Source organism: Stenotrophomonas sp. FR012, assembly GCF_047520565.2.
GTDB lineage: Bacteria > Pseudomonadota > Gammaproteobacteria > Xanthomonadales > Xanthomonadaceae > Stenotrophomonas > Stenotrophomonas sepilia.
In genome coordinates this window covers 242,571-464,827 of the sequence record NZ_JAXBQL020000001.1, presented here as the reverse complement: position 1 = coordinate 464,827, position 222,257 = coordinate 242,571, and the positions used below count along the sequence as shown (strand labels likewise).

Genomic DNA, 222,257 nt, shown 5'->3' with positions numbered 1-222,257 from the left:
GACCAGCGCGAACTGGCCCTGCGCGTGCGCCGCACGGCCGTTCGCATGCTGCAGCTGCACCGGCATGCGATGCAACAGGCGATGCAGCGCGCCGACCGCGCCCTGTTGCGCCTGAACGCGCAGAGCCCGCAGGCACGACTGGATCTGCTGCGTCGACGCCAGCTCGATCTGGGACGACGCCTGCATGCCGCGTTCAACCAGCAGCAGGAGCGCCGTGCTGCGCGGCTTCGCCATGCAGCGGCGGTCCTGCGCGGGCACCATCCACAGCGCCAGCTCGACACGATGCAGCGCCGCTTGGCCGCCCTGCGCGGACGACCGCAGGCAGCGATGCAGCGTCTGCTGGAGCGCGATGCACTGCGGCTGCGCGGGCTGGCGCGTTCACTGGAAGCAGTCAGCCCGCTGGCCACCGTAGCCCGCGGCTACAGCATCCTGACCCGCAGCGACGATGGTGCGCTGGTGCGGCGCATCGACCAGGTGCAACCTGGTGACGCCCTGCAGGCCCGCGTCGGCGACGGCGTGATCGACGTACAGGTCAAGTAGAGGGGGGTTCGGCAGGTCTGCGCCCTGCACCCGCAGAGGCTTCAAGCAACGGCCGAAGCAACAGCAAAAGCTGGCATTCCGCGGGTTGGCGGGGCGGTGCCAGAGTGCGGGGACGCCGTAAACCCGTCCATGGGGGCTTGGCAGCCGCATCCATGCGGCTGACACCCCGCACTCCGACACCGCCCCACCTCTGACAGTTTTCCGCGATGGGGTAGATCCACGCCATGCGTGGATGAATCTCTTTCAGATATCGAATCAATTCGGGGTCAGATCCGTTTTCCTGCGGAAAACGGATCTGACCCCAAGCGCCATTCCGGCAGGTCGCAGAAATCTGTCGAAGGCGGGGTGGGTCCGGTTGCGGGAGTGTCCGCGGCATGGATGCCGCGGCCAAGCCCCCATGGACGGGTTTACGGCGTCTCCCGCAACCGGACCCACCCCGCCATCCCACGGATAGCCAGCTTTTGCTTCGGCTGTTGCTGTTGCTGTTGCTCTGGCTTCGGCAGGTGCAGGGCTGCAAGCCCTGCCGAACACCCTCTACTTTGCCTGCTCGCAGAACTTCTGCCGGTACTCGAGCGCCTTCGGCATCAGTGCCTGCAGGTTCTGGATGCGGGTGCCCGGATTCGGGTGGGTGGAAGCGAACTCCGGCGGCGCCTGGCCGCCACTGGCCTGGCCCATGCGCTGCCACAGCGGCACCGCCTCGCGGGGATCGAAGCACGCCGCCGCAGCCAGCATCAGCCCCACTTCATCGGCCTGCGTCTCGTGGCTGCGCGCATAGGGCAGCAGATAGCCGTAGCCCATCGCCGACATCATCATCTGTTGCTGCTGCGCATCCATGCCGCTGGCGGCACCGGCCATCTGCCCGATCTGGGTCAGCTTCTGCTGCGCCATCCGCTGCGCACCATGGCGCAACAGCGCGTGGGCGATCTCATGGCCCATCACCACCGCCATCGCATCACGCGTACGCGCCACCGGCACCAGGCCGGTGTAGACCGCCATCTTGCCGCCCGGCAGGCAGAACGCATTGGCCTGCCCGGACGGGATCACATTCACTTCCCACTGGAAATCCCGCGCGAAATGCGCCGGCTGCACGCCGTGCTCCTGTGCCAGCGCGGTCTCCACCACGTCCACCTTGGCGATCAGGCGCTGCGCGATGTCGCGCACATCGCGCGCGATCGGCGCATTCGGATCCATCGGCCGTTCCTGCGAGAGGATCTGCTGGTAAGCCTGCAGACCGAGCGCGGTCTCCTGGCGCGCATCCAGGCTGCTGTCGATCATCACCTTCTCGCCAGTGTAGGGATCGACGGTGCGATTGGAGAACCAGTAGAACACCGCATAGCCCGCCGCCAGCAGCAGCACCCACCAGCGGATGTTGCCGAACAGGCCGCGTCGCTGCGGACCTTGGGGCGAGCGGGAAAAGGGATCGTTGCGCATCGGTGGTCTTCCAGCAGACCCCGCCGGCTGGCGGGCACGGCGCAATCTTAGTGCACGGACGCCAGCAGCGGGTGAAGCCCGATGCCGCTCAGATGCCGCGCACCAGGCGGAAGCCGATGCGCGCATTGGTGGTGTCCGAATCCTGCGATTGCCGCCAGGCCGCACGGGTCTGCTCGGGCGCATTGGCCCAGTTGCCGCCCCGGATCACCCGTGACCGGCAGCCCGGGTTGAACCAGGCGACACCGTCGGACGGCGCACGCCGGTAGCTGGCGTGCCAGCAGTCGGCCACCCATTCGCTCAGATTCCCGGCCATGTCGTGCAGGCCGAAAGCATTGGCCTGGAAACTGGCCACCGGCGCTGGTCCCCACCAGCCATCGCCATAGCCGATGAAAGCGTTGTGCCAGTGCCGACCCGAAGGCGAGACGTCCTTGCTGCCGGTGAAGTTGCCGCTGCCCGGCGGCGGCGTACCGGCGTCTCCCCAGGGGTAGCGGCCACTGCTCCCGGCGCGCAGCGCATATTCGAATTCGGCCTCGCTCGGCAGCCGGTAGCTGCGTCCGGTCTGCTCGGACAGCCATGCCGCGTAGTTCTCGGCATCCCGCACGCTGACATGCATCACCGGCGAGTTGCCCAGTGCGCGCGCGCCATCGTAATCCGAACGCCAGTCGACGCCGCTGCGGCGGATGAAATTGCCGCTGCGCTCGTCATAGACCACCGAGTGGCCGCGCCGGGTCGCACGTGGTCGTGCATTGGTCGACTTCACATAGCGCTCGAAATCGCCGACGGTAACCTCGGTGATCGCCATCGCGAAGCCGCGGTCAAAGCGCACGTAGTGGGAGGGGCGCTCGGCGTCGGTGGAGCCGGGCTCGGCATCACCCGCGCCCATCTGGAAGCCGCCATGCGGCACAACCACCATCTGCGGACCGCGCCCACCATCACGCATCGCGTCGCTGAACACCTGGCCCGGGCGGAAGCTGCCGTAATGGGTGGCCAGATCGATGCGTTCGCGCAGCTGGGCCACCACCGCATCCCCCGGCAAGGCGATGCGCAGGGCCTCGGCCAGCTTTTCGCGCGCCGGCTTCAGCCCCTGCGGCGTGGCCAGCTCGCGCAGGCCCTCATCACGCAGCTGCAGCAGCGCGGCGGCGCGGATCTGCTCGATGCGCTCGAAGGCATCGGCAATGGTCGGTGACGAGTCACGGACCTTGCTGGCTTCGGCCAGCCAGGTGCCCGCACTGGCAAAGTCGCGTACGCGCGCGGCGTCCTCGGCCCGGCGGATCAGGCCACTTTCGGCCGCCGCCAGGCCCTGCCGCGCCCGGCTGTTGTCTTCGTCCAGAGCCAGCGCTTCACGGAAGTTGCCAATCGCACCGTCACCGTCCTCGCCGATCCGCCCCGATCGCAGGTCTTCCTCGCCGGCACGGTTATAGGCCACCACGCGCTGGGCGAGCTCCACCCGGCCCTGCAGCGCGCGCACCTTCTCATCCTTCGGCGCCAGGGTCAGCAGCACCAGTGCCTGGCGACTCGCCTCGGCCAGCGCCTCGCGCTGCCGTAGTGGCCGAACCAGCAGAGCATCGGCCTGCTGCTGCAGGCGCTGGCGAGCACGCTGCAGGCCGCTGCGGGCCAGGCGATCATCCGGATCTTCCTCCTGCACCGCCAGCCACAGCGGAACCGCCGCGTCGGCGTCCTCGTACAGGTGCCCTTCGCTGAACGCCTTTTCGGCTGCGCGGCGCAGCTGGGCGACGCTGCGGCCCTGCCGGTCGACCCGTGGCGGTGTCCACCGCTGCACGTCCTCGGTGGCATCCTCACCGGCAATGGTGACGCTACCCTGCCCCACCCCCGGCGTCGGCTCCGCCAGTGAACCTTCCTGCGGCCGCGCGTCTTCGCCAGCAGCCGGCCCCGGCTCCGGTGTTGCCGAGGGCGACGGCGTGCAACCGGCCAAGGCCACGGCCAGAGCGGTGCACAGCACGGACGACAGCGGAAAACGCAAGCAGGATCTCCTTCGGCACGGACGCGGACCGACGTTAGGCTATTCTCCCCTGCCTGAGCAAACCCGAGTAGTAGGCCCTGACCCGTGGCAACCTGGATCACCACCCCCGCCGAGCTGGATGCGTACTTCCAGCAGCGTCCGGCCCGCATCGGCCTGGACACCGAATTCATCCGTGAACGCACGTTCTGGCCGCAGTTGGCTCTGGTGCAGATGGCGGTCGGGCAGGACATCCTGCTGATCGATCCGCTGATTCCCGGCATGGCCGAGGCACTGGCGCCGTGGCTGGCCGATGAGTCGATCACCAAGGTGATGCACAGCGCCAGCGAAGACCTGGTTGCCTTCAAGTGGACCTGCGGCGTGTTGCCGCGACCGCTGTTCGACACACAGATCGGCGCCTCGCTGGCCGGCATTGGTGGCGGCATGGGCTACCAGAAGCTGGTCGCGGAAATCACCGGCGTGGCGCTGGCCAAGGGCGAAACCCGCTCGGACTGGATGCGCCGTCCGCTCTCGGAGTCGCAACTGCAATACGCCGCCGACGACGTCGAGCACCTGTTCGCGCTGCATGACGCCATTGATGCCAAGTTGCAGGCGCTGGGCCGCCAGCAGTGGCTGCACGACGACGGCGAGCGCCTGCTGGCCAGCGTCGCCAATGACGAGGACCGCTGGCCGCATCTGGCGATGCGCTCAGCGCAGTTTCTCGATGCTCCCGCGCAGCGCCGCCTGCTGCGCCTGCTGCGCTGGCGTGATGTGCAGGCACGCAGCAGCGACCGCCCGCGCAGCTGGATCCTGGACAACGAACTGGCCGCCACGCTGGCACGCACGCCACCGGCCGATGCCGCCGCGCTGGCCACGCTGTTTGAACAGTTCCCGAAGGCACCGCGCAAGCTCGCCGGCGCGGTGTGGCAGGCGCTGGACACACCGCTGGCCGATGAGGTCGAGGCACCGCTGGCATTGCCCGCCAACGACACCAACAAGCAGGCACTGAAGAGGCTGCAGGACGCCGTTGCCGAGCGCAGCCGCGAGCTGGGTCTGCCGGATGGCGTGCTGGCCTCGCGCAAACATTTGGAAAGCTACCTGGAGCGCCGCCAATGGCCGGCCGCACTGGCCGGCTGGCGCCAGCAGGAACTGGAGTCGCGGCTGCAGGCGCTGCTGCCTGCACGCTGAAGTGCCGAGCGCGGCGCGGGATTGCGTTCCGGCCACCGTCGAAGGCCATGAAAAAGGGCGACCCGGATCACCGGGCCGCCCTTTGCATTCCAGCAGTACGATGGCGGGAAGACCCGCCACCGTGGCAACGCATTACCAGTTCATGTTCAGCGAGACACCGACGGTACGCGGTTCGTTGTAGACCGCCGCCATGTAGTTCTCGATCACACCCTTGAGGTTCTTCTCGTTGGTGATGTTTCGCGCGAACAGCGCCACTTCGTAGGCACCATAGTTGCCCGAGTAGCCGATCTTCAGGCCGCCTTCGAAATCACCTTTGGAGTTGAACTCCTTGCTGTCGTACAGCACGAAGCTGGTGTAGCCCTGCTTGTTCCAGTCGGTGGACACGAACATGGTGCCCGCGTCGCTGACCGGGAAGTCGTAACGGGCGGCCAGGTTGACGTTGTACTTCGGCGCGTTCGGCAGCGGGTTGCCGTCGATCTGCGCGAAGGTGTTGGCACCGACCTTGATGGTCGGGTCATTCACCGTGCACACCACCTGGCCATTGAGGCCGCAGACCTGCGCGTAGACGCGCTTGTCCTTGATCTCGCTGTGCAGCAGGCTCAAGCCGGCGCTCAGGGTCAGGTTCGGGATCGGGCGCAGCTCCATGTCCGCTTCGAAACCATAGGCCTTGGCCTTGTCGGCGTTGAACAGCACGCCGTTGCCGTCCGAATCGTTGCCGTTGAGCTGGATGTCGTTGACGGTGTAGGTGAACGCGGTGGCGTTCAAGCGCAGGCGGTTGTCCCACAGGCTGCTCTTCACGCCCGCTTCCCAGGACAGGATGGTCTCGGAATCGGCGGTGGTGAAGTCGGCATTGAACACGGCCGAGCGGCCCTGGATGGTCGGGCCGCGGAAACCGCGGGCGACCTTGGCATAGACGCTTACGTCCGGCGTGATCTGATACATCGCGCTCAGATCCCAGCTCGGGGTGGTGTCGGACATCTTGACGTCGGTGCGGCCCTTGTAGGTGACCACGCCAGCGGCAGTGTCAGCCGTCTTCAGCAGGCGGGTGTGCTTCTCGTCCCGGGTCTGGCGCAGGCCGGCCGTGACGGTGAACTTGTCGGTGAAGGCATAGCTCAGCTGGCCGAAACCGGCCCACGAGGTGTTCTTGTTGCGCAGGCGCACCCAGTTGTTCGGGTTGCGGGCCGCGCCCTGCAGGAACCAGGCGCGCTGGTAGAAGTCGGTGGTGTCGCTGCCGTTGAAGTAGAACGCACCGGCCTGCCACTGCAGCGCGCTGTCGTCATGGCTGGCCAGGCGGAATTCCTGGGTCCACTGGTCCAGGTCGCGGATGCGGCCCATCGACTGGCCGTAGCCGTTCGGCACGCCGTTCACCGGGAAGTTCACCGCAGCGCCGCCGTCGGTGTCGCCACGGCTGTAGCCCGAGGTGGTTTCGTAGGCGGTGATTGAGGTGAAGTCGATCGCGCCGAAGTCGTAACGTGCCTTCACCGAGCCGCCGTAGGTCTTGTAGGCCTGCGGATTGTTGTCGGCTTCGTCGTAGGCAACCTTGTCGCGCGGCACGTCGGTCTTGTTCGAGCCCTTGGTCAGCGCACCGCGCAGGAACAGGGTCGAGGTACCTTCGTAATCACGGGCGTGGGCCGAGGCCAGGATCGAGAACTGGTCGCTCGGGGTCAGCAGCAGCTGCGCGCGCACGTTGCGGTCATCGAAGCCGCCCATCGCGTTCTTCTTCGGGCTGACCGTGCCGTCGGCACTCGGGCCCTTGTAGGTGTTGTCGACGTAGTCATCGCGGTGCTGGTACAGCGCCGACACGCGGAACGAGGCGATGTCATTGATCGGACCGCCGAAGCCGCCGTCGATCGACACGCTGTTGTAGGTCGCGTAGCTGGCGCTGACCCGGCCGGTGTAGTCCTGGGTCGGCTTCAGGGTGTCGAACTTGACGATGCCGGCGGTGGTGTTGCGGCCGAACAGCGAGCCCTGCGGGCCACGCAGCACTTCCACCTGGTCCACGTCATAGACCGGGTTGGACTTCAGCACCACGTGCTCCAGCACCACATCGTCCTGGATGATCGACACCGGCTGCGAGGCCCCCAGGTAGAAGTCGATATTGCCCAGGCCACGGATATAGAAGCGCGGGAAGATGCGGCCGGTGGTGGTTTCCGCATACAGGCTCGGCACGCGGCCGGACAGTGCCAGCAGGGTGTCGTCGCCGCCGGCGGTGAAGTCGCGCATGCGCTCGCCCTGTACCACACCCACCGAGACCGGCACTTCCTGCAGGTTCTGCTCACGGTGTTCGGCGGTCACGGTGATCGTGTCCAGGCCGGTCGGGGTCGGCGCGCTGTCCTGCGCGACGGCACCGAAGCTGCCGACCAGAGCCAGGCCGGCGCAGGCCAGGGCCAGCGGATGGCGGCGGAAGGAAACGAAGGAAGACGACAGACCCGACAGGCGGCGGGAATCGGAATGGGAGGGCATGGAATGCTCTGAGGAGGCGTCCGTGCGGCCTGCGCGAGCCGGGCGGCAAAAAGGGGGGAAAACTGCGCAAGCGGCCATTATCCCCCAAATTGTTACGATTTCGTTGCGCGGCACCCGAACCCGGCGAAACAAGCGGTTTCGGCACAGTCCGCCGGCACCACCTTGGGGTCAGCTCCGTTCTCCCAAGGAAAACGGATCTGACCCCGAAGCTCCTGGCAGCCGGGTCAGCGCGACATCGACCCTCGCAAGTCGCCCGCATGCGCGCTGCGAAACCAACTCTCGCCTTTACTTGTACGGCGCCACGGCTTCGCGGGACGACTGCTCATTGCTGCCGCCCCCGGCATTGCCTTGCGCAACGCCTGGTCTCTGTCGAACTCGCCCTGCTGCGCCAAGCACTGGCCCGAATCCGGCCGGCACGGCGGTGGATCCAGGCCTTGCGTCGTCCCTGCCCGGCGCTTGGCAAGCCCGGCAGGCAGCGCTACACTGCAGCCCTGCCGTGGGGCCATAGCTCAGCTGGGAGAGCGCGTCGTTCGCAATGACGAGGTCAGGAGTTCGATCCTCCTTGGCTCCACCACTATTCAGAAGAACCTGTAGATCCTGGCGATCTACGGGTTTTTTCTTGTCTGGAATCCGCCTAGGCGGGTTCCTGGCCGCCATCCTTGCGGCGCGGGCTGCGCGAATGCGCATCACGCACCTGTTGGTCGCACTGGCCCGGCCGCTGCTTCGCCACGTTGTCCTGCTTCCGGTCCTGGCGGCTTTCCTGGATGCCCTGCTTCGGGTCCTGATCCTTGTCTGGCTCGTTCATCTGATTACTCCCTCATCGGCATCAGGCCGACGTTCTGCCCCACGCTAGAGGCCGGCGGGTAATCCACAGGTCAGTCCCGCGCCAACAGCGTGTGCACGAACCCACTTGCTGTGACGGTGAACACACGCCCAGAATCCGATGCAGCACGAATTCCGCGTACACCCATGCCCCCGCCCGCCCAGCACGCGGCACACACGGTGCCGATGAACTTCAATCCAACCGACGGCAGCATCCAGCTCGGCAACCTGCCAGCATTGATCGGCCCCACCTTGTCACTGGACGAAGCGCGCGTCGCCTTTGCCGCGCTGGTGCGAGGGGAGCGCGATGTCGGCACCGGCTATCACTGGCTCAGCCTGCACCGGCTCAGCCTGGGCGGTGCGCCCGCTGGCATCAGCCTGGGCTTCCACGGGCAACAGCTCGACAGGGTGACGATGGGCGTCGATCTGCCTGATGCGACACTGGAAGACGGCTGGCCGACCCAGGCCGCGATCGATGCCGAAGTCGCTTTCATGCGACGCACCCTGACCACGGCACTGGGGCGCAAACTGGCAGGTGGCCACGCCCGCTTCGGCTGGGGCGAGGCCTGGGCCCGGTTCGACCCGAAGGGATTCATGGCCAGCAGCGGCATCCGCTACGCGCCTCGCACGTGACGGCGCTCAGGTTCGGGTGATCGACACGCCGCCTTCAACGCGCATTGCGGTACCGGTAACGAAGCTGCTTTCATCGCTGGCCAGGAACAACGCCGCATTGGCGATCTCCTCCGGCTCGGCGATGCGCTTGAGCGCGTGCAGCGAGCGCACGAAATCACGCGCATCACCGGTCGGTGCCGCCTGCCGGCCCATCTCGGTATCGGTGCCCCCGGGCAGCAGCACGTTGCTGCGCACGCCACGCGCGCCGTATTCGGCGGCGATCACCTGGCTCAGGCCGATCAAGCCGGCCTTGCTCGACGCATAGGCCGCCATTCCCGGGAAGCCGACGGTGTGGCCGACGAAGGTGCCGACAAACACCAGTGAGCCACCGCCGCGTGCCAGCAACGCCGGCAACTGGGCGCGTGCGGCATGGAAGGCGGCATCGAGATTGGTGGCCATCACCTCGCGCCACGCATCCACCGGGAACTCTGCTGCCGGTGCACCGGGGCCGAGCATGCCGGCATTGTTGAGCGCGATGTCCAACCCACCGAATGACTGCTGGGCCAGTTCCACCAGCGCCGGTGCCGTGGCCGGATCAGCCACGTCCGCGGCATGCACCACCACCTCGCCACCGGCGGCGCGGATCTGCTCGGCCAGCGCCTGCAGCGGCTCTGGCCGCCGTGCGTTGAGCACCAGCTTTGCCCCTTCTGCAGCGAAGCGCAGCGCGCTGGCGCGGCCGATGCCGGCGCTGGCACCGGTGATGAGAGCAATCTTGTTGTTCAGCCGCATGGTCGTGGTACCGGTTGTGAAGTGGCCGCCACGATGCCGCGCCTATCGCCTGCCAACACTCCGTTTCCGGGCCCGGCCCATCGGTGCAGGAAACGGAGTTTCCGCAGAACCAGCACGTGCCAGAATCCGGCCATGGACAGCACCGCCACCACCGCCCTCGATGCCCGCGTCGAACGGGTTTGCCGCCACCTTCAAGCCAGCCACGACGAACCCTCGCTGCAGGAACTGGCCGGGATCGCGGGTTGCAGCCCAACCCGTCTGCATCGCCTTTTCAAGGAAGCAACCGGGTTGACCCCGAAGCAGTACGCTGCCGCGCTGCGCGCCGACCGCCTGCGCACCGGGCTGGAACAACAGGAACGCATCACCGACGCCTTCCACGATGCCGGCTTCGGCTCCAGCGGACGCTTCTACGAGAACGCGCCGAAGCTGCTGGGCATGACGCCGAAGCAATGGCGTGCCGGTGGTCGCGGCGAAGTCATCCACTTCGCGCTTGCCGAAAGTTCGTTGGGCAGCGTGCTGGTGGCCAGCAGTGCCACCGGCGTGGTCGCGATCCTGCTCGGCGACGATCCGGAAGCGCTGCTGCAGTCACTGCAGCAGCGCTTCCGCCAGGCCGAACTGGTCGGGGCCGACAGCGGCTATGAACAACTGGTGGCACAGGTGGTGGGCCTGGTCGAGGATCCCTCGCGAGGAGCCACGCTGCCGCTGGACATCCGCGGCACGGCCTTCCAGCAACGTGTATGGCAGGCGCTGCAGCAGATTCCGCGCGGACAGACGGCCTCATATGCCGAAATCGCCGCGCGTATCGGCGCGCCGCGATCGAGCCGCGCGGTGGCACGCGCCTGCGCAAGCAATCCGCTGGCCGTGGCGGTGCCCTGCCACCGGGTGGTGCGCCGCGACGGCGACCTGTCCGGCTATGCCTGGGGCGTGGCACGCAAGCGCGAACTGCTGCGCCGGGAAAAGGTCGCCAACGGCTGACGCGACCCGCAAGCCGCCGACCTTGTCGGCGCCCCCAACCTCCGGTAGCCGCCAACCTTGGCCGGCATCGGCCAAGCCCTCAGTCCAGCTTCACCACCAGCTTGCCGAAGTTGCGCCCCTGCAGCAGGCCAAAGAAGGCTTCCGGCGCCTTCTCCAGCCCTTCCACCACGTCCTCGCGGTACTGGACGCGGCCCTCGCGCAGCCACTGCGCCATCTCGCGCTCGAAGTCCGGCCACAGGTGCTTGAAGTCGTGCACGATGAAACCGCGCACGGTCAGGCGCTGGCGCAGGATCTGGCTGAACAGCGCCGGCAGGCGGTCCGGGCCAGGCTGCGCGACGCCACGATTGTTGTAGGTGGCGATGGTGCCGCACACCGGAATGCGGGCGAAGTCGTTGAGCAATGGCAGCACCGCATCCAGTACATGGCCCCCGACGTTCTCGAAGTACACGTCGATACCCGCAGGCACCGCCGCGCGCAGCTGCTCGGCAAAACCAGCAGCGCGATGATCCAGCGCCACGTCCACGCCCAGCGTCTGCAGATAGGCACGCTTGGCCTCGCCACCGGCGATGGCCACCACGCGCGCGCCCTGCAGCTTGGCCAACTGCGCCACAGTCGCGCCGACCGGCCCCGTTGCGGCGGCCACCACCAGCGTCTCTCCCGGCTGCAGGCGGGCGATTTCATGAAGGCTGGAATAGGCGGTGAAGCCCGGCATGCCATACACCCCCAGCGCCGTACTCAACGGCAGCCCGGCCGGGTCCAGGCGGCGGCCCAGCGCCTTGGCCGGCAGCACCGCGTGGGTCTGCCACCCGCCCGGCGCCAGCACCCGTTCGCCCACTGCGACACCCGCAGCCCTGGACTGCAATACCTCGGCCACGGTCTGGCCTTCCATCACAGCTTCCACTGCCACCGGCGCGGCATACGACGGTCCCTCATCCATGCGTCCACGCATGTACGGGTCCAGTGAGAGGTAGCGATTGCGCAGCAGCACCTCACCGTCGCCCAAGGGCGGCAGCGCGGCCTGCTCCAGGCGGAAATTGGCTGCAGTGGGCGCCCCCTGCGGACGCGACGCCAGCACGATGCGGGTGGTGGTCGATGAGTCGGACATGACGACGGTCTCTGCTGTTGCCAGCATCAGGAAGGAACGCCGACACTACGCCGCAGCGTTCCCCCATGGGGGTCACGAAAACAGCGTTCCATGTCCGGTATCGGTGCCGTCCACGCGCAGGCCGCGCCACGCCGCGTTTGTCGATCACCGTGGCCCGCTGCATTCCGCCGCACGCGATGATCACCGCGCCACCGCGCACGGATGAATCGGCATCCAGCGCCCCCCCTGCCCCGCGACGGCGGATCAAGTACTTGCGTCTGCGCAGACGGCAATGTGAAGGTTTTTTGCCAAAATGCTTGCCGTAGCCGGCTGACCTCCGTAATATGCGCGTCCTTGGCAGCGACCTCGCTGCAATGAACTACGTGGCCGAGTAGCTCAGTTGGTAGAGCAGGGGATTGAAAATCCCCGTGTCGGCGGTTCGATTCCGTCCTCGGCCACCACGTTCGACAGCCTGCAGAAATGCGGGTCTTTTTTTCGGGAATCGCAGTTGATCGTGATTGCCACACAGTTTGGCCGAGTAGCTCAGTTGGTAGAGCAGGGGATTGAAAATCCCCGTGTCGGCGGTTCGATTCCGTCTTCGGCCACCATCTTTCGAGACCTGCAGAGATGCAGGTCTTTTTTTGTCCGTGCTTCGCGCACTGCACGAGTGGCGGATGCGGCGCCCGCGCACACGCCCGGTTGACGAAACATTTACACCGGCATGCGCGGCGGCACCTACGCTCCAGACTCCTGCCTGGAGCCTGACGATGCCTCTGCGCCCCGCCCTGTTCGCCTGCCTGCTGCTGACCGCTTTCCCGGTGATCGCCACTGAACCTGTGCGCGCGGTCGAGCGCCTGGACATCGATCGCTACGCCGGCCAGTGGCACGAGATTGCGCATCTTCCGGTCTCGTTCCAGAAGCAGTGCGTGGGCGAGATCACCGCCAACTACGGACTGCGCAGCGATGGCCGCATCAGTGTCACCAACGCCTGCCGCAACGGCGACGGTGAGCGCGTGGTCGCCGAAGGCGTGGCACGCGCGGTGGCCGGCCATCCCGGCCAGTTGCAGGTGCGCTTCGCGCCGGACTGGCTGAGCTGGGTCCCGCTGGTCTGGGCCGACTACTGGGTGCTGGCGCTGGACCCGGACTATCAGTGGGCACTGGTCGGTGAACCGGACCGGAAGTACCTGTGGATCCTCTCGCGCCTGCCGGAAATGGATCGCGCACGCTTCGAAGCGCTGAAAGAAAAAGCCGAGGCCATGGGCTACGACCTGCGCCCGCTGCGCCTGATGGCCCCGCTTCGCGATACGCCCACCGATTGAACCGCGTCGCAACCGCGGCGCCGCGCGCGCGCGGTCCGGCACCGCGCACGCCCGGCCGCCATCTTCACGCGCTACCCTCTGCGACGGGTCGCCACAGGCGATCCAAACAACCATACGCCGTAGTATGCTTATCCAAACGCACCCCTCCAGAGGACTTGCGCCCATGCTCCACCGTTTCCGTATCGCCTTGATTGTCCTGTGCACCCTCGCCCTTGTTGCCTGCAACAACGGCATCGTCAAGCGTGTTTCGGAACCGGCGGCCAGCCTGCAGCAGCTGACCGTGCGTGCCGACGGCAACTGGACCGTGGCCCTGCGCCTGCAGAACTTCAGCTCGATGCCGATGACCTTCGATGACATCTCGCTGGCGCTGACCGTCGGCGACAACGAAGCCGGCACCCTGCACGCCAAGCCCGGCATCTCCATCGGCGGAACCTCCGCCGACGTCATCAATGTCGACCTCGTGCCCAGCTCGGCCGCGCGCCTGGTGGTGGCCGATGCGCTGGCCAGCAACCGCACCCTGGCCTATGGCCTGAAGGGAACGGTGGCGGCCACGCCGCAGGAAAAGAAGCAGCGCAGCTTCGACATCAGCAGCCGCAGCACCCTCAACCAGGCCCCCGGCCTGCCCGGCGTGCTGCGCTGAACGCGCCTTTCGTGGCGGCGCCCGGCGCCGCTCTCCCCTGCCCTGATCAAATCGAGACGTACCGATGAGCAGCTACACCGCCCCGCTTTCCGACCTCCGTTTCGCCCTGCACGACGTGCTCAAGGTCGAACCCCTGTTCGCCCGCCTGGGCTTCACCGACGCCACCGCCGACGTGGTCGATGCCGTGCTGGAGGAAGCCGGCCGCTTCAGCGCCACCGTACTGGCCCCGCTCAACAGCGTCGGCGACGAGATCGGCTGCGTGCTCGACCAGGCCACCGGTGAAGTGACCACCCCGCCCGGCTTCAAGCAGGCCTACGACCAGTTCGTCGATGGCGGCTGGACCGGCCTGACCGCCTCGCCGGAGCTGGGCGGCCAGGGCCTGCCGCACACTCTGGGCGTGCCGCTGAACGAAATGATCAATGCCGCCAACCTGGCGTGGGGCAACTTCCCGCTGCTCTCCCACGGCGCCATCGAAGCACTGAAGCAGCACGGCGAGGCCTGGCAGCACGAGGCTTTCCTCAAGCCGCTGATCGAGGGCCGCTGGACCGGCACCATGTGCCTGACCGAACCGCACTGCGGTACCGACCTCGGCCTGCTCAAGACCAAGGCCGAGCCGAACGCCGATGGGAGCTATTCGATCACCGGCACCAAGATCTTCATCACCGCCGGCGAGCATGACCTGACCGGGAACATCGTGCACCTGGTGCTGGCCAAGCTGCCCGACGCTCCCCCAGGTGCCAAGGGCATCTCGCTGTTCGTCACCCCGAAGTTCAAGGTCGACCGCGACGGCAACGTCGGCGAGCGCAACGCACTGCGCTGCGGCTCGATCGAGCACAAGATGGGCATCAAGGGGTCGGTCACCTGCGTGATGAACTTCGATGGCGCGCAGGGCTACCTGGTCGGCCAGCCGCACAAGGGCCTGCAGGCGATGTTCACCATGATGAACACCGCGCGCCTGGGGGTCGGCCTGCAGGGCATCGGCCTGTCCGAGCGCGCCTACCAGAACGCGCTGAAGTACAGCCGTGAGCGCCTGCAGTCGCGCGCCCTGAGTGGTGCCAGGTTCCCGGACAAGCCGGCCGACCCGATCCTGGTCCACCCGGATGTGCGCCGCATGCTGCTGACGGTGAAGTCGCTGGTCGAAGGCAGCCGCCTGCTGGCGCTGCACGCCGCCACCCTCATCGACGTTGCCCACCATGCCGAGGATGCCGCTGAGCGCGAGCGCGCCGACACCCTGGTGAGCTTCCTGACGCCGATCTCGAAGGCCTGCCAGACCGAATGGGGCATCGAGAACACCTACAACGCCCTGCAGTGCTTCGGTGGCCACGGCTACATCCGCGAGCACGGCATGGAGCAGCTGGCCCGCGACGCCCGCATCACCACGCTGTATGAAGGCACTACCGGCATCCAGGCGCTGGACCTGATCGGCCGCAAGACCGCGTCCAGCCAGGGCGCCGGCCTGAAGCTGATGCTGGCCGAGATCGAAGCCTTCGCCAAGGAACACGAGGGCAACGAAGCGCTGGCCGAGTTCATTGGCCCGCTGCGCGCCAAGGCCGCCGAATGGGGCAAGCTGACGATGGATGTGCTCCAGCGCGCGGCCGGCAATCCGGACGAACTGGGCGCGGCCAGCTACGACTACCTGTTCTATTCGGGTTACGTGGTGCTGGCCTACTGGTGGGCCCGCAGCGTCGCCGCCGCCGATGCCAGCGCGCACGGCGCCGCCTTCGCCCAGGGCAAGCGCGAGACCGCGCGGTTCTACTTCGCCCGTGTGCTGCCGCGCACGCTCAGCCACGCCGCTGCGATCCAGTCCGGCGCCGCCCCGCTGATGGCGATGGACGACGAGCGATTCGGCGCCTGAGCCGGGCGTCGCCCGGCACCGGTAGTGCCGGCCGCTGGCCGGCAACCGCAACAGCCGGCTTCCTGCGGGATGGCGAGGTGGGTCCAATTGCGGGGGACGGCGCACGCCACCGGACCCACCCCGCCTTCGACAGATTTCCGCTGCTGTTGGTAGGTGTCGACCTTGGTCAACACAGTAGATCCACGCCACGCGTGGATGAGGGGTCAGAGCCCTTTCCTGTGGAAAGGGATCCGACCCCGGCCCGGCAGCCCACCCCCGACCATCCCTCTGGAGAAGAGCCCCCTTTTGTTAAAGGGGGCGCGCCGAAGGCGCGGGGAATAGGTGGAATGCGCGGACCTGAATGTTGACGATTTGTGTATCGCCTGCCGGCGATACACAAATCGTCAACATTCAGGTATAAGCTGTTCTCCCGATGGAGACAGACACTACACGCTTGGGTCTGATCGAAGCCGGAGCTCCGTTTTCTGCTCCGGGCGCCGAAGCATCGCCCAACGCCACGACGCTGCATCGCCCCGGTTCGGTCCGGCTGCTCTCGCTTGATGCCCACGGACGCGTACTGGACTGGATCACCTGGCAGGATGCGGCCTGCCTCTACGCCCGCGAGGCAGTGGCCTGGACGCTCGGCGATCCCTGCCTGCACATCCACGGTGGCACCAACCGCTTCAGCGGCCTGCAGAGCGGCATGGACCTGCACCCGATCATCGCCGCCCGCGGCCACGCCCGCTCCCGCGCGATCGACCCCACGCCGAACCTGACCAATCAGGCCCTGTTCGCCCGCGACGCCCATCTGTGCATGTACTGCGGCCAGCAGTTCACCCGCCCGACGCTTACCCGCGACCATGTCATGCCGCTGTCCAAAGGTGGCCTGGACTGCTGGGAAAACGTGGTCACCGCGTGCTTCCACTGCAATTCGCGCAAGAGCGACCGCACCCCGCAGCAGGCCGGCATGCCCCTGCTGGCAGTGCCCTACCGGCCCAGCTGGATCGAGCACCTGATCCTGTCCAACCGCAACATCCTGGCCGACCAGATGGCCTTCCTGAAGGCGCAGTTGCCCAAGCGCTCGAAACTCAGCACCTGAACGCCCGAAAATGCAACCCTCACCGTCCTGTCACGGACGGCGGCGTTTGCTTGCCCCACCCCCGTTTGAGGGCGAAAATGGGCGTTCAGAAAAAGTGCGAACATGATGATCGACTCTGCCCGCTATCCCCGCCTCGCGCGCATCCAGACACCGGATGACCTGCGCACGTTCGACGAATCCGAATTGAGGGCGGTCGCCGACGAACTGCGCGCCTACCTCATCGAATCGGTGGGCAAGAGCGGAGGTCACTTCGCCGCCGGCCTGGGCGTCATCGAGCTCACCGTGGTCCTGCACTATCTGTACCAGACCCCGGTCGACCAGCTGGTGTGGGACGTCGGCCATCAGACCTACCCGCACAAGATCCTGACCGGCCGCCGCGACGAGATCCATACTGTCAAGCAGAAGGACGGTGTCGCGCCGTTCCCGAAGCGCGAGGAAAGCGAGTACGACACCTTCGGCGTCGGCCACTCCTCCACCTCGATCTCGGCCGCGCTCGGCATGGCCATCGCCCGCCAGTCCGAAGGCGACGACCGCAAGGTCGTGGCAGTGATCGGTGACGGCGCGATGACTGCCGGCATGGCGTTCGAGGCGCTGATGCACGCTGGTGGCATGGAGCCGGAGCCGAACCTGCTGGTGATCCTCAACGACAACAACATGTCGATCTCCGAGGCAGTGGGCGGCCTGACCAAGATGCTGGGCCGAGCGACCGGCAGCCGTACGCTCAACGCGCTGCGCGAAGGTGGCAAGAAGATCCTCGGTGACAAGAAGAACAACCCGGCGCGTTTCGTGAAGCGCTGGGAAGAACACTGGAAGGGCATGTTCGTGCCCTCCACGATGTTCGAGGAAATGGGCTTCCACTACACCGGCCCGATCGACGGCCACGACATGCCGGCGCTGTTGTCCACCCTGAAGACGCTGCGCGCCTCCAAGGGCCCGAAGCTGCTGCATGTGATGACCACCAAGGGCAAGGGCTACGAGCCGGCAGAAGGCGATCAGATCGGTTACCACGCCGTGGGCCCGTTCGATCCGGACAAGGGCCTGGTGGCCAAGGCCGGGGCCAAGATGCCGACCTATACCGATGTATTCAGCGACTGGCTGTGCGATGCCGCCGCCGCCGAGCCGCGCCTCTACGGCATCACTCCGGCGATGCGCGAAGGCTCTGGCCTGGTGCGCTTCAGCAAGGAATACCCGCAGCGCTATTTCGACGTGGCGATCGCCGAGCAGCACGCGGTCACCCTCGCCGCCGGCATGGCCACCCAGGGTGGCAAGCCGGTGGTGGCGATCTACTCCACCTTCCTGCAGCGAGCGTACGACCAGCTGGTGCACGACGTGGCGATCCAGGATCTGGACGTGCTGTTTGCGATCGACCGCGCTGGCGTGGTCGGTCCGGACGGCGCGACCCACGCCGGCAACCTCGACCTCAGCTTCCTGCGCTGCGTGCCGAACATGGTGGTGATGGCACCCTCCAATGAAGCCGAGTGCCGGCAGATGCTCAGCACCGGCCTGCAGCACCCGGGTCCGGCGGCCGTGCGCTACCCGCGCGGTACGGGTACCGGCGTTGCGGCCGGCACCGACCTGTCGACCCTGCCGATCGGCAAGGGCGAGCTGCGCCTGCAGGGCAACCGCATCGCCCTGCTTGCCTTCGGCAGCACCGTGCCCGCCGCCGAGCAGGTCGGCCGCGAACTGGGCCTGAGCGTGGTCAACATGCGCTTCATCAAGCCACTGGATCGCGAGCTGGTGCTGACCATGGCCGCGCAGCACGAGGGCCTGGTCACGATCGAAGACAACGTCGTGGCCGGCGGTGCCGGTTCCGGTGTCGGTGAACTGCTCAATGCCGAAGGCGTGCTGCGTCCGATCCTGCACCTGGGCCTGCCCGACAGCTACCAGCACCACGCCAGCCGCGAGGACCTGCTGGCCGAAGCCGGTATCGATGCGGCCGGCATCCGCGCCGCCGTGCTCAAGCGTTGGCCACAGCTGGCCGCAGGCAGCCCACCGCTGAGCGCAGCGGGCTGAGGCCGATCAGGAATCCACGCATCACGGGAAGGTGCAGCCGAAGGCTCGCACCTTCCATGGTGGAAGCAGGTGGTTCCACGCCATGCGTGGATGGCCGGACCCCGCAGGCCTGCCCCGGCAGGCGCCCCACGCTCAACCGTAACTGACCGCTTCCACGAACGCCCCGCTGGCCTCCACGCGCACGGCGGCGCGCTGCCCGGTGTCGACGAAGTGCAGGCGGGCCAGGGTCTCGGCAAAGTCATAGGCTCGTGCGCCATCACGGAACTCGATTGGCTCCGGCCTATCCGGGTGCAGCACGCGCCACTGGCGCTGTTCGCATTGCAGGCGGATCAACATGCAGCTCACTCCTTGAGGCAGCGTATCGACGGCGGCGCGATGCTGATGCCGGCTACGGCAATCGACATCGGGAATCAGGGCACGCAAGGCACCCTGATCACAGACGATACGGCGTTCAAAATGTGAGCTGTATCAGATTATTCTGATTTTCATGGGTTGAATCCGTAAAGCTCAGTTCACCTGGAACTGCGCCCTGCAGCCATCGCTCACCCAGATGCCGCGGCGATCCCAGCCCCAGCTCTGGCCTTCGATGCAGGCACTGCGCGAGTCCTGGCGGATCAGGCGCACGCCCCGGCGGATGCGGGCATCGCAGTACTCCTGCCGGTGGCCATTGGAATGGCAGGTAACCACATCGCCGCCCCCCCATCCATTGCCGTTGCCCCAGCCGCCGCCATTGCCGCCCCAGCCGCCGCCGCGGCGGTATTCACCGACGAATTCGGCACGGCACCCCTGTGTGACCCAGACGCCGTTGCGCGACTGGCCCCAGGTCTCACCTTCCACACAGGGCGAACCGGACAACTGGCGGATCAGCCGCGCGCGGCCATCCAGGCGGCACTCGTTGCTGCGGTTCTTGACCGACTCGCAGCGCACGATGCCACTGCCATCGCGGCCGCCATAGCGGTCGTCGTCGTAGCCGTAGCCATAGCTCTGCGCCTGGGCGCCGCCGGCGGCCGCCAGCATCGGCAACAGGGTGCAGGCCAGGGTGCGCCAGGTGAGTGCCTTGCCCATCGAGATCTCCAGATGAATACGATGGCGCAAGCATCCGGGATTCACGGCCCGGCGCACAGAGGGAGGCGCGATGGCAGTTGTTCCCCCATTCAAACAACTCAACCGTGGCTGACTGCACTACGGGGGGCTGGCGTCACTCTCCAACGTAAAGCGCGTCTACCGTGTTGCCAAGCGCCTCGACCCGCACCGTGCTGCGCTGGCCGGTGCGGCGGTGATGCTCCAGGGCCAGCGCGGCGGCGGCATCAAAGGCGTCGGCGCCCCGGGCGTAACCGGTGGTGTCGCTCACCTGCGGATGCAGTACGGACCAGCGCTGGGCATTGCATTGGACGGTGATGACCATCGGGAGGCTCCTGCGGATGAAAGGGTGCAGTGGCAGGCAGCGGGCCGCTTGCCGTTACACCATCAGGCTAGCGACCGCCTCCGGGATGGCCCATCAGATTTGTACGAAAATGCCGCGCCTTCGCGTCGGATCTTGGCTTTCCTCACATCCCTGAGTCCGTTTAGCCCGTTCATTCCGTGATCCTTGTCACGGAGTCAGGCTGGCTTCACACTACCGTCATCAACAGGGGCCCCTTCCACATGCGCACCTTCTTCTCACAGCAACGCTGGACGTTGCTGAAGTTCTATTTCGTGGCCAGCTATCTGATCCTGATCGAAGAGTTGATCCGCGCCGCCGTGCATTGAGCGCTTGCTGGCGAGCTATTTGCGACAGAAAATGTCGCTTTAGGCACGGAGCTCGCACATGAAGGTGCTTCTTCTGATCCCGGCCCTGCTGGCTCTGGCCGCCTGTGCCAGCCAGGACACGGCGACCGCGCGCGCTGATGCCGCTGAGGCGTCGCCAGCGACGCCGGTGGTGGGGGGCGACCGTGATGCGCACGGCTGTATCGGCTCTGCCGGGTATCAGTGGTGCGAACACAGCCAGCGCTGCGAGCGCCCCTGGGAGCTGGCGCAGGCGCAGGGCCTGGCCAACACGGCCGAGGCCATCGACGCGTACTGCGCCAAGCCCGCCAGCCCGGCGCGCAAGTGAGCACGCCCTGCCATGGCTGAGCTTACTCCCCTGCCCGATCTCGCCCGTGGCCGGTATCGCCACTTCAAGGGCGGCGACTACGAGGTGATCGACATCGTCCGCAGCAGCGAGACGTTGGAGCCGATGGTGCTTTATCGCGCACTCTATGGCGAAGGCGGCCTGTGGGTACGCCCCTACCCGATGTTCATCGAGCAGGTTCCGGGCGAACACGGCCCGCAGGCGCGCTTCGCTCGCATCGACGACTGATCCGGTGCGACCCGCAGTGACCCGGAGCCCACGATGACCCCCTATATCTACCTGGCCGCCGCCATCGTGCTGGAAGTGATTGCCACGTCGCTGCTGAAGGCCTCTGACGGCATGAGCCGGCTGTGGCCGACACTGGGCGCGCTGGTTGGCTATGGGCTGTGCTTCTACCTGCTGTCGGTCACCATGAAGTCGGTGCCGACCGGCATCGCCTATGCAATCTGGTCCGGCGTCGGCATTGTGCTGATCTCGCTGATCGGCCTGGTGGTGTTCAAGCAGCGGCTGGATGCACCGGCATTGATCGGGATCGGCCTGATCTGCGCCGGCGTACTGGTGATCAATCTGTTCTCGCGCAGCAGCGCGCACTGAAGACGCTGCTGCGCGAACGGCGCTAGCTGACCTTCTTCAGCTGACCTTCTTCAGCTGACCTTCTTCGCCACGCTCATGCCGATCAGGAACAGCACCACGGCGATGATGATGCCTGCCCAGAACAGGAACTTGGCGATGCCCACGGCGGCGCCAGCGATGCCGCCGAAGCCCAGCACGCCCGCGATGATGCCGATGATGGCGAAGATGATGGCCCACTTGATCATGTCGATCCTTTCCCTGCAGGGAATGCAAACGGTGCGATCAGGCTAGGCCGCCACCGATGCGGCGCTCGTGAACGGGCCGCGTGTGCGGCGTGAATCAACGCGGCCGGAAGCGCAACAACGCCACTGCGAAAGCCAGGAACACGCTTCCCACCAGCCGCTCGAACCAGCGCCGTGCGAATGGCTTGGCGAGCCAACGGCGCAGGCCGTGGCCACCGGCCGCATACATCACGTACCAGAACAGTTCGCAGGCCGCGAAGGTCGCCACCAGCACGCTGTACTGCACGGCCTGGCTGCGCGACGGGTCGACGAACTGTGGCAGGAACGCTGCGGCGAACAGCAGTAGTTTGGGATTGCTCAGGCCGACCCACAGGCCGCCGCGGAACACCGTTCCTGCGCCATGTACCGGCGCCAGCGTGACCTCGTCAGCATCGGCCACCGCGGGTGCGGGCCGGCAACTGTCGCGCCAGGCCTTGATGCCGAGCCAGGCCAGGTAGGCCACACCGAGATAGCGCAGCACCTCGAACAGCATGGGCGAGGAATGCAGCAGCGCACTCAGACCCGCTGCGGAAGCCGCCAGCACAAGCAGCATCGCCAGCAGGCAGCCGGCCATGGCCGGCACGCTGCCGCGAAATCCCAGCCCGACGCTGCGGCCAAGGATGTGCAGCATGTTGGGCCCAGGCGTCCCGCACAGCACGAAGACCGTGGCCAGGAACCACCACCAGGTATGCAGGGCCATATCGGGCGTCCACTTCAGAACATCCAACCAGCATAGAGTGTGCCGGCCTGGCGCGGCACACACAGTGCAGCATGGATGCGGTGGTTACAGAAACAGGCTCAGGCCGCGAGCGCGTCGCGCCGTACCAGTACCTGGTCGATCAGGCCCCATTCGCATGCCTGCTCGGCGCTCATGAACCGATCGCGGTCCAGGGTCTGTTCGACCTCCTCGAAACTGCGTCCGCAATGGCGCGCATACAGCTGGGTGATGCGCTGCTTGGTGCGCTGCATCTCCTCGGCGTGGATGAAGATGTCCGAAGCCTGGCCCTGCACCCCGCCCAGCGGCTGGTGCACATGCAGGCTGGCATTGGCCAGCGCCGCGCGGTGACCCGGCTCGCCGGCCATCAGCAGGAACGAACCCATCGACCGCGCGGTGCCCATGCACAGCGTATGCACCGGGGCCGAGATGTATTGCATCGTGTCGTACATCGCCAGGCCGCTGGAGATCACCCCACCCGGCGAATTGATGTACAGATGGATCGGCTTCTCCGGATTTTCAGATTCAAGGAACAGCAGTTGCGCGCAGACCAGCGCCGATACGGTGTCATCGACTTCGCCGTTGAGAAAGATGATGCGCTCGCGCAGGAGCCGCGAGTAGATGTCATAGGAGCGCTCACCGCGCTCGCTGCGTTCCACCACCATCGGTACCAGCTGCATTCTGTCCCGCATGTGCCTGCTCCCTGTAGCGTTCGATCCAGGCGCCGGCTCACGCCGCGCGCATCACCGTGCGATGGTCATCGTTGGACGCCGGCGGTATCAGCGCGCGCCGGTCGGTGAGCCGATGCACGATGGTCAGCACCGTTCCCCCATCCTCATCAGCGCGCAGCCGAAAACACACAAGGCTGTGCAGATGTGGGGGCTGTGCATCGCGCAAGCGGAATCCCAGCTCCCGCCCCTCCTCGCACAGGCAGGGCTGTGGATCGGCAAGATCGGCGGCAGGCAACCAGCGCTCACGCAGTGCCGGATCGAACAGTGCGCGCCAGACCCGTTCCGGCGGCGCAGGCAACCGCTGCTCCATCACCAGCGCGGGAGCCGCTTCCTTCAGTACATCGTCCATCAGTCCATCTCCTCCAGCAGGTTCTGCAGTGCGGACATCCGCGCCGGCCAGTAGGCCCGGTATCGCTGCAGCCAGCGTCCGATGTGGGCCAGCCCGCGCGGATCGACTTCATAGTGGACGAAGCGCCCCTGGCGCTGCTCACGCACCAGCCCTGCATCGCGCAGCACTGCCAGGTGCTGGGACATCGCAGACTGGCTGATCGCAATGCCCTCGCGCAGCGCGCTGGCATGCCGCCCGCCATCGGCCAGCTTTTCGAAGATGTGGCGGCGGGTGGGGTCAGCCAGCGCCTTGAACAGGGCGTTCTCGATCATGATCAACACATTAGCAGTCACTAATGTATGGTGCAACTGCCACACCTGCTGTGCTGCAATGACGACTTCCTGGCATGGAGCTGAGCATGAAGACCCTTGGCCTGATCGGCGGCATGAGCTGGGAAAGCTCGGCGCAGTACTACCGTCTCATCAACGAGACGGTGCGGCACCGCCTCGGTGGCGCGCATTCGGCGCAACTGCTGCTGTGGTCGGTGGATTTCGCCGACATCAAGCAGTTGCAGCACGACGGTCAGTGGGATGTGCTGGGCAACCACATGCTCGATGCCGCGCGGCGACTGCAGGCCGGTGGCGCCGAGCTGCTGGTGATCTGCACCAACACCATGCATATGCTGGCCGGCCGGATCGAAGCCGAATGCCCGCTGCCCCTGCTGCATATCGCCGACCCGACCGCCACGGCGATCCTGCAGGCAGGCATCCGCAAGGTGGGACTGCTCGGCACCGCCTTCACCATGGAGCAGGCGTTCTACCGCGACCGGCTGCAGGACCGCTTCGGGCTGCAGGTACTGGTTCCGGAGGCTGATGATCGCCGCTGCGTGCACGACATCATCTACCAGGAGCTGATCGCCGGCGTGGCCAGCGAGCACTCGCGGCAGGTGTACGCCGGCGTGATTGCGCGGCTGGTCGCGCGCGGCGCCGAAGCGATCATCCTCGGCTGTACCGAGATCATGCTGCTGGTGCGCCCCGAAGACAGTGCGGTGCCGTTGTTCGACACGACCACCCTGCACGCGCTTGCGGCGGTGGACGCTGCGCTGGCCTGACCGCGCGCAGCGTCAGCCTAGGCCCTGGACTTCCAGTGCGGTGATCACCCAGTCGACCACAGCCTGCGAATCACACAGGAAGAAGATGGCATCGCCCGAACGCGCTTCGGTCAGCAGCCGATAGACGGTAATCGCCACCGCCGACTGGTTGGCGATGAACACCTCCGGGCTGCGCGGCCCTTCGCTGTGGCCGGCCACGGCGTGCAACGCCTTGCGCGCAGCCACGGTGGCGGGCGGGTCTGCGCTGCGGGTCAGTTCCGGCCCGCGCAGGCCCCACGCAATGAACACATGCTTGCCCTTGAACGTGGTGTCCAGGACACGCACCTGCCCGGCCTCTGCGCCAGCCGAGCGATGAATGACGGTACTGCTGATCAACGCAACCCCCTGTGGTCGTCGTGGTCCGCGCATCCTCCTCCGCAAGCCGGCTGCACGCCAGTGACGGCAGCCACAGGCTGCGCCGGCATGCGTGGGAGACATGTAAGAAGGTGTAAGCCGATGCGATCGGATGTGCCGCGATGATAAGGGATGTAAGGCCCTGCATGGGCCGGTGCGCACTACTAAATCCCCACTGAGCCAGCGCCGGAACGATCCGTTCCGACGGCCTCGGGCTGGTCCATTCTTGCGGCCCATTCCCCCTGCCGAGGCTCTCCATGACCCATCGCCTGTTGCCGCCCATTGCCACCTCCGCCCTGGCCCTGCTGCTGGTGGCCACCACGGTGGCCGCCCAGGACTACGACAGCGATCACATTCCGCCGCTGCGTTGCGAGTCGCAGTTCAACAAGACCCAGCAGTGCCCGATCGAAGGCCGCATGCGCATGGCCAGGCAGCTGTCGGTCACCCGCTGCGTCGAGGACCAGAACTGGGGCCAGAGCCGCCGCATGCTCTGGGTCACCGAAGGCTGCCGCGCTGAGTTCGTGGCAGACGAACAGGGGCGCGGCCGGGATCGTGATCGGGATGACGACGGCGAGCGCCTGGTCTGCGAGTCCTACGAGCAGAAGGACAAGGAATGCCGCATCCGGGTGCGCCATGAAGTGCGCCTGGTCAAGCAGAAGTCGGTGACGCCGTGCGTCGAGGACCGCAACTGGGGCTGGGACCGCCGCGGGGTGTGGGTCAGCGACGGCTGCCGTGCCGAGTTCCGCGTGTATTGACTGCCGACCACACGCTGGCTTTGGCGGATACGCAGACACGGCCGACGTGATCGATGGACTGGGCGCATCCAGTCCAGGAGCCTGCGATGGCACCACCCGATCCTTCCTCGACGATGCTGCATATCCGCGAGGTGATGCCCGCCTCGGGTTTCATCGACAGCGGCATCGAGCATGGATTGGACGAAGGCGATCCGGAGCTGATCTACCGCTTTTCCGGCAGCTGATCGAGATACGTGGTCACCTTTGCGTCCAGCAGGTCCATCAACACCGGATCCATGCAGCGATAGTCGTCGGGGATGTCCAGGCAATGCAGGCGCTTGTGTTCCAGCAGGCGCGCGTATGCGGCCCGCAGGCGATGCTGGTGCTTGGCCTCCATCACGAAGATGACATCGGCCCAGCGGATATCCGCCGGGCCGATGGGGCGTCGTGCATGCGGGCTGGTGCCGGCCGACAGCGCGTTGAAGCCGGGCCGCCGTCGCCACATGGCTTCGGCGGTCGGGCTCCGCAGCTGGTTGCGGCTGCAGACGAACAGCAGGTTGATCATTCCTGTTCCTGCAGTTGCCGGGCGCTGAGGACCGGATAGGTGAAGCCCAGCTGGCGTGCACGCGCGAGCTTGGCATCGCGCGTATACAACAGCTTCCAGCTCTTCTCGGGCTTGTAGCGGTAGGCGGTCGTGGCGCGGTCGCCACCACGATTGCGGGCCTGGCTGCGACGCCAGGCACGGTTTCTTGCAGATTCCATGATGTGTTCTCGTGAGTACCGGGTTCAGCAGCCGCGGTAGTACGAGTGGCGCGCAGCATACACCGCACGCACAAAAAAGCCCACGCATCGCTGCGCGGGCTTCTTGATTCATCACAGTGGTCGGGACGGCCGGATTCGAACCGACGACCCTCTGCCCCCCAGGCATCGTTCCAGATAGGCCCATCCCGTTGATCTGTAAGGGTTTCAGGCCTTCGCAGGGCATCCCAAAAGTGCAAATTGCGCCCCAATCCGATCAATCACTTACGAGCCGATAGGGTGCATATGGCGGCTCTACCCGACGCCATCCGAACGGCGGCGATGCGATCCCCCCCTTCAGCCAATCCCCTTCCCTGTCCCGCCAATCGAGGATCTTCTCCGGGTGCTCCCCGCCGCGCCCCGTATCTAGCGCCCCACGGCCAGCATCCCCTTCCTCGGCGAGCGTACATGCAGCGGATCGCGACGAGCCTAGGCAGGTGTCACGAACTGCTGCCCGTCGGCGTCCTTGCTTCGGGTGGGGCGATTCCGGCCCCACAGATACCCGAAAAGGACCCATCAAAATGAATCGAGCGAACTGGTTCGTAGTCTCTCCCGAGGGCGCCAAAGCCGTGGGGCAACTGCATCACTTTGTGACCGCGAACACATCTCTGCCGCCGAAACTGGTGCATCTGGTGTTTTTGCGTGTGTCGCAGCTAAACGGCTGCGCCCACTGCATCGACATTCATACCCGTGATCTGCTTAAGGAAGGCATGCCGTTCGACACAATCGCTCTCCTACCTGTTTGGCACGAGGCCGCCTATCTATTCTCCGAACAAGAGCGCGCCGCACTGGCATGGGCAGAGGAAGTGACGCTCGTGAGCGAAACCCATGCATCTGATGAGGCGTACGAAAAAGTAGCCGCAGTATTCGGCGAGAAAGACCTGGTCGACCTCACGCTCACCATTGCGGCCATGAACGCGATCAACCGGATGGGCGTGAGCTTCAGATTGAAGCCCCGCGCCAAGCCCGCTGCGGAGAAGTAGCGTACGGCACGCCGGAGATCGTCCTGGCTTTGTCCGGGCCGAGGCGCTCGTAGGAACCATCGGTGGCCTACTCACCGCAAGGAACGGGCGGAGCAAGCCCCGCCCACATAGTGCCTTAACCCTGGACTTCCGCCCGGAAGGCAATCTCAATCAGCTGCTCGGGGAAGGCCAACGCCGAGACCCCGATCAGGTTGCTGGCCACCTGCGGCACCGGCTGGCCATACACGGCCGGCCGGACTTTGCTACTGGCCGCGAAAGCGGCCGGAACGTCGATGACGAACAGCGTTTCCTCGACCACGTCCGCGATCGACCCACCCAGCTCTGCCAGCAGCACCTGCGCGTTCTCGTAGGTGCGCCTCATCTGGGCTTCCATGGTATCGAAGTTGGCGGGCTTGCCGTCGGCCCCCAGCTCCGCCGGCGCAACCAGCTCGCCCTGCGGCGTGTGCGAGAGCTGGCCGGACACGAAGATCGTGTTGTTGACGCGGATGGCCTGTACGTACCCGTAGGCCGATTCCCACGGCACTCCGAAGCTGGCGGTCTTTCGATTGGTAGCGTTCATCATTGCTCTCTCTGGTGAAAGGGCAAGTGTGGCAAGCATTTTGAGTCGACCGCCTCCCCTGAACGGGGGATCAGATTCGAGCGCGGGACAGCTGCTCTCTACCTGCCTTGACCCACGCCTTCATCGGATCCCTCGCCCTGGGCTTGGTCTCCTTCGGCGGTCGGCGCGGTTCCAGCGCTTCCTTGATCCGCGCCAGTTCCAACCGCCCGGCCTCGGCCAGGCGCCGGGCCTGTTGCTGCTGCTCGCGCGTCGGCGGCAGGCCTGGCAGCGGCGGCTCGGGCTGGATCGGAGTGCTGTCGGTCAGCCGGGCGACCGCCTGGCGCAGGGGAAGATCGGGATACAGCCTGGCCGCGCACCAGCGCCCGGCGTACCGCTTCGCCTGCCGGACGTTGGCCGCGCGCACTTCCTTCACCTGCCACATCTTCTGGCCTTCCATCCATAGCCGGACCCCGGGACCGCCGTCGGGCGTGACGCTGGCCGTCTCCCGGCCGTTGTACCAAAGCGCCCAGCGCTCGCCGGTCTGGACCCAGCCAGAGGGGATTGGGGCGGTGCGGAAGCCGTGGGAAGAACGCATGGCCGGAAGGATACGGCTGGTGACGGTGAAGTTTGCCGACGTGCGCGACGGCCACCTGTGGGTAGTGCCGTCGAAAACCGAGGGCTCGACGAACGTTCGACTACAGATCGCCGTGGCCGGGCCGCTGCTCGACCTGCTGGCCAGGTGCCGCGATGACGTGGTTTCGCCGTTCGTGATCCACCGCCTGCCGGAAAAGGCCAGGCCCAGCGACAAGCGCGCGAAGGACCGAGCGCACCACACGCAGGTGCTGCCCGAGCAGCTGTCGCGTGCGTTCGCAAAGGCACGCGATGCTGCCGGCGTGGGTGGCGAAGCACCGCCAACATTCCATGAGATCCGCAGCCTGGGCGGTGCGCTGCTGCGCGATGCGGGCTGGACCACGGAACAGATTCAAGCGCTGATGGGACACGGCAACGCGTCGATGACTGAGCATTACCTGGGTGGCCATGAAGCGCCGTGGCAGCCGGTCACCACGGGTATCGCGCTACCTCGATAGGGTGGCGATAGGGTGGTAATAGGGTGCACAACGAAAAAGGGCCTGCACCGCATGGCGCAAGCCCTTGTTCTATCGCTGCTTTTGGTCGGGACGGCCGGATTCGAACCGACGACCCTCTGCCCCCCAGGCAGATGCGCTACCAGGCTGCGCTACGCCCCGACTGATGCTGCGATGTGCCCGCCAGTGCGGCGGGCCGTGAAGTATAGCGGATTACGATGGAAATTGGATCAGCGGCGCAGCAACTGCAGCACTTCTTCCAGCTCCATGCGCACCTGCTTGATGATCTGGTTGCTCAGCGCCGATTCCTCGCGGGCATCGGGACCATCCAGGCGCAGGCGTGCACCACCGATGGTGTAGCCCTGTTCGTACAGCAGGCTGCGGATCTGCCGCACCATCAGCACGTCATGGCGCTGGTAGTAGCGGCGGTTGCCTCGGCGCTTGGCCGGCTCAAGGCTGGGAAACTCGGTTTCCCAGTAGCGCAGGACGTGCGGCTTGACGTCGCACAGCTCGCTGACCTCACCGATGGTGAAGTAGCGCTTGGCCGGGATCGGCGGTAGTTCGCGATTACTGCCCGGATCCAGCATAAGCTTCCACCCTCTCCTTGAGCTTCTGGCCCGGACGGAAGGTGACCACCGTACGGGCGGAAATCGGAATTTCCTCGCCGGTCTTCGGGTTGCGACCCGGGCGCTGGTTCTTGCGCCGCAGATCGAAATTACCGAAGCCCGACAGCTTCACCTGACGTCCCTGTTCCAATGCTTCACGCAGCACATCGAAAAACGCGTCGACGAATTCCTTGGCTTCCCGCTTGTTCAGACCGACTTCGTCGAACAGCTTTTCCGCCATCTCCGCCTTGGTCAATGCCATTGCCTGCTACCCCCGAGTGCCGCCCGCTCAGCCGCGGATCCGGGCGTGGTGTTCACGCTCGATGGCAGTGACCGCCTCGGCCACCACCGCATCCACGTCGCGGTCCGTCAGAGTGCGCGACTTGTCCTGCAAAATCAAGCCCATAGCGAGACTCTTGAATCCCGGCTCGACGCCCTGGCCGACGTAACGGTCGAACAGGTTCAGGTCGCGCAGCAGCGGGCCTGCGGCCTGGCGCACGGTCGCCGCCAGATCGGCCCAGGCCACCTGTTCAGGCACCAGGAACGCGAGGTCGCGACGCACCGCCGGGAAGCGCGACAGCTCGCCGGCACGTGGCAGGCGACGGGCGGTCAGCGGTTCCAGATCCAGCTCGAAGGCGTAGACATCGGCCTCGATATCCATCGCCTTGGCCAGACGCGGGTGGATCTGGCCGATCCAGCCGATCGCCACGCCATCGCGGAACACCTCGGCCGACCGCGCCGGGTGGCCGTAGGCACGGGCCGACGGGCGGAACTCCAGTACCGCACCACTGGCAGCCGCCAGCGATTCCAGGTCGCCCTTCAGGTCATGGAAGTCGACCTTGCGAGTCGGCAGGCCCCACTGCACCGCCTGCGCGTCACCGCAGACAGCTGCCGCCACGCGCGGCGTTTCCAGCGGTGCCGGTTGGCCATCTCCGGCCTGCTGGGCGAACACGCGGCCGAGCTCGAACAGGCGCACGCGGCCGAGCTGGCGGGCGGCGTTGCGGCCCAGTGTGGCGACCAGGCCCGGCAGCAGCGACGGACGCATTACCGCCAGTTCGGCCGACAGTGGATTGGCCAGTGGCACCAGGCCGTCGCGCAGCTGCCACTGGGCCAGCAGCGCATCGTCGACGAAGGCGAAATTGACGGTTTCCTGCTGGTCACGGGCGATCAGCTGGCGGCGCACGCTCAGCGCGTCCAGCTGGGTCTCGCTCGGCATCGCCACGCGGGCGGCACCGCCCGGCAGCGTGGTCGGGATCTGCTCGTAACCGTGGATGCGGGCCAGCTCTTCGATCAGGTCTTCTTCAATGGCGATGTCGAAGCGGCGGCTCGGCGCGACCACCTGCCAGCCGTCGGCAGCAGCAACCACGTCCATGCCCAGCGCGCGCAGGATGCGCTCGACTTCCGCATCGTCGATGGTGATGCCGAGCACGCGGGTGATGCGGGCGCGGCGCAGCACGATGGTTGCCGGCTGCGGCAGATCGGCTTCACGCACGGCCTCGGTAACCGGCGCCGGGGTGCCGCCCGCCAGGTCCAGCACCAGGCGAGTGGCGTACTCGATCGCGATGCGCGGCAGCGCCGGATCGACGCCGCGCTCGAAGCGGTGGCCGGCATCGGTGTGCAGGCCCAGCTTGCGGCCACGGCCCATGATCGCAGCCGGCGCGAAGTGCGCGGCTTCCAGGAACACGGCGGTGGTTGCGTCGGTGACACGGGTGTCGAAGCCGCCCATCAGGCCAGCCAGGCCGATCGCACGATCGGCGTCGGTGACCACCAGGAAGCTGTCGTCCAGCGCGGCATCGCGGCCGTCCAGCAGCTTCAGCGTCTCGCCCGCGCGCGAACGGCGCACGGCAATGCTGCCCTGCAGGGTGCCGAGGTCGTAGGCATGCATCGGCTGGCCCAGCTCCAGCATCACATACTGGGTGATGTCGACCAGCAGCGAGACCGGACGCACGCCACTGCGGCGCAGGCGCTCGGCCATCCACAACGGAGTCTTGGCGGCGGCGTTGACGCCCTCGATGACACGGCCCAGGTAACGCGGCGCTTCGGCGCCGGCGTCGAGCTGGATGCTCAGCTCACGGCTGCCGACTGCCGGAATGGCCTCGGCAGCGAAGTCCAGCACTTCGCTGCGGGTGGCGGCGGCGACGTCATAGGCGATGCCGCGCAGGCTGAAGCAGTCGGCGCGGTTCGGGGTCAGCTTGATCTCGATGCTGGCGTCCGGCAGGCCCAGGTAGTCGACCAGGGCCTGGCCGACCGGCGCGTCATCGGGCAGCTCCAGCAGGCCGGAGGCATCGTTGTCCAGGCCCAGCTCCTTGGCCGAGCACAGCATGCCGTTGGACTCGACGCCGCGCAGCTTGGCCGGCTTGATCTTCAGCTCGCCGATCTGCGCACCCACCATGGCCAGCGGCGCGACCAGGCCCGGGCGCGCGTTCGGTGCGCCGCAGACGATCTGCAGCAGTTCGCCCTGCCCGGCATCGACCCTGCACACCTGCAGGCGATCAGCTTCGGGATGGCGCACGGCCTCGACGATGCGCGCCACGACCACGTGATCGAGGCCTTCGCCCAGCGCGGTCACTTCTTCCACTTCCAGGCCGATGGCGGTCAGCACTGCACTCAGTTCATCGCGCGAGGCGCCGGTCGGGACATGGCTGCGCAGCCAGTTTTCGGAGAATTTCATGGTGTCACCCTGGTGGGCCCGGCGCATGCGCCTGGGCCTGCGAATTTAGGAGCAGCCGAGCATGGCTCGGCTCTACATGGTTGCGGCTTACGCGAACTGTTTCAGGAATCGCACGTCGTTCTCGAAGAACGCGCGCAGATCGTTGACGCCGTAACGAAGCATCGCGAAACGCTCCACGCCCATGCCGAACGCGAAGCCGGTGTAGCGCTCCGGATCGATGCCGACGTTGCGCAGCACGTTCGGATGGACCATGCCGCAGCCCAGCACTTCCAGCCAGCGGGTGCTGCCGTCGGGCTGCTGCCAGGCAATGTCCACTTCCGCGCCCGGCTCCACGAACGGGAAATAGCTGGGGCGGAAGCGCATCTCGAAGTCGCGCTCGAAGAACGCGCGCACGAACTCGGCCAGCGTGCCCTTCAGGTCGGCGAAGGTCGAATGCTCGTCCACCAGCAGGCCTTCCACCTGGTGGAACATCGGCGAATGGGTCTGGTCGCTGTCGCTGCGGTACACCTTGCCGGCGGCGATCATGCGCAGTGGCGGCGCGTGGTCGCCCATGTAGCGCACCTGCACGCCGGAGGTGTGCGTGCGCAGCAGGCGGCCGTCGCCGAAGTAGAAGGTGTCGTGCATGGCGCGCGCCGGATGGTGCGGCGGGAAGTTCAGCGCCTCGAAATTGTGCCAGTCGTCCTCGATCTCCGGCCCTTCCGACAGCTCGTAGCCCAGCCGGCCGAAGATGCCGGTGATGCGCTCCAGGGTGCGGGTGATCGGGTGCAGGCCGGCACGGTCGCCGTTGCGGCCCGGCAGGGTGATGTCGATGGCTTCGGCGGCCAGGCGCGCATCCAGCGCCGCGTCCTCCAGCAGCGCCTTGCGCTCGCCCAGCGCGCGGGTCAGCGCGTCGCGGGCCTGGTTGATCGCTTCACCAGCGGCCTTGCGCTCGTCCGCCGGCAGGGCGCCGAGCTGCTTGAGCTGCGAGGTGATGCTGCCACTCTTGCCAAGCAGGGCCACGCGCAGCTGTTCCAGCACGTCGGGACTCTGTGCGGCGGCCACATCGGCCAGCGCCTGGGTGGTGAGGGATTGGATGTCGCTCATGGGGGGCCGGAACTCCAGTCGATCTGCCATCGCGATGCGCGAAGGGCCGACCCCTGTCGCCACCGCCGTCCCCGCGCTGCCGCCATGGCCTCGCCGGAACCCAAAAAAGAATGGGGAAGGACTTGCGCCCTTCCCCATGCATTGCCTTGACCTGACACCGTTCCGAGTGAACGGTTACGGCATCGGGAAGGACTTATGCCGCCAGCGCGCCCTTGGCCTTTTCGGCCAGCGCAGCAAAACCGGCTGCGTCGTGCACGGCGATGTCAGCCAGGACCTTGCGATCCAGGGTGATGCCAGCCTTCAGCAGGCCGTTCATGAAGCGGCTGTAGCTCAGGCCGTTGATGCGGGCAGCCGCATTGATACGGGTGATCCACAGCGAACGGAAGTTGCGCTTCTTCTGCTTACGGCCGATGTAGGCGTACTGCTGTGCCTTGATGACCGCCTGCTTGGCGACGCGGAAGACCTTGCGACGGGCGTTGTAATAGCCCTTGGCGAGATCCAGAATCTTCTTGTGGCGGCGACGCGCCTGTACGCCACGCTTAACTCGTGCCATTTTTCAGTTCCTCAGAGGTAAGGGAGCATGCGGTCCAGACGGCCTGCGTCTTCTGCACGGACATGGCCCGTCTGACGCAGATTACGCTTACGCTTGGTCGCTTTCTTCGTGAGGATGTGGCTACGGTTGGCGTGGCCGCACTTGTACTTGCCCGAGGCGGTCTTGCGGAAACGCTTGGCCGCTGCCCGGTTGGTCTTGATCTTGGGCATTGCAATGTCCTTGATGGGATATGACCCTGGTTTCTGACTGATCTGGCGGCGGCCTGGGCCGCTCTTTCCGTCCTGCCATGATCGGCGTACGACCCGTCCTGGGTGGGTCGAGCCGGGCATGATACAGGCAAAACCGCCCTGCCACCAGCCCCTGCAGCCCTTTCGCCGGCACTTCACCGGCATCCTGCAAAAGCAAAGGGACGCCAGCGGCGTCCCTTTATCCTGAACCATTCAGCCAGGCGCCCCGGAAGGCGGCCCGTCCGGCCTCAGGTCTTCTTCTTCGGCGCGATCATCATGACCATCTGGCGCCCTTCCAGGCGCGGACGGGATTCAATGACGATGTCCTCGCCCAGATCGGCCTCGATCCGGTTGGCCATTTCACGACCCAGTTCCTGGTGGCTCATTTCACGGCCACGGAAGCGGATGTTGACCTTGATCTTGTCGCCTTCTTCAAGGAACCCGCGCATCTTGCGCAGCTTGATCTGGTAGTCGCCCTCGTCCGTGACCGGACGGAACTTCACTTCCTTGATCTCGACCTGCTTGGTCTTCTTCTTGGCCTCGCTGGCCTTCTTCTGCGCTTCGAACTTGAACTTGCCGAAGTCCATGATCTTGCAGACCGGCGGATCGGCCTGCGGCTGGATCTCGACCAGGTCCAGGCCTTCATCTTCGGCCATGGACAGCGCTTCGTCGCGCGACAACACGCCGATCATTTCTCCGTCACTGCCGATCACGCGGACGCGCGGCACACGGATTTCCTGATTCTTGCGGTTCTGTTTGTTGTCAGGGGTGCTGATATTACGTTCTCCCAAGGGTATCGAACCGGTCCGGGTGCCTGTGCGCCCGGACCGGACCTTTGCTTACGCGCCCTCGGCCTGGAGCCGCTCGATGAAGGCCTGCAGGCTCATGCTGCCCAGGTCTTCGCCAGAACGCGTACGCACCGCCACAGCCCCATTCTCCTTCTCGCGGTCACCGATGACCAGCAGGTAGGGCACGCGCTGCAACGTATGCTCGCGGATTTTATAGCCGATCTTCTCGTTACGCAAATCCGAGCTGACGCGGAAGCCTTGCTCCGCAAGGGTTTTGGTCACGCCCGAGACGTAGTCGGCCTGGGCGTCGGTGATGTTGGCCACCACCACCTGGGTCGGTGCCAGCCAGGCCGGGAACTGGCCGGCATGGTGCTCGATCAGGATGCCCAGGAAGCGCTCCATCGAGCCGACGATGGCGCGGTGCAGCATGACCGGGTGCTTCTTCTGGCTGTTCTCGTCCACGTACTCGGCGCCCAGGCGGCCCGGCATCATGAAGTCGACCTGCATGGTGCCCAGCTGCCAGGTACGGCCGATCGCGTCCTTCAGGTGGTACTCGATCTTCGGGCCGTAGAAGGCACCCTCGCCCGGCAGCTCCTGCCATTCCACGCCACAGGCGGTCAGCGCCGAGCGCAGCGCGCCTTCGGCCTTGTCCCAGGTGGCGTCGTCACCCAGGCGCGACTCCGGACGCAGCGCGATCTTGATCTGGATCTCGTCGAAGCCGAAGTGCCGGTAAACCGCCAGCGCCTGCTGGTGGAAGGCCGTCACTTCCGACTCGATCTGGTTTTCCGTGCAGAACACGTGGCCGTCGTCCTGGGTGAAACCACGCACGCGCAGGATGCCGTGCAGCGCGCCGGACGGCTCGTTGCGGTGGCAGGAACCGAACTCACCGTAGCGGATCGGCAGGTCGCGGTAGCTGTGCAGGCCCTGGTTGAACACCTGGATGTGGCCCGGGCAGTTCATCGGCTTGACCGCGTACGTGCGCTTCTCCGATTCGGTGAAGAACATGTTGTCCTGGTAGTTGTCCCAGTGGCCGGACTTCTTCCACAGGCTCACGTCCAGGATCTGCGGGCAGCGCACTTCGCCGTAGCCGCTGCTGCGGTAGACCTTGCGCATGTACTGCTCGACCACCTGCCACAGTGCCCAGCCCTTCGGGTGCCAGAACACCAGGCCCGGGGCTTCTTCCTGCAGGTGGAACAGGTCCTGCTGCTTGCCGATGCGGCGGTGGTCGCGCATCTCGGCTTCCTCGATGCGCTTGATGTACGCCTCCAGCTGCTTCTTGTCAGCCCAGGCGGTGCCGTAGATGCGCTGCAGCTGCTCGTTCTGCGCGTCGCCGCGCCAGTAGGCGCCGGAGATGCGGGTCAGCTTGAAGGCCTTCAGGAAGCGCGTGTTCGGCACGTGCGGGCCCCGGCACATGTCCACGTATTCCTGGTGGTAGTACATGCCCATCGCCTGGATGTCGTCGGACATGTCTTCGATCAGGCGCAGCTTGTAGTCCTCGCCACGGGCCTTGAAGATCTCGATCACCTCGGCGCGCGGCGTCATCTTCTTGATGACGTCGTAGTCCTGGGCGATCAGTTCACCCATGCGCTTCTCGATCGCGGCCATGTCGTCCGGCGTGAACGGGCGCTCGGAATAGATGTCGTAGTAGAAGCCCTCGGCGATCACCGGGCCGATCACCATCTTCACGTCCGGGTACAGCTGCTTGACGGCGTGGCCGACCAGGTGGGCGCAGGAGTGGCGGATGATCTCCACGCCCTCCTCGTCCTTGGCGGTGATGATGCGCAGGCTGGCATCGTGGTCGATGACGTCGCTGGCATCGACCAGCACGCCATCGACGGAACCGGCGATGGTGGCCTTGGCCAGGCCGGCACCGATCGACTGGGCGACGTCCATGACGCTGACGGGATTTTCGAACTCGCGGCGGCTGCCGTCGGGAAGGGTAATGTTGATCATCGCAGTGGCTTCGTGCGGGGCCCGCGGGGCGGGCTGGAAAGCGTTCCCGGGCCGCGGCCCGGGCAATAAAAAAGCGCCGCGAGGGCGCCTGGAACACAGGGCCTTCGGGGGCAGGTCAACAGTGGGCGGTGGTAGTGCTCATGTCGCACGCTCGGCCGGCGCTGGGCGCGGGCCACCTTGTTCCAGTCAGGAGTCTGCGACGATCTTAAACCAGCGCACCGGAAAGCCCAAGGGCTGCCGTGCGGTCCGCTGAATGGCCGGCGCTGGCGGCGTGAAAACGCAATGATTACCATGTCCGCGCAGCCCGCCCCGTGCCAGCCTGCCCGCTTCCCCCAGGACCTCGTGATGCGCCACCCGCTCCGACCGGCTCCCGCCGGCCCCGCCCGTGCCCCGCGTTCGCCGGCCCACTGCCGTGGCGCCCGCCCGCAATGATCACCGTCGGCCTTTCCACCCTGGGCTTCTGCAGCCTGGGCATGCTGGCAGCGATGTTTTCGGCACTGGCCTTCTATGCCGCCTCGCCGCACTGCCGTTGGCCCCGCCTGCGCCGTGCCGGTCGTCTCGGCCGCCAGATCGGCCTGGTCGCCGCCGCTGCTGCCCTGTGGTTGTGGATGGCCGAACTCGGCTTCGCTGCCGGCCTGGTGGCGATGCTGTGCACCTGGATGCTCGCTGCGATGCTGTTGCCGGCGCTGGCCGCCTGGCATCGCCCGGGCACGGAGTCACCCTGATGTGGCCGCGCGCCTTCGCCGGCATCATCGCTGGCTTCCTGCTTGCGGCCGCCGCTACCGGCCTGCTGGCCTGGCTGCCGCCCGGCCCGTGGCAGCGCGCACTGGTGCCGACCCTGATCGCCTTCATCCCGTTATGGATGCTGGCCGCCCTGTGGGCGTTCAGCTTCCGCAGCGCACTGCGCGCCTGGCTGGTTCTGGGTGGCAGCGCCGCGGCCGGCTTCGCCGTGCTCGGGCTGCTGCGCCTGACCGGCGCGGTGCAATGAGAGCTCCCCCATGAAGTTCAGTTCGCAGACGCTGCGCACGTTCACCACCCTGCACACCTGGGTCGGCCTGGTCGCCGGCTTCGGCCTTTTCGTGGCCTTCTATGCGGGTGCGCTGACCCTGTTCCATCACGACTTGCCGCTGTGGCAGACCCCGGGCGCAGCCACCGCCTTGCCGGCGGGCCTGGACGATGCGCAGTACCTGCTGGAAGACGTACTGGCGACACACCCGGAGGCCCGCCGCCACGTTGGCATGACCTTCCCCGGCACCGAACACCCGCAGCCCCTGGCGTACTGGCAGGCCGATGACGGCAGCTGGCGCTACGCCTGGCCGGGCCAGATCGCCGGCAGCCCCTCGCCGCCGCAGACCGGACTGGCAGAACTGGTCAACGAACTGCACTACAGCCTCGGCCTGCCGGTGGCCGGCATCTATGTGATGGGCATCGTCAGCCTGCTGTATGGCATGGCGCTGCTGAGCGGCCTGGTGATCCACCTGCCGAGGCTGTTCGGCGACCTGTTCGCGCTGCGCCCGGGCCGCAACCTGAAGCAGCTGTGGCAGGACGCGCACAACGTGATCGGCGTGCTCAGCCTGCCTTTCCACCTGATGTTCGCAGTCACGGGCGCCCTGCTGTGCCTGGTGTTCGTGCAGATGGCCCTGCTCAATCCGCTGATCTACGACGGCAAGGCGCTGCAAGCGGTACCGACCGCGATGGACACTGCGCCGGTGCGCGATGCCAGCGGGATTCCGGCGCCACCGGGCAGCCTGCGCGTGCTGCATGCGCGCGCACTTGAAGTGGCCCGCGCGCAGGGCGTGGCCAACTTTGAACCGGCTTACCTGAAGCTGGCCAATGGCGGTGATGCCAACGCCACGATCGAGATCACCGGCGAGGCCAGTGGCACCCTCGGCCCGCTTGGTGCCGTGGCATTGGACGTCGCCACCGGCAACCTGCTCGCGTCGCAGCTGCCGGGCCAGCGCGACGCCAACCACGCCACGCTCAGCGCCGCCTACGCGCTGCACTTCGGTGAGTTCGGCAACGGCGTGGTGGTCTGGCTGTACTTCCTGCTCGGCCTCGGCGGTGCGTTCCTGTTCTACTCCGGCAACCTGCTGTGGATCGAGTCGCGGCGCAGGCGTCGCCAGCCACAACAGCCACGTGCCGGTGTGAACATGGCGCGGGCCACGGTCGGCGTGTGCATCGGCCTGTGCGTGGCGATCTCGGTCGCGTTCGTCACCGCACTGGTGCTGGAGCGGCTGGCACCGTCGGCGCTCGACCACGGCATCCGCTGGGCCTGCTTCGGCAGCTGGGCAGCCTGTGCGCTGTGGGCTGCACTGCGCCGCCCCGCGCAGGCCGCGCGCGAACTGCTGTGGGCCGCAGCGATCAGCACTGCACTGGTGCCGGTCCTGCACGGTGCACTCAATGGTGACTGGCTGTGGCGCGCCGCCGCGCGTGGCCAGTGGCCGCTGTTCTGGATCGATGCCATCGCGCTGGCCATGGCCTTCGGCTTCGCCCGCCTGGCCGTCGCCAGCCAGCGCCGCGCCCGCAACGGCGATCCGAACAGCGTCTGGGCGAACTGAAGCGTCGCCGGGCATGAGCCCGGCGCCAGCACGCGACTCAATCGCCGATGCGCGCCTTCTGCCACGGGCCGAGCATGGCGTTGAGCAGGCTGGCCTGATCGTCGTCACCGGTCAGCTCCCACATGAACACTCCGGCCAGGCCCTGCTCGCGGGCGAACTGCGCACGCAGGCCGATCGAACGCGGGTCCTCATAGCTGATGAGGATCTTCTGCCCGGCGTTGTACAGCCACGGGCTCTGCGCCTGCGGCTGCCAGTGCCTGGTCCAACCCGGCTGGTCGAGATAGCGCGCCTTGATCACCCGCCAGTCGCCGGCATCGGCCGGTGCACTGTAGGGCTGATACAGGCCGTCCGGTGCATCGCCGGTGACCTTGAAGCCGCGCCCGTAGAACGGCACGCCCAGCACCAGCTTGTCGGCCGGCACGCCATGTTCACGGTAGTACTGCACGGCGCCGGCCACGTTGTTCCAGCGGCGCAGCTCCGGCGCCAGCGGATCGGCCGGCACTTCATGCAAGGGCGCATTGAAGGTCGACACCGACGAAAAGCCGGTGCCCATGTCGTAGCTCATCAGGTTGATGAAATCGAACACCCTGGCCAGCGCCGGCAGGTCGTAGCTCGCCGCTGGATCATAGGGACCGTCGGTCTGCAGGCGGCCGGCGGCCAACGCGGCGGTCAGCAGCATCGGCTGGCCCACCTTGCGACCGCGTGCATCGAGTGCCTGGCGGAAGGACTGCGCAAGCCGGGTCAGGTTGGCGCGATCCTGCGGGCGATGCGCCAGCTCCTTCGGTCCGCCACTGACCGGGAATTCCCAGTCGATGTCCACGCCATCGAAGCTGCCGGCGTGGCGTTCGAAGAACAGCGCCATGCACGAATCGACCAGGCGCCTGCGGCTGGCCTCGGTCAGCGCTGCATCGGAGAATCCACCCGCGCCCCAGCCACCGATCGAAATCAGCGTGCGCAGGTGCGGATGCGCCTTCTTGAGTTCGGCCAGTGCGGCGAAATTCTTCGGCGCTTCCGCACCGACCGTGCAGCGGCCGTCCTCGATGGTGGAGAACGCGTAGAACAGGTGGGTCAGGCGCTCGGCCGGAATGCTCGACACCGGATAGCGCTCGGCCGATCCGCCAGGGTAGTAGGCGCCGAAGATCGGCGGCTGTGCGGGCGCTGCGTGCGCGGCAATGGGCAAGGCACCGGCAATCAGCACGGCAAGGACGGCCACGGTCTGGCGGAACATGGGATCTCCCGGTTCAAAGGCGCCGCCACGTTAGCAAACGGAAGGACCCATGGGACGGATGTCGCGGCATGTCGCCCCGTGACAGGCACACCGCATCCCGTGACGACAGCGGGGCAGACACGCGATTGCCGTCATGCACTGCAGCAGGACACGCACCGACGCCGCCGCCCCATGCATCGGCTAAGGTAGCCGCAGACCTTCAATCGCGCATGGACATGAGCATCGACTACGACAGTATCGACGACGGCGACCTGCTTGGCGACGAAACCCTCGACGACCGCGAGGCACTGGAGGCGCGCGCCTACGCCGCCTTCCGCGAAGGCGACCTGCAGCAGGCGGTGGCGCTGTTCGGCGAGCTGATCGCACTCGCTGCCGAAGTGCCGTACCTGCATTACATGCGCGGATTGGCACACAAGTACCTGCGCGACTGGGCCTCCTCACTGCAGGACAACCTCCAATCAGAACAGCTGCGCGGCGAGTTCGATGAAGCCACCGCGTGGAATGCCGGTATCGCCGCCACCGGCGTCGGTGACTGGGCCGAAGCACGCCGCCAATGGTCCCGCTGTGGCATCACCCTGCCCGAGGGCGAAGGCCCGATCGAGGGCAACTTCGGCGTAGCCTGCGTGCGCTTGGCACCGTGGTCCGACGCCGAAGTGGTGTTTATGAGCCGCATTGATCCGGTGCGTGCACGCATCGACAACGTACCGCTGCCTGAAAGCGGCTTCCGCTTCGGCGACATCGTGCTGCACGACGGGGCCTCGACCGGCCAACGTGCCTATGACGAGCGCCAGGTGCCGGTGTTCAATGCCATGCAGCGCCTGCAGCCTTCGGACATGGCGACCTTCACCGTGTTCGTGCAGTGCGACTCGGCCGATGACATCGCTGCCCTGGAGGCCATCACGCTGCCCGGCATCGGCATGGTCGAGGACTGGACGGCCACCGTGCGCCGGCTGTGCCGCCGCTGCAGCTACGGCACGCCTCACCATCATGGCGATGAGGCACCACGTGAAGACCAATGGAGACGCGAACGTGACCTCGGCGTGGCCGCACAGGGCCGGGCCGCGGTGGAAAAGCTCATGGCGATGTGGGTTGCTGCAGCCCCCGGCCGCGTGCTGGAGGCCATCGAACAGCGCGAGCACCCGCTGAGTGACCCCGAGCCGGGCCAGGTGTGGTGGCTGGGAGAGGAGGAAGAAGGCGCGCAGGTGTAGGGACCAACGATCCTCGCCCACAGGATTCCAGGCAAAGAGAAAGCGGGCCGAAGCCCGCTTTCTCATTTGCGAAAGCGTGAGGACCAACGGTCCTCACCCACCGCACGATCAGCAGTACCGATTATTCGGCGCTGGCGCCTTCGCCTTCTTCGACGGCCTTCATCGACAGGCGGATACGGCCCTGCTTGTCGACTTCCAGCACCTTGACCTTGACCACATCGCCTTCCTTCAGCTTGTCGCCGACCTTCTCGACGCGCTCGCTGGAGATCTGCGACACGTGGACCAGGCCGTCCTTGCCCGGCAGGATGGTAACGAACGCACCGAAGTCCATGATCTTGGCGACCTTGCCTTCGTAGATGCGGCCCGGCTCGACGTCCGAGGTGATCTGCTCGATGCGGGCCTTGGCGGCCTGGGCAGCGATGGCGTTGACCGACGCGATGACGATGGTGCCGTCGTCCTGGATGTCGATCTGGGTGCCGGTTTCCTTGGTGATGGCCTGGATGGTCGAGCCACCCTTGCCGATCACTTCGCGGATCTTGTCCGGGTGGATCTTGATGGTCAGCAGGCGCGGCGCGTAGTCCGACAGCTCCTCACGCGGAGCGGTCAGGCCGTGGGCCATTTCACCCAGGATGTGCAGGCGGCCAGCCTTGGCCTGCTGCAGGGCCTGCTTCATGATCTCTTCGGTGATGCCTTCGATCTTGATGTCCATCTGCAGGGCGGAGATGCCCTCAGCGGTACCGGCCACCTTGAAGTCCATGTCGCCTAGGTGATCTTCGTCACCCAGGATGTCGGACAGGACCACGAAACGGTCGCCTTCCTTGACCAGGCCCATGGCAATACCGGCCACCGGTGCCTTCACCGGCACGCCGGCGTCCATCAGGGCCAGCGACGAGCCGCAGACCGACGCCATCGACGAAGAACCGTTCGACTCGGTGATTTCCGAGACGACGCGGATGGTGTACGGGAAGGCTTCCAGCGACGGCATGACAGCCAGCACGCCGCGCTTGGCCAGACGACCGTGGCCGATTTCGCGGCGCTTCGGGCCCATCATGCGGCCGCACTCGCCCACCGAGAACGGAGGGAAGTTGTAGTGGAACAGGAAGTTTTCCTTGTACTCACCGGCAACGGCATCGATGACCTGGCCATCACGGGCGGTGCCCAGGGTGATGGTCACGATGGCCTGGGTTTCGCCGCGGGTGAACAGCGAGGAACCGTGGGTACGCGGCAGCACGCCAGTCTTCACGGCGATCGGGCGGACGGTGTCCAGCGCACGGCCGTCGATACGGACCTTGGTGTCCAGCACCGAGTCACGCATGGTGCGGTATTCCAGCTCGCCGAATTCCTTCGACAGCTCGGCCGGGTTCCAGCCTTCGGCGGCCACGCGGCCCGCCAGGGCTTCGAACACGTCCTTCTTGATCGCCGAGATGGCGTCACGGCGCTGCAGCTTGTCGCGCACCTGGAAGGCTTCGCCCAGGCGCGGGCCGATGGCTTCCTTCAGCGCGGAGATCAGCGCGTCGTTCTTGGCCGGGGCTTCCCAGGTCGACGGCTTGGTGCCGGCTTCGACGGTCAGCTCGTTGATCGCGTTGATGACCTTCTGCATTTCGCGGTGACCGAAAGTCACGGCGCCCAGCATCACGTCTTCGGACAGCAGCGCGGCTTCGGATTCGACCATCAGCACGGCGTTGGAGGTACCGGCAACGACCAGTTCCAGCTGCGAGTCAGCCAGTTCGCTGACGGTCGGGTTCAGGATGTACTCGCCGTTCTTGTAGCCGACCTTGGCAGCGCCGATCGGGCCCATGAACGGGGTGCCGGCCAGGGCCAGGGCAGCCGAGGCGCCGATCAGGGCCGGGATGTCGCCGTCCACGTCCGGGTTCAGCGACATGACCGTGGCGATGATCTGCACTTCGTTCTTGTAGTCTTCCGGGAACAGCGGACGGATCGGACGGTCGATCAGACGCGAGATCAGCGTTTCCTTCTCGGTCGCACGGCCTTCACGCTTGAAGAAACCACCCGGGATGCGGCCGCCGGCGTAGAACTTTTCCTGATAATCGACGGTCAGCGGGAAGAAGTCCTGGCCTTCGCGCGCGCTCTTGGCGGCGACGGCGGTGACCAGCAGTACGGTGTCGTCCATCTTGACGATGACCGCGCCGCTGGCCTGGCGGGCGACTTCGCCGGTCTCAAGCGTGACGGTGTGCTTGCCGTACTGGAAGGTTTTGGTGATTTTTGCCACGGAGGGTGTCCTTGGGGATGCTGTCTGCGAATTTGGACCGTCGGCGACCCTTGCCGCCAGCGGGTGGCCGGATCGTTCCGGCCTGAATCGGGGATTGCGGTGCTACAAAACAAAACCGCGGCGCATCGCTGCGCCGCGGGAGATTCGTTGCTTAGCGACGCAGGCCAAGCTTTTCGATCAGGGCCTTGTAACGCTCGACGTCCTTCTTCTTCAGGTAGTCGAGCAGGCTGCGACGGCGGTTGACCATCTGCAGCAGGCCGCGGCGGCTGTGGTGATCCTTCTTGTGGGTCTTGAAGTGGCCGGTCAGCAGTTCGATGCGGGCGGTCAGCAGGGCAACCTGGACTTCCGGGGAGCCGGTGTCAGCGGCGCTGCGCTTGTTGTCTTCAATGACCTTCTGGGTGTCGATCGACATTTCTTTTTTCTCTGTGATGCGTGGCCGGCAGGAACGCGCTTCGCGCACCGCCAGGCTCGCCGTGGACTACGAGGATGAAACCTGCGCGAGGCAGGTTGCCGGAAAACGGCCGCGAAATTGTAACGGCCAGGGGCTTCCGGGACAAGGACCGGGGCTGAACCACCCTGCCCCGGTCAGAGGTTGAAACGGCGCTGCGGGGCCAGCAGGCCACTGTCGTCGACCTGGCCCAGGCCCTGGACAGCATCGTCCGGACCGAACACGGCCACCAGGCCATGCGGCCAGGACGCGTCACGCTGGCGCTGGCCGACGCAGAAGCGGTGGGTCTGCCCGGCATCGAGGTCGACCCGCGGGTATCCAGCCAGGCCGGCTGCCAGCGGCAGCAGCAGCGCGTCCATGCCCGCCTCGTCGCCGGCCTCGGCCATCGCCCGCAACTGGTCCAGGGTGACCATCGCCGGCGCGCGGAACGGTTCGACCCACAGCCGGCGCAGCGCGCTGATGTGGGCGCCACAGCCCAGGCGTTCGCCGAGATCGCGGGCCAAGCTGCGGATATAGGTGCCGGAGCCACAGGTCACGCGCAGGTGCAGGCGCCCGGGCAGCTGTTCGAGCACCTCGATCGCGTGCACCTGGACCTCGCGCTCCGGAGCCTCGATGGCCTCGCCGCGGCGGGCCTTCACATACAGCGGTTCCCCGCCCTGCTTCAGCGCCGAATAGATCGGAGCCCGCTGACGGATGTTCCCCGTCAGTGGCGCCAGCGCAGCCTGCAGGGCCTCGGCGCTGATCGCCGGCACCGGGCGCTGCACCAGCACCTGGCCCTCGGCATCATCGGTATCCGTGGTCTGGCCGAGGACGATCTCGGCATCGTACGCCTTGGCCGAACCCAGCAGCAGGCCGGCGATCTTGGTGGCCTCGCCGAAGCATAGTGGCAGCAGGCCGGTGGCCAACGGGTCGAGGCTGCCGGTGTGGCCACCCTTCTCGGCACGGAACAGGCGGCGCGCCACTTGCAGGGCGGCGTTGGAGCTCATGCCGGTCGACTTGTCGAGCAGCAGGATGCCATCCAGGCGGCGGAACTGAATTCGGGTCATGGCAGAAATGTGTAGGGCCGAGCCATGCTCGGCTGCCGCAGCGCGGTCTGCGTCAGACGTCGCACAGCCGGAATGCAACGACGCCGGGCATGCCCGGCGTCGCGCGGTTATTCGTCGTCGCTCCCGCGACGCTTCTCCGCGGCCAGCGTATCGGGCAGGTCGCGCAGGATGTTGTCGATGTGCTCACCACGGTCGACCGAGTCGTCGTAGTGGAAATGCAGCTCCGGCACGTGGCGCAGCTTCATCGCGCGGGCCAGGTCCATGCGCAGGCGGTAGCCCAGCTCCTTCAGGCCGGCCACGGCTTCAGCCGAGCGTTCCGGCATCAGGGCGGTGACGAACACCTTGGCATGGGCCATGTCGCGGGTGATTTCCACGTCGGACACGCTCACCGAGGGCAACCCGTGCTCGCGCACGGCGTTGTGCACCAGGGTGCCGAGTTCACGGCGCAGCTGGGCGGAGACACGGTCGGTTCGATGGAAAGTCTTGGGCACGAGCAGCTCTTGGTTCAGTTGTCGCCCGACCAACGGTCGGGCGCTACCTTTGATTCGATTGTCGCCCGACCAACGGTCGGGCGCTACAGGTACATGGTAGGGCCCGACCGTTGGTCGGGCCACCTTGCAGCATTACAGGGTGCGCGGCACTTCGATACGCTCGAAGCACTCGATCTGGTCGCCCGGCTTGACGTCGTTGTAGGCCTTCACCGCGATACCGCATTCGGTACCGTTGCGGACTTCCTCGACGTTCTCCTTGAAGCGACGCAGCGATTCCAGCTCGCCCTCGAAGATCACCACGCTGTCGCGCAGCACGCGGATCGGCTTGTTGCGCTTGACCACGCCCTCGATGACCATCGAGCCGGCAACGGCGCCCAGCTTGGAGCTGCGGAAGACGTCGCGGACCTCGGCGATACCGATGATCTCTTCGCGGATCTCCACGCCCAGCAGACCGGATGCCACCTGCTTCACCTGATCGATCACGTCATAGATGATCGAGAAGTAACGCAGGTCAACGCCGTTGGATTCAATGATGCGACGGGCCGAAGCATCCGCACGCACGTTGAAGCCGATGACGGTGGCCTTCGAAGCAGCCGCCGAGTTGGCATCCGATTCGGTGATGCCGCCGACGCCGGAGTGGATCACGTTGATGCGGATGTCTTCGTTGGACAGCGCGACCAGTGCCTGGCTCAGGGCCTGCACCGAACCCTGCACGTCGGCCTTGATGACCAGGTTGAGAACCTGCTGGCCCTCGCCCTTGCCCAGGGTCGCCATGATGTCTTCCATGCGGCTGCCAGCGGTGGCGACCAGGCGCGATTCACGGCGCTTGGTCTCACGCTGCTGGGCAACATCCTTGGCCAGGCGCTCGTCCTCGACCACCACGAAGTCGTCTCCGGCTTCCGGCACACCGGACAGGCCCAGGACCTGCACCGGGATCGACGGGCCGGCGAACTCCGGCTGCTTGCCGGTTTCGTCGAACAGCGCACGCACGCGGCCGTACTGGATACCGCACACCAGGTAGTCGCCCTTCTTCAGGCGGCCCTGCTGCACCAGCACCGTAGCGACCGGGCCGCGGCCCTTGTCCAGCGACGATTCGATCACCACGCCCGAGGCGCGGCCTTCGTCGACGGCCTTCAGTTCCAGCAGTTCGGCCTGCACCGACACCGCGTCCAGCAGGTCGTCGATGCCCAGGCCGGTCTTGGCCGAGATCTCCACCATCTGGATGTCACCACCGAACTCTTCGGCCACGACCTGCTCGGAGAGCAGCTCGTTCTTGACCCGCATCGGGTCGGCGCCGGACTTGTCGATCTTGTTGATCGCCACGATCAGCGGCACACCCGCCGAACGGGCGTGCTGGATCGCTTCCTTGGTCTGCGGCATGACGCCGTCGTCGGCAGCAACCACCAGCACCACGATGTCGGTCAGCTTGGCACCGCGGGCACGCATCGAGGTGAACGCGGCGTGGCCCGGGGTATCCAGGAAGCTGATGACGCCCTTGGGCGTCTCGACGTGGTAGGCGCCGATATGCTGGGTGATGCCGCCGGCTTCGCCGTGGGCAACCTTGGTGCGGCGGATGTAGTCCAGCAGCGAGGTCTTGCCGTGGTCCACGTGACCCATGATGGTGACCACCGGCGGGCGCTGTACGGCTTCGCCCTGGTTTTCACCGGTCGAAGCCAGCAGCGCGTCTTCGGCATCGTTGTCGTTGGCACGGATCGCCTTGTGGCCGAGTTCTTCGGTCACCAGCGCAGCGGTGTCGTGGTCGATGGACTGGGTGATGGTCGCCATCACGCCCATCTTGAACAGCGCCTTCACCACCTCGCCGCCCTTCAGCGCGAGCTTCTGCGCCAGGTCGGCCACGGTGATGGTCTCGCCGATCGCGACTTCACGCACGACCGGTGCGGTCGGGCGTTCGAACGCGTGCGGACCGGCATTGTTGCCACCACGCGACATGTCGCGACGGCCACCGGACTGGTTGCGCCCACCCGGACGTCCACGCGAACTGCTGTTGTTGCTGTTGCCACGACGCGCACGGTCGGCGGCCGACAGGTGCATCTGGCCGGCGAAGCGGTCGCCCGGGCCACGCTCGTTGCGCGGCGCGCTGCGGTTGTTGCGCTCGTCGTTGCGCGGCGGCGGCGGAGCACCACGCGGCGCAGCCGGGGCGGCGGCCGGGGCGCGCGGCGGGCGCGGCGCGGTTTCGTCGATCGGAGCACGCTTGGGCTTGCTGGCGGCCAGTGCCTCGGCCGCCTTGGCCGCAGCCGCAGCTTCCTCGGCGGCCTTCTTCTCGGCCTCGGCGCGTTCCTTGGCGGCGGCCTCTTCCTCACGGGCACGGACGATGGCCTCGTCGCGCAGACGATCCTTCTCGGCCAGGGCCTGCTGTTCGGCGAGGTTGCGCGCACGCGACTCTTCCAGCTTGCGCAGGATGTCGGCGCGCTCTTCGTCCGGCGTCATGGCGCGAGCACCATCCTTGACGTAGGTACGCTTCTGGCGCACCTCGACATTCACGGTCGTCTTGCTGCGACCGGAATTGACCGTCACTTCCTGCTGCTTCCGGCGGTTGAGCGTGATCTTCTTTGCAGACTGATCGGTCTCTTCCGGGGCCTGCTCGGGCTTGCCGTGCGAACGACGAAGGAAGCCCAGGAGCTTTACCTTCTCGGAGCTGGTCACGACCTGGTCGGGACCGCTGAACTTCATGCCGGCACCGGCCAGCTGTTCCAGCAGTTTTTCGACCGGCGTGTTGACCAGTTCGGCAAGCTTGCGGATGGTGGTTTGCTGCGACATTCGGATCCTATGATCTTGTGGGCGCCCCCCCGCATCTGGAGGTGGCGCGGATTCTACGCCCTGAGCGGCTCAGGGCCCTGTTCATTGCCGGCTCATTCGCCGCGTTCCAGTCGGGCGATCTCCTCGGCACGGGCGGCCAGGATCAGCGCAGCGGCGCGCGCCTGATCCAGTCCTTCGATGCCGAAGTCCATGACCTCGTCGGCGGCCAGGTCGGACAGGTCCTCGCTGGTACGCACGCCGTGGCCGGCCAGCGCATATGCAGTGGCTTCGTCCATGCCCTTCAGGGACAGCAGGTCCTGCGCCGGCTGGCCGTCTTCAAGGCCTTCCTCGACTGCCAGGGCCTCATTGAGCAGCGCATCGCGGGCACGAGCGCGCAGCTCTTCGACGATGTCCTCGTCGAAACCTTCCACGGCCAGCAGTTCGCCGACCGGGACATATGCGATTTCCTCGACGGTGCCGAAGCCTTCGCTGACCAGGATGCCGGCGATTTCCTCGTCCACTTCCAGTTTGTCCATGAACAGCTGGCGGGCGGCAGCCTGCTCGGCCTCCGACTTGGCAGTGACCTGGTCCTGGGTCATCACGTTGAGCTGCCAGCCGGTCAGGCGGCTGGCCAGGCGCACGTTCTGGCCGCCCTTGCCGATCGCCTGGGCCAGGCGGTCTTCGGCAACGGCCAGGTCCATCGAGTGCTTGTCCTCATCGACGATGATCGACTGCACTTCGGCCGGAGCCATCGCGTTGATGACGAAGTTGGCCGGGTTGTCGTTCCACAGCACGATGTCCACGCGCTCGCCATTGAGCTCGTTGGACACGGCCTGCACGCGCGAACCGCGCATGCCGATGCAGGCACCGATCGGATCGGTGCGCTGGTCGTGGGCCAGCACGGCGATCTTGGCGCGGTCGCCCGGATCGCGGGCGCAGGCCTTGATTTCCACCAGGCCCTGGCCGACTTCCGGCACTTCCAGCTTGAACAGCTCGATCATGAACTCCGGCGCGGCGCGGCTGATGAACAGCTGCGGGCCACGCGGCTCCGAGCGCACTTCGGCCAGGTAGCCGCGCACGCGGTCGCCGGCACGCAGCACGTCGCGCGGAATGCCCTTGTCCTTCGGAATGAAGCCTTCGGCATTGCCACCGAGGTCGACGTAGATGTTGCCGCGCTCGGCGCGCTTGACCACACCGGTGATCAGCTCACCCACGCGATCCTTCCATGCATCCACGACCTGCTGGCGCTCGGCTTCGCGCACGCGCTGGACGATGACCTGCTTGGCGGCCTGGGCAGCGATGCGGCCGAAGTCCGGGTTCTCGATCTGCTCTTCGATGTAGTCGCCGACCTCGACGCCTTCGGCCTCGTCGACGGCGTCCATCAGGCGGATCTGGCGATCCGGCGATTCCATCACCACGTCATCGGCCACCACTTCCCAGCGGCGGAAGGTTTCGTAGCTGCCATCCTTGTGGTCGATGACCACGCGGGTCAGCACTTCCTCCTCGGGATAGCGCTTCTTCGCTGCCGAGGCCAGGGCGGCCTCGATGGCATCGAAGATCACTTCACGCGGCACGCCCTTCTCGTTGGCGACTGCGTCGACTACCAGCAACAGTTCCTTGCTCATTGGCTCACTCCGCGCGCGGCTTCTTTGCCGCCGGCTCGTTGGAAGAAGAATTCGTGTTCGGCTTCGGACGCTTCGGCGCCGGACCGGTCGGCTTGCTCGGGGCCAGCCCCAGCGCCACCCAGTCGGGCATGATCCGTGCCTTGTCGATGTTGTCGGCCGACACGACCACTTCAGCCTTGTCGACGATGAAGGTGATGGTGCCCGCAGCCTCGTCGATCGCTTCGATGCGGCCCTGCAGGCGACGACGGTTGTCCTGCGGCAGCTTCAGCGTGACCTTGGCCGATTCACCCTGGTGGCGACCGAACTGCTCCAGGTTGAACAGCGGGCGGTCCACGCCCGGCGAGGACACTTCCAGCGTGTAGTTGCCGCTGATCGGGTCTTCGACGTCCAGCTGCGCCGAGACTTCGCGGCTGACCCGCTCGCAGTCGTCGACATTGATGATGCGCTCGGGCTGTTCAGCCAGCGGCACGTCGATGTAAAGGCGCAGGGTCGCACCGCCGGGGGCCGGCAGATACTCAACGCCCAGCAGCTCCAGGCCCAGCGACACAACGGTCGGGGCGAGCAGATTCGCGATGTCGGTTGCCTTGTCGCTCACAGCCTGCCTTGATCTCTATGGTTGGGTGCCGGCCTTGGCCGGCGTGGAAACATGACGCCCCGGAAACGACAAAGGGCCCGTTGGGCCCCTTTTCCGGAAAGACTCCGGTGACTGGATTCCGGTTGCAACCTGCATTGCCTGCCGGTTGCGGCCCTCCTTCCGGGTCCGGACTCCCGCTGGGAGGCCGCCTTCAGGGGTACTGCTAGGCCGCTGATGATAGCGGCTGCACCGCGCTGGTGCAAGGTGCGGACCCGGGGTCAGACCCCTTTTCCACGGGAAAAGGGATCTGACCCCGATCACGCAGAAACGACGCAGACCCCAAAGAAAAACGCCCTCGAAGCAGCACTTCGAAGGCGATCTCCTTACTTGGTAGCGGGGGCAGGATTTGAACCTGCGACCTTCGGGTTATGAGCCCGACGAGCTGCCAGACTGCTCCACCCCGCATCAGAAGCGGAATTATGAGCGGTTGCTCCAAAAACTGCAAGCTTCCCCTCATTCATCAAATCGGTTGGCGCCGATCCGAAGTTGGTAGCGGGGGCAGGATTTGAACCTGCGACCTTCGGGTTATGAGCCCGACGAGCTGCCAGACTGCTCCACCCCGCACCGGAAGTGTTTGAACTGCTGCCCTGCTCTTTCGAGGAAGGCTACCGCAACGATGTTCTGGCTGAACCGCTGCAGTGACAACTCAGGCTGCGCATATTACACGAATCGCGCAGCTTTGTGTCAACTTTTATGCAAGATGCGCAAATGCCTGCTGGCACCAGACCATGATCGGGTTCCAGGCCAGGCCCAAGGCCAGCAGCGCCAGGGCATTGACACCCAGCACCACACCCAGCACGCGGTCGTTGTTGCGCGGCATGGCCTCGCCCACCGGCTCATCGAAGTACATGACCTTGATGACGCGCAGGTAGTAGAAGCAGCCGACCACGGCGCACAGCACGCCCAGGATGGCCAGCCACAGCAGGCCGCCGTTGACGGCCGCGCCCAGCACCGCCAGCTTGGTCCAGAAGCCCAGGAACGGCGGGATGCCGGCCAGCGACGCCATGATGCACAGCACCAGGCCGGCCATCCACGGGTTGCGGGCATTGAGGCCCTTGAAGTCCTCGATGTTCTCGGCTTCAAAGCCGGCACGCGACAGCGCGATGATCGCGCCGAAGGCGGCGGTCGACATGATGGCGTAGGCCAGTGCGTAGAACAGCGCAGCGGCATAGCCCTGTGCGCCACCACCGGCGATGCCCATCAGCAGGAAGCCGATGTGCGAGACGGTGGAGAACGCCAGCATGCGCTTGAGATTGCTCTGCGCGATGGCCATCAGGTTGCCGATGACCAGCGAGACTGCGGCCAGGCCGGCGATCAGCAGCTGCAGTTCGGTCGACAGCGGACCCACGCCCATTTCCAGCAGGCGGTAGGCCATGCCGAAGGCGGCCAGCTTCGGCGCCGAGCTGATGAACAGTGCGATCGGTGCCGGGGCACCCTGGTACACGTCCGGCAGCCACATGTGGAACGGTGCGGCACCCAGCTTGAAGGCGACGCCGGCGATCATGAACACCGCACCGGTGATCAGCAGCACGCGCTCTTCCGAGTGCGGGATGGCGTCACGGATGACGTCCAGGTGCAGGCTGCCGGTAGCGCCGTAGATCAGCGACATGCCGTACAGCAGCAGGCCAGAGGCCAGCGAGCCGAGCACGATGTACTTCATCGCCGCTTCCGAGGCCAGGCCGTTTTCGCGGTTGCTGGCGACCAGGGCGTAGGAGCACAGCGCCAGCAGTTCCAGGCCCAGGTAGACCATCAGCAGGCTGCCGGCCGACACCAGGATCATCATGCCGGCGGTGCCGAACAGGATCAGCACCGGGATCTCGCCCTGGAACAGGTTGCGGTCACGCAGGTAACGCCAGCCGTAGACCAGGGTCAGGCCGCTGAGCAGCACGATCCCGGTCTTCATCACGTCCGCGGCGGTATCGCGCACGAACATGCCATGGAAGACCTCGCCCTGCCCGCCCACGCCGGTGACCAGCATGAACAGCACCACGGCCAGCGCAGCGAGCGAGAACAGGTGGGTGACGATCTTGTTCCGGTTGCTGACGAACAGGTCGAGGATCATCAGGGCGAAGGCGCTGCCGATCAGCACCAGCTCGGGAGCGAGCGGTGGCAGGTCAGCGGCGGTCAATGGCAGCAGCGGCGAGGTGGTCATCATCAAATCCTGGAATTACAGCAGCTTGCTGGATGCGATCTGCATCGCCAGCTTCGCGATCGAGGGCTCCATCAGGTCGGTCAGCGGCTTGGGATAGATGCCCAGGGCCAGCACGCCGATGGCGAACACGCCCAGCACCAGCCATTCGCGGCCGTTGATGTCCTTCAGTTCGGCAACATGGCTGTTGGCCACTTCACCGAAGAAGATGCGCTTGTACAGCCACAGGGTGTAGGCGGCGCCGATGATCAGGGTGGTGGCCGCGCCCAGCGCGATCCACGGATTGCGCTGGAAGGCCGACAGGATGACCATGAACTCGCCAACGAAACCGCTGGTACCGGGCAGGCCCGCGTTGGCCATGAAGAACAGCATGGCGAAGGTGGCGAACCACGGCATCACGTTGACCACGCCGCCGTAATCGGCGATGCGGCGGCTGTGCATGCGGTCGTACAGCACGCCGACACAGGAGAACATCGCGCCGGAGACGAAGCCGTGCGAGATCATCTGCACCATGGCGCCCTGCAGGCCCAGGCGGGCGGCATCGGCGTTGCCGGCTTCACGGACCAGCCACAGGGCAATGAAGGTGCCCAGGGTGACGAAGCCCATGTGCGCGATCGACGAATAGGCGATCAGCTTCTTCATGTCGTCCTGCACCAGGGCGACCAGGCCAACGTAGATCACTGCGATCAACGACAGCGCAATCACCAGCCAGGCCCATTCCTGCGACGCGTCCGGGACGATCGGCAGGTTGAAGCGCAGGAAGCCATAGCCACCGATCTTCAGGGCGATGGCGGCCAGGATCACCGAACCGGCGGTCGGCGCTTCCACGTGGGCGTCCGGCAGCCAGGTATGGACCGGGAACATCGGCACCTTGACCGCGAAGGCGATCAGGAACGCGAAGAAGATCCAGGTCTGTTCCTTGGCCGACAGTGGCAGTGCATACAGGTCGGCCAGCTGGAAGCTGCCGCCCTTCATGTACAGGTAGATCAGTGCCACCAGCATCAGCACCGAGCCGAGGAAGGTGTACAGGAAGAACTTCAGCGCAGCGTAGATGCGACGCGGGCCGCCCCAGACACCGATGATCAGGAACATCGGGATCAGCATCGCCTCGAAGAACACGTAGAACAGCATCGCGTCCGTCGCCGCGAAGATACCGACCGTGACGCCTTCCAGGATCAGGAAAGCCGCCACGTACTGGTTCACGCGCTTGTCGATGGCGCTCCAGGCGCCGATCAGGGCAAGCACGCTGACCAGGGTAGTCAGCAAGATCAGCGCCACGGCAATGCCGTCCACGCCCAGGTTGTAGCCGATCTTGTACGCCGGGATCCAGGCATGGGTCTCGACGAACTGCAGACCGTCGATGCCCGCGTTGTAGCCGCTCAGCAGCGAGAGGCTCGCCACGAACGTCAGCACCGCTACGCCCAGCGACGCCCAGCGGGCGGTCTGCGCATCACGGATCGCAAGGATCAGGGCGCCACCGATGATCGGCAGCCAGATGAGGACACTGAGTAGAGGCCAGTTCGACACGTCTTCTTATTCCGTACAGGTCATCAACGCAGGTAATGCATCAGCACGCCCAGCAGGGCAATCAGGCCGATGATCATCGCGAAGGCGTAGTGATAGAGGAAACCGGATTGGGTACGACGCAGCACGCCGGCTGCAACGTCCACAACACGTGCCGAGAGATTGACCACGCCGTCGACGATGTTGCTGTCGATCCAGCGCGAGACCTTGCCCAGCTTGACGCTGCCACCGGCAAAGCCATCGATCCACAGCTTGTCGAAGCCGTACTTGTTTTCCAGCACCGACACCAGCGGAGCGAACGTCTTGCGCGCCTTGCCCGACAGGTCCGGCTTCCACAGGTAGAACAGTGCGGCCAGCAGGAAGCCCGCAACGGTCAGCATGAACGCCGGAGCCATCATGCCGTGCAGCGCGAAGGCGACCGGGCCGTGGAACTCCTCACCCAGGAAGCCGATGGTGTTCTTGGCCGGATCGTAGAAGTCGACGATTCCGGTGAAGAACGTATGCGCCTGGCCCTTGATGGCATAGTGGGCATGATGGCCGGCCCAGTCGGTGCCGTACAGCATCGGACCGATGCTGAAGAAACCGATGGCGATCGACGGGATGGCCAGCAGGATCAGCGGCAAGGTCACCACCCACGGGGTTTCGTGCGGCTCATGCGGACCGTGGCCATGGCCGTGGTCATCGTGATGCGCATCGCCGTGGTGGGCGTCGGCGGCGTGGTGAGCGTCATGGGCGTGACCATGATCGTCATGATGCACGTCGCGGAAACGCTCCTTGCCGTGGAAGGTCAGGAACAGCAGGCGGAAGCTGTAGAAGCTGGTGACGATCACGCCACCCAGCACTGCCCAGTAGCCGTAGGTGGCCACCCAGTTGTCGGACAGGTGCGCGTGCAGCTCGGCGGCCTCGATGATGGTGTCCTTCGAGTAGAAGCCGGAGAAGAACGGCGTACCCACCAGTGCCAGCGTACCGATCCACATGGTGATGAAGGTGATCGGCATGTACTTGCGCAGGCCACCCATCTTGCGCATGTCCTGCTCGTGGTGCATGGCAATGATGACCGAGCCGGCACCCAGGAACAGCAGCGCCTTGAAGAAGGCGTGGGTCATCAGGTGGAACACGGCTGCCGAGTAGGCCGACACGCCCAGTGCAACCGTCATGTAGCCCAGCTGCGACAGCGTGGAGTACGCGACGACGCGCTTGATGTCGTTCTGCACGATACCGATCAGGCCGGTGAAGAACGCGGTGGTGGCACCGATGAACAGCACGAAGTTCAGCGCGGTCTGCGACAGCTCGAACAGCGGCGACATGCGGGTGACCATGAAGATACCGGCGGTCACCATCGTCGCGGCGTGGATCAGTGCCGAGATCGGGGTCGGGCCTTCCATCGAGTCGGGCAGCCACACGTGCAGCGGGACCTGGGCCGACTTGCCCATGGCACCAATGAACAGGCAGATGCAGATGACGGTAGCGATCGACCAGATCACCGGCTCGTTGAGCAGCTGCATGCCCAGGATCGTGCCGTCCCAGATCTGCAGCTGGGCGCGCGGATCAGCCAGCATGCCGGCCTGCGAGAACACCTGCGAGTAGTCCAGGGTGCCGAACACCCACAGCACGCCGGCGATGCCGAGCAGGAAGCCGAAGTCACCGACGCGGTTGACCAGGAACGCCTTCATGTTGGCGAAGATCGCGGTCGGGCGCTTGAACCAGAAGCCGATCAGCAGGTACGACACCAGGCCCACCGCTTCCCAGCCGAAGAACAGCTGCAGGAAGTTGTTGCTCATCACCAGGGTGAGCATCGAGAAGGTGAACAGCGAGATGTAGCTGAAGAACCGCTGGTAGCCCGGATCGTCCTGCATGTAGCCGATCGTGTAGATGTGGACCAGCAGCGACACGAAGGTCACCACCACCATCATCATCGCGGTCAGCTTGTCGACCATGAAGCCGACGTGGGCCGAGTACTGGCCGACTTCGAAGAACGTGTAGATGTTCTGGTTGAACGGCTGTGCGCCGCCCCACAGCAGCTGGTAGAGCGTGTACATCGACAGGCCGCAGGCCACCGCGACGCCAAGGATGGTGATGGTCTGCGCGCCGAAGCGCTTGACCTGGCGACCGAACAGGCCGGCGATGATGCTGCCGAACAGCGGCGCAAGCACCACTGCGATCAACAGACTCTTGGAGAGAGTGATTTCCATCTGTGGATCAGCCCTTCAACGAATCGACTTCGCCGACATTGATCGTGCGGCGGGTACGGAACAGGGTCACCAGGATCGCCAGGCCGATGGCGGCTTCCGCGGCGGCGACGGTCAGGATGAAGAACACGAACAGCTGGCCGGACGGGTCGCCCAGCTGGCGCGAGAAGCCGACGAAGTTGATGTTCACCGACAGCAGCATCAGTTCGATCGACATCAGCAGGACGATGACGTTCTTCCGGTTGAGGAAGATGCCGGCCAGGCTGATGGCGAACAGCACCGCGCCAAGCGCAAGGATGTGGCCAAGGGTAATCACGGCTGGGTCTCCTCGCCGGTGGCCGGCTTGCTGTTGCTGTGCACGACCGGTGCTTCGGCACCCATCTTGACCATGCGCAGGCGCTGGCCGGCCTTGACCATGGTCTGCTCGCCCGGGTTCTGGCTCTTGACGCCGGTACGACGGCGCAGGGTCAGCATGACGGCGGCAACCACGGCCACGGTCAGGATGACGGCGGCGAACTCGAACGGCAGCAGGTACTCGGTGAACAGCGTGCGTGCCAGCCAGGTGATGTTGGAACTGTCGGCGGCGACCGCAGCGGCGTTGTCGGCCGGGAACGGCGTGACCGAGCGTGCCTTGACGCCGATCAGGATCAGCATCTGCGCCAGCATCGCCACCGCGACGATGAGGCCGACCGGCAGGTAGCGCACCCAGCCCTCACGCAGCTTGGTGGGGTCGATGTCCAGCATCATCACCACGAACAGGAACAGCACCATCACCGCGCCTACGTAGACCAGCACCAGGGCCACGCCGAGGAACTCGGCCCCCACCAGCAGCCACACGCAGGCAATGGAGAAGAAGGTCAGCACCAGGCAGAGCACGGCGTGAACCGGGTTGCGCACGCTGATCACCGCACCGGCCGAAACCGTTGCCGCGATGGCGAACACCCAGAAAGCGATATTTACCCAATCCATCTCTCGACCTCAGCGGTAAGCGGCATCGGCGGCACGACGCTCGGCGATCTCGGACTCGAGACGGTCGCCAAGGGCCAGCAGCTGCGGCTTGGTAACGATGTTTTCGCCACGGTTCTCGAAGTGGTACTCGAGGATGTGGGTTTCGACGATCGAGTCCACCGGGCAGCTTTCTTCGCAGAAGCCGCAGAAGATGCACTTGAACAGGTCGATGTCGTAGCGGGTGGTGCGGCGGGTGCCGTCCTCGCGCTTGGCCGAGTCGATGGTGATGGCCAGCGCCGGGCACACCGCTTCACACAGCTTGCAGGCAATGCAGCGCTCTTCGCCGTTGGGATAACGGCGCAGGGCGTGCAGGCCACGGAAGCGCGGCGACTGCGGGAACTTCTCCATCGGGTACATCATCGTGTACTTCGGCTTGAAGCTGTACTTCAGCGTCAGCCAGAGGCCGGCCAGCAGTTCGAGCAGCAGCAGGCTCTTGAAGTAATGGGTAATCCTGTTCATCACTTAGACGCCCTTTTGAATCACGCCGAAGAACACCATGACGGCGGTAACCGCGATCCACAGAATGGCCAGCGGGATGAAGACCTTCCAGCCCAGGCGCATGATCTGGTCATAGCGGAAGCGCGGGAAGCTGGCACGGAACCAGATGTAGGCACTGGCGAAGAAGAACACCTTGACGAACAGCCACGGTGCACCGCCCTTCCAGATCCAGTCGACCAGCGGCGAGACGTTACCCAGATCAAGCCAGCCCTGGACCGGGCTCAGCCAGCCGCCGAGGAAGAAGATCGAGATCAGGAAGCTGATCAGGATCATGTTCGCGTATTCGGCCAGGAAGAACAGGGCGAACGCACCGCCGGAGTACTCGACCATGTGGCCGGCAACGATTTCCGATTCGCCTTCCACCACGTCGAACGGCGCGCGGTTGGTTTCAGCCACGCCCGACACCCAGTAGATGACGAACAGCGGGAACAGCGGCAGCAGGAACCAGTCGAAGAAGCCGGAACTGCCGGCCTGCGCAGCGACGATGTTGCTCAGGTTCAGGCTGCCCGAGGCGATCATCACGCCGACCAGGGCGAAGCCCATGGCGATTTCGTAGCTGATCATCTGCGCCGAGGCGCGCATCGCACCCAGGAACGCGTACTTCGAGTTGGACGCCCAACCGGCCAGGATGATGCCGTAGATGCCCAGCGAGGTCATCGCCAGCAGGTACAGCAGGCCGGCGTTGGCATTGGACAGCACGATCTGCGAATCGAAGGGCACCACCGACCAGGCCGCGAAGGCCGGGGCCAGGGTGATCAGCGGGGCCAGCAGATAGATCGCCTTGTTGGCGCTGCTCGGCTGGACCACTTCCTTGAAGAGCAGCTTGAAGACGTCGGCGAAGGCCTGGAAGATGCCCATGCCCACGTACATCGGGCCGTGGCGGACGTGCATCCAGCCGATCAGCTTGCGTTCCCAGACCACGTAGAAGGCCACCGAGATGATCACCGGCACGGCGATCACCAGGATCTTCAGGATGATCCAGATCAGCGCGCCGATGTCACCGAGGCCCAGCAGCCACTGGTGCAGCGGGTCGACCGCGTTCAACAGCAATTCGTTCATGCAGCCACCACCGATACGCGAGCGGCACCCAGCGGCGCGGTCGCGCCGTGGCCCGATTCAATCCAGACCGAACCCGCAGCGACGCGGGCGTCGACCACCACCGGCAGGGTGGCCTTGCCGGCGTCGGTGCCGACCTTGGCCATCTGCCCTTCCTGCAGCTGCAGGCGAGCGGCATCTTCTGCGTTCAGCACGATGCGCGGGGCGTTGTTGAGCGGATGCGACTGCAGTGCCGGCGCGCGACGGACCACCGCATCGGTGCGGTAGATCGCGGCGGTCGAAGCCACTTCCAGGCCTTCACCGGCAACTGCCGGCTGCGCCGAAGCAGCGACGGTGACCGACACCGGGGCCAGGCTGGCACGCAGGCCGGCCAGGTCGGTGAAGTCGAAACCGGCCAGGGCCATGTCGCCGCCCAGTGCGCGCAGCACGCGCCAGCCTTCGCGGGCCTCGCCCGGCAGCTTGCCGCCGGCACGGGCCGACTGCTCGCGACCATCGAGGTTGGTCAGGGTGGCATCGATTTCCGGCAGCGCACCGATCGGCAGGATCACGTCGGCAACGTCGCGGGTCGAGGCGCAGGCGAACTGGCTGAAGGCCACCACCTGGGCACCGGCCAGCGCCTTGCGGGCGGCCGGGGCGTCGGCGAAGTCCAGGCCCGGCTCAAGGCCGTACACCACGTAGGCCTGGCGCGGCTGCGCCAGCATCGCGGCGACGTCCTTGCCAGCCGGCAGCACGCCGGCGCGGGTCAGGCCAACGGCGTTGGCGCCCTGCGGGATGCGGCACAGCTTGGCACCGGTAGCGGCAGCGAAGTCACGCGCGGCAGCGCGGATCGCGGCAGCCTGCGGGTGGTTCTCGGCGATGCCACCAACGATCAGCACGGTGTTGTTGCCGCCCTGCACTGCCGAACGCAGCTCGGCGTTGGCCAGCGCGTCGACGAACTTCGACGGGGCAACGATCTGCTTGCCGGCGACACTGAAGGCGAAGTCGAAGTCCACCGGATTGACGACGTGGATCTTCGCGCCCTTGGTGGTCTGCGCCTTGCGCAGGCGAGCGTGCAGCAGCGGCAGTTCGTGGCGGATGTTGCTGCCCAGGACCACGATGCGGTCGGCGCCCTCGATCTCGGCCAGCGGCAGGCCGAACACTTCGGCGGTTGCGGCGTCGGAGAAATCGCGGTTGTTGATGCGGTGGTCGATGTTGCCCGAGCCCAGGCCCTTGGCCAGGCGGGCCAGCAGTGCGCCTTCCTCGTTCGAGGTCGACGGGTGCACCAGCACGCCCAGGTTGTCGCCCTGGTTGGCCTTGAGGATTTCGGCGGCCGCGGCCAGGCCTTCGGCCCAGCTCACTTCCTTCCACTCGCCGTTGACCTTGCGCAGCGGCTTGACCGCACGGTCTTCGCTGTACAGGCCCTGGTGCGAGTAGCGGTCACGGTCGGACAGCCAGCACTCGTTCACGGCTTCGTTGTCGCGCGGCACGGTGCGCAGCACTTCGCCGCGACGCACGTGCAGGAACAGGTTCGAACCCATCGCGTCGTGATAGCCCAGCGACTCACGCGCGGTCAGTTCCCACGGGCGGGCGCGGAACTGGAACACCTTGTTGGTCAGCGCGCCGACCGGGCAGACGTCGACGACGTTGCCGGACAGCTCGGTGGTCAGCGGCTTGCCGTCGAAGGTACCGATCTGCAGGTTCTCACCGCGGTACATGCCACCCAGTTCGTAGGTACCGGCAACGTCGGCGGTGAAGCGGACGCAGCGGGTGCACTGGATGCAGCGGGTCATCTCGGTGGCGACCAGCGGACCCATGTCCTCGTCAGGCACCACGCGCTTGCGCTCGTTGAAGCGGCTGACCGAACGGCCATAGCCCAGCGACACGTCCTGCAGCTCGCACTCGCCGCCCTGATCGCAGATCGGGCAGTCCAGCGGGTGGTTGATGAGCAGGAACTCCATCACCGAGCGCTGGAACTTCAGCGCCTTCTCGCTGCGGGTGGCGACCTTCATGCCGTCCATTACCGGGGTGGCACAGGCCGGCGCCGGCTTCGGCGACTTCTCCACGTCCACCAGGCACATGCGGCAGTTGGCGGCGATCGGCAGCTTCTCGTGATAGCAGAAGCGCGGAATGGAGATGCCGGCCTTGTCAGCGGCCTGGATGATCATCGAGCCCTTGGGCACGACCAGCGACTTGCCATCGATCTCGATGGTGACGTGATCGGGTGGGACGCTCGGATTTACGGGTTGCGCGCTCATGCAGCGGCTGCCTCCACCTTCTTGCCGTCAACCATCGAATGACCGTTGACGATGTAGTACTCGAACTCGTCCCAGAACTGGCGCAGGAAGCCCTGGATGGGCCATGCAGCCGCTTCGCCGAACGCACAGATGGTGTGGCCTTCGATCTGGCCGGCCACTGCCTTCAGCTGGTGCAGGTCTTCCATCGTGGCCTTGCCGGCGACGATGCGCTCCAGCACGCGGTGCATCCAGCCGGTGCCTTCACGGCAGGGGGTGCACTGGCCGCAGGATTCCTTGTGGAAGAACTGGCTGATGCGGCAGGCGAACTTGACGCAGCAGACGCTGTCGTCGAGCACGACGATCGCGCCCGAACCCAGGCCGGAGCCCAGTGCGCGGATGGTGTCGTAGTCCATCGGCAGGCCCTTCAGTTCGGCCGCGGTCAGCACCGGCATCGACACGCCGCCCGGGATCGCGCCCTTGAGCTTGCGGCCCGGACGCAGGCCACCGGCCATCTCCAGCAGGTCATCGAAGGTGGTGCCCAGCGGCACTTCGAAGTTGCCGCCGTTCTGCACGCAGCCGGACACCGAGAAGCACTTCGGGCCGCCGTTGGCGGTCAGGCTCAGGCCCTTGAACCACTCCGGGCCGTTGCGGATGATTGCCGGCACCGAGCCATAGGTTTCGGTGTTGTTGATCGTCGACGGCTTGCCGTACAGGCCGAAGTTGGCCGGGAACGGCGGCTTGTAGCGCGGCTGGCCCTTCTTGCCTTCCAGCGATTCCATCAGCGCGGTTTCTTCGCCGCAGATGTACGCGCCAGCGCCCAGCGCGCCGTAGATGTCGATGTCCACGCCGCTGCCGAGGATGTTCTTGCCCAGCCAGCCGTTCGCATAGGCGTCGGCCAGGGCCTGCTCGAAGTGCTCGAACGGCTCGTGGTGGAATTCACCGCGCAGGTAGTTGTAGCCCACGGTCGAACCGGTGGCGTAGCAGGCGATCGCCATGCCTTCCACGACCGAATGCGGGTTGTAGCGCAGGATGTCGCGATCCTTGCAGGTGCCCGGCTCGGATTCGTCCGAGTTGCAGAGGATGTACTTCTGCATGTTGCCCTTGGGCATGAACGACCACTTCAGGCCGGTCGGGAAGCCGGCGCCACCGCGGCCGCGCAGGCCCGAGGCCTTGACCATCTCGATGACCTGCTCCGGCGGGATCTTCTCTTCGAGGATCTTGCGCAGGGCAGCGTAGCCACCGGTCTTCAGGTAGCTTTCGTACGACCACGGGGTGTCGTAATGCAGGGTGGTATAGACCACCTGGTGCGGCAGCGGCGCGGGGCCGACCGGACCCTTGGATTCGTGGTGATGTGCCATGCCCTTACTCCAGCCCGTCCAGCAGCTCGTCGACCTTTTCCAGGGTCAGACGCTCATGGTAGTGACCGTTGATGACCATCATCGGCGCGCCACCGCAGCCGGCCAGGCACTCTTCCTCGCGCTTGAGATAGACGCGGCCGTCAGGGGTCGATTCACCGTGCTTGATGCCCAGCTTCTTCTCGCAATGGCGCACGATGTCCTCGGCGCCATTGAGCCAGCAGCTGATGTTGGTGCAGATGGCCACGTTGTTGCGGCCCACCTTCTCGGTCTCGAACATCGAGTAGAAGCTGGCGACCTCGTAGGCCCACACCGGCGGCAGGTCCAGGTACTTGGCCACGCCGGCGATCAGTTCGTCGGTCAGCCAGCCCTGGTTCTGCTCCTGGGCCGCATGCAGGCCCTGCAGCACGGCAGAGCGCTTGCGGTCCGGCGGGAACTTGGACAGCCAGTGATCGATGTGAGCGCGGGTCTTGTCGCTCAGCACCACCATCGGGTCGACGTCGCGCGCCGCCTCGAAATTACCTGTCGCCTTCATCGGCCGACCTCAGCGAAATGCATAACGTGAAATTCCAGAAACTGCGGCGCCGGCTTGCGCCGGCTGCCTGCAGCGGGCGTTGGCGTGGCGGACGGCATTACCGGTCAACCTCGCCGAACACCAGGTCGTAGGTGCCGATCATCGCCACCACGTCAGCCAGCATGTGGCCGCGCACGACCGAATCGATCGAGGACAGGTGGGCGAAGCCCGGCGCACGCAGGTGCACGCGGAACGGCTTGTTGGCGCCATCGGAGACCAGGTAGCAGCCGAATTCACCCTTCGGGGCTTCCACCGCCGAGTAGGTCTCGCCGGCCGGCACGCAGTAGCCTTCGCTGAACAGCTTGAAGTGGTGGATCAACGCTTCCATGTCGTCCTTCATGTCCTCGCGCCTGGGCGGAGCGACCTTGAAGTTCTTCACCATCACCGGGCCCGGGTTGGCCTTCAGCCACGCCACGCACTGCTTGATGATGCGGTTGGATTCGCGCATTTCGGCAACGCGGACCAGATAGCGGTCGTAGCAGTCGCCTTCCTTGCCCAGCGGGATGTCGAAATCGACGGCATCGTACTTGGCGTACGGACGCTTCTTGCGCAGGTCCCAGGCAATGCCCGAGCCGCGCAGCATCACGCCGGTCATGCCCCACTGGTGGGCCAGTTCGGGAGTGACCACGCCAATGCCGACGGTACGCTGCTTCCAGATACGGTTGTCGGTCAGCAGGGTTTCGTATTCGTCGATGCGCTTGGGGAACTCGACGGTGAAGTTCTCCAGGAAGTCCAGCAGAGAGCCTTCGCGCGAAGCATTGAGCTGCTTCAGCGCCTTGCCCTTGTGCCAGCGCGATTCCTTGTACTTCGGCATGTGGTCCGGCAGGTCGCGGTAGACACCGCCCGGACGGTAGTACGCCGCGTGCATGCGCGCGCCGGAAACCGCTTCGTAGCAGTCCATCAGCTCTTCGCGTTCGCGGAAGGCGTACAGCATCACCGCCATCGCGCCCAGGTCGAGCGCGTTGGAGCCCAGCCACATCAGGTGGTTGAGGATGCGGGTGATTTCATCGTACATGGTGCGGATGTACTGGGCACGCTCCGGCGCCTCGATACCCATCAGGGTCTCGATCGCGCGCACGTACGCGTGCTCGTTGCACATCATCGACACGTAATCCAGGCGATCCATGTAGCCGATCGACTGGTTGAACGGCTTGGACTCGGCCAGCTTCTCGGTACCACGGTGCAGCAGACCCACGTGCGGATCGGCGCGCATGATGGTTTCACCGTCCATTTCCAGGATCAGGCGCAGCACACCGTGAGCGGCCGGATGCTGCGGGCCGAAGTTCATGGTGTAGTTGCGGATTTCCTGCCGGCTCTCGGCGGCGTTGCTGGCGAATGCTTCGCCGGCCTGGTGTACGTGGCTCACTTCACTGCCTCCTGCGCGCGCTCACCTTCTGCGGTCTGCAGACGGGCGTCGTCGCGGATCACGCGCGGCACGCCGACGCGCGGCTCCACCGAGGTGACCGGTTCGTAGATCACGCGCTTCTTTTCTTCGTCGTAGCGGACTTCGACATTGCCGATCAGCGGGAAGTCCTTGCGGAACGGATGGCCGACGAAACCGTAGTCGGTCAGGATCCGGCGCAGGTCCGGGTGGCCTTCGAAGATCACGCCGTACAGGTCGAACGCCTCGCGCTCGAACCAGTTCAGGCCCGGCCAGATGCCGGTCAGCGAGGACACCACCGGCAGTGCTTCGTCAGGGGCGAAGCAGCGCAGGTGCATCATCAGGTTGTGCTGGTAGGAACGCAGCTGCGCGACCACCGCAAAGCGCTGGGTCGGCATGTGCTGCGGGCGGGCACCGTCGGCACCGTTTTCCTCGGTGGGGAACTCGCCCCACGCGAAGCGGCCCTGGGCCTTGCCTTCGACGCCTCGGCTGAAACCCTGCGAGGACACGTCAGCGGTGTCCCATTCGTCGGAGCCATAACCGAGGTAGTCGACGCCGCACAGATCCACGGCCTGCTCGAAACCAAACTCGTCACGCAGCGCCAGGGCGGTGGCGTGCCACTCGGCGGCAGGCACTTCCAGCGTCACTTCGCCGCGGGGTTCGACCACGATGACCTTCGCACCAGCGAAACGTGCGGAGAGTCGGTCGATGAAGGATGCTTGCTCTGCCATGGGGGCTTGGCGCGCTCTAGTCAGGTGAAGGGGTCAGCGGGCGATGGTCTGTGTACGCCAGATCTTCTTCTGCAGCTGCAGGATCCCGTACACCAGCGCCTCGGCGGTCGGCGGGCAGCCCGGGACGTAGACGTCCACCGGCACCACGCGATCACAGCCGCGCACCACAGAATAGGAGTAGTGGTAGTAGCCGCCACCGTTGGCGCAGCTACCCATCGAGATGACCCACTTCGGGTCCGGCATCTGGTCGTAGACCTTGCGCAGCGCCGGGGCCATCTTGTTGACCAGGGTGCCGGCCACGATCATCACGTCGGACTGACGCGGCGACGGGCGGAACACCACGCCGTAGCGGTCCAGGTCCAGGCGCGCGGCGCCGGCATGCATCATCTCGACCGCGCAGCAGGCCAGGCCGAAGGTCATCGGCCACATCGAGCCGGTGCGCGCCCAGTTCAGCAGTGCGTCGACGCTGGTGGTGACGAAGCCCTTTTCCAGCAGCGGGTTGTCGCCTTCCGGCCGCAGGATGTCATCAACCCGGCCTTCCGGCGACGGGTTGTTCATGAGGCCATCGAGAGTCTGAATCACTCCCATTCCAGCGCTCCCTTCTTCCAGACGTAAATGAAACCGAGGAACAGCATGCCGACGAACAGGCCCATGGTGACCAGCGAACGGGCGCCCAGTTCCATGAAGACCTGGGTCCACGGCACGATGAAGATGATTTCCAGGTCGAAGACGATGAACTGGATCGCGATCAGGTAGTAGCGCACGTCGAACTTCATGCGCGCGTCTTCGAAGGCTTCGAAGCCGCACTCATACGGCGACAGCTTTTCCAGATCGGGGCGGCGGGGACCGAGGAATCGACCAACCAGCATCAGCGTAACGCCGATACCGGTGGCAACGATCAGAAACAGCAGAGACGGCAAATATTCGGCCAGCACAGCGATTCTCTCTTGCCTCTGCCGCCGCGCCTGCAGGCGCTTTGGCATGGGGGAGTGGACGGGAACCTGCCTGGCGCCTTGCGCGCCAGACGAACCCGCTTTACTTACAAATGGTGCCCAAGAGGGGACTCGAACCCCTACGACTTGCGTCGCTACCACCTCAAGGTAGTGCGTCTACCAATTCCGCCACCTGGGCAAACGATCACATCAGACTATCTTTCCGATGCGCCGCGTATTGTAACCGGCTTCAGTCTTTCTGGGAGCCTTCTGAAGGCTTTTCTTCACCAGAAACCGAAGATTCCGCCTGAGCCGGCACATTCGCGGCCGGAACCTGGGCTGCCGGGACCGCATCGGCCTTCGGGACGGCCGGCAGCTCGCCCGCCGGAGCCGCCGGAGCAGCCGCTGCCGGGGCGGACATCAGACCCAGATCCTGGTCGGCTGCCGGACGGGTGCCGTGACCGGCATACCAGGCCATGAAGAGGCTGATGCCAAAGAACACGACAGCCAGCCACTTGGTCGACTTGGACAGGAAGTTCGAGGCGCCACGCGCACCGAACACCGTACCCGAGGCACCAGCACCAAAGCCCGAACCTGCCGCCGCACCCGAGCCACGCTGCATCAGGATCAGCGCGATCATGGCCACAGCGACCAGCACGTAGACGACATTGAGGATCAACATCAGCATTGGAAACCGCCCTCGGACAATACTTCTAGGATTAGTTCGCGGCCGCCGCCCGTGCGATGGCCAGGAAGTCCGCGGCCACCAGGGAGGCGCCGCCGACCAGCCCACCATCGACATCCGGCTGCGCGAACAGTTCCCCGGCATTGTCGGGCTTCACGCTACCGCCGTAAACAATGGGCAGTGAGTCGGCGATTCTAGCATCGATACGCGCGACTTCGCCACGGATGAACGCGTGCACCTGCTGCGCCTGCTCCTTGCTGGCGGTACGGCCGGTGCCGATGGCCCAGACCGGCTCGTAGGCGACCACGGCGTTGGCGAAACCGGCCGCACCGACCAGTTCCAGTACCGGCGCCAGCTGGCTGGCGATGACCGTTTCGGTCTGCCCGGCCTCTCGCTGTTCCAGGGTCTCGCCCACGCACAGCACCGGGACCAGGCCGGCATGCTGGGCAGCGGCGAACTTGCGCGCGACCAGCTCGCTGCTTTCATGGTGGTACTGGCGGCGCTCGGAATGGCCGACCAGGCCATAGCGGGCCCCGACCTCGACCAGCATGGCCGCGCAGACTTCGCCGGTGTAGGCGCCCTTCTCGTTGCTGCTCACGTCCTGTGCGCCAAAGGCCAGGCCGGTCGCGCCGAAGTCCTCGACCAGCTCGCCCAGGTACGGCAGCGGGGGCAGGATCACCACGTCCACGCCCTCCAGCGGCAGCCCGGCGGCCACCTGCCCCAGCAGTTCATTGGCGAATTGACGGCTGCCATGCAGCTTCCAGTTTCCGGCGACGATCTTGCGGCGCATGAGCGGGTGGCTCCTGTGTGAAGTCAGCCGGTCATGATACCCGTTGCGGCAAAAATCCGTTTCCTTGTAAGCGGTTACATGGATTTTCAGCCAACGGCGCAGCCCCTCGTGGCGGAGGGGGGGGGGCGGGGTTTGGGTGGTCGCGGAGAGCCCGGCTAGATCTGGGGCTTGGCCGGGCGGGTAGGACTGCGCAGGGGGCGCTGCAAGTACGTCCATGTAAGCTCGATCGCCGCATCCATGCGGCTCACGCCCCTGCGCAGCCCCACCCGCCCGGCCTCTGACACAGTCCGGCGGTTCCGCCCGCCACGGAAAGAAAAAAGAAGAACAAGAGCAAAGGCAAAAGCTGCATTCCGGGTTGATGCTGGCTGGACCAACCCCCTGCCCCACTTCGATCCGAGAGATCTCATCCACGCATGGCGTGGATCTACCGTGTCGACCAAGGTCGACACCTACCGAGAATCGGGATTTACCCACCGTCACCGGGAAACTGTCGGGGGTGGGGCGGTGTGAGTTGGCAGGACCGTTGGCGCCATGGATGGCGCCATCGAGCCCCCATGGGTGAGGGCGCTTTGCTTGCGAAGCACTGCTTCGCAAGCGCCCGAACGCACAGCCGCCAGCGGCTGGGCCGGTCTGGGGGTTCACGGCGTGTCCTGCCAACCCACAGCGCCCCGCTCAACCGGCACGAATCCAGAGCCGCCTTGGCTTTGGGCTTGCCGGCCAGCGGCCGGCACTACCGCGGGCGCAGGGTGCGACCCTGCAAAAAACAAGGCCGCCTTTCGGCGGCCTCACTTTTCTTTACTTCAGCTTGATCTCGCGCAGGCGTTCCTCGAGGAAGCCGTGGGCGGTGATCGGCTCCGGGTACCGGCTCGGGTTCTCCGGGGTGATGCACGAGGGCAGCACGTCGATCAGGAAGTCCGGGTTCGGGTGCAGGAAGAACGGCACCGAGTAGCGCGGCTGGCGCGCCAGCTCGCCCGGAGGATTGACCACGCGGTGGATGGTCGACGGATAAACATGGTTGGTCAGGCGCTGCAGCATGTCGCCGATGTTGACCACGATCGTGTCCGCGTCCGAGGTGAACGGCACCCACTCGCCGTCGTGCGACTGCACTTCCAGGCCCGCGGCACTGGCACCCACCAGCAGGGTGATGAAGTTGATGTCGCCATGAGCACCGGCACGAACGTTCGGGATGTCGTCGGTGGTGATCGGCGGGTAGTGGATCGGGCGCAGGATCGAATTGCCGAAGTTGGTCTTGTCGGCGAAGAAATTCTCCGGCAGGCCGATGTGCAGGGCGAGCGCCGACAGCACGCGCGACCCCAGGTTGTCCAGCGCCTGGTACAGGCCGTACCCCCGCTCGCGGAAGCCCTCGACTTCGGTCGGCCACAGGTTCGGCGCCATCACGTCACGGTACTTGGAGTCGTCGGCGATCTCGCGGCCGATGTGCCAGAACTCCTTCAGGTCGAAGTGCTTGGAGCCCTTGGCGGTCTCCACGCCGAAGGGGGTATAGCCACGGGCGCCGCCGCTGCCAGGCACGTGGTACTTGCGCTTGACCTCTTCCGGCAGGGCGAAGAAGGCCTTGAAGGCATCGTAGGCCGCGTCGATGTCGGCCTGCGGGATGCCGTGGTTGCGGATGCCCGCGAATCCCCATTGGCGATAGGCCGCGCCCAGCTCGGCCACGAAGGCCTCGCGGTCGCTGTCGAAACGGGTGATGTCGAGGGTGGGGATCTGGCTCACAGCGGTTCCTGGCTTGTCATTGGGTCTGGGGGGCCAGCGCATTCATGGCCCGCCTGAACATTGTGACAGATCGCCCGGGGGACGCCACTCGATACGAAGAAACAAACCGATACAATGCGCGACCCGCGCGCGAATTAACGCTTCCGTCACGTTCGGCCCGCCCCTTTGCCCGCTCCCTGAATCCGCCCCGCCATGTCCGCAGCCGCCCCTGCCGCACCCGCCCTTGAAGGTTCCACCCGGCGTTGGCGCCGGCTGGCCTGGTGGTCGCTGTTCGTCGCCGGCAATGCGGCCCTGGCTGCGGCGATCGCACTGGGCAACGTGCCGCTGCGGGACAATCCAGGCGGCAGCGCGGGCCTGGCCTACCTCGCCATCGCCCTGCCCGGCCACCTGCTCGCGTTCGGTGCGCTGGCCGGCCTGCTGCCATTGCTGCTGGGGCTGTGGCCACGCACTGCCCGTACGCTGAGCATCAGCGCCGTTCTCCTGCAGGGCCTGTGGCTGTGCCTGCTGCTGGTCGACGCCAAGGTGTTCACCCTGTACCGCTTCCACCTCAACGCCATGGTCGTGAACATGGTGTTCGGCGGCGCCCTGCAGGACCAGGTCGCCCTGTCCTGGAAGACCTGGCTGCAGGTCGCGCTGCTGGTCGCCGCGGTCTTCGCCGCCGAAGGCCTGCTGGCCTGGGCGTGCTGGAAGCTGTTGCCGGCAGCGCCGCGCCGGCGACGGGTGCTGCAGGCGTGGGCAGCGGTCGCGCTTCTGATGGCCGGCGGCCAGGTCGCCACCGCCTACTACGACGCCCGTGGCGACCGCGATGTGATCGCGCAGTGGAACTACCTGCCGTGGGCGCAACCGATCACCGCCAAGAGCTTCATGCGGCGCCTGGGCGTGGTCAGCCAGCAGCAGGCCGGCCTGCCCGACCCGCGCCATGCGCAGCTGCAGTACCCACTGCACCCGCTGCGCTGCCAGAACCCGCATCGCCCCAATGTGCTGATGGTGGTGCTGGAATCGCTGCGCCAGGACGTGCTGACACCGCAGCTGATGCCCAACACGTCGGCGCTGGCGCAGGACGCGCGCGTGTTCGACCAGCACTTCAGCACCGGCAATGCCACCCGCTATGGCCTGTTCGGGCTGCTGTACGGCCTGCCCGGTGGCTACTGGCCAAGCATGCTCGACGAGCAGCGCGGCTCGCAGCTGTTCCAGGTGCTGGGCCAGCAGGGCTACGACCTGCACCTGTACGGCAGTGCGCCGTTGTACAGCCCGGAATTCGATCGCACGGCTTTCGCCGATGTGCGCGACCAGCTGCACCAGGGCTCATCGGCACTGAAGTCCGACGGCCGCGACCGCGCGATCATCAGTGCACTGCAGCAGGACATCCGCGCCAGCCAGGCGGCGCAGCGCCCGTGGTTCGGCTTCGTGTTCCTCGACTCCACCCACGCGCCCTACCACATGCCCGATGGTTACCCGCCCGTGGCGACGCCGATGGCTGCGGACATCGACTTCCTCAAATTCGGCCCGGAGCACGACCCGACGCCGGAACTCAACCGCTACCGCACCGCCGTGCACTACGCAGACAGCCTGATCGGCTCGCTGCTGGACGACCTTCGCGCACAGGGCCTGGCCGAGGACACCATCGTGCTGGTCACCGGCGACCATGCCGAAGAGTTCAACGACCTCAAGCTGAACTATTGGGGCCACAACGGCAACTTCTCCGACTACCAGCTGCAGGTCCCGTTCGTGCTGCATTGGCCAGGCAGGGCCGCTGGCCGCGACGCCCGCACCAGCTCGCACGAAGACTGGGTACCGACACTGATGCGCCACGCGCTGGGTTGCGAGAACGCACTGACCGATTACAGCACCGGCCAGGACCTGCTGGCCGAACCGCAGGGCCCGCGTGCGCTGGTGGTCGAAAGCTGGTCGCAGCGCGCGATACGCCATGGCGACGCGATCTACGTGTTCGACAAGTTCGGCAACGCCACAGCGCTGGACCGGCACTACCTCCCGCTGCCCCAGCAGGCCCCTGATGCGGCTGCCGTACGCACTGCATGGGAAGCGTTGACCCGCTTCCGCAATCGTTGACCTTCAAGGATCGATCCCGCATGAACCGTCCGCTGCGCATCCTGCACACCGAAGCCGCCAAGGGAATGGGCGGACAGGAGATCTACATCTTCCGCCACATGCAGGTGATGCGCGCGCGTGGCCACGAGGTGGCGCTGCTGTGCCAACCCGAAGCGCGACTGGCCAAGCTGGCACACGACGACGGTTTCACCGTGCACACCCTGCGCATGGGCGGCCTGCTGCGTCTGCTGCGCGGCATCTGGTCGGTCTCGCGCCTGGTGCGCCGCGAACGCTATGACGTGGTCAACACCACCAGCCGCCGTGACGCGCTGATCGCCGCCGCCGGCGCACGCCTGGGCGGCACGCCGCTGGTGGTGCGCTCGCGCCACCTGATGAGCCCGGTCAACTCGCTGCTGACCTATACCGGCCTGCCGCACCGGGTGCTGACCGTCAGCAGCTTCGTCAAGCAGTTGCTGGCCGAGCGCGGCATTCCGGCCGAACACATCGGTATCGTGCCGCCCATCGCGGTCCCGCCGCGCTGGAGCGAGATCCGCAAGGACGACCCCTGGCAATGCCTGCAGGAGGTACGCGCGGAAGTGCGCGCCGAGCTCGGCTTCGGCGAACAGGACATCGTGGTCGGTTGCGTGGCGGTTCTGCGCGAACCCAAGGGCCACGCCGACCTGCTGCAGGCGATGGTGCCGCTGTGCAAGACGCACCCGAACCTGCACCTGGTGGTGGTCGGCGATGGCCAGCCGGTCATGGATCGACTGCAGGCGCTGCGCGACGAGCACGGGCTGCAGCAGCAGGTCCACCTGCTCGGCTATCGTGACGGCGCGTGCCGGCTGATGGCCGGCTTCGACATCTTCGCGCTGGCTTCGCACAAGGAAGCGGCCGGTACCGTCTTCCTAGAGGCCGCCTATGTCGGGGTGCCGATCGTGGCCACGCGCGTGGGTGGCGTGCCGGAAATGGTGGTCGATGGCAGCAATGCGATCCTCACCCGGCTGGGCGACAATGCAGCCCTGACAGGCGCCCTGCGCTTGCTGGTGGACGATCCGGAACGGCGGCGGCAGATGGGCCGCGCGGGCTGGGACTGGATGCGCAGCGCGCACCGGTTCACTCCCGACGGCCACGGTGAGACCACCGAATACTATTACCGCCAGTGGCTGAAGGAGCTGGGACATGGCTGATGCCCGAACCGTACCGGTGCTGATGCACCACCACGTCAGTCCGTCGCCGGGCATGATCACCGTGTCACCGGAGAATTTCGAAAGCCAGATCGCCTGGTTGGCCGGCAACGGCTGGACCTCGCTGACACTGGACCAGTACGCCGGTTTCCTGGCCGGCAAGCCGGTGCCGCGCAAGTCGATCGTGATCACCTTCGACGATGGCTACCTGGACAACTGGGTGTATGCGCACCCGATCCTGCAGAAGTACGGCATGCACGCAGTGGTGTTCGTGGTCACCGGCTGGATGGGCGAAGGCCCGGAGCGGCCCCATGCGGGGCTTGCCGGGGCAGTGCTGCCTGCCACGCCGGACCACCGCGGCTGCGAAGCGGCGATCTACCAGCAGAACCGCAGCGACGACGTGATGATGCGCTGGAGCGAAGCGCGCGCGGCCATCGCCGCCGGCACCTTCGAAGTGCATTGCCACACCCATACCCACACCCGCTGGCTGCGCCGCGACGACCTGGACCGCGCACAGCGCCGTGCGGGCCTGAGCCACGATCTGGCAGTCTCGCGCGAAGTCCTGCGGGACAAGCTCGGCGAGGTGTCCGATACGCTGTGCTGGCCTTACGGCGATTTCGACCAGGACCACATCGAGGTGGCGCGCGAGCACGGCTTCCGCTACCTGCACACCACCCACCCGTTCGGCCGCAACGTGGTCGGCGGCGATCCGGAACGCATCTACCGCTTCGCGATTCGCAACCGCCCGGCCAGCTGGCTGCGAAAACGCATCGCACAGAGCTACAACCCGCTGATCGCACCGCTGTTCAATGGCTTCAAAGCACGCCAGAAGAAGATGGTGCCGGGGCCGTAGGCAGCCCAACGCCTTGCCCCTTCAACGAAAACGCCCCGGCATTCCGGGGCGTTTTCGTTGGGCTGATGTGCAGCGGCCTCAGGCGGCGGCTTCACGGACCGCCGCGGACAGGCGGTCCAGCGTGTCCTGCATCAGCGTTGCATCATCGGCCTCGACCGTGACACGCACCACCGGCTCGGTACCGGACGGGCGCAGGAACGCACGGCCACGGCCGGCCACCGACTGCTGCGCGTCGGCCAGCGCGGCCTGCACACTGTCGGCCTGCACCGTTGCCTTGGCCGAGACATTGCCCAGCCGCACGTTGACCGTCTTCTGCGGCACCCGCACCAGTCCCTTCAATGCCTGGCGCAGGGTCTGCCCGCTGTTGCGCAACGCCACCAGCACCTGCAGCGCACTGACGATGCCGTCACCGGTGGTGGCCCGATCCAGGCACAGCAGGTGGCCGGAGGCTTCGCCGCCGAGCACCCCACCGCCTTCGATCAGCGCCTGGTGCACATAGCGATCACCGACGTTGCTGCGCACGAACGGAATCTGCAGATCGGCGAAGGCCTTCTCCACGCCGTAGTTGCTCATCAGCGTGCCGACCACCGGGCCGCGCAGGCGGCCTTCGGCTTTCCATGCGCGGGCCAGGATGTAAAGCAGGTCATCGCCGTCGACCGGGTTGCCCTGGTCGTCGGCCATCAGCACGCGGTCGCCGTCGCCGTCGAAGGCAATGCCGAGATCAGCGCGGGTTTCGCGGACCTTGGCCGCGAGATTGTCGATATGGGTGGAGCCCACGCCGGCGTTGATGTTGACGCCGTTGGGCTCGGCGCCAATGCCGATCACCTCGGCACCCAGCTCGCGGAACAGCAGCGGTGCGATCTGGTAGGTGGCGCCGTGCGCGCAGTCCAGCACCAGGCGTACGCCACGCAGGTCGAACGCGCGCGGCACGCTGGCCTTGCAGAACTCGATGTAGCGGCCGACCGCCTCGCGGCCACGCGATGCCTTGCCCAGCTTCTCCGATTCGACGGTGGTGAACGGAACGTCCAGCGCCGCTTCGAGGGCAAGCTCGGTGGCATCGTCGAGCTTCTCGCCCTGGGCGGAGAAGAACTTGATGCCGTTGTCGTAGTGCGGGTTGTGCGAGGCGCTGATGACGATGCCGGCATCCACGCCCAGCGTACGGGTCAGGAACGCCACCGCCGGAGTCGGCATCGGCCCCAGAAGCTGCACGTCGGCACCGGCGGCCACCAGGCCGGCTTCCAGTGCCGCCTCGAACATGTAGCCGGAAATGCGGGTGTCCTTGCCGATCACCACAATCGGCCGGCGCCCGTCCTGGCCGCGCTGGGCGACCAGTACACGGCCCAGGGCGTTGCCCAGGCGCAGCACGAAGTCGGCCGAGATCACGCCCTGGCCGACCCGGCCACGGATGCCATCAGTACCGAAGTACTTGCGGCCTCCCATCATGCCACCTCCGGCGCCGGCTGACGGCCCAGCATCGCCAGCAGGTCGGACAGGCGGTCACGCAGCTCGCGGCGGTCGCAGATCTGGTCGATGGCACCGTGCTCCAGCAGGAACTCCGAGCGCTGGAAGCCTTCCGGCAGCTTCTCGCGCACGGTCTGCTCGATCACGCGCGGGCCGGCGAAGCCGATCAGCGCCTGCGGTTCGGCGATGTTGATGTCGCCCAGCATCGCAAAGGAGGCCGAGACACCACCGGTGGTCGGATGGGTCAGCACCGAGATGTACGGCAGCCCGGCTTCACGCAGCTTGCCCAGCGCGGCCGAGGTCTTGGCCATCTGCATCAGCGAGAACAGGCCTTCCTGCATGCGTGCGCCACCGCTCTGCGAGAAGCACACGTAGGGCGCACCGATCTCGACCGCGGTTTCTGCGGCCAGTGCGAAACGCTCGCCGACCACCGAGCCCATCGAGCCGCCCATGAAGGCGAAGTCGAAGGACGATGCCACCAGCGCACGGCCCTTGAGCAGGCCGCGCATGGCGATCAGCGCGTCGTACTCGCCGGTGTTCTTCTGCGCGATCTTGATGCGCTCGCTGTACTTCTTCTGGTCCTTGAACTTGAGCAGGTCGGTCGGCCCCAGGCGCGCACCGATCTCGGTGGTGCTGTCGGCGTCGAACAGGGCGGCCAGGCGCGCGCGCGCGCGGATCGCCATGTGATGGCCGCACTTCGGGCAGACTTCCAGGTTCTCTTCCAGTTCCGGACGGTACAACGCGCTGCCGCAGTTGCTGCACTTTTCCCACAGGCCCTCGGGGACACTGCGCTTCTTGCTGGGGGTGTTGTCGGTGCGGATGCCGGACGGCATCAACTTGCTGAGCCAACTCATGCGGGAGGACACTTCCGTTCAGGGCGGCCCAGGGGCCGCAAAGGCGGACAGTCTAGCTCCGCTTTCCCCGCCCGTGCACCCCCTTTCCAGCTGCGGGGCAGCCGGAAAAAACCATGCTGGGACGTACGTTTAGGTGCTGGGCGGTACCCGCCGCTGGCCGGCAGCCCTTGCACGCGAGCCATCAGGAGGAGGCCGGCCAGCGGCCGGCAGTCCTGTTACGCGTCCAGCGCCTGCCGCAGCGGGGCGAGGAAGGCCCGGGCGCGCTGCACCGCGTCTTCCGCCGAACCCGCTTCTGCCAGCGCCGCCACCAGCGCGCTTCCGACCACCACGCCATCGGCCTGGCGGGCCATGGCCGCGGCACTGGCGGCATCCTTGATACCGAAGCCCGCCACCACCGGCACCGATGCGCGCGCGCGCAACGCCTGCAGGCGGGTACTGGCGGCATCGCTGTCCAGGCGCTCGGACGCGCCGGTGACACCGGCAAAGCTGACGTAGTAGAGATAGCCACGGGCCAGCGCCAGCAGCTTGTCGGCTCGCGCCTCGCTGGTGGTCGGCGACGCCAGCAGGACCAGCGCAAGGCCGGCTGCGTCGAACGCCTGCTGGGCGTCGCCCGCTTCTTCCGGCGGCAGATCGACCAGCAGCACGCCGTCCACGCCGGCGTCGACGGCGGCCTTGGCGAAGGCCGCGTAGCCATGGATCTCCACCGGGTTGAGGTAGCCCATCAGCACCACGGGGGTCTGCGCATCGCGTTCGCGGAACTGCGCCACGGCCTGCAGGACGTAGCGGCTGCCGGCGCCGCGCGCCAGCGCGCGCTCGGAGCTGCGCTGGATGGTCGGGCCATCGGCCATCGGGTCGGAAAACGGCACGCCCAGTTCGATCACGTCGGCGCCGGCCTCGACCAGTGCGTGCATGACCGGCACGGTCGCCTCCAGCGAGGGATCACCGGCGGTGACGAAGGGAATCAGCGCCTTGCGCTGCTGTTCGCGCAGACGCAGGAAACAGGCATCAAGTCGGGATACGGGCATTTCAGGCACATCCTTCAATCAGTTCAATCGCATCGCTGGTTCCCCAGTACATCCGGGTGACCTTCCCTTCAAACAGTTCCAGGCGGATGCCCAGGTCCGAACCCGGGTCCTGCCAGGTGAGGTACTCGCCCTGGTCACCGTCGTAGGCATGCGGGCTGGATACCGGCGGCTTCGGGAACTGTGCCATGGCCTGGGCACGGGTCATGCCGATGCGCAGGCCGAATGGACCGGGCTGTTCAACCGGCAGCTCCGGGTCGTCGCCCGGCTTCAGATCAAAACGGACCACGCGGTCGTCGTCGGTCATCATCGACACGCCCGGCGGCAACCCCCTGCCGTCGTAGTACTCGCAGTCGCCTTCGAAGAACTCTTTCGCGCCCTGTGCCTTCCAGGGCCCCAGTGACTTCAGGTCCCCCATGTGCTGGCCGACCAGCACTTCGCCGGCATGGTCCAGTGCCACCGAGGCGACGGCGGGGGCGTTGTCGCCGTTGCTCTCTTCCGCAGACGGCGGATCGACGATCGGCGTACGCGCCATCGGGTCGAGGTCATCGTTGGCGGCCGGCTGCTGTGCGGGCTGCGCGGTGGCTTTGGCAGCCGGCGCAAGCACTGGCGGTTCCGGCGGCTGGCACGCGGCCAGGCCCAGCACCAGCAGAAGCACCCCGCTGTTCCGCAGCAGCGCGCTCACAGCACCAGCCCTTCGCGCGCGGCGATGGTGTGCACGTCCTTGTCGCCACGGCCGGACAGGTTGCACAGCACGATCTGGTCACGCGGACGCTCACGCGCCAGCTTGATCGCCTGTGCCAGTGCGTGGCTGGACTCCAGTGCCGGCAGGATACCCTCGGTATGCGCCAGCAGGTGGAAGGCCTGCAGCGCTTCTTCATCGGTGATGCCGAGGTAGCGCGCACGGCCGGTATCGGCCAGGAAAGCATGCTCCGGGCCGACGCCCGGATAGTCCAGGCCGGCCGACACCGAGTGGGTCTCGATGATCTGGCCGTCGTCGTCGCACAGCACATAGGTGCGGTTGCCATGCAGCACGCCCGGCCGACCGGCGGCGATCGATGCGGCGTGGCGGCCGGTGCCGATGCCGTCGCCGGCGGCTTCGGCGCCGACGATCTCGACCTGGCGATCGTTGAGGAAGGCGTGGAACAGGCCGATGGCGTTGCTGCCGCCGCCGACGCAGGCGGTGATCGCATCGGGCAGGCGGCCATACTCGGCCAGCATCTGCTCGCGCGCCTCGCGGCCAACGATGGCGTTGAAGTCACGGACCATGCGCGGATACGGATCCGGGCCGGCCACGGTGCCGATGATGTAGAAGGTGTCCTGCACGTTGGTCACCCAGTCGCGCATCGCTTCGTTGAGCGCGTCCTTCAGGGTGGCCGAGCCGGAGGTGACCGGCACCACCGTCGCGCCCAGCAGCTTCATGCGGTAGACGTTGATCTTCTGCCGCTCGATGTCGGTGGCGCCCATGTACACCACGCATTCCAGGCCCAGGCGGGCGGCAACGGTGGCACTGGCAACACCGTGCTGGCCGGCACCGGTCTCGGCGATGATGCGCTTCTTGCCCATCCGCGCGGCCAGCAGCGCCTGGCCGATGGTGTTGTTGATCTTGTGCGCGCCGGTGTGGTTCAGGTCTTCACGCTTGAGCAGGATCTGCGCGCCGCCGACATGGTCGCTCAGGCGCTGGGCATGGTAGATCGGGCTCGGCCGGCCCACGTAATGGGCCAGGTCGCGGTCGTAGGCAGCCTGGAATGCCGGGTCCTGACGGGCCTGGTCATACGCCTGGGCCAGTTCCTGCAGCGGACCCACCAGGGTTTCGGCAACAAAGCTGCCGCCGTAGCGGCCGAAATGGCCCTGGGCATCCGGGAAGGCGTGGTAGTCGGCAATGGGGGAGGCAGACATGGAAGCGACCGCTGGTTCGAGACAGGTGGATACTCTAGCGCACGGGTCTTGACCGGAAAATGGATATTATCTGGCGCATATCGTCAGGAAATCTCACATGAGCCGTTCCCTGCTGCCGCCGCTCAATGCGCTGCGTGCGTTCGAGGCCACCGCCCGTCTCGGCGGCGTTGGCCGCGCCGCACACGACCTGCATGTCACCCACGGTGCGGTCAGCCGCCAGCTGAAGCTGCTGGAAGACCATCTCGGCCTGGCGCTGTTCCAGCGTGCCGGTCGCGGCCTGCGCCTGACCGCTGCGGGCACGCGGCTGCAGGCAGCGTGCAGCGAGGCCTTCGGCGGCATCGAAGACTGCGTGCGCGAACTGCGGCGGCCGGCGGCGGCCCCGGCGCTGGTACTGGGCTGTAGCGGCAGCGTGCTGGCGCGCTGGATGATCCCGCGCCTGCCTGCGCTGCAGGCCGCCCTGCCCGGCGTGCGCCTGCAATGGTCAGCGCTGGATGGCAGCTTCACCGAGGCACAGGCGGCACTGGATGCGGTATTGCTGCTGGCGCAGGGGCCGTGGCCCCGCGGCTGGCAGGTGCGTGAGCTGGCCCCGGAACGGGTCGGCGTGGTGGTGGCCCCCTCGCATCCGGCCGCGCAGCGACTGCGGCATGTACCGCCCTCGGCGCTGCTGCAGGAAACGCTGCTGCACACCAGCTCACGGCCGCAGGCGTGGCCGGCGTGGGCGCAGGCGCACGCTATGGACCCCGCGAAGCTGCAGCTGGGTACGGCCTTCGAGCATCTGTACTACCTGCTGGAGGCAGCGGTGGCCGGGCTGGGCCCGGCGATCGCACCCGAGCCACTGGTGGCCGAGGACCTGGCCGCCGGGCGACTGGTCGCGCCGTGGGGGTTTGCCGCCACCGGTGGTTTCTGGGTGCTGGCGCGACCGGACGGACCACCTGATGCGCGCGTGGATGCGCTCGCCGACTGGCTGGGCCAGCAACTCCGCTGACAACAAAAAGGGGACGGAGGGAATTAAGTCGCAAGTGGCACAAACGACTTAATTCCCTCCGTCCCCTTTTTTCAGCTGGCGGTCGGTGTGGCCAGGCGCTGCTGCAGGTCTTCGCGCAGGCGCGACAGCTCGACTTCGGCCTGCTGCCGCTGCTGCATCCCTTCGCGATGGATGCTGCGCACTTCTTCCACCGTGGCGATCAGCTGGTCGTGCACATGGCGCAGCGTGGCCACGTCGATCACGCCGCGCTGGTTGCTGCGCGCGGTATCCACCGAGGCCTGGCGCAGCAGGTCGGCATTGCGGCGCATCAGTTCGTTGGTGGCGTCATCGATGGCCGTGGACAGTTCGACCGCAGCCTTCTGTTCGCCCAGCGAGAGCTGGATGGCGAACTGGCGCTTCCACGACGGAATGGTGATGTCGCGGACGGTGTTGAACTTCTCGATCAGCTGCAGAGCGTTGGCCTGGATCAGGCGGATCATCGGCAGCGACTGATCGGCGGCGTGCTGCATCAGCTGCAGGTCGGACACGCGCTTCTCGATCAACCGGATCGCATTGTCGATCTCGCCCTGGCGGATGCGCTGCTGGGGGTCCTCGCTGGCCTGCCCGGCCAGCTGTTCGGCCTGCAGTTCGGCCAGCCGCTGCTTGCCCGCTGCCGCATACAGGCCGAGCGCACGACGTTCTTCGCGGACGATATCGTGCATGCGGTCGAACTCGCCCACGCGCTTTCCCATCAACGCCTGCTGCACGCCGACGTCGGCCAGCAGCTGTTCGATCTGCGCATTGGTGTCGCTGAACTTCTGCACCAGCTCGCCCTTGGAGGCGCGCATGCGATCAATCAGGCCACCGATCACCGGCACCTTCGATCGCTGCGCGAAGCCATCCAGCTTCAGGCTGCGCGCGATGCGCACCACTTCGCCCAGCTTCTCGCCACTGGCATCCAGGTCACGATTGCGCACCTGGTCCAGCAACTGGCTGGAGAACGCTGCGGTGCGCGTGGCGGCTTCGCGGCCGAACACCTGCAGGTTGCCCGGGCGCAGATCGTCCAGTTCCAGACGGATCTCGGCGATGCGCGGCAGATCCTCGCGTACCAGTCCCAGCGCCTGCAGCGCACCTTCATCGAGCGCAGTGGCGGTGGTCGTGCCGGGTACGAGGGCACCGGGGGTCTGGCTGTCCTGGGTCATCGGGCAGTCTCCTTGCAGTTGGGTAAGCGGCAGCGGCGGCCGGCTCAAGGCAGTCTAGCCTGAGCCGCGGCCACCTCGTCATCGATCTGTGCGTGCAACGTGGCAGCCTTGCCAGCCAACGCAGCGCCCGCAGCGGCCTGGCCCGCCACTGCAGCCTGCCGCCAGGCCGGCAGCAGCACGTCATGGATGCGCGCGAAGCGTTGCAGCAGCATGTTGTCCTGGTCCTGCAGCAGCTGCCATTGACCGGCTTCCAGGCGGCGCAGCGAGGCCAGCCGGCGAAGATGGTCCAGCCGATGCGACAGCGCGGCCTGACCGGCGCTATCCAGCGTCGTCAGCCGCGACGCAGCCAGTTCGGCCCAGCCGTCCAGCGCCGCGGCCGCCGCGGAATGCTCAACGATGGCCATGGCCCGCAGCTGCATGTGCTGCTGCAGGTGCTGGGCCTGCTCACGCGCCTGCAGGGCCAGTACGCCCAGCTGCGACTGCAGCGCGTGCCCTTCTGCTTCGCGAGCGACATCGCGCCCCAGCAGCCGTCCCCACCAGCCTTCCTGCTGCCGGATCTGCGCCGGGTTGCCGGCCTGCAGGGCCAGCGCGATGCGCGCAAGCGCAGCAACCAGGCGCTCGCCCGCATCCGGTGGCAACGGCGTTTCGCGCCGCGCCAGCGCCTGCAGCAACGGCGCACCATAGTTGGCCAGCGCAGCGACATCGACCGTATCCGGCAGCATCGGTGGCGGCAGTGGCACGCGCGTGGTCACGGCAGCGGCGGCGGCTTCGGCGTGGATGCCGGCATGCCATCGCCGTCTTCCGGTGGCAATGACTCGCCGTAGAAGTGGCGCATCAGCGCCTCATCCAGCGCCCGCTCCTCCGGCGTCGCGGCGCGGCGCACGCGCGCGCGCTGCGCCACCACAGCGCTCGGCGTGCCCCGCTCGACCTGCTGTCGCGCCCAGCCGGCGAACGCGGCCAGGGTCTGCGACACCTGCACCTGCTGCGCCTGCGATGCCGCCAGCAGCTCCACCAGCGGCGCCAGGCCCGCCTGCAGGTCTTCGGCCAGGGCCGTGGCCGGCACGCTGGGGGCTGCCACGACCGGCGCCGGCGCGGCGGCGGGACGCGCCTCTGAAAGGCGATGCAGGGCCTCCAGCAGCGCCGGCCACGGCGCCGGGTCCGCAACGGGGATCGCTTCCGGCGCGGGCGATGGCAGCTGCAGCGCGGTGGCGATATCGGCCAGCTGCGCCACCACGCGCCCGCCGACATCGCTGTCGTCGGCACCCATGGCCTTGTTGCGCAGGAAGTCGCGCTTGATCTGCGCCCAGCGCTGCGCCTGCGTGTCATCCAGTACGCCGCGCAGTTCGGCCAGCTTCAACAGGTTCTCCTCGGCGCCGGTGGTCAGCAGCTGCGCCTCGCCCAGGTAGTGGTCGGAGATCAACTGCTGCAGTTCGTCCTCGTTCATCACCGGGGAGATCTTCTCGGCCAGCTTGTTCATGTTGCGGTAGCTGCCCTGCAGGCGGAATGGCGGCTCGGTGCGGTAGCGGTCGTCCTGTGCGGCGCTGGCGATGTACTGCTGGTTGACCCGGTAGACCACGTCGCGCACACGCAGCATGCGCTGCAGGGTGGCGGTGATCTCGTTGATCTCCGCGCTGCTGTAGGCGTGGCTGAGGCTGTTGGTCGAGACCTCCTTGCCCATCGCGCGGTCGACCAGCACATACAGGTCGGCCATGTCGCGCGTGGCCAGCGGCGCCAGCACCGGATTGGAGGTCAGGCTGTTCTCGATGTAGCTGAGGGTGAAGGCGGCCTCCATGCCACCGAGCACGTCACCGAGGTTGTAGATGTCGGCACGGTTGGCCAGCATGTCCGGAATCTTGAACACCTCGCCGGACTCGGTGTACGGGTTGCCGGCCATCACCACGCAGAACTTCTTGCCGCGCATGTCGTAGGTGCGTGTGCGACCGCGCCACACACCCTCGATACGGCGGGTGCCATCGCACAGCGAGATGAACTTCTGCAGGAACTCGGGATGGGTGTGCTGGATGTCGTCCACATACAGCATGGTGTTGTTGCCCATTTCCAGCGCCAGGTTGAGCTTCTCCAGCTCCTGCCGCGAGGTTGCGTCCGGTGCCTGGGCCGGGTCCAGCGAGCGCACCTCGTGGCCCAGCGCCGGGCCGTTGATCTTCATGAAGACCAGGCCCAGCCGGTGCGCCACGTATTCCATCAGCGTGGTCTTGCCATAGCCCGGGGGCGAAATCATCATCAGCAGGCCCATCAGATCGCTGCGCTTGTTCTCGCCGACCGTGCCCATCTGCTTGGCCAGGTTGTCACCGATCACGCCCAGGTAGACATCGTTGATCAACTTGTTGCGTACGAACGAGGACAGCGGCCGCGCCTTGAACTCGGAAAGCCGCAGGGTCTCGCGCTCGCGACCGATGATGCCCTGGCGCAGCGCCTGGTAGGCATGGAATGCTGGCACGAAATGACGCAGGTGCTGCTGCAGGCGCGCCAGGAAATCATCCAGCGATACCACCAGCGTGCCATTGCTGATGCGTGCGTGTTCACCCAGCAGGCCATTGACCTCCGCCTGCAGTGCGGCATCGCTGGTACGGGTGCGCAACTGGCGCTGCACCAGCAGCAACGCGGCGGCTTCGTCGACATAGCCGGCATGCTGGGCATGCGCCGGCATCCGCGCCACTGCGCGCAGCCACTGCCCAGCCAATGACCAACGCGTAGCCAGTGGATCCTGGCCGCGCTGCAGGGCACGCTCGACCGCCTCACGCTGCCCCGCCTGCTCCAGCTGCTGGGCCAATGCCTCCAGCAGCGCCACCGCGTGGCGGCTGCTGCTGAACACCGGATCGCCCGCCGCCAGTTCTTCGCCCAGATAGGCGGATGCAGCCTCCGCGGCATCGGCATCGAACGGCAACGCGTGGCACTGCGCATACGCCAGCAGCGTCTCGGCCATTTCTGTGCGCAACGCCAGACGCCCTTCGTCGGACCCCAGCAGGCGTGCCAGCGCCTCGGCGCCCACCTGCCGCGCCGGCCATTGCGCCACCGCTTCGCGCCGCTGCTCGGCGGCCCAGAACAGCAACGCCAGCGCACGCACCCGCGGTGCATGGCGCAGGCTGCCGGCCGCCTGCTGCAAAGGCAGCAGCGCACGCAGGATCAGTGCCGCATCGTGGTCATGGATGCCGCGCTCGTAGCCTTCGCGATAGCGTGGTGCGGCAAACGCACGCACGCGCTGATCCAGCGCTTCCGGGTTCGCGACGTCGTGCTGCAGCGCAGCCAGATCGAGGCCGTCGCGCCCCTCCTGCGCGGCCAGCAGCAGGCTGCCGGCCAGGTACTCGCCGCGATACAGCGTGGGCGATTCCGAGTCGAGGGTGACCGGCCAGAACGGCTTGAGTGCGTCCAGCTCCGGGTCGTGCAGGGTCTCCAGGAAGTCGGTGCCGGTCAGATGGATGGCCAACGTATCGCCACGCTGCAACAGGGTCAGGTCCAGTGCCTGCGTATTGACGCTGAAGCGATGGCGCGGGCCCAGCCGCACCACGTTGCCGCCGGCTTCGTACAGGTCACTGCGGTCGCGCAGCTGGCGCACCGCCTGGTCACGCACGCCCTTCAGCCGCGCCTCGATGTCGTCGGCCTTGACGTTGTCGTGCAGCGTGCGCAGGCGCTCGGCCAGCTCACGCAGCTTGAGGATCAGCGGATCGCCGGCAAAGAACGCGTTGAGCTCATCGGCGTTGGCGAAGCGCTCGGTGCGCCTGGCCAGGCCGTCGAGGATCCGATTGGCCGCATCCAGTACCGAACGCGCCTTGCGCTGGCGGTCATCCAGCAAGGCCTGCTTGTGCGTTTCGAAGGCCTCGACCAGCTCTTCGCGCTTGCTCAGGATGTCGCCGAGGAACTGCTCGTGTTCGCCGAACTGGCTCTCAAGTTCTTCCAGCTGGACCAGCAGGCGCGACAACTGCTCGTCGGCACGTTCGGGGTCGGTGGCCAGCGCCAGCGCGCTGGTGATCGACTGCGAGAACAGCGCGAACTGGGCGGCGAACTGCGCCACGGCCTCGGCCGAACCGAGTGACCTGCGGCGCTGGTCAGCACGCGCGCGCGCCTGGTTGAGGCGACCGTACAGCACCGAGATCGACTCGACCACGCGGGTGCGGGCAGTGGCATCGTCGACCTTCAGGCCGGCCATCAGCTCGGACAGCATGTCCAGGTCGGACGCCATGCCAAGCAGGCCTTCCAACTGCTCGTCCAGCTGGCGCGCCGTCTGTGCCTGCTGCGCGGCATCGTCCAGCGCCTGCAGGCGCGTGGCCAGCGGCGCCAGCGCCTCCTCGCCGGCGAGGAAGTCACCGGTGGCGGCGCCAACACGGTCCTGTGCCTCCACCAGTTCGACGGTCATCGCCTCGATGCGCGCGGTGTCGATGTAGCGCAGCTCGCGGAGGGTCAGCAGCCGCCCGCGCAATGCGGTGATCGCGTTGAGGGCCTCGACGAAGGCCTGCACCTCGCTCCAGTTCTGCGGTTGCAGCCGGCCCAGCAGCGCCTTGTGCGCGGCCTCGGCCTCCAGCATCGCCTGCGCTGACTGCTGGCGGATCGACTGCACCTTCTCGTACTCGTCCAGCACCGATTCGCCGGTGGCGCTGATCTGCCGCAGCAGGGCCTCGGCGCCATCGCAGGCCGCGTCGCCCAGCCAGTGGTGCGCATCGAACAGGCGCCGCGTATCGGCCACCAGTCGCTGGTAGCGCTGTACCGACACGTCCTGGCCTTCAATCTCGCGCGCCAGGTTGAACAGGTTGGAGATGCCGCGCACCAGCTCGGCGTTGCCGATGCGGCCCATGAACGTGTTGCCGGGCGGTCGGCTGGCGGCAAACTCGTCACTGCTGAACGGCGTCTGCCAGACCTGCATCGGATGGATGCGGGTCGGTTCGCTGCCCTCGGCATGGAACAGCACCATGCGCCCGTCCTGCATCAAGGCGTAGCCATGGCCGAACACCGGGTTCTGCAGCACGCGCTGGATGGTGTTGTAGACGAACAGCGCCGAGCGCCCGCCTTCGCGCTCGTAGAAGATGTACAGCACGTCCTCGCCGTTTGGCGAACGGATGCTGCGCTTGAACTGCATGCCGGCCATCGAGGCATCAAATGCCTTGTGCTCGCCGCCCTGCAGGTAATAGCCACCCGGGAAGATCACGCCATGGTCTTCAGGCAGCTGCACGCAGGCCTGCACGATCGCATCATTGCGCACGATGCCGCCGGTCAGCGTGTTGTAGATCAGGCCACGCCACTCCGTCTCGCGGTACGGCAGCACCTTCAGCAATACCAGCGAGCCGACCCGGGCGAACTCGAACTGGGCGTCGTCCAGCGACTGCGTGCTGTCCTCCACGGGTTCACTGTAGATGCCCTGTCCGGTTTCGGTGTTGTTTTCGACCTTGATGGTGAGGTCGCCACCGGTGGTCTCAACGAACAGGGTGTCGAGGATGTTCAGGTGCGAGTGGCGGCCGTTGACCGCGAGGTCGCGGGTCGCCCGGGTCCATTCGAAGTCGAACGGCGGCGGCAGGGCGATATCGCGCTCACCGCGCGCATCCAGGTAAGTCAGCTCGCCCTCGCGCGACAGCGCCCAGCGGAACACGCGCACGTCGCTGCTGCGCTCGCCGATCTGGAACGAGGCCAGCAGCTTGTCGCCGACCACGATCAGCTGCAGCAGGCGCGCGTGCTTGTAGTAGGCATACAGCTCGTTGAAATCGTGCACGAAGCCGGGCTGGTCGAGGAAGCTGCCCTTCAGTTCCAGCGCAGCGACGTCGTAGCCGTCGCTGCCCTGCACCAGCCGGTACAGGCCGAACACATCCTCGATGCGGGTCTGGGTCTTCAACCCGATGAACACGTTGTAGCCGAACAGCAGGCGGTCCGGGCCCACCTGCACGATGTCACGGCCGACGCAGTTGTTGTCGCTGCGGATGCGGAAGCGCCCGACCACCTCCAGGCGGCTGTCGCCGAACTCGGCCAGGCGCTGGCGGTTGAGCGTTTCGGCCAGGCCCTGCAGGCGCTGGCCCTGCTCGGCCAGGCGGCGGCGCAGGACTTCGTAGGCGCCGCCCTGGGCGACAGCCTGGTCGACGGTGCTGCCGCCGGCCTCCGGCGCAGTGGATTCGGCGGACGGATGGGTTTCAGACATCAGCAGGTTTCCGGCTCACGGGCGGACGGCCGCGGTTGCGGCCGGCGCGGGCGGGCGATGGCGGCGGCCATCGCCCGATGCATCAACGGGCGCTGTCGACCACGGTAGCCGACACGGTCGGTACCGCTTCGGCATCCTCGGCGATCTGGCGCGGCGCCGGTTCGGCCACGGCCACGCCCAGGTAGCGCTGCATCAGCTCCTGCACGATCGGGCTCTTGCCGGCGAAGCCTTCGATCGACTTGCCCAGCGACACCGCCTTGACCAGGTTCTCGAACATGCCGCCGTCGCCACCGACCAGGTCGATATCGGCGTTGCGCAGCGCGCTGGCGATGACATTGGCGTTCTCGCGCGAGACTTCCTTGCCGGCTTCGATCGAGGCCAGCGCCTGCTTCAGGCTGTTGTCCAGCATCATGCGGAACTCTTCATGGCCACGTGCCTGGTCACTCAGCGAGGCGATGGCTTCGAACTTGCGCACCAGGCCCTCGGCCTCGGCCAGCAGCTTCTTCTGCACCACGCCGGCTTCGGCATTGCCCAGCGACTCGGTGGCGGTGGCACGGGCCAGGCCCATCTTTTCCTCGCCCTGTGCCTGCGCCTGCAGGGTCTCGGCCAGCACGCGGGCTTCGTTGCTGCCCTGCTTCAGGCTGGCTTCGGCCTTGGCTTCGATCACGCGGGCCTCGGCAATGCCGACCTTCTCGATGGCCAGCGCCGAAGCTTCACGCACCTGCGCTTCGGCCAGGCCCGGCGCTGCCTGTTCGGCACGCAGGGCATCGGCCAACAGGCGCTTGGCTTCGGCCTGCTTGCCGGCCGCTTCATGCTCGGCCTGGGCCAGCGTGGTCAGTTCCACCGCGCGATGCTTTGAAGCGGTCTCGCGCGCCTGCGCTTCCTTGACTTCGCGCACCAGCGCTTCCTGCGCCTTGGCCTCGGCTTCCAGGATCAGCACCTGCTTCTGGCGGTCGGCCTCGGAGACTTCGCGCACTTCCTTGATGCGCTCCTCTTCCTGCGCCACGGTCTTGTCGATGGAGATGCGTTCACGGGTGATGTTGGCCACGTCCATCTTGCCCTGCTCGACCACCTTGTCACGCTCCACGCCCTGCAGCTGCACTTCACGATCGGTGGTGACCTGCTCCAGCTGGCGTGCGCGCTCCACGCGCTCGGCCTCGATGGCCACGGCACGCTGGCGGTTCTGCTCGGCCACTTCCACTTCGCGCAGGCGGTTCTGGTCGCGGATCTCGATCAGCTGCTGCGCTTCGATGCGGGCGTTCTCGGACAACTGGCGCTGCTCCTCCTGCACCTTGGCGGTCTCGGCCTCCTCGCGTGCGCGGATGGTCTCGATCTCACGCTTCTGCCGCGCTTCGGCTTCGGCCTGCTGGCGTTCCAGGGCCAGCAGCGCTTCGCGCGCTTCCACGTTCTTCTTGGTGATGGCGAGCTTCTCGTTCTGCTCCAGCTCGTTGGTCACCACGTTCTGCGCGGCGGTCAATTCGGTGATCTTGCGGATGCCCTGCGCATCGAGAATGTTGAACTGGTCCAGCAGCGATTTCGGGGTCTGCTCCAGGTAGTCGATCGCCACGTCCTCAAGGACATAGCCGTTCAGATCATTGCCGATCACCGCGATGATCTCGTCGCGGAACTCCTGGCGCTTCTCGAACAGTTCGGTGAAGTCGAACTTCTTGCCGACCGTCTTCAGCGCTTCGGAGAACTTGGCGTTGAACAGCTCGTCGACGGCATGCTTGTCCGATGCACGGTCGGCACCGATGGCCTTGGCCACCCGCAGCACGTCGGCCTGGGTCTCGTTGACCCGCAGGTAGAACGCCACGGCGATATCGGCACGCATGTTGTCGCGGCAGATCAGGCCTTCCTTGCCGCGGCGGTCGATCTGCAGCGTGATCAGGCTGATCCGCATCAGCTCGGCGCGGTACAGCACCGGGATGATCAGCGCACCGGTGAAGTGCACCTTGGGCGTGGAGCTCATGTCGTTGACGATCAGGGCCACGCCCTGGTCGACCTTGCGGTAGAAGGCCTTGAACAGGCCGGCCAGGCCGAGCAGTGCGACCAGCAGCACGGCTACGCCGATCAGGAAGGGGGCCATGGTTGCCAACGTCATCAGTGATTCTCCTTGTTGCCCGGAAGCAGGTTGTCCTGGAAGTCGAGGGCGACCGCGTCGGCGCGGACCACCCGGTAATGGTGTTGATCAGCCACGTGTTCGACCAGCACGATGCGCTCGCCACGCTGCAGTTCGATCTCGCTGCGCACCTGCAGCACCAGTCCGGCGCCGCCATCGTCGAAGGTGGCGTGACCGCTGCGGGCATCCACCTTCGGCGAGGCAACCACGCCGGTACGCCCCAGCAGCGAGGCCTGCGCCACCGGGCGCAGGCGCAGCAGGAACCTGCGGACGGGGCGCAGCAGCAGCGCGGTGAACGGCACCGCCGGCAACGGCGCCAGAAGGGCCACGACCGCACCGATCGCCCAGCGCAGCAGGTCCGGCAGCGGCAACAGCACGAACAGATGGACGAAATAGGTGACGATCCAGGCGAAGAAACCCAGCAGCGTCACCACAAGCATGAGGGGAACCCCACCCAGGCCCCAGCGCGCCAGCAGCGCGGACAGTCCCTGCAGCTCATGTGGGTCGCCATGCAGTGCCCCATCGGCGCCGGCATCGCCAAACCCGTCGTCGACCAGGCCGAAGGCCGCCAGTGCCCAATACAGCACCGCCACCGCCAGCACGATGCTGTACGGCAGGGTCGGGAAACCGAACACGACGGTGAGGAACTCCTGCATCGCTTGCCTTCCTGGGCTGTGGGCGGCGGCCGCCCGTTCGGGACGCGCCGGACGCGCCCCGTCGATCCCCGCGCCGGCCCTCATGGCAGGCGCGCTTGGGACCATCCTATGTGAAGAATGCGTGCAGGCTCAAATCCAGGTCCAGATCACGGCAAATAGTGACGACAATCACTCAAGAACCGTGCAATCGGCGCGGCGCACTTCCTCGACGAAAGTACGCATCCTGTAGCCGTCCTTGATGCCCGGCTCCAGTTCGATGCCGCTGGAGACATCCACGCCCCACGGCAGGGTGGCCAGCACCGCGTCGTAGACGTTTTCCGGGTTCAGGCCGCCGGCGAGCAGGAACGGGCGATGCAGGCCGGTCGGGATCCGGCCCCAGTCGAAGGCCACGCCGGTGCCGCCACCGCCGCCCGGGGCATGGCTGTCGAACAGGAAACCGGCGGCGCTGGGATAGCGCAGCTGCAGGGTGCGGGCGTTGATCTCTTCACGCCCGCCCATGGCGATCGCCTTCAGGTAGGGCATGTTGAAGCTGCGGCAGAAGCCCTCGTCTTCCTCGCCGTGGAACTGCAGCAGGGTCGGTCGTACCGTGCGCAGCACCTCGCGCACCTCTTCCTTGCTGTTGTTGCGGAACAGCGCCACCACGTCGACCATGGGCGCGATCGCCTGGCGCATCGCGCGCGCTTCGGCCGGAGCGACCCGGCGGCTGCTTTCACGGGCAAAGATGAAACCCACCGCGTCCACGCCCAGCTCACCGGCCAGGCGGACATCGCCGGCCCGGGTCATGCCACAGAACTTGATGCGTGTGCGGTAGTAGGAGCGGCTCATAGCGTGACCTCGGCGGGCAGGTGCCAGTTGTCGGGGTACAGGGGCCCAAGGAACACCAGGCCCTGCGGCGGTGCGGTGGGACCGGCTACGGTGCGATCGCGCCCGGCCAGCAGTTCGGCGATCCATTCCACCGGCTTCTCGCCACTGCCCACCAGGATCAGCGATCCGACGATATTGCGGACCATGTGATGAAGGAATGCATTGCCCTGCACGGCAACCTCGATCACCTCGCCCTGGCGGCTGACCTGCAGTGACTGCAGCTCACGCCGGGCGTGCAGCGCCTGGCACTGCACCGAACGGAACGCACTGAAGTCGTTCTCACCGAGCAGGGCCTGCCCGGCGGCGTGCATCAGGGTCTCGTCCAGCGCGCGGCGCTCCCAGCTCAAGGTCTGCCGGTCCAGCGCGGGCCGCACTTCGCGGTTGAGCAGGCGGTAGCGGTAGCGGCGTGCGCGCGCGGAGAAACGCGCGTGGAAATCCCCGGCCACCGGCACGCACCAGCGCACTGCGATCGAGCGCGGCAGGCGGGTGGTAGTGCCCAGCATCCACGCGCGCGGATCGCGCACCACGTCGGTATCGAAATGCACGACCTGGCACTGGCCGTGCACGCCGGCATCGGTGCGGCCGGCACAGACCACCTGCAGCGGCGAATCGGCCACCGACGACAGGGCCTGCTCAAGGCTGGCCTGCACGCTCGGGCCGCCCTCGCCCAGGTTCTGCCAGCCCCTGAAATCGCTGCCGTCGTACTCGACGCCAAGCGCGTAACGCATGTGCTACCTCAGATATTGCGGGAGGGGCGGCGCTCAGGCCGGATCGCGTTCGGACCACACCGCCAGTTCGTTGCCACCGGGCTCGACGAACTGGAAACGGCTGCCGCCGGGGAAGGAAAACACCGGCCGCACGATCTCACCGCCAGCGTCAAGCACCGCCGTTTCGATCGGTGCCAGCTGGTCAGCGTACAGCACCAGCAGTGGCGCACCGGCATCGCTGGCCCGCAGCGGCTGGCCGCGGAAGAAGCCGCCCTGCAGGCGGCCGTCGTCGAACGCGGTGTAGTCGCTGCCATAGTCTACGAACGACCAGCCGAACGCCTTCTCGAAGAAAGCGCGGCTGGCCGCAGGATCCGTGGAAGCGAATTCAACGTAGTCGATGCGGCGCTCGCGGCTCATGACGGGGTCCTTGTCGGCAGGGTCGATCACGGCAGGCGGGCCAGCAGTTCGCGGGCCTGGGCCTGGCAGTGCAGGTCGCCGCCCTCGGCCACTTCCTGCAGCAACGTACGCGCGGTCTGGGCATCGCCCAGGTCGAGGTAGGCGATGGCCAGCTCAAGGCGCTCCTGCCCGGCGCGCGGCGCCCAGCCGGCATCGCCGGCCGGCGCCGCAGTACCGTCTTCATGCGGCGCTGCGGCCAGCGCGTCGTGCGGCGCTGCGCCTGAAGCCTCGCCGTCAGGGTGCTCGGCCGGCAGGTCGAACACGCCGCGGAACTGCGGCTGCTGTTCGGCGTGCAGCGCGTAGTCCGGCACTGCCACCTCGCCGGGGGCCGCCTGCGCGAGCGGCTCATCCTGCGCGGCGGCGGCCGGCGCGGGATCCTCCTGCGTGAGCACCGGCTCGTCCCAGCGCGGCAGGTCGGTCACTGCCTCGGGCAGCTCCACCACTTCGTCATCGCGCAGCGTCTGCGCCTGCCAGTCAGCCTGGGCGGCGACGTCGGCGACCGGTTCGGCAGCCACGTCATCCTGCCCCCCGGTTTCGCTCGCCCAAGCCGGCATCGCCGGCTCCTGGCGGCCCGCTTCGGGCACCACCGACGACCACGAGGACTGCTCGGCCAGGGTATCCAGCGCCGCGCCCGCCGGTACCGCAGCGGTCAGACCGGCGGCATCGTCTTCGTCGCGCAGCGGCGGCAGCGGCGATGGCTTGCGACGACGCAGCAGCCAGGCTGCACCGGCCGCCAGCAGCAGCACCGGCAGCCCCAGCCAGTACCACGGCGTTGCCGCATCGCGGGTATCCGGTACCTGTGCCAGGCGCTGCTGCGCGGCGGCCAGGTCGTTGTCCTTCATCGCGATCAGCGACTGCTGCTGTTCCTTGAGTTTTTCCAGGTCGGCGACGCGCTGCTTCAGCTCGCCAATCTCGGCATCGCGGGTCGCGATGTCCTCGCGTGCCTGGCGCAGTTGTTCGTTGCCCAGCATGTCACCCTCGCTGCCGGCTCCAGTGCCGGTGGTTGTGCCCGCGCGCGCGGCGTCGGAAGCCAGCGCCGGGGCGATTTCAAGTCGTGCCCCATTGGCCGCGGCCGGGGAAGAAGCGTTCGTGGTTGCCGCCGCGGCCACCGGGGCGACGGTACCCGCCGGTTGCGGCACGGTGCGCGCCTGCCGCCACTGCGCGGCATGCTCGCGCACCAGCACTGCGGCCTCGGCGGCATCGACCGCCGCCAGTGCATCGCTGCCGGGCATGCGCAGTACGGCGCCTTGCTTGAGCAGGTTGACGTTGCCGCGGATGAAGGCCTCCGGGTTGGCCCGCAGCAGGGCGATCATCGCGCGGTCGCGGCTGACCTGGTTGCCGCGGGCCACCGCGCTGGCGATCTGCGACAGGGTCTGCCCACGCTGGACGATGACGCTGCCATCGGCTGCCTGCGCGGCAGCGGGTGCAGCCCCTGCCCGCGGGCGAGCCGATGCAGGTGCCGGCGCTGCCGCAGTGGACGGCGCAGGTGCGCTTGCGTTCTCCGCAGCGGCCGGTGCCGGTGCAACATCACGGACGATGGTGTTGGAGAGGGTACCTGCCGGCGCGACGATTTCCGGTTCGGCCACCGCCAGTGCGCTGGAGGGCGCATCAACCAGTGCCGAGTATTCGCGCACCAGGCGGCCCTGGCCCCAGTCGGCCTCGATCAGGAAGCTCAGCGACGGGGTTTCGACCGGCGTCTGCGAGGTCACCCGCACCACCGCCCTACCCTGCGCATTGCGGGTCAGTTCGAACTGCAGCTCGCTGACCAGCCCGGCCGGCCGCTGCAGGCCGACGCGTTCGAAGGTGACCGCAGAGGCCAGCGCGACGCGCAGGTTCTCCAGTTCGGATGGATCGGCCGAGACTACCGGGATTTCGGCCAGCAGGGGCTGGCCCGGCTTGGACAGGACACGGATGTCACCCAAGCCCAGGGCAAGCGCCGAACTGCTGGCCAGGGCCAGCAGCGCGGTGGAAAGATAGAGGAGCGGGCGCTTTGCGCCCCTGGCCCGTTTATTCATGGGCGACACTATAAAGCGTGCGCACCGGGGTCCGCACGCACCGAGGGGACCTTCGGTAGCGCCGGCCGCTGGCCAGCAGACACGCACGTCCACACATCACGGCAATGCCGGCCAGCGGCCGGCACTACCGGTGAGGCAACCGCTGTGATCAGCGCTGCTCGGCGGCGACCAGCTCGGCCAGCTGCACGGCGTTCAGGGCAGCGCCCTTGCGCACGTTGTCCGACACGATCCACAGGTTCAGGCCACGCGGGTGCGACAGGTCCTCGCGGATGCGGCCGACGTACACCGCGTCCGTGCCCGAGGCGTGGGTGACCGGGGTTGGGTAACCACCGGCCTCGTGACGATCCACCACTTCGATGCCCGGCGACTGCTCCAGCAGCGCGCGCGCTTCAGCGACGGTGACCTTGTCGCGGGTCTCGATCGCCACCGACTCGGAGTGGCCGTAGAACACCGGCACGCGCACCGCGGTCGGGTTCACCAGGATGCTGTCGTCACCGAGGATCTTGCGGGTTTCCCAGATCAGCTTCATCTCTTCCTTGGTGAAGCCGTTGTCCTGGAAGTCGTCGATGTGCGGGATCAGGTTGAAGGCGATCTGCACCGGGAAGCGCTGCGGATCGATCTCCTGGAAGCTGAGCAGCTGGCCAGTCTGCTTGCCCAGCTCCTCGGTGGCCGAACGACCACCGCCGGACACCGACTGGTAGGTGGAGACGTTGATGCGCTCGATGCCGTACTTGCGGTGCAGCGGCGCCAGCGCCACCAGCATCTGCATGGTCGAGCAGTTCGGGTTGGCGATGATGCCGCGCGGACGGTTGGCGACCTGTTCCGGGTTGACCTCGGACACCACCAGCGGCACGTCATCGTCGTAACGGAAGGCCGAGGAGTTGTCGATCACCACCGCACCGGCGGCGGCGAACTTCGGTGCGTATTCCTTGGACACGCTGCCGCCCGCCGAGAACAGCGCGATCTCGACACCGGTCGGATCGAAGGTGGCCAGGTCCTGGACCTTGACCTTCTGGCCGTTGAATTCAATCTCGCCACCGGCCGAACGCTCGGAGGCGAGGACGCTCAGGGTGCCAACCGGGAAATCACGCTCGGCCAGGATCGACAACATGGTCTCGCCAACGGCGCCGGTGGCACCGACGACGGCGACGTGGAAACTGCGCTGTGCATTGCTCATGGGGAACTCTCACGAAAACGGGAATGGGGGAAAACACGCACGACAGCTGGGTTCGGGGAACCTCCTCAAGCGGGGCGCGCGGAGGTTCCCTATCGTTTCCCGATTTTTTTGCCCAGCGTCACGCGCGCGGCCATCGCCGCGTCAGCGTTGATCGCGCTCGGCATGCGCGACGGGCCGCCGTCCAGGCCGAGCCCGGCAGCCAGATTATCCACGGCCAGCTGTACCATCGCCGTGCGCGTGGCCAGCGAGGCGCTGCCGATATGCGGCGTGAGCACCACGTTGCGCAGCGCCAGCAGCTCCGGGCGCACCTTCGGCTCGCCCTCGTACACATCCAGGCCAGCGGCCGCCAGGTGGCCGTTGGCCAGTGCGTCGGCCAGCGCCAGTTCGTCGACGATGCCGCCGCGGGCGATGTTCACCAGGGTTGCCGTCGGCTTCATCTTCCCCAGCGCAGCCGCATCGATGATGTGATGCGAGGCCGGCGTGTAGGGCAGCACCGTTACCAGATGGTCGGACTGTGCCAGCAGCGTATCCAGGTCCACGTAGGTCGCGCTGAGCGACGCCTCGGTATCGGCCGGCAACCGTGAACGGTTGTGGTACAGCACCTTCATGCCGAAACCGTGCGCGCCGCGGCGGGCGATGCCCTGGCCGATGCGGCCCATGCCAAGGATGCCCAGCGTGCTGCCATGGACATCCGCGCCCAGCATGGTCTGGAACGACCACTGCTGCCACTGCCCTTCACGCAGCCAGCGCTCGGACTCAGTGATCCGGCGCGCGGTTGCCATCAGCAGCGCGAAACCGAGATCGGCGGTGGTTTCGGTCAACACGTCCGGCGTGTTGCTGGCCAGGATGCCGGCCGCGCTGAGCGCGTCGACATCCAGGTTGTTGTAGCCGACGCCGACATTGGCGATCACCTTCAGCTGCGTGGCATCGGCTACCTGGGCCGCACCGATGCGCTCGTTGAGGGTGATGATCGCGCCGTCGGCGCTGGCCAGCTGTGCGGCGATCTGGTCCGGCGACCAGGCGGTGACGGTGTCGGTGCTGCGCAGCTGCACGCGATCGCGCAGCGGCGCGATGGCCGCCTCGATCAGCGGCTGGCTCACCCACACGGTCGGCCGCGTGTCAGCCATCGATCTGCCCGGGAATGCGCGGGGTGATCGTGCCGACATCGCCGCACTGCGCGCGATGACGCAGCGCCTGGTCCATCAGCACCAGCGCCACCATCGCCTCGGCGATGGGCGTGGCGCGGATGCCGACGCAGGGATCGTGGCGGCCGGTGGTGACCACCTCGACCACGTTGCCGTCCGTATCCAGCGACGGGCCCGGCAGGCGCAGGCTGGACGTCGGCTTCAGGGCGATCGACGCAACGACCGGCTGGCCGGTGGAGATGCCACCGAGGATGCCGCCGGCATGGTTGCTGGCGAAGCCCTGCGGCGTCAGCAGGTCACGGTGCTCGGTGCCCTTCTGCGCGGCGCTGGCGAATCCGTCGCCGATCTCCACGCCCTTCACCGCATTGATGCTCATCAGCGCAGCGGCCAGTTCGCCGTCAAGCTTGCCGTAGATCGGCTCGCCCCAGCCCGGCGGCACGTTGTCGGCGACCACGTCCACGCGCGCACCGACCGAGTCGCCAGACTTGCGCAGCGCATCCATGTACGCCTCCAGCTCCGGCACCTGTGCGGCGTGCGGCCAGAAGAACGGATTGTCTTCCACCGCCGACCAGTCGAAACCGGCCGGGGTGATGTCGCCCAGCTGCGACAGGTAGCCACGCACGGTAACGCCGAAACGCTCGGCCAGCCACTTCTTGGCGACCACGCCGGCGGCCACGCGCATGGTGGTCTCGCGTGCCGAGGAACGGCCACCGCCACGCGGATCGCGGATGCCGTACTTGTGCCAGTAACTGTAGTCGGCATGGCCCGGGCGGAACTGCTGGCCGATATTGGCGTAATCCTTGCTGCGCTGGTCGGTGTTGCGGATCAGCAGCGCGATCGGGGTGCCGGTGGTCAGGCCCTCGTATAGGCCGGACAGGATCTCGACCTCGTCGGCCTCGCGCCGCGCGGAAGTGTGCCGGCTCTTGCCAGTCGCACGGCGCTGCAGGTCGTGGGCGAATTCGGCCGCGTCCAGCGCCAGCCCCGGAGGGCAGCCATCAATCACGCAGCCTATGGCCGGCCCGTGCGACTCGCCGAACGTGGTGACGGTGAACAGCTTGCCGAACGAATTGGAGCTCACGGGCGCTGCGCCGCCAGTTCGGTGATGCGTGCGCTGTGGGCGATCAGCTCGCGGCATTCGACCGCGAAGATGCCCATCTGGCCGACCTTGAACTCGATCCAGGAAAAATCGACTTCCGGCAGCAGCTTGACCAGATGCTGTTCGGACTCACCCACTTCACAGATCAGCAGACCGTCTTCGCTCAGGTGCAGCGGGGCATCGCGCAGGATCTTCAGCACCAGGTCCAGGCCATCGTCACCGGCACGCAGGCCCATTTCCGGCTCGTAGGAATACTCCTGCGGGAGGGCATCAGTCTCGTCGTTGGTGACGTACGGCGGGTTGGTGACGATCAGGTCGTAGTGGCGGCCGGTCAGGCCATTGAACAGGTCCGACTTGATCAGGGTGACGTTGTGCGCCTGCAGGCGCTCCTTGTTCTCCTCGGCCAGCGACAGTGCGTCGTCACTCAGGTCGACGCCGTCCACTTCCCAGTTCGGGTAGTAGTGGCCCATGGCGATGGCGATGCAGCCCGAACCGGTGCAAAGATCCAGCGCGCGGCTGACATCGCGGCCGGCCAGCCACGGTTCGAAACCACATTCGATCAGTTCGGCGATCGGCGAGCGCGGCACCAGCGCGCGCGTGTCACTCTTGAAGCTCAGGCCGGCGAACCAGGCCTCACCGGTCAGGTAGGCAGCGGGGATGCGTTCGTCGATGCGACGCTGGAACAGTTCCAGCACGCGCAGCTTTTCGGCCCGCAGCAGGCGTGCCTGGCCGTAGGCCGGGCCGAGGTCGTGCGGCAGGTGCAGGCTGTGCAGCACCAGCTGGGTCGCCTCGTCCAGCGCATTGTCGTAGCTGTGCCCGAAGGTCAGCCCGGCTTCGTTGAAACGGCTGGTGCCGTAGCGGATCAGATCGATGATCGTGTGGAGTTCGGCGGCCGTTTCAGCGGTCATGGCGGTACTGCGCGCAAAGTGGCCCCCGATTATAGGGGCTGGCGCCCGCGGCAGCATCCGTTGCGGCGGAAACGATCGGGCCGCAGCCGGTATGATGGAGCCCATTTCGCGTGGGAGCCCCCATGTTCAATCGCAATGCCGGCATCATCCTGCTGATCGCCCTGGCGGCGGGGCTTGGCCTGCTCGCCGCCCAGCACGTGTTCGCGCCGAAGCCGCCGGCCAACGCCCCGGCCACCGAAGCGATCACCCTGTACCCGCAGCCGCGTGAACTGCCCGACTTCAACCTGGCCCAGTCCGACGGCACCCGCCTGATCCCGGGCGAACTGAAGGGCCACTGGACCCTGGTGTTCCTGGGCTTCACCTTCTGCCCGGACGTCTGCCCGACCACCCTGGCCGAGCTGGCCGGCGCGCAGAACCAGTGGGAGGCCCTGCCCGATGGCCTGCGCCCGCGCGTGCTGTTCATCTCGGTCGACCCGGACCGCGACAGCGCCACCCGCCTGGGCGAGTACGTGCACGGCTTCCACAAGGACACCCTGGCCGCCACCGCCGATATCCCCTCGCTGGAGCGCTTCGCCACCTCGCTGGGTTTCGTGTTCCAGAAAGTGCCGGGCAAGCATTTCGACGAAAACCCCGAGGATTACACCGTCGAGCATTCGGCCAGCCTGGCCGTGCTCGACCCGCAGGGCCGCCTTGCCGGCCTGGTGCGCCCCCCGTTCAATGCGCCGGCGATCGCCCGCGACCTGCAGAAGCTGACCGAGAAAACCGCCCCATGAGCCTCACCACCGCCCTGACGTACGCCCTGCCCCATCGCCTGCTGTCCTCGATGGCACGCTCGCTGGCGTACTCGGACGATCCGCGCGTGTCGCGCTGGCTGATCGACACCGTCACCCGCAAGTTCAACGTCAACCTGGACGAAGCGGCCAACCCGGACCCGCGCAGCTATGCCACCTTCAACCAGTTCTTCACGCGTGCGCTGAAGCCGGGCGCGCGCGTGGCCGATGCCGATCCGCGCAGCCTGGTGATGCCGGCCGACGGCCGCATCAGCCAGCTGGGGAAGATCGAGGCCGGCCGCATCTTCCAGGCCAAGGGCCAGTCGTTCACCGCCGCCGAGCTGCTGGGCAGCGACGAGGATGCCAAGCCGTACAACGACGGTCTGTACGCCACCGTGTACCTGTCGCCGCGCGACTACCACCGCGTGCACATGCCGTGGACCGGCACCCTGCGTGAAACCGTGCACGTGCCAGGACGCCTGTTCAGTGTCGGTCCTGCGGCCGTCAACGGGGTGCCGCGCCTGTTCGCCCGCAACGAGCGCCTGGTCTGCCACTTCGACACCAGCTTCGGCCCGATGGTCAGCGTGATGGTCGGCGCGCTGCTGGTATCCGGCGTGGAAACCGTGTGGAGCGGCGAGGAGATCCCGGCCTACGGCGATCGCATCACCCGCAAGGACTACCGCGGCCAGGGCATCAAGCTGGAGCGGTTCGCCGAGATGGCACGCTTCAATTACGGCTCGACCGTGGTGGTGCTGCTGCCGCCGGGCGTAGCCGAATTCGCCCCGCAGCTGGGCGCCGAGAGCCCTGTGCAGCTGGGCCAGGCCCTGGCAAAGCTGCGCTGACCGTAGATCCACGCGACGCGTGGATGGATTCAACGAAATGCCGGCCAGCGGCCGGCACTACCGGGTCCGTAGAGCCGAGCACGGGCTCGGCTCTACAGTCAGAAGCGGATTACTGCAGGACCGGTGCTGGGCCGACGTCCATGCCGTCGTAGTCTTCCACGCCGTGCTCCGCCGCCAGCGCCGCGAATTCCTGGTTGCGGCGGTCCAGCGAGGCTTCGTCGTGGATTTCCACCCGCTCCACGTGCAGCACGTGGAACGAGGCGTCGCCCTCTTCCGGTTCCTGCTCGAACAGTTCCACGAACGTGTAGCCCTGCGCCTGCAGGTGCTGGGCCAGCGCCTGCAGCGGCTCGGCACTGGCGTGGACGAAGAAATACCCCCACAGCAACGGGCCGTTGATGTCCCAGTCGGTGTTCTCGCGGAGGTTGGCGAACAGGTTGCGGGTGTCTTCGAGATCCATGCGGGTTCCAGGGGTCGGGGGAATTACTTGTCGCAGCCCTGCAGCTTCAGCGTCTGGCCGTGGCGCAGGCTGTAGGCCGGTGCCTTCAGGCCGTTGGCGCGGGCCAGGGTCGGCACGTCGCACTGGAACTTCGCCGCGATGGCGCCCAGGGTCTCGCCCTTGCCCACCTTGTGGCTGCGCACCGGCTTCGGCCGGGCGGTCGGCGCCGGGCGCGGTGCCGCCACTGCAGCCACCGGTGCGGTCGGCACGCTGGTGGATGCAGCCGCGTCGGCCACCGGCACCACACCACCCACCGCCACGCTGCCGGTATAGCTCGCCGCGGTCGGGCGCTTGATCGCCGCGTTGAGATCAGCGGTGATCAGCGTGCGGGCGAGGTCGGCACGCGGACCACTGACACAGTTGCGCTGGTACAGGCCGGCGATGCGGGTGGTGGCGTTGATCAGCGTACCGGCCGGAATCCAGCCATCGGCCTCATAGCGCGGGTTGAGGTTGCGCAGCGCACGCATGTAGCCATCGCGGGTACCGTGGCTGCCCAGGCAGATGGTCAATTCATAGATTGTGGTGGACTTTGCCAGCCGCAGCGTGGCCGGCTGCGCGCTGATCTTCGGGAACTCCACGCCGTACTGCTGCGGGTGCAGGAAGATCCAGGCCGCGGCAATCACCATCGGCACGTAGTCCTTGGTCTCGCCCGGGAACTGGTTGTAGACACTGTCGGTCCAGAAGCTCTGGCCGGCGCTCTGCTTGAACACGCGCGCGGCACGGCCTTCGCCACCGTTGTAGGCGGCCACCGACATTTCCACGTTGTTGTTCAGTTCGCGCAGGCGCTCGTTGAGGTAGCTGGCGCTGGCTTCAGCGGCGCTGCGCGCGTCGAAGCGGGTATCGAAGCCGGTGCCGTCCGGGCCCAGGCCGAAACGGCGGCCGGTGGCCGGCATGAACTGCATCAGGCCGGCGGCGCCGGCGCGCGAGGAAGCATGCACACGGCCGTTGGATTCCTTGGCCATGATCCCGAACAGCAGCGCCTCGGGCAGGCCGCGCTTTTCCCACTCCGGCCACATCACCGCGCGCAGGTTCTGGTAATTCTCGTAGCTGGTCAGCAGCGCCGGTCGCATGTCGGTCAGCCAGCGACGGATGCCGGCCTGCACCGCCGGGTTGTACTCGACCATGCTGTCGAAGGCGTGCCGTTTGTCGTTCAACAGCGCGGCAGCGCGCGCGGCCTCGGGCACGTCGGCGGTGAGCGGCCCGATGTGGTCCGGGTCGGCTTCCAGGCGATCACCGCCCTCGTCGGCCACGTCATCGCTGGCGGCGGCATCGGCGTCGTGCTTGAGCAGCCGCTTGTAGCTGGCCAGCAGGGTCCCCATCTGGCAGCCCTTCTGCTTCACGCAGTCGTTGAGGACATCTTCCATGTCCTCCAGCGCGGCATCGGCCTCGTTGCTGCCCTTGGGATCGGCATTGGCGACCAGCAGCAGGGCGTCGCCGTAGCGCTTCTCGGCGGCGGTCATGCGCTGCTGCAGCGCATCCACCTTCACCTTGTCCCGGGCCGAAACCCGCTGTGCGTGGGCGTCGGGCGCCAGGGAAACCAGGCCGGCCAGGGCCAGCAGCGGCCAACCGCGGGAAATCAGGACAGGAACGGGCATTGATGGCACTGTGTGCAAAACAGGCAGGCAGAGTAGCGGCGCCGCCAAGGTCCGGGCAAGCCGACCTTCGGACCGTCACTGCCGGCGGTTAACATTGGGCTATTCATCACAAGGGCTGGACAATGGATCCGATTCTGCTCGGCAAAGGTATTACCGACGATATTGCCGTCACCCTGCTGCCGAAACTCGGCAACCGCCACGGTCTGGTGGCCGGCGCCACCGGTACCGGCAAGACCGTGACCCTGATGACCCTGGCCGAGGGCTTCTCGCGACGGGGCGTGCCGGTGTTCCTGGCCGATGTGAAGGGCGATGTCTCCGGCCTGGCCGTGCCCGGCACCGGCGCAGAAAACCTGCTCCAGCGTGCCGCCGAGATCGGCGTGGCCGACTATGCGCCGGCCGCCAGCCCCACCATCTTCTGGGACCTGTACGGCAAACTGGGCCACCCGGTGCGCACCACGGTCAGCGAGATGGGCCCGACCCTGCTGTCGCGCATCCTCGAATTGAACGACACCCAGGCCGGGGTACTCGACATCGTATTCAAGCTGGCCGACGACCGCGGCCTGCTGCTGCTGGACATGGACGACCTGCGCGCCCTGCTCGGCCTGGTTGCCGAGGAGCGCAAGGACATTTCCACCGAGTACGGCCTGGTCAGTGCGCAGTCGATCGCGGCGATCCAGCGTTCGGTGCTGCGCCTGGCGCAGGACGGTGGCGAGAATTTCTTCGGCGAACCGGCACTTGAACTGGCCGACATCATGCGGGTCAACCACGACGGCCGCGGCATGATCGGCATCCTCGCCGCCGACCAGCTGGTGCTCAAGCCCAAGCTCTATTCCACCTTCCTGCTGTGGCTGCTGTCGGAACTGTTCGAGCAGCTGCCGGAAGTGGGCGACCTGGACAAGCCGAAGCTGGTCTTCATCTTCGACGAGGCGCACCTGCTGTTCGATGATGCACCGCCGTCGCTGGTGCAGCGCATCGAGCAGGTGGTGCGCCTGATCCGTTCCAAGGGCGTGGGCGTGTACTTCTGCTCGCAGTTCCCCGACGACGTGCCGGGCAATATTCTCGGCCAGCTGGGCAATCGCGTTCAGCACGCACTGCGTGCGTTCACCCCGCGCGACCAGAAGGCGGTGAAAACCGCGGCCGAGACGTTCGTGCCGAATCCGAAGCTGGACGTGGCCAAGGTGCTGAGCCAGCTCGGCACCGGTGAGGCACTGGTATCCACGCTGCAGGACAAGGGCGTGCCGATGCCCGTGCAGCAGACGTTGATCGCGCCGCCGCGCTGCCGGATGGGACCGATCACCGAGGCCGAGCGTGCACAGGTACGCGCCGGCAGCCCGGTCGGCAGCCGCTACGACACCGCGATCAACCGCGAATCGGCCGCCGAACTGCTGGCCCAGCGCGCGCAGAAGAGCATCGAGCAGGCACAGGCGCCGGCCGCGCGCAGCCGCGAGCAGGACGAAGCTCAGGAAGGTGGTTTCGGCCAGGCCATCAAGGATGCGATCTTCGGCACCAAGCGCCGCCAGGGCATGATCGAAACCATGGCCAAGCAGACCACGCGCACTGTCGGCACCAAGCTGGGCAACCAGATCGTGCGCGGCATCCTCGGTGGCATCTTCGGCGGCAAGCGCTAGATGCCCCTGCTGGGGTCAGAGCCCTTTCCGCTGGAAAGGGATCTGACCCTGCTCTCTCATTCGTCATCCAGAAAAGAAGTCGTATTGCATGTCCCGTTGGCGTCCCCCCGCAGAGAAAAGCACCGCCCTGATCACCGCTTCCGGGCATGCGCGACTGAAGGCCGAACTGGATGAGCTATGGCGCGTGCGCCGTCCGGAGGTGGTGAAAGCGCTCGCCGCCGCTGCCGCAGAAGGCGACCGTTCCGAGAACGCCGAGTACACCTACCGCAAGAAGCAACTGGGCGAGATCGACCGCCGCGTGCGCTACCTGACCAAGCGGTTGGAATCGCTGCGCGTGGTCGATACGACGCCAACCGATCCGCTCGCAGTGTTCTTCGGCGCGTGGGTGGAACTGGAGAACGTGGACAGCGGCGACACCAGCCGCTATCGCATTGTCGGCCCGGATGAGACCGATGCGGGCCTGGGCTGGATCAGCATCGATTCCCCCCTGGCGCGTGCGCTGCTGAAGAAGCGGCTGGATGATGAGTTCTCGGTGGAGCTGCCCGGCGGGCAGTTCACCTTTGCAGTGATCGGCGTGGAGTACGAGCCTGTGTAGCGTCGAGCCATGCCCGACCTCGCTGTCCATGTAGAGCCGAGCATGGGCTCGGCTCTACAACGGTGGCGGGTACGTGCGCCCTGCACGCAGCGGGCGGAAATAGTCGGCATTGCGGTAGAAGGCGGAATCCTGCACGTCGTGCCAGCCTGGGATTCCAGCCAACGGCAGCGGACGCAGCTGCAGCGGATCGGTCACTGCCCTGCCCTCGGCAATGGCCGCAGTCATCACGTCAACGCAGGCAGCATCGGCATCACCCTGCACCACCACGCACTTGCCGACCAGCAATCGCCCCGGCAGCAGGGCCTGTTCCATCAGCGCATGCCCGAATACCACAGTGATGGCGATGTCACCGCTCTGCCAGTTCACCGGGTCAAACAACGCGGGCCAGTCGTGTGCATCCCAGGCAGCCAGCAGTGAGTCATCGCGCACACGCACGATCACGCCGGTTTCGTCGAACTGGGTCAAGGCGGCCTGCGCGCGATTGCGCTGGCCGGGTGGCATCGCCTCGATATGCAGGCACTGCCGCACGTTGAGCGCTCGCTTCAGCTGCGGCTGTGAGGCCCACACCAGCGCATTGAACAGGTCGTGCCAGTTGCCGGCACGGGTGGCGATGCGTCCCTGCGCGATACGCACTTCGTAGTGCAGGCCATCGGCCAGCAGCGCGGCGTCCTGTTCAACCAGGCGCTTGCCAGGCACGGCCAGGCGTGCATCGAGCGCCGCGATGGACGGCCATGCGATGCCGTCCAGCAGGTCACGGAAGTCCTGAAGCCCGGCAAACAGCGGGTGCTCGAACCGCCGTGCAGCTACCGCCGCACGTGGCGGCGGTACGAAGCGCCGTGAACCACCGCCGTTGCCGGTGGCGGCCGTCGCTGCGATCACAGCACCTTGAGGTCGAACGCCGGACGGGGGGCGGCCGCCAGCGCGTCACCGTACAGGTCATGCTCGTCGCTCTCGGTGATCTCCACCTCGACGAATTCGCCCACGCGCAGCGGCACCTGGTCGGCATTCTGGATGTGCACCAGGCCGTCGATCTCCGGGGCATCGGCCTTGGAGCGGGCCACGGCGATGTCGCCTTCGATGGCGTCGACCAGGCACTGCTGCACGGTGCCGATCTTGGCTTCCAGGCGCGCGGCGGAAATCTGCGCCTGCTTCTCCATGAAACGGGCCAGGCGTTCCTGCTTCACCTCTTCCGGCACGGCGTCAGGCAGGTCGTTGGCGGTGGCACCCTCGACCGGCGAGTAGGCGAACGCACCGACGCGATCCAGCTGCGCTTCGTCAAGGAACGACAGCAGTTCCTCGAACTCGGCTTCGGTCTCGCCCGGGAAGCCGACGATGAAGGTCGAACGCACAGTGATGTCCGGCGCGATACGGCGCCAGTTCTGCACGCGCTCCAGTGTCTTCTCCACCGCGCCGGGGCGCTTCATCAGGCGCAGGATGCGCGGGCTGGCGTGCTGGAACGGGATATCCAGGTACGGCAGGATGCGGTTCTCGGCCATCAGCGGCACCACTTCGTCCACGTGCGGATACGGGTAGACGTAGTGCATGCGCACCCACGCATCCAGCTCCGACAGGCCTTCGCACAGCGCCTTCAAACGGGTCTGGTAGGCCTTGTCGCGCCACATCTTTTCGGCGTACTTCACGTCCACGCCGTAGGCCGAGGTGTCCTGCGAAACCACCAGCAGCTCGCGCACGCCGCCACGCACCAGGCGCTCGGCTTCACGCAGCACCTCGTCGACCGGGCGCGAAACCAGCTTGCCGCGCATCGACGGAATGATGCAGAAGCTGCATTTGTGGTTGCAGCCCTCGGAAATCTTCAGGTACGCGTAGTGCCGCGGGGTCAGCTTGATACCGTAGTCGGGCACCAGGTCCACGAACGGATCGTGCTTGGGCGGCAGTGCTTCATGCACCGCTTCCATCACGCTCTGGTAATCCTGCGGGCCGGACACCGCCAGCACGTTGGGGTACGCATCGCGGATCTGCTCCGGGCGCTTGCCCAGGCAACCGGTGACGATCACCTTGCCGTTCTGGTTCATCGCCTCGCCGATCGCGTCCAGCGACTCGGTCACCGCAGAATCGATGAAGCCACAGGTGTTGACCACCACCACGTCGGCCGAATCGTAGGACGGGACGATGTCGTAGCCTTCCGAGCGGAGCTGGGTGAGGATGCGCTCGGAATCGACGAGGGCCTTCGGGCAGCCAAGGCTGACGAAGCCGACTTTGGGGTTCAGCTGGGACATGGAAATCGCGGGACTCTGGGGGCCTGGGCCCCTGCCGCCATGGCAGGGGTTCCTGGGGGCCGGGGCCTGAAAGGGCGCCAGTATACCGGGGTTGGCGGCCGCGCTCTGAATGCCCAGCCGACCGATACGGCACAGCCACTGACGCCGCGCTAACCGGCGCAGCACCGACAATGCAGTTCTGTTTCCAGCAACGAGGAAGATGACGATGGCCGAGTGGATCACCCTGGATACGCATCACGGCCCGGTACGGGCCTGGCAGGCCCTGCCGGAAGGCACCGCGCGCGGCGGCCTGGTGGTGGTGCAGGAAATCTTCGGCGCCAATCCGCATATCCGCAGCGTGGCCGAGCGCTTCGCGGCGGAAGGCTATGCGGTGCTGGCGCCCTCGTTCTTTGACCTGCTCGATGGCCCCGACGCCGATCCGGACGCGCTGCCCTACGACGCCGATGGCGTGAAGCAGGGCCTGGAACGGGTCGGCGCGCTGGGCATGGAGCGGGCACTGGAAGTGGTCCGCGCGGCGGCCACCCGGCTGGCCCCTTACGGCAAGGTGGGCACCGTCGGCTACTGCTGGGGCGGCACGGTGGCGATGCTGTCCGCAGTGCGCCTGGGGCTGCCGTCGGTCAGCTACTACGGCGCCCGCAACGTCCAGTTCCTCGATGAGACACCCAAGGCGCCGGTGATCTTCCATTTCGGCGCCCAGGACCGCAGCATCCCACCGGAAGCCGTGCAGGCCCACCGCGAGAAGCTGCCGCAGATGGCCACCTACGTCTATCCGGCCGATCATGCCTTCAACCGGGAGGTCGGACATGCGTATGATCCAGACAGCGCCGCCCTGGCGCTGCAACGCACCCTGGACTTCTTCTCGGAGCATCTTGGATGAGCGAATTCGAACTCGATTCACGCCTGGCCGCCGATAGCGTGCTGGTGGCGGAAGGACCGTTGTCGCAAGTGCGGCTGATGAACGACGAACGATTCCCCTGGCTGGTGCTGGTACCGCGCCTGGCCGGGGTCACCGAGTGGATCGAGCTGGACGGCGAGCAGCAGGACAAGCTCCGCACCGAGCTCAACCGCGCCTGCAAGGCCCTGAAGGGCTCCGACGGGGTGGAAAAGATCAACATCGGGGCGCTGGGCAATATCGTGCGCCAGCTGCATTTCCATGTGATCGGCCGCCACGACGGTGATCCGGCCTGGCCGGGCCCGGTCTGGGGCAGCGGCCCGGCGCACCGCTACGAGCCGGCGGCGCTGGACCAGCATGTCGCCTACTGGAAGGAACGGCTAGGATATCCGGCCCTGTCCTGAGCCTTCGCCGACCCGATGCGATTCAACCTCGTTGCCGCCGTCCTGCTGATCCTGATCGGCCTGTTCATGCTCGCCAGCAATCTCGGCTGGACGCACCTGAACCTGTCCAAGCTGCTGCTGACCTGGTGGCCGGTGGCCCTGGTGGGTGTCGGCATCGCGATGCTGTTCGGTCGCGGCAAATAAGGAAGGCGGCGCATTGCGCCGCCTTCCTTCATGTGGAGCCGGGCCATGCTCGGCTGCCCTGCATTGAAGCCGAGCATGGCTCGGCTCTACAGATCGCCTGCAATCTTCAGGTCCGCGGCAGGGTCACGCCGGTCTGGCCCTGGTACTTGCCGCCACGGTCGCGGTACGACGTCTCGCAGATGTCATCGGCGGCCGCCTGGAAGAACAGCATCTGCGCCACGCCTTCGTTGGCGTAGATGCGCGCCGGCAGCGGCGTGGTGTTGCTGAATTCCAGGGTGACGTGGCCTTCCCATTCCGGCTCCAGCGGCGTCACGTTGACGATGATGCCGCAGCGCGCGTAGGTGCTCTTGCCCAGGCACACCACCAGGGTATCGCGCGGAATGCGGAAGTATTCCACGGTACGCGCCAGCGCGAAGCTGTTCGGCGGGATGATGCACTCATCGCCGACGATATCCACGAAGCTGCCCGGATCGAAGTGCTTGGGATCGACGATCGTCGAGTTGATGTTGGTGAACACCTTGAACTCGCGCGAGCAGCGCACGTCATAGCCATAGCTGGACGTGCCGTAGCTGACGATGCGCTGGCCGTTGGCCTGCTTGACCTGCCCGGCCTCGAACGGCTCGATCATGCCGTGCTGCTCGGACATGCGGCGGATCCAACGGTCACTCTTGATACTCATGCTTTGTCCTGGGGGGTACGAGGGGGCGCGAGGATTCTAGCAGGGGGCCGGCCTGCGCCGGCGGCCCCTGCTCCGGCACTTACAGCAGCGAGGACAGGATCGGGATCGAGGCCCGCGGGCGCTTGCCGACTTCCTCGATCAGGCGCTGCGCGGCATGGCGGTAGGCCTGGGCCGGTGCCGAATCCGGCTGGGCCACGGTGATCGGCGTGCCTGCATCGCCCTGCTCGCGGATGCCGATCTGCAGCGGCAGCGACCCCAGCAGCGGCACGCCGTACTGCGCGGCCATGCGCTCGCCGCCACCCTCGCCGAACAGGTGCTCGATGTGCCCGCAGCTGCTGCACGTGTGCACGGCCATGTTCTCGACGATGCCCAGCACCGGCACCTCGACCTTCTCGAACATCTTCAGCGCCTTCTTCGCATCCAGCGTGGCGATGTCCTGCGGCGTGGTGACGATCACTGCACCGGCCAGCGGAATCTTCTGGGTCAGGGTCAGCTGGATGTCACCCGTGCCGGGCGGCAGGTCGATCAGCAGGAAATCCAGGTCGTCCCACAGGGTATCGTTGAACAGCTGGGTCATCGCCGAGGTGGCCATCGGGCCGCGCCAGATCATCGGGGTGTCTTCTTCGATCAGGTAGCCGATCGACATGGTGTCCACGCCGAACGCACGCAGAGGCTCGATGCTCTTGTTGTCCGGGCTTTCCGGGCGGCCGGACAGCCCCAGCATGGCCGGCACGCTGGGGCCGTAGATGTCGGCGTCGAGCACGCCCACCCGCGCACCGAGCTGCTGCAGCGCCACGGCCAGGTTCACCGAGGTGGTGGACTTGCCGACGCCGCCCTTGCCCGAACCGACCGCGATGACATTGCGGATGCGGGCATGCGGCGTAAGTCCCTTCTGGACCTGGCTGGCATGGGGACGGCGGGGAGAACTGTTCACAACGAGCACCGGCGGAGTCAGGGGGATAACCCGACATCATACAAGCTGGACGTAACCTGACTGAAATTCAGGATTGCGACGGATTCGTGCACAGATTGTTAAGTTCATGTTACGTTCGATCAGCACTGTTTTGAGCTGCGGAGCCCGTTGTTCCGGCCCGCGCGATGGCGCATGCGCAGTGCCGTTTTTGTTTTTTGCTCTCCATTGGAACTACATGAAACACGTCAGCAATACCGCACGTCGCAACACGCTCGCCGTCGCCCTGATTTCCGCTCTGATGGCCGCCTCCCCGGCAATGGCCCAGGACAAGGCGACCAACCTGGACAAGATCACCGTCACCGGTTCGCTGATCCCGCAGACCCAGGTCGAAACCCAGACCCCGGTGATGTCCATCACCGCCGAAGACATCCAGACCCGCGGCTTCAGCAGTGTTGCTGAAGTGCTGCAGCAGTCATCGCTGACCACCGGCGGCCTGCAGGGTGGCCAGACCTCGGGTGCGTTCACCCAGGGCGCCGAAGCCGCCGGCATGTTCGGCCTGAATCCGGGCTACACCAAGTACCTGATCAACGGCCGCCCGATGCTCTCGTATCCGGCGCTGTACAACGGCAGCGAGTCGTTCAACAACATCAGCGGCATTCCGATCGACATCGTCGAGCGCATCGAAGTCCTGCCGGGCGGCCAGTCGTCGCTGTATGGCTCGGACGCGATCGCCGGCGTGGTCAACATCATCCTGAAGGAACGCATGGACGGCGGCACGATGTCGATCCGTGGCGGCACCTACACCGAAGGTGGTGGCAGCAACATCCGCTTCAGCGCCGCCAAGGGCTTCAACGCGTTCGACGACCGCTTCCACGCCCTGGTCAACGTGCAGATCGAAAACGGCAGCCCGATCTGGGGCTACCAGCGTGACATCACCAAGCAGAACAACCCGGTCGGTTACACCGCGCAGCTGCCGTCGAACGACTTTGCTGTCATCGGCAACGCCGACAACAAGCTGTACATGATGGACCCGACCCGCTGCGCCAACGTGGCAGGCCTGTACGACGGCACCACCACCGTCGGCAAGCGTGCATCGGGCGAATCGTGCGGCTCGGTGTACAGCGCCGGCTACAAGACCCTGAAGAACGGCAAGAACAGCGGCCAGTTCTACTCGTCGATGACCTTCGACGTGAACGACAACTTCCAGCTGTTCGCCGACGTGCTGTACAGCAAGGAAAAGACCGAATTCACCTCCGGCTCCAGCGCCCTGTGGTGGGGCACCAAGTCGGTGATGGGCGGCTTCTACGACCAGGGCCTGGGCAAGGTCGTGAACCTGCAGCGCGCCTTCGCGCCGGAAGAAATCGGCCCGGGCCACTACAACAACATCCTGAACTCCGATGAGAGCCGTTCCTACCAGGTCACCCTGGGCGGCAAGGGCATGGTCGGCGACTGGGACTACAGCGCCAGCTTCACCCGCGGCGAATACCGTCTGGACCAGAACCGCTTCGCGCGCTGGAAGGACAAGATCGAAGGCTTCTTCGGCGACACCGTGCTGGGCCCGCGCCTGGGCACCACTGCTGATGGCTTCGGCATCTACAACCCGAACTACACCGCCTTCTACTCGCCGATCACCCCGGACCAGTTCGCCAGCTTCACCGGCTATGGCACCCACCGCAGCAAGACCTGGCAGAACCTGGGTCGCGTGCAGGTGACCAACGGTTCGCTGTTCTCCCTGCCGGGTGGCGACGCCGGCCTGGCCGTCGTGCTGGAAGGCGGCAGCGAGGGTTGGGATTACTCGCCCGACCAGGCCTTCGTCGATGGCAACGCGTGGGGCGCCAGCGCCGTGGCCGGTGCCGGCCACCGCAGCAACTACGCGGTGACCAGCGAACTGCGCATGCCGGTATTCGAGTCGCTGACCATCAGCGCCTCGGGCCGCTATGACGCCTTCAAGATCGCCGACAAGACCGTCGACAAGGCCACCTACAGCATCGGCCTGGAATACCGTCCGGTGGAAAGCCTGCTGCTGCGCGGCAAGTACGGCACGGCGTTCCGCGCGCCGACCCTGTCCGATGCCTTCCAGGGCATGAGCGGCTCGTTCGCCTCCGGCCAGAACGACTACTACCGCTGCAGCCAGATGGGTTACGCGCTGCGTGACGAAGCCTGCTCGTTCTACAAGACCACCTCGGTGTACAGCGAAAAGTCCGGCAACCCGGACCTGAAGCCGATCACCGCCGACGTGTGGAGCGCAGGCGTGGTGTGGGCCCCGGTGAGCAACTTCTCGCTGTCGGTCGACTACTACAACTGGAAGATCAAGAACGAGGTCAAGACCCTGAGCACCGACCAGCTGCTGCTGGCCGAGTACCAGTGCCACAACGGCCTGCCGAACAACACCTCGGCCAGCTGCCAGAACGTGACCGACTGGGTGACCCGCGACGCCGGTGGCAACCTGACCCGCGTTTACACCCCGAAGCTCAACGTGGCCAGCCAGAACCTGGAAGCGGTGACCGTCGGTGCCAAGTACCAGCAGGACCTGGGCCGCTTCGGTTCGCTGATGTTCTCCGGCAACTACACCAACATGCTCAAGCGTGAAGTGGTGGCCCTGCCGGGTGCGCAGAAGCTGGACCTGCTGAGCGATCCGTACAACATGTGGTACTACGACAACTTCGCCAAGGTACGCGGCGACGTGTCGGTGGGCTGGGCCATCTCCAAGTTCACCACCACCGTGTACGCCAACTACGTCGGCAGCACCCCGAACTACCTGGCCTACACCGGCCGCAGCTACGACTACGTCCACTCCTCCGGCGCCAAGGCCGGCAAGTGGGGCTCGTACACCACGTACAACATGAGCCTGAACTACCAGGCACAGGACGATCTGACCCTGTCGCTGATGGTCAACAACGTGTTCAACAAGCTGCCGGAAGGCCAGCGCTACAACTACCCGGGCAACGAATCGACCCCGTTCAACGACGGCTTCTACAGCGTCTACGGCCGTCAGATCTCGGCCCAGGTCAAGTACGACTTCTAATCCCGTCGTATTCCGGACCGCGTGTCTGGACCAGGCCCCGCTTCGGCGGGGCCTTTTTTTTGCACCACTGCGCCCCCCCTCCCGTCCGGCCTGTAGCAGAAAGTGTGATCCACAGCGCACAAACATCCAGGTTCCCGGCAGCGCTGATCCAAGGCAATGCATTGATCTACAAGGCATATCCGCAATGCTGACATGCTCCCTTGCACGCCGCCATCTTTTGAAACATGCCAAAACAAATCGCCTTATCCATTGATTCTGAAGCGTTTTTTCATCCCCCAACGGCACATTGATGTGACAGGCCTGTGTTGGCAGCGTTAACGACGTGTTACGGTCGACCTGAATGGAGTCACACTGAACGAATTGTTAATGCGCAGGGAATGCGCCGCCAAGACATTGCTCACTACGGGGATCCACCATGTCTCGCCAACGTTCCACGCTCTCGCGCCACCCTCTGACCCTCGCCCTGCTCGGCACCCTCCTGGCCTCCGGCACCGCCCTGGCCCAGGACGGCAATGCGCCGACCCAGCTTGATCGTGTGACCGTCACCGGGTCGCTGATTCCGCAGACCGAGATCGAGAACCACACGCCCGTCCTGACCGTCACCGCCGAGGATATCCAGACCCGCGGTTTCACCAGCGTCGCCGATGTCCTGCAGCAGTCCTCGCTGTCCACGGGCGGCCTGCAGGGTGGCCAGACCTCCGCATCCTTCACCCAGGGCGCCGAAGCGGCGGGCATGTTCGGCCTCAGCCCGGGCTATACCAAGTACCTGATCAACGGCCGCCCGATGCTCTCGTATCCGGCGCTGTACAACGGCGGCGATACCTTCAACAACATCAGCGGCATCCCGATCGACATCGTCGAGCGCATCGAGATCCTGCCGGGTGGCCAGTCGTCGCTGTACGGCTCGGACGCGATCGCCGGCGTGGTCAACATCATCCTCAAGGAGCGCATGGATGGCGGTGTGCTCAATGTGCGCGGCGGTGCCTACAGCGAAGGTGGCGGCAACAGCTTCCGCTTCAGCGGCGCACGCGGTTTCAACTCCAAGGATGACCGCTTCCATGCACTTGTCAACGTGCAGTACGAGAAGACCAGCCCGATCTGGGGTTACCAGCGCGACCTGACCAAGGTCAACAACCCCGACGGTTACAGCCCGCAGTACGTCTCCAACGATTTCCTGGTGCTGCTGCCGGCCGCCAACAACCGCTACGCGATGATGGACCCGAACCGGTGCGCCAACGTGGCGGGCCAGTTCGACGGCACCACCGTGCTCGGTACCCGTCCGACCGGCCAGGCCTGCGGCTCGGTCTACGGCACCGGGTACAAGACCATCAAGAACGGCAAGGAAAGCGGGCAGATCTACAGCTCGGCCACCTTCGACGTGAACGACAATTTCCAGCTGTTCGGCGACGCGCTGTACAGCCTGGAGGAGGTCAAGTACGCCACCGGCTCCGGCTACACCTGGTGGGGCACCTCCTCGGGCTGGGGCCGCTTCTACGACCAGGCCAGCGGCCAGTACATGAACCTGCAGCGCGTGTTCGCGCCGGAGGACATCGGCGGCGGCGGTTACCGCGACATCATGAACACCGACCGCAACAAGGCCTACCAGGTCACCCTCGGCGGCCGCGGCACCGCAGGCAACTGGGACTACAGCCTCAGCTTCACCCGTGGCGAGTACAAGCTGACCGAGCGCAATTTCGTGCGCTGGAACGACCCGATCAACGACTACTTCGAGCAGCGCGTGCTGGGCCCGGTGCTGGGTACCACCAGCACCGGCTACAACATCTACAGCCCGAACTGGGAAGCGTTCTACGCACCGCTGCCCGCCGGTGACTTCCAGAGCTTCACCGGCTACAGCTACAGCGAAAGCCGCACCTGGCAGAACCTGGCCCGCGCCCAGGTCACCAATGGCTCGCTGTTCAAGCTGCCGGGTGGCGATGCTGGCTTCGCCGTGGTCCTGGAAGGCGGCAGTGAAGGCTGGGATTACACGCCCGACCCGGGCCTGATGGACGGCAGCGTGTGGGGGACCACCGCCGTATCCGGTGCCGGCCATCGCAGCAACTACGCGGTGACCACCGAACTGCGCATGCCGCTGCTGGAAACGCTGACCGTCACCGGCTCCGGCCGCTATGACGCCTTCAAGATCGGCAGCAACACCGTGGACAAGGCCACCTACAGCGTCGGCATCGAGTTCCGCCCGATCGAAAGCCTGTTGTTCCGTGGCAAGTACGGTACGGCGTTCCGCGCACCGACCCTGTCCGATGCCTTCCAGGGTCGCAGCGGTTACTACGCCAACGGCTCCACCGACTACTACCGCTGCGGCCAGCTGGGCTACGACCCGGCCAACACCACCGGCTGCCCGTACGACAGCGTCTCGGTGTTCGGCACCCGCTCGGGCAACCCCGACTTGGAGCCGATCACCGCCGACGTCTGGAATGCAGGCGTCGTGTGGGCACCGATCAACAACCTGTCGCTGTCGGTCGACTACTACAACTGGAAGATCAAGAACGAGGTCGATACGCTCAGCTCCGACCAGCTGCTGCTGGCCGAGTACTACTGCCGCAACGGCCAGTCCAACAACACCTCGGCCAGCTGCCAGAACGTCGATGACTGGATCACCCGTGATGCATCGGGCGTGCTCGACGAGATCTACACGCCGAAGATGAACGTCGCCCGCCAGAACCTGGAAGCACTGACCGCCAGCTTCAAGTACGTGCAGGACATCGGTCGCTTCGGTTCGCTGCAGTTCTCGGCCAACTACACCGACATGCTCAAGCGCAAGCTGCAGCCGCAGCCGGGTGACGAGTTCCTGGACCTGCTGCACGACCCGTATGCGATGTGGGTGTATGACTCGTACGCCAAGGTACGCGCGGACGGCTCGATCGGCTGGGCCAAGGACAACTGGACCACCACCCTGTATGCCAACTACATCGGCAAGACGCCGAACTACATGGCTTACGTGGGCAACGGCTATGACTACGTCCACAGCTCCGGCTACAAGGCAGGCAAGTGGGGTTCCTACACCACCTACAACCTGAGCGTGAACTACCGCGCGATGGAAAACCTGACCCTGTCGCTGATGGTCAACAACGTGTTCAACAAGATGCCGGACAACCAGCGCTACAGCTTCGCCGGCACCAGCGGCCAGCCGTACAACAACTACCTGTACAACGCCTACGGGCGCGCGATCTACGTGCAGGCCAAGTACGCGTTCGGCGTGAAGTAATCCCGCAACCGCAGCAACGGAAAAGCCCCGCCATGGCGGGGCTTTTTCGTGTCCGGCCTGAGCGGATGGAAGAACAGGCCCTGGTGGAACAGGGCCTGCCGTCCGGTCCGCCCGCTCAGCGGAAGCTGTAGCGGAGGCTGGCCATGTAGCGGCGACCCAGCGCGTCCAGTACGTACGGGAACGGACCGATGTCGTCGGACAGGTTCAGCACCGACAGGTTCAGGCGCGCATTGTCGGTCAGGTGGTAGCTGACATTGGCATCCCAGGTCGTCCAGCTGTCGCGCTTGAAGTACTGCCGGCTTTCCGGAGTTGCGGTCAGGCTGAACTGCGAGCCGCTCGTGTAGTTGGACGTCACGCCATAGCTCCACTTGCCGATGGCATGCTGTGCCGTCCAGCGGAACTGGCGCTTGGGCTCATCGAACGTACCCACGCGCTCCACGAACGGCACATCCGCGTTGGCGGCCTGGCCACGGTTCTTCGGCATGTAGCCGTAGAAGCCCAGTGCCACCTGGCCGAACCGGCCCATGTCCCAGTTGTAGTCCACCTCGGCCGTCCAGCCGCGGAACATCAGCACCGGGCCATTGCCGTACTCGGTGCGGATATCGGTGGCCGCACCCGTCAACGGATTGCGCGTGACCAGGCTGCAGAAGCGGTTGGCGTTGGGCACGTCGGACGCATTGAAATCCGGGTTGTCGAAGCAGCCGGTGATGATGTCGGTCGGGCTCAGGCTGGTGATCACATCGGTGATCTTGATGTCATACCAATCGGCGGCGACGCGCAGGCCCTTCGCCCAGTCCGGTGCGAACACGATGCCTGCTGTCCAGGATTTGGCCTTCTCGTTCTTCAGGCCGGTATAGCCGTTGACCGAGCCGAGGGTGTTGGTCGGCGACGCCTGGAAGGTCGCCGGGTCCGCGCCCGGGTAGGCCTGGAAGAAGGCCTCGCAGTTGCGGCGGCGAATCGCGGGATTGGTGCCGCCGTTGATGGCCGACACCGAGCAGACTTCCGGGATGTTGTAGTACGCCGGCTGCAGCGAGGTATAGAGCTCGGCAATCGACGGGGCACGCAGCGACTGGGTCTTGCTGCCGCGCAGCTGGATTCCCGCGAACGGCTCGTACTGGATGCCATAGGTGTACGCGTTGAAGCCACCAGCCACCGAGTTGACCACGCGGCGGCCCTTCAGGGTCACGTCCAGGCGATGCAGGCCAGGCAGATCCCAGTCGGGGTTGAACAGCGGTGCCAGGAACTCGGCGAAGATTTCATTGGTGTGATAGTCGCCCTTGGCGCCCTGGATCGGCACCGAACGGCCCTGCCCCAGGCGCTGGTACTCGCTCGGGGTGAACGAGCCTTCTTCGCGGCGATGCTCCACGCCTGCGGCGAAGGAGAACTCGCCGCCCGGCAGGTCGAACAGGCCACCGGTCACCGACGCGTTGAACACGGTCTGGCGCGTCCGCGCCTTGGCCAGGGTCGGCGTCGACACATAGGCCAGTGCTTCAGGCGATGCCTGGTTCTCGCCGAACAGATTCAGTGGACGGCAGTTCGGATCCGCAGTGGTGCCGCGGGCGGATGCATCACAGACAATGTTGCCGCTGGCATCGCGCTTCACGTTGAGCGCATTGATGAAGTTCTGCTGGATCAGGCCGGTGCCCTTGTAGTCGAAGTCGCCTCGGCCGTGGGTCACACTGGTTTCCCAGTTGAAGCGGCGCTCGCCGATATCGAAGAAGCCGTCCAGGCCGAGCACGATGCGGCTGAGGCGCGTATCGGTACTGGCGTTGTTCATGCTCAGGTCGCGCGAAGAGCGCGACAGGCGGAACGAGGTGATGCCGTTCTCGGCCAGGATGCGACGGGACTCCGCGCTGAGGAACGGATTGTTCGCGCTGAACAGCATCGCGCCACTCTGGTCGCCACTGCCATCGGGGTTTGCGGCACCGAAACCGGCAGCGTTGTAGACGTTCTGGTCCAGCGTCTCGCGCGCGGTGGCGCTGTAGTGCGACAGTTCGAAGAAGCCGCGCACGTTGTCGTTGAAGTCGAAGCTGCCGGTCGAATAGACCGTACGGCGTTCGAGGTCGGCGATCAGTGGGACGGTCTCGTTGAGGTTGAGGCCATCGCCACCGGACGCGTTGCCGCTGGGATAGGAGATGCCCGGATCGTAGGCAACCAGATCGCCCTTGTCGTTGAAGTGCCAGAGCTTGTTGTTCGGACCAAAGCCGTTCAGTTCACCCGTGGCATTGCGCTGGTAGCTGCGCCGCACCTGGATGTCCGACGGCATGATCAGGCCACCGAAGGTCATGCTGGAGATGCGCCGGTTGCGGATCCAGACCTGGTCGGCGATGCCGTCGGCCGGCCCGGTGTTGAACGGGATGCTGGGGTCGATGCGACCGTCATTGCCCGGCGTGCGCCACGGTTGGAAGCGCGCCACGTTGGCTGCCGTCGGATTGGTCTGCAGGCTGTAGCCGTTGCGGTAGAAGTCGCGCTGGAGCGCGTTCACGCCTTCGCTGTTGTCCAGTTCGGCAGCAATGGTGAAGTGGCCACGTCCGTCGGCGAAACCGCTGCCGAAGATCGCAGACCAGGAGTAGCGGTCGTTGTCGTTCTTGGTGGTCCTGCCAAAACCCAGCTCGACCTCGGCACCCTCGAACTTGTCACGCAGGATGATGTTGTTCACGCCTGAGATGGCATCGGAACCATACGTGGGTGCACCACCGATGCTCAGGCTTTCCACGCGCTCGACCATCACGGTCGGAATCGCGTTCATGTCGACCTGGATGCCCGAGCCGCCGCCGGCGCCGAATACGGTTGGCGGAGCCGAGGTCACGAAGCGGCGACCGTTGACCAGGGTCAGCAGGCGGTTGCTGCCCAGGCCGAAGCGACTGGCGAAGTTCACGCCCGCACCGAAGCCGGCCTGGTCACCGCGTGAGGACACGCCGGCAGACACACCGGGAATCTTGGTCAACGCATCGATCAGGTTGGTGTGTCCGTACGCATCGATATCCTGGCGGGACACCACAGCGGCTGGTTCCAGGGTGTCATAGCCGGCGCGGTAGATGTGCGAGCCCGTTACCGTGATGCGGTCCAGCTGGGTGGCCGCGGCTTCATTGGAAGCCTTCTTCGCGCTCTCAGCGGTGTCCTTTGCAGTTTCTCCCTCCTGCGCGAAGGCAGGCAGGGCGACGGCAAGCAGAATGGCCGAGGTGAGCGCGAGACTCAACGGATTACGGGGTAGTGGGCGAGTCTTCTGCATGTCTCTCTCTCTGAAAAAGTGAGGGCACAAAAAGCTCTGCATCGGCAAGGCAGAGGAAATGTAGTCAGCAACTGTTCACGTGCCGATAACGGAATTCATACACATAAAGACACGAAACGGCAACATTCAGCAAAAGTTCAATTTGATCTGACACGTAGAGAAATGGAGCATGAGCGCGTAAACCTGCGCCGGCATTGTTCAAAGAATCATTTCAAATCAAAGGCTTGAGCCGACATTACGCCCCGTCTGTCGCGGCCATGGCGCTCGTGTCCAAGGCCCTGGACACGTCATGCCCCGGCAGGCGCGCAACCCGTACCTGCAGGCAACCGCGAGCACGCGTTCATCATCAATTCACCCGCAGGGCAGGCATACGGGCAGCCCTCGCTCGGCGCTGCGGCGACGCCCGATGTGCCTTCCTGGGACGCCTCCTGGCGCGTGCACGCCCCTTGCGCAGGGACATGACCTTCGACACCCTTGCAGGTCTGGCCGGCGGCGTATCGTTCGGCCCACGGTCGCACCCGCGGCCACTCCCTGACTCACTCGGCCCGGAGGCCATTCAAGTGACCCGTACTCCCAAGATCGTGCTGCTGACCCTGGCCGTTTCGGCCGCGCTGGTCGGCTGCGGCAAGACTGAAACCCCGGCCAAGGACGCCGCCGCCTCCGCCCCGGCCACCGCCGAAGCCACCACCTATAAGCTGGACGAGAGCAAGCTGCCGGCCTACAACGCCTTCCAGCCGAGCGACCTGGACACCACCAAGGACGCCTGCACCGCCTTTGGCGACTACGTCAACAGCAAGTGGCTGGCCGCCAATGAAATCCCGGGCGACCGCACCAGCTGGGGCGCGTTCACCATCCTCGACGAGCGCTCGGTGGCCGTGCAGCACCAGCTGGCCGAACAGGTCGCGCAGGTCAAGAACCCGAACCACATCGAGAAGATCGTCGGCGACCTGTGGGCGACCGGCATGGACGAAGCGAAGATCAACGCGCAGGGCATCGAGCCGCTGAAGGCCGACCTGGCGGCGATCGACGGCCTGCAGGACAAGGCGGCGATCGCCAACTACCTGCGCACCAGCGCCGCCAAGGGTGACAACGTCCTGTTCGGCTTCGGCGCCGAAGCGGACTTCAAGAACTCGACCATGAACATGGCCTACGCCAGCCAGGGCGGCCTGGGCCTGCCGGATACCACCTATTACACCGATGCCAAGAACGCCGACAAGCTGAAGGCCTACCAGGCACACGTCGCCAAGGTGCTGGAGCTGTCCGGCGTCGCCGCGGCCGACGCGGCCAAGCAGGCCGAGGACGTGGTCAAGTTCGAAACCCGCCTGGCCAAGGCCTCCAAGTCGCGCGTCGAGCTGTCGCGCAACGTCGAGCTGTACTACAACCCGGTCACCCTGGCCGACGCCGACAAGCTGACCCCGAACTTCAGCTGGACCGAGTTCTTCAAGTCGCAGGGCGTGGCCGCGCCGGAGAAGTTCTCGCTGGCCATGCCGGCTTTCCATGAGGAAGTGAGCAAGGCGCTGGGCGATACCGATCCGTCGGTGTGGCGCGCCTACCTGCGCTTCCACACCGTGGACAGTGCCTCGCCGTACCTGGCTGACGCCTTCGTGCAGGAGAACTACGAGTTCTACGGCAAGACCCTCAACGGCCAGAAGGAACAGAAGCCGCGCTGGAAGCGCGTGCTGGGCACCATCGAGAATGATGCCGGTGAAGCCTTCGGCCAGCTGTACGTGAAGGTTGCCTTCTCGCCGGAAGCCAAGGCGAAGATGGAAGAACTGGTGAAGAACCTGGCCGCCGCGCTGAAGGACCGCATCCAGGGCCTGAGCTGGATGAGCGAAGAAACCAAGGCCAAGGCCATCGCCAAGTGGGAGACCTTCACCCCGAAGATCGGTTACCCGGACAAGTGGCGCGACTGGTCGGGCCTGCAGACCCAGCGCGACAGCTTCCTGGGCAACGTGCGCGCGGCCAACGAGTTCAACTACAAGTTCAACCTGTCCAAGATCGGCAAGCCGGTGGACAAGACCGAGTGGGGCATGACCCCGCAGACCGTCAACGCCTACTACAACCCGCTGCAGAACGAGATCGTATTCCCGGCCGCCATCCTGCAGCCGCCGTTCTTCGATCCGAAGGCCGACGATGCGCTGAACTACGGCGGCATCGGTGCGGTGATCGGCCATGAAATGACCCACGGTTACGACGACCAGGGTGCACGCTTCGGGCCGACCGGCAACATGGAAGACTGGTGGACCCCGGCCGACAAGAAGAACTTCGAAGGCCTCACCGGCAAGCTGGTCAAGCAGTTCGACCAGTACAAGGTCGACGGCCAGGCGGTGAACGGCCACCTGACCCTGGGCGAGAACATCGCCGACCTGGGTGGCCTGGCCACCGCCTACGACGCCCTGCAGAAGGCCTCCGCCGGCAAGGAAGATGCAAAGGTCGATGGCTTTACCCGCGACCAGCGCTTCTTCTTCAACTGGGCCACCGTGTGGCGCACCAAGTACACCCCGGAAAACGCCAAGGTCCGCCTGGCCACCGACCCGCACGCCCCGGCGCAGTTCCGCGCCATGGGTGCGCCGTCGAACCTGCCGACCTTCGCCGCCGCGTTCCAGTGCAAGGCCGGTTCGCCGATGGCCCGCAGCGGCGAGCAGCAGGTGGTGATCTGGTAACCCACGGCTGACGTTGCGGCGTACCTGCAGAGGCCCGGGAATTCCCGGGCCTTTGTTGTTCACAGCGCCCGTCATCCACGCATGGCCCACGCCGTTGGTAGATGCCGACCTTGGTCGGCGCACGGCTCGGCGGAGCCACCGTGATGCGTGCATGCCGCGCCCATGCCCGGCTTGCTATAGTGCGCGCGCCCTCAATCCATCACGGATTCGTTCCACATGCCCAACTTCCGTCCGCTTGCCATCGCCCTGGGCATCAGCCTGGCGACTCTGGTCCCGACCCACGATGCGTTTGCCGCCGCCAAGAAGAAGGCCGCACGCGCCCCGGCCGTCAGCGCCCAGTGCAGCGACTTCTACGACGCCACCAATGCAGGCTGGCTGAAGGCCAACCCGGTGCCGCAGACCGGTGCCACTACCGCGCTCGGCCAGCTGGTCGACCGCAGCCGCCAGCAGCAGCGCGACCTGCTCGACGCCGCGATGAAGTCGCCGCAGGGCAATGTGCAGAAGCTGCTGGGTGACTTCTGGGCCAGTGGCCTTGACGAAGCCGCCGTGGAGGCGGACGGTTCCAATCCGATCGCCCCGCTGCTGACCCGCATCAACGCCATCAAGAAGGCCAAGGATGTGCCGGCGTCGATCGCCGCGCTGCACCAGGTGGGCATCCCGGTCGCCTTCAACTTCGGCCCCGACGTCGACCTGAAGGCACTGGACCGCCACATCGGTTACTTCATGCAGGGCGGCATGGGCCTGCCGGATCCTGCGTTCTATACCCGCACCGACGCCGACACCGTGGCGCTGATGGGCCGCTACCGCAACTACGTCAAGCAGATCCTGGCGCTGACCGGCACCCCGGCGGCCAAGCTGGATGCCGAATCGCAGGCGGTAATCGCGCTGGAGACCGAGCTGGCGCGCAACGCGCAGTCGCTGGCCGGCATCAACAACCCGTTCAACAACTACGCGCCGATCTCCACCAAGGAGCTCAACAGCCGCTACCGCAATCTGCAGCTGGACGCTTTCCTGAAGGCACAGGGCGTGGATGACGACCTGGTCTCGCTGGCCGATCCGGGGCTGTTCAAGCAGCTCGATGGCATGGTCACCAAGCTCAAGCCGGACCAGTGGAAGGCCTACCTGCGCTGGCGCGTGGGCGATTCGATGGCGCCGTACCTGTCCAAGGCCTACCGCGACGCCGAGTTCGAATTCCGTGGCCGCGTGCTGCGCGGCGAAACCCGGCCACCGCAGCGCTGGGAAAGCGTGCTCGATGCGATCAACGTGGCCGCCGGCCCGATGGTCGGCCGCGAATATGCCGCGCGCTACCTGTCCGCCGAAGATCGTCGCCAGGCGGCGTGGATCGTCGACAAGCTGCGCGAAGTGCAGATCGAAGCGGTCAAGAACAACAGCTGGATGAGCGCCGAAGCCAAGGCTGAAGCGCAAGCCAAGCTGGCTGCGCTGAAGATCGAGATCGGCACGCCGCTGCGCGACCTGGACTACAGCGTGCAGCCGATGGGGCGCGGCTCGTTTGGTGGCAACATGCTGATTGCTTCGACCTGGCGCCACCGCGAGGAAATGAAGCGCATCGGCAAGGGCAATGCCGACCGCCGCTGGGACGTGCTGCCGCAGCAGCCGTCGCTGGCCTACGACCTGGCGCAGAACCGCCTGATCGTCACCGCCGCGATCCTGCAGGGCCCGGTGTTCAACGCCAAGGCCGACGCCGCCGACAAGTTCGGCAGCTTCGGTGGCCTGGTCGGCCATGAGCTGACCCGTGCGATCGATGCCAAGGGCGCGCTGGTCGATGCCAAGGGTGAGCTGCGCAGCTGGTGGACACCGGCCGACAAGACCGCCTGGACCCTGCTCGGCAATCGCGTGGCCGCGCAGTACAGTGCCTACGACTTCCCGGGCGTAAAGGGTGCCAAGGTCAACGGCACGCTCACCCAGGAAGAAAACCTGGCCGACATCGCCGGCCTGGAACTGGCATGGGCGGCGTATGCCGCGCAGGAGCCCAAGGCCAAGCAGGCACAGCAGCAGGGCTTCTTCCGCGCCTGGTCGACGCTGTGGGCACAGCAGCTGTCGCCGAACGAGGCCGCACGCCGCCTGACCGCCGACATCCGCGCACCGGGCCTGTGGCGCAGCAACGGCACGCTGGCCAACCTGCCGGCGTTCGGTGCCACCTTCAGTTGCAAGGCCGGGCAGCCGATGCAGCGCAGCGAAGCCGACCAGATCAAGGTCTGGCGCTGAGCCCGCTGCCGCACTGGTAGTGCAAAGGGCGCCTTCGGGCGCCCTTTTTTTGCGGGTGCAGCACGATCCGGGGTTAACACCGGGCGTGCTATCGCTGCGGCTTCGTCCAACGTGGAGCCGGACATGGCACACAAGAACACGATCTGTATCTGGTACGACAACGGCGCGCTCGAGGCCGCCACCTTCTATGCCAGCCTCCTGCCCGACAGTGCGGTGACTGCGGTGCATCACGCACCCGGCGACTACCCCGACGGCAAGGAAGGCAACGTACTGACGGTCGAATTCACGGTCTGCGGCATCCCCTGCGTCGGCCTCAACGGCGGCACCGCGTTCAAGCACAGCGAAGCCTTCTCCTTCCAGATCCAGACCGAGGACCAGGCCGAGACTGACCGGTTGTGGGACGCCATCGTCAGCAACGGCGGACAGGAGAGCCAGTGCGGTTGGTGCAAGGACCGATGGGGCATTTCCTGGCAGATCAGCCCACGCATGTTGATCGAAGCGGTGACCAGCCAGGACAAGGCACTGGCCAAGCGCGCCTTCAATGCGATGATGCCGATGAAGAAGATCGACATCGCCACCATCGAAGCGGCAATCCAAAAAGGGGACGGAGGGGATTAAGTCGTTTCTTCCCCCCTGTGCGCAGATGCGGATTGCGACTTAATTCCCTCCGTCCCCTTTTTCCGAGGTGCTGATGTCCTGGGATGCGATCATCATCGGTGGCGGCCACAACGGCCTGGTCTGCGCGGCCTATCTCGCACGCGCTGGCAAGAAGGTGCTGGTGCTGGAACGTCGTGGCGTTCTCGGCGGCGCGGCGGTCACCGAGGAATTCCACCCCGGGTTTCGCAACTCGGTGGCGTCCTACACGGTGTCATTGCTGCAGCCGAAGGTGATCGACGACCTGCAGCTGCATGCGCATGGGCTGCGCATCATCAATCGCCCGGCCAACAACTTCCTGCCATTGCCGGACGGCCGCTACCTGCTGTCCGCACCGGGCCGCACCCAGGCCGAGGTCGCGAAGTTTTCCGAGCGGGATGCGCAGCGGCTACCCGAATACGAAGCGCGCCTGGAGATCTTCGCCGATGTGCTGCGCGCGTGGGCCCTGCGCACGCCACCGGATGCCGGCGTTGCGGGTGGTTGGCGCGCGTTGCCTGCGCTGTGGCAGATGGGTCGTCTTGGTCGTGAACTGGCCACGCTGGATGCCTCGCTGCGGCAGGAGCTGCTGGACCTGTTCACGCTGTCGGCAGCCGAGTATCTGGATCGCTGGTTCGAAAGCGAACCGATCAAGGCGCTGTTCGGCTTCGATGGCATCGTCGGCAACTACGCAAGCCCCTATACACCGGGCAGTGCCTACGTACTGCTGCACCACGTGTTCGGCCAGTGCAATGGCATGAAAGGTGCGTGGGGCCATGCGATCGGTGGCATGGGCGCGATCAGCCAGGCCATCGCCACTGCCGCGCGGGAGGCCGGGGCTGAGCTGCGCGTGGATGCCGGTGTGCAACGCCTGCTGATCGAGCAGGGTCGTGTCGTGGGCGTGGCGCTGGCCAACGGCGAAATCCTGCGCGCACGCGCGATGATCGCCAACGTCAATCCAAAGCTGCTGTACGAGCAGATGCTGGCACCGGAGCAGGTACCGGACGCAACGCGCGAACGCATGGCGAACTGGCGCTGCGGTTCGGGCACGTTCCGGATGAATGTCGCGCTGTCGCAGCTGCCGGACTTCCGCGCTCTGCCCGGTCCCGGCGATCACCTCAGCGCCGGGATCATCATGGCCCCCAGCCTGGATTACATGGACCGTGCCTGGCTGGATGCGCGTCGCAATGGCTGGTCACGCGAACCGATCGTGGAAATGCTCATTCCCAGCACGCTGGACGATTCGCTGGCGCCGCCCGGGCAGCATGTGGCCAGCCTGTTCTGCCAGCACGTGGCGCCCGTGCTGCCCGGTGGGCGTCACTGGGATGATCATCGTGAAACGGTGGCCGATCTGATGATCGCCACCGTTGAACGGTATGCGCCGGGTTTCGCTGGCAGCGTACTGGGCCGCCAGGTGCTGTCACCGCTGGATCTGGAGCGCACCTTCGGCTTGATCGGCGGCGACATCTTCCACGGAGCGCTCAGTGCCAACCAGTTGTTCTCGGCACGGCCGATGGTTGGCCAGGCTGGCTATCGTGGTGCCCTGCCCGGCCTGTATCTGTGCGGGTCGGGAACACATCCCGGGGGCGGCGTGACCGGCGCGCCAGGTCACAATGCGGCGCAGGTGGTGTTGCAGGATCTGTAGAGGCGTGCCGACCAATGGTCGGCGCCCACAGCGTCAAATGATCCCATGCAAAGCGTGCCAACCAAGGTTGGCACCTACCCGCGTGGGAGAAGGCGTGCCGACCAACGGTCGGCACCTACAGCGTCAAATGATCCTTCGGATCATTTGACGCTGCGCAGATGGTTCGGGCGCTTCGGTGGGCCGGGCGGTCGGCGCTTGTTGAACGGCGGCTGCCCTCGCCAGTAACGGATCAGCAACCAGCCGAACAGCATGCCGCCGAGGTGCGCGAAGTGGGCCACGCCCGGCTGCAAGCCGGTCATGCCCAGCACCAGTTCGCCCACGCCGAACAGGATCACGAAGGTACGCGCCTTCATCGGGATCGGCGGGAACAGCAGCATCACCCGCTGGTTCGGGAACAGCATGCCGTAGGCCAGCAGCAGGCCGAACACGCCGCCAGAGGCCCCCAGCACCGTGGCCGGGTTCTCCAGCAGCGTACCCACCAGCAGCTGGCAGACACCGGCACCGGCCACGCAGACCAGGAAATACAGCAGGAAGCGCTTTTCGCCCCAGGTCTGCTCCAGCGGCGCGCCGAACATGAAGACCGCCAGCATGTTGAAGAACAGATGCATGAAGCTGCCATGCAGGAAACCGTAAGTCAGCAGCTGCCAAGGCTGGAAGTTGCCGCCCGGCGAGAACGCATCGAAGCCTTGCTGCAGCGGTTGCAGCATGAACGGCTCGAAGGTCTGCATGCCAAGCAGGAACGGCTGCTGCAGCAGGAACAGGATCGCGTTGGCGATCAGCAGGGCCTTGGTGACGGTTGGCAGACGCGGGAACATGGGAGCACCGGCATGGAACGGCCTCCATCATAGCCGCAGCACCGCGCCTTGTTGGCGACCGGCAGGTCCGGCCTGTTCAGTCGCCAGCGATGCTCAGCCCGGGCCCCAAACGGCAGCATCCAGCACAACCGCCGGATCGGTCGTGGGCATCCGCACCCGGCCGTTCTCAACCACCACGCCCTCGGCACGCAGCCGCTGCGACTGCTCGCGCCAGCCCGCCGACCCTTCTTCCATGGCGATGCGCCCATCCGAGCGCAGCACGCGGTGCCAGGGCAGGTCCGGGTCGTCGTTCTGGCCCAGGATGCGCGCGGTCAGGCGCGCACGCCCGGGCAGGCCCGCGCGCATCGCCACCTGGCCGTAGCCCATCACCTGCCCCGCCGGGATCGCGCGGATCACCGCCAGAATGCGCGCACGCGCCTGCTCCGGCGTCAGCGCCGCAGGCGGGTCACCAGCAGAACGCCGATCAGCACCAGCACGGTGCCGGCGATCTGTGCCGGCCCCATCGGTTCGTCGAGCAGCCATAGGCTCATCACGATGGTGGAAACAGGGCCCAGCATACCGACCTGCGCGGCCAGCGACGAACCCACGCGCTGCACCGCCAGCATGATCGCCAGCACCGGCAGCACCGTGCACACGGTGGCGTTGACCAGCGACAACCACTGTACCGGTGCCGGTGCCTGCCACAGCAGTGGCAGCGGATGGGTCACCGCGAAGTGCAGCAGCACCAGCACGCTGGCCACGCAGCTGGCGTAGGCGGTCAGCCGCACCGCGCCGATGCGTGCCACCACCTGCCCGCTGCCGAACAGGTACAGCGCGTAGCTGAGCGCACTGCCCAGCACCAGCAGGCTGCCGACGATGATCTGCCCACCTTCGCGCTGCAGATCGTGACCAAAGGCCAGCAGCACGCCCAGATAGCTCAGCACCAGCGCGCCGATCTGCCAGCGGCCCGGCCGCTGCCGTGCCAGCAGCACGTTGATCAGCAGCACCAGGGTCGGGTTCAAGTAAAGAATCAGCCGCTCCAGGGTCACGCTGATGTACTGCAGGCCCTGGAAATCGAGCAGGCTGGACAGGTAGTAGCCGGTGAAGCCCAGCCACAGCACGCGGGCGCGGTCGGCCCAGGACAGCGGCTCTGCCCGGCGCGCAGCCCACAGTGCCATCAGCACGAACAGCGGCAGCGCCATCAGCATGCGCAGGGCGAGCAGCGAGGTGGCATCGACGCCATGACGCAGGCCGAGCTTGACAATGATGGCCTTGCCGGAGGCGGCGATGGCGCCGATCGCGGCCAGGCCGATACCCCCCAGCGCGATGCGGGGGGAAGCCGTAGCGGTGCGGGAAGCGGGAGTGGACATCAGGACGACGGCGGGCCGCGCAGAGCGGCCCGGTAAGACGTGGGGGCGTCCATTGTCGCATGGGGGCGCCTGCTGTCCTGTAGCGTCGAGCCCGCGCCCGACTCCGCCAAGACGGGGCGAAAAGCAGCCGAGCATAGGCTCGGCGCTACAACCGCCCCAGGTCAGCGCATCAGCACCACTTCCTCGGCCGAGGTCGGGTGGATCGCCACGGTGTCGTCGAACTGGGCCTTGGTCGCGCCCATCTTCACCGCCACCGCGAAGCCCTGCAGGATCTCGTCGGCCGCTTCGCCCAGCAGGTGGATACCCACCACGCGCTCCTCCGGGCCCGCGCACACCATCTTGAACAGGCTGCGCTGGGTGCCGTTGGCCAGCGCCTGCAGCATCGGGCGGAAACGGCTGTGGTAAACGCTCACCTGGTCAAAACGCGCGCGCGCTTCTTCTTCGCTCATGCCCACTGCACCCAGCGGCGGGTGCGAGAACACCACGCTGGCCACGTTCTCGTAATCCATCTTCGATTGCGGACGTCCACCGAACAGGCGGTCCATCAGCCGCCGTGAAGCGGCCACCGCCACCGGCGTCAGGCCGACCTTGCCAGCGATGTCGCCCACCGCGTGCACGCTCGGCACAGAGGTGGTCTGCCATTCGTCCACCTCCACCTGCTGGTGCTCGCCGATGCCGATGCCCAGCTCTTCCAGGCCCAGGTCGCGACTGTTGCCACGCCGGCCGGTGGCGAAGAACACTGCATCGAACACGCTGTCGAGCGGGCCATCATGACCGAACGCACGTACGCGTTCGCCATCGCGCTGCAGTTCGCGCAGGCGATAGCCGAAATGGATGCGCACGCCCTGCTGCTTCAGGTTCTCGGCCAGCTGATCGGTCAGCTCGTAATCGAAGCGATCCAGCAGCCGCTGGCCGCGCACCAGCAGGCTGACCTTGCTGCCCAGTGCCTGCAGCAGGCCGGCCAGCTCCACCGCGATGTAACCGCCACCGATGATCGCCACCTCGGCCGGTGCCGCACGCAGATCGAAGAAGTCATCGGAAACCAGGCCCAGTTCAGCGCCGGGAATATCCGGGCGCAGCGGATGCGCGCCGGTGGCGATCAGGATGTGCTCGGCGCTGTAATGCACGCCGTCACTGCAGGCCACGGTATGCGCATCGAGCAGACGGCCGCGCGCAGGGATGCGCACCACGCCGGTTTCATCCAGGCGCTTGCGGTAGCTGGTGTGGATGTTGGTGATGTAGGCCTGGCGATGGATCACCAGCTCCTTCCACGACAGCGCCGGGCGTGCCTCGACATCGAAGCCCATCGCATTGGCCAGGCCGATGCGCTCGTGCAGGTCGGCCGCCAGCCACATCGCCTTCTTCGGCACGCAGCCAACATTGACACAGGTTCCGCCCAGTTCGCCCGGTTCCAGCATCGCCACGCGCTTGCCATGCTGTGCTGCGCGGATGGCGCCGGCCAGGCCGGCGGAGCCGCCGCCAAGGACGATCAGGTCGTAATCATAAGGTGCAGTGCTCATCGGAATCGCTCGGGTCGGTAAGGGGCAGGATCGATCGCTGGCGTGCGGCCGCAGACGAGATCGGCGATCAGCTGGCCGGTGCCGGCGCTCATGCTGATGCCGAGCATGCCATGCCCCGCTGCAAGCCAGACGTGAGGATGCGCGGGCGCGCGGCCGATCGGCACAGCGCATGCGTGCCCATCGCTCACCCCTGCTCCGTCCCGCGCCGCATCGATGGCCACTGCCGATAGGTCATCGCACGCCATATCCACTCGATCGGGCCGAAGCGGAAATGGCGCAGCCACAGGTGCGAGAAGACCACCTGCGCGGCAAACAGCAGCAGCGCGAACAACAGCTGCACGCTGCGCGGCATCGTCTCGAACCTGCCCAGGCCATACTGGTAGAAGGTCCAGGTACACAGCAGCGACTGGCCAAGATAGTGGGTCAGCGCCATGCGCCCGACCGGTGCCAGCCAGGCCAACCGCGCACGCCAATGCACGATCCACGCAAGGTAACCCAGGCACATCGGCAAGCCACCGATCGTCACCAGCGCCATCGCCGCCGTCGCCGGCAGGCCGTAGGCACCCGGCGCCAGGTAGGGCTTCCAGGCAACACCCAGCAGCGTGACCACAAGGCCCAGCGGCAGTGCCCCCCAACGCAGCACCGCGTACAGCCGCGGAAAGCGCTCCGGCGTCGCCAACGCGCCGCTGCCGGCGAACCAGCTGCCGATCAGGAACATGCCCAGCACTTCCGGGCCGGTGATCAGCAGCGCGCCCATCGAGGTGCCGAACTCGCTCAGGCGCTGCACAGTGGCCTGCGCCCAGCTGCCCTGCCCGTACACCTGCCGCTGCAGGTCGATGCTCTGCTGCGCCTCGGCAAGCATGCCCCGCACCTCTTCGGTCGAAGCCATCGACACCATCGCGCCCACCAGCAGCATCAGCGCAACGCCGCCCAGATAGACGGTCACGCCCATCCACGGCAGCCAGCTGCGCGGCGCCTCCCGGCAGGCCAGCAACGGCAACGAGACCAACGCGTACATCACCAGGATGTCGCCGGACCAGACCAGCAGCGCGTGGCACAGGCCGATCAGCAGCAAGCCAGCGCTGCGGCGCAGATAGAACGGGGTGAAGTCGCGCCCGGCGGCCTCAGCGCGCTGCGCCATCACCGCGAAGCCGGCGCCGAACAGCAGCGAGAACAGGGTGAAGAACTTGCCCTGCACGAACACGTACACAAAGGCATCGGCCCAGTAGTCGATGCCCTGCCAATGCACGTCGATGCCGGTGAAGGCCAGGTCCAGCGGTCCGCTGAAGGCCTCGATGTTCATCAGCAGGATGCCCAGCAGCGCGGCACCGCGCAGCACGTCCAGCACGGCGATGCGTTCGCCGGAAGCGACCGGCTGCAGGGAAGGAGAAGCGGCGTTCACGGGGCGTCCGTCAGGCAGGTCCGCCATTATGCCGCCGGCCCGTACGCCATGAATGGCCGCGCCGTGTTCCAGAAACGCAACGGCCCGCCGAAGCGGGCCGCTGCATCCATCACGATCGCGCTGCGATCAGTGCTGGTGACCACCGTCGCCGTGGACGTGGCCGTGGTCGATCTCTTCCTTGCCGGCTTCGCGCACGTCGACGATCTCGACGTCGAAGTGCAGGTCCTTGCCAGCCATCGGGTGGTTCAGGTCGACGTCGACGACGCTCATGCCGACCTTCTGCACGGTCACCGCACGCGGGCCGAAGTTGGTCTGCAGCACGACCTGCTGGCCCGGGGCCAGCTTGGTGTTGCCGAAGTGCTTCTTCGGCACGCGCTGGGACAGGCCTTCACGACGCTCGCCGTAGGCATCGGCCGCCTTGACGTCGACGTTGAAGGTCGCGCCGGCTTCCTTGTCCATCATGGCGTTTTCCAGGCCCGGGATGATGTTGCCGTGGCCGATCAGGATCGCCAGCGGCTCGCCGCGGTCCTTGGACGACTCGATCGGCTCCTGGCCGACTTCGGAAACGGTGTAGTGGAAGCGGACAACGCGGTCTTTTTCGATCTTCATGCGCAACTCTGTCTGGATCTGCCGGAGGCAGGCGGGTTGGGGCGGGTTGTCGCCCGGCGGGGACGCCGCCATCATGACGGCCAATCCAAGGTGGCGCATTATCCGGAGATCATGCACATCACGCCAGTTTCGTCCGGCCCGCGCCGGTTCCTCGCCCCGGCCCTGTTGCTGGCCCTGCCCGTGTTGATGACCGCCTGTGGAGGCGGCAAGGCCACCCGCCCGGCGCCGCCGCCGCCGACGGCGAACTGGCCGAAGACCGTGCCGGACAACCCCGAGGCCGCCAACTCGGTGCTGATGCGGGCCATCAGCCTGGTCGGCACGCCCTACCGCTATGGCGGCAATACCCCGGATTCGGGCTTCGACTGCAGCGGCCTGGTCGCCTATGTCTATCGGGAAATGCTGGACCTGCGACTGCCGCGCACCTCGCGCGACCTGGCCGCGGTACAGGGCCCGAAGATCGATCCGCAGCGCCTGGCCACCGGCGATCTGGTGTTCTTCGGCAGCCGAGGCAGCGTCACCCATGTCGGCATCTATGTAGGTGAGGGGCGTTTCGTGCACGCGCCGAGTACCGGCGGAACGGTACGCCTCGACTCGCTCAGCGGCCCCTATTGGAAAGACCACTACACGGGGGCGAAACGCGTCCTTCGCTAAAATGAACAGGCGATATGTTCAAAACTGTGACGGAAATCACTAACGCAATAACGTTTTACTAACGGAATTTTTAACTTATCGGCGCTTTTACAGGGCATGATGCCCCATCGTTTTTTTCCTGTGACCGACGCGTGACGACTGACGACCTGAAAAGCGAAGGCCAGACTTCCGTATCTTCACGCAGTGCCCGCCCGTTGTTGCTTGGCCTGGCACTGTGCCTGACCAGCCTTCCGGCCTGGTCGCAGACCGCTCCGAACCGTTCCGATGTGCCCCCGGCCGCGGTGGCCGAGAGCGCCGCCCGACCGGCCGCCAAGGCCGAGGCTGCCGCTCCGCAGCGCAGCCGCGTCGATGCCGCCGCCAGTGCCACACTGGCCGCCCTGCTGCCGCACCTGGCCGCCAACGACACCATTCCGCTGATGGACCGCTCGGCCGTGGTAGCCGGCGACCTCAGCCGCCTGCTCGCCAATTACGACACCAGCAGCGCCGCCAATGGCAGCGTTGTCGGTACCGCCGCCGACAACGGCAAGGTGCAGTCGCTGCTGCGCCGCGCGATGACCCTGCTGGGCACCCCGTACCGTTGGGGTGGCAGCAACCCGGACAGCGGTTTCGACTGCAGCGGCCTGGTCGGTTATGTGTTCCGTTCGGCCCTGGGCATCGAGCTGCCGCGCGTCTCGCGCGAGATGGCCCACGATGACAACGCCGAACTGATCAACGACCGCACCGCGCTGGCCGCAGGTGACCTGGTGTTCTTCGGCCGCAAGGGCCGCGTCGACCACGTCGGCATCTATGTCGGCGACGGCCGCTTCCTGCACGCACCGAGCTCCGGCAAGGACGTCCGCGTGGACACCCTGCTCAGTGGCTACTGGGGCAACAAGTTCATGCAGGCCCGCCGGGTCGACCTCTGACCCGCTGGCGCTACGGCGCCGCCTGAAAGACAAAAAGCCGCTGCCCCGCAGCGGCTTTTTTGTTTGCGCCCCCGGTAGGTGCCGACCTTGGTCGGCATCGCGCCGCCTGCCCTGGTGGGTGCCGACCGTTGGTCGGCACTGCCTCCATCCACGCATGGCGTGGATCTACCAGGACCCGCCTTGGCCGCCACCGCGCCAACCAGCTCCCAAACAAAAGGCCCGCCGGGTCAGGGCGGGCCTTTCATCTCCACGCAACCTTAGGCGCGTGGCGGTGTGGGGTCAGGATCGTCCACGCCCACATTGCTGGACGGATTGTCATACACCGCCTGGTCGAGCAACCCGGTCTCCTTGGCCACGAGCACCGGCACCAGCATCTGGCCGGTCACATTCGTCATCGTGCGCATCATGTCCAGGATGCGGTCGATGGCATACAGGTAGCCGATGGTCTCCAGCGGCAGATTGGCTGCGCTCAGCACCACCGTGGCCATGATCACCGCAGTACCCGGCACGCCGGCGGTGCCGAAGCTGCCCAGCACCGAGGCGATCAGCACCACCACGTACTGCTCCGGGGTCAGCGGCACGCCGCTGTACTGCGAAATGAACACCGCGCACAGCGCCGGATAGATCGCGCCGCAGCCGTCCATCTTGATGCTGGCGCCCAGCGGCACCGCGAACGAACCGTAGTCCTTGTTCACGCCCAGGTTGTGGGTGATCGAACGCAGCGCCACCGGCATCGCAGCGAAGCTGGACGAGCTGACGAACGCAACCTGCATGCCCGGTGCGGCGCCACGGAAGAACTTCAGCGGGTTCAGGCCGTGCGCCAGCAGCAGCGCGCTGTAGACCACCACGATGTGCAGCGCACAGGCCACGTACAACGCCAGCACGAAATGGCCCAGCGGCAGCAGCTTCTCGAACCCATAGCTGCCGACCAGGCCTGCGATCAGGCCGAAGGTGCCGATCGGGGTGACTTCCAGCACGAAGCGGGTCACCTGGATCATGATGTCGCTCATCTGGCCAACCAGCTTGCGCGCCTCGGTCACCTTCTCGCCCAGCTTGACGATGGCAAAGCCCACCAGGCCGGCGAAGAAGATCACCGGCAGGATCGAGCCGCGACCCGCAGCCAGCACGGTCTCACCGGCCGCGTTGACCTTGGTGCCGATGCCGGACAGCGCATAGAAGACATTGGCAGGCACCACGTCCAGCAGCACCTGCACCACGCTGGGCACTTCGCGCGGCACGTAGTTGCTGGCCATCGACAACTGCAGGCCACCCGCGCCGGGCTGCAGCACCGTACCCACGGCCAGGCCGACACACACTGCCAGCGCAGCGGTAATCACGAACCACAGGAAGGTGCGCCCACTGAGCGCGGCCACGGACTTCTGCCCGTGCAGCGACGAGATCGCGTTGATGACCGCGAAGAACACCAGTGGCACGGCGATCATCTTGATCAGGGTGACGTACAGCTCGCCGAGCGGGCCGAACCACGTTTCCGCGGCGGGGCCGAGCGCCCAGCCGGCCAGCGCGCCGAGCACGAAGCCACCGACCACGCGCTGCCAGAACGGAATCCGCAGCCAGGCAGAGACCAGCGTCATAGGCAATCCAGAGGGAAGGAAGGGATGCTGGCACGATAGCCCAAGGCAGCCCGCAGAACGACCGCCCGGCCGGCAAATCAGTGTGTCATCGGCGTGCCTTGCTGGGGCGGGCATAATGAATGTCCCGTTACAGTTTGTGAGATCCCAGCGTCCATGCGTCGTTCCGTCTCCCTGTTGGCCGCCTGCGCCACCACCCTTCTGCTGGGCGCCTGCGCCAGCTCCGCCCCCGCGTCCGCCCCGGCCGGCCTGAAGGTCACCGTCGATCCCGTCGCCCATCCGGCCGGCGAGACCCCGCAGTGGTGGTACCGCAGCGGGGCCGCCCAGGCTGCGGCCAATGGTGCGATGTCCGGCAAGGCCAAGAACGTCATCCTGTTCCTCGGTGACGGCATGAGCCTGACCACCGTGGCCGCCTCGCGCATCTACGAGGGCCAGCGCAAGGGCGGCTCCGGCGAGGAGAACCTGCTGTCCTGGGAACGCTTCCCGGCCACGGCGTTCAGCAAGACCTACAACACCGATTCGCAGACGCCTGATTCGGCCGGCACCATGACCGCCATCACCACCGGCGTGAAGACCCACATGGGCGCGATCGGCGTCAGTGCCGGAAGCCGCACCGACTGTGCCGACAGCCTGTCCAAGGGCCTGCTGACCTGGCTGCAGCTGGCCGACAGCGCCGGCCTGGCCACCGGCGTGGTCTCCACCGCACGCCTGACCCATGCCACCCCGGCTGCCACCTACGCGCACTCGCCCGAGCGCAACTGGGAAAACGACACCGACCTGACTGAAGCGGCCAAGGCGGCCGGCTGCAAGGACATCGCCCAGCAGCTGCTGTCGACCTCGCGCTATGGGCGCGGCCCGCTTGTCGCCCTTGGTGGCGGCCGTGGTGAGTTCACCACCGTGGAAGAGCGCGACCCGGAATACGACGACAAGGTCGGCCAGCGCCTGGACGGCCGCAGCCTGGTCCAGGAATGGCAGCAGGCGCATCCGCAGGGTGCCTATGTCTGGAACAGCAAGCAGCTGGCCGCGGCCGCCAATGCGCCGGCCATCCTTGGCCTGTTCGAACCGGACCACATGCGCTACGAGTACGAGCGCCCGCAGGATCCGGGCGGTGAGCCGAGCCTGGCCGAACTGACCGCAGCGGCGATCAAGAACCTTTCAAGGCACCCGGAAGGCTACGTACTGATGATCGAAGGCGCGCGCATCGACCACGCCAACCACAGCGGCAATGCCTACCGTGCACTGACCGAGACCGTGGCGCTGTCCGATGCGGTGCGCGTGGCCAACGAGCTGACCTCGGCCGACGACACCCTGATCATCGTCACCGCCGACCACTCGCACACGCTGAACTTCGTCGGCTACCCGGCACGCGGCAACCCGATCCTGGGCAAGGTGAAGGACAAGGGCGGTGAAGACGGCGCCGGCAAGCTGGACTACGCCCTGGACGGTACCGGCCAGCCGTACACCACGCTGAGCTACGCCAACGGCCCAGGCCACACCGGCAGCAGCAACCAGCAGCCGGCCGGGCCGAAGCGCTACCCGCACAACCCAAGCAGCTTCGAACCGGCCAACGGTCGCCCGAACCTGCGCGAGGTCGACACCGAGCATCCGGACTACATGCAGGAAGCGCTGGTGCCGATGAAGTCCGAATCGCATGGTGGTGAGGACGTCGGCATCTGGGCACGTGGCCCGGGCAGCAAGGCGATCCGCGGCACGCTGGAACAGAACGCGATCTACCACATGATCGTGCAGGCCACCCCAGCCCTGCGCGAGCGCCTGTGCCAGGCCGGCACCTGCGATGACAAGGGCGTCCCTGTGCAGTTGCCGGCACCGACGGCCTTCGAACGCAAGGCCGAGGCCAAGTGATCGCGCGGCAGGCCCGCCCTGCCCCTGCCAGCGGCCGCTTTGCGCGGTCGCTGGCAATGCTTGGCGTGCTGGTCAGTGCCAATGCACAGGCACAGGCACCGGCATGCAAGCTGCTGACCGACGAACACGGGTTGTGGCCGCTCCCCAACTGCGAGGTGGTCGATCACCGGCTGAAGATCAGCGCCGATACGCTGAAGGACCTGAACTACGACGACCACGGCCTGGCCGTGGTGTATGCCGACCAGGGCTTCCACTACGTCGACCGCACGGGCCACAGCCTGCCGGTGCTTACCTGGGACAACGGCCCGGAAACGCCGCAGGAAGGCCTGCTGCGCGGCCGCGTCGGCAATCGCGTGAGCTACTTCGATCTGGAATTCCGCCAGGTGGTGCCGGGCACCTTCGATTTCGCCTGGCCGTTCCAGAATGGCGTGGCCGAGGTCTGCAACGGGTGCCGGCGTGGCATGCCGGATGCCGATGGCCACACGCCGATGGAAGGCGGAGAGCGGTTCCGCATCGACCGCGCGGGCCGCCGGGTGAAGTAGGGTTTCGGCAGGGCTGCGCCCTGCACCTGCCGAAGCCGAAGCCCAAGCCCAAGCCGAAGCCAAATCAAGATCAAAAGCGGCTCTGGTTTTCTGTGAGTTGGGCGGGGCGGTGTGGCTGGTCAGGACACGCCGTAAACCCGTCCTTGGGGGCTCGATGGCGCCATCCATGGCGCCAACGGTCCTGCCCACCCACACCGCCCCACCCCCGACAGATTTCCGGTGACGGTTGGACCGTCCACGCCATGCATGGATCAGATCTGTCAGATATCGAATTGAATCCGGGGGTCAGATCCGTTTTCCTGCGGAAAACGGATCTGACCCCATGAGCAATCCGACAGTTCGCAGGAAACTGTCGAAGGCGGGGTGGGTCCGGTTGCGGGGGCGTGAGCCGCATGGATGCGGCGACCGAGCTTACATGGACGTACTTGCAGCGTCCCCCGCAACCGGACCCACCCCGCCATCCCACGGATAGCCCGCTTTTGACGTTGACGTTGCTTCGGCTTCGGCGGGTGCAGGGCGCAGCCCTGCAAACAAACCCCACCCTCAGTAACGAGGCCGGCCTTCTTCCAGCACCTGGCGCAGGAACGGCACGGTGATCCGCCGCTTCGCCGCCAGCGATTCGCGGTCCAGCCAGTCCAGCAGGGTGATCAATCCACCCAGCTCACGGCCGGTGTGCGACAGCAGCCATTCGATGGCCGCTTCGTCGATGGCCAGGCCGCGTCGCAGTGCACGCTCGCGCAGCACCGCAGCACGACCTTCCTCATCCAGCGGCTGCAGCAGCACGCGCACGCACTGGCCCAGGCGCGAACGCAGGTCCGGCAGCACCAGGCCCAGCTCGCCCGGCGCCTTCTGCGCCGTGTACAGCACGGTTACACCTGCAGCGCGCGCGCGGTTGTGGAAATCAAACAGCGCGATCTCGTCCTCGCGATTGCCGGCAACCTCGTCCAGCCCGTCCAGCGCCACCAGTTCGCGTGCGTCCAGCCCATCCAGCGCTGCACGGACGCGGCCTGCTGCGCTGGCCAGTGGCACGTACGTCGGCAGGCGCCCGGCCTGCTCGGCGCTGGAGCACATCGCCAGCGCCTGGTGGGTCTTGCCGGTTCCCGCCGCACCTTCCAGGTAGACCCAGTCGTGGCTGGCACCAACCGCGATCGCGCGCAGCTGCGCCAGCGCGCCGTCCGGCGCGCCGATGAAGGTCTCCAGGCGCTGGTCCCGCGGGTAATGCAGGGCCAGCGGCAGTTGCGGCACACCCATCACTTCAGGTCGGGGCCCTTGTCGTTCGGAACGATGATATGGGGGGCGTCCACTACGCCATCAAGCACGATCGCCGGCTTCTCGCCCACGTACAGCTCGCTCTGGCGGTAGCGCTGATGCGCATAGCGCAGCAGCACGTTGGTCACCGCCGCCACCGGCAGCGCCAGCAGCATGCCGAGGAAGCCGAACAGCTGGCCGCCGGCCATCACCGCAAAGATCACTGCCACCGGGTGCAGGCCGATCTTGTCGCCGACGATACGCGGGGTCAGCACGTAGCTTTCCAGCAGCTGGCCCACGGTGAACACCACGCCCACCAGGATCAGCAGCTTCAGGTCGAAGCCCTGCGCCTGCACCAGTGCCGCGATCACCGCCATCAGCACGCCAGTGGTCGCGCCCAGGTATGGGATGAAGCTGATGAGGCCGGCAATCAGGCCGATCAGCAGGCCCAGCTTGAGGCCGACCAGCGACAGGCCGCCGGCATAGATCACGCCCAGCGCCAGCATCACCAGGAACTGTCCGCGGATGAACGCCCCCAGCACCTCGTTGGACTCGCGCGCCAACGCGCTGATGGTGCCGATGTGGTTGCGCGGAATCACCGACGCCACCCGCTCGACCAGCTTGTCCCAGTCGCGCAGGAAGTAGAACGCCAGGATCGGCAGCAGCAGGATGTTGACCACCCAGGTCACCATCGCAAAGCCCGAACGCGAGACGTAGCCCATGAATGTGGTGGCGAAGCCGCCGGCCTGCTGCCAGTGGCTGCGCACCCATTCGATCAGGCGGTCCGGATCCAGCCACTGCATCACTTCCAGGCCGGTCTTCTGCTCGAACCAGGGGATCCCCTTCTCCATCAGCCACGCCTGTGCCTGCGGCGCGACCGCAATCAGGGTGGTGATCTGGCGCTCGATCATCGGCACCAGCACCAGCAGCAGCGCCACGATCACCAGCACCATCGCAGCGAACACCAGCACCACGCCGGTCATGCGCGAACGGCCGGTGGCCTCGATGCGGTCCACCAGCGGATCGCCCAGCCACGCCAGCGCCAGCGCCAGCACGAACGGGGTCAGGATCGGTGCCAGCAGCCACACCACCCAGCCGACCAGGCCGGCAAACAGGATGTACTTCAGGCGGCGCAGGAACTGCGCGATTTCGGCTTCCGGGGTCAGGGTCATCGCAAGCGGTACTCGTTGCTGACCGGCGCGGCCACCGGGGCACCGGTGGTGTCATCGATCGGGGTCGGCAGGGCCGGCAGCGTCGCGCTGGGCACCAGCACGCCATTGTCGCCCAGCATGCGGTTGAAGCCGGCCAGGCCGGTGGTCATCTCCAGGCTCAGCTCCAGCTGGCCGGCCGAAGCGTGCAGCGGGGTGACGTTGCGCACCACCGGCACCTCGCGCAGGCCGGCGGCAAGGCGCAGGTAGTCGTCGGCACTGTTGATGCCGGTGACCACCACGCGGTAGGTCCCGGCCTGACCGACGGCGGCACCCGCCTTGGCATAGCGCTTGACCAGCGCGTCGGCGGCGCCATCGGCACCGGCGGCCATCGCACGCATGGCGTTGGCGTCCTTGCTGGTCCACTTGTTCAGCTCGCGGCCGTTGTCGACGAACACCCAGTCCGCCTGCCAGCCGCCGTTGGCGCGGTAGAGCTTGCCGATCAGCTGCATCGGCGGCGAGTAGCGCGACGAGGCGCGGGCCACGGCGGCACTGTCCTGGCGCCAGATGGCACCGGCCAGCGCCTGTTCGGCGGCACCGCCGCTGGGCAGGCCCAGCTTGTAACCCCGCTCGATGGCGCGGTTCAGCAGCGGGCGGGCGGCGTTGGCCTGCTGCACGCTGACCAGGCGCGGGCCACTGCCGTCGTCGACGGCCAACCACACCACCGGTTTCGGCCGCGGCTGCGGCCACAGCGGCAGGCCCAGCGCCGAGACCAGCGAGTCGACGTCATCCTCGCGGAAGCGGGCCACCAGCAGGGTCCTGAAGCTCGGCGCGCCGCTGGCGCCCACGCTCTGGTCCTGCTTGTAGTCGTAGCTGGCCACGTAGTCCTTGGCGTTGCGCAGCGCCTGCACCACGCCGGGGCGGGACATCACGTTGCGGTCGCCGGACAGTTTGCCCAGCACCACGCTCAGGGCACGGGCCAGGGCGCCGTTGCGATCGGTTTCGGCCTGGCTGTTGACGGGCACTTCGGCCTCGTACGCACCCGAGGCGGTGGCAACATCTCCCTCGGTGCGCAGGCCGCTCTGGGCCATCGTGGCCACCGGTAGGCTCAGTGCAAGGAGCAGGGTCAGAATCAGGCTGCGGCGCATCAGGACATCCATTGGCTCGACGAATCCGGGGGAATTGTTGCCCGAATACGGCCTTTGCGCCAATGCGGCCTGTTAAAATCGCCCGTTCAACCCCTGCCAGCGCCGACGCCCGTGACCAACACCCCGTCTTCCGCCCCCTCCCCCCTCACCTACCGTGACGCGGGTGTCGACATCGACGCCGGCAACGCGCTGGTCGAGCGGATCAAGCCCCTGGTCAAGCGCAGCTTCCGCCCGGAAGTGATGGGCGGTCTGGGCGGCTTCGGCGCCCTGTTCGACCTGTCCAACAAGTACCGCGAGCCGGTGCTGGTGTCGGGTACCGACGGCGTGGGCACCAAGCTGAAGCTGGCCCATCAGCTGAACCGCCACGATACGATCGGCATCGACCTGGTCGCGATGTGCGTGAACGACGTGCTGGTACAGGGCGCCGAGCCGCTGTTCTTCCTGGACTACTTCGCCACCGGCAAGCTGGACGTCGATACCGCCGCGGCGGTGGTGGGCGGCATCGCCAACGGCTGCACCGAGGCCGGCTGCGCGCTGATCGGCGGTGAAACCGCTGAAATGCCCGACATGTACGCCCCGGGCGAGTACGATCTGGCCGGCTTCACGGTGGCTGCGGTCGAGAAGAGCGAGCTGAAGGACGGCGCCAGCGTGGCCGCCGGCGACGTGCTGATCGGCATCGCCTCGTCCGGCCCGCATTCCAACGGCTACTCGCTGGTGCGCCGCATCTACGACCGCGCCGGCCGCCCGGCCGATCTGGAACTGGAAGGTGGCGTGAAGCTGGTCGACGCGCTGATGGCACCGACCCGCCTGTACGTGAAGCCGATCCTGTCGCTGCTGAAGTCGCACGGCGATGTCATCCACGGCATGGCCCACATCACCGGTGGCGGCCTGACCGAGAACATCATCCGCGTGGTGCCCGATGGCCTCGGCCTGGACATCCAGGCCTCGTCCTGGACCCTGCCGCCAGTGTTCCAGTGGCTGCAGAAAGAAGGCGCGGTCGCCGACAGCGAGATGTGGCGCACCTTCAACTGCGGCATCGGCTTCGTGCTGATCGTGGCAGCGGAGCAGGTCGCTGCCGTGTCCGAGGCGGTCCAAGCCCAGGGCCTGGACCACTGGACCATCGGCCAGGTGGTCACCGCCGAAGGCGCCGAACGCGTCCGCATCGGCTGAACCCGACCCCGAGGAGCCCGCATGGACGCAACGCCCCCCCTGGCACCCACCCCGGTACCGCCGCCGTTGGCGGCCGTGCCGGTCTTCAGCAGGCAGGACGCTGACCACCTGCGCGCGCTGTCCATCGCGCACTACGTGTTCGGCGGCCTGATCGCGCTGCTCTCGCTGTTTTTCATTCTGTACATCGTGCTCGGCATCAGTGCGCTGAGCGGCCATCTGCCGATGAACTCCGGGGGTCAGCCCTCGTCGCCGGCCGAACAGCGCCTGTTCGGCTGGGTGTTCACGGTGCTGGGGACTGTGTTCGTCGCCGGTGGCCTGGGCATGGCCGCATTCGTCATCCAGGCCGGACGCTGCCTGGCCCAGCGTCGTCGCCACCTGCTGTGCCTGATCGTGGCCGGCCTGCTCTGCCTGTGCGCGCCGCTGGGCACCGTTCTGGGGGTATTCACCCTGGTTACGCTGCTGCGCCCGCAGGTCAAGGCCGCCTTCGATGCAAGTGGTGCAACGACATGACGACACCCGGCGCACCACCGCCGCTACCACAGCAGACCCTGGCGCAACTGCAGCTGGCCAGCCACCTGCAGACGCTGAAGGTGCTGTTCTACGCGCTGGCGGTTTTCCACTGGATGGCCGCGCTGGCGTTCCTCGGTTTCATCGGCCTGGTCGCCAGCTCACGCGGGCTGGCCGATGGCGCGGTACTGGCCACGGTGTACGGGGTCATTTCGCTGTTGGCGGCCGCGCTTGGCGTCGTGCAGCTGCACACCGCACGCCTGCTGTCGCGCCGCACCGGGCTGGCCTGGTGCCAGCGCGCGGCCTGGCTGGCGGTACTGGCTGGCCCGCTGGGCATGGCCCTGACCGCCTATGCCTGGGTGTTTCTGTCCAAGCCTGACATGGCCGCACTGTTCGACCGTGGCGACCATCTCAGCGTCTGAGCTTGCCGGCAGACGCCCCCCTCCCCTGATCGACTCCCCATGTCCGCGCCTGCCCTCTCCACGACCGCCTCGCCTGCCGCTTCCCGTTTCACGGGCCCCAAGAAGCTGGCCTTCGCCGCCGTGCTGGCGGTGTTCGCGATCAGCTGGATCCACCCGCTGTGGCCCACCGAGCAGGCCCTGCACAGCACCCTGACCGTGATCGGGCTGGCCGCACTGCTATGGGTCGACCGCCGGGGTGGCTGGCTGGGCAACGGTGCCTTCATCGCGATCTGCGGCTTCATTGCACTGCACTGCGTGGCTGCGCGCTGGCTGTACTCGAACGTGCCCTACGACGCATGGGCGCAGGCGCTGGCCGGCTGGTCGCCGAATGCGGCGTTTGGCTGGCAGCGTAATCATTTCGACCGGCTTATCCACTTCCTGTTCGGCGTCTGCTTCACGCCTGCGCTGCTGCAGCTGGCACGCCATGCCTGGCCGGCGCTGCGCCGCCGCCAGGCTTTCACCCTGGCGGTGATGGCAGTGATGTGCGCCAGCCTGGTCTACGAGTGGTTCGAGTGGGCCATCGCGCTGGCCCTGTCGCCGGACGCCGCCGAGGCCTACAACGGGCAGCAGGGCGACATGTGGGACGCCCATGCCGACATGCTGCTGGCGACCGTGGGCAGCCTGCTGAGCTGGCCGTTGATCCGCCGGAGTCCCGCGCAATGACCGCGCCCACCCGCATCGCGGTGCTCGCCTCTGGGCGCGGCAGCAACCTGCAGGCCATCCTCGATGCCATCGCGGCCGGGCGCCTGCCCGCCGAGGTCGTCGGCGTGTTCTCCGACCGCCCGGCCGCCGCCGCGCTGCAACGGGTCGGCGCCAGCCTGCGCTGGGCACATGCGCCGAAGGAATTCGACGACCGCGCCGCCTACGAGCAGGCCTTGGGCGATGCACTGGCCGCGGCCGCGCCGGACTGGATCGTCTGCGCCGGCTACATGCGCATTCTCGGCGCCGCCTTCGTGCAGCGCTTCAATGGCCGCCTGGTCAACATCCACCCCTCCCTGCTGCCACTGCACAAAGGGTTGGATACGCATGCGCGAGCTTTGGACGCCGGCGATGCCGAGCACGGGGCCAGCGTGCATCTGGTCGTTCCCGAACTGGATGCCGGCGCCGTGCTGGCCCAGGTACGGGTACCGGTGATGCCCGGCGATGACGCCGACAGCCTGGCCGCGCGCGTGCTGGCGGTGGAGCATCCCCTGCTGATCGCCACCCTCCAGCTGCTGTGCGCCGGCCGCCTGACTGAACGGGAGGGGCAGCCGCACCTGGACGGTCACCCCCTGTTTAGCCCACTGGCCCTAGATTCCGCCGGGAACCTGAACCGGTAACGCCCACGCACACGCCCCGCTGACTGCGGGGCTGGCATCCTGCCCCCCTCCTGCAGCTCCTGTCCTCCATGAAGACCACGACCCTGCTGTCCACTTCATTGCTGCTGTCGCTTGTCGTGCTTCCCGGCGTGGGTTGGGGCCAGGTGCAAGCGCCTGCGGCCCCTGCGCAGCCGGCGCCTGCAGTCCAACCGCCTGCGGAACCGGCCGTGCCGATGCCGCCGGCGCTGGCCTGGGAGCCGCCGCCGCTGCAGCCGTTCACCGCGACCTACCAGGCCTTCTACAAAGGCAAGGAGGCCGGCGACGCCAGCATGCAGGTCACCCACACCGGCGGCAACCAGTGGCGGGTGGACATGCAGGTGGTTGGCCGCCGCGGCTTTGCAAGCGTGCTGGGCCTGAACATCGAACAGAGCACGGTGTTCGAAGAGCGCAGCGGCGTCTATGCGCCGCTCAGCCAGAGCACGGTGCGCAAGGGCCTGTTCCTGGGCAAGAAGGCGGTCGGCACGTACAACTGGCAGGCCGGCACCGCGCAGTGGAGCGGCGACGTCAAGAAGGAACGTGCGCAACCGATCCCGCTGCAGCCGGGCGACCAGAGCGCGCTGCTGATCAATCTGGCGATCATGCGTGATGCCCGCCCGGGCGCCACCATGCATTACCGCTACGTGGACATGGGCAAGGTCCGCCAGCACGACTACCAGGCCGCGCCGCAGACCGAGAACGTCGAGGTCGGCGACCTGTCCTACAACGCGCTGCGGGTCTACCGGACCAACGGCGGCAACAACGAAACCATCCTCTGGATCGCCAACGGTGTCCCCACCCCGGTGCGCATCCTGCAACGCGAAGACGGCGAAGACCGCGTCGATCTACGCCTGATCGAGTACCAAGGAGTCTGAGCATGAGCACCCTGACCCGCCCCCTCACCTGGATCGCTGCAGCCGCACTGTCGGTGGCCAGCCTGCCGGCCATGGCCCTGCAGCCATTCAAGGCCGATTACCTGGCCAGCTACATGGGCATGCAGGCCAATGGCAGCATGACGCTGAGCAGCGAGGGAGCCAACAAGTGGCGCTACACGCTGCAGGTGAAGAACCAGCTGGCCGACCTGAGCCAGAGCACCGTGTTCGAAGAGGTGCGCGGCCAGCTGCGCCCGCTCAGCAGCCAGGACCGTTCGGCACTGCTGGTGAAGAAGCGCAATGTGCAGGCCAACTACAACTGGACCAGCAACCAGGCCACCTGGACCGGCGACATCAAGCCGGACCGTGCGGGCCCCATCGCGTTGAAGACGGGCGACATGGACGCGCTGCTGATCAACCTGGCAATCGCCCGCGACCTGGCCGCCGGCAAGCCGCTGACCTATCGCATGGTCGACGAAGGCCGGATCAAGAACATGACCTACCGCGTGGTCGGCAAGGAATCGATCACCGTGGGCGGCAAGAGCTACGAGGCCACCAAGGTCTCGCGTGCCGACGGCAACAAGGAGCTGATCGCGTGGATCGTGCCGGAATTCCCGGTGCCGGCGCGCATGCTGCAGCGTGAGAGCGGCCGCGATGCGCTGGACCTGACCATCAAGGCGATGAACTGAGCGCCCGGGGTCGGATCCCTTCCCAACGGGAAGGGCTCTGACCCCGACAGCGACCCGGCGCCTTCATCCACGCATGGCGTGGATCTACCGTAAAAAAACGCCCGCTTTCGCGGGCGTTGTTCTTACTTCTTTTGCTCGGCCGCGGCCGGCTTGAACTCGGTGCGGCAGTCCACGCGGATCTGCTCGCCGGTGCTGCGCCAGATGAAGGTGCGGCAATGGCGGTTGCCGTCCTGGCTGTCGTTCACCGCGACCGCGTAGAACGATTCGATGATCTCGTCACGCGAGACCGTGCCGTCGCCGTTCCAGTCCATGTCCTTCTGCTCGATGCCCTGGGTGATGGCGATGTTGGCGTACCAGGCATAGCCCAGCCACGCCAGCACGATCAGCACCAGGGCCAGCAGCGCCTTGCGGCGCGGGCTGAACTTGCCGCGCAGGATCATGGCACGCGCCGGATGGTGGCGCCGAGCGAAGACAGCTTCTCTTCGATGTTCTCGTAGCCACGATCAAGGTGATAGATGCGGTCGATGGTGGTCTCGCCGCTGGCCATCAGGCCGGCCAGGATCAGCGAGGCCGAGGCACGCAGGTCGGTGGCCATTACCGGCGCACCGCTCAGGGTCTCGCTGCCACGCACGATGGCGGTGTGGCCTTCGACCTGGATGTCCGCGCCCAGGCGCAGCAGTTCGTTGACGTGCATGAAACGGTTCTCGAAGATCGTTTCGTTGATCACGCCGACGCCGTCGGCCACGCAGTTGAGCGCCATGAACTGCGCCTGCATGTCGGTCGGGAATGCGGGGTACGGCGCGGTGGTCAGGTTGACCGCCTTCGGTCGCTTGCCCTGCATGTCCAGGGTGATGGTGTCTTCGGTGGTCTCGATCTTCGCGCCGGCCTCGACCAGCTTGGACAACACCGCGTCCATGGTGTTCGGGCGCGCACGGTTGACCGTGACCTTGCCGCCGGTCATCGCCGCAGCGACCAGGAAGGTACCGGTCTCGATGCGGTCGGGCAGCACTTCGTGGCGGCCGCCGGACAGGCGCTCGACGCCTTCAATGACCAGGCGGGCAGTGCCCAGGCCTTCGATCTTCGCGCCCAGCGCGATCAGGCAATGCGCCAGATCGGTCACTTCCGGTTCCATCGCGCAGTTGTCGAGGACGGTGGTGCCTTCGGCCAGCACCGCGCCCATCAGCACGTTCTCGGTGCCGGTGACGCTGACCATGTCGAAGGTGAAATGGCCGCCCTTCAGCCGCTTGGCAGTGGCCTTGATGAAGCCGTTCTCGACCACGATCTCGGCACCCAGCGCCTGCAGGCCCTTGATGTGCTGGTCGACCGGACGCGAACCGATCGCGCAGCCGCCGGGCAGCGACACTTCCGCCGCGCCGAAGCGGGCCAGCAGCGGGCCCAGCACCAGGATCGAGGCGCGCATGGTCTTGACCAGCTCGTACGGCGCAACGTGCTGGTTGACCGAACGCGGGTCGACCACGATCGCACTGCCACGCGACAGCGTGCCCTGGTCGATGGTGACCTTGGCACCCAGTTCGCCCAGCAGCTTGACCGTGGTGACCACGTCGTGCAGGTGCGGCACGTTGGTGATCTCCACCGGCTCATCGGCCAGCAGGGTCGCGCAGAGGATGGGGAGGACGGCGTTCTTGGCGCCGGAGATGCTCACTTCACCGTGCAGCGCAGCGCCGCCGGTCACAACGATCTTGGCCATGTATTCGGGATCTTCTGCGGTTCAGCCGGCTTCGGCCGGGGTCACGGTTTTCAGCGCCAGCGCGTGGATCGCGCCGCCCATCAGGTCGCCCAGCGTGGCATAGACCATGCGGTGGCGGGCCAGCGGCATCTTGCCGGCGAACGCCTCGCAGACCACGGTCGCTTCGAAATGCACGCCATCATCGCCCTGCACGTCGGCGCGGGCGCCAGGCAGGCCGGTTTCGATCAGATTGCGGATGGTGTCGGCGTCCAACGGGCTTTCCTAATAAAATGTGCCTCCATTCTACTTCCGCTGCGTGGCGTCCGCATGGCCGAATCCCTGTTGCCCCCCCGTTCCGTCGACCCTGCCGGCCTGGTCGCCAGTGGCCGCCGCGTGTTCGAGATCGAGCGGCAGGCGCTGGATGCCGTCGCCGACCGCCTTGGCGAGGCCTTCCAGCAGGCCTGCGAGGCGATCCTGGCCAGCCGCGGCCGGGTGGTCGCCACCGGCATGGGCAAATCCGGCCACATTGCCCGCAAGATCGCCGCCACCCTGGCCTCCACCGGCACACCGGCGTTCTACGTGCATCCCGGCGAAGCCGGCCACGGCGACCTGGGCATGATCACCGAAGCCGACGTGGTACTGGCCCTGTCCTATTCGGGCGAGTCCGATGAGGTGCTGATGCTGCTGCCTGTGCTCAAGCGCCAGGGCAACGTGCTGATTTCCATGACCGGCCGCCCGCAGTCGAGCCTGGCCACGGCCGCCAACATCCACCTGGATGTGAGCGTGCCGGCCGAGGCCTGCCCGCTGGCGCTGGCGCCGACCTCCAGCACCACCGCCTCGCTGGCGATGGGCGATGCGCTGGCCGTAGCCCTGCTTGATGCGCGCGGCTTCACCGCCGACGACTTCGCCCGCTCGCACCCGGCCGGCAGCCTCGGCCGTCGCCTGCTGCTGCACATCACCGATGTCATGCACACCGGCGAGGACCTGCCCAGCGTGGGCGCCGATGCCAGCCTCAGCGAGGCGCTGGTGGAAATGAGCCGCAAGCGCCTCGGCATGACCGCCGTGGTCGACGCCGATGGCGTGCTGATCGGCCTGTTCACCGACGGCGACCTGCGCCGGGCGCTGGACAGCGCGCTGGACGTGCGCACCGCGAAGATCGCCGATGTGATGACCCGCAACCCGCGCACCATCGGTGCCGACCAGCTGGCCGTAGAGGCCGCGCGGCAGATGGAGACCCAGAAAATCAACGGCCTGATCGTGGTCGATGGCCAGGGCCGTGCGGTCGGCGCCCTGAACATTCATGACCTGTTGCGGGCCCGGGTGGTTTAACCGACAGTCCGTAGACCCCATTCAGTCTGTAATGCCCCACCCGCCCCCACCGAGCCTGATCGCCTGATGCCCTGGTCCCCGCTGCCCGCGTTCCCCGCCCACCTGCATGCCGCTGCGGCCCGCGTCCGCCTGGCCTGCTTCGACGTGGACGGTACCCTCACCGACGGTCGGCTGTACTACGACAAGGACGGCAACGAGAGCAAGGCGTACTTCGTGCAGGACGGTCTGGGCCTGAAACTGCTGCAGCAGCACGGCATCCACCCCGTGCTGATCACCGCGCGCAACAGCCAGTCCGCGCTCAAGCGCGGCGCCGACCTCGGCATCGACACCCAGATCGCCGTGGGCGACAAGCTGGCCAGCGTGCAGACGCTGTGCGCACAGCATGGCATCGGCCTGGAGCAGGTGGCCTTCATGGGCGACGACCTGCCGGACCTGGCGCCGCTGGGCGCGGTCGGCCTGGCGGTGGCGCCAGCCAACGCCCACCCGTGGATCGCCGAGCGCGTGCACTGGCAGACCCGCGCCGATGGCGGACGTGGCGCCGCCCGTGAACTGTGCGACATCCTGCTGGCCGCCCAGGGCCATGTGGACGCGGTGCTGGCGAGGTTCGGCGCATGAACCTGCCCACCCTGAACTGGCGCACCGTGCTCGGCATCGGCCTGCTGCTGGCGGCCCTGCTCAGCAGCTGGGCGGCCCTGCGCAACCGTGACAAGGGCCCGGCCACTGCCGGCCAAGACGCCGGCGTGGACTACATCCTGCACGACTTCCAGATCGTCGCGCTGGATGAGCAGGGCAAGGAATCGACCACCCTGCGCGCACCGCGGCTGGAACGCCAGCGTGGCGACCAGACCATCAACATCGCCACCCCACTGTTCGAGATGCCGGACAAGGATGGCAAGCACTGGACCGTGCGCGCCGAGACCGGCTGGCTCAGCGCCAAGGGCGACGAAATGAAGCTGCGTGGCAATGTCGCTGGCGACAGCCCGGCCGATCCGGGCGTGGTGCCGACCACGTTCCGCACCGACCACCTGGACGTGTTCCCGAAGGAAAACCGTGCCCGCACCGATGCGCGGGTCACCATGACCCGTCCCGGCATGGAACAGTCCGGCGTCGGCTTCGAGGTGGATTCGAAGAACAACACGTATCATTTCCTCAGCCAGTCCAAGGGTCGTTACACGCCCCGACGCTGATTCCGCCACCCTCCTGCGACGTCCCCGGACCGGCGCAAGGATGGCAGCCCCCCCACCCGCCGCCGGTTTTCCGGACGGCCCCACCGGTAGAACGGACCCCGATGAAGATTCCCTTTGCAGCCGTACTCGCGCTCGGTCTCCTTGTTCCCAGCGCTGCCTTTGCCAAGTCCACCGACCGCAACGAGAACATGAACATCGAATCCGGCGCCCAGTCGGGCGTGCTGACCGGCGACGGCAAGACCGTGCTGTCGCAGGGGGTGACCGTCACCCAGGGCACGCTGGACCTCCGCGCGTCCGAAGCCGAGATCTACCTGAAGGATGGCGAAGCCGTGCGTGCGGTGTTCACCGGCAAGCAGGCCACGATGAAGCAGCAGCTCGACGATGGCACCTGGATGGATGCGGTGGCCGATCGCATCGACTACGACATCAAGACCGAGATCATCACCCTGACCGGCAACTACAAGGTCACCAGCGCGCGCGGCACCAATGCCGGCCAGCGCATGGTCTACAACACCCGCACCGGGGAGATGAACTCCGGTGGTGATGGCAGCCGTGTGCGCACCGTCATTCCGCCGAAGAACAAGAACGCGGCAGCACAGCCGGCCGCCGCACCCAAGGCGGCGGCTCCGGCCAGTACGCCGGCCAGGCCGGCGGGGAGCAAGAAGTAATGCTCGTCGCCAAGGGCCTGCGCAAGCGCTACAAGCAGCGCGAAGTCGTCAAGGACTTCGGGCTGACCCTCGACGCCGGTGAAGTGGTCGGTTTGCTCGGCCCCAACGGTGCCGGCAAGACCACCTGTTTCTACATGATCGTCGGCCTGGTCGCCGCCGATGCAGGCAGCATCGTGCTCGACGGCAAGGACATCACCAGCGACCCGATGTACACCCGTGCCAAGCAGGGCGTGGGCTACCTGCCGCAGGAGCCGTCGGTGTTCCGCAAGCTGACCGTGGCCGACAACCTCCGCCTGGTGCTTGAACTGCGCGAAGACCTGGATTCGGCCGGCCGCGAACGCGAATTGAACAGCCTGCTCGACGAGCTGCAGCTGGGCCATGTCGCCGACCAGCTCGGTGCCAGCCTGTCCGGTGGCGAACGTCGTCGCTGCGAGATCGCCCGCGCACTGGCCGCGCAGCCGCGCCTGATCCTGCTCGACGAACCGTTTGCCGGTGTCGACCCGATCTCGGTGGGCGAAATCCAGCGCATCGTCACCCATCTCAAGCAGCGTGGCATCGGCGTGCTGATCACCGACCACAACGTGCGCGAGACCTTGGGAATCTGCGACCGCGCGTATATCCTCGCCGAGGGCACCGTGCTGGCCCAGGGCTCGCCGGAGGCGATCCTGGACAACGCTGACGTACGTCGCGTCTACCTTGGGGATTCCTTCAAGCTGTGACCGCAGGTGCTGGGTCCCTTTCCTTCCGTTCGGCACAGGCATGAAGACTCGGCTGCAGACATCGTTGGGACAGCAGCTGGTGCTCACCCCCCAGCTGCAGCAGGCGATCAAGCTGCTGCAGATGTCCACGACCGAGCTGGAGCTTGAAATCGCCCAGGCCGTGGAAAGCAATCCGCTGCTGGACTGGGCCGACAGCAACGACAGCAGTGCCGCCAATGAAGGCGGCGACAACACGGACGCCGACACGCCGGCCGAACGCGCCGACAATGGCGACGACTGGGCACCGGCCGAGCTCGACTGGAGCGCTGCCGGCAGTGGCGGCAGCTTCGACGATGACGACGACAACGGCAGCGCTGCCGAGCGCGTAGCCGAAACCGAAACACTGGCCGACCATCTGCTGTGGCAGCTGCATCTGTCGCATCTGTCCTCGCGTGATCGCAGCATCGGCGCGGCACTGATCGATGCATTGGACGACGACGGGTACCTGCGCGAGCCGCTGGCCACCATCGCTGAAACCCTGTTGCCGGCGATCCACGCCGACGAGGACGAGATCCTCGCCGTGCTGCATCGCATCCAGCGCTTCGACCCGGTCGGCGTTGCCGCGCGCACGCTCGGCGAATGCCTGCAGCTGCAGCTGGATGTGTTGCCTGGTGACACCGCGGGCCTGGCGCTGGCGCGGCAGATTGCCGCAGGCCCGCTGGAACGGCTGCCACGCAGTGGCGTCGCCGGTCTGGCCCATGAACTGAAACAGCCGCTGGACGAGGTCGAGGCAGCGGTCGCCCTGCTGCGCTCGCTGGACCCGCGTCCAGGGACTCAGATCGCGCCGCTTTCGCAGGATACCTACGTGGTGCCCGACGTGGTGGTGTGGCGGCAGAACGGCATCTGGCGCGCGGCGCTGGCCGCCCATGCCGGGCCAAAGGTGGTGATCCACCGTGGCTACGAACAGCTGATCCGCCGCTGTGGCGAGGCCGACGCCGGCTACCTGCGTGGCCAGCTGCAGGAGGCGCGCTGGCTGCTGAAGGGCCTGCAGCAGCGCGGTGAAACCCTGCTGCGGGTGGTGCGCAGCCTGATCCACCAGCAGGCCGGTTTCCTCGAGTTCGGCGAACAGGCGCTGCGTCCGCTGACCCTGCGCGAGATCGCCGCCGAACTGGGCCTGCACGAGTCGACGGTGTCGCGCGCGATCGCCCGCAAGCATGTGCGCACGCCGCGCGGCACGCTGCCGCTGCGTGCCTTCTTTGCCTCGGGCATCGATACCGAAGGCGGTGGCGAGGCGTCCAGCACCGCCATCCAGGCGATGATCCGGCGCCTGATCGACGACGAAAACCCGCGCAAGCCGCTTTCTGACGCCAAGCTGGCTGACCTGCTCAAATCGTCGGGAATTCCAGTAGCGCGACGCACCGTGGCGAAGTATCGTGAAGCCATGAACATCTCCGCCTCGCACGAAAGGGTCAGAATCGCTTGACGCACCGCCGCGCCCGGCGGAGAGGTTCATTGGCACATCCGAACACAGGAGAAACCCGATGCGCATCGAAACGTTTGGCAAAGACGTCGAAGTCACCCCGGCCCTGCAGTCCTATGTGGAGGAGAAGCTGGCCCGGATCGGAAAACACTTCGACCAGCACTGCGAAGCGCGGGTGACCCTCAAGCTGCAGAAGACCGAACACCACGTCGACGCCAGCCTCAACATCCCGGGGCAGACCCTGCACGCCGAGGCCGGCGGCCAGACCATGTATGCCGCGATCGACCTGCTTGCGGACAAGCTTGACCGCCTGGTCATCAAGCACAAGGAGAAAAAACAGCAGCACGCACCGCTGCCGGTGGGCGACAATGGTGGCTGATCGCCACCGTTCCCCGCAGACATGCCCCTGACTGACCTCCTGGCGGCCGTGCAGACCCAGCTCTGCACGGCCACCGACCGTGACAGCGTCCTGCAGGCCGCCGCCGGGTTGCTGGCCTGCCGCCAGGCCAATGCCGAACAGATCTATCTGAACCTGTGCCAGCGCGAAGCCCTGGGCAGCACCGCGATCGGCCACGGTATCGCCATCCCCCACGGCCGCGCGCCGACCCTGGACCGCCCCCGTGGCGCCCTGCTGCGTCTGGCGGCCCCGGTCGACTTCGGCGGCGATGAGCCGGTGGACCTGGTGTTCGCGATGGCCGTCCCCGCCCACTACACCCACCAGCACCTGATGCTGCTGTCCGAGCTGGCCGAGCTGTTTTCCGCGCCGGATATCCGCCAGGCCCTGCGTGCGGCCGGCGATGCCCGGGCCCTGCGCGAGGCGCTGGACATGACCCCACCTGCGAGCGCCGCATGAATACCAGCATCACCGCCCGTGAACTGTTCGAACAGCAGCGCGAGCGGCTGGGGCTGCGCTGGGCCGCCGGCAAATCCGGTGAGAAGCGCGAGCTGGAGGCCGGCAACACGGTCTCGCGGCGTCCCTCGCTGGCCGGCTACCTCAACGCCATCTATCCCAACAAGGTGCAGATCCTGGGCACCGAGGAACTGTCCTGGCTGGATGCGCTGGAACCGCGCCAGCGCTGGGAGACCATCGAAAAGATCATGCAGTCGCACCCGCTTGCGCTGGTGCTGACCCGCAACCAGGCCTGCCCCGAAGACCTGCGCGCCGCCGCCGATGAATCCGGCACGCCGCTGTGGTTGTCGCCCAAGCGCGGCCACGAACTGCTGAACCACCTGTCCTACCACCTGGCGCGCACGCTCGCGCCGAGGGTGATCCTGCACGGCGTGTTCATGGAGATCTATTCCATTGGCGTGCTGATCACCGGTGAGGCCGGGTCGGGCAAGAGCGAGCTGGCACTGGAACTGCTCAGCCGTGGTCACCGCCTGGTCGCCGACGACGCCCCCGAGTTCACCCAGATCGCCCCGGACGTGCTCGACGGCACCTGCCCCGAACTGCTGCAGGACCTGCTGGAAGTGCGCGGCCTGGGCGTGCTGAACGTGCGCGAGATGTTCGGCGACACGGCTGTAAAGAAGAACAAGTACCTTCGGCTGATCGTCCACCTGACCAAGCCGATGACCGAACCCACCCCGCATGGCTACGAGCGTCTGACCGGCGACTCGGGCACCCGCCATGTGCTGGACCTGGACGTTCCGCTGATCACCCTGCCGGTGATGCCCGGCCGCAACCTGGCCGTGCTGACCGAAGCCGCCACCCGCCTGCACATCCTGCGCACCAAGGGCATTGACCCGGCGGCCATGTTCATCGCCCGCCACAGCAACCTGCTGGAACGGCGAACACCCTGATCCTCCTGCCCCTCGAAGAGCCTGTCCATGAGCACCGCAATCCCCACCGCCCCGACCCTGATCATCGTCAGCGGCCTGTCCGGCTCGGGTAAATCCGTCGCCCTGAAGACCTTCGAGGACCAGGACTACTACTGCTCGGACAACCTGCCGATCCACCTGCTGCCGGACTTCGTGCGCAGCCTGCTGGCCAACCACGACGGCAGCGCACCGCGCCGCTTGGCCGTAGGCATCGATGTCCGCGGCCAGGCTGACCTGAGCCAGCTGGGCGACTGGCGGCAGCTGGCCACCGACGCCGGCGTGGAAGTGAAGGTACTGTTCTTCGAGGCCAGCGACGAAACGGTGCTCAAGCGCTACGCCGACACCCGTCGTCGCCATCCGCTGAGCCAGCTGGGCCTGTCGCTGCCCGAAGCGATCGCCCGCGAGCGCGAACTGACCGCGCCGCTGCGGCGTGAGGCCGACGCTGTGATCGATACCAGCACCCTCAACGTGCACCAGCTGCGGCGGCGGATCATCACCGAGTTCGCGATGGACCATGCCACCGGCCTGTCGCTGCTGTTCGAATCATTCGCCTACAAGCGCGGCGTACCGGCCGAGGCGGACTTCGTGTTCGATGCGCGGGTGCTGCCCAATCCACACTGGGACCCGGACCTGCGCGCGCTGAGCGGCCGCGAGCCGGGCGTGCGCGACTATCTGGAAGCGCAGCCCGACGTGCAGCGTTACCTGGCCCAGCTGATGGATTTCCTGGATACCTGGCTGCCGAAACTGGGGGATGGCACCCGCAGCTACGTGACCGTGGCGTTCGGCTGCACCGGCGGCAAGCACCGCTCGGTGTTCCTGGCCGAGCGCATGGCCCGGCACGCCCGCGAGATGGGCTGGCAGGACGTGGCCACCTACCACCGCGAACAGGATTGAGGGTGGTCGGCCGGGCTGCGCCCGGCACCCGTTGGTAGTGCCGGCCGCTGGCCGGCAACAGCAACAGCAACAGCAACAGCAACAGCAACAGCAACAGCAAAAGCGGCATTCCGTGGGATGGCGGGGCGGTGTGGGTAGCCAGGACACGCCGTGAACCCGTCCATGGGGGCTCGATGGCGCCATCCATGGCGCCAACGGTCCTGCCTACCCACACCGCCCCGCCTCTGACAGATTCCGTGCGCTGTTGGTAGGTGTCGACCTTGGTCGACACGGTAGATCCACGCCATGCGTGGATGAATCGCTGCCAGGCATCGAAAAACGCATGGGGTCGGATCCCTTTTCCAATGAAAAAGGTCCCCGACCCGAGCAACACTGAATACGGGACACAGTACCCCTCATCTGCTGCTATCGCCGATTCACCTTGACCTGTTAACGTGCAGTAATGACCTGTGGCATTCTCCTCGTAACACATCCCGGGGTCGGGACCGCCCTGCTTGACGTGGCGACCCGGCTCCTGCGGCAGTTGCCGCTGAAAACCGAAGCTTTCGAAGTACCGTTCGACGCAGACCTGGACGCCCTGCTCCCGCTCGCCTCGGCCGCTTTGCGGCGGGTCGATGGAGGTGACGGCGTGCTGATCCTGACCGACCTGTACGGCGCCAGCCCCGCCAACCTTGCCGGGCAGCTGGCCCGGCTGGGGACCCCGGTTCGCCGGGTATCGGCGCTGAGCCTGCCGATGTTGCTGCGGGTGATGAATTATCCGGAACAGGGACTGGATCAACTGCCTGCCACAGCCGCGGCGGGTACCCGTAATGGAGCGATAGTCGACGATGCTTGAACGAGAACTCACCGTCAGCAACCGCCTGGGCCTGCATGCCCGGGCCACCGCCAAGCTGGTGCAGACCCTGGCGCCGTTCCGCTGCAACGTGACCATGGCCGCCAAGGGCCGTGAGATCAACGCCAAGAGCATCATGGGCGTGATGCTGCTGGCCGCCGGCCAGGGCACCCCGGTCACCGTGCGCATCAACGGCGAGGACGAAGCCGCCGCGATGGAAGCGGTGGTCGGCCTGTTCGAACGCCGCTTCGACGAGGACAGCTGAGCGTGCCGCGCGCACGCGCCAGCCAGGTCCCTTCCGGCCAACGGCCGGTACAGCTGCTGGCCGGCCACGGCGCCGCGCGAGGAACGGCGATGGGCCGGGCACGCGTGCGACTGCCGCATGCGCTGGAGGTGGCCGAGCAGCGCGTGGCCGCCCACCAGGTCGAGGCCGAACTGGCGCGCCTGCACCGGGCGCTGGATGCCGCGCGTACGGAAATGCACGAGCTGCGCCAGCGCCTGCATGGCGCCCTGAACCAGGAAGTGGGCGAGTTCCTCGACCTGCACGCGCTGCTGCTGGACGACCCCGAGCTGCTGTACGGCCTGGACGAGCTGATCCGCAGTGGCCCGTACAGCGCCGGCTATGCCTTGCGCCTGCAGCGCGACCGCCTGGCCAAGGTCTTCGATGGCATGGACGATGCCTATCTGAAGAGCCGCATGGACGATCTCGACCATGTGATCGGGCGCATCCACGCCTTCCTGCAACCCGAACGGCCGTCGGCAGTGAAAGGCCTGGCCGGCGAGATCCTGGTCTGCGACAACATCGCGCCCTCCGAGCTGGCGCAGCTGCAGGCACAGGGCGTGGTCGGCATCGTCACGGCCGCCGGCAGCGCGCTGTCGCACAGCGCGATCCTGGCGCGCAGCCTGCACCTGCCCCTGATCGTCAACGTGCCGCAGCTGCTCAGCCGCATCGCCGATGGCGATGTGCTGATCATCGATGGCGCCGACGGCAGCATCACCGTCAACCCGCAGGCCGACAACCTGCGGGACTACCGCGTCCGGCTGAAGGAGCACGCGCGCGAGCAGCGCGAGCTCGGCCGCCTGCGCAGCAAGCCCAGTCGTACCCGCGACCAGGTCGACATTGCCCTGCTGGCCAATGCCGAATCACTGGAAGACGTGACCCAGGCACATGCACTGGGCGCGCAGGGGCTCGGCCTGTACCGCACCGAATTCCTGTTCCTGCAGCGCAATGAGCTGCCGGACGAAGAAGAGCAGTTCCAGACCTACCGCGATGCCGCGCTGGGCATGAGCGGGCGGCCGGTCACCATACGCACGCTGGACCTGGGCGCGGACAAGGCCGACCGTACCGGCCTGACCCTGAGCAACGAAGAGAACCCTGCACTCGGCCTGCGCGGAGTGCGCCTGTCGCTGGCACGGCCGAAGGTGGCCGACACCCAGCTGCGCGCGATCCTGCGCGCGTCTGCGTACGGCAAGCTGCGCGTGCTGGTGCCAATGGTCAGCACCCGCGAGGAGCTGCTGGCCGTGCGCCGGCGCATGCTCAAACTGACCGAACAGCTGCGCGGCGAAGGGCACATGGTGTCCGACCACGTACCGCTGGGCGCGATGATCGAAGTCCCCGCCGCTGCGCTGGCGCTGGAGAGCTTCATCGACCTGGTCGATTTCCTGTCGATCGGCACCAACGATCTGGTGCAGTACCTGCTGGCTGCCGACCGCAACAACGAGGCGCTGGGCGAGTTGTATTCACCGCTGCACCCGGCCGTGCTGCGGCTGCTGCAGATGGTGATCGAGACCGGCGCGCGTCACCGCGTCCCGGTGGCGGTCTGCGGCGAGATGGCCGGTGATGCCCGGATGACCCCGCTGCTGCTGGCGCTGGGCCTGAGCGAGTTCAGCCTGCACCCCGGTACGTTGCTGGAGGTACGCCGCGCGATACGCGAAGCCGACCTGTCCGTGCTGCGCGCGCGCGCGCCGAAGCTGCTGGCCGCGCGCGACCGCCGCGCCATCGAACGCTGGCTGGCGCTGGTGGCGGAAACGGCCTGACACCACCCGCTCGCCGAGCATGCACGCCTGGGGTCAGATCCCTTTCCCGCGGGAAAAGGGATCTGGCCCCGTCTCGTTGAAGGCCAAGAGGTTGCCGGCCAGCGGCCGGCACTACCGCCATCCGGCGGCTATGCGCTGAAACATCCCCTTGCGATAATGACGCGCTGAACACCCCTGTTGCCGCATCCTTGCCGGGATCGCGGCTTTTCTTATCCCGCGGGAGCTGCGATGGCTGAAGCTGTACGCCACGACAAGACTGCGCGCCAACTGCGGATGCTGTCCGATGCACTGGACAGCGGCCGGCTGGGCCCGGTACGTCGCCTGGTCAACACCCTGGCCCCGGCCGAGATCGGCAACCTGCTTGAATCACTGCCGCCGGGCAAGCGCGAGGTGGTGTGGGGCCTGGTCGATCCTGAGGACGACGGCGAGGTGCTGGTCCACGTCGGCGAGGACGTGCGCGAAAGCCTGCTCGCGGACATGGACCCGGACGAGATCATCGCCGCGGTCGAAGACCTGGACATCGACGATCTGGCCGACCTGGTCGAAGACCTGCCGGATACGGTCATCGATGAAGTCCTCAAGTCGATGGACCGCGAGAACCGCGAGCGGCTGGAACAGGTGCTGTCCTATCCCGAGGACAGCGCCGGCCGCCTGATGAACCCGGACGTGGTGACCGTGCGCGCCGACGTCAACGTCGACGTGGTGCTGCGCTACCTGCGCCTGCGCGGCGAATTGCCTGACCACACCGACCACCTGTTCGTGGTCAGCCGGCGGCACCAGTATCTCGGCCGGGTGTCGCTGGCGGCACTGGTGACCCACGAGGACACCACCCCGATCAACCGCCTGATCGACGACGAGCAGCCGGCCATCGACGTCGGCGAGAGCGACCAGGAAGTGGCACGGCAGTTCTCCGACCATGACTGGATCTCCGCACCGGTAGTGGACGAGAACAACATCCTCGTTGGCCGCATCACCATCGATGACGTGGTCGACATCATCCGTGGCCAGGCCGAGCACCAGGCGCTGGGCGCAGCCGGCCTGGACGAGGACGAGGACCTGTTCAGCCCGGTCTGGCGCGCCATGCGCCGCCGCCTGATGTGGCTGTCGATCAATCTGTGCACGGCGTTCCTGGCCTCCAGCGTGGTCGGCCATTTCGAAGGCACCATCGACAAGCTGGTGGCGCTGGCGGTGCTGATGCCGATCGTCGCCGGCCTCGGCGGTAACGCCGGTACCCAGGTGCTGGCGCTGATGGTGCGCGGCCTGGCGTTGGGCCAGGTGGGCGCCTCCAACGCGCGCACGCTGCTGTGGAAGGAAGTGCGGGTGGCCGCGCTCAACGGCCTGCTGCTCGGCTCGATCCTGGGACTGATCGTGCTGGTCTGGTTCCACTCGCCCGGGCTGTCGGCGGTGATCGCCATCGCGCTGACCTGCAACCTGCTGTTTGCGGCGCTGGCCGGCGTACTGGTGCCGCTGACCCTGAAACGCTTCGGCTTCGACCCGGCGCTGGCCAGTGGCATCTTCCTGACTGCCGTGACCGACTCGATGGGCTTCTTCACCTTCCTCGGCCTGGCCACGCTGGTGCTGCTGCACTGATCCCTGCCGGGCCGGATCCCCGCAACGCGGAGCTCCGACCCACACCAAGACCTAGGGTCGGATCCCCGCAGCGCGGGGCTCTGACCCGATTCCAACTGGACCCTCATGGCCACCACGATCGAAAACTATTTCCAGCCCGGCTGGCGCGACCAGCAGCACACCTGCCCAGCCTGCGAATGGAAGGGCAGCTCGCGTGCCATGGAGATGGAGCTGGACGAGGACGCCACCGAGTACGACTGCCCGGTCTGCGAAAACCCGTTGCTGGTGGTGCTGCACCCGGACATGGCGCAGGTGCAGGCTGCGGCGGCGGCAGGCAATGCCGAAGCGCAGGAACAACTGGACATCATTGCCAGCTTCCCGCGCCCGCAGTGATGCGGCGCAAGATGCCGCGTTGACCTGCGGCGGACTAGGATGCGGCTGAACCCACCGCTCCTGGAACGTCGATGGTCCGTACGATGATGCGCTGGCTGCCAATGCTGGCGATCCTGATGATGGCCGGCTGCGCCTCGCACCCGGACAGCGCACGTGGCCGCTTCGAATCGCGTGCGGTGAAAGTGGATGGCCGCACCGCCTATTACCAGGTGTTCATTCCGGCAACCGCGGCGCGCACGCCTGGCGCGCTGCCGGTGGTGCTGTTCCTGCACGGATCCGGCGAGCGTGGCGGCGACGGCGTCAAGCAGACCCATGCGGGGCTGGGGCCGCACCTGCGCAGGCACGCGGCCGACTTCCCCGCGTTGGCCGTATTCCCGCAGGTGCCGGGCCGCCAGGAATGGAGCGGGCGCAACAACCGCGTTGCGCTGGCCGCCCTGGACGCCACCATCGCCGAGTTCGGTGCCGATCCCTCGCGGCAGTACCTGACCGGGATGTCGATGGGCGGCTATGGCAGCTGGAACATCGCGCTGGATGACCCCGGGCGCTTCGCCGCGATCGTGCCGGTATGCGGCGCGGTGCTGGCGCCGCGCGCGGTGCGTCCGACGCTGTTCGTCGAACAGGTGGCCCAGGAATCCGATCCGTATGCCGCGATCGCCAAGCGGCTTCGGCACACACCGATCTGGATCTTCCATGGTGCGCTGGATGACGTGGTGCCGCCGGACGACGACCGCAGGCTGCACGCCGCCTTCCAAAGCGCCGCTGCACGCGACGTGCGCTACACCGAGTACCCGGAGGGCAACCACAATGCCTGGGACGCCACCTACGCGGACCCGGCGATGTGGGCATGGCTGTTCGCGCAGAAGCGCTGAACCGCGGCTTCTGCTGGGAACATCTGTTGGTGGATACCTACCGTTGGTCGGCTTGGGTATTGGTGGGTGCCGACCGTTGGTCGGCACTATCTCTCCGCTTCGGGGTAATCCATTGCTTGGTACCTCCCATCAATCTCCCATCGGCACCAGGCATACGGATACTCTCCCACGCAGCTCGCCAAGTTCGCCCTGACCGGGTTGGCGACGATTACATCGCATGGCGAAACAGTGATTCTTCAGAACGAATGGCGTGATCGTGATAGCTCGATTGCCAAAATGGTCCTGTCTTGCCCAGCATGCGGTTGATCCGCAATGCACTGCTCGATTTGAAGCGTTGCATGATGTAGTCCAGCGAGAACGCACGGATCTCCACAAGCCAATGGATGTGGTCCGGCATGACCACATAGGCAAGTGAGTGCGTCAGGCCATCATCATCAATGCGACGGAACACATCCATCACCTCCTGTGCCGCAGTGGCATCATCGAAGTAGCGTCGACGTTCCTGGGTGACGGTGGTCAGGATGTAGGATTGCCCGATCCGGGAATGGCGGCCAAGGCGTAGGCGTGCGCGGTTCATGGGCCCAAGCGTGCGCCTGCCGGTATCTCTCTTCTATCGGGCAACACGTCAATACAGGTAGGCCCGAAACCATTCAATGGCCAGGCCCGCACTTCACCGCACTGATGGTTCAGTGCCGACCAACGGTCGGTACCCACCGGGCCGGATGAGGACAGATCAGCCGTGCCGACCAACGGTCGGCACCCACCAAAGTGCTCAGCCCAGCAAGGTTTCCAGCACGGCCATGCGCACGGCGACGCCGTTGGCGACCTGGCGCAGCACCCACGATTGCGGGCCATCGGCCACGTCGTCGGTCACTTCCACGCCGCGGTTGATCGGGCCCGGGTGCAGTACCGCAGCGTCCTTGCCGGCACGCGCCAGGCGCTCGCGGGTCAGGCCGTACTGCGCGTGGTACTGCTCCAGCGACGGCACCAGGCCTTCTTCCATGCGCTCGCGCTGCAGGCGCAGCATCATCAGCGCGTCGACGCCTTCCAGCATCGCGTCGAAATCATCGCCGACCACGCAGCCCTTCAGGGTCTCGTCATCCGGCAGCAGCGACTGCGGGCCGCACACGCGGATCTCGCCCACGCCCAGCGTGCGCAGCGCATGCAGGTCGGTGCGGGCCACGCGCGAGTGCTTCACGTCGCCGACGATCACCACTTTGAGCTTCGAGAAGTCCGGGCCCTTGGCCTGGCGCAGGGTCAGCATGTCGAGCAGGCCCTGGGTCGGGTGCGAGCTGCGGCCGTCGCCGGCATTGATCAGCGCGGTGCCCTCGCCCGCGGCGTCGGCCAGCGCGGCCACGGCGCCGTCATCGGGGTGGCGCACCACGAAGCCGCGCACGCCCATCGCTTCCAGGTTGCGCAGCGTGTCACAGGCGGTTTCGCCCTTGCGCGTGGACGAGGTCGAGGCATCGAAGTTCAGCACATCGGCCCCGAGGCGCTGCGCGGCCAGTTGGAACGAGCTGCGGGTGCGCGTGGACGGCTCGAAGAACAGCGTGCACACCGCCGAACCGGCCAGCACGTGGCGCTTGTTGCCGACTCGGCCGACCGCGGCATCGCGGATCTGCCCTGCGCGGTCGAGCAACTGCAGCAGGGTTTCGCGCGGCAGGCCTTCCAGGGTCAGCAGGTGGCGCAGGCGTCCGGAGGCATCGATTTGCTGGGCAGTCATGGCGGGAGTCGTGCAGTCAGGGAATGGGGGTGGCGTCGTCGGGGGACGACAGCCAGCGGTCGATGATCACCGCCGCGGCCACGGCGTCGAGGGCGGCCGCATCACGGCGACGCTTGCGCCCTTCGGCGCGCTCGACGGCGAAACGGCGGGCAGCCTCGACCGAGCTGGAACGCTCGTCGATCATCACCACCGGCAGCTTGAAGCGTTCCCGCAGCTGGCGGGCAAAGCCCTGCGCACGCTTGCGGTTGGGCTGGTCCTGGCCGTCCAGGGTCAGCGGGTCGCCGACCACCAGGCCGTCGGGCTTCCATTCCTTGAGCAGGCGTTCGATCGCGGTCCAGTCCGGGCCGTTGCCGTGCACATCGACCACCGCCACCGCGCGCGCATGCGCGGCAAAGGCACTGCCGATGGCCACGCCGATCCGCCGCGAGCCGACATCAAAACCCAGGACCGTGCCGTCACGACGGATGGCCGGGGCAGCAGAATCCGGTGCGGGCGTGATGGGCTCAGACATGGCCGCTGTAGTCAGTCAGCCGGAACAGGTCGACACCGATACGCGAAGCCGCACCCTGCCAGCGCTGCTCCAGCGGCAGCTGGAACACCAGCTCGGCATCGGCCGGCACGGTCAGCCAGCTGTTCTCGGACAGCTCGCTTTCCAGCTGCCCTGCGCCCCAACCGGCACAGCCGAGGGTGACCACCGCATTGGCCGGGCCTTCGCCGCGCGCCATCGCTTCGAGGATGTCGCGCGAGGTGGTCAGGTACAGGCCGTGGCCCACGGTCAGGCTGGAATCCCACGCGCGCGCGTCGTCATGGATGACGAAGCCGCGCTCGGGATGCACCGGGCCGCCATTGAGCACCATGCGCGCCTGCAGGTCGCCATCACCGGTGGTGATGTCCATCTGCGCGAGCACTTCACCCAGCGTGTATTCGGAAGGCTGGTTGACCAGCACGCCCATCGCCCCGTTCTCGTCGTGCTGGCAGATCAGCGCGACGCTGCGGGCAAAGGTCGCGTCGAGCAGCGACGGCAGCGCGACGAGCAGGTGATCGGCAAGGGAGGTCGGCATTACAGGCATGGGCCCATTCTACCTGCTGGGGGCGGGATGGTCGCGCGATGGCGCCGAACCACGATGGGCTAGGATGGTGCTTTGCCACGGAAGGTCATTGATGCCGTCTTCTTCGCCCCTGACCCTGCCGGCACGCAGCGCCATCGTCCTGCTTGCCCTGCTGCAGGGCCTGATGCTGTATGCCGCGCAGGAGCTGTCCGATGCCTGGCCATTCCGCGATATCGGCTGGCGCTACTGCTGGTACGCCTGGGTGCTGGCCATTCCCAGCGCGGTGGCGCTGAGCCTGGTCGAGCTGGGCCAGCGCCGACTGTGGCTGCAGGCCGTGCTCGGCTCGGCGGTGGTGCTGGCGCTGGCCGCCTGGATCGGCTGGAACCTCAATGGCGAGACCGCACTGGAGTCGGGCGCGCTGCAGTTTCCGTTGACCCTGGGCATGGGCGTGGCGGTGTTCGTGGCCCTGCCCTGGTGGCAGTTCCAGCTGCAGCATGGGCACTGGCGCGCCAGCTACCCCGAGTTGTTCGAGCGCGCCTGGCAGAACGGTTTGACCCTCGCTTTGGCGGCGCTGTTCACCGGGCTGACCTGGCTGCTGCTGTGGCTGTGGGCAGCGCTGTTCCAACTGCTGGACGTGAATGTCTTCCGCGACCTGTTCCGGCAGGACGCTTTCATCGCACTGGCCACCGGCAGCCTGGCCGGGTTCGGCGTGCTGATCGGGCGCACCCAGCACCGTGCGATCCAGATCACCCGCCAGGTGCTGTTCGCGATCTGCCGCGGGCTGCTGCCGCTGCTGTCGTTCATCGCCGTATTGTTCGTGCTGAGCCTGCCGCTTACCGGGCTGGAACCGCTGTGGAAGACCCGTTCGGCCGCCAGCCTGCTGGTGGTGGTGTCGCTGCTGCTGGTGACGTTCACCAATGCGGTCTACCAGCAGGGGGAAGACAGTGTCTCCTACCCTCTGGTGCTGCGCAGGCTGGTCGAAGCCAGCCTGCTGACACTGCCGGTTTACGCCGCGCTGGCACTGTATGCATTGGGCCTGCGCGTGGCGCAGTACGGCTGGACCCTGGATCGCTTCTGGGCGGTGCTCGTCGCATTGGCCACGGCCGGCTATGCCGTGGGCTACGCGCTGGCGGTGCTGCGCCGGCAGCGCCGCTGGCTGCAGATGCTGGAGCCGGTCAACCGCTGGATGTGCTGGGCGGTGCTGGCACTGGCACTGCTGGGCAACTCGCCGCTGCTGGATCCGGTGCGGCTGACCCTGTCCAGCCAGCTGGCGCGCCTGCGTGCGGATCCGCCGGCGATCACCAGCAGCGACGTCAACGTGCTGCGCTTCGATCTGGGGCGCCGTGGCGTGCGGGCGCTGCGCGAACTGCAGCGCGATCCGGCCATCACCGCCGATGCCAACGCGCCACAGGTGATCGCTGCTGCACTGGCACGCACCTCACGCTGGGACGACGGCCACCGCCTCGACAAGGGGCCGCAGGACGTCGCCGCCCTGCAGCGCGCGCTGAAGCTGGCCAAGGGATCCAGTTCTCCACCGGACGACTGGTGGAAAGCTCTGGCCACCCGATCGATCAATGGCGAATCCTGCGCCCAGAGCGAGCGCGACTGCCTGATCGTGCATCGCGACCTGGACGGCGATGGTACCGGCGAGGTGCTGCTGTGCGAGCTGAACACCCACCGTGGACCGGACTGCGTGCTGTACGCACGTGGCAAGGATTCCCAGTGGCGCCGGGCCGGTGCGCTGTTCGGCACCGTCAGCGGCCAGGCCGAGACGATCAACCAGGCCCTGCGTGACGGCAGACTCACGCTCATTCCACCGCGCTGGCCGATGCTGTCCATCGGCGGGCACCCTGCGGTGGCCATCGATCCCGAATCCGAATCCGATTCCAACGAGCCTTCCCCATGAGCGGCTACTGCCTCATCGCCCCGGGCCATCCGGTGCACGACTATTACCACGCCAACGAGTACGGCTTCCCGCAGCGTGACGAGCGCGAGCTGTTCGAGCGGCTGGTGCTGGAAATCAACCAGGCCGGCCTGAGCTGGGAAACGATCCTGAAGAAGCGCGAGGGCTTCCGCGCGGCCTACGACGGCTTCGATGTCGACCGCGTGGCGGCGTATGCCGAGCAGGACATCGAGCGCCTGCTGTCGGACGCAGGCATCATCCGCAACCGGCTGAAGGTACGGGCGGCGATCCACAACGCGCAGGTGATCCAGCAGTTGCGGGCCAGCCATGGCAGCTTCGCGGCGTGGCTGGATGCGCACCACCCGCGCAGCAAGGCCGACTGGGTGAAGCTGTTCAAGAAGACGTTCCGCTTCACCGGCGGCGAGATCACCGGCGAATTCCTGATGAGCCTGGGCTACCTGCCCGGTGCGCACGCCGAGGATTGCCCGGTGCATGCGCGGCTGCTGATGCTGTCGCCGCCGTGGTTGAAGGCTGCCGCCCGCTGATGGATATCCGCCGGGCATGGCCCGGCGCTGCCATGCCTGGGTTCCGGTAGTGCCGGCCGCTGGCCGGCAACACCGTTGAACGTCACACGCCCATGTAGCGGCCGGGGCGGTGGTTGAACATCAGCACCAGGCTGAGCACCACCGCGCCGATGGCCGAATACAGCACCTTCGACGGCGACAACACGAAGAACGCGGCCACCATCAGGCACGCGTCGTAGGACATCTGCACCTTGCCCGCGCTCCAGCCACGGGTGCGCTGCAGGTACACCGCCAGGATGCCGATGCCGCCAAGGCTTGCACGGTGGCGGATGAAGAACAGGATGCCCAGGCCGGACAACGCACCGCCGACAATCGCCGAGTACAGCGGGTTGATGTGCGAGAAGTCGATCCAGCGCGGCAGCAGGTCGGTCAGCACGCCACAGGCGGTGACCGCGGCGAAGGTCTTCAGGGTGAATTCCCAGCCCATGCGCCGCAGCGCCACCCAGTAGAACGGCAGGTTGACCAGCACGAACACCAGGCCGAAGTTCCAGCCCATCGCGTAGTGCAGCAGGAAGGCCATGCCCGCCATGCCGCCGATCATCAGCCCGCCCTTGGCGAAGATGGCCAGGCCCAGCGAGGCCACCATCGTGGCCAGCACCATGCCCTGCACGTCCTCGGCGATCGAGTGACGCAGCGCTTTGTCGTCGGCGGTGGTGCCGGCGCTGTCGGGCGGCGGGGTCAGCGGACCGGCGGTGACCAGGTGGCCGTCAGCGTCGTCGCACGGCGCGGGGCCATGGGAGGGAAGGGACATGCGGGTGGGGAACAGCAGGTGGGGAGCGGTATTAGACACGATCTGCATGACAGTTGCAGATGAAATCGTTCAGCTGAATGCGCCCCAGCCCGCTCCGCCGGCCGCCGGTCACCCCTTGCCGGCCAGATGGTGCGCCACCAGCGCGTTGGCGTGGCCATGGCCCAGGCCGTGCTCGCTCTTCAGGAAGCTGACCAGTTCCATGTGTTTCAGGCCCTTCTTCCCCGCCAGCAGCCCGAACCAGTGCGCCACCGGCTGCCCGTAGGTCTTCTCGATGGAGGGGAAGTACGAGGCCGGGCCTTTCGGCTTGGTGCCAGTGCTCATGTGCAGCCCCCGTTGTTGAAGTCATTCATTTGACGAACCACAGACGCAGAAATCGACACACCCTCACGTAGTGGGGCCGGATCCCGTGCCGACCAACGGTCGGCACCCACCGACAGCAGCGGGAAACTGTCGAAGGCGGGGTGGGTCCGGTTGCGGGGGCGTGAGCGCCATGGATGGCGCGACCGAGGCTACATGGACGTACTTGCGCCGTCCCCCGCGACCTGAGCCACCTCGCCTTCCACAGGAAGCCAGTTTTTGACGTTGACGTTGTTTCGGCAGGTGCCGGGCGCAGCCCGGCCGTATCATCCCCGCATGCCCCGCGAAAATCTCAACGATCTGCAGGCCTTTGTCCACGTTGCCCGCGAGGGCAGCTTCACCAAGGCTGCCGCCCAACTGGGCGTGTCCCAGTCCGCGCTCAGCCATGCCATGCGCGGACTGGAGCAGCGCCTGGGCGTGCGCCTGCTGACCCGCACCACCCGCAGCGTCTCGACCACCGAAGCCGGTGCCCGCCTGCTCGATACCCTGGCCCCGCGCCTGGCCGAGATCGAGGACGGGCTGGCCGCGCTGGCCGAGTACCGTGAACGCCCGGCCGGCACCATCCGCATCAATGCCACCGGCCACGCCGCCGAGTACATCGCCTGGCCCAGGCTGGCGCCGTTGCTGCGGCAGTATCCGGATTTGAAGGTGGAACTGGCGGCCGACTACGGGTTGGCCGACATCGTGGCCGAGCGCTACGACATCGGCATCCGCCTGGGCGAGCGGCTGGCGCGCGACATGATCGCCGTACCGATCAGCCCGCCGCTGCGCATGCGCGTGGTCGGGGCGCCCAGCTACTTCCGCCAGCACGTGGTGCCGCGGCATCCGGACGACCTGGCCGGGCACAACTGCGTGACCCTGCGGCTGCCTACGCATGGTGGGCTGATGCCGTGGGATTTCGGCCAGGACGGCAATGAACTGAGCGTGCGCGTGAGCGGCCAGTGGACGTTCAACACCATGGGCATGACCCGCACCGCTGCGCTGGCCGGCAGCGGATTGGCCTGGCTGCCGCAAGACCAGGTGCAGCCGATGCTGGACGATGGACGGCTGCAATCAGTGCTGGACGACTGGTGCCCGCACTTCGATGGTTACTACGCGTATTACCCTTCGCGCCGCCACGTGACCGTGGCGATGCGGACGGTGCTTGATGCGCTGCGCGGGCCGATGGGGTGTTGAGGAGTGCGGACCAACCGTCCGCACCCACCTGGTGATCAACCCTTGGCCTGTGCCGCACGCTGCGGGTTGTAGCGCTCGCCAACGATCGACACTTCGTCCAGCGCCTGCGCGATGCGTTGCAGTTCTTCCGGCGCCAGCTGCAGGTCGGCCGCGCCCAGGTTTTCTTCCAGGCGATGAACCTTGGTGGTGCCCGGAATCGGCACGATCCACGGTGCCTGCGCGAGCAGCCAGGCCAGTGCGACCTGCGCAGGCGTCGCACCGCGCGCTGCCGCAATCGTGCTGATGCGATCCACCAACGCCTGGTTGGCGCGGCGCGCCTCCACTTCGAAACGCGGCACGGTATTGCGGAAGTCGTTGGCGTCGAAGGTGGTATCGGCGTTGATCGCACCGGTCAGGAAGCCGCGGCCCAGCGGGCTGAACGGCACGAAGCCGATGCCCAGCTCCTGCAGCGTCGGCAGCAGCTCACGCTCCGGCTCGCGCCACCACAGCGAATACTCACTCTGCACGGCGGCGACCGGCTGCACGGCATGCGCGCGACGCACGGTGGCAGCACTGGCCTCGGACAGGCCGAAGTGGCCGACCTTGCCCTCGGCGATCAGGTCGCGCACGGTGCCGGCCACATCCTCGATCGGCACGTTCGGGTCGACGCGGTGCTGGTAGAACAGATCGATATGGTCGGTACGCAGGCGCTTGAGGCTGGCTTCGGCCACGGCACGGATGTTCTCCGGGCGGCTGTCCAGGCCAGCATCGGTGCGCGCGTCCTTGAAACCAAACTTGGTGGCGATCACCAGCCTGTCGCGGTGGGGCGCCAAGGCCTGGCCGAGCAGGTCTTCGTTGGTGTACGGGCCGTACACCTCGGCGGTGTCGAAGAAGGTCACGCCGCGCTCGACGGCGGCGTGCAGCAGGGCGATGCCCTGGCTCGGTTCAACCGGCTGGCCGTAGGCATGGGTCAGGCCCATGCAACCCAGGCCCAGGGCGGAAACCTTCAGGCCGCTGCGGCCGAGTTCACGTGTCTGCATCGTCGTACTCCAGAGGGGGAGTGCTGACGATACGCCTGCGGTGGCGATGGATTGAGCCGGCTGGACCGCAGTCGGTCATGACTGGAATTCATCAATCCGGTCATGACCGATGCCGGCCGGGTCAGCGGATTTCGGAGATTTCCACTCCATCCAGCCCCTGCGACAGGGTGCGCGCGTCGCCGCCCTGGCTGAGCTTGATGCGCAGGCGCACCTCGTTCTGCGAATCGGCGTAACGCAGCGCGTCCTCGTAGCTGATCTCGCCGGCCTGGTACAGCTCGAACAGGCTCTGGTCGAAGGTCTTCATGCCCAGCTGGACCGAGTCCTTCATCACTTCCTTCAACTTGTGGATCTCGCCGTCGCGGATGTAGTCCTGTACCAGTGGCGTGCCCAGCAGGATCTCCATCGCCACCTTGCGCGAGCGGCCATCGGGCGACGGCACCAGCTGCTGCGCGACCACGCCCTTGAGGTTCAGCGACAGGTCCATCAACAGCTGGTTGCGGCGGTCTTCCGGGAAGAAGTTGACGATGCGGTCCATCGCCTGGTTGGCATTGTTGGCATGCAGCGTGGCCAGCACCAGGTGGCCGGTTTCGGCGAACGCGATGGCGTGGTCCATGCCTTCGCGGGTACGCACCTCGCCGATCATGATCACGTCCGGCGCCTGGCGCAGGGTGTTCTTCAGCGCGGCTTCCCAGCTGTCGGTATCGATGCCGACTTCGCGCTGGGTGATGATGCAGCCCTCGTGCTTGTGCACGAATTCGATCGGGTCTTCGATGGTGATGATGTGGCCGGTCGAGTTCTGGTTGCGGTAACCGATCATCGCCGCCAGCGAAGTCGATTTACCGGTACCGGTAGCACCGACGAACAGGATGATGCCGCGCTTGGTCATCGCCAGCGTCTTGATGATCGGCGGCAAGCTCAGCTCTTCCACGGTCGGAATGCGCGTCTCGATGCGACGCAGCACCATGCCGACCTGGTTGCGCTGGTAGAAGCAGCTCACGCGGAAACGGCCGACACCGGACAGGCCGATGGCGAAGTTGCATTCGTGGGTCTTCTCGAATTCCTCGCGCTGTGCCGGGGTCATCACGTTGAGGACCAGGTCGCGGCTCTGCTGCGGCGTCAGTGGCGTCTGCGTGATCGGCGAGATCTTGCCGTTGACCTTCATCGCCGGTGGCATGCCGGCGGTGATGAACAGGTCCGAGGCGCGCTGGTGCGCCATCAGCTTGAGGAACGAAGTGAAATCGATGGTGGTCGCGGTGGTGTTCACGGCGGGCTCCCGGAAAGCGGTTTACCAGGTAACGGTCGGTGGAGGAAACAACACGGAGCGGCCGCGCCATTGCGCGCGCCGCCCGTCGCTGTCCCGCCTTACTCGAACAGGCGCTTGTCCTTGGCGTACTCGCGGGCCTGGTTGCGGGTGATCAGGCTGCGCTTGACCAGGTCCTGCAGATGCTGGTCCAGGGTCATCATGCCGTACTGCTGGCCAGTCTGGATGGCCGAGTACATCTGCGCCACCTTGTCCTCGCGGATCAGGTTGCGGATGGCCGGGGTGCCGACCATGATTTCCCACGCTGCGGTACGGCCGCCACCGACCTTCTTCAGCAGTGCCTGCGAGATCACCGCACGCAGCGACTCGGACAACATCGAACGCACCATCGGCTTTTCGCCGGCCGGGAACACGTCGATGATACGGTCGATGGTCTTGGCCGCCGAGCTGGTGTGCAGGGTGCCGAACACCAGGTGGCCGGTTTCCGCGGCGGTCAGTGCCAGGCGGATGGTTTCCAGGTCGCGGAGTTCGCCGACCAGGATGATGTCCGGATCCTCACGCAGTGCCGAGCGCAGTGCTTCGTTGAAGCCATGCGTGTCACGGTGCACTTCGCGCTGGTTGATCAGGCACTTCTGCGAGGTGTGCACGAATTCGATCGGATCCTCGACGGTGAGGATGTGGCCGTATTCGTTCTTGTTGATGTAGTCGATCATCGCCGCCAGCGTGGTCGACTTGCCCGAGCCGGTCGGGCCGGTCACCAGGATCAGGCCCTGCGGTTGCTGGATCACCTCGCGGAACAGCGGCGGGCAGGCCAGGTCCTCGAGGGTGAGCACCTCGGACGGAATGGTACGGAACACCGCACCGGCGCCACGGTTCTGGTTGAACGCGTTCACACGGAAGCGCGCCAGCGACGGAATCTCGAAGGAGAAGTCCACTTCGAGGAATTCCTCGTAATCGCGGCGCTGCTTGTCGGACATGATGTCGTACACCAGCGCATGGACCTGCTTGTGGTCCAGGGCTGGGATGTTGATCCGGCGAACGTCGCCGTCCACGCGGATCATCGGCGGCAGGCCTGCAGACAGGTGCAGGTCGGACGCTTTGTTCTTTACGGAAAACGCCAGCAGTTCGGCGATATCCATGAGCGGCTACTCCCCAATAACGGCTTCGACTGGAAGGATCTTTCCCCGGGCGGCAGTATAGCCTCCTGATTCAACGGAACGCGTTACGTGGCCACTCCCCTGCCCCAGATCCTGAGCAACCTGCATGCCGCCGCCGAGGCGGCCGGCCGGCCCGATCCGCGCCTGCTGGCCGTTTCCAAGACCCAATCGGCCGAGGCCGTGGCTGCGCTGGCCGCACAGGGCCAGCAGGCCTTCGGCGAGAACTATGTGCAGGAAGCGCTGGCCAAGATGCAGGCGCTGCAGCACCTGGGGCTGGAGTGGCACCTGATCGGCCACCTGCAGTCGAACAAGGCCGAGGCGGTGGCCACCCACTTCGACTGGGTGCAGAGCGTGGACCGGCCCAAGCTGGTAACGGCGCTGGCGCGCCACCGCCCGGCCGCACGCGGCCCGCTGAATGTGCTGATCCAGGTCAACATCGACGATGAATCCAGCAAGCACGGCTGTGCACCGGAGGATGTCGAGGGGCTGGCCGCGGCGATTGCCGCCGAGCCCTCGCTGTGCCTGCGTGGCCTGATGGCGATTCCCGCGCCATGGCCCGAGGCCGAGCGTCGCCGCGATGCATTCGTGCGCATGCGCACACTTTTCCAGTCGCTGGCCGCCCAGCGCGCGCAGGTCGACACGCTGTCGATGGGCATGAGCAGCGACTACGCCGAAGCCATCGCCGAGGGCGCCACCCTGGTGCGCATCGGCACCGCCCTGTTCGGCGCGCGCGCGCGACCGGCCTGATTTTCCAAGGAGACATCCATGGCAGCTGATTCCATCACCTTCATCGGCGGCGGCAACATGGCGCGCAGCCTGATCGCCGGCCTGATCCGCCAGGGCGTGCCCGCCGCGCACATCCATGTGGCCGAACCGGTTGCAGCGCTGCGCGAGTCGCTGGCTGCCGACTTCGGCGTGCAGGTCCACGACAACGCCACCGATGCCGCCGCACAGGGCGGCACCTGGCTGCTGGCGGTGAAGCCGCAGGTGCTGCGTGAGGTCTGTCAGTCGCTGCTGGCACTGGCCCAGGCAAACCGGCCGCTGGTGGTGTCGATCGCCGCCGGCATCACCAGCGCGCAGCTGGAACGCTGGCTGGGTGGCAACCTGCCGGTGGTGCGTGCGATGCCCAATACCCCCGCTCTGCTCGGCGCCGGCGTGACCGGCCTGTATGCCACTGCATCGGTGGATGCGCAGCAGCACGCGCAGGCCGAACAGGTGCTGGCCAGTGCCGGGCGCACGGTGTGGATCGATAGTGAGGCGCTGATGGATTCGGTGACTGCCGTGTCCGGCAGTGGACCGGCCTATGTGTTCCTGCTGGCCGAAGCGATGGAAGCGGCGGGTATCGCCCAGGGCCTGCCGGCCGACGCCGCGCGCACGCTGGTGGTGCAGACCCTGCTGGGCGCCTCGCGCATGCTGGATGAGGCCGGTGAGAGCCCCGCAGAGCTGCGCCGACGCGTGACGTCACCCAACGGCACTACCCAGGCCGCGATCGAGAGCTTCCAGGCTGGCGGCTTCGAGGCACTGGTGGACACCGCACTGCGCGCCGCGCAGGTGCGTGGACAGGAATTGTCTGCGGCGAATGATTGATCCCCTGGGGTCAGATCCCTTTGCCGAGGCAAAGGGATCTGACCCCATCTACCCCGATGATCACTGCCCCAACGTGGCCATGACGAAATCCACGAAGCACTGCAAACGCGGGCGCGGGCGTCGATCGGGCAGGTAGATCAGGTGCATCGGCCGCGGTTCCGGCAGGTAGTCGCGCAGCAGCGGCTTCAACCGTCCCGCTGCGATCTCCGCCGCCAGCAGTGCGGTGGGCTGCAGTACCAGCCCGGCCCCGGCCACGGCGGCTTCGCGCAACGCGAAGCCATCGTTGCTGCTCAGCCGTGCCTCCCAGTCGACCTGTTCGCCGTTGGCCAACTGCCAGCCATGCCCGCCGCGCCAGGCCAGGTGGCTCAGGCAGTCGTGCCCCTGCAGGTCATCCGGTGTTCGCGGCGTGCCGCGCCTGCGCAGGTAAGACGGCGCCGCGCACAGGCTCATCGCATACGGCGGCAGCGGCCGCGCCACCACCTCCTGCGATGGCAACGGCCCGACCCGGATCGCCGCGTCGAAGCCATCTTCGATCAGGTCCACGCGGCGGTTGCTCAGGTCCAGCTCGATATTCAACTGTGGCTGCGCACGCAGCAGGCCAGCCAGCTGCGGCGCCAGCACGCAGCTGCCCCAGGTGGTGGGCGCGCTGACCCGCAACAGGCCACGCGGCTGTACCTGCAGGCCGGCCACATCGGCCTCGGCCTGCTGCACCTGCTCCAGCACCTGCCGGCACCCGGCCAGGTAGGCGCTGCCGGCTTCGGTCAAGCGCTGGCGGCGGGTGTTCCGTTGCAGCAACGCGGTGCCCAGATGTGCTTCCAATTGCTGGATGTACTTGCCCACCATCACCGCCGACACCTGCAGCTCTTCGGCGGCCCCTGCAAAGCTGCCGCGTTCGGCCACGGCGACGAAGGCCTGCATGCAGCGAAGGGTATCCATTGCTAATCCAGAGTTAGGAATCTGCAAATCATACGCCGCTTACCTAACCACGCTGTGACGGCGCAGACTGCGCTCACTCCCACACGCAAGGAACGGCCATGAAGATCCTCCTCGTCGGTGCCAGCGGCACCCTCGGCCAGGCAGTCGCCCGTCAGCTCGGCCAACAGCATCAGATTCTCGCCGCCGGCCGCCGCAGTGGCGAACTGCGTGTGGACCTGACTGACGACGCCAGCGTCGCCGAACTGTTCGCCCGCACCGGTGCAGTCGATGCGGTGATCTCCACCACCGGCTCGGTGCATTTCGGACCGCTGCAGGAGATGACGCCGGCACAGTTCAACAGCGGCCTGCAGGACAAGCTGCTGGGCCAGGTGCGGCTGGCACTGGCCGCCCAGCACCACCTCAATGCCGGTGGCTCGATCACCCTGACCAGCGGCATCATCAGCGCGCAGCCGATCCGCGACGGCGTCAACGCCACCGCAGTGAATGCCGCACTGGAAGGCTTCGTGCGCGCTGCCGCACTGGAGCTGCTGCCGCGCGGCCTGCGCATCAACGTGGTCAGCCCGAACGTACTGATCGAATCGATGGCGGCCTACGGCCCCTACTTCCCGGGCTTCGAAGCGGTAAGCGCGCAACGCGCGGCGCTGGCCTTCCAGCGCGCGGTGGAAGGCATCCAGAGCGGCGAGACGATCACGGTCTGGTAAGAAAAAGGGGACGGAGGGGATCAAGTCGTTTTCGTCCGCCGGGCATGGCCCGGCGCGACCGGGAGCGCGTCCCCTTTTTCATTCCCAGCGCATCGGGCCATCGCCGCGTTCGCCGAGAACGTCGCCAGGGTTGGCCAGGCGGCAATGCTGCAGTGACAGGCAGCCACAGCCGATGCAGCCGGTCAGTTCATCGCGCAGCAGCTGCAGCATGTGGATGCGCTCTTCCAGCTCGGTGCGCCAGCGCGCGGACAGCTTGGCCCAGTCAGCCTTGGTCGGTGCACGGCCTTCAGGCAGGCTCTCGAAGGCGCGGCCGACCGCTTCCAGTGGCATGCCCACCCGCTGCGCAACGCGGATCACCGCCAGCCGGCGCAGCACGTCGCGGCTGTAACGGCGTTGGTTGCCCGAGGTGCGCAGGCTGCTGATCAGCCCCTTGCGCTCGTAGAAATGCAGTGCGGAAACGGCCACGCCACTGCGCTGCGAGACCTCGCCAACGCTGAGTTCCTGGGATGCCATTGCTTGACCTCAACTATAGTTGAGGTGGCATGCTGCTATCTTCGCCGCCCGTTGACAAGCGCGGCCCGCCCCTAGACCGGTATGACCCCGACCCTCTCTCCCGCCGACACCCGCCTGCCGGCTGACACATCGATCCTGTCCGCGCGCTACCGCGCCACCACCCTCGGCATGGTCGCGCTGGTCGCGCTGCACGCCTTCGAAGCATTGGCCGTCGCGGCCGCGATGCCCACGGTGGCCGAAGCACTCAGCGGCCTGCGCCTGTATGCGCTGGCCTTCGGTGGCACACTGGCCACCAGCGTGATCGGCATGACCCTGGCCGGACGCTGGGCCGACCGCCAGGGCCCGGCACGGCCGCTGTGGTACGGCCTGGCCTGCTTCGTGCTGGGCCTGCTGCTGGCCGGCTTCGCCGTGCGCATGGGCATGCTGGTGGCCGGGCGCCTGCTGCAGGGCCTGGGTGCGGGCGCGATTTCGGTCTCGCTGTACGTGATGGTCGGCCGCAGCTACCCCGAGCACCTGCGGCCGAAGGTGTTCGCGGCATTCTCGGCGGGCTGGGTGGTGCCCTCGATGGTCGGCCCGGCGCTGAGCGGCCTGATCGTCCAGCATCTCGGCTGGCGCTGGGTGTTCCTGGCGGTGCCGCTGCTGGCAGTCCCTGCTGCCCTGTTGCTGCGGCCTGCGCTGGCGCGCATGCAACCCTCCGCCGACAGCAACGACGACGAGGGGCGCGGCAACGTCGTACGTTGGGCCAGTGGTGCATCGCTGGCGGCGCTGCTGCTGTACTTCGGCGGCCAGCAGCACGGTCCGACCGCCCTGCTCTGCATCAGCGTGGCGATGCTGGCGCAGCTGCTATGCGTGCATCGCCTGCTGCCGGCCGGAACGCTGATCCTGCGCAGGGGCCTGCCCAGCGTGATCGCACTGCGCGGCATCGCCGCCGCCGCATTCTTCGCCTGCGAAGCCTACCTGCCGCTGCTGCTTCAGCGCGAACGCGGGCTCCCGCCCAGCTGGGCCGGCGCGGTGCTCAGCCTCGGCGCACTCGGTTGGTTCGCTGGCTCCTGGCTGCAGGGTCACCAGCAGCGCGGCTGGTCACGCCAGCAGCTGCTGCGCGTCGGCACGGCGATGATGACGGTCGGCATCGCCGCAACGCTTGCGGTGTTGTTCAATGCAGTGCCATTGCCGGTGGCACTGGTGGGCTGGACGGTCACCGGTTTCGGCATGGGCATGATCTACGCCAGCCTCTCGGTACTCACGCTTTCGCTGTCAGCAGCGCATGAGCAGGGTGCCAACACGTCGGCCCTGCAGCTGAGCGAGGCCCTGTCGGTGACCACCGCGCTGGCGGTCTCCGGTGCGTTGTTCGCGCTGTTCGTGGAAAGCGCGCCGCACACCGGCTACCTGCTGTGCCTGGCGATCACCTTCCGCCTGGCGGTGCTGGCTGCGGTGATCGCGCGGCGGGTGTAGCGCCGCCGGGTTTCGGCAGTGCCGGTCGCTGGCCGGCACCATCACGGGATTCCCGCGTGCGCGGAGAGTGCCGGCCAGCGGCTGGCACTACCGGGTCCCCGTCCCCACGTCATCGATATCCCGGTGCAGGATGCGCCGCACTTCCAGCACCGCTTGCGGGGTCTCCTGCACGCTGTGGCCGGAAATGATGACCTTCTCCGACTGTGCACCCGGCAGATGCGCACTCCAGTACGGCACCAGTCCGTCATCGGACTTGTCCACCGGCAGCTCCGGCTTGCGCTGGGCGATGATCGAGTGGTACTTCAGTCCCGCTTCGATCGGCAGCTGCGCTGCGGCCTTGACGAACGGATCGCTGGCCTTGAGGTTGTCGATGCTGTTGGGAATCTTCGGCTTGGCCGTGCCATCGACCTGCTGCTCGGCCTGCGCCAGCGCCATGAACACGTCCTCGAACTTGCCGAGGATGGTCAGTGGCAGGCGCACCAGCCGGCCCAGCAGGCGCCCGACCTTGTTGCCGGCAATATCGGTGCCCTGGTGCGGCGCAGCGATGAAGATCGCACGCTCCACGTTCGGCTGTGCCTTGAAATGCAGCAACGGCCCCAGCTTGTTCTGCACGCGCTTCAGACGCTCGCCCTTCAGGTCATAGTTGGCCAGCAGGTCGTTCCACAGCACGTCACCGGAATCGCTCACCAGCAGCCGCGCGAGCACGCCGCCCATGCTGTGGCCGATGTAGACCATGTCCTTCGATGCACGCGTGCTGCCATTGGGATCGAAGTGCTTCAGCGTGTCGTTGAACGCATTGGCGATCTCGTAGCGGTTCAGCGCGATCGGTGCGTTGGTCGGGTAATAGACCTGCCACACCTGGAACTGCTGGCGCAGCTCGGGGTCGCCCATGATCTCGTTGGCCAGGTTCACCCAGGCTTCCGGGCTGCTGGCCAGGCCGTGCAGCATGAAGATGATGCGGCGGTTCGGGTCCCACGGCTGCATCAGGTAGATGTGTGGCTCGCCGATGCCCTCGCTCATGCCGAACAGGGTGCGCAGTGACTGCCGGGCGAAACCGCTCTGGGCAAGCCACAGGCCGTAGGCCGCGGTGAAATTGCCGGCCAGCGGCACCTGTTCGCCGTGCAGGGTGATGCGCTCGGTAGCTTCCGGCGAATAGGCATCCAGTTCAACCCGGCGCGTCCGCATCACATCGTCCAGGCTGCTGCCTTCGAAGCGCAGCAACGCGGTGACGTTGATCGAGGACATCTCGCTGAACTCGGGCACCGAATCGTCATGCCGATGACGGCGGCCACGGCGTGCGCCCTCTTCGTCATCCTGCGGTGTCTCCGCCTTCGGGCCCTCAGGCGCGATCACCGGTGCGACCAGCTTCGGCGGGTCCATCACCATCACCAGCTCGGCACCGAAGCCATCACGGCGATAAGTACTGCGCAGCCCGACGAAGCTGACCGTGCCGGCCGGCACCAGCTGCGCGGGAATGCTCTTCAGGTTCAGCTGCTGGTAGTTGGAAGCCAGCGACCAGCTGCCAACCGAGATCGGCTTCGTGTAGTCCTCGCCAGCCAACGCAGCGGCGCGCGCGCGGACGAACAGCACCACCGCCGCCTTCTCGGCCGCGTAGTTGTAGTAGTCACGCACCTGCGTCTGCCGGTCTTCGAAGGCGCGATCCGATGGTGAGCGGCCGCTGTAGAACAGGTAGGCATAGGCGTAGCGCGCGGCTTCCAGCCAAGCGTCCAGCGCTGCGTCGCTCATCGGCGGATCGCCGGCTGCGGTCTTCTTCGGCGTCAGCGCCAGCGCGGCCTTCACCCACAGTTCGGACAGCGCAGACAGCCGCTGCTCGACATTGAGATCGTCGGTCATCAGCAGCGTGCTGCGGCAGACCAGGAAGTCCTTCTCGCACTGCGATTCGTCCAGGCCTGCCGCGCTTAGCGTCTCGCGCGCAGCGGGGCTGAGCTTGCCGGTATTGAGCACGTCGGCACGCTTGTTGACCAGCGAATCGCTGGATTTGACCTGCTTGACGGTGACCATCGCGCAACCACTGCTGCCCAGCAGCAGGAAGGCGGCGAACAACACCGGCAGCGCACGCTGCCAGCGGATCAGGAGGAGTCGAGTCATTACTGCGGGTCCTGCTCGGTGCCAGGTACGCCCTGGCGGATCACGGTGGAGAAGTGGTCGCCGCTGCCCAGGTCCAATGCACGCTGGGTGATGCGGCCCTTGTCATGCAGCTCGGCATAAGGCACGCCTGGGGTGAGTGCGCCGACCTCCTGCGCATACTCGGCCAGATACCCGGACAGCAGCAGGCGGTAGTCCAGCGGCAGACGCGGCGCGATGTGGCGGGCCAGGTCGAAGACGATGGTGGTGCAGTTGCTGGTGAGCGTGTTGTAGAAGCCCGGCTTCGCATCCAGTTCGCGCGCCTGCGCGATGTACGCGGCAAACAGTTCCTTCAGCTGCGCGTGGTCCATGCCGTGCAGGCGGTACAGATAGACATCCTCGCCACGCGCGTTGGTGCGGGTGCGGATGATGTCGGTCTCTTCCGAGGCCACCAGGGTCATCTCGAACTTGCGGAAGAACCCGCCCAGTGCCGAAAACGATTCGCCGCGCTCCTTGCGGATCTCCAGCGAGAACACCACGTGGCGACCGTCCTCGAAACCGAACGAGATGAGGGTGTGGGCGATCGCCGGGCCCATCCAGTACGACAGCACCAGATCGGCCGAGCGCAACTGGTCCAGGTCGTATTCGCGGCGCACCCAGCGCGCGTCGTAGTCGGTTTCGCTGCGCCAGGTGAAATCGCGCACGTTGTCGAACACCACGTGGCGCCCGTCGAAGGACACCACATGCAGGCGCTGGGCCACGTCATCGGCCCACACGCGGTCCTGGCGTGGGGTCAGCAGCAGCCACCACAGGCCGGCCAGCACCAGCGCAGCGCCATACGCCATGCCGAGGCGGCGGTTGCTGCGACCACGCGCGACCCGCCACGACGCCCACAGCGCAAACAGCAGCCACAGCACCGCAATGCCGTTCGCCAGCCAGCCCGGCCCCGGCATCTGATAGGCCAGCAGCCCGGCCACCCACAACGCTGCCAGCGCCATGGCACTTCCTGTCATCCAACGTCCTGCGGCTTTCACTGGCATCCTGTCGCGGTCCCGAAGCCGCATAGTTAGCCACAAGCGGGTTCACCGTGGCATCTACGGCCTGTTCAGGCACGCCGGCGCACCGTCTGCGGCGGTCCATGCGGCCAGGTTCACTTCACAGGAGCAACGATGGGCATCACTTCCGTGGCCGGCGTTCCGGTCCAACCCCAGCACCGCGCAACCTGCCACTGCGGCACGGTCGAGCTGCTGCTGGACCTGCCGGACGGCATCGTCGACCCGCGCCGTTGCGACTGCTCGATGTGCCGGCGCCGGGGTGCCATTGCAGCCAGCGTTGCCCGCGCGGGCCTGCAGGTCGTGCGCGGGCAGAACCACCTGCAGCTGTACCAGTTCAACACCCATGTGGCCGAGCACTACTTCTGCGACGTGTGCGGCATCTACACCCATCACCGGCGCCGCTCCAACCCGGACCAGTACGGTTACAACGTGGCGTGCCTGGAGGGCATCGACCCGTTCGCGCTGGGGGTGATCCCGGTCAACGACGGGGTCAACCACCCGGCCGACCGCGGCGCCTAGTGGCGCGCGCGCCGCAGCGGCGTGGCGACCTTCTGCCAGGGAGCCATGCCGCTGCGCCCGGCCCGCACAGGGCGTTTCAGCCAGGGCCGGCGTGGCGGCACCTGCGGCGCGTCTGCGACCGGGGGAGGAAGCGGTCTACGGCCGGGCCAGAGATGGTCGAGCAGCCACATGGCGGGTCTCCGTGGGGGACGGGGACGATCAACATTAGACCTGGGTGGGCATGGGCGGCGTGAGCGGAAGACGACAACGGGATGACGGCGGAGGGGGCGATGAGCCTGCTACGCCGTATGCTCGGCCAACGTGCCTTTGCGTTTCCGCAGCAACAGGTGCAACAACACAGCACACACAGCCGTCAGCAGCGCCAGTACACGCAGCAGTGTTGCCAGCGCCTTGGCGCTGACCTGCTGCAGCTGCTCACCGCTCATCGCCGGCAGCAGTGCCGCCGCCTGGTCGCGGGACCCGCTCGCCAGATAGGCACCGGCACGCGCCAACGACGCGGGCGATGCCCCATGCAGCTGCTGGTCGACCAGCAGCGCCAGCAGCGCCGTCACTGCGGCCAGGGCGATGCCTTCGCCCGCTACCCGCACGGTTCCGAAGATGCCGGCGGCCATGCCCGCACGCTGTACAGGCACCACGCTCACCGACAGCCCATCCATCAGGCCCCATGGCAAGGCCGTTCCTGCGCCGATCAGCATCAGCAACGGCACCCACTGCAAGGGCGACGGCTGCGATGCGTGGCGCGACAACAGGTACAGGCCAGAGGCACAGACCAGCAGTCCCAGCGTGCACAGCCGCGCACTTCCAACGCGCTCCGCCCAGCGCGCAGCCAGCATCGGCAGCACCAGCATCGGCGCGGACAGCGCCAGCATCTGCAGTCCCACCAGCGTCGTGCTCTGGCCATGCACGCCCAGCAGTTGCAGAGGCAACACGACCAGCAGCACCACGTAGCCCAGACAGGTCGCCACCGGCAGCAGCTGGACGCCGAGAAACGCCGGTTGCCAGAACAGTGAGAGGTCCAGCAACGGGGAAGGATGCAGCCGTTCGGCACAGACGAACGCGCCGCCCAACAGCAGCGTCGCCAACAGCGCCAGCTGCACGCGACCGGCGTGCAGGCCGTACTCTCCCAGCCACAGCAGGGCCAGGGTCAATGCCGCCAGCATCAGGCTGAAGCCCAGCATGCCGGCGATGTCCAGCCGTCCGCGCTCGCCCCGGCTTTCGGGCAACGCGCGCGCGGCCAGTGCGAACGCCGCCAACGTCAGCACACCGCCTGCAGCGAACACGCTGCGCCAGCCCAGCGCCTGCAGCAACATGCCCGCGAGCAGCGGCCCCAGCGCCAGGCCCGCACCGAATGTCGTGCCCAGCAGGGCGAAGACACGGGCACGCCTCGGTCCCTGCCAGCCCTGCGCCAGCGCAGCGGTGCCCGAGGCCAGCGCTGCGGCAGCGGCAACGCCCTGCAGAGCGCGCGCCAGATCCAGCCACAGCAGCGTAGGCGACAGGCATACAGCGGCCGTCGCGACGGTGAAGCCGGCCGTGCCCAGCAGGAACATCCGCCGTCGGCCATGGCGATCAGCCAGGCCACCGGCAGCGAGCAGCAGGCTGCCGAAGGTGAGCATGAAGGCGTTGGTCACCCAGGCCAGCGCAGTGGGCGATGCCACTGAGGAGCGGGACAGCACCGGCACCGCGACGGCGCCGGCGGTGAAGGACAACGGCAACGCCAGCGCGGCCAGGCAGACCGCAAGCAGGGCCCAGCGCTGCTGCGCGCGGACAGGTACAGGGAGCATCGAATCCGGGGCCATGCGGGCCTCCATCCATCAGGGGCATTGATGATGGACAGGCCGCTATTCCAGAAAAACAGGCTCGATGGACGTTGATTACGTCCAACCGTTCCGCAATCATGCTCCCCATGGACTCCATCTCCGCCCTGCTCGCCTTTGTCCGCACCGCGGAGGCAGGCAGCATCGTCGGTGCGGCCCGCGTACTCGGCCTGTCAGCCTCGGCCGTCGGCAAGCGCATCGCCCGCCTTGAGCTCGACCTGGGCGCGCGCCTGTTCCAGCGCACCACCCGCCGCGTGCACCTCACCGACGAAGGCGAACTGCTGCTGCAACGCTGCCGGCGTGCGCTGGACGAACTTTCCGAAGCGCAGGCAGATCTGGCGCAACGACAGCACGCCCCCAGCGGACTGTTGCGCATCGGCCTGCCCACCATCGGCTACCGCTTCCTGCTGCCGGTGCTGCCCGGCTTCCAGCAGCGCTACCCGCAGGTGCAGCTGGAACTGGACTTCAACGACCGCATCGTCGATGTGGTCAGCGAAGGCCTGGACGCGGTGATACGCAGCGGCGAACTGGCCGATTCCAGCCTGACCGCGCGGCGACTGGGTGGCTTTCGTTTCATCCTCTGTGCGGCGCCGGGCTACCTGCAGGCGCACGGCACACCCGGCGATGTAGGCGACCTGCGCATGCATACCGCGCTGCGCTTCCGTTACCCCACCACCGGAAGGCTGCATCCGTGGCAGCTGCCGGGTATCGAAGGCGATGCCGGCGCGCGCCTTCCCACGGCGATGACCTGCAACAACATGGAAGCCGTGCTGGCCGCTGCGATCGGTTGCATGGGCCTGGCCTGGATGCCGGACTTCCTCGCCGCTGACGCGCTGGACGATGGCCGCCTGCAACGGGTGCTGCCTGCGCTGCCCACGTACCAGGGGCAGTTCTCGTTGCTGTGGCCCGGTGGGCGCCATCCCAGTGCACGCCTGCGGGTGTTCATCGACTACGCCGTTGCCAACCTGTTCCAGGACGCCTCATAAAAAGGGGACGGAGGGGATTAAGTCGTTTCAGGCACAGCAGGGCCAGTTACGACTTAATCCCCTCCGTCCCCTTTTTCCTAGCGACTGAAGCGGCGGGCGCCTGCCACGCAGATCACCGCGACCGCGGTCACCAGCACCATGCTGAGGCTGACCGATTCGTGCAGCAGCAGCGCGGCCAGGGCCAGGCCGAAGAACGGCTGCAGCAACTGCAACTGGCCGACAGCGGCGATGCCGCCCTGCGCCAGCCCGCGGTACCAGAACAGGAAGCCGATCAGCATGCTGAACACCGCCACGTAGCCCAGCGCCCACCACGCCGAGGCACCGACCGCAGTGAACGAGGCCGGGCGCATCAGCACCGTCAACGGCAGCATCACCGGCAACGCCAGCAGCAGTGCCCAGCTGATCACCTGCCAGCCGCCCAGATGACGGGCCAGCCGGCCGCCTTCGGCATAGCCCAGCCCGCACACCACGATGGCCGCCAGCATCAGCAGGTCAGCCTGCAAGGACGCCTCGATGCCGTTGCGCACCGCATAGCCCACCACGCAGGCGCTGCCCAACAACGAGAACAACCAGAACGCCGGGCGCGGCCGTTCGCCACCGCGCAGCACGCCGAACAGCGCAGTGCTCAGCGGCAACAGGCCGAGGAACACGATGGTATGTGCCGATGACGCGTGGCGCAGCGCAAGCGCGGTCAGCAGTGGAAAACCGACCACAACGCCGAGGCTGACCACCACCAGCCCAGGCAGGTCACCGCGCCGCGGCCACGGCTGGCGCAGCATAAGCAGCAGGCCAAGGCCAAGCACGGCGGCGATGGTGGCGCGTGCGGCGGTGACGAACCCGGCATCCAGCTGCAGCACCGCCAGGCGGGTGGCCGGCAACGAGCCCGCGAAAATCACCACCCCGATGAAGCCATTGATCCAACCGCTCGCCGACCGTTCCACGCCTGTGATCCTGAAGTGCCAGGCGACGCCTGGCGGAGCCTGTATGGAAGCATCCATGGCGGAACCGCCCCAGCTACAATCCAGTACAGTCGCAAAGAACTGTATTGCCCACACTTCCACTACAGTGCTGACATGCCACGTCCGCTTACCCGCATCGAATCGGTCATCCAGGCGGTCCGCAACCGCATCACCGCGCGGGTCGATGGCCCCGGCTCCCGCCTGCCTTCGGTGCGCGCGCAGGCGGCAGCGATGGGGGTGTCGGTCTCCACCGTGGTCGAAGCCTACGAGCGCCTGGCGGCCGAAGGGCTGATCAGTGCGCGTGCCGGTTCCGGCTTCTACGTCAGCGGGCCGGCCGCACCGCTCGCACTGGCCGAAATGGAACCGCGGCTGGACCGCGCGGTGGATCCGTTGTGGGTGTCGCGGCAATCGCTGGAAACCCCGCCGGGCCACCTCAAGCCGGGGTGCGGCTGGATGCCCAGTAACTGGCTGTATCACGATGGCATGCGCCGCGGCCTGCGTCGGCTGGCGCGTGCCGATGCAGTGCATCTGGTCGACTACGCCGGCCCACTCGGGCTGCCTGCGTTGCGCCAGCTGCTGCAGAGGCGCAGCGCCACGCTCGGCATCGATGCACCGATGGAGCAGATCCTGCTGACCGAATCCGGGACGCACGCGGTCGACCTGATCTGCCGTTTCCTGCTCAAGCCCGGCGACTGCGTGCTGGTCGATGACCCGAGCTACTTCAACTACCACGCGCTGCTGAAGGCGCACCAGGTACAGGCAGTGGGTGTGCCGTACACGCCCACCGGCCCGGACCTTGAAGCGTTCGATCGTGCATTGCAGGACCATTCGCCGCGGCTGTACATCACCAATTCCGGATTGCACAACCCGACCGGTGCGGTGCTTTCGGCCAGCACCGCGCACCGCCTGCTGGGCCTGGCCGAACGCAGCGAGTTGATCATCGTCGAGGACGACATCTTCGCCGACTTCGAACTGCAGCCGGCGCCGCGGCTGGCTGCGCTCGACGGGCTGTCACGGGTGATCCACGTCGGCAGTTTCTCCAAGACGCTGTCGGCAGCCTCGCGCTGCGGCTACATCGCTGCACGCCATGACTGGATCGAAGCGTTGACCGACCTGAAGCTGGCGACCAGCTTCGGCGGTGGCCATCTGGCCGCGCAGCTGATGCACATCGCGCTGACCGACAGTGGCTACCGACGCCACATGCAATCGGTGCGTTCGCGATTGGCCGATGCCCGCCGGCACACGCTGCGCAAGCTGCACACGCTGGGAATCACGCCGTGGCTGCAACCGGAAGCGGGCCTGTTCCTGTGGTGCCAGCTGCCCGATTGCCGTGATTCCGCCGCGCTGGCGCGGCAGTGCCTGCGCGAGGGCATCGTGCTGGCACCGGGCAACGCGTTCAGCCAGTCGCAGCGCGCGGCCGACTATCTGCGCTTCAACGTATCGCAATGCCAGGACGCACGGATCTGGCAAGTGCTGGCGCGGGCATTGCGCTGAGCTGGATGCAAGCCGGTCAACGCAGCTAGGAGTGTTCCGCAGCAAAGGCACTTGCATGCCACGGTACAGTGGTATGTCCCCTGCTGCAGGAATCCGCGCATGTCCACGTTCTCCGACCCACAGGCGGTGGCCCGCTATGCCGAAGCGCCACTGCGCCAGGTGCCTGGGTTCCTCGCGTTGCAGCAGATGAGCCGCCTGCTGCTGGCCGAACGTGTTCCTGCGCAGGGCCGCGTACTGGTACTCGGTGCCGGTGGCGGGCTGGAGCTGAAAGCCTTTGCCGAGGCGCAGCCGGGCTGGCAGTTGCTGGGCGTGGATCCGGCCGCGCCGATGCTCGCGCTGGCCGAGCAGACACTGGGCCCGTTGAACGCACGCGTCGAACTGCTGGAAGGCTACATCGACGATGCCCCGGACGCGCGCTTCGATGGTGCCAGCTGCCTGCTCACCCTGCACTTCCTCGATGCCGCGCAGCGCCTGCACACGCTGCGCGAGCTGCACAGGCGCCTGCAGCCCGGCGCGCCGCTGGTGGTGGCGCACCACAGCGTGCCGCAGGATCCGGCCGGCAAGCTCCGCTGGTTGCAGCGCTACGCCGCGTTCGCCCATGCCTCGGGTGTTGCCCACGCCGATGCGCAGCGCGCGATCGAGGCCATTGCCGAGCGGCTGCCGCTGCTGGCGCCCGAACAGGAGGTCGCCCTGCTGCAGGAGGCCGGCTTCGACGGCGTGGAGCTGTTCTATGCAGGCTTCAGCTTCAGGGGCTGGGTGGCGTACGCCGGGTGATGCCTACGGCACCACGGTGATGCCGATGCGCTGCATCAACAGCGCCACCTGCTGCACATCCAGCGTGGCGCCACGCAGGTTGGTGCTGCGCAGGTCCAGCTCACCCAGCTCCGAGTGGGTCAGGTCACAGCCGGTGAAGTTGGCGCTGCTCCAGTCGATGCCCTCGAACTGGCCACCGGACAGGTCCGAGCCGGCGAAGCTGGCGCCGCTGACGTTTGCACCGTCCCAGCGGTTTTCCCACAGCTCGCACTTTTCCAGCGTCACCCGCGAGAAATTGGCATAGCGCAGGTTCGACTTCTTGATGAAGGCACTGCAGAACCCGCTGCGCGGGGTGATCTGGTTCATGAAGCTGGCGTTGCTGAAATCCGCGCCTTGCGCGCGGCACTCGCTGATTTCCAGGCCCAATGCCTTGACGAAATTGAAGTGGCACATGCTGATGTCGCAGCTGCGGAAGCTGGCTTCCTTCAGCGTGGCGCCATTGAAGCGGCAGCCGGTACGGCTGTCGGCATCGTAGAAACTGCAGTTGATGAACTCGGTGCCGGTCAGGTCCACGCCGGAAAAATCGCACTCGTGGAACTGCTGATCGACCACTTTCTGGCCGGTGTACTGGTCCGCGCCGATGCGCAGCTTGCGGTGAACGGTGTGGGACATCAGGGATTCCATGCCAGGAGTCCCGCCATCATGCCGGGCCGCGAGGGCGATCCATAGACGTGGGCGCGGGAGGATTCACCGGCAGTCCAGCCGCGCTGTGTCCCCGATGCCAATTGCACGTTGTTGCACCTTTATGCACGAATGTGCAGACTTATGGCATGAGCTCAGACCCCAGCCCCCTCCCCGCCCAACGCACTCGGCAGATCCTCGAAGAACTGCGCCAGCAGGGGCGCGTGGTCGCTGCCGAACTGGCGCGCCGCTATGCCGTCTCCGAAGATTCGATCCGCCGCGACCTGCGCGAGCTGGCCGCACAGGGCCTGTGCCAGCGTGTCTACGGCGGCGCCGTGCTGCCACCGCCCAAGGAACGCCCGCTGCGCGAGCGCCTGACCCGCGACCGCGGCGACAAGGCCGAGCTGGCCGCCCGCGTCTGCGCGTTGCTGCAACCCAATCAGGTTGTACTGCTCGATGCCGGTTCAACCAACCTGGCGATCGCCCAGCAGTTGCCGCCCGCCCTCGGCTTGACGGTAATCACCAATGCGCCACAGATCGCCACGGCCGCCAGCATGCTTGATGGCACCTCGGTGCAGCTGATCGGCGGCCGCCTGGCCAGCGGTGGCGGTGCGGTCGGCGCAGAAGCACTGGCCCAGGTGCAGCGCCTGCGCGCCGACGTGTACCTGCCCGGCCCCTGCGCGGTGGACGGCGATACTGGTGTATGGGCAATGGATGCAGAAGAGGCCACGCTGAAGCGCGCGATGGTCGCGTGCAGCAGCCGCGTCATCGTCGCCGCCACTACTGAAAAGCTCGGTGCCCGCGGCCACTGGCAGATCGCCAGCCTCGACGAGATCGACGACCTGGTGCTGACCACCACCGCGCCGCCCGCATTGGCGGCGCGCTTCCGCGCCGCCGGCATCGCGGTACACCCCACTCCCCCCTGACCGTATCGCTCATGTCCCTTGCCAACCGCGCGCGTGCCGAACAGCACGCGACCCGCGCTGCGTTCTTCATTCCCGGCTTCGCCACCGCGCTGTGGGCCACCCTGGTGCCGTTCGCCAAGGCACGCACCGGGATCAACGACGCCACGCTGGGGCTGGTACTGCTCTGCCTCGGTGCCGGTTCGCTGCTGGCAATGCCGTTGTCCGGCGTGCTGGCCGCGCGCCTCGGTTGCCGGCGGGTGATGGTGGCCAGCAGCCTGCTGATCTGCCTGACCGTGCCCGGCCTGGCCCTGGCCGGCTCGGCCTGGAAACTGGGGCTGGTGCTGTTCGTGTTCGGCGCCGCCGTGGGCGCGATGGACTGCACGATGAACGTACAGGCCGTCATCGTCGAGCGCGAAGCACGGCGCGTAATGATGTCCGGCTTCCATGCCTTCTTCAGCATCGGCGGCTTCCTCGGCGCGGCCACCATGACCGTGCTGCTGTCCGCACAGCTGCCGCCCTTGGCATCGGTGCTGATCGGCGTTGGCGCCATGCTGCTGGTGATGCTGTTGTCGGCAGCGCACTGGCACAGCGAACGCATGCCGCACGACACACCGATGCTGGCCCTGCCGCACGGCATCGTGTTGTTCATCGGCGTGCTGGCGTTCGTCGCCTTCCTCGGTGAAGGCGCGATGCTCGATTGGAGCGCGGTGTTCCTCAGCGATGTGCGGCGCGTCGATGCCAGCCTGGCCGGCGTCGGCTACGTGACCTTCACCCTGACCATGACCGTGGCGCGCCTGTTCGGCGACGCACTGGTGGCGCGCGTCGGCCGCCAGCGCGCGATCGTCTTCGGTGCTCTGCTTGCCACTGCGGGCGTGCTGGTGCTGACCCTGGTCACGCCGTGGCAGGCGTCGCTGGTCGGCTACGTGTTGGTCGGCCTCGGTTGCGCCAACATCGCGCCCGCGCTGTTCTCGCTGGCCGGTCACCAGACCCGCATGCCCGGCGCGCTGGCGATCACTGCCGTGTCCACGCTCGGCTTTGCCGGCATCCTTGCCGGACCGGCACTGATCGGCTTCGCCGCAGACCATTTCGGCCTGATCGCCGCGTTCGTCGGCGTGGCCACGGCCTTGTTGTTGGTGGCGGTGTCCACGCGCTGGCTGCGGGTGTAGCCCAGGGCATCAGCGCCGCCTGCGCCGCAGCTTCATCCGCAATCGCCGATAGCCGATCACCGTCGCCGTGGCACACAGTGCGGTGCCAGCAGCGCTCAGCAGCAGCAGCACCGCCAGCCGGGTACCTTCCTGGCGCAGCATCGCCGGCAGGTCCCAGCTGTGCAGGAAGTAGAACAACCAGCGCCCCACCCGCTCGCGATGCCCCATCGTCAGCAACGGATCGCCGGTCGCCAGATCGAGATAGACGCGCGTCGCCTCGGCATCACCGAAGTCCACCACGGCCACCGGGAAGCGGCGCACTGCTGCGCCGTTCATGGCTTCCGGTGCACGCGGATAGAAGTAGGCATCCGCTGTCTGCTGCACCACGAAGCCCTGCATCGGCGCAGCGGACAGCGCACGCGCCTTCTGCTGCAGCCACGCGGCCGGCAGCAAGTGCGCAACCTGCAGATGCTCGTCGCTGCCGGACACGATGCGGGTCTCGCCCTGCCCGTCCAGCAGCACCGCGAACAGCTCACCACCGATGCGCCGCCACTGGATCTCAACTGGGCGGAAGCACTCAGCATCGGCCACCGCCAGAAGCTTCGCCGGATCGCCCAACGCGCCATCCACCGCCACAGCGCCGCCACGATAGCGCCCACCGTCGATCGCAGCATGCGTGCTGCTGAAGACACCCAATGGATTCATCGACATCAGGCCACTGAAGATCCAGGTGAACACGAAGGCCGCTGCCACCAGACCGATCAGATGGTGCCAGCGCATCCACGGCTCGACGTACGGTGTCTTCGCACCGGAACGATAGTGCCCACGGAAACGCCAGCGCCACACACCCACCACGATGCCGCTGACCGCCGCCAGCGTGCACAGTGCGGACAGCACGATCACCACCCACGTCCACACCGGGTCCACCGACTGCATGCGCAGGAAATACAACCAGTGCAGCCAGGCGCCCACATAGTTCCAGCGCTGCTGCACATGCGGCGCGTCCAGCACCACTTCGCCGGTACGCGAGGACACGTACAGGTCGCCCGGCTGCGCGCCGCCCACCTCGACGCGATAGAGCGGTCGATGCACATCCAATGCGCGCGAATGCGTCCAGCGGTCCTCCTCCACGCGCATCGCACCCACAAAGGCCGGGCCTCCGGCGAACTGTGCAGCGGATGCTTCGGCGCGCTGTGCCGACACCGGCAGCAGGGCCTGGCCGGTCACGGCAGACCAGGCGCCCACGTTGCTGCCACTTCGCACCACATACGCCGGCTCGCCACGCAGCGTGGTCAATGCCACAGCCTCCGGCTCGGCCTGCACGGCGGCAGGCAGTACAGACAGCCCCTGCAGGTCGCGGGCCTCACCCAGCACCGGCAACGCCGCCAGCCGCTCGCCGGGCGTCAGCTTCGGGTAACCAATGAACAGCATCACCATGCCGCTGACGAACCACAGCAGCATCAGCAGGCATCCGCCGATGCCCAGCCAGCGATGCACCAGGTAGGTCCAGCGCCTGGCGGTGGAACGCAACGTCATCGCCAGCGCCCTCAGAAGCGATGGTCGACGGTGAATTCGACGCGCCGGTCCGCCCCCAGCAGCCACTGGGTGCTGGTGTAGTACGCGGTGGCGTAGTACGCCTTGTCGAACACGTTGAACAGCCGGGCGGATAGCCGCGTGCGCGGTGCCGCCTGCCAGGTCAACGCCAGGTCGGTGGTACTGTAGCCGGGCAGCTCCAGCGTGTTGGCGTTATCGGCGTAGCGCTTGCCGACGTAGCGCACGCCACCCGCCGCACTCCAGTCCGGTGCGAATTGCCAGCTGAGCCACGCACTGGCCAGGCGCTCGGCTACGTTCGGCGGCACGTTGCCATCACGCGATACCAGCACCGCCGGCGAACCCGTGGTTTCCAGGAAGTCCGCGAATTCGGCCTTCAGCACCGTCGCGTTGGCATCCAGCGTCCAGTGCGGCGCGACATTCCAGGTCAACGACGCTTCAATACCGCGCGAGGTCTGCGCGCCCACCTGCACGCGGCGATCCGGCAACAGCGGATCGCGGCTGAGCAGGCCGGTCTTGCGGATCCGGTACGCCGCCAGCGTCCACTCGCCACCGTCGAACGCCTGCTTCAGGCCCACCTCGATCTGCCGCCCATTGGCCAGATCGAACGCTCCATTGGCGGGGCTGATCATCAGCAGTCCACTGACCGGATCTGCCGCCTGCGAGTACTGCGCATACAGGCTCAGCGTCGGCTGCAGCGCAAATACCGTGCCGGCGCGCCAGCCGGTGCTGCTGTAGGTTTTCGAGAACGCATTCTGGCCGCTGATCAGATCGGTGCGATCAATGCGCGCGCGGTCGTGGCGCAGCCCACCCAGCACCGACCAGCGCTCGCTCAGCGCCAACCGGTCTTCCACGAACAGCGCGTACTGCTCGGCGGCGTTGCGATAGCGCGGCAGGTTCGGCGCGTCGCTGGCAAACTGGCCCGGCACCGGATGGAACGGATCGACCGGGCCCGAGCTGCCGGCATAGGTGTTGTTGGTGTGCTTGAAGTGCGCGCGGTTGACATCCATCCCCACCGCGACACTGTTGGACAGACCGCCCACTTCACCCTGCACGCGCAGCGTCGAGGTCAGTCCGGTCTGGTCCTGGTTGTGGGTGATCTCGGTATTGCCAGATCGATCGATCAAGCCGGTAGCGCGGTTGTAGACATAGGCCTCGGCATTGCGCCAATCGCGCTGGCTGTCGATCTGGTAGAGGCGCGTGCGCCATTCCACGTTCGCGTTCGGTGTCCACAGCGCATCAAGCTGGGTCCAGCGGTCGCGATAACGGATCTCGCTGTCGTCCACGTTGTAGTTGCGATGGCGCAGCGCTTCCAACTGGCGTCCCTCCACCAGCGGCGTGCCGAAGTAGCGCATCGGCTTCTGATGGCCCTGCGCGTGGGTCAAGGTCAGCTGCAGGTCGGTGCGCGGCTGCCACAGCAGCGCGCCGGAGAAGGTGGCATCGCCGTTGCGTCCCCGATCGACCCAGCCACCGCTGTAGTTGCCGCTCACATCCAGCCGGTAGGCCAGCTCGGGCGTCAGCGCGCCACCACTGCCGAAGCCCAGCCGCGCGGTGTCCTCGCTGCCCGCTGTCACACTGATCTCGTTTTCGATGGCACCGCGCGAGGGCTTCTTCGGCACGATGTTGATCACCCCGCCGATCGCACCGTCGCCATGGATCACCGAGGCCGGTCCGCGCAGTACTTCGATGCGCTCGATCGACCAGGTATCGAACGGGAAGGTGATGCCCACGCCGCCGTACTGGCGCAGCCCGTCGTACAGCCGCATCACCGAGGCGCCATCGGTGAAGCCACGGCTGGACAGCGCACTCAGGCCGTTGCCCGGGTGCGGCATCGCACTGATCGCACCTGCCCGGCTGATCGCATCGTTGAGGTTGCTGTCGCCGCGCTGTTCCAGCTGTTCGCGCGAAATCACCGTCAGGCTGGCCGGCGTCTGCAGCACGCTCAGGCCCAGCGCAGAGCCTGCGCTGGCGGTGGATGACAGCTCGCCGCTGCGGGTATCGATCACGCGTACGGTCTCCAGCGTGGTCGGGGGTGCCGCGTCGGCAGCAAGGGCAGAGACGGAGTGCAGCAGCAGCGCGCAGGCGACAGACAGCGCCGCCCGGCGCAGGCGTGCGGAGTTGGGGTTCGTTTTCATTTTTCCACGGCATGCAAGGCCACCCCGCAATGGCAGGGCAGCAATGAGAAAAGGACAAGCACGCGCGTGCGGGCACCGGCCGTAGCCGGCAACCTCATGGGAAAACGATCAATGCAACGCGCGTGCGGCTCAGACGGCCATCAAGGCCGGCGGCCCACGCGCTCCCAATGTGCCGCTGATCCGTTGCGGCAACGTCTGCACCGCACCGCGCAGTGCGCGGCACACCGGTGCCATCGGCGCCAACAGCAGCAATGCCGCCACCAACAGGGTGATCAACCGCGCTGCAATCAGGCAGTAATCGCAGTCCACGCCCATCTCATGATCGGCATGTGGATCGACAGCCGGCTTCGGCGTCGATTCGTCGTGCGGCATCGCCATCGCGTGATGGTCATGGTGCCCTTCCATCACGTGCTGCGCGTGCTGGGAATGATCCATCGCCGCCACCGGCACCGCCGCGGCCACGTGCCCGTGCGCCAGCCAGCGGCTCACCAGCGGGGCGAGCAGCACCAGCAGCATGGCAAGCCAAGCCAGGGCCTGGAACCGGCGGTGGAGGACAGAATGACGCACCCGGCCATTCTACGGGCCTGTGTCCAACCTTGGACCCCGTTCAGGGTTTACCCCCTGCGACACGGTGACGCAGGGCTGCCCTCCCCCGCGCACGCCCTCCATTCAGTAGATCCACGCCACGCATGGATGTTTTTCGCCCATCAACTCACGTACTGCGCCACGCCATTGCCGAACGACCAGTTCTCCTTCTTCACTTCCACCAGATTGATGAACACGTCCTCACGGCGGATGCCCACTGCCGCATGCAGGCCCTCGGCAATGCCCAGGTACAACGCCTTCTTCTGCTCCAGCGTGCGCCCTTCGTTCCAGGTGATCTGGATGCAGATGAAATCGTCGGTACGGTCCACGCCCAGGTAGCCGGGGTCGTAGATCAGCGTGCCGGGCGCGTGTTCCTGGAAGATCTGGAAGCGGTCGTTTTCCGGTACCCCCACCGCGCGCATGGCCTGGTAGATGGTTTCACCGACACGTTGCAGGTAGTCGGCGGATTTGCCTTTGCGAAGATCGATGCGGGCTAGCGGCATGGCGGGGCTCCAGCGTGGATGGGCACGGCAATGGGCTGAGACTACGCCTGCCCGGGGCGATGGGACAGCGCAGGGGTGGAACCCTCTGCCTTCACCCGTGGCACATCCCCGCCCGCGCGCGCTGGGTGACGTGATTGACATGGTAGCGCCGCACAGGAGTCGTCATATGCACGGTCGGCATGGGCGGCGATATGCGCCATCAGTGATGGGCTGCACAGCGGGCGGGTGCCGCAGGGCACAGAACGGTGAACGCTTGGTGCGCCTGCACTCAGTTGAGAACTTTCCTTACAGACCACTGTGATTGTGCGATCCGATGATCTCCGGGCCTAGGCAGATGCCTAGGCCGGGATTGGCGTCTCGAAAAAGCAAACCGAACGGATAGGTTGCGCAGCAGTGCGTAGCCGCAAGAATGCACCAACTGCCCTCAATGGCGGGCGGTGCGTGGGGATCACTGGATCCGCCGGGTGATTTTTCACTCCGTTGTGTTTGCCCCGGCACGCCAACCCGCACCGTCCGCCACCTTCACTCTGGAAGGTGGCTCCACGCCAGTGAGGGTTTCGCCGTGACCAACCGCACCGCCGTCCATCCCCGCCTGTTCGCCCTGATCGGCGACATCGCCGCCGACGTACCCGAGGACCTCGCACGCGAGATCGAATGCGCCTTGCACGAACAGAATCTGCCCGTGCAGTCGCCTGCGTTCTTCACTTGCCTCAATGCCATCAACCATGCCGACGGCGATGACGGGCAACCGTGCAACAACCTCAACCTCGGTGCCAGCATTCACGCTTCATTGCGCCGCTCGCTATCTGGGCTCAGCGCATTGCTCGATCTGCTGCAAGCCGCCGACCGTGCGCGCAACGAAGGCGGCCCGGACGAACAGTTGGGCGCCTTCCATATCGACGGACTGATCGTGGCCGCGCGACAACTGGTACGCGAGGCGCATCACTGCCTCTCCGGCGGCGACGCCTGACCCGCCCGGATACGCTCCCGCTACAATCGCGCAGGGAACGCAGGAGACCGCAATGGACGCCGAACACCTGGAGTACTTCAAGGCCGCGCTGGAAGGCCGCGCAACCGTGGGTTGGAACGTATGGTTTGCCGCCAACCAGCACGCGCTGGCACAACAGCTGAGCCGTCCTGCACTGCTGCGCTTGAAGTTCAGCAAACTGGATGAAGCCGAACGCCTGCTCGCCGAGGCCGGCATCGTGCCCAGCAGTACGGCGGGTAAACGCTACGAGATGTACTGCGCCCAGTTCTCGGCGGACGTGGTGGATGCGAACGGTCGCCCACTGCCGGCCCTCTGGCGCGCGGCGCACGGCGGTGCCATCGGCCTGCTGGCCGAGGGTGAGCAGGAGGCCGGCCAGGCGAAGCTGCTCGCCGAGTTCCGCCGCGTCCGCAAGCGCGGGCTGCAGCAGGCCCACGAATGGTTGGCCGATCTGTGCTTTGAAGGCGAGATGGAACTGACCAGCGGCAATGCCGAGGTGGGCCGTAGTCTGTTGGCGGTGGTGGTGCAGGCGGGCAACGGCCATGACCTGTTGGATGCCACGGCGATGATCGCGAAGTGTCTTTTAGCAAATCACGACTGACATCGGCAAAGCTAGCATTCAATTATGACCTTCGAACGGCAGTCAATGCCGGCGGGCGTCGTGGTCAGATGGGAAAACCACTTCAGAAAACAGACTCCTGTGCAGCCGGAATCATTAACAGCACTCACCAACATTCGAGAAAATCCCCCAAACGCCCCTAGCTCAGCAAAATTCTCAAGATTCACAAGCCCCTCAATTTTCACAATAATTTATAGCTCAACATAAATAGCAATAGGATCTACAATTATTTCATTTTCAAGCCGCCCAGTAAAGGTTGACTCCACCCCAATCAAACTCGAAATCAAATTCATTAGCGCCCCCTTGATACCATCCACACCCACAGCCCCTTCAGAGGCTCCAGCCCCTCCTTTATACTGCGTCACAATCCCAAAAAGCGTGAACTCAACCTCCGTTCTTCTTGAGTACTTCCGGACCAATAAATCTTCAGATTCACGCAAGAACAACCTATTTAGATTAGATGAAAAAATATTCTCACCCACATTCATCTGAATCTCCAATTGATCTTGAAATCCATACTCAAGAAGCAACGCCAAATCATCAAGGAATTTCTTGTCCTGATAAAGCCCCGAATTTTTGGCAATTCTATCCACGTTCATCAGCGACTTTAGCTCGGCTTGCAGCTTAGGCCCACCCTTACCCGCCCGTCTGAGTTCACCAAGCTGCCTATCTGCAGCAGAAATTTCTTCGAAGTTGGTTACGTGGGCCATAGCCCGCCCAACATCATTAAAATTTCCTAGAGTTTTCTTGATTGAATTGATGTCATTGAAAACCACACGAGATGAAACCTTAGCGAAGGATCGACCATCAAAGTCAACATCGCTGGCCGAAGCAGAAACAATAGAAACAGCAGAATCGTCAATCAACCTTTTCTCAAAGATCGAAAAAGAATAATCATTAAGAAACTTTTTCTCAGTCCTTCTATCACCACTTCTCAGGATATCACCCAGCACCCTCCCACTCCCCACAGGCCCCTTCTGATCTTCAGACTCGCTCTTCTCCGAGAATGATTCATTCAAAACATACTCAGTTACACCCTCGAACAACTGAGACGACAAGGAATACATCTTATCCTCATCAAGATATATGAAATTTCTAATCACGCATCTTCCTCCCCTTATATTCAAGGTAGTATTTTTTTCTAGTTGTATAGATCGACCACAAGGAAACTACCAGCCCAGAAATCGAGAAAACTATGGACGCAATCACTACCAGTAAAGTCATATACGCCCCTCCTCCACGACAGCCTCGGCCTTAGAAATCCGATCATAGACGGAATAACTGATCAAGAATGAGACCATCGAAAGAATTAAAGTGCACATATTCATGGCAGCGCCATCAATTAGCCCTCCGCCAATTACATTCAACGCAAATAGAACGCTATACAAAGCTATGAATGCAATTGAAGTTCCATTTTGAATGGTCTTCCATTCCCTATCCACTCCTGAAAAATGCTCAATCTCGTTTATGTTTGAGATATGCAACACCAATCCAAATGCCACAAAATCGGAGGACGATATGAGAGCAACACTTCCCGGAGAGGTGACACTCCAGACCATCAACCTAGACAATACCGGAATGAGGCCAACAAGCACCGTATATATCAGCCACTTAACTTTCTTTCCCTTCATTCATCCCCCGCGCGGAATTGCAAGATGAGCGAACTCTAGAACGAGTACGGCTATCCAACAATCAGGAATCCATGAGCTCCTGAGCATGATTGTACAAATGCTCACAATTTTTCGCGCAACAAAAAAGCCCCCATCGCTGGAGGCTTCTTTCGTTCTGCAACATGGTGGGCGGTACAGGGATCGAACCTGTGACCCTTGCCGTGTGAAGGCAATGCTCTACCGCTGAGCTAACCGCCCGGTGTGTTGCTGAGCCGCTCATTATAGGGGCTTTTCAGAGGCCGTCAACAGTTTTTCACATTCGTGTTCACGGGCGTTTCGAGGGCCGCCGCCGGGCATGGCTCGACGCTACCTCACATCGTATGGGTCGGCTTGTCCGAGCCGGTCAGGCCGGCCAGCAGAGTCTCGATCTTGTGGCGCACGCCCTCGCCTTCGGCACCGTCGGCCAGCTGCACGCCGATGCCAGCGGTGCGGTTGCCCTGCGCGCCGGCCGGGGTCACCCAGATCACCTTGCCGGCCACCGGCAGGCGCTCGCTGGAATCGGGCAGCGTCAGCAGCAGGAACACCTCGTCGCCCAGGAAGTAGCGCTTGGGCGTGGGCACGAAGATGCCGCCATTCTTCACGAACGGCATGTACGCGCTGTACAGCGCGGCTTTGTCCTTCACGGCCAGGGACAGGATGCCCTGGCGGGCGTTGCTGGCACTCATCGATTTCCCCTTGCGGCGGGCCGCTCGTTCACCTTGTTCCAGGCCAGCAGCAACTCGACCACCGCAAGGTCTGCACGCACCGTGGTGCGCAGCAGGTCGCGGGTGCGGTTGGCCGCATCGAACCAGGCTGCAAGCTTGTGCAATCGCTCCGGCGTGGTCAAGGCATCGGTGCTGGCCTGGGTCAGTGCCAGGTCGGCGGCAAAGCGCAGGCGCAGCGCCGCGTTGTCGTCACCGCACCACTTCTGCGCCAGCTCCACCGCGCCGGTCTTGCCGGCAGCCAGCTGTTCCAGCTCGCGGCCCACTTCGCGGCGCAGGCTCAGGCCGTCTTCGCGCAGCCAGTTGTCGGCCTGGCCGGGATGGCCGCGCGCCGCGTCCAGCGCTTCGCGCGCCGATGCCTCGCTATGGCCCTGCTGCTGCAGCCAGGCCAGTGCTTCGTGCTGCGGCGGCAACTTGAATTCCAGTCGCTGGCAACGGCTGCGGATGGTCTGCGGCAGGCGTGCCGGATCGCTGCTGATCAGCCACAGGTAGCGGCCGGGCTGCGGCTCCTCCAGCGTCTTCAGCAGCGCGTTGGCGGCCGAACGGTTGATCGCATCGGCCGGATCGACGATCACGACCTGCGCCACGCCGTACTGCGGGGTCAGCGCCAGCTTGTCGGTGATCTCGCGCACCTGCTCGATGACGATCTCGGTGCGCAGCTTGTCACCGCTCTTGTTCGGAATGAAGCTGACCAGCTGCAGGTCCGGGTGTGTGCCCGCTGCGATCAGCTGGCGCGTGCGCGTGGCGTGGGCTGCATCGCCCTGCGCCAGCACGTGGTCGGCCAGCGCCAGCGCCACCTCATGCTTGCCCAGCCCGGCCGGACCGCAGATCAGCAGGCCATGACCGAGGCGACCGGCGTCGAGCGCGGCCACGGTCTGGTCGAACGCGCGCTGCTGCCACGGTGAAAAGGTATTCATGCGCCCTCCCCGTCCTGCAGCCAGCGCTCGACACGCGCGACCACATCGGCGGCCACGCGCGCCTGCTCCTGGCCCGCATCAATCAATGCGAAGCGCTGCGGATCCTGCTGTGCGCGGCTGCGGAACACTTCGCGCACGCGCTGGAAGAAATCGTCCTGCTCGCTCTCGATGCGGTCCGGCCACAGGTCGCGGCCGTTGGCGCGCGCGCGGCCGACGGCCACGTCCACATCCAGCAGCAGGGTCAGGCCCGGCAGCAGGCCGACCGCGCGGCGCTCCAGGTCGGCAATCCACTGCGGGTCGAGGCCACGGCCACCGCCCTGATAGGCGTAGCTGGAATCGGTGAAGCGATCGCTCAGCACATAGGCGCCGCGCTGCAGCGCCGGCCGGATCACCTGGCGCACGTGCTGCGCGCGCGCGGCGAATACCAGCAGCAGCTCGGCTTCGGCGCTGAGCGGTTCGGCGGCGATCTCGGCATCGGGTTTCAGCACCAGGCCGCGGATGCGCTCGGCCAGTGGCGTGCCGCCCGGTTCACGGGTCAGCACCACCTCGTGGCCGTGGCTGCGCAGGCACTCACGGATGGCATTGATGGCGGTGGTCTTGCCCGCGCCCTCGCCGCCTTCCAGGCTGACGAAACGCGGGTGGCGAAGCAGCGCGGGACTCATTGCGCCGGGGTCTCCTGGGTACGTTGCTGGCGCAGCTGTTGCAGGTAGCGCGCCACGGCGGCGTTGTGCTGGTCCAGGCTGGGCGAGAACACGTGCGCGCCGCTGCCATCGCCGACGGCGACGAAGTACAGCGCGTCGCCCGCCGCGGGTTGCGCGGCCGCCATCAGCGCGTCACGGCTGGGCATGGCGATCGGGGTCGGGGTCAGGCCGGCACGGGTATAGGTGTTGTAGGGCGTATCGGTGGTCAGGTCGCGGCGGCGGATGTTGCCGTCATACGCGGCACCGAGGCCGTAGATCACGGTCGGGTCGGTCTGCAGGCGCATGCCGATCTTCAGGCGACGCATGAACACGCCGGCAATCTGCGGGCGCTCGCTGGCCAATGCGGTTTCCTTCTCGATGATCGAGGCCAGCGTCAGCAGTTCGTAGGGCGTGTTGATCGGCAGGTCCGGCGCGCGGCTTTCCCAGGCTTCATCCAGCGCCTTTTCCATCGCGGCGTGCGCGCGCTTGAGCACGTCCAGATCGCTGTCGCCGCGCTGGTAGACGTAGGTCTCCGGCAGGAAGCGGCCTTCCGGATGCTGGCCACCGAAGCCGAGGCGCTGCATCAGCGCGGCGTCATCAAGATTGTCGGTGGTGTGCAGCAGCGGCTCGGCGCGCTTGAGCGCAGCACGCAGCTGGCGGATGTTCCAGCCCTCGACAATCGTGACGCGGTGCTGCAGCACCTTGCCGGCACGCATGCGCAACAGCAGCTCGCGCGGGGTCAGCTCGCCGCTGAGCGCGTACTCGCCCACCTTCAGCTTGCCGGCGGCATCGAGCTGGCGCGCCAGCAGTTGCCACTGGGTGTCCTGGCCCTCGTCCACGCCGGCATCGCGTAGCTTGCGCAGCACGCTGTTCATGCCATCGCCGCTGGCGATGACCACGCTTTCGGCGGTGGGGGTGATCGGGGCATCGGCGAAGCGGGTCTGCTGGTAGAAGAACCACGCGCCCGCGCCGGCCACGACAGCGGCCAGCACCACCACCAGCGTTACCACGAACAGACACCCGCGCTTGGCTCCCGCCATGGACTACCTCTGAACTCGATTCCGTCGTGCAGGATACCGTGCCGGTGGATTGGGGTCATGACCGGGGTGGCGTCGCCGTGCCGACCAACGGTCGGCACCCACCACAATCCATGCCTGGCGCGGCGATCAGTAGATCCACGCCATGCGTGGATGAATGGCCATGGAGGACTCCGTGCCGACCAACGGTCGGCACCCACCGTGGGGGAATGGCGTTGCCGGCCAGCGCCCGGCACTACCCCTGCTGGCCGAGCGCGCGCAGCAGGCCGCGGGCCTTGGCGCGGGTCTCGTCCAGTTCCTTGTCCGGGTCCGAATCGACCACGATGCCGGCGCCGGTGCGGAAGCTCACCTCGTGGCCATCCACTTCGGCGGTACGGATCAGGATGTTCAGGTCCAGGTCGCCATCGCGGTTCAGCCAGCCGAACGCGCCGGTGTAGGCACCGCGCGGCACCTGCTCCAGTTCGCTGATGATCTGCATGCATCGCACCTTGGGGCAGCCGGTGATGGTGCCACCCGGGAACGTGGCGGCGATCACCTCGCCGGGCGTGACCTCCGGGCGCAGGTGGCCGCTGACATTGCTGACGATGTGGTGCACATGGGCGTAGCTCTCCACCGTCATCAACTCATCGACCACCACGGTGCCGGGCAGGCAGATGCGGCCCAGGTCGTTGCGTTCCAGGTCGATCAGCATCACGTGCTCAGCACGCTCCTTGGGGTGGCCGACCAGCTCCCGGATGCGCGCGGCATCATCGTCCCCCTCGAAGCGCGGACGCGTGCCGGCAATGGGACGCGTCTGCGCGTGGCCGGCATGCACCGACACCAGCCGCTCCGGCGAGGAACTGACCACATGGCGACCGTGCGCGCTGAACAGGCCGGCGAACGGTGCCGGGTTGGCACGACGCAGCTGCGCGTACAGCGCCTGCGGCTGGACCGGCGCAGCGAACTGCGCGCTCCAGCGCCGCGACAGGTTCACCTGGAACACATCGCCGGCACGCAGGTAGTCGATCACCCGGCGCACGCCGTCGGTGAAGCGCTGTGGCGCATCCTCGCCCACCGACTGCGGCGGCTGCCAGCCCTGCCCGGCCTCCGGCAGTGCCTGCGACGCCATGGTCACCAGCGCCTCCAGCAGGGCCTGCTCACCGGCTTCGGCGATGACGAAGCTGGCGTCGTTCTGGTGGTCGTGCAGCACCGCAGCCGGGCAGCGCAGCGCCAGCGCGGTCGGGCGGCCGTCCTCGCGCGCGCGCGCCGGCAGCACCGGTTCAATCTGGCTGGCCACTTCGTAATCGAGCATCAACGCCCAGCCGCCACGGAACGGCAGGCTGTGGCTGCCGTCGTGCGGCAGGCGTTCGTGCTGCCAGGCACGGTCCAGCACCTGCAGGAAGCTGCCGGCGTGTACCGCGTCGTGCTGGTCGCGCACCTGGCCATCGGCATCCAGCCGCAGGCAGTCGCCCTGCGCGGCCAGCAGCAGGCTCCAGCGGCCCTGGGCGGTGCCCGAGGCGGTGGATTCCATCAGCAGCGGGAAGCGTGCCGGGTCATGATGCTGCAGGGCCAGCAGATCGATCGGGTGCGGCAGCGGTTGGATCAGCGGTGCGTGGGTCATGATGGCCAGTTCAGGGATTCAGATGCACGGAAGCCGCCTTGCGGCGGCCTCCTCGTGCGTAATGCACGTTCAGTCGAGCATGGCCCGACGCTACAACCCGGTCAGACGCGCTTGAAGATCAGCGTGCCGTTGGTGCCGCCGAAGCCGAAGCCATTGGACATCACCACGTCAACCTTGGCCTGGCGTGCTTCGTTGGGCACGTAGTCCAGGTCGCAGCCTTCGCCCGGCTGCTGCAGGTTGATGGTCGGCGGAATGACGTTGTCCTGCAGCGCCATCACCGAGAAGATCGCTTCCACGCCGCCGGCCGCGCCCAGCAGGTGGCCGGTCATCGACTTGGTGGAGCTGACCATCATCTTGTAGGCGTGGTCGCCGAAGGCGGTCTTCATCGCCATGGTCTCGCCCAGGTCGCCCAGCGGCGTGGAGGTGCCGTGCGCGTTGAGGTAGCCGACCTGTTCCGGGGTCACACCAGCGTCCTTCATGGCCATGACCATGCAGCGGGCGGCGCCTTCGCCGTTCTCGCTCGGGGCGGTCATGTGGTACGCGTCGGAGCTGGCACCGAAACCGGCCAGTTCGCAGTAGATCTTCGCGCCGCGTGCCTTGGCGTGCTCGTACTCTTCCAGGATCAGGATGCCGGCGCCGTCGCCCAGCACGAAGCCGTCACGGTCCTTGTCCCACGGGCGCGAGGCCTGTTCCGGAGCGTCGTTGCGGGTGCTCATGGCCTTCATCGCGCAGAAGCCACCCAGGGCGGTCGGCGACGAGCCACGCTCGGCACCACCGACCACCATCACGTCGGCGTCGCCGTACTGGATCATGCGCATCGCGGTGCCGATCGAGTGGTTCGAGGTCGCGCACGCCGACACCGCCGAGAACGACGGGCCCTTCAGGCCGGTGATGATGCTCAGCTGGCCCGGCAGCATGTTGATGATGGTCTTGGGCACGTAGAAGGGCGAGATCTTCTTGCCCTCGTGGAACTCGATGGTCTGCTCTTCGATGCCGAGCAGGCCGCCGATGCCGGCGCCGACAATGGCGCCGATGCGCTCGGCATTGGCGTCGGTGATCTCCAGGCCCGAGTCGTGCAGGGCCATGAACGAGGCACCGAGGCCGTAATGGATGAACGGGTCCATCTTCTTGGCATCCTTGCCGCTGACCCGGTACTTGCCGAACAGTTCGTTGTCGGCGGTGATGTCAAAGCCCTTGACCTCACCTGCAATCTTGGTGGTGAACCGATCCAGGTAGGCATCAGAAACGTTGGTCAGCGGACCGATGCCCGAACGACCCTGGGTGATGCCTTCCCAGCTGCTGGCCAGATCATTGCCCAACGGCGAGACGATACCCAGGCCGGTTACGACGACGCGACGCTTCATTGCTGATTCTCCTGACCCGAAGGTTCAATCGGGTAACACGGTTTGCTTCGGTGTGATGCTCAAACACACGGGGCCGCAACTGCGGCCCCATGGGGTGCGGTGCGCGGCGAGCGGAGACCCGCGCGCACTGCCGTCTGACATCAGGCCTTGACGTGGGCCGTGATGTAGTCGATGGCGGCCTGCACGGTGCTGATCTTCTCGGCTTCTTCGTCCGGGATCTCGCACTCGAATTCTTCTTCCAGGGCCATCACCAGCTCGACGGTGTCCAGCGAGTCAGCGCCCAGGTCATCGACGAACGATGCGCTGTTGGTGACTTCATCTTCCTTGACGCCAAGCTGTTCGACGACGATTTTCTTGACGCGTTCTTCGATGGTGCTCATGGGATCTCGCTCCAGATGGAGTTGTGGTTCAAAAGTGGTCGCCATCAAGGGCGATGGCCGTGGGATAGTGTAGTGGAAACCGGCGCGGCCTTGCATTGCAGCAAAAACCTCCGCAGATCAACCACTTGCGGCGCAATCCCTGCGCCCCTTGCTTACGGCATGTACATGCCGCCGTTCACATGGAGGGTTTCGCCGGTGATGTAACCGGCAGCCGGGCTGGCCAGGAACGCCACCGCATGGGCGATGTCCTCCGGCGAACCCAGGCGTTCGAGGGCGATGTCGTTGATCAGCGCGGTACGCGCTTCTTCCGGCAACGCCTTGGTCATGTCGGTGTCGATGAAGCCGGGTGCGACAACATTGACGGTGACGCCGCGCGAGCCGATTTCCTTGGCCAGCGACTTGCTGAAGCCGATGATGCCGGCCTTGGCGGCCGCGTAGTTGGCCTGGCCGGCGTTGCCGGTCACGCCCACCACCGATGCGATGTTGATGATGCGGCCCTTGCGCGCCTTCATCATGCCGCGCATCACCGCCTTGCTGGTGCGGAACACGCTGGTCAGGTTGGTGTCGATGATCGACGCCCAGTCCTCGTCCTTCATGCGCATCAGCAGGTTGTCGCGGGTGATGCCGGCATTGTTGACCAGGATCGAGATCGGGCCGAATTCCTTGGCGATGCCATCGAGCACGCTGTCCAGCGCAGCGGCGTCGGTGACGTTCAGCGCGCGGCCGTGACCGCCGTGGGCGGCCAGGCGCTCACCGATCGCGGCGGCGCCGGATTCGGTGGTGGCGGTGCCGATGACGGTGGCGCCCTGGGCGGCCAGCAGATCGGCGATGGCGGCACCAATGCCACGGCTGGCACCGGTGACCAGTGCGATTTCACCCTGCAGGGGCTTGCTCATGTTGTTTTCCTCAGACGGGAGCGGCCGCCGCACCGTGCCGCTTGCAGCGGCCACCGGTACGGTCGGCAGGAAACAGGGAAGGTCAGGCCGACCATGCCTCGCGGGCGGCTTCAAAGTCGCCCGGCGTGGCCAGAGGACGGCCGTCGATGGCCTTGTCGATGCGCTTGACCAGGCCGGTCAGCACCTTGCCTGGGCCGCACTCGGCAATCTGGGTGATGCCACGGGCGGCCAGCGCCTGCACGCAACCGGTCCACTGCACCGGCTGGTAAAGCTGCTGGACCAGCGCGGTGCGGATGGCGTCCACGCCGTCGTGCACCTGGGCATCGACGTTCTGCACCACCGGCAGCTGCGGCGCCTGCCAGGACAGGCCAGCCATCACTTCGGCCAAGCGGTTGGCGGCTTCGCGCATCAACGGGGTGTGCGAGGGTACGCTGACGGCCAGCTTGACCGCCTTGCGCACGCCCTTCTCGGCCAACAGCGCCAGCGCACGGTCGACCGCGTCGGCGTCGCCACCGATCACGATCTGGCCCGGCGAATTGAAGTTGGCCGGCACCACCACCTGGCTGCCTGCGGCTTCGGCGCAGACATCCAGCACCAGCTGGTCTTCGGCACCGAGCACGGCGGCCATGGCACCGACACCGGCCGGTGCCGCTTCCTGCATCAGCTGGCCACGCAGGCGCACCAGGTGCGCGCCGTCATGCAGGCTCAGCGCGCCGGCGGCAACCAGGGCGGTGTACTCGCCCAGACTGTGGCCGGACAGCACCGACGGGCGCGGACCGCCCACGGCGTTCCAGGCGCGCCACACACCAATGCTTGCGGCCAACAGGGCCGGCTGGGTGTATTCGGTACGGTTGAGCATTTCTTCCGGGCCACCCTGGGACAGCGCCCACAGGTCGACGCCAGCACCATCGGATGCCTCGGTGAAGGCTTCACGCACCTGCGGGTGCAGTTCGGCCAGCTCGGCCACCATGCCCACAGACTGCGAGCCCTGGCCGGGGAAGACAAAAGCGAGGGTGGATACGGTCACGCGGTCATCCGCTTGCTGCAATCGAAGCGGGCCATGATAAGGGGGAATCCGCTGTGTCGTCTGTACGTGCGCGTATGCAGGCGTATGGAGGGCGGCCGGGCAAGCGCAATGGGGTCAGATCCCTTTTCCGCAGGAAAAGGGATCTGACCCCGATCAGCCATCAGCAGAACAGCTGCAGCACGTCCAGATCGCCGTCGGCGAGGAAATCCACGCACAGGCCCACCAGCATCAGCACGCCAGCAGTGCTGGCACCGTGGGTGATGAAGATCGAATGGGCCAGCGCGCGCGCTGAGCGGCCCAGCTTCATGCAGACCCTGGCCAGGCTGCGCAGGCGGCCACTGACCGCATGCACGTGCTCGCGCACCGGCGCCTGGACCTCGCCCATCGCCTCGGCCATCATCGCCTGCAGATGTTCGGGGCGATCAGCGTAGTACTTGGCCACGCCATAACCGAACATCAGCCAGTCGCGGGCCTGCGCTTCGGACAGGTCCATCACTTCCAGCGGATCTTCCTCGAAATCGATGAAGCCGACCTGCTGCCCATCCCAGGTGAGATTGCGCGGCAACGGCTGGCCGAAATAGGCGCCGCGCGCATGCGCTTGGGCAATGGCCTGCATCGCCGCCATCACCAGCCGATCACGACCGGCCTCATCCGCTTCACGCAGGCAGGTATTGAACGAGCTGCCGTTGTCGCCGATCACCAGCGCGGCATGGCCGGTGCCCAGCACGTCCGGCACGTTCACGCCTTGCGCCTGCAGCTCTGCAAGGCGGCGGGCCTCGGTTTCGCGCGCGGCGTCACCACCACGGTGCGGCGGCGGGCGCAGGGCATCGAGATGGAAACGGCGCGCAACAAAATTGAGCAGGCCCAGGGCCAGTGCTCGGCTTCCCTTGCCGTACTGCTTCAGCCAGGCACGTTGCCCTTCGATGACGATGGGCTCAACCATGACAGGTCCTCCTTAAACGCGTTACGGCCCCGGAGGGCCGTAACGACAAGACTTCACATTGTCGTAACTTGCACTATCAATAGCGCAGCAGGGCCGAACCCCACGTGAAGCCACCGCCGAAGGCTTCCAGCAACAGCAGCTGGCCGCGCTCGACCCTGCCCGACCGCACGGCGGCATCGAGCGCCAGCGGCACTGAACCGGACGAGGTGTTGCCATGCTTGTCGACGGTCACCACGACCTGGTCCATCGACATGTCCAGGCGCTTGGCGGTGGCTTCGATGATGCGCAGGTTGGCCTGGTGCGGAATCAGCCAATCCAGGTCGGACTTGTCCAGGCCGTTGGCGGCCAGGGTCTCGTCCACGACCGAGTCCAGCGCCTTGACGGCGTACTTGAACACGTCGTTGCCCTTCATGTTGATGGTGCCACCACCGTTGGCGCCGTCCTTGAAACCGCTCGAGACGCCAACCGGGTTCCACAGCAGTTCCTTCTTGCTGCCATCGGCATGCAGGTGGGTGCTGAGGATGCCGGTTTCTTCGTCGGCCTTGAGCACGACGGCGCCGGCGCCATCACCGAACAGCACGCAGGTGGTGCGATCGTTCCAGTCGACCATGCGGGTCAATGTTTCGGTGCCGATCACCAGCACGTGCTTGCAGTCGCCGGAGCGGATGAACTTGTCGGCCACGCCCAGCGCGAACACGAAGCCGGAACAGGCTGCGTTGACGTCGAAGGCGGGGCACCCGGCCACACCGAGCTTGGCCTGGATCAGGCACGCGGTGGACGGGAAAATAAGGTCAGGGGTGGTCGTACCGACCACGATCATGTCGAGCTGCGAGGCATCGATGCCTGCGGCTTCAAGCGCGCGCAGGGCGGCGTTGTAGCCAAGGTCGCTGGTGGTTTCGCCTTCGGCCGCGATGTGCCGTTCACGAATTCCGGTGCGCGACTGGATCCACTCATCCGAGGTTTCGACCATTTTTTCCAGGTCGGCGTTGGTCAGGACTTTCTCCGGCAAATAGCTACCGGTGCCCGCGATCCTCGAATAGATCCGCTTGCTCATCATGTTTCCTGTTGCGCGGGCCGCCGATCACCGGCACGCCCGGGAAAGAAGGCAAAGGCCGCTGCCCGGAGGCAGCGGCCTTCCCGGCACATCAATCTTCTTCGACGGCCGAGGTCTTGGTCTGGATGACCTTCTTGCCGCGGTAGAAACCATCGGCAGTGATGTGGTGACGCAGATGCACTTCGCCGGTGGTCGGGTCGGTCGACAGCTGCTTGGCGCTCAGGGCGTCATGCGAACGGCGCTGGCCGCGGCGGGACGGGGTAACACGGGATTTCTGGACAGCCATGGGATTGCTCCAAACTCGGTTCGTTTTGCTTCGTCGTTTCGTCGCACAGGACGCCAGCGCCCAGCACACTTTTCGCTTTCGCCGCAGCCGCCGACGACAACCGGCTGCTATTGTTTCTTCAATGCCGCCAACGCCGCAAACGGGTTGGCCTTCTTTGTTTCTTCTTCGCTCGGTGCCCAGTCCTGATCGACTGCCTCACCGTCGGGCGACAGCGGCACCACAGGCACCGCCAGCACCAACTCGTCCTCGACCAGGTCCAGCGGACGCAGCTGGCCGTCTTCCGGCACCAGCAACGCCTCGTATTCCTCCGGCAGGGACGATTCCTCGTCCTCGTCGCGGATCAGGCCAAGCCTCTGGGTCACCTTCACCGGCAACAGGAATCGCTGCATGCTGCGCTGACAGGTCAGCGGCAACGCGGTGTCGATGGTCAGTTCCACATAGGATACCCGCAAGACGTCGTCGCGACCGAATTCAAGCGAGTAGACACACTCGCCGTCGGTATCTGCGACCAACCCCTGCAGGCGGGTCAATTCAGCCAGGGAGACCTGACCGTCGAAGCGCCTTCGCGCTACAACCATCCGCCAGGCATCCAGCGTTTCGGGCACGTTCGCGGACATAAGCCGCTGAATACTAAGGATCGCACCGCCTGCTGTCAAATGCCCGCCATACAGGACTTGCTGCTGGCGTTGCCGGCGGGCCAGACTGCCGCACCCTGCCCCGGTATTCTCGCATGTCACTGGTCCTGGCCTCCACCTCCCGCTACCGTCGCGAACTGCTGCAACGGCTGGGCCTGCCCTTCGACTGCGCACGCCCGGAGGTGGATGAAACGCCGTTGAACGGCGAGGGGCCGCTGGCCTTGGCCACGCGCCTGGCCGCCGCCAAGGCGGCCAATGTCGCCGCGCGCCATCCGGGTGCCTGGGTGATCGGCTCGGACCAGGTGGCCGACCTGAACGGCCAGCCGCTGGGCAAGCCTGGCACGGTCGAGGCGGCCTGTGCGCAGCTGGTGGCGATGTCCGGGCAGACGGTACGCTTTCACACGGCAATCAGTCTCAGACGGGATGGAGAATCCCTCGCCGCCCTGGATCTGACCGAAGTGCACTTCCGCGCGCTGGACTCGCAGGAGATCGCCCGCTACGTCGCCACCGAGCAGCCACTGGACTGCGCCGGCAGCTTCAAGTGCGAGGGCCTGGGCATCAGCCTGTTCGAGGCGATCGACAACCGCGACCCGACCGCGCTGGTCGGCCTGCCACTGATCGCGCTGTGCGGCCTGCTGCGCAGGGCCGGATTCGCGGTGCCGTGAACGGTAGAGCCGAGCCCATGCCCGGCTGCTTTTTTCGAGGATGCCTGCCATCTGAATCGGAAGCAGCCGGGCATCGGCTCGGCTCTACAGGACCAGAGGACCTCAACGAACCTCGAACGGTTGCTCCTGCCACGCCTCCACGCTGCCATCGCGCCCGTGCAGGCGCAGGCCGAGCCAGTGCCGGCCCGGCGCCAGCGTGGTGGTGTCCAGCGACGCGTCGAAGCCCACCGCCGGATGCTGCGGATCGGTACTGTCCGGCCAGGCGGGGCGAATGTCGAACACGCGCCCGTAACGCGCGTCTCCGATCGAGTGGCCATCAACCAGCACTTCAACCCGCGCCAGCCCGACCCCATCCTTGAATGCCCAGCCCTTGATGGCGAGCGTTCCGGAGACCTTTTCACCGTTGGACGGCGCATCCAGCCAAGCCATTGAGGGCGTTACGCAGGCCCCCTGTGCACGCTTGGCCGGCAGCCGGAACAGCAGAAACCGCTGGAAGCCATGATCGCTGCTGACCACGCGTGGCGCCGGCAACGGCCCCACCTGCTCGCAGATGGTGTGATAGCGCGCCAGCAGGTCGCGGTAGCGCTGGTCACTGGGTGACAGCACCAGCAGCATCGGCACACCGCGCGGGCCTTCGTGCAGCAGGTCCCACTGCGCCAGCTGTGCGGTGCGCCCATGCTTGTCGTTGAGCGGATGTGGCAACACCTCGATATCGCCATTGCCCAGCTGGAAGCCCAGTTCGGCACCGACCTTGAAGTTGCCCGCCAGGACACGCGTACCCGGTGGCATCTGCCGCAGTTCGTCACGCACCGCCACGGCCAGTGGCTGCCAGCCGGCAAAGTTGCGCGGGTAGTACTTGCTGCCGGCCATCTGCTCGCGAAGTGCCGGCGTGGACGCCATCAGGTAGTAGCCGAACGCCAGCACGGTACCTGCAGCGGCCAGCCACCAGCCGGTACGGCGCAGCCAGCGCGGCCAACCGTTGAGGACCACCGGCACGGCCACCAGCAGCGCCAGGTAGCCTGGCAGCGGCCAGTGGAAACTGATCCGCTCGACATCGGTGAAGAAGCCCAGCAGGAAGATGCCCAGCGTCGACACCCCGCCCACCAGGCCGAAATAGCGCCACTGCACCCGCGCCCCACCGCCACTGCGGGTACCCGCGAGGGCGACCTTCCACATCGCGATGCACAGGATCGGCGTCACCAGCATCGGCTGGATCACCAGGAACCACAGCCCCTCCCACTCGAACGTCCACGGGTGGCGCTCGACCACCTGGAACTTCAGGCCGGCGTCGTGGTTGTCGGCATTCCACGCCAGCAACGGCAGCCAGGCCAGCACGCCCACCGCCAGCGCCACCCATACGCGCGGGTCGGCCAGCATGCGACGGCCCTGCGGCAACGCCAGCAACGCAATGAAGCCGACACCGATGACACCAATGAAACGGTAGTGGCTGAGCGCACCGATCAGCAGGCCCAGCGCCAGCTTCATCGCCGAGGACGCGTCCACGCTGTGCAGCAGGCGTGCACCTGCGTGCAGGCAGATCACCGCCGCCAGCGCCATCGGTACGTCCGGCACGGCCAGCAGGCCCAGCGTGGCCGACAACGGCATCAGCAGCGTCAGGCTGCCCGCCTGCCAACCGGCCACGTTGCCGAACCAGCGCGTAGCGATGCGCACCACCAGCAACGGCAGCAGCGCACCGATGGCCAGGAACGGCAGGCGCAGTGCGAGTACGTGATGGCCACCGATCTCCACGCCCAGGCGTGCAAGCCAGGCGGTCAGCCCCGGCAGGTCGGAATAGGCAGCGGCCAGGTGCTGGCCTTCCTGCCAATAGAACGCCTCATCGACGAACAGCGGCAGGCGCGCAGCCACCACCAGCTTGGCCGCTGTGATCAGCGTCCATAACCAGAGAAATATTGTCCGCGCGCGCTGTTCGCCTTGCATTGCTCTATGGATAATCGAGTGGATTCCAGACCTGAGACGATCATGCCAGCCTCGTCCCCCAATCCCAGCATGCTAACCGATCAACTGCGCCAGGCCCTGCGGGAGGCACAGGATCAGGTGAACGCACTGGTGCTGGGCAAGGTGCCGGAAGTCAGGCTGGCCTTTGTCGCCCTGCTTTCTGGCGGCCACCTGCTCATCGAGGATCTGCCCGGGCTGGGCAAGACCACGTTGGCGCATGCATTGGCCAGCAGCCTCGGCCTCAGCTTCCAGCGCGTGCAGTTCACCTCTGACCTGCTGCCGGCCGATGTACTTGGCGTTTCGGTGTACGAGGCCGGCAGCCGCCAGTTCCAGTTCCATCCCGGCCCGGTGTTCACCCACGTGCTGCTGGCCGATGAGATCAATCGTGCACCGCCGCGGACACAGAGTGCGCTGCTGGAAGCGATGGCCGAGCAACAGGTCACACTGGATGGACAGACACATCCACTGCCCGATCCGTTCTTCGTCATCGCCACGCAGAACCCGGTCGACCTGTCCGGCACCTTCCCGTTGCCGGATTCGCAGCTGGATCGTTTCCTGCTGCGGCTGGCGATGGGCTACCCCAGCGCGCAGGCCGAGCGCGAGCTGCTGCGCGGCAGTGATCGCCGCGACCTGATCGCACGCGCGGTGCCAAAGCTGGACGACACCCAGGTGCGTGCATTGCGTGAAGCGGTTGGCCAGGTGCATGCCAGCGACGCGCTGATCGACTATGTGCAGGCGCTGCTGACCCGCAGCCGACACCATGCCGGCGTGCGCGTAGGCCTGTCACCGCGCGCGGGACTGGCCCTGCTGCGTGCCGCCAGGGCACATGCGCTGCTGCTCGGCCGCGGGCATGTGGTGCCCGAAGACGTGCAGACCCTGTTCGTGGCGGTGGCCGGCCATCGCCTGGTGGCCGAAGCCGAATCCAGCTCGGGGCCGGCGCTGGCGCGGGCGATCCTGCAGACCGTCGCGGTGGACTGAAGGTGGCCACACGCTGGGCACGCATGCAGCTGCTGGCACGCCCCCGCAGGCCCGAAGCCCTGCCGCAGCGACTGGACCGCCATCGCATCTATGTACTACCAACCCGCTTCGGCCTGTTCGTCGCCACCCTGCTGTCGGCGATGCTGCTGGGCGCATTGAACTACAACAACAACCCGGCCCTGCTGCTTGCGCTGCTGCTGGCCGCGGCAGCGATCGCCAGCGCCATCGCCGCGCACCTGCAGCTGTCCGGCATACAGATCGATGCAATCTCCGCCGAACCGGTACCGGCCGGGCATCCCCTGCGCCTGCGCGTGGACCTTTCGTTGCGTGACCCGCGCGCGCGCCACGGGCTGCACCTGCAGCTGGGCGCAAGCGAGGCCTGGGTTGCACTGCCTGCACACGGTCGCGGCGAAGTGGAGCTGGATGTTCCCAGCGAGCGGCGCGGCTGGCTGGAACTGCCCCGCATCCGCCTGTCGAGCACGCAGCCGCTGGGACTGGTGCGGGCATGGTCGTGGGTGTGGCCGGAGCAGCCGCTGCTGGTCTATCCACTTGCCGAGGCACTGGCACCGCCGCTTCCGGAACGTGGCAACGACCCACTGCACACCCGCGCCCATGCCAGTGGCGATGAGCTGCACCAGTTGCGCCCCTATCGTGCCGGCGATGCCCCGCGCAGCATTGCCTGGAAACACTCGGCGCGCCGCGACAGCCTGCTGGTACGCGAATACGAGAAGCCGATCGGCATCGAAGTGGTGCTGGACTGGCGCACGCTGGCGGCGCTGGGCCATGAAGCGCGCATCGCGCGGCTGGCACGCTGGGTCGACATGGCCGAGCGCGAAGGCCGTCGCTATACGCTGCTGCTTCCGGCCCATCCGCCGTTGGGGCCCGGCCAGGGCGCCAGCCACCACCACCTGTGCCTGCGCGCACTGGCATTGATGCCCCATGACTGAGCCTGCCGTCCTGCTCGACCGCAACGCCCGCAGCTGGACCCTGGCCAGCGCAGCGCTGGCGCTGCTGCCACTGCTGCTGCAGCTGCCACCGGTGCTGGCCAGCGTGATCGCGATCACTGCGGTGCTGACCGCTGCGCTTTCGTGGCGGCGGGTGCTGCCGATGCCGGTTCGCCTGGTGCTGGTGCTGGCCATGCTTGCCACCATCGTCTGGCAGATGGGCATGGTGCGCCCGGGCCGCGATACCGGCTGCGCATTGCTGGCGGCGATGCTGGCGATCAAGTCCAGCGAACTGCGCAATCTGCGCGATGCGCGCAGCCTGCTGGGCTTCGCGTTGTTCTCGCCGTTCGCCGCCTTCCTGCTCGACCAGGGGCCGTTGACCACCGGGCTGGCAGCGCTGGCCGCAGTTGCCGCACTGCTGGCCCTGCAACGCCTGGCCCTGGACGAGGGCCACAGCCCTCGACTGCCGCTGCGCGGACAACTGCGTGGTGTCGGCCGCCTGCTGGGGATCGGCCTGCCACTCGCGCTGGCCTGCTTCTGGCTGTTCCCGCGCTTGTCCACGCCGCTGTGGGGCGTACCCGAGCGAGCGGTGGGCACACCGGGCCTGGCTGACAGCATGGCGCCGGACCAGTGGCTGGATCTGATGGCCGACGACACCCCGGCGTTGCGCGTGCAGTTTTTCGGCGCGGTGCCCGAGCCTGCGCAGCGCTATTGGCGCGGCCCGGTGCTGACGTCGTTCGACGGCCACCGCTGGAGCCGCGATCGCGCGACGGCCGGACGCCCCGCACCGGTGGTCGAAACCGCCGCACAGGGTTGGGACTACCAGATCGACTACGAGCCCACCGACCGTCGCCTGCTGGTGGCACTGGACCTGCCCAGCCGCGCACCGGAGGGCAGCAGCTTCGATGCCGACATGAGCCTGCGCAGCGACCGCACGCTGTCCGCGCTCAGCCGCTGGCGGTTGCATTCGGCGCCGCCGCAACGGTTCGACACCGATCTGTCGCCCTACCTGCGCCGCGCGGCGCTGCAGCTTCCGCCGGGCTTCAATCCGCGCACCGCTCAGCTCGCGCGGCAATGGCGGCAGGAGGCAGACAGCGATGACGAGGCCATCGTCCGCCGTGCGCTGCAATGGATCACCCGCGACTTCTCCTACACGCTGGATACACCGGTGGCGGGGCGCGATCCGGTCGACGATTTCCTGTTCAACTACAAGGCCGGCTTCTGCCAGCACTTCAGCTCGGCCTTCGTAGTGCTGATGCGCAACGCCGGCATTCCGGCCCGGGTGGTGACCGGCTTCGCAGGCGGTACCCGCAACCGCATCGGCGACTACTGGGTGGTGCGTCGCATGGATGCCCACGCCTGGGCCGAAGTCTGGCTGCCGCAACGCGGCTGGGTGCGGGTCGACCCGACCGCGGCCGTGGCACCGGAACGCATCCTGGACACCCTGGACGACCGCCTGCGGGCCGGCACCGATACCCCGCTGCAACAGCGCTGGCTGCAGCTGGGGCAGATGGGTGACTGGCTGCGGCGCGGCTGGAACGACCTGGTGCTGTCCTTCGATGCACGCCGCCAGCAGCAACTGCTCAAGCCGTTCGGGCTGGATGACCTCGGGCCGGCGCAGCTGGTGACCGGATTCGTGGTCGCCGCCCTGCTGGCACTGGCGTGGATGGCCTGGCTGCTGGCCCGCGGCGAGCGCGAGCGCGACCCGCTGCTGCGCGCCTGGCACCGGCTCGGGCGGCGGTATGCGCGCCTTGGCCTGGCCCGCGAACCGCACGAAACCGCACAGGACTGGGCACAGCGGGTTCACCGGCAGCGACCCGACCCGACCCTGCTCGCGCTCAGCCAGCGTTTCGCCGACGCGCGCTACGCTGGAACTTGCACCGACCTCGCTTCATTATTGCGGGACCTGCGCAGGCATCGCCCGACTTCCGGAGCCTCCCCATGAACACCAAGTTCCTCCTCACCGCTGTGGCCACGCTGGCCCTGTCGGCCTGCGCCACGGCCCCCAAGCCGCTGCAGGGACAGTTCAGCCTGGTTTCCCCGCGCGACTCGGTCGCCACCCAGCAGGTCGGTACGCCGGTCCGATGGGGCGGCCGCATCATCGAGACCAAGCCCGGCCAGGGCGAGACCTGCTTCCAGATGATCTCGCGCCCGCTCAACGCCAGTGGCCGCCCGAACACCACCTCGTCCGACGCCAGCGACGGCCGCTTCATTGCCTGCCGCGCCGGTTTCTACGACCCGGCCGTGTTTGAAGCCGGGCGTGACGTGACCTTCATCGGCAAGATCGACGGCTACCAGAACACCCGCATCGGGGACTACGACTACCGCCTGCCGAAGCTGTCGGCCGATGTGATCTACCTGTGGCCGGAACAGCGCCAGGTCGATGTGGTGCCCTACCCCTATGGCCCGTGGGGCCCGGGTCCGTGGGGCCCGTACTGGGGTGGCTACGGCCGTTGGGGCTGGTGGTGATCGCCACCCAGCCCGCATGATCGGAAAAGGCCGCCTTCGGGCGGCCTTTTTCATCCACACATGCGTGGACAGGGCTTCAACGCCCCGGCGTACCGAAATGCCCCAGCGGCGCGCCGGCCAGCAGGTGCATGTGGATGTGGAACACGGTCTGCCCGGCGTGCTCGCGGCAGTTCATCACGATGCGGTAGCCGTCCTGCGCGAAACCCTCGCGGCGCGCGTATTCGGCAGCGGCCAGGGCCAGCTTGCCGACCAGGTGCGCCTGCGACGGCTGCAGGTCGTCCAGGGTCGGGATGATCTCGTTCTTCGGAATGAACAGTACGTGCACCGGCGCCTGCGGTGCGATGTCCTTGAAGCCCAGCACCTCGTCGTCCTCATAGACGATGGTGGCCGGGATCTCGCGACGGATGATCTTGCTGAAGAGGGTTTCGTTGCTCATGGTCGGCCTCGGCGGGAGTGTCTTCCGCATTGTAGGCCGGCCGCGCCGGGCGATGCCCGGGTGGTGCTCAATCACGGAATTCGCTGCGCGTCCCGAACGCGTGCGACAGCGTGCCGCGGTCAACGTATTCAAGCTCGCCGCCAAGCGGCAGGCCCTGTGCCAGCCGGCTGGGCTGCACCTTGCGCGCGCGCGCCAGCTGCGCAAGGTAATGCGCGGTGGCTTCGCCTTCGACGGTGGCACTGGTGGCGATGATCAGCTCCTGTACCTCACCTTCGGCCAGCCGCTGCTCCAGCTGCTCCAGGCCCAGCTCGCGCGGGCCGACGCCATCGAGCGGCGACAGCCGGCCCTGCAGCACGAAGTAGACACCGCGAAAACCCGTCGCGTTCTCGATCGCGAGACGATCGGCCGGCGATTCGACCACGCACAGCTGGCTGCGCTCGCGGCTGCTGTTGGCACAGGTCGGGCACAGCTCGGTTTCGCTGAAGTCGCGGCACTGCGCGCAGTGGCCGATACGCTCCACCGCCAAGGCCAGCGTTTCGGCCAGGCGCTGGCCGCCTTCGCGCTCGCGCTCGAGCAGGTGGTAGGCCATGCGCTGCGCCGTCTTCTGGCCTACGCCAGGCAGCACCCGCAGTGCGTCGATCAATTGTTCAAGCAGGGGTGCGGACACGGCGGCATGCTTTGATGGCGCCGAGCGAGCTCGACGGCTACAGATTCTGTGGCACCCGCTTGCACGGATGCCACGCTGGCAATCAGAACGGCAGCTTCATGCCCGGCGGCAGCTGCATGCCGGCGGTGGCCGAACCCATCTTCGACTTCGACTCGGCATCGATCTTGTTCGAGGCATCGTTGAAGGCGGCGGCGATCAGGTCTTCCAGCATCTCCGGGTCGCTGGTCAGCGACGGGTCGATGCGCACCTTGCGGCATTCCTTGGCGCCGGTCAGGGTCACGCTGACCATGCCGCCGCCGGCACTGCCGGTCACTTCGATCCTGGCGATTTCTTCCTGGGCCTTCTGCAGGTTTTCCTGCATCTTCTGGGCCTGCTGCATCAGTTGGGCGATATTGCCGCGCATAGTGTCTTACTCGTCAAAAGAACGGATGGAATCGGAAACAACCCGGGCACCGTGCTGTTGGATCAGCACCTGCACTTCCGGGTCGTCCATGAAAACGGCCTCTGCCACCTGCTGCCGCTCGCCACGCTGGCGGTCGGCACGCTGATGCAGGGTCTCGGCCGGAACGTGTTCGGTTTCCACGGTCTCGACCACGATCTTCGGCGCCTGGCCCAGGGCCTTTTCCAGCATCTCGCCCAGGGCGGCCAGCGCGCGCTCCGAGCGCAGGTATTCAAATCCGGGCGAAAGGCCCAGTTTCAAGGTCCCGTGCTGGCAGCTGATGAAGGCGGCATTGGCGGCCAGCTGGCGCGACGGGCCGCTGAGGCCGCTGTTGGCGACCAGATCCAGCCAGTCTTCGGCAGTGGCCAGCTCGCTGACACCTTCCTGCGGCGTGGCGGCATGCGCCGGGGCCGGTTCGGCCGGCGCAATGGCAATACCTTCGGCGCGGAACGAACGCTCCGGCGGCGCAGGCTCGCCTGGATCCGCGGCGGGAGCCGGCGGTTCATGCCAGGGCGCGACCATGGCGGCATCCGGGCCGGCCATCTCGGCCGCCAGAGCCCCATCCCGCGCCTCGGCTTCGTCGGTGGCCCACGGCGGCAGGTCATCGCTTGCCTCTGCAGCGATGGCAGGCGCCAGCGCCTCGGCCTTCACCGGCGGCGGTGACACGGGCTCTTCCACCGGAACCGGCTCGGGCTCATGCGTCGGATCCGGCTCCGGTTGCGATGCCGGCTCAGGTTCGGGTTCAGGTTCGCGCGGTGCAGCCGCCGGAGCGGCCACCTGCGCCGCCACGGCCGTGCTGGCCGAAGCGACGGCAGCAGCCGGCGTCGCTTCATGGTTTCCGGCATGGGCGCCACCACCGGCAGCGTTGCCACCCGGCGTGCCACCCACCGCACCGTCGACGGCCTTCGGCACCGGCGGTACCGCTGCGGCCGGGCGGAACGCCAGCATGCGCAGCACGGCCATTTCAAAGCCGGCGCGCGGGCTCGGCGCCAACGGCAGGTCGCGTCGACCATTCAGGGCCATCTGGTACCAGAGCTGCACCACTTCCGGGCGCAGGCGCTCGGCGAATGATGCGACATCCAGGCCTTCCGCCACGGCGGCACCCGGCACCAGCTGCTGCACCTGGATGCGGTGCAGGCCTTCGGCGAGCGCTTCCAGCACGCCACTCCAGTCCGGCGAGAATTCGGCCAGCGCGGCCACCACCTGCAGCAGGCGCGGGCCATCACCCTCGGCCAGCGCATCCAGCATCGCTGCCACCTGGGTGCGGTCCACGGTACCCAGCATGGTGCGCACCACGTCCTCGCGCAGCGCGCCGCCGGCATAGGCGATCGCCTGGTCCAGCAGTGACAGGCCGTCACGCAGGCTGCCATCGGCGGCCTTGGCCAGCTGCACGATGGCGCTGCCGTCGGCCTCGATCTCTTCCGCCGCCAGGATGCGGGTCATCTGGCCCTGGATCTGGTCTTCGTCCAGGCGCTTGAGATTGAACTGCAGGCAGCGGCTGAGCACGGTGACCGGCAGCTTCTGCGGGTCGGTGGTGGCCAGCAGGAACTTCACGTGCTCCGGCGGCTCTTCCAGCGTCTTCAGCAGTGCGTTGAACGCCGCCTTGGACAGCATGTGCACTTCGTCGATCAGGTAGACCTTGTACTTGCCGCGCGAGGGCATGTACTGCGCGTTCTCGATCACCTCGCGCACGTCGTCCACGCCGGTGTTGGACGCGGCGTCGATTTCCAGCAGGTCGATGTAGCGACCGGCGTCGATGTCCAGGCAGGCGGCACACTGGCCGCACGGGTCGGCGCTGGTGCCCTGCTCGCAGTTCAGCGACTTGGCGAAGATGCGCGCGATGGTGGTCTTGCCCACGCCACGGGTACCGGTGAACAGGAACGCGTGGTGGACCCGGCCGCTGTCCAGCGCATTGCTGAGCGCACGGACCACATGCTCCTGGCCCACCAGCTCGGCAAAACGCTTCGGACGCCACTTGCGGGCAAGGACGAGATAGGACATCAGGCCACCGTTTTCCATCGGATGTTCCATTGTGCCATGCCTGTCCAGCCCCCTCGCCAACAATGCCCGTGGATGCGCCTCTGATCAGAGGTGCTTGTGTCCGGCCGCGCCGCCCGCTAGAATCTGCGCCCCTGCTGAGGCGTTTGCCGATGGCAGGGATCCGGAGAGGTGTCCGAGTGGTTGAAGGAGCACGCCTGGAAAGTGTGTAAGCGTCTAAACCGCGCTTCGGGGGTTCGAATCCCCCTCTCTCCGCCAGACAAACGCAAAGGGCCGCCCACAGGGTGGCCCTTTTGCGTTTGTCTGGCGGATGGGATGGGTGGTGAGAAGCCCCGCCGGGGTTCGACGGTTCTGCAGGAGCAGAACCGGACAGCCGCAGGCTGGTCCCGGGGCGCAACGCGCATCGGGATCGGGTGCAGGGATGCACCCGACAATCCCCTTCTCTCCGCCAGATAAATGAAGAAGCCGCCCAGTGGGCGGCTTTTTTGTATGGCTGGCGGGAATCGTCGCAGGTACTACCGGACTGAACAGGGCCTGCCATCGTGGCCGGTCCAACGGCCCGCCCGCCGACGGCGCGCGATCCGCCGCAGGTCATCTGCGCCGGAGCAGTCCCCGCACGCAGGCGCCGACGAACGCCAGCCCCAGCAGCACCCACACGACCGTCATTCCCCACAGCGCACCGAATGTGTCCAGGACCGGATCCAGCCGCGGTTGCGCCGGGTCGTACAGCACGCGTACCGGCTGCCCAGGCTCATAGCCGAAGATCATGCCGCCCTGCGGATACGAGACGCGTTGGCCGGTCGCGGTGGTGAACGCGACCTGCGGATGCGATCCGCCGGCGTTCAGGCGCTCGACCTGGCCATCAACGGCCTGCGCGACCTCCAAGAACTCAAGACGATGTGTCACCTCGAAGGCGGCCACAGCAAGGATCAACAGACCCACCACGCCAAACAGCAGGCCGCGCATGAGCTGGGCAGTCCGGAAAAAAGAAGGGGCGGGCATCGCTGGGCAGCTCCGTTGCAGGCGGGAAGACGAATGGGGGCCGGCGGATCCTGCCGCGCGGTCAGTCCCACGTGTGGAAAGCATAGCCCAGAAGCCACTGCGCCCCACTGCACGCCATCGCCACCGGATGCGCCTCGCCATTGCCCGCCACCGACGCACCCGCCTGGTTCAGGCGCCTGCATTCCGCACGATCATTCGAGTGGGGAGACGTTACCTGTAAAGGGATTGGCATCGCTCCATGTACCCTTGAACTTTCGCCCCCTCCCAACGTCTGGACGGTTGAAATGCAGCCGGGCAACTCCACGCATTTCCCATGAATCTCCGCCTCTACCGCCCCGCCGATGCCAGCGCCTGCCTGTCGATTTTCGACAGCAACGTACCCACCTACTTCGCGCCCGAAGAGCGCAGCGACTTTGAATGCTTCCTGCGCGAACAGGCCACGGACTGTGCATTCCAGGTGATCGAGCGCGATGGAAACGTCGTCGCCTGTGGTGGCCTCTCGCGCCGTAGCGACGGCAGCGCCGGCTTCTGCTGGGGCATGGTGGCGCGCGCGCTGGACCCCCACCGTCAGGGCC

At 66.5% G+C, this 222,257-nt stretch carries 214 protein-coding genes, 9 tRNA genes and 4 pseudogenes (1 of these 227 only partly in view); 90 read left to right on the top strand and 137 right to left on the bottom strand.

The annotated features are described in order from the left end of the window. On the top strand, positions 1-540 hold the final stretch of the coding sequence (xseA, locus tag ACM0O9_RS02280) for an exodeoxyribonuclease VII large subunit (protein ID WP_414604124.1). 792 nt of this gene lie to the left of the window's left edge; 540 of the gene's 1,332 nt are visible here — the last part of the coding sequence; its start codon lies beyond the left edge, outside the window; the stop codon is at positions 538-540. A 534-nt stretch (positions 541-1,074) separates the two neighbouring features. On the opposite strand, the gene ACM0O9_RS02275 is transcribed toward xseA, so the two are convergent. Further along, positions 1,075-1,971 carry a M48 family metallopeptidase gene (locus ACM0O9_RS02275; RefSeq protein ID WP_053500725.1) on the bottom strand — a complete coding sequence of 299 codons (897 nt, stop codon included), beginning with the start codon at positions 1,969-1,971 and terminating at the stop codon, positions 1,075-1,077. 88 nt (positions 1,972-2,059) lie between these two features. Then, positions 2,060-3,952, bottom strand: coding sequence for a formylglycine-generating enzyme family protein (locus tag ACM0O9_RS02270; protein ID WP_065179569.1), 1,893 nt, complete (start codon positions 3,950-3,952; stop codon positions 2,060-2,062). A gap of 84 nt (positions 3,953-4,036) precedes the next feature. On the opposite strand from ACM0O9_RS02270, the gene rnd reads away from it, so the two are divergent. Beyond that, the gene (gene rnd, locus ACM0O9_RS02265; RefSeq protein ID WP_414604283.1) at positions 4,037-5,116 is read left to right on the top strand and encodes a ribonuclease D; all 1,080 of its coding nucleotides are present in this window, start codon (positions 4,037-4,039) and stop codon (positions 5,114-5,116) included. 132 nt (positions 5,117-5,248) lie between these two features. Here rnd and ACM0O9_RS02260 read toward each other — a convergent pair whose 3' ends face one another. Beyond that, positions 5,249-7,579, bottom strand: coding sequence for a TonB-dependent receptor (locus ACM0O9_RS02260; RefSeq protein ID WP_235649394.1), 2,331 nt, complete (start codon positions 7,577-7,579; stop codon positions 5,249-5,251). Positions 7,580-8,077: 498 nt separating this feature from the next. Here ACM0O9_RS02260 and ACM0O9_RS02255 point away from each other — a divergent pair. Then, positions 8,078-8,153 (top strand) — tRNA-Ala (locus tag ACM0O9_RS02255). A gap of 60 nt (positions 8,154-8,213) precedes the next feature. Here ACM0O9_RS02255 and ACM0O9_RS02250 read toward each other — a convergent pair. Continuing rightward, positions 8,214-8,384, bottom strand: a complete 171-nt coding sequence (locus ACM0O9_RS02250) for a hypothetical protein (protein ID WP_196769417.1) — start codon at positions 8,382-8,384, stop codon at positions 8,214-8,216. 164 nt (positions 8,385-8,548) lie between these two features. Here ACM0O9_RS02250 and ACM0O9_RS02245 point away from each other — a divergent pair, with 164 nt between their 5' ends. Beyond that, positions 8,549-9,034, top strand: coding sequence for a hypothetical protein (locus ACM0O9_RS02245; RefSeq protein WP_065179572.1), 486 nt, complete (start codon positions 8,549-8,551; stop codon positions 9,032-9,034). Between the two features lie 6 nt (positions 9,035-9,040). On the opposite strand, the gene ACM0O9_RS02240 is transcribed toward ACM0O9_RS02245, so the two are convergent. Next, positions 9,041-9,802 carry an SDR family oxidoreductase gene (locus ACM0O9_RS02240; protein WP_065186026.1) on the bottom strand — a complete coding sequence of 254 codons (762 nt, stop codon included), beginning with the start codon at positions 9,800-9,802 and terminating at the stop codon, positions 9,041-9,043. A gap of 132 nt (positions 9,803-9,934) precedes the next feature. Here ACM0O9_RS02240 and ACM0O9_RS02235 point away from each other — a divergent pair, with 132 nt between their 5' ends. Next, the gene (locus ACM0O9_RS02235) at positions 9,935-10,777 is read left to right on the top strand and encodes a bifunctional transcriptional activator/DNA repair enzyme AdaA (RefSeq protein ID WP_005417800.1); all 843 of its coding nucleotides are present in this window, start codon (positions 9,935-9,937) and stop codon (positions 10,775-10,777) included. Between the two features lie 79 nt (positions 10,778-10,856). Here the strand turns inward: ACM0O9_RS02235 and curA are convergent, their stop codons facing one another. Continuing rightward, entirely contained in the window at positions 10,857-11,882 is a 1,026-nt protein-coding gene (gene curA, locus ACM0O9_RS02230; protein WP_005417804.1) for an NADPH-dependent curcumin/dihydrocurcumin reductase, read from the bottom strand. A 364-nt stretch (positions 11,883-12,246) separates the two neighbouring features. Here curA and ACM0O9_RS02225 point away from each other — a divergent pair. From ACM0O9_RS02225 to dxs, 7 genes are all read left to right on the top strand, one after another. After that, positions 12,247-12,322 (top strand) — tRNA-Phe (locus ACM0O9_RS02225). A gap of 71 nt (positions 12,323-12,393) precedes the next feature. After that, positions 12,394-12,469: transfer RNA gene (locus ACM0O9_RS02220), tRNA-Phe, on the top strand. Between the two features lie 159 nt (positions 12,470-12,628). Then, on the top strand, positions 12,629-13,180 hold the full coding sequence (locus ACM0O9_RS02215) for a lipocalin family protein (protein WP_235649395.1): 552 nt from the start codon (positions 12,629-12,631) through the stop codon (positions 13,178-13,180). 163 nt (positions 13,181-13,343) lie between these two features. Beyond that, positions 13,344-13,820, top strand: a complete 477-nt coding sequence (locus ACM0O9_RS02210) for an LEA/WHy family protein (protein WP_065196612.1) — start codon at positions 13,344-13,346, stop codon at positions 13,818-13,820. Positions 13,821-13,884: 64 nt separating this feature from the next. Beyond that, positions 13,885-15,675, top strand: a complete 1,791-nt coding sequence (locus ACM0O9_RS02205) for an acyl-CoA dehydrogenase C-terminal domain-containing protein (RefSeq protein WP_065196611.1) — start codon at positions 13,885-13,887, stop codon at positions 15,673-15,675. Positions 15,676-16,087: 412 nt separating this feature from the next. Further along, positions 16,088-16,753, top strand: a complete 666-nt coding sequence (locus tag ACM0O9_RS02200) for an HNH endonuclease (protein ID WP_032954353.1) — start codon at positions 16,088-16,090, stop codon at positions 16,751-16,753. A gap of 105 nt (positions 16,754-16,858) precedes the next feature. Continuing rightward, on the top strand, positions 16,859-18,766 hold the full coding sequence (dxs, locus tag ACM0O9_RS02195) for a 1-deoxy-D-xylulose-5-phosphate synthase (RefSeq protein WP_065186075.1): 1,908 nt from the start codon (positions 16,859-16,861) through the stop codon (positions 18,764-18,766). 132 nt (positions 18,767-18,898) lie between these two features. Here dxs and ACM0O9_RS02190 read toward each other — a convergent pair whose 3' ends face one another. From ACM0O9_RS02190 to ACM0O9_RS02180, 3 genes are all read right to left on the bottom strand, one after another. Further along, positions 18,899-19,102 (bottom strand): hypothetical protein, encoded by a 204-nt coding sequence (locus tag ACM0O9_RS02190; RefSeq protein ID WP_005417823.1) that lies wholly within the window; start codon positions 19,100-19,102, stop codon positions 18,899-18,901. Positions 19,103-19,273: 171 nt separating this feature from the next. Further along, positions 19,274-19,831, bottom strand: coding sequence for a DUF3011 domain-containing protein (locus ACM0O9_RS02185; protein WP_005417825.1), 558 nt, complete (start codon positions 19,829-19,831; stop codon positions 19,274-19,276). A gap of 133 nt (positions 19,832-19,964) precedes the next feature. Next, the gene (locus ACM0O9_RS02180; RefSeq protein WP_005417826.1) at positions 19,965-20,171 is read right to left on the bottom strand and encodes a hypothetical protein; all 207 of its coding nucleotides are present in this window, start codon (positions 20,169-20,171) and stop codon (positions 19,965-19,967) included. 402 nt (positions 20,172-20,573) lie between these two features. Here ACM0O9_RS02180 and ACM0O9_RS02175 point away from each other — a divergent pair, with 402 nt between their 5' ends. The 3 genes from ACM0O9_RS02175 to ACM0O9_RS02165 are packed head-to-tail and all read left to right on the top strand — an operon-like array spanning position 20,574 to position 21,470. Continuing rightward, positions 20,574-20,858, top strand: coding sequence for a hypothetical protein (locus tag ACM0O9_RS02175; RefSeq protein ID WP_053499224.1), 285 nt, complete (start codon positions 20,574-20,576; stop codon positions 20,856-20,858). 12 nt (positions 20,859-20,870) lie between these two features. Further along, on the top strand, positions 20,871-21,104 hold the full coding sequence (locus ACM0O9_RS02170; RefSeq protein ID WP_005417832.1) for a DUF1653 domain-containing protein: 234 nt from the start codon (positions 20,871-20,873) through the stop codon (positions 21,102-21,104). A 33-nt stretch (positions 21,105-21,137) separates the two neighbouring features. Continuing rightward, the gene (locus ACM0O9_RS02165) at positions 21,138-21,470 is read left to right on the top strand and encodes an SMR family transporter (RefSeq protein ID WP_414604175.1); all 333 of its coding nucleotides are present in this window, start codon (positions 21,138-21,140) and stop codon (positions 21,468-21,470) included. Positions 21,471-21,520: 50 nt separating this feature from the next. Here ACM0O9_RS02165 and ACM0O9_RS02160 read toward each other — a convergent pair whose 3' ends face one another. The 5 genes from ACM0O9_RS02160 to ACM0O9_RS02140 all read right to left on the bottom strand — a co-directional run bounded on the left by ACM0O9_RS02160 (position 21,521) and on the right by ACM0O9_RS02140 (position 23,836). After that, positions 21,521-21,694, bottom strand: a complete 174-nt coding sequence (locus ACM0O9_RS02160) for a DUF1328 domain-containing protein (protein ID WP_005417836.1) — start codon at positions 21,692-21,694, stop codon at positions 21,521-21,523. A 94-nt stretch (positions 21,695-21,788) separates the two neighbouring features. Beyond that, positions 21,789-22,430, bottom strand: coding sequence for a LysE family translocator (locus ACM0O9_RS02155; RefSeq protein ID WP_005417837.1), 642 nt, complete (start codon positions 22,428-22,430; stop codon positions 21,789-21,791). Positions 22,431-22,528: 98 nt separating this feature from the next. Next, positions 22,529-23,137 carry an ATP-dependent Clp protease proteolytic subunit gene (locus ACM0O9_RS02150; RefSeq protein ID WP_005417839.1) on the bottom strand — a complete coding sequence of 203 codons (609 nt, stop codon included), beginning with the start codon at positions 23,135-23,137 and terminating at the stop codon, positions 22,529-22,531. A 37-nt stretch (positions 23,138-23,174) separates the two neighbouring features. Continuing rightward, the gene (locus tag ACM0O9_RS02145; protein ID WP_049413658.1) at positions 23,175-23,525 is read right to left on the bottom strand and encodes an SRPBCC family protein; all 351 of its coding nucleotides are present in this window, start codon (positions 23,523-23,525) and stop codon (positions 23,175-23,177) included. Then, positions 23,525-23,836, bottom strand: a complete 312-nt coding sequence (locus tag ACM0O9_RS02140; RefSeq protein WP_005417843.1) for an ArsR/SmtB family transcription factor — start codon at positions 23,834-23,836, stop codon at positions 23,525-23,527. The genes ACM0O9_RS02145 and ACM0O9_RS02140 overlap by 1 nt, the downstream gene beginning before the upstream one ends. 74 nt (positions 23,837-23,910) lie before the next feature. On the opposite strand from ACM0O9_RS02140, the gene ACM0O9_RS02135 reads away from it, so the two are divergent. Continuing rightward, a complete protein-coding gene (locus ACM0O9_RS02135; RefSeq protein WP_321573326.1) occupies positions 23,911-24,615 on the top strand; it encodes an aspartate/glutamate racemase family protein in 705 nt (234 codons plus the stop codon). Between the two features lie 12 nt (positions 24,616-24,627). Here ACM0O9_RS02135 and ACM0O9_RS02130 read toward each other — a convergent pair whose 3' ends face one another. After that, entirely contained in the window at positions 24,628-25,023 is a 396-nt protein-coding gene (locus tag ACM0O9_RS02130; protein WP_414604176.1) for a hypothetical protein, read from the bottom strand. Between the two features lie 242 nt (positions 25,024-25,265). On the opposite strand from ACM0O9_RS02130, the gene ACM0O9_RS02125 reads away from it, so the two are divergent. Continuing rightward, positions 25,266-25,763, top strand: a complete 498-nt coding sequence (locus tag ACM0O9_RS02125; protein WP_065179581.1) for a DUF3011 domain-containing protein — start codon at positions 25,266-25,268, stop codon at positions 25,761-25,763. A gap of 137 nt (positions 25,764-25,900) precedes the next feature. Beyond that, positions 25,901-25,987, top strand: a pseudogene (locus tag ACM0O9_RS02120) (GNAT family N-acetyltransferase); the annotation flags it as partial. On the opposite strand, the gene ACM0O9_RS02115 reads toward ACM0O9_RS02120, so the two are convergent. Beyond that, positions 25,966-26,307 (bottom strand): low molecular weight protein tyrosine phosphatase family protein, encoded by a 342-nt coding sequence (locus tag ACM0O9_RS02115; protein WP_005417852.1) that lies wholly within the window; start codon positions 26,305-26,307, stop codon positions 25,966-25,968. The pseudogene ACM0O9_RS02120 and the gene ACM0O9_RS02115 overlap by 22 nt on opposite strands. Continuing rightward, positions 26,304-26,504: a hypothetical protein gene (locus ACM0O9_RS02110; protein WP_005417854.1), complete on the bottom strand. Its 201-nt coding sequence runs from the start codon at positions 26,502-26,504 to the stop codon at positions 26,304-26,306. The genes ACM0O9_RS02115 and ACM0O9_RS02110 overlap by 4 nt, the downstream gene beginning before the upstream one ends. 557 nt (positions 26,505-27,061) lie before the next feature. Between ACM0O9_RS02110 and ACM0O9_RS02105 the strand changes: the two genes are divergently transcribed. Continuing rightward, the gene (locus ACM0O9_RS02105) at positions 27,062-27,523 is read left to right on the top strand and encodes a carboxymuconolactone decarboxylase family protein (RefSeq protein ID WP_069139815.1); all 462 of its coding nucleotides are present in this window, start codon (positions 27,062-27,064) and stop codon (positions 27,521-27,523) included. 115 nt (positions 27,524-27,638) lie between these two features. Here ACM0O9_RS02105 and ACM0O9_RS02100 read toward each other — a convergent pair whose 3' ends face one another. Next, positions 27,639-28,082: a RidA family protein gene (locus ACM0O9_RS02100; protein WP_235649398.1), complete on the bottom strand. Its 444-nt coding sequence runs from the start codon at positions 28,080-28,082 to the stop codon at positions 27,639-27,641. Positions 28,083-28,152: 70 nt separating this feature from the next. Then, positions 28,153-28,656 carry a hypothetical protein gene (locus tag ACM0O9_RS02095; RefSeq protein WP_414604177.1) on the bottom strand — a complete coding sequence of 168 codons (504 nt, stop codon included), beginning with the start codon at positions 28,654-28,656 and terminating at the stop codon, positions 28,153-28,155. Between the two features lie 19 nt (positions 28,657-28,675). Between ACM0O9_RS02095 and ACM0O9_RS02090 the strand changes: the two genes are divergently transcribed. Continuing rightward, positions 28,676-29,149, top strand: a complete 474-nt coding sequence (locus ACM0O9_RS02090) for a tyrosine-type recombinase/integrase (RefSeq protein WP_005417861.1) — start codon at positions 28,676-28,678, stop codon at positions 29,147-29,149. 82 nt (positions 29,150-29,231) lie between these two features. Here ACM0O9_RS02090 and ACM0O9_RS02085 read toward each other — a convergent pair. From ACM0O9_RS02085 to thrS, 9 genes are all read right to left on the bottom strand, one after another. Beyond that, positions 29,232-29,308, bottom strand: a tRNA-Pro gene (locus ACM0O9_RS02085). A gap of 68 nt (positions 29,309-29,376) precedes the next feature. Beyond that, a complete protein-coding gene (locus ACM0O9_RS02080; RefSeq protein ID WP_005410431.1) occupies positions 29,377-29,733 on the bottom strand; it encodes a MerR family transcriptional regulator in 357 nt (118 codons plus the stop codon). Then, entirely contained in the window at positions 29,714-30,013 is a 300-nt protein-coding gene (locus ACM0O9_RS02075; protein WP_005410432.1) for an integration host factor subunit alpha, read from the bottom strand. The genes ACM0O9_RS02080 and ACM0O9_RS02075 overlap by 20 nt, the downstream gene beginning before the upstream one ends. Before the next feature lie 27 nt (positions 30,014-30,040). Continuing rightward, positions 30,041-32,422 carry a phenylalanine--tRNA ligase subunit beta gene (gene pheT, locus ACM0O9_RS02070; protein ID WP_053499262.1) on the bottom strand — a complete coding sequence of 794 codons (2,382 nt, stop codon included), beginning with the start codon at positions 32,420-32,422 and terminating at the stop codon, positions 30,041-30,043. 87 nt (positions 32,423-32,509) lie between these two features. Continuing rightward, positions 32,510-33,505, bottom strand: a complete 996-nt coding sequence (locus ACM0O9_RS02065; protein WP_005417865.1) for a phenylalanine--tRNA ligase subunit alpha — start codon at positions 33,503-33,505, stop codon at positions 32,510-32,512. A 193-nt stretch (positions 33,506-33,698) separates the two neighbouring features. Further along, positions 33,699-34,058 carry a 50S ribosomal protein L20 gene (gene rplT, locus ACM0O9_RS02060; RefSeq protein ID WP_005410435.1) on the bottom strand — a complete coding sequence of 120 codons (360 nt, stop codon included), beginning with the start codon at positions 34,056-34,058 and terminating at the stop codon, positions 33,699-33,701. An 11-nt stretch (positions 34,059-34,069) separates the two neighbouring features. Next, complete coding sequence (gene rpmI / locus ACM0O9_RS02055) at positions 34,070-34,267, bottom strand: 50S ribosomal protein L35 (protein ID WP_005410436.1); 198 nt, start codon at positions 34,265-34,267, stop codon at positions 34,070-34,072. A gap of 266 nt (positions 34,268-34,533) precedes the next feature. Then, positions 34,534-35,076, bottom strand: a complete 543-nt coding sequence (infC, locus tag ACM0O9_RS02050; protein ID WP_080104334.1) for a translation initiation factor IF-3 — start codon at positions 35,074-35,076, stop codon at positions 34,534-34,536. Positions 35,077-35,124: 48 nt separating this feature from the next. Then, the gene (gene thrS / locus ACM0O9_RS02045) at positions 35,125-37,026 is read right to left on the bottom strand and encodes a threonine--tRNA ligase (RefSeq protein WP_005417872.1); all 1,902 of its coding nucleotides are present in this window, start codon (positions 37,024-37,026) and stop codon (positions 35,125-35,127) included. Between the two features lie 428 nt (positions 37,027-37,454). On the opposite strand from thrS, the gene ACM0O9_RS02040 reads away from it, so the two are divergent. From ACM0O9_RS02040 to ACM0O9_RS02030, 3 genes are read left to right on the top strand one after another with little or no spacing between them, the layout of a single operon-like run. Beyond that, entirely contained in the window at positions 37,455-37,751 is a 297-nt protein-coding gene (locus ACM0O9_RS02040; RefSeq protein ID WP_005410439.1) for a hypothetical protein, read from the top strand. Further along, positions 37,751-38,014: a hypothetical protein gene (locus ACM0O9_RS02035; RefSeq protein ID WP_049413666.1), complete on the top strand. Its 264-nt coding sequence runs from the start codon at positions 37,751-37,753 to the stop codon at positions 38,012-38,014. Before ACM0O9_RS02040 ends, ACM0O9_RS02035 begins: the two co-directional genes overlap by 1 nt. A gap of 10 nt (positions 38,015-38,024) precedes the next feature. Further along, positions 38,025-39,584 carry a PepSY-associated TM helix domain-containing protein gene (locus ACM0O9_RS02030; protein WP_065179358.1) on the top strand — a complete coding sequence of 520 codons (1,560 nt, stop codon included), beginning with the start codon at positions 38,025-38,027 and terminating at the stop codon, positions 39,582-39,584. A 37-nt stretch (positions 39,585-39,621) separates the two neighbouring features. Here the strand turns inward: ACM0O9_RS02030 and ACM0O9_RS02025 are convergent, their stop codons facing one another. Continuing rightward, on the bottom strand, positions 39,622-40,812 hold the full coding sequence (locus tag ACM0O9_RS02025; protein ID WP_005417882.1) for a glycoside hydrolase family 18 protein: 1,191 nt from the start codon (positions 40,810-40,812) through the stop codon (positions 39,622-39,624). 215 nt (positions 40,813-41,027) lie between these two features. Here ACM0O9_RS02025 and ACM0O9_RS02020 point away from each other — a divergent pair, with 215 nt between their 5' ends. Next, a complete protein-coding gene (locus tag ACM0O9_RS02020) occupies positions 41,028-42,020 on the top strand; it encodes a tetratricopeptide repeat protein (RefSeq protein ID WP_231109138.1) in 993 nt (330 codons plus the stop codon). A 121-nt stretch (positions 42,021-42,141) separates the two neighbouring features. On the opposite strand, the gene pnp is transcribed toward ACM0O9_RS02020, so the two are convergent. The 27 genes from pnp to ACM0O9_RS01885 all read right to left on the bottom strand — a co-directional run bounded on the left by pnp (position 42,142) and on the right by ACM0O9_RS01885 (position 70,109). Further along, positions 42,142-44,250, bottom strand: a complete 2,109-nt coding sequence (gene pnp, locus ACM0O9_RS02015; RefSeq protein WP_053499253.1) for a polyribonucleotide nucleotidyltransferase — start codon at positions 44,248-44,250, stop codon at positions 42,142-42,144. A gap of 151 nt (positions 44,251-44,401) precedes the next feature. After that, on the bottom strand, positions 44,402-44,662 hold the full coding sequence (rpsO, locus tag ACM0O9_RS02010) for a 30S ribosomal protein S15 (RefSeq protein WP_005417886.1): 261 nt from the start codon (positions 44,660-44,662) through the stop codon (positions 44,402-44,404). 173 nt (positions 44,663-44,835) lie between these two features. Next, the gene (gene truB / locus ACM0O9_RS02005) at positions 44,836-45,744 is read right to left on the bottom strand and encodes a tRNA pseudouridine(55) synthase TruB (protein WP_005417888.1); all 909 of its coding nucleotides are present in this window, start codon (positions 45,742-45,744) and stop codon (positions 44,836-44,838) included. A 107-nt stretch (positions 45,745-45,851) separates the two neighbouring features. Then, complete coding sequence (rbfA, locus tag ACM0O9_RS02000) at positions 45,852-46,235, bottom strand: 30S ribosome-binding factor RbfA (protein ID WP_065179361.1); 384 nt, start codon at positions 46,233-46,235, stop codon at positions 45,852-45,854. A 132-nt stretch (positions 46,236-46,367) separates the two neighbouring features. Continuing rightward, a complete protein-coding gene (gene infB, locus ACM0O9_RS01995; RefSeq protein WP_065179362.1) occupies positions 46,368-49,013 on the bottom strand; it encodes a translation initiation factor IF-2 in 2,646 nt (881 codons plus the stop codon). A gap of 92 nt (positions 49,014-49,105) precedes the next feature. Continuing rightward, positions 49,106-50,617, bottom strand: a complete 1,512-nt coding sequence (nusA, locus tag ACM0O9_RS01990; protein ID WP_005417911.1) for a transcription termination factor NusA — start codon at positions 50,615-50,617, stop codon at positions 49,106-49,108. A 4-nt stretch (positions 50,618-50,621) separates the two neighbouring features. Continuing rightward, positions 50,622-51,212 (bottom strand): ribosome maturation factor RimP, encoded by a 591-nt coding sequence (gene rimP / locus ACM0O9_RS01985; RefSeq protein WP_005417913.1) that lies wholly within the window; start codon positions 51,210-51,212, stop codon positions 50,622-50,624. A gap of 367 nt (positions 51,213-51,579) precedes the next feature. Then, positions 51,580-51,656: transfer RNA gene (locus ACM0O9_RS01980), tRNA-Met, on the bottom strand. Positions 51,657-51,738: 82 nt separating this feature from the next. Continuing rightward, positions 51,739-51,815: transfer RNA gene (locus tag ACM0O9_RS01975), tRNA-Met, on the bottom strand. A gap of 127 nt (positions 51,816-51,942) precedes the next feature. Further along, complete coding sequence (gene nuoN / locus ACM0O9_RS01970; RefSeq protein ID WP_065179770.1) at positions 51,943-53,403, bottom strand: NADH-quinone oxidoreductase subunit NuoN; 1,461 nt, start codon at positions 53,401-53,403, stop codon at positions 51,943-51,945. A gap of 15 nt (positions 53,404-53,418) precedes the next feature. After that, a complete protein-coding gene (locus tag ACM0O9_RS01965; RefSeq protein WP_005410452.1) occupies positions 53,419-54,927 on the bottom strand; it encodes an NADH-quinone oxidoreductase subunit M in 1,509 nt (502 codons plus the stop codon). A 23-nt stretch (positions 54,928-54,950) separates the two neighbouring features. Next, complete coding sequence (gene nuoL, locus ACM0O9_RS01960) at positions 54,951-57,116, bottom strand: NADH-quinone oxidoreductase subunit L (RefSeq protein WP_414603974.1); 2,166 nt, start codon at positions 57,114-57,116, stop codon at positions 54,951-54,953. Positions 57,117-57,123: 7 nt separating this feature from the next. Then, positions 57,124-57,429 (bottom strand): NADH-quinone oxidoreductase subunit NuoK, encoded by a 306-nt coding sequence (nuoK, locus tag ACM0O9_RS01955; protein ID WP_005417921.1) that lies wholly within the window; start codon positions 57,427-57,429, stop codon positions 57,124-57,126. Continuing rightward, complete coding sequence (locus ACM0O9_RS01950) at positions 57,426-58,082, bottom strand: NADH-quinone oxidoreductase subunit J (protein ID WP_005417923.1); 657 nt, start codon at positions 58,080-58,082, stop codon at positions 57,426-57,428. Before ACM0O9_RS01950 ends, nuoK begins: the two co-directional genes overlap by 4 nt. Before the next feature lie 9 nt (positions 58,083-58,091). Then, complete coding sequence (gene nuoI / locus ACM0O9_RS01945; protein ID WP_005417924.1) at positions 58,092-58,580, bottom strand: NADH-quinone oxidoreductase subunit NuoI; 489 nt, start codon at positions 58,578-58,580, stop codon at positions 58,092-58,094. Positions 58,581-58,583: 3 nt separating this feature from the next. Next, a complete protein-coding gene (gene nuoH, locus ACM0O9_RS01940) occupies positions 58,584-59,678 on the bottom strand; it encodes an NADH-quinone oxidoreductase subunit NuoH (protein WP_005417931.1) in 1,095 nt (364 codons plus the stop codon). Then, positions 59,675-61,909 carry an NADH-quinone oxidoreductase subunit NuoG gene (gene nuoG, locus ACM0O9_RS01935; protein WP_053500857.1) on the bottom strand — a complete coding sequence of 745 codons (2,235 nt, stop codon included), beginning with the start codon at positions 61,907-61,909 and terminating at the stop codon, positions 59,675-59,677. The genes nuoH and nuoG overlap by 4 nt, the downstream gene beginning before the upstream one ends. Further along, complete coding sequence (gene nuoF, locus ACM0O9_RS01930; RefSeq protein WP_005417934.1) at positions 61,906-63,246, bottom strand: NADH-quinone oxidoreductase subunit NuoF; 1,341 nt, start codon at positions 63,244-63,246, stop codon at positions 61,906-61,908. Before nuoF ends, nuoG begins: the two co-directional genes overlap by 4 nt. A 4-nt stretch (positions 63,247-63,250) precedes the next feature. Then, positions 63,251-63,778, bottom strand: a complete 528-nt coding sequence (nuoE, locus tag ACM0O9_RS01925) for an NADH-quinone oxidoreductase subunit NuoE (protein WP_005410460.1) — start codon at positions 63,776-63,778, stop codon at positions 63,251-63,253. A 97-nt stretch (positions 63,779-63,875) separates the two neighbouring features. Beyond that, the gene (locus ACM0O9_RS01920; protein ID WP_005417935.1) at positions 63,876-65,183 is read right to left on the bottom strand and encodes an NADH-quinone oxidoreductase subunit D; all 1,308 of its coding nucleotides are present in this window, start codon (positions 65,181-65,183) and stop codon (positions 63,876-63,878) included. Then, the gene (locus ACM0O9_RS01915) at positions 65,180-65,929 is read right to left on the bottom strand and encodes an NADH-quinone oxidoreductase subunit C (RefSeq protein ID WP_005410462.1); all 750 of its coding nucleotides are present in this window, start codon (positions 65,927-65,929) and stop codon (positions 65,180-65,182) included. The genes ACM0O9_RS01920 and ACM0O9_RS01915 overlap by 4 nt, the downstream gene beginning before the upstream one ends. Before the next feature lie 33 nt (positions 65,930-65,962). Beyond that, complete coding sequence (locus ACM0O9_RS01910) at positions 65,963-66,517, bottom strand: NuoB/complex I 20 kDa subunit family protein (protein WP_005417936.1); 555 nt, start codon at positions 66,515-66,517, stop codon at positions 65,963-65,965. Next, complete coding sequence (locus ACM0O9_RS01905) at positions 66,508-66,864, bottom strand: NADH-quinone oxidoreductase subunit A (protein ID WP_005417937.1); 357 nt, start codon at positions 66,862-66,864, stop codon at positions 66,508-66,510. The genes ACM0O9_RS01910 and ACM0O9_RS01905 overlap by 10 nt, the downstream gene beginning before the upstream one ends. 111 nt (positions 66,865-66,975) lie before the next feature. Further along, positions 66,976-67,060, bottom strand: a tRNA-Leu gene (locus tag ACM0O9_RS01900). A gap of 51 nt (positions 67,061-67,111) precedes the next feature. Further along, the gene (secG, locus tag ACM0O9_RS01895) at positions 67,112-67,549 is read right to left on the bottom strand and encodes a preprotein translocase subunit SecG (protein WP_065179767.1); all 438 of its coding nucleotides are present in this window, start codon (positions 67,547-67,549) and stop codon (positions 67,112-67,114) included. Between the two features lie 31 nt (positions 67,550-67,580). Further along, the gene (tpiA, locus tag ACM0O9_RS01890; protein ID WP_005417939.1) at positions 67,581-68,336 is read right to left on the bottom strand and encodes a triose-phosphate isomerase; all 756 of its coding nucleotides are present in this window, start codon (positions 68,334-68,336) and stop codon (positions 67,581-67,583) included. 795 nt (positions 68,337-69,131) lie between these two features. Continuing rightward, positions 69,132-70,109, bottom strand: a complete 978-nt coding sequence (locus ACM0O9_RS01885; protein ID WP_049414703.1) for an isopenicillin N synthase family dioxygenase — start codon at positions 70,107-70,109, stop codon at positions 69,132-69,134. Between the two features lie 150 nt (positions 70,110-70,259). On the opposite strand from ACM0O9_RS01885, the gene ACM0O9_RS01880 reads away from it, so the two are divergent. From ACM0O9_RS01880 to ACM0O9_RS01870, 3 genes are read left to right on the top strand one after another with little or no spacing between them, the layout of a single operon-like run. After that, positions 70,260-72,137 (top strand): DUF3413 domain-containing protein, encoded by a 1,878-nt coding sequence (locus ACM0O9_RS01880; RefSeq protein ID WP_235649402.1) that lies wholly within the window; start codon positions 70,260-70,262, stop codon positions 72,135-72,137. A gap of 20 nt (positions 72,138-72,157) precedes the next feature. Then, the gene (locus tag ACM0O9_RS01875; protein ID WP_065179154.1) at positions 72,158-73,303 is read left to right on the top strand and encodes a glycosyltransferase family 4 protein; all 1,146 of its coding nucleotides are present in this window, start codon (positions 72,158-72,160) and stop codon (positions 73,301-73,303) included. Beyond that, positions 73,296-74,153, top strand: a complete 858-nt coding sequence (locus tag ACM0O9_RS01870; RefSeq protein ID WP_134955820.1) for a polysaccharide deacetylase family protein — start codon at positions 73,296-73,298, stop codon at positions 74,151-74,153. The genes ACM0O9_RS01875 and ACM0O9_RS01870 overlap by 8 nt, the downstream gene beginning before the upstream one ends. A 78-nt stretch (positions 74,154-74,231) precedes the next feature. Here ACM0O9_RS01870 and glmM read toward each other — a convergent pair whose 3' ends face one another. From glmM to trpB, 5 genes are all read right to left on the bottom strand, one after another. After that, positions 74,232-75,593, bottom strand: a complete 1,362-nt coding sequence (glmM, locus tag ACM0O9_RS01865; protein WP_065196991.1) for a phosphoglucosamine mutase — start codon at positions 75,591-75,593, stop codon at positions 74,232-74,234. Further along, positions 75,593-76,468: an acetyl-CoA carboxylase, carboxyltransferase subunit beta gene (accD, locus tag ACM0O9_RS01860; protein WP_005417947.1), complete on the bottom strand. Its 876-nt coding sequence runs from the start codon at positions 76,466-76,468 to the stop codon at positions 75,593-75,595. The genes glmM and accD overlap by 1 nt, the downstream gene beginning before the upstream one ends. Positions 76,469-76,683: 215 nt before the next feature. After that, the gene (trpA, locus tag ACM0O9_RS01855) at positions 76,684-77,493 is read right to left on the bottom strand and encodes a tryptophan synthase subunit alpha (RefSeq protein ID WP_005417949.1); all 810 of its coding nucleotides are present in this window, start codon (positions 77,491-77,493) and stop codon (positions 76,684-76,686) included. Position 77,494: 1 nt separating this feature from the next. Next, the gene (locus ACM0O9_RS01850) at positions 77,495-78,175 is read right to left on the bottom strand and encodes a hypothetical protein (RefSeq protein ID WP_005417951.1); all 681 of its coding nucleotides are present in this window, start codon (positions 78,173-78,175) and stop codon (positions 77,495-77,497) included. Beyond that, positions 78,172-79,389 carry a tryptophan synthase subunit beta gene (trpB, locus tag ACM0O9_RS01845; RefSeq protein ID WP_005417953.1) on the bottom strand — a complete coding sequence of 406 codons (1,218 nt, stop codon included), beginning with the start codon at positions 79,387-79,389 and terminating at the stop codon, positions 78,172-78,174. The genes ACM0O9_RS01850 and trpB overlap by 4 nt, the downstream gene beginning before the upstream one ends. 97 nt (positions 79,390-79,486) lie before the next feature. Between trpB and ACM0O9_RS01840 the strand changes: the two genes are divergently transcribed. Then, entirely contained in the window at positions 79,487-80,374 is an 888-nt protein-coding gene (locus ACM0O9_RS01840) for a LysR family transcriptional regulator (RefSeq protein WP_235649403.1), read from the top strand. A gap of 71 nt (positions 80,375-80,445) precedes the next feature. Here the strand turns inward: ACM0O9_RS01840 and ACM0O9_RS01835 are convergent, their stop codons facing one another. The 13 genes from ACM0O9_RS01835 to prmB all read right to left on the bottom strand — a co-directional run bounded on the left by ACM0O9_RS01835 (position 80,446) and on the right by prmB (position 98,834). Beyond that, entirely contained in the window at positions 80,446-81,555 is a 1,110-nt protein-coding gene (locus ACM0O9_RS01835) for a toxic anion resistance protein (protein WP_065179156.1), read from the bottom strand. A 44-nt stretch (positions 81,556-81,599) separates the two neighbouring features. Continuing rightward, positions 81,600-82,307 (bottom strand): hypothetical protein, encoded by a 708-nt coding sequence (locus tag ACM0O9_RS01830; protein WP_235649404.1) that lies wholly within the window; start codon positions 82,305-82,307, stop codon positions 81,600-81,602. Next, a complete protein-coding gene (locus ACM0O9_RS01825) occupies positions 82,304-87,691 on the bottom strand; it encodes a DNA repair ATPase (protein ID WP_414603975.1) in 5,388 nt (1,795 codons plus the stop codon). The genes ACM0O9_RS01830 and ACM0O9_RS01825 overlap by 4 nt, the downstream gene beginning before the upstream one ends. 82 nt (positions 87,692-87,773) lie before the next feature. After that, complete coding sequence (locus ACM0O9_RS01820) at positions 87,774-89,792, bottom strand: hypothetical protein (protein ID WP_005417967.1); 2,019 nt, start codon at positions 89,790-89,792, stop codon at positions 87,774-87,776. Continuing rightward, positions 89,792-90,466, bottom strand: a complete 675-nt coding sequence (locus tag ACM0O9_RS01815) for an OB-fold-containig protein (protein ID WP_065179159.1) — start codon at positions 90,464-90,466, stop codon at positions 89,792-89,794. The genes ACM0O9_RS01820 and ACM0O9_RS01815 overlap by 1 nt, the downstream gene beginning before the upstream one ends. A 168-nt stretch (positions 90,467-90,634) precedes the next feature. Further along, the gene (locus tag ACM0O9_RS01810; RefSeq protein ID WP_053500245.1) at positions 90,635-91,291 is read right to left on the bottom strand and encodes a phosphoribosylanthranilate isomerase; all 657 of its coding nucleotides are present in this window, start codon (positions 91,289-91,291) and stop codon (positions 90,635-90,637) included. Further along, on the bottom strand, positions 91,288-92,058 hold the full coding sequence (gene truA, locus ACM0O9_RS01805; RefSeq protein ID WP_053500246.1) for a tRNA pseudouridine(38-40) synthase TruA: 771 nt from the start codon (positions 92,056-92,058) through the stop codon (positions 91,288-91,290). The genes ACM0O9_RS01810 and truA overlap by 4 nt, the downstream gene beginning before the upstream one ends. A 33-nt stretch (positions 92,059-92,091) precedes the next feature. Further along, complete coding sequence (locus ACM0O9_RS01800; protein WP_005417973.1) at positions 92,092-92,454, bottom strand: VOC family protein; 363 nt, start codon at positions 92,452-92,454, stop codon at positions 92,092-92,094. A 26-nt stretch (positions 92,455-92,480) separates the two neighbouring features. After that, positions 92,481-94,508 carry a FimV/HubP family polar landmark protein gene (locus ACM0O9_RS01795; RefSeq protein ID WP_235649406.1) on the bottom strand — a complete coding sequence of 676 codons (2,028 nt, stop codon included), beginning with the start codon at positions 94,506-94,508 and terminating at the stop codon, positions 92,481-92,483. A 148-nt stretch (positions 94,509-94,656) separates the two neighbouring features. After that, positions 94,657-95,685, bottom strand: coding sequence for an aspartate-semialdehyde dehydrogenase (locus ACM0O9_RS01790; RefSeq protein WP_053500248.1), 1,029 nt, complete (start codon positions 95,683-95,685; stop codon positions 94,657-94,659). A gap of 89 nt (positions 95,686-95,774) precedes the next feature. Then, the gene (locus tag ACM0O9_RS01785; protein ID WP_235649407.1) at positions 95,775-96,812 is read right to left on the bottom strand and encodes a 2-hydroxyacid dehydrogenase; all 1,038 of its coding nucleotides are present in this window, start codon (positions 96,810-96,812) and stop codon (positions 95,775-95,777) included. Next, positions 96,805-97,908: a chorismate synthase gene (gene aroC / locus ACM0O9_RS01780; protein ID WP_235649408.1), complete on the bottom strand. Its 1,104-nt coding sequence runs from the start codon at positions 97,906-97,908 to the stop codon at positions 96,805-96,807. The genes ACM0O9_RS01785 and aroC overlap by 8 nt, the downstream gene beginning before the upstream one ends. Continuing rightward, entirely contained in the window at positions 97,905-98,834 is a 930-nt protein-coding gene (gene prmB / locus ACM0O9_RS01775; RefSeq protein WP_053500256.1) for a 50S ribosomal protein L3 N(5)-glutamine methyltransferase, read from the bottom strand. Before prmB ends, aroC begins: the two co-directional genes overlap by 4 nt. A gap of 122 nt (positions 98,835-98,956) precedes the next feature. Between prmB and ACM0O9_RS01770 the strand changes: the two genes are divergently transcribed. Both ACM0O9_RS01770 and asd read left to right on the top strand, forming a co-directional pair. Next, positions 98,957-99,607 (top strand): SCO family protein, encoded by a 651-nt coding sequence (locus ACM0O9_RS01770; protein WP_065185509.1) that lies wholly within the window; start codon positions 98,957-98,959, stop codon positions 99,605-99,607. Continuing rightward, a complete protein-coding gene (gene asd, locus ACM0O9_RS01765; RefSeq protein WP_053501139.1) occupies positions 99,604-100,446 on the top strand; it encodes an archaetidylserine decarboxylase in 843 nt (280 codons plus the stop codon). Before ACM0O9_RS01770 ends, asd begins: the two co-directional genes overlap by 4 nt. A 109-nt stretch (positions 100,447-100,555) precedes the next feature. Here asd and ACM0O9_RS01760 read toward each other — a convergent pair whose 3' ends face one another. Next, positions 100,556-100,903 (bottom strand): ribonuclease E inhibitor RraB, encoded by a 348-nt coding sequence (locus ACM0O9_RS01760; protein ID WP_139727428.1) that lies wholly within the window; start codon positions 100,901-100,903, stop codon positions 100,556-100,558. 23 nt (positions 100,904-100,926) lie between these two features. Next, positions 100,927-102,537, bottom strand: coding sequence for a transglycosylase SLT domain-containing protein (locus ACM0O9_RS01755; protein ID WP_414603976.1), 1,611 nt, complete (start codon positions 102,535-102,537; stop codon positions 100,927-100,929). A gap of 122 nt (positions 102,538-102,659) precedes the next feature. On the opposite strand from ACM0O9_RS01755, the gene ACM0O9_RS01750 reads away from it, so the two are divergent. Further along, positions 102,660-104,165 carry a helicase HerA-like domain-containing protein gene (locus ACM0O9_RS01750; protein WP_065185506.1) on the top strand — a complete coding sequence of 502 codons (1,506 nt, stop codon included), beginning with the start codon at positions 102,660-102,662 and terminating at the stop codon, positions 104,163-104,165. 88 nt (positions 104,166-104,253) lie between these two features. Continuing rightward, positions 104,254-104,760: a transcription elongation factor GreB gene (gene greB / locus ACM0O9_RS01745; protein ID WP_005418006.1), complete on the top strand. Its 507-nt coding sequence runs from the start codon at positions 104,254-104,256 to the stop codon at positions 104,758-104,760. 54 nt (positions 104,761-104,814) lie between these two features. Here greB and ACM0O9_RS01740 read toward each other — a convergent pair whose 3' ends face one another. Together ACM0O9_RS01740 and rimO are read right to left on the bottom strand one after the other, a co-directional pair. Then, a complete protein-coding gene (locus ACM0O9_RS01740; protein ID WP_065179168.1) occupies positions 104,815-105,639 on the bottom strand; it encodes a DUF3025 domain-containing protein in 825 nt (274 codons plus the stop codon). Next, positions 105,636-106,997 (bottom strand): 30S ribosomal protein S12 methylthiotransferase RimO, encoded by a 1,362-nt coding sequence (rimO, locus tag ACM0O9_RS01735; RefSeq protein WP_065185505.1) that lies wholly within the window; start codon positions 106,995-106,997, stop codon positions 105,636-105,638. Before rimO ends, ACM0O9_RS01740 begins: the two co-directional genes overlap by 4 nt. 205 nt (positions 106,998-107,202) lie before the next feature. Between rimO and ACM0O9_RS01730 the strand changes: the two genes are divergently transcribed. From ACM0O9_RS01730 to ACM0O9_RS01720, 3 genes are read left to right on the top strand one after another with little or no spacing between them, the layout of a single operon-like run. Beyond that, positions 107,203-107,874 (top strand): dienelactone hydrolase family protein, encoded by a 672-nt coding sequence (locus ACM0O9_RS01730; RefSeq protein WP_065179170.1) that lies wholly within the window; start codon positions 107,203-107,205, stop codon positions 107,872-107,874. Continuing rightward, positions 107,871-108,293 carry an HIT domain-containing protein gene (locus tag ACM0O9_RS01725; protein WP_005418010.1) on the top strand — a complete coding sequence of 141 codons (423 nt, stop codon included), beginning with the start codon at positions 107,871-107,873 and terminating at the stop codon, positions 108,291-108,293. Before ACM0O9_RS01730 ends, ACM0O9_RS01725 begins: the two co-directional genes overlap by 4 nt. 15 nt (positions 108,294-108,308) lie before the next feature. Beyond that, on the top strand, positions 108,309-108,476 hold the full coding sequence (locus ACM0O9_RS01720) for a LiaI-LiaF-like domain-containing protein (protein ID WP_005418011.1): 168 nt from the start codon (positions 108,309-108,311) through the stop codon (positions 108,474-108,476). Between the two features lie 106 nt (positions 108,477-108,582). Here the strand turns inward: ACM0O9_RS01720 and dcd are convergent, their stop codons facing one another. Continuing rightward, entirely contained in the window at positions 108,583-109,155 is a 573-nt protein-coding gene (gene dcd, locus ACM0O9_RS01715; protein ID WP_005418012.1) for a dCTP deaminase, read from the bottom strand. Positions 109,156-109,234: 79 nt separating this feature from the next. After that, positions 109,235-110,089, bottom strand: coding sequence for an iron-sulfur cluster carrier protein ApbC (gene apbC, locus ACM0O9_RS01710; protein ID WP_005418013.1), 855 nt, complete (start codon positions 110,087-110,089; stop codon positions 109,235-109,237). A 214-nt stretch (positions 110,090-110,303) separates the two neighbouring features. On the opposite strand from apbC, the gene ACM0O9_RS01705 reads away from it, so the two are divergent. Both ACM0O9_RS01705 and ACM0O9_RS01700 read left to right on the top strand, forming a co-directional pair. Then, positions 110,304-113,093, top strand: a complete 2,790-nt coding sequence (locus ACM0O9_RS01705; RefSeq protein WP_065185504.1) for a TonB-dependent receptor plug domain-containing protein — start codon at positions 110,304-110,306, stop codon at positions 113,091-113,093. Positions 113,094-113,508: 415 nt separating this feature from the next. Next, a complete protein-coding gene (locus ACM0O9_RS01700) occupies positions 113,509-116,316 on the top strand; it encodes a TonB-dependent receptor domain-containing protein (RefSeq protein ID WP_065179173.1) in 2,808 nt (935 codons plus the stop codon). A gap of 115 nt (positions 116,317-116,431) precedes the next feature. Here the strand turns inward: ACM0O9_RS01700 and ACM0O9_RS01695 are convergent, their stop codons facing one another. Continuing rightward, positions 116,432-119,548, bottom strand: a complete 3,117-nt coding sequence (locus tag ACM0O9_RS01695) for a TonB-dependent receptor domain-containing protein (protein WP_065185503.1) — start codon at positions 119,546-119,548, stop codon at positions 116,432-116,434. A 560-nt stretch (positions 119,549-120,108) separates the two neighbouring features. On the opposite strand from ACM0O9_RS01695, the gene ACM0O9_RS01690 reads away from it, so the two are divergent. The 4 genes from ACM0O9_RS01690 (at position 120,109) to ACM0O9_RS01675 (ending at position 126,712) form a co-directional block, all read left to right on the top strand. After that, positions 120,109-122,211, top strand: coding sequence for a M13 family metallopeptidase (locus ACM0O9_RS01690; protein ID WP_065185502.1), 2,103 nt, complete (start codon positions 120,109-120,111; stop codon positions 122,209-122,211). A gap of 216 nt (positions 122,212-122,427) precedes the next feature. Beyond that, a complete protein-coding gene (locus ACM0O9_RS01685; RefSeq protein WP_414603977.1) occupies positions 122,428-124,437 on the top strand; it encodes a M13 family metallopeptidase in 2,010 nt (669 codons plus the stop codon). A gap of 123 nt (positions 124,438-124,560) precedes the next feature. Further along, positions 124,561-125,055, top strand: a complete 495-nt coding sequence (locus ACM0O9_RS01680; RefSeq protein ID WP_069139599.1) for a VOC family protein — start codon at positions 124,561-124,563, stop codon at positions 125,053-125,055. 73 nt (positions 125,056-125,128) lie between these two features. After that, positions 125,129-126,712: a phytoene desaturase family protein gene (locus tag ACM0O9_RS01675; protein WP_235649414.1), complete on the top strand. Its 1,584-nt coding sequence runs from the start codon at positions 125,129-125,131 to the stop codon at positions 126,710-126,712. Between the two features lie 140 nt (positions 126,713-126,852). Here ACM0O9_RS01675 and ACM0O9_RS01670 read toward each other — a convergent pair whose 3' ends face one another. From ACM0O9_RS01670 to ACM0O9_RS01640, 7 genes and pseudogenes are all read right to left on the bottom strand, one after another. Then, on the bottom strand, positions 126,853-127,527 hold the full coding sequence (locus ACM0O9_RS01670; protein WP_235649415.1) for a rhomboid family intramembrane serine protease: 675 nt from the start codon (positions 127,525-127,527) through the stop codon (positions 126,853-126,855). Between the two features lie 93 nt (positions 127,528-127,620). Beyond that, on the bottom strand, positions 127,621-128,049 hold the full coding sequence (locus tag ACM0O9_RS01665) for an MGMT family protein (protein WP_372484192.1): 429 nt from the start codon (positions 128,047-128,049) through the stop codon (positions 127,621-127,623). Then, the gene (locus ACM0O9_RS01660) at positions 127,956-128,876 is read right to left on the bottom strand and encodes a DMT family transporter (protein WP_235649416.1); all 921 of its coding nucleotides are present in this window, start codon (positions 128,874-128,876) and stop codon (positions 127,956-127,958) included. Before ACM0O9_RS01660 ends, ACM0O9_RS01665 begins: the two co-directional genes overlap by 94 nt. A gap of 161 nt (positions 128,877-129,037) precedes the next feature. Further along, positions 129,038-130,402, bottom strand: coding sequence for a glutathione-disulfide reductase (gorA, locus tag ACM0O9_RS01655; protein WP_502321928.1), 1,365 nt, complete (start codon positions 130,400-130,402; stop codon positions 129,038-129,040). Continuing rightward, a pseudogene (locus ACM0O9_RS01650) lies at positions 130,393-130,554 on the bottom strand (amino acid dehydrogenase); the annotation flags it as partial. The pseudogene ACM0O9_RS01650 and the gene gorA, both read right to left, overlap by 10 nt. A 26-nt stretch (positions 130,555-130,580) precedes the next feature. Next, positions 130,581-131,825: a DUF418 domain-containing protein gene (locus tag ACM0O9_RS01645; protein ID WP_005418032.1), complete on the bottom strand. Its 1,245-nt coding sequence runs from the start codon at positions 131,823-131,825 to the stop codon at positions 130,581-130,583. A 99-nt stretch (positions 131,826-131,924) separates the two neighbouring features. Beyond that, positions 131,925-132,407, bottom strand: a complete 483-nt coding sequence (locus tag ACM0O9_RS01640) for an FKBP-type peptidyl-prolyl cis-trans isomerase (RefSeq protein WP_005418041.1) — start codon at positions 132,405-132,407, stop codon at positions 131,925-131,927. 111 nt (positions 132,408-132,518) lie between these two features. Between ACM0O9_RS01640 and ACM0O9_RS01635 the strand changes: the two genes are divergently transcribed. Beyond that, a complete protein-coding gene (locus tag ACM0O9_RS01635) occupies positions 132,519-133,058 on the top strand; it encodes a C40 family peptidase (RefSeq protein WP_005418044.1) in 540 nt (179 codons plus the stop codon). 131 nt (positions 133,059-133,189) lie between these two features. Continuing rightward, the gene (locus ACM0O9_RS01630; RefSeq protein ID WP_065179180.1) at positions 133,190-133,963 is read left to right on the top strand and encodes a C40 family peptidase; all 774 of its coding nucleotides are present in this window, start codon (positions 133,190-133,192) and stop codon (positions 133,961-133,963) included. 257 nt (positions 133,964-134,220) lie between these two features. On the opposite strand, the gene ACM0O9_RS01625 is transcribed toward ACM0O9_RS01630, so the two are convergent. Next, positions 134,221-135,555, bottom strand: coding sequence for a dicarboxylate/amino acid:cation symporter (locus ACM0O9_RS01625; RefSeq protein ID WP_065185497.1), 1,335 nt, complete (start codon positions 135,553-135,555; stop codon positions 134,221-134,223). A gap of 153 nt (positions 135,556-135,708) precedes the next feature. Between ACM0O9_RS01625 and ACM0O9_RS01620 the strand changes: the two genes are divergently transcribed. Then, a complete protein-coding gene (locus ACM0O9_RS01620; RefSeq protein ID WP_065185496.1) occupies positions 135,709-137,415 on the top strand; it encodes an alkaline phosphatase in 1,707 nt (568 codons plus the stop codon). Continuing rightward, positions 137,412-137,957, top strand: a complete 546-nt coding sequence (locus ACM0O9_RS01615; RefSeq protein WP_235649417.1) for a WG repeat-containing protein — start codon at positions 137,412-137,414, stop codon at positions 137,955-137,957. Before ACM0O9_RS01620 ends, ACM0O9_RS01615 begins: the two co-directional genes overlap by 4 nt. Before the next feature lie 543 nt (positions 137,958-138,500). On the opposite strand, the gene hda is transcribed toward ACM0O9_RS01615, so the two are convergent. The 3 genes from hda to ACM0O9_RS01600 are packed head-to-tail and all read right to left on the bottom strand — an operon-like array spanning position 138,501 to position 141,513. Beyond that, the gene (hda, locus tag ACM0O9_RS01610) at positions 138,501-139,208 is read right to left on the bottom strand and encodes a DnaA regulatory inactivator Hda (RefSeq protein WP_053500213.1); all 708 of its coding nucleotides are present in this window, start codon (positions 139,206-139,208) and stop codon (positions 138,501-138,503) included. Beyond that, positions 139,208-140,377 carry an AI-2E family transporter gene (locus ACM0O9_RS01605; protein WP_053500214.1) on the bottom strand — a complete coding sequence of 390 codons (1,170 nt, stop codon included), beginning with the start codon at positions 140,375-140,377 and terminating at the stop codon, positions 139,208-139,210. Before ACM0O9_RS01605 ends, hda begins: the two co-directional genes overlap by 1 nt. Next, a complete protein-coding gene (locus ACM0O9_RS01600) occupies positions 140,374-141,513 on the bottom strand; it encodes a DUF2066 domain-containing protein (protein ID WP_065185832.1) in 1,140 nt (379 codons plus the stop codon). Before ACM0O9_RS01600 ends, ACM0O9_RS01605 begins: the two co-directional genes overlap by 4 nt. Positions 141,514-141,612: 99 nt before the next feature. Here ACM0O9_RS01600 and purM point away from each other — a divergent pair, with 99 nt between their 5' ends. The 7 genes from purM (at position 141,613) to ACM0O9_RS01565 (ending at position 146,534) form a co-directional block, all read left to right on the top strand. After that, positions 141,613-142,671 carry a phosphoribosylformylglycinamidine cyclo-ligase gene (gene purM / locus ACM0O9_RS01595; RefSeq protein WP_414603998.1) on the top strand — a complete coding sequence of 353 codons (1,059 nt, stop codon included), beginning with the start codon at positions 141,613-141,615 and terminating at the stop codon, positions 142,669-142,671. Between the two features lie 21 nt (positions 142,672-142,692). Next, positions 142,693-143,181, top strand: a complete 489-nt coding sequence (locus ACM0O9_RS01590) for a hypothetical protein (protein WP_061480736.1) — start codon at positions 142,693-142,695, stop codon at positions 143,179-143,181. Next, on the top strand, positions 143,178-143,600 hold the full coding sequence (locus ACM0O9_RS01585; protein ID WP_005415569.1) for a hypothetical protein: 423 nt from the start codon (positions 143,178-143,180) through the stop codon (positions 143,598-143,600). The genes ACM0O9_RS01590 and ACM0O9_RS01585 overlap by 4 nt, the downstream gene beginning before the upstream one ends. Before the next feature lie 39 nt (positions 143,601-143,639). Then, entirely contained in the window at positions 143,640-144,302 is a 663-nt protein-coding gene (locus ACM0O9_RS01580; protein WP_139726786.1) for a DUF2238 domain-containing protein, read from the top strand. Beyond that, positions 144,299-144,958, top strand: a complete 660-nt coding sequence (purN, locus tag ACM0O9_RS01575) for a phosphoribosylglycinamide formyltransferase (protein ID WP_065185831.1) — start codon at positions 144,299-144,301, stop codon at positions 144,956-144,958. Before ACM0O9_RS01580 ends, purN begins: the two co-directional genes overlap by 4 nt. Positions 144,959-145,026: 68 nt before the next feature. After that, positions 145,027-145,848 carry a DUF3108 domain-containing protein gene (locus tag ACM0O9_RS01570; RefSeq protein ID WP_005415566.1) on the top strand — a complete coding sequence of 274 codons (822 nt, stop codon included), beginning with the start codon at positions 145,027-145,029 and terminating at the stop codon, positions 145,846-145,848. A gap of 2 nt (positions 145,849-145,850) precedes the next feature. Then, entirely contained in the window at positions 145,851-146,534 is a 684-nt protein-coding gene (locus ACM0O9_RS01565) for a DUF3108 domain-containing protein (RefSeq protein ID WP_065177940.1), read from the top strand. Between the two features lie 122 nt (positions 146,535-146,656). On the opposite strand, the gene ACM0O9_RS01560 is transcribed toward ACM0O9_RS01565, so the two are convergent. From ACM0O9_RS01560 to ACM0O9_RS01550, 3 genes are read right to left on the bottom strand one after another with little or no spacing between them, the layout of a single operon-like run. Continuing rightward, complete coding sequence (locus ACM0O9_RS01560; protein WP_065185829.1) at positions 146,657-146,974, bottom strand: hypothetical protein; 318 nt, start codon at positions 146,972-146,974, stop codon at positions 146,657-146,659. Then, complete coding sequence (murA, locus tag ACM0O9_RS01555; protein WP_065185828.1) at positions 146,971-148,242, bottom strand: UDP-N-acetylglucosamine 1-carboxyvinyltransferase; 1,272 nt, start codon at positions 148,240-148,242, stop codon at positions 146,971-146,973. Before murA ends, ACM0O9_RS01560 begins: the two co-directional genes overlap by 4 nt. A 21-nt stretch (positions 148,243-148,263) precedes the next feature. Continuing rightward, positions 148,264-148,494, bottom strand: a complete 231-nt coding sequence (locus tag ACM0O9_RS01550; protein WP_005408396.1) for a BolA family protein — start codon at positions 148,492-148,494, stop codon at positions 148,264-148,266. A gap of 54 nt (positions 148,495-148,548) precedes the next feature. On the opposite strand from ACM0O9_RS01550, the gene ACM0O9_RS01545 reads away from it, so the two are divergent. The 16 genes from ACM0O9_RS01545 (at position 148,549) to ACM0O9_RS01470 (ending at position 161,995) form a co-directional block, all read left to right on the top strand. Beyond that, positions 148,549-149,550, top strand: coding sequence for a KpsF/GutQ family sugar-phosphate isomerase (locus ACM0O9_RS01545; protein WP_065185827.1), 1,002 nt, complete (start codon positions 148,549-148,551; stop codon positions 149,548-149,550). A gap of 66 nt (positions 149,551-149,616) precedes the next feature. Then, positions 149,617-150,165 (top strand): KdsC family phosphatase, encoded by a 549-nt coding sequence (locus ACM0O9_RS01540; RefSeq protein WP_065177942.1) that lies wholly within the window; start codon positions 149,617-149,619, stop codon positions 150,163-150,165. Next, complete coding sequence (gene lptC / locus ACM0O9_RS01535; protein WP_235649493.1) at positions 150,162-150,737, top strand: LPS export ABC transporter periplasmic protein LptC; 576 nt, start codon at positions 150,162-150,164, stop codon at positions 150,735-150,737. The genes ACM0O9_RS01540 and lptC overlap by 4 nt, the downstream gene beginning before the upstream one ends. A 101-nt stretch (positions 150,738-150,838) precedes the next feature. Next, positions 150,839-151,405, top strand: coding sequence for a lipopolysaccharide transport periplasmic protein LptA (lptA, locus tag ACM0O9_RS01530; protein WP_065185826.1), 567 nt, complete (start codon positions 150,839-150,841; stop codon positions 151,403-151,405). Continuing rightward, positions 151,405-152,124, top strand: coding sequence for an LPS export ABC transporter ATP-binding protein (gene lptB, locus ACM0O9_RS01525; protein ID WP_005415558.1), 720 nt, complete (start codon positions 151,405-151,407; stop codon positions 152,122-152,124). Before lptA ends, lptB begins: the two co-directional genes overlap by 1 nt. Positions 152,125-152,164: 40 nt before the next feature. Beyond that, positions 152,165-153,586, top strand: a complete 1,422-nt coding sequence (locus tag ACM0O9_RS01520) for an RNA polymerase factor sigma-54 (protein ID WP_065177944.1) — start codon at positions 152,165-152,167, stop codon at positions 153,584-153,586. A gap of 58 nt (positions 153,587-153,644) precedes the next feature. Further along, the gene (gene hpf, locus ACM0O9_RS01515) at positions 153,645-153,962 is read left to right on the top strand and encodes a ribosome hibernation-promoting factor, HPF/YfiA family (protein ID WP_005415556.1); all 318 of its coding nucleotides are present in this window, start codon (positions 153,645-153,647) and stop codon (positions 153,960-153,962) included. 21 nt (positions 153,963-153,983) lie between these two features. Continuing rightward, positions 153,984-154,436 carry a PTS sugar transporter subunit IIA gene (locus ACM0O9_RS01510; RefSeq protein ID WP_065185825.1) on the top strand — a complete coding sequence of 151 codons (453 nt, stop codon included), beginning with the start codon at positions 153,984-153,986 and terminating at the stop codon, positions 154,434-154,436. Continuing rightward, a complete protein-coding gene (hprK, locus tag ACM0O9_RS01505; RefSeq protein ID WP_005408388.1) occupies positions 154,433-155,383 on the top strand; it encodes an HPr(Ser) kinase/phosphatase in 951 nt (316 codons plus the stop codon). The genes ACM0O9_RS01510 and hprK overlap by 4 nt, the downstream gene beginning before the upstream one ends. A gap of 27 nt (positions 155,384-155,410) precedes the next feature. Continuing rightward, on the top strand, positions 155,411-156,295 hold the full coding sequence (gene rapZ, locus ACM0O9_RS01500; protein WP_005415554.1) for an RNase adapter RapZ: 885 nt from the start codon (positions 155,411-155,413) through the stop codon (positions 156,293-156,295). A gap of 442 nt (positions 156,296-156,737) precedes the next feature. Continuing rightward, a complete protein-coding gene (locus tag ACM0O9_RS01495; RefSeq protein WP_005408386.1) occupies positions 156,738-157,130 on the top strand; it encodes a PTS sugar transporter subunit IIA in 393 nt (130 codons plus the stop codon). After that, complete coding sequence (locus ACM0O9_RS01490) at positions 157,123-157,392, top strand: HPr family phosphocarrier protein (RefSeq protein ID WP_005408385.1); 270 nt, start codon at positions 157,123-157,125, stop codon at positions 157,390-157,392. The genes ACM0O9_RS01495 and ACM0O9_RS01490 overlap by 8 nt, the downstream gene beginning before the upstream one ends. A gap of 2 nt (positions 157,393-157,394) precedes the next feature. Next, positions 157,395-159,164: a phosphoenolpyruvate--protein phosphotransferase gene (gene ptsP / locus ACM0O9_RS01485; protein WP_065177946.1), complete on the top strand. Its 1,770-nt coding sequence runs from the start codon at positions 157,395-157,397 to the stop codon at positions 159,162-159,164. Positions 159,165-159,392: 228 nt separating this feature from the next. Continuing rightward, complete coding sequence (gene mgtE, locus ACM0O9_RS01480) at positions 159,393-160,754, top strand: magnesium transporter (RefSeq protein WP_049410631.1); 1,362 nt, start codon at positions 159,393-159,395, stop codon at positions 160,752-160,754. Between the two features lie 105 nt (positions 160,755-160,859). Next, positions 160,860-161,126, top strand: a complete 267-nt coding sequence (locus ACM0O9_RS01475) for a hypothetical protein (protein WP_019659457.1) — start codon at positions 160,860-160,862, stop codon at positions 161,124-161,126. A 71-nt stretch (positions 161,127-161,197) separates the two neighbouring features. Beyond that, positions 161,198-161,995 (top strand): carboxylesterase family protein, encoded by a 798-nt coding sequence (locus ACM0O9_RS01470; RefSeq protein WP_065185824.1) that lies wholly within the window; start codon positions 161,198-161,200, stop codon positions 161,993-161,995. An 86-nt stretch (positions 161,996-162,081) separates the two neighbouring features. On the opposite strand, the pseudogene ACM0O9_RS01465 reads toward ACM0O9_RS01470, so the two are convergent. From ACM0O9_RS01465 to ACM0O9_RS01450, 4 genes and pseudogenes are all read right to left on the bottom strand, one after another. Further along, a pseudogene (locus ACM0O9_RS01465) lies at positions 162,082-162,572 on the bottom strand (REP-associated tyrosine transposase). 195 nt (positions 162,573-162,767) lie between these two features. After that, positions 162,768-163,718, bottom strand: coding sequence for an aspartate carbamoyltransferase catalytic subunit (locus tag ACM0O9_RS01460; protein ID WP_049410639.1), 951 nt, complete (start codon positions 163,716-163,718; stop codon positions 162,768-162,770). A gap of 16 nt (positions 163,719-163,734) precedes the next feature. Next, positions 163,735-164,229 carry a Holliday junction resolvase RuvX gene (ruvX, locus tag ACM0O9_RS01455; protein ID WP_005408378.1) on the bottom strand — a complete coding sequence of 165 codons (495 nt, stop codon included), beginning with the start codon at positions 164,227-164,229 and terminating at the stop codon, positions 163,735-163,737. After that, entirely contained in the window at positions 164,222-164,788 is a 567-nt protein-coding gene (locus ACM0O9_RS01450; protein WP_049410646.1) for a YqgE/AlgH family protein, read from the bottom strand. Before ACM0O9_RS01450 ends, ruvX begins: the two co-directional genes overlap by 8 nt. A 91-nt stretch (positions 164,789-164,879) precedes the next feature. On the opposite strand from ACM0O9_RS01450, the gene ACM0O9_RS01445 reads away from it, so the two are divergent. Together ACM0O9_RS01445 and ACM0O9_RS01440 are read left to right on the top strand one after the other, a co-directional pair. Further along, positions 164,880-166,673 carry a DUF4153 domain-containing protein gene (locus ACM0O9_RS01445; protein ID WP_065185823.1) on the top strand — a complete coding sequence of 598 codons (1,794 nt, stop codon included), beginning with the start codon at positions 164,880-164,882 and terminating at the stop codon, positions 166,671-166,673. After that, positions 166,670-167,215, top strand: coding sequence for a DNA-3-methyladenine glycosylase I (locus ACM0O9_RS01440; RefSeq protein WP_005415544.1), 546 nt, complete (start codon positions 166,670-166,672; stop codon positions 167,213-167,215). The genes ACM0O9_RS01445 and ACM0O9_RS01440 overlap by 4 nt, the downstream gene beginning before the upstream one ends. Positions 167,216-167,297: 82 nt before the next feature. Here ACM0O9_RS01440 and ACM0O9_RS01435 read toward each other — a convergent pair whose 3' ends face one another. Together ACM0O9_RS01435 and ACM0O9_RS01430 are read right to left on the bottom strand one after the other, a co-directional pair. After that, complete coding sequence (locus ACM0O9_RS01435; protein ID WP_005415543.1) at positions 167,298-168,005, bottom strand: YitT family protein; 708 nt, start codon at positions 168,003-168,005, stop codon at positions 167,298-167,300. A 108-nt stretch (positions 168,006-168,113) separates the two neighbouring features. Continuing rightward, on the bottom strand, positions 168,114-168,326 hold the full coding sequence (locus ACM0O9_RS01430) for a DUF4287 domain-containing protein (RefSeq protein ID WP_065185822.1): 213 nt from the start codon (positions 168,324-168,326) through the stop codon (positions 168,114-168,116). A 312-nt stretch (positions 168,327-168,638) separates the two neighbouring features. Between ACM0O9_RS01430 and ACM0O9_RS01425 the strand changes: the two genes are divergently transcribed. After that, positions 168,639-169,538 (top strand): LysR family transcriptional regulator, encoded by a 900-nt coding sequence (locus ACM0O9_RS01425; RefSeq protein WP_065177951.1) that lies wholly within the window; start codon positions 168,639-168,641, stop codon positions 169,536-169,538. Positions 169,539-169,573: 35 nt separating this feature from the next. Here the strand turns inward: ACM0O9_RS01425 and ACM0O9_RS01420 are convergent, their stop codons facing one another. The 3 genes from ACM0O9_RS01420 to ACM0O9_RS01410 all read right to left on the bottom strand — a co-directional run bounded on the left by ACM0O9_RS01420 (position 169,574) and on the right by ACM0O9_RS01410 (position 172,957). Continuing rightward, positions 169,574-170,557, bottom strand: a complete 984-nt coding sequence (locus ACM0O9_RS01420) for an aldo/keto reductase (RefSeq protein WP_065197106.1) — start codon at positions 170,555-170,557, stop codon at positions 169,574-169,576. Positions 170,558-170,678: 121 nt separating this feature from the next. Next, on the bottom strand, positions 170,679-171,821 hold the full coding sequence (locus ACM0O9_RS01415; protein WP_005415539.1) for a PilT/PilU family type 4a pilus ATPase: 1,143 nt from the start codon (positions 171,819-171,821) through the stop codon (positions 170,679-170,681). Positions 171,822-171,919: 98 nt separating this feature from the next. Then, on the bottom strand, positions 171,920-172,957 hold the full coding sequence (locus tag ACM0O9_RS01410) for a type IV pilus twitching motility protein PilT (RefSeq protein ID WP_004147099.1): 1,038 nt from the start codon (positions 172,955-172,957) through the stop codon (positions 171,920-171,922). Between the two features lie 87 nt (positions 172,958-173,044). Here ACM0O9_RS01410 and ACM0O9_RS01405 point away from each other — a divergent pair, with 87 nt between their 5' ends. Both ACM0O9_RS01405 and proC read left to right on the top strand, forming a co-directional pair. Further along, positions 173,045-173,722, top strand: a complete 678-nt coding sequence (locus ACM0O9_RS01405) for a YggS family pyridoxal phosphate-dependent enzyme (protein ID WP_065185820.1) — start codon at positions 173,045-173,047, stop codon at positions 173,720-173,722. 18 nt (positions 173,723-173,740) lie between these two features. Next, positions 173,741-174,562: a pyrroline-5-carboxylate reductase gene (gene proC / locus ACM0O9_RS01400; RefSeq protein ID WP_065185819.1), complete on the top strand. Its 822-nt coding sequence runs from the start codon at positions 173,741-173,743 to the stop codon at positions 174,560-174,562. A gap of 60 nt (positions 174,563-174,622) precedes the next feature. Here the strand turns inward: proC and ACM0O9_RS01395 are convergent, their stop codons facing one another. Then, the gene (locus ACM0O9_RS01395) at positions 174,623-175,498 is read right to left on the bottom strand and encodes a LysR family transcriptional regulator (RefSeq protein WP_065177954.1); all 876 of its coding nucleotides are present in this window, start codon (positions 175,496-175,498) and stop codon (positions 174,623-174,625) included. 98 nt (positions 175,499-175,596) lie between these two features. Between ACM0O9_RS01395 and ACM0O9_RS01390 the strand changes: the two genes are divergently transcribed. Next, positions 175,597-176,199: a short chain dehydrogenase gene (locus ACM0O9_RS01390; RefSeq protein WP_005415535.1), complete on the top strand. Its 603-nt coding sequence runs from the start codon at positions 175,597-175,599 to the stop codon at positions 176,197-176,199. A 78-nt stretch (positions 176,200-176,277) separates the two neighbouring features. Here ACM0O9_RS01390 and soxR read toward each other — a convergent pair whose 3' ends face one another. Then, positions 176,278-176,712, bottom strand: coding sequence for a redox-sensitive transcriptional activator SoxR (soxR, locus tag ACM0O9_RS01385; RefSeq protein ID WP_005415534.1), 435 nt, complete (start codon positions 176,710-176,712; stop codon positions 176,278-176,280). Between the two features lie 81 nt (positions 176,713-176,793). Between soxR and ACM0O9_RS01380 the strand changes: the two genes are divergently transcribed. Continuing rightward, a complete protein-coding gene (locus ACM0O9_RS01380) occupies positions 176,794-178,164 on the top strand; it encodes an MFS transporter (protein WP_414603997.1) in 1,371 nt (456 codons plus the stop codon). An 87-nt stretch (positions 178,165-178,251) separates the two neighbouring features. On the opposite strand, the gene ACM0O9_RS01375 is transcribed toward ACM0O9_RS01380, so the two are convergent. After that, the gene (locus ACM0O9_RS01375; RefSeq protein ID WP_005415532.1) at positions 178,252-180,273 is read right to left on the bottom strand and encodes an esterase/lipase family protein; all 2,022 of its coding nucleotides are present in this window, start codon (positions 180,271-180,273) and stop codon (positions 178,252-178,254) included. Next, on the bottom strand, positions 180,273-181,247 hold the full coding sequence (locus tag ACM0O9_RS01370; RefSeq protein WP_111127641.1) for an Lnb N-terminal periplasmic domain-containing protein: 975 nt from the start codon (positions 181,245-181,247) through the stop codon (positions 180,273-180,275). Before ACM0O9_RS01370 ends, ACM0O9_RS01375 begins: the two co-directional genes overlap by 1 nt. Before the next feature lie 171 nt (positions 181,248-181,418). Between ACM0O9_RS01370 and ACM0O9_RS01365 the strand changes: the two genes are divergently transcribed. Next, positions 181,419-181,823: a GFA family protein gene (locus tag ACM0O9_RS01365; RefSeq protein ID WP_065185816.1), complete on the top strand. Its 405-nt coding sequence runs from the start codon at positions 181,419-181,421 to the stop codon at positions 181,821-181,823. Between the two features lie 278 nt (positions 181,824-182,101). Here ACM0O9_RS01365 and ACM0O9_RS01360 read toward each other — a convergent pair whose 3' ends face one another. Beyond that, the gene (locus ACM0O9_RS01360; RefSeq protein WP_414603996.1) at positions 182,102-183,619 is read right to left on the bottom strand and encodes an MFS transporter; all 1,518 of its coding nucleotides are present in this window, start codon (positions 183,617-183,619) and stop codon (positions 182,102-182,104) included. A gap of 107 nt (positions 183,620-183,726) precedes the next feature. On the opposite strand from ACM0O9_RS01360, the pseudogene ACM0O9_RS01355 reads away from it, so the two are divergent. Beyond that, positions 183,727-184,711, top strand: a pseudogene (locus ACM0O9_RS01355) (LysR family transcriptional regulator). Here ACM0O9_RS01355 and ACM0O9_RS01350 read toward each other — a convergent pair. Then, complete coding sequence (locus tag ACM0O9_RS01350) at positions 184,701-185,564, bottom strand: DMT family transporter (protein ID WP_111127639.1); 864 nt, start codon at positions 185,562-185,564, stop codon at positions 184,701-184,703. The pseudogene ACM0O9_RS01355 and the gene ACM0O9_RS01350 sit on opposite strands and share 11 nt — an antisense overlap. Positions 185,565-185,696: 132 nt before the next feature. Here ACM0O9_RS01350 and ACM0O9_RS01345 point away from each other — a divergent pair, with 132 nt between their 5' ends. Beyond that, positions 185,697-187,076 carry an aminotransferase-like domain-containing protein gene (locus ACM0O9_RS01345; protein WP_065197112.1) on the top strand — a complete coding sequence of 460 codons (1,380 nt, stop codon included), beginning with the start codon at positions 185,697-185,699 and terminating at the stop codon, positions 187,074-187,076. 99 nt (positions 187,077-187,175) lie between these two features. Continuing rightward, a complete protein-coding gene (locus tag ACM0O9_RS01340; RefSeq protein ID WP_005415525.1) occupies positions 187,176-187,850 on the top strand; it encodes a class I SAM-dependent methyltransferase in 675 nt (224 codons plus the stop codon). A gap of 3 nt (positions 187,851-187,853) precedes the next feature. On the opposite strand, the gene smqnr is transcribed toward ACM0O9_RS01340, so the two are convergent. Next, positions 187,854-188,504 (bottom strand): SmQnr family pentapeptide repeat protein, encoded by a 651-nt coding sequence (gene smqnr / locus ACM0O9_RS01335; protein WP_414603999.1) that lies wholly within the window; start codon positions 188,502-188,504, stop codon positions 187,854-187,856. 155 nt (positions 188,505-188,659) lie between these two features. Here smqnr and ACM0O9_RS01330 point away from each other — a divergent pair, with 155 nt between their 5' ends. After that, positions 188,660-189,436, top strand: coding sequence for a DeoR/GlpR family DNA-binding transcription regulator (locus ACM0O9_RS01330; RefSeq protein ID WP_053499766.1), 777 nt, complete (start codon positions 188,660-188,662; stop codon positions 189,434-189,436). Between the two features lie 11 nt (positions 189,437-189,447). After that, a complete protein-coding gene (locus ACM0O9_RS01325; protein WP_111202072.1) occupies positions 189,448-190,581 on the top strand; it encodes an MFS transporter in 1,134 nt (377 codons plus the stop codon). A 9-nt stretch (positions 190,582-190,590) separates the two neighbouring features. Here the strand turns inward: ACM0O9_RS01325 and ACM0O9_RS01320 are convergent, their stop codons facing one another. The 4 genes from ACM0O9_RS01320 to ACM0O9_RS01305 form a co-directional block, all read right to left on the bottom strand. Further along, a complete protein-coding gene (locus ACM0O9_RS01320) occupies positions 190,591-192,096 on the bottom strand; it encodes a PepSY domain-containing protein (RefSeq protein ID WP_065185811.1) in 1,506 nt (501 codons plus the stop codon). 11 nt (positions 192,097-192,107) lie between these two features. Next, positions 192,108-194,246, bottom strand: a complete 2,139-nt coding sequence (locus ACM0O9_RS01315; RefSeq protein ID WP_322534800.1) for a TonB-dependent receptor — start codon at positions 194,244-194,246, stop codon at positions 192,108-192,110. Between the two features lie 129 nt (positions 194,247-194,375). Continuing rightward, complete coding sequence (locus tag ACM0O9_RS01310; protein ID WP_414603995.1) at positions 194,376-194,762, bottom strand: DUF2946 family protein; 387 nt, start codon at positions 194,760-194,762, stop codon at positions 194,376-194,378. A gap of 191 nt (positions 194,763-194,953) precedes the next feature. Further along, entirely contained in the window at positions 194,954-195,334 is a 381-nt protein-coding gene (locus ACM0O9_RS01305; RefSeq protein WP_180866944.1) for a tautomerase family protein, read from the bottom strand. Between the two features lie 562 nt (positions 195,335-195,896). Between ACM0O9_RS01305 and ACM0O9_RS01300 the strand changes: the two genes are divergently transcribed. Together ACM0O9_RS01300 and ACM0O9_RS01295 are read left to right on the top strand one after the other, a co-directional pair. Further along, positions 195,897-196,304, top strand: coding sequence for a hypothetical protein (locus ACM0O9_RS01300; protein ID WP_322534803.1), 408 nt, complete (start codon positions 195,897-195,899; stop codon positions 196,302-196,304). 52 nt (positions 196,305-196,356) lie between these two features. Next, a complete protein-coding gene (locus tag ACM0O9_RS01295; protein WP_322534804.1) occupies positions 196,357-196,920 on the top strand; it encodes a hypothetical protein in 564 nt (187 codons plus the stop codon). A gap of 209 nt (positions 196,921-197,129) precedes the next feature. Here the strand turns inward: ACM0O9_RS01295 and ACM0O9_RS01290 are convergent, their stop codons facing one another. From ACM0O9_RS01290 to ACM0O9_RS01215, 16 genes are all read right to left on the bottom strand, one after another. After that, the gene (locus ACM0O9_RS01290) at positions 197,130-198,041 is read right to left on the bottom strand and encodes a DUF6414 family protein (protein WP_425524660.1); all 912 of its coding nucleotides are present in this window, start codon (positions 198,039-198,041) and stop codon (positions 197,130-197,132) included. A gap of 117 nt (positions 198,042-198,158) precedes the next feature. After that, positions 198,159-198,569, bottom strand: coding sequence for a hypothetical protein (locus tag ACM0O9_RS01285; protein ID WP_322534806.1), 411 nt, complete (start codon positions 198,567-198,569; stop codon positions 198,159-198,161). A gap of 162 nt (positions 198,570-198,731) precedes the next feature. Further along, positions 198,732-198,806: transfer RNA gene (locus ACM0O9_RS01280), tRNA-Val, on the bottom strand. A gap of 113 nt (positions 198,807-198,919) precedes the next feature. Continuing rightward, a complete protein-coding gene (locus ACM0O9_RS01275) occupies positions 198,920-199,273 on the bottom strand; it encodes a PilZ domain-containing protein (RefSeq protein WP_005412452.1) in 354 nt (117 codons plus the stop codon). Continuing rightward, positions 199,270-200,226 (bottom strand): DNA polymerase III subunit delta', encoded by a 957-nt coding sequence (locus ACM0O9_RS01270; protein ID WP_414603994.1) that lies wholly within the window; start codon positions 200,224-200,226, stop codon positions 199,270-199,272. The genes ACM0O9_RS01275 and ACM0O9_RS01270 overlap by 4 nt, the downstream gene beginning before the upstream one ends. Continuing rightward, complete coding sequence (gene tmk, locus ACM0O9_RS01265; RefSeq protein WP_414603993.1) at positions 200,223-200,888, bottom strand: dTMP kinase; 666 nt, start codon at positions 200,886-200,888, stop codon at positions 200,223-200,225. The genes ACM0O9_RS01270 and tmk overlap by 4 nt, the downstream gene beginning before the upstream one ends. Beyond that, on the bottom strand, positions 200,885-201,946 hold the full coding sequence (gene mltG / locus ACM0O9_RS01260; RefSeq protein ID WP_005415512.1) for an endolytic transglycosylase MltG: 1,062 nt from the start codon (positions 201,944-201,946) through the stop codon (positions 200,885-200,887). Before mltG ends, tmk begins: the two co-directional genes overlap by 4 nt. A 232-nt stretch (positions 201,947-202,178) precedes the next feature. Then, a complete protein-coding gene (locus ACM0O9_RS01255) occupies positions 202,179-203,543 on the bottom strand; it encodes an aminodeoxychorismate synthase component I (protein ID WP_065197122.1) in 1,365 nt (454 codons plus the stop codon). 101 nt (positions 203,544-203,644) lie between these two features. Beyond that, positions 203,645-204,907 carry a beta-ketoacyl-ACP synthase II gene (gene fabF / locus ACM0O9_RS01250; protein WP_065177975.1) on the bottom strand — a complete coding sequence of 421 codons (1,263 nt, stop codon included), beginning with the start codon at positions 204,905-204,907 and terminating at the stop codon, positions 203,645-203,647. A gap of 140 nt (positions 204,908-205,047) precedes the next feature. Further along, positions 205,048-205,287, bottom strand: a complete 240-nt coding sequence (acpP, locus tag ACM0O9_RS01245; RefSeq protein ID WP_061480516.1) for an acyl carrier protein — start codon at positions 205,285-205,287, stop codon at positions 205,048-205,050. Positions 205,288-205,439: 152 nt separating this feature from the next. After that, the gene (fabG, locus tag ACM0O9_RS01240; RefSeq protein WP_005408312.1) at positions 205,440-206,183 is read right to left on the bottom strand and encodes a 3-oxoacyl-ACP reductase FabG; all 744 of its coding nucleotides are present in this window, start codon (positions 206,181-206,183) and stop codon (positions 205,440-205,442) included. An 82-nt stretch (positions 206,184-206,265) separates the two neighbouring features. Next, complete coding sequence (gene fabD / locus ACM0O9_RS01235) at positions 206,266-207,210, bottom strand: ACP S-malonyltransferase (protein ID WP_005415507.1); 945 nt, start codon at positions 207,208-207,210, stop codon at positions 206,266-206,268. A gap of 160 nt (positions 207,211-207,370) precedes the next feature. Continuing rightward, on the bottom strand, positions 207,371-208,153 hold the full coding sequence (locus ACM0O9_RS01230) for a BUD32 family EKC/KEOPS complex subunit (protein WP_053499577.1): 783 nt from the start codon (positions 208,151-208,153) through the stop codon (positions 207,371-207,373). Between the two features lie 76 nt (positions 208,154-208,229). Continuing rightward, positions 208,230-209,207, bottom strand: coding sequence for a beta-ketoacyl-ACP synthase III (locus tag ACM0O9_RS01225; RefSeq protein WP_014036188.1), 978 nt, complete (start codon positions 209,205-209,207; stop codon positions 208,230-208,232). 91 nt (positions 209,208-209,298) lie between these two features. Continuing rightward, positions 209,299-209,493: a 50S ribosomal protein L32 gene (rpmF, locus tag ACM0O9_RS01220; RefSeq protein ID WP_005408308.1), complete on the bottom strand. Its 195-nt coding sequence runs from the start codon at positions 209,491-209,493 to the stop codon at positions 209,299-209,301. Positions 209,494-209,600: 107 nt separating this feature from the next. Next, positions 209,601-210,110, bottom strand: a complete 510-nt coding sequence (locus tag ACM0O9_RS01215) for a YceD family protein (RefSeq protein WP_005415504.1) — start codon at positions 210,108-210,110, stop codon at positions 209,601-209,603. A 113-nt stretch (positions 210,111-210,223) separates the two neighbouring features. Between ACM0O9_RS01215 and ACM0O9_RS01210 the strand changes: the two genes are divergently transcribed. Then, positions 210,224-210,793: a Maf family protein gene (locus ACM0O9_RS01210; protein ID WP_065177976.1), complete on the top strand. Its 570-nt coding sequence runs from the start codon at positions 210,224-210,226 to the stop codon at positions 210,791-210,793. 102 nt (positions 210,794-210,895) lie between these two features. Here the strand turns inward: ACM0O9_RS01210 and ACM0O9_RS01205 are convergent, their stop codons facing one another. Further along, entirely contained in the window at positions 210,896-212,731 is a 1,836-nt protein-coding gene (locus ACM0O9_RS01205; RefSeq protein ID WP_414603992.1) for a glycosyltransferase family 39 protein, read from the bottom strand. A 42-nt stretch (positions 212,732-212,773) separates the two neighbouring features. On the opposite strand from ACM0O9_RS01205, the gene ACM0O9_RS01200 reads away from it, so the two are divergent. Genes ACM0O9_RS01200 through ACM0O9_RS01185 form a run of 4 tightly spaced genes read left to right on the top strand, consistent with a single transcriptional unit; the run spans position 212,774 to position 217,140 of the window. Further along, on the top strand, positions 212,774-213,727 hold the full coding sequence (locus tag ACM0O9_RS01200; RefSeq protein ID WP_049417066.1) for an AAA family ATPase: 954 nt from the start codon (positions 212,774-212,776) through the stop codon (positions 213,725-213,727). A 23-nt stretch (positions 213,728-213,750) separates the two neighbouring features. Continuing rightward, on the top strand, positions 213,751-214,674 hold the full coding sequence (locus ACM0O9_RS01195; protein ID WP_053499582.1) for a DUF58 domain-containing protein: 924 nt from the start codon (positions 213,751-213,753) through the stop codon (positions 214,672-214,674). Further along, a complete protein-coding gene (locus ACM0O9_RS01190; protein WP_414603991.1) occupies positions 214,667-216,616 on the top strand; it encodes a transglutaminase TgpA family protein in 1,950 nt (649 codons plus the stop codon). The genes ACM0O9_RS01195 and ACM0O9_RS01190 overlap by 8 nt, the downstream gene beginning before the upstream one ends. Beyond that, positions 216,613-217,140: a Slp family lipoprotein gene (locus ACM0O9_RS01185; RefSeq protein ID WP_005415498.1), complete on the top strand. Its 528-nt coding sequence runs from the start codon at positions 216,613-216,615 to the stop codon at positions 217,138-217,140. Before ACM0O9_RS01190 ends, ACM0O9_RS01185 begins: the two co-directional genes overlap by 4 nt. A 76-nt stretch (positions 217,141-217,216) precedes the next feature. Here the strand turns inward: ACM0O9_RS01185 and ACM0O9_RS01180 are convergent, their stop codons facing one another. The 4 genes from ACM0O9_RS01180 to dnaX all read right to left on the bottom strand — a co-directional run bounded on the left by ACM0O9_RS01180 (position 217,217) and on the right by dnaX (position 220,701). Next, on the bottom strand, positions 217,217-217,576 hold the full coding sequence (locus tag ACM0O9_RS01180) for a histidine triad nucleotide-binding protein (RefSeq protein ID WP_005415497.1): 360 nt from the start codon (positions 217,574-217,576) through the stop codon (positions 217,217-217,219). Positions 217,577-217,643: 67 nt separating this feature from the next. Continuing rightward, positions 217,644-218,243: a recombination mediator RecR gene (gene recR / locus ACM0O9_RS01175; RefSeq protein ID WP_005415496.1), complete on the bottom strand. Its 600-nt coding sequence runs from the start codon at positions 218,241-218,243 to the stop codon at positions 217,644-217,646. Positions 218,244-218,325: 82 nt separating this feature from the next. After that, the gene (locus tag ACM0O9_RS01170; RefSeq protein ID WP_019659509.1) at positions 218,326-218,646 is read right to left on the bottom strand and encodes a YbaB/EbfC family nucleoid-associated protein; all 321 of its coding nucleotides are present in this window, start codon (positions 218,644-218,646) and stop codon (positions 218,326-218,328) included. A 6-nt stretch (positions 218,647-218,652) separates the two neighbouring features. Next, positions 218,653-220,701: a DNA polymerase III subunit gamma/tau gene (gene dnaX / locus ACM0O9_RS01165; RefSeq protein WP_414603990.1), complete on the bottom strand. Its 2,049-nt coding sequence runs from the start codon at positions 220,699-220,701 to the stop codon at positions 218,653-218,655. Between the two features lie 144 nt (positions 220,702-220,845). On the opposite strand from dnaX, the gene ACM0O9_RS01160 reads away from it, so the two are divergent. Continuing rightward, positions 220,846-220,938, top strand: a tRNA-Ser gene (locus ACM0O9_RS01160). 333 nt (positions 220,939-221,271) lie between these two features. Here the strand turns inward: ACM0O9_RS01160 and ACM0O9_RS01155 are convergent. Continuing rightward, positions 221,272-221,646, bottom strand: coding sequence for a DUF3592 domain-containing protein (locus ACM0O9_RS01155; RefSeq protein ID WP_005415488.1), 375 nt, complete (start codon positions 221,644-221,646; stop codon positions 221,272-221,274). 349 nt (positions 221,647-221,995) lie between these two features. Here ACM0O9_RS01155 and ACM0O9_RS01150 point away from each other — a divergent pair. Then, the coding region (locus tag ACM0O9_RS01150; RefSeq protein ID WP_495495872.1) for a GNAT family N-acetyltransferase at positions 221,996-222,257 on the top strand (262 nt) is incomplete at its 3' end.

What these genes read in the sequence shown, in the direction of transcription:
- ACM0O9_RS02275 (WP_053500725.1), bottom strand. Translation starts at nt 1,971, where the DNA reads ATGCGCAACGATCCCTTTTCCCGCTCGCCCCAAGGTCCGCAGCGACGC.
- ACM0O9_RS02260 (WP_235649394.1), bottom strand. Translation starts at nt 7,579, where the DNA reads ATGCCCTCCCATTCCGATTCCCGCCGCCTGTCGGGTCTGTCGTCTTCC.
- ACM0O9_RS02250 (WP_196769417.1), bottom strand. Translation starts at nt 8,384, where the DNA reads ATGAACGAGCCAGACAAGGATCAGGACCCGAAGCAGGGCATCCAGGAA.
- ACM0O9_RS02245 (WP_065179572.1), top strand. Translation starts at nt 8,549, where the DNA reads ATGCCCCCGCCCGCCCAGCACGCGGCACACACGGTGCCGATGAACTTC.
- ACM0O9_RS02240 (WP_065186026.1), bottom strand. Translation starts at nt 9,802, where the DNA reads ATGCGGCTGAACAACAAGATTGCTCTCATCACCGGTGCCAGCGCCGGC.
- ACM0O9_RS02235 (WP_005417800.1), top strand. Translation starts at nt 9,935, where the DNA reads ATGGACAGCACCGCCACCACCGCCCTCGATGCCCGCGTCGAACGGGTT.
- curA (WP_005417804.1), bottom strand. Translation starts at nt 11,882, where the DNA reads ATGTCCGACTCATCGACCACCACCCGCATCGTGCTGGCGTCGCGTCCG.
- ACM0O9_RS02215 (WP_235649395.1), top strand. Translation starts at nt 12,629, where the DNA reads ATGCCTCTGCGCCCCGCCCTGTTCGCCTGCCTGCTGCTGACCGCTTTC.
- ACM0O9_RS02210 (WP_065196612.1), top strand. Translation starts at nt 13,344, where the DNA reads ATGCTCCACCGTTTCCGTATCGCCTTGATTGTCCTGTGCACCCTCGCC.
- ACM0O9_RS02205 (WP_065196611.1), top strand. Translation starts at nt 13,885, where the DNA reads ATGAGCAGCTACACCGCCCCGCTTTCCGACCTCCGTTTCGCCCTGCAC.
- ACM0O9_RS02200 (WP_032954353.1), top strand. Translation starts at nt 16,088, where the DNA reads ATGGAGACAGACACTACACGCTTGGGTCTGATCGAAGCCGGAGCTCCG.
- dxs (WP_065186075.1), top strand. Translation starts at nt 16,859, where the DNA reads ATGATCGACTCTGCCCGCTATCCCCGCCTCGCGCGCATCCAGACACCG.
- ACM0O9_RS02190 (WP_005417823.1), bottom strand. Translation starts at nt 19,102, where the DNA reads ATGTTGATCCGCCTGCAATGCGAACAGCGCCAGTGGCGCGTGCTGCAC.
- ACM0O9_RS02185 (WP_005417825.1), bottom strand. Translation starts at nt 19,831, where the DNA reads ATGGGCAAGGCACTCACCTGGCGCACCCTGGCCTGCACCCTGTTGCCG.
- ACM0O9_RS02180 (WP_005417826.1), bottom strand. Translation starts at nt 20,171, where the DNA reads ATGGTCATCACCGTCCAATGCAATGCCCAGCGCTGGTCCGTACTGCAT.
- ACM0O9_RS02175 (WP_053499224.1), top strand. Translation starts at nt 20,574, where the DNA reads ATGAAGGTGCTTCTTCTGATCCCGGCCCTGCTGGCTCTGGCCGCCTGT.
- ACM0O9_RS02170 (WP_005417832.1), top strand. Translation starts at nt 20,871, where the DNA reads ATGGCTGAGCTTACTCCCCTGCCCGATCTCGCCCGTGGCCGGTATCGC.
- ACM0O9_RS02165 (WP_414604175.1), top strand. Translation starts at nt 21,138, where the DNA reads ATGACCCCCTATATCTACCTGGCCGCCGCCATCGTGCTGGAAGTGATT.
- ACM0O9_RS02160 (WP_005417836.1), bottom strand. Translation starts at nt 21,694, where the DNA reads ATGATCAAGTGGGCCATCATCTTCGCCATCATCGGCATCATCGCGGGC.
- ACM0O9_RS02155 (WP_005417837.1), bottom strand. Translation starts at nt 22,430, where the DNA reads ATGGCCCTGCATACCTGGTGGTGGTTCCTGGCCACGGTCTTCGTGCTG.
- ACM0O9_RS02150 (WP_005417839.1), bottom strand. Translation starts at nt 23,137, where the DNA reads ATGCGGGACAGAATGCAGCTGGTACCGATGGTGGTGGAACGCAGCGAG.
- ACM0O9_RS02145 (WP_049413658.1), bottom strand. Translation starts at nt 23,525, where the DNA reads ATGGACGATGTACTGAAGGAAGCGGCTCCCGCGCTGGTGATGGAGCAG.
- ACM0O9_RS02140 (WP_005417843.1), bottom strand. Translation starts at nt 23,836, where the DNA reads ATGATCGAGAACGCCCTGTTCAAGGCGCTGGCTGACCCCACCCGCCGC.
- ACM0O9_RS02135 (WP_321573326.1), top strand. Translation starts at nt 23,911, where the DNA reads ATGGAGCTGAGCATGAAGACCCTTGGCCTGATCGGCGGCATGAGCTGG.
- ACM0O9_RS02130 (WP_414604176.1), bottom strand. Translation starts at nt 25,023, where the DNA reads ATGCGCGGACCACGACGACCACAGGGGGTTGCGTTGATCAGCAGTACC.
- ACM0O9_RS02125 (WP_065179581.1), top strand. Translation starts at nt 25,266, where the DNA reads ATGACCCATCGCCTGTTGCCGCCCATTGCCACCTCCGCCCTGGCCCTG.
- ACM0O9_RS02115 (WP_005417852.1), bottom strand. Translation starts at nt 26,307, where the DNA reads ATGATCAACCTGCTGTTCGTCTGCAGCCGCAACCAGCTGCGGAGCCCG.
- ACM0O9_RS02110 (WP_005417854.1), bottom strand. Translation starts at nt 26,504, where the DNA reads ATGGAATCTGCAAGAAACCGTGCCTGGCGTCGCAGCCAGGCCCGCAAT.
- ACM0O9_RS02105 (WP_069139815.1), top strand. Translation starts at nt 27,062, where the DNA reads ATGAATCGAGCGAACTGGTTCGTAGTCTCTCCCGAGGGCGCCAAAGCC.
- ACM0O9_RS02100 (WP_235649398.1), bottom strand. Translation starts at nt 28,082, where the DNA reads ATGAACGCTACCAATCGAAAGACCGCCAGCTTCGGAGTGCCGTGGGAA.
- ACM0O9_RS02095 (WP_414604177.1), bottom strand. Translation starts at nt 28,656, where the DNA reads ATGCGTTCTTCCCACGGCTTCCGCACCGCCCCAATCCCCTCTGGCTGG.
- ACM0O9_RS02080 (WP_005410431.1), bottom strand. Translation starts at nt 29,733, where the DNA reads ATGCTGGATCCGGGCAGTAATCGCGAACTACCGCCGATCCCGGCCAAG.
- ACM0O9_RS02075 (WP_005410432.1), bottom strand. Translation starts at nt 30,013, where the DNA reads ATGGCATTGACCAAGGCGGAGATGGCGGAAAAGCTGTTCGACGAAGTC.
- pheT (WP_053499262.1), bottom strand. Translation starts at nt 32,422, where the DNA reads ATGAAATTCTCCGAAAACTGGCTGCGCAGCCATGTCCCGACCGGCGCC.
- ACM0O9_RS02065 (WP_005417865.1), bottom strand. Translation starts at nt 33,505, where the DNA reads ATGAGCGACATCCAATCCCTCACCACCCAGGCGCTGGCCGATGTGGCC.
- rplT (WP_005410435.1), bottom strand. Translation starts at nt 34,058, where the DNA reads ATGGCACGAGTTAAGCGTGGCGTACAGGCGCGTCGCCGCCACAAGAAG.
- rpmI (WP_005410436.1), bottom strand. Translation starts at nt 34,267, where the DNA reads ATGCCCAAGATCAAGACCAACCGGGCAGCGGCCAAGCGTTTCCGCAAG.
- thrS (WP_005417872.1), bottom strand. Translation starts at nt 37,026, where the DNA reads ATGATCAACATTACCCTTCCCGACGGCAGCCGCCGCGAGTTCGAAAAT.
- ACM0O9_RS02040 (WP_005410439.1), top strand. Translation starts at nt 37,455, where the DNA reads ATGATCACCGTCGGCCTTTCCACCCTGGGCTTCTGCAGCCTGGGCATG.
- ACM0O9_RS02035 (WP_049413666.1), top strand. Translation starts at nt 37,751, where the DNA reads ATGTGGCCGCGCGCCTTCGCCGGCATCATCGCTGGCTTCCTGCTTGCG.
- ACM0O9_RS02030 (WP_065179358.1), top strand. Translation starts at nt 38,025, where the DNA reads ATGAAGTTCAGTTCGCAGACGCTGCGCACGTTCACCACCCTGCACACC.
- ACM0O9_RS02025 (WP_005417882.1), bottom strand. Translation starts at nt 40,812, where the DNA reads ATGTTCCGCCAGACCGTGGCCGTCCTTGCCGTGCTGATTGCCGGTGCC.
- ACM0O9_RS02020 (WP_231109138.1), top strand. Translation starts at nt 41,028, where the DNA reads ATGAGCATCGACTACGACAGTATCGACGACGGCGACCTGCTTGGCGAC.
- rpsO (WP_005417886.1), bottom strand. Translation starts at nt 44,662, where the DNA reads ATGTCGATCGACACCCAGAAGGTCATTGAAGACAACAAGCGCAGCGCC.
- truB (WP_005417888.1), bottom strand. Translation starts at nt 45,744, where the DNA reads ATGACCCGAATTCAGTTCCGCCGCCTGGATGGCATCCTGCTGCTCGAC.
- infB (WP_065179362.1), bottom strand. Translation starts at nt 49,013, where the DNA reads ATGTCGCAGCAAACCACCATCCGCAAGCTTGCCGAACTGGTCAACACG.
- nusA (WP_005417911.1), bottom strand. Translation starts at nt 50,617, where the DNA reads ATGAGCAAGGAACTGTTGCTGGTAGTCGACGCAGTCGCCAACGAGAAG.
- nuoN (WP_065179770.1), bottom strand. Translation starts at nt 53,403, where the DNA reads ATGACCACCTCGCCGCTGCTGCCATTGACCGCCGCTGACCTGCCACCG.
- nuoL (WP_414603974.1), bottom strand. Translation starts at nt 57,116, where the DNA reads ATGGAAATCACTCTCTCCAAGAGTCTGTTGATCGCAGTGGTGCTTGCG.
- ACM0O9_RS01950 (WP_005417923.1), bottom strand. Translation starts at nt 58,082, where the DNA reads ATGGATTGGGTAAATATCGCTTTCTGGGTGTTCGCCATCGCGGCAACG.
- nuoI (WP_005417924.1), bottom strand. Translation starts at nt 58,580, where the DNA reads ATGAACAGGATTACCCATTACTTCAAGAGCCTGCTGCTGCTCGAACTG.
- nuoH (WP_005417931.1), bottom strand. Translation starts at nt 59,678, where the DNA reads ATGAACGAATTGCTGTTGAACGCGGTCGACCCGCTGCACCAGTGGCTG.
- nuoG (WP_053500857.1), bottom strand. Translation starts at nt 61,909, where the DNA reads ATGAGCGCGCAACCCGTAAATCCGAGCGTCCCACCCGATCACGTCACC.
- nuoF (WP_005417934.1), bottom strand. Translation starts at nt 63,246, where the DNA reads ATGGCACATCACCACGAATCCAAGGGTCCGGTCGGCCCCGCGCCGCTG.
- nuoE (WP_005410460.1), bottom strand. Translation starts at nt 63,778, where the DNA reads ATGAAGGCGACAGGTAATTTCGAGGCGGCGCGCGACGTCGACCCGATG.
- ACM0O9_RS01915 (WP_005410462.1), bottom strand. Translation starts at nt 65,929, where the DNA reads ATGGCAGAGCAAGCATCCTTCATCGACCGACTCTCCGCACGTTTCGCT.
- ACM0O9_RS01910 (WP_005417936.1), bottom strand. Translation starts at nt 66,517, where the DNA reads ATGGGAGTGATTCAGACTCTCGATGGCCTCATGAACAACCCGTCGCCG.
- secG (WP_065179767.1), bottom strand. Translation starts at nt 67,549, where the DNA reads ATGCTGATGTTGATCCTCAATGTCGTCTACGTGCTGGTCGCTGTGGCC.
- tpiA (WP_005417939.1), bottom strand. Translation starts at nt 68,336, where the DNA reads ATGCGCCGCAAGATCGTCGCCGGAAACTGGAAGCTGCATGGCAGCCGT.
- ACM0O9_RS01885 (WP_049414703.1), bottom strand. Translation starts at nt 70,109, where the DNA reads ATGCGCTGGCCCCCCAGACCCAATGACAAGCCAGGAACCGCTGTGAGC.
- ACM0O9_RS01880 (WP_235649402.1), top strand. Translation starts at nt 70,260, where the DNA reads ATGTCCGCAGCCGCCCCTGCCGCACCCGCCCTTGAAGGTTCCACCCGG.
- ACM0O9_RS01875 (WP_065179154.1), top strand. Translation starts at nt 72,158, where the DNA reads ATGAACCGTCCGCTGCGCATCCTGCACACCGAAGCCGCCAAGGGAATG.
- ACM0O9_RS01870 (WP_134955820.1), top strand. Translation starts at nt 73,296, where the DNA reads ATGGCTGATGCCCGAACCGTACCGGTGCTGATGCACCACCACGTCAGT.
- glmM (WP_065196991.1), bottom strand. Translation starts at nt 75,593, where the DNA reads ATGGGAGGCCGCAAGTACTTCGGTACTGATGGCATCCGTGGCCGGGTC.
- accD (WP_005417947.1), bottom strand. Translation starts at nt 76,468, where the DNA reads ATGAGTTGGCTCAGCAAGTTGATGCCGTCCGGCATCCGCACCGACAAC.
- trpA (WP_005417949.1), bottom strand. Translation starts at nt 77,493, where the DNA reads ATGCCCGTATCCCGACTTGATGCCTGTTTCCTGCGTCTGCGCGAACAG.
- trpB (WP_005417953.1), bottom strand. Translation starts at nt 79,389, where the DNA reads ATGTCTGCCTCCCCCATTGCCGACTACCACGCCTTCCCGGATGCCCAG.
- ACM0O9_RS01840 (WP_235649403.1), top strand. Translation starts at nt 79,487, where the DNA reads ATGAGCCGTTCCCTGCTGCCGCCGCTCAATGCGCTGCGTGCGTTCGAG.
- ACM0O9_RS01835 (WP_065179156.1), bottom strand. Translation starts at nt 81,555, where the DNA reads ATGACCCAGGACAGCCAGACCCCCGGTGCCCTCGTACCCGGCACGACC.
- ACM0O9_RS01825 (WP_414603975.1), bottom strand. Translation starts at nt 87,691, where the DNA reads ATGTCTGAAACCCATCCGTCCGCCGAATCCACTGCGCCGGAGGCCGGC.
- ACM0O9_RS01820 (WP_005417967.1), bottom strand. Translation starts at nt 89,792, where the DNA reads ATGACGTTGGCAACCATGGCCCCCTTCCTGATCGGCGTAGCCGTGCTG.
- ACM0O9_RS01815 (WP_065179159.1), bottom strand. Translation starts at nt 90,466, where the DNA reads ATGCAGGAGTTCCTCACCGTCGTGTTCGGTTTCCCGACCCTGCCGTAC.
- ACM0O9_RS01810 (WP_053500245.1), bottom strand. Translation starts at nt 91,291, where the DNA reads ATGAGCCGCTCCTACTACCGCACACGCATCAAGTTCTGTGGCATGACC.
- truA (WP_053500246.1), bottom strand. Translation starts at nt 92,058, where the DNA reads ATGCGTTACGCGCTTGGCGTCGAGTACGACGGCAGCGATTTCAGGGGC.
- ACM0O9_RS01800 (WP_005417973.1), bottom strand. Translation starts at nt 92,454, where the DNA reads ATGAGCCGCGAGCGCCGCATCGACTACGTTGAATTCGCTTCCACGGAT.
- ACM0O9_RS01795 (WP_235649406.1), bottom strand. Translation starts at nt 94,508, where the DNA reads ATGAATAAACGGGCCAGGGGCGCAAAGCGCCCGCTCCTCTATCTTTCC.
- ACM0O9_RS01790 (WP_053500248.1), bottom strand. Translation starts at nt 95,685, where the DNA reads ATGAGCAATGCACAGCGCAGTTTCCACGTCGCCGTCGTCGGTGCCACC.
- ACM0O9_RS01785 (WP_235649407.1), bottom strand. Translation starts at nt 96,812, where the DNA reads ATGGCTGACACGCGGCCGACCGTGTGGGTGAGCCAGCCGCTGATCGAG.
- prmB (WP_053500256.1), bottom strand. Translation starts at nt 98,834, where the DNA reads ATGACCGCTGAAACGGCCGCCGAACTCCACACGATCATCGATCTGATC.
- ACM0O9_RS01770 (WP_065185509.1), top strand. Translation starts at nt 98,957, where the DNA reads ATGTTCAATCGCAATGCCGGCATCATCCTGCTGATCGCCCTGGCGGCG.
- asd (WP_053501139.1), top strand. Translation starts at nt 99,604, where the DNA reads ATGAGCCTCACCACCGCCCTGACGTACGCCCTGCCCCATCGCCTGCTG.
- ACM0O9_RS01760 (WP_139727428.1), bottom strand. Translation starts at nt 100,903, where the DNA reads ATGGATCTCGAAGACACCCGCAACCTGTTCGCCAACCTCCGCGAGAAC.
- ACM0O9_RS01755 (WP_414603976.1), bottom strand. Translation starts at nt 102,537, where the DNA reads ATGCCCGTTCCTGTCCTGATTTCCCGCGGTTGGCCGCTGCTGGCCCTG.
- ACM0O9_RS01750 (WP_065185506.1), top strand. Translation starts at nt 102,660, where the DNA reads ATGGATCCGATTCTGCTCGGCAAAGGTATTACCGACGATATTGCCGTC.
- greB (WP_005418006.1), top strand. Translation starts at nt 104,254, where the DNA reads ATGTCCCGTTGGCGTCCCCCCGCAGAGAAAAGCACCGCCCTGATCACC.
- rimO (WP_065185505.1), bottom strand. Translation starts at nt 106,997, where the DNA reads ATGTCCCAGCTGAACCCCAAAGTCGGCTTCGTCAGCCTTGGCTGCCCG.
- ACM0O9_RS01730 (WP_065179170.1), top strand. Translation starts at nt 107,203, where the DNA reads ATGGCCGAGTGGATCACCCTGGATACGCATCACGGCCCGGTACGGGCC.
- ACM0O9_RS01725 (WP_005418010.1), top strand. Translation starts at nt 107,871, where the DNA reads ATGAGCGAATTCGAACTCGATTCACGCCTGGCCGCCGATAGCGTGCTG.
- ACM0O9_RS01720 (WP_005418011.1), top strand. Translation starts at nt 108,309, where the DNA reads ATGCGATTCAACCTCGTTGCCGCCGTCCTGCTGATCCTGATCGGCCTG.
- dcd (WP_005418012.1), bottom strand. Translation starts at nt 109,155, where the DNA reads ATGAGTATCAAGAGTGACCGTTGGATCCGCCGCATGTCCGAGCAGCAC.
- ACM0O9_RS01705 (WP_065185504.1), top strand. Translation starts at nt 110,304, where the DNA reads ATGAAACACGTCAGCAATACCGCACGTCGCAACACGCTCGCCGTCGCC.
- ACM0O9_RS01700 (WP_065179173.1), top strand. Translation starts at nt 113,509, where the DNA reads ATGTCTCGCCAACGTTCCACGCTCTCGCGCCACCCTCTGACCCTCGCC.
- ACM0O9_RS01695 (WP_065185503.1), bottom strand. Translation starts at nt 119,548, where the DNA reads ATGCAGAAGACTCGCCCACTACCCCGTAATCCGTTGAGTCTCGCGCTC.
- ACM0O9_RS01685 (WP_414603977.1), top strand. Translation starts at nt 122,428, where the DNA reads ATGCCCAACTTCCGTCCGCTTGCCATCGCCCTGGGCATCAGCCTGGCG.
- ACM0O9_RS01680 (WP_069139599.1), top strand. Translation starts at nt 124,561, where the DNA reads ATGGCACACAAGAACACGATCTGTATCTGGTACGACAACGGCGCGCTC.
- ACM0O9_RS01675 (WP_235649414.1), top strand. Translation starts at nt 125,129, where the DNA reads ATGTCCTGGGATGCGATCATCATCGGTGGCGGCCACAACGGCCTGGTC.
- ACM0O9_RS01670 (WP_235649415.1), bottom strand. Translation starts at nt 127,527, where the DNA reads ATGTTCCCGCGTCTGCCAACCGTCACCAAGGCCCTGCTGATCGCCAAC.
- ACM0O9_RS01665 (WP_372484192.1), bottom strand. Translation starts at nt 128,049, where the DNA reads ATGGCTGCTCGACGAACCGATGGGGCCGGCACAGATCGCCGGCACCGT.
- ACM0O9_RS01660 (WP_235649416.1), bottom strand. Translation starts at nt 128,876, where the DNA reads ATGTCCACTCCCGCTTCCCGCACCGCTACGGCTTCCCCCCGCATCGCG.
- ACM0O9_RS01645 (WP_005418032.1), bottom strand. Translation starts at nt 131,825, where the DNA reads ATGGCGGACCTGCCTGACGGACGCCCCGTGAACGCCGCTTCTCCTTCC.
- ACM0O9_RS01640 (WP_005418041.1), bottom strand. Translation starts at nt 132,407, where the DNA reads ATGAAGATCGAAAAAGACCGCGTTGTCCGCTTCCACTACACCGTTTCC.
- ACM0O9_RS01635 (WP_005418044.1), top strand. Translation starts at nt 132,519, where the DNA reads ATGCACATCACGCCAGTTTCGTCCGGCCCGCGCCGGTTCCTCGCCCCG.
- ACM0O9_RS01625 (WP_065185497.1), bottom strand. Translation starts at nt 135,555, where the DNA reads ATGACGCTGGTCTCTGCCTGGCTGCGGATTCCGTTCTGGCAGCGCGTG.
- ACM0O9_RS01620 (WP_065185496.1), top strand. Translation starts at nt 135,709, where the DNA reads ATGCGTCGTTCCGTCTCCCTGTTGGCCGCCTGCGCCACCACCCTTCTG.
- hda (WP_053500213.1), bottom strand. Translation starts at nt 139,208, where the DNA reads ATGGGTGTGCCGCAACTGCCGCTGGCCCTGCATTACCCGCGGGACCAG.
- ACM0O9_RS01605 (WP_053500214.1), bottom strand. Translation starts at nt 140,377, where the DNA reads ATGACCCTGACCCCGGAAGCCGAAATCGCGCAGTTCCTGCGCCGCCTG.
- ACM0O9_RS01600 (WP_065185832.1), bottom strand. Translation starts at nt 141,513, where the DNA reads ATGGATGTCCTGATGCGCCGCAGCCTGATTCTGACCCTGCTCCTTGCA.
- ACM0O9_RS01590 (WP_061480736.1), top strand. Translation starts at nt 142,693, where the DNA reads ATGGACGCAACGCCCCCCCTGGCACCCACCCCGGTACCGCCGCCGTTG.
- ACM0O9_RS01585 (WP_005415569.1), top strand. Translation starts at nt 143,178, where the DNA reads ATGACGACACCCGGCGCACCACCGCCGCTACCACAGCAGACCCTGGCG.
- ACM0O9_RS01580 (WP_139726786.1), top strand. Translation starts at nt 143,640, where the DNA reads ATGTCCGCGCCTGCCCTCTCCACGACCGCCTCGCCTGCCGCTTCCCGT.
- purN (WP_065185831.1), top strand. Translation starts at nt 144,299, where the DNA reads ATGACCGCGCCCACCCGCATCGCGGTGCTCGCCTCTGGGCGCGGCAGC.
- ACM0O9_RS01570 (WP_005415566.1), top strand. Translation starts at nt 145,027, where the DNA reads ATGAAGACCACGACCCTGCTGTCCACTTCATTGCTGCTGTCGCTTGTC.
- ACM0O9_RS01565 (WP_065177940.1), top strand. Translation starts at nt 145,851, where the DNA reads ATGAGCACCCTGACCCGCCCCCTCACCTGGATCGCTGCAGCCGCACTG.
- ACM0O9_RS01560 (WP_065185829.1), bottom strand. Translation starts at nt 146,974, where the DNA reads ATGATCCTGCGCGGCAAGTTCAGCCCGCGCCGCAAGGCGCTGCTGGCC.
- murA (WP_065185828.1), bottom strand. Translation starts at nt 148,242, where the DNA reads ATGGCCAAGATCGTTGTGACCGGCGGCGCTGCGCTGCACGGTGAAGTG.
- ACM0O9_RS01545 (WP_065185827.1), top strand. Translation starts at nt 148,549, where the DNA reads ATGGCCGAATCCCTGTTGCCCCCCCGTTCCGTCGACCCTGCCGGCCTG.
- ACM0O9_RS01540 (WP_065177942.1), top strand. Translation starts at nt 149,617, where the DNA reads ATGCCCTGGTCCCCGCTGCCCGCGTTCCCCGCCCACCTGCATGCCGCT.
- lptC (WP_235649493.1), top strand. Translation starts at nt 150,162, where the DNA reads ATGAACCTGCCCACCCTGAACTGGCGCACCGTGCTCGGCATCGGCCTG.
- lptA (WP_065185826.1), top strand. Translation starts at nt 150,839, where the DNA reads ATGAAGATTCCCTTTGCAGCCGTACTCGCGCTCGGTCTCCTTGTTCCC.
- lptB (WP_005415558.1), top strand. Translation starts at nt 151,405, where the DNA reads ATGCTCGTCGCCAAGGGCCTGCGCAAGCGCTACAAGCAGCGCGAAGTC.
- ACM0O9_RS01520 (WP_065177944.1), top strand. Translation starts at nt 152,165, where the DNA reads ATGAAGACTCGGCTGCAGACATCGTTGGGACAGCAGCTGGTGCTCACC.
- hpf (WP_005415556.1), top strand. Translation starts at nt 153,645, where the DNA reads ATGCGCATCGAAACGTTTGGCAAAGACGTCGAAGTCACCCCGGCCCTG.
- ACM0O9_RS01510 (WP_065185825.1), top strand. Translation starts at nt 153,984, where the DNA reads ATGCCCCTGACTGACCTCCTGGCGGCCGTGCAGACCCAGCTCTGCACG.
- hprK (WP_005408388.1), top strand. Translation starts at nt 154,433, where the DNA reads ATGAATACCAGCATCACCGCCCGTGAACTGTTCGAACAGCAGCGCGAG.
- rapZ (WP_005415554.1), top strand. Translation starts at nt 155,411, where the DNA reads ATGAGCACCGCAATCCCCACCGCCCCGACCCTGATCATCGTCAGCGGC.
- ACM0O9_RS01495 (WP_005408386.1), top strand. Translation starts at nt 156,738, where the DNA reads ATGACCTGTGGCATTCTCCTCGTAACACATCCCGGGGTCGGGACCGCC.
- ACM0O9_RS01490 (WP_005408385.1), top strand. Translation starts at nt 157,123, where the DNA reads ATGCTTGAACGAGAACTCACCGTCAGCAACCGCCTGGGCCTGCATGCC.
- mgtE (WP_049410631.1), top strand. Translation starts at nt 159,393, where the DNA reads ATGGCTGAAGCTGTACGCCACGACAAGACTGCGCGCCAACTGCGGATG.
- ACM0O9_RS01475 (WP_019659457.1), top strand. Translation starts at nt 160,860, where the DNA reads ATGGCCACCACGATCGAAAACTATTTCCAGCCCGGCTGGCGCGACCAG.
- ACM0O9_RS01470 (WP_065185824.1), top strand. Translation starts at nt 161,198, where the DNA reads ATGGTCCGTACGATGATGCGCTGGCTGCCAATGCTGGCGATCCTGATG.
- ACM0O9_RS01460 (WP_049410639.1), bottom strand. Translation starts at nt 163,718, where the DNA reads ATGACTGCCCAGCAAATCGATGCCTCCGGACGCCTGCGCCACCTGCTG.
- ruvX (WP_005408378.1), bottom strand. Translation starts at nt 164,229, where the DNA reads ATGTCTGAGCCCATCACGCCCGCACCGGATTCTGCTGCCCCGGCCATC.
- ACM0O9_RS01450 (WP_049410646.1), bottom strand. Translation starts at nt 164,788, where the DNA reads ATGCCTGTAATGCCGACCTCCCTTGCCGATCACCTGCTCGTCGCGCTG.
- ACM0O9_RS01445 (WP_065185823.1), top strand. Translation starts at nt 164,880, where the DNA reads ATGCCGTCTTCTTCGCCCCTGACCCTGCCGGCACGCAGCGCCATCGTC.
- ACM0O9_RS01440 (WP_005415544.1), top strand. Translation starts at nt 166,670, where the DNA reads ATGAGCGGCTACTGCCTCATCGCCCCGGGCCATCCGGTGCACGACTAT.
- ACM0O9_RS01435 (WP_005415543.1), bottom strand. Translation starts at nt 168,005, where the DNA reads ATGTCCCTTCCCTCCCATGGCCCCGCGCCGTGCGACGACGCTGACGGC.
- ACM0O9_RS01430 (WP_065185822.1), bottom strand. Translation starts at nt 168,326, where the DNA reads ATGAGCACTGGCACCAAGCCGAAAGGCCCGGCCTCGTACTTCCCCTCC.
- ACM0O9_RS01425 (WP_065177951.1), top strand. Translation starts at nt 168,639, where the DNA reads ATGCCCCGCGAAAATCTCAACGATCTGCAGGCCTTTGTCCACGTTGCC.
- ACM0O9_RS01420 (WP_065197106.1), bottom strand. Translation starts at nt 170,557, where the DNA reads ATGCAGACACGTGAACTCGGCCGCAGCGGCCTGAAGGTTTCCGCCCTG.
- ACM0O9_RS01410 (WP_004147099.1), bottom strand. Translation starts at nt 172,957, where the DNA reads ATGGATATCGCCGAACTGCTGGCGTTTTCCGTAAAGAACAAAGCGTCC.
- proC (WP_065185819.1), top strand. Translation starts at nt 173,741, where the DNA reads ATGGCAGCTGATTCCATCACCTTCATCGGCGGCGGCAACATGGCGCGC.
- ACM0O9_RS01395 (WP_065177954.1), bottom strand. Translation starts at nt 175,498, where the DNA reads ATGGATACCCTTCGCTGCATGCAGGCCTTCGTCGCCGTGGCCGAACGC.
- ACM0O9_RS01390 (WP_005415535.1), top strand. Translation starts at nt 175,597, where the DNA reads ATGAAGATCCTCCTCGTCGGTGCCAGCGGCACCCTCGGCCAGGCAGTC.
- soxR (WP_005415534.1), bottom strand. Translation starts at nt 176,712, where the DNA reads ATGGCATCCCAGGAACTCAGCGTTGGCGAGGTCTCGCAGCGCAGTGGC.
- ACM0O9_RS01380 (WP_414603997.1), top strand. Translation starts at nt 176,794, where the DNA reads ATGACCCCGACCCTCTCTCCCGCCGACACCCGCCTGCCGGCTGACACA.
- ACM0O9_RS01375 (WP_005415532.1), bottom strand. Translation starts at nt 180,273, where the DNA reads ATGACTCGACTCCTCCTGATCCGCTGGCAGCGTGCGCTGCCGGTGTTG.
- ACM0O9_RS01370 (WP_111127641.1), bottom strand. Translation starts at nt 181,247, where the DNA reads ATGGCGCTGGCAGCGTTGTGGGTGGCCGGGCTGCTGGCCTATCAGATG.
- ACM0O9_RS01365 (WP_065185816.1), top strand. Translation starts at nt 181,419, where the DNA reads ATGGGCATCACTTCCGTGGCCGGCGTTCCGGTCCAACCCCAGCACCGC.
- ACM0O9_RS01360 (WP_414603996.1), bottom strand. Translation starts at nt 183,619, where the DNA reads ATGGCCCCGGATTCGATGCTCCCTGTACCTGTCCGCGCGCAGCAGCGC.
- ACM0O9_RS01345 (WP_065197112.1), top strand. Translation starts at nt 185,697, where the DNA reads ATGCCACGTCCGCTTACCCGCATCGAATCGGTCATCCAGGCGGTCCGC.
- ACM0O9_RS01340 (WP_005415525.1), top strand. Translation starts at nt 187,176, where the DNA reads ATGTCCACGTTCTCCGACCCACAGGCGGTGGCCCGCTATGCCGAAGCG.
- ACM0O9_RS01330 (WP_053499766.1), top strand. Translation starts at nt 188,660, where the DNA reads ATGAGCTCAGACCCCAGCCCCCTCCCCGCCCAACGCACTCGGCAGATC.
- ACM0O9_RS01325 (WP_111202072.1), top strand. Translation starts at nt 189,448, where the DNA reads ATGTCCCTTGCCAACCGCGCGCGTGCCGAACAGCACGCGACCCGCGCT.
- ACM0O9_RS01320 (WP_065185811.1), bottom strand. Translation starts at nt 192,096, where the DNA reads ATGACGTTGCGTTCCACCGCCAGGCGCTGGACCTACCTGGTGCATCGC.
- ACM0O9_RS01315 (WP_322534800.1), bottom strand. Translation starts at nt 194,246, where the DNA reads ATGAAAACGAACCCCAACTCCGCACGCCTGCGCCGGGCGGCGCTGTCT.
- ACM0O9_RS01310 (WP_414603995.1), bottom strand. Translation starts at nt 194,762, where the DNA reads ATGCTGCTGGTGCTGCTCGCCCCGCTGGTGAGCCGCTGGCTGGCGCAC.
- ACM0O9_RS01305 (WP_180866944.1), bottom strand. Translation starts at nt 195,334, where the DNA reads ATGCCGCTAGCCCGCATCGATCTTCGCAAAGGCAAATCCGCCGACTAC.
- ACM0O9_RS01295 (WP_322534804.1), top strand. Translation starts at nt 196,357, where the DNA reads ATGGACGCCGAACACCTGGAGTACTTCAAGGCCGCGCTGGAAGGCCGC.
- ACM0O9_RS01285 (WP_322534806.1), bottom strand. Translation starts at nt 198,569, where the DNA reads ATGAAGGGAAAGAAAGTTAAGTGGCTGATATATACGGTGCTTGTTGGC.
- ACM0O9_RS01275 (WP_005412452.1), bottom strand. Translation starts at nt 199,273, where the DNA reads ATGAGTGCCAGCAACGCCCGCCAGGGCATCCTGTCCCTGGCCGTGAAG.
- ACM0O9_RS01270 (WP_414603994.1), bottom strand. Translation starts at nt 200,226, where the DNA reads ATGAATACCTTTTCACCGTGGCAGCAGCGCGCGTTCGACCAGACCGTG.
- tmk (WP_414603993.1), bottom strand. Translation starts at nt 200,888, where the DNA reads ATGAGTCCCGCGCTGCTTCGCCACCCGCGTTTCGTCAGCCTGGAAGGC.
- mltG (WP_005415512.1), bottom strand. Translation starts at nt 201,946, where the DNA reads ATGGCGGGAGCCAAGCGCGGGTGTCTGTTCGTGGTAACGCTGGTGGTG.
- ACM0O9_RS01255 (WP_065197122.1), bottom strand. Translation starts at nt 203,543, where the DNA reads ATGACCCACGCACCGCTGATCCAACCGCTGCCGCACCCGATCGATCTG.
- fabF (WP_065177975.1), bottom strand. Translation starts at nt 204,907, where the DNA reads ATGAAGCGTCGCGTCGTCGTAACCGGCCTGGGTATCGTCTCGCCGTTG.
- acpP (WP_061480516.1), bottom strand. Translation starts at nt 205,287, where the DNA reads ATGAGCACCATCGAAGAACGCGTCAAGAAAATCGTCGTCGAACAGCTT.
- fabG (WP_005408312.1), bottom strand. Translation starts at nt 206,183, where the DNA reads ATGAGCAAGCCCCTGCAGGGTGAAATCGCACTGGTCACCGGTGCCAGC.
- ACM0O9_RS01230 (WP_053499577.1), bottom strand. Translation starts at nt 208,153, where the DNA reads ATGGTTGAGCCCATCGTCATCGAAGGGCAACGTGCCTGGCTGAAGCAG.
- ACM0O9_RS01225 (WP_014036188.1), bottom strand. Translation starts at nt 209,207, where the DNA reads ATGAGCAAGCGGATCTATTCGAGGATCGCGGGCACCGGTAGCTATTTG.
- rpmF (WP_005408308.1), bottom strand. Translation starts at nt 209,493, where the DNA reads ATGGCTGTCCAGAAATCCCGTGTTACCCCGTCCCGCCGCGGCCAGCGC.
- ACM0O9_RS01215 (WP_005415504.1), bottom strand. Translation starts at nt 210,110, where the DNA reads ATGTCCGCGAACGTGCCCGAAACGCTGGATGCCTGGCGGATGGTTGTA.
- ACM0O9_RS01210 (WP_065177976.1), top strand. Translation starts at nt 210,224, where the DNA reads ATGTCACTGGTCCTGGCCTCCACCTCCCGCTACCGTCGCGAACTGCTG.
- ACM0O9_RS01205 (WP_414603992.1), bottom strand. Translation starts at nt 212,731, where the DNA reads ATGCAAGGCGAACAGCGCGCGCGGACAATATTTCTCTGGTTATGGACG.
- ACM0O9_RS01200 (WP_049417066.1), top strand. Translation starts at nt 212,774, where the DNA reads ATGCCAGCCTCGTCCCCCAATCCCAGCATGCTAACCGATCAACTGCGC.
- ACM0O9_RS01195 (WP_053499582.1), top strand. Translation starts at nt 213,751, where the DNA reads ATGCAGCTGCTGGCACGCCCCCGCAGGCCCGAAGCCCTGCCGCAGCGA.
- ACM0O9_RS01190 (WP_414603991.1), top strand. Translation starts at nt 214,667, where the DNA reads ATGACTGAGCCTGCCGTCCTGCTCGACCGCAACGCCCGCAGCTGGACC.
- ACM0O9_RS01185 (WP_005415498.1), top strand. Translation starts at nt 216,613, where the DNA reads ATGAACACCAAGTTCCTCCTCACCGCTGTGGCCACGCTGGCCCTGTCG.
- ACM0O9_RS01180 (WP_005415497.1), bottom strand. Translation starts at nt 217,576, where the DNA reads ATGAGCAACGAAACCCTCTTCAGCAAGATCATCCGTCGCGAGATCCCG.
- ACM0O9_RS01170 (WP_019659509.1), bottom strand. Translation starts at nt 218,646, where the DNA reads ATGCGCGGCAATATCGCCCAACTGATGCAGCAGGCCCAGAAGATGCAG.
- dnaX (WP_414603990.1), bottom strand. Translation starts at nt 220,701, where the DNA reads ATGGAAAACGGTGGCCTGATGTCCTATCTCGTCCTTGCCCGCAAGTGG.
- ACM0O9_RS01155 (WP_005415488.1), bottom strand. Translation starts at nt 221,646, where the DNA reads ATGCGCGGCCTGCTGTTTGGCGTGGTGGGTCTGTTGATCCTTGCTGTG.